The 226,928-nt window shown below is 71.2% G+C and carries 214 protein-coding genes, 1 tRNA gene, 4 pseudogenes and 1 riboswitch (1 of these 220 running past the window's edge); of the genes and pseudogenes, 98 read left to right on the top strand and 121 right to left on the bottom strand.

Annotation, left to right across the window (positions count from 1 at the left end):
- A protein-coding gene (locus tag K4B79_RS24805) for an MFS transporter (protein ID WP_232029104.1) crosses the window boundary here: on the bottom strand, positions 1-1,045 show its 5' portion. 275 nt of this gene lie to the left of the window's left edge; 1,045 of the gene's 1,320 nt are visible here — the first part of the coding sequence; it begins with the start codon at positions 1,043-1,045; its stop codon lies beyond the left edge, outside the window.
- Positions 1,046-1,129: 84 nt separating this feature from the next.
- Here K4B79_RS24805 and K4B79_RS24800 point away from each other — a divergent pair, with 84 nt between their 5' ends.
- Positions 1,130-2,185 (top strand): GlxA family transcriptional regulator, encoded by a 1,056-nt coding sequence (locus K4B79_RS24800; RefSeq protein ID WP_232029103.1) that lies wholly within the window; start codon positions 1,130-1,132, stop codon positions 2,183-2,185.
- Here the strand turns inward: K4B79_RS24800 and K4B79_RS24795 are convergent.
- The 4 genes from K4B79_RS24795 to K4B79_RS24780 form a co-directional block, all read right to left on the bottom strand.
- Entirely contained in the window at positions 2,093-3,346 is a 1,254-nt protein-coding gene (locus K4B79_RS24795) for an MFS transporter (protein WP_232029102.1), read from the bottom strand. The genes K4B79_RS24800 and K4B79_RS24795 overlap by 93 nt on opposite strands.
- Before the next feature lie 111 nt (positions 3,347-3,457).
- Positions 3,458-4,507 (bottom strand): Zn-dependent alcohol dehydrogenase, encoded by a 1,050-nt coding sequence (locus K4B79_RS24790; RefSeq protein ID WP_232029101.1) that lies wholly within the window; start codon positions 4,505-4,507, stop codon positions 3,458-3,460.
- Entirely contained in the window at positions 4,507-5,664 is a 1,158-nt protein-coding gene (locus K4B79_RS24785; protein WP_232029100.1) for an acyl-CoA dehydrogenase family protein, read from the bottom strand. Before K4B79_RS24785 ends, K4B79_RS24790 begins: the two co-directional genes overlap by 1 nt.
- 112 nt (positions 5,665-5,776) lie before the next feature.
- On the bottom strand, positions 5,777-6,649 hold the full coding sequence (locus tag K4B79_RS24780; RefSeq protein ID WP_232029099.1) for an SDR family oxidoreductase: 873 nt from the start codon (positions 6,647-6,649) through the stop codon (positions 5,777-5,779).
- Between the two features lie 84 nt (positions 6,650-6,733).
- Here K4B79_RS24780 and K4B79_RS24775 point away from each other — a divergent pair, with 84 nt between their 5' ends.
- Entirely contained in the window at positions 6,734-7,660 is a 927-nt protein-coding gene (locus K4B79_RS24775) for a cyclase family protein (RefSeq protein ID WP_232029098.1), read from the top strand.
- A 396-nt stretch (positions 7,661-8,056) separates the two neighbouring features.
- On the opposite strand, the gene K4B79_RS24770 is transcribed toward K4B79_RS24775, so the two are convergent.
- The 4 genes from K4B79_RS24770 to K4B79_RS24755 all read right to left on the bottom strand — a co-directional run bounded on the left by K4B79_RS24770 (position 8,057) and on the right by K4B79_RS24755 (position 12,248).
- Positions 8,057-8,533 carry an ATP-binding protein gene (locus tag K4B79_RS24770; RefSeq protein WP_232029097.1) on the bottom strand — a complete coding sequence of 159 codons (477 nt, stop codon included), beginning with the start codon at positions 8,531-8,533 and terminating at the stop codon, positions 8,057-8,059.
- Between the two features lie 515 nt (positions 8,534-9,048).
- The gene (locus tag K4B79_RS24765; RefSeq protein ID WP_232029096.1) at positions 9,049-9,912 is read right to left on the bottom strand and encodes an acyl-CoA dehydrogenase family protein; all 864 of its coding nucleotides are present in this window, start codon (positions 9,910-9,912) and stop codon (positions 9,049-9,051) included.
- A gap of 2 nt (positions 9,913-9,914) precedes the next feature.
- On the bottom strand, positions 9,915-11,048 hold the full coding sequence (locus K4B79_RS24760; protein ID WP_232029095.1) for an acyl-CoA dehydrogenase family protein: 1,134 nt from the start codon (positions 11,046-11,048) through the stop codon (positions 9,915-9,917).
- Between the two features lie 6 nt (positions 11,049-11,054).
- Positions 11,055-12,248: an amidohydrolase family protein gene (locus K4B79_RS24755; RefSeq protein ID WP_232029094.1), complete on the bottom strand. Its 1,194-nt coding sequence runs from the start codon at positions 12,246-12,248 to the stop codon at positions 11,055-11,057.
- Between the two features lie 277 nt (positions 12,249-12,525).
- On the opposite strand from K4B79_RS24755, the gene K4B79_RS24750 reads away from it, so the two are divergent.
- The gene (locus K4B79_RS24750; RefSeq protein ID WP_232029093.1) at positions 12,526-14,028 is read left to right on the top strand and encodes a class I adenylate-forming enzyme family protein; all 1,503 of its coding nucleotides are present in this window, start codon (positions 12,526-12,528) and stop codon (positions 14,026-14,028) included.
- 75 nt (positions 14,029-14,103) lie between these two features.
- Here the strand turns inward: K4B79_RS24750 and K4B79_RS24745 are convergent, their stop codons facing one another.
- Positions 14,104-14,616 carry an EF-hand domain-containing protein gene (locus K4B79_RS24745; RefSeq protein WP_232029092.1) on the bottom strand — a complete coding sequence of 171 codons (513 nt, stop codon included), beginning with the start codon at positions 14,614-14,616 and terminating at the stop codon, positions 14,104-14,106.
- A gap of 192 nt (positions 14,617-14,808) precedes the next feature.
- A complete protein-coding gene (locus K4B79_RS24740; protein ID WP_232029091.1) occupies positions 14,809-15,189 on the bottom strand; it encodes an STAS domain-containing protein in 381 nt (126 codons plus the stop codon).
- A 345-nt stretch (positions 15,190-15,534) separates the two neighbouring features.
- On the opposite strand from K4B79_RS24740, the gene K4B79_RS24735 reads away from it, so the two are divergent.
- Together K4B79_RS24735 and K4B79_RS24730 are read left to right on the top strand one after the other, a co-directional pair.
- On the top strand, positions 15,535-16,116 hold the full coding sequence (locus tag K4B79_RS24735) for a sigma-70 family RNA polymerase sigma factor (RefSeq protein WP_232029090.1): 582 nt from the start codon (positions 15,535-15,537) through the stop codon (positions 16,114-16,116).
- Positions 16,117-16,532: 416 nt separating this feature from the next.
- Positions 16,533-17,735, top strand: a complete 1,203-nt coding sequence (locus K4B79_RS24730; RefSeq protein WP_232029415.1) for a zf-HC2 domain-containing protein — start codon at positions 16,533-16,535, stop codon at positions 17,733-17,735.
- Between the two features lie 167 nt (positions 17,736-17,902).
- Here K4B79_RS24730 and purU read toward each other — a convergent pair whose 3' ends face one another.
- A complete protein-coding gene (gene purU / locus K4B79_RS24725) occupies positions 17,903-18,781 on the bottom strand; it encodes a formyltetrahydrofolate deformylase (RefSeq protein WP_232029089.1) in 879 nt (292 codons plus the stop codon).
- A 98-nt stretch (positions 18,782-18,879) separates the two neighbouring features.
- Entirely contained in the window at positions 18,880-19,380 is a 501-nt protein-coding gene (locus tag K4B79_RS24720) for an SCO4402 family protein (protein ID WP_232029088.1), read from the bottom strand.
- A 118-nt stretch (positions 19,381-19,498) separates the two neighbouring features.
- Here K4B79_RS24720 and K4B79_RS24715 point away from each other — a divergent pair, with 118 nt between their 5' ends.
- Positions 19,499-20,803, top strand: a complete 1,305-nt coding sequence (locus tag K4B79_RS24715) for an ABC transporter substrate-binding protein (protein ID WP_232029087.1) — start codon at positions 19,499-19,501, stop codon at positions 20,801-20,803.
- 46 nt (positions 20,804-20,849) lie between these two features.
- Here K4B79_RS24715 and K4B79_RS24710 read toward each other — a convergent pair whose 3' ends face one another.
- Positions 20,850-22,880, bottom strand: coding sequence for a hypothetical protein (locus K4B79_RS24710; protein WP_232029086.1), 2,031 nt, complete (start codon positions 22,878-22,880; stop codon positions 20,850-20,852).
- A gap of 170 nt (positions 22,881-23,050) precedes the next feature.
- Positions 23,051-24,436: a transcriptional regulator gene (locus tag K4B79_RS24705; protein ID WP_232029085.1), complete on the bottom strand. Its 1,386-nt coding sequence runs from the start codon at positions 24,434-24,436 to the stop codon at positions 23,051-23,053.
- A 299-nt stretch (positions 24,437-24,735) separates the two neighbouring features.
- Here K4B79_RS24705 and K4B79_RS24700 point away from each other — a divergent pair, with 299 nt between their 5' ends.
- The 3 genes from K4B79_RS24700 to K4B79_RS24690 all read left to right on the top strand — a co-directional run bounded on the left by K4B79_RS24700 (position 24,736) and on the right by K4B79_RS24690 (position 27,839).
- Complete coding sequence (locus tag K4B79_RS24700) at positions 24,736-25,398, top strand: bifunctional DNA primase/polymerase (protein WP_232029084.1); 663 nt, start codon at positions 24,736-24,738, stop codon at positions 25,396-25,398.
- Between the two features lie 63 nt (positions 25,399-25,461).
- The gene (locus K4B79_RS24695) at positions 25,462-26,235 is read left to right on the top strand and encodes an ABC transporter ATP-binding protein (protein WP_232029083.1); all 774 of its coding nucleotides are present in this window, start codon (positions 25,462-25,464) and stop codon (positions 26,233-26,235) included.
- A complete protein-coding gene (locus K4B79_RS24690) occupies positions 26,232-27,839 on the top strand; it encodes a transporter (protein WP_232029082.1) in 1,608 nt (535 codons plus the stop codon). The genes K4B79_RS24695 and K4B79_RS24690 overlap by 4 nt, the downstream gene beginning before the upstream one ends.
- A 106-nt stretch (positions 27,840-27,945) precedes the next feature.
- Here K4B79_RS24690 and K4B79_RS24685 read toward each other — a convergent pair whose 3' ends face one another.
- Together K4B79_RS24685 and K4B79_RS24680 are read right to left on the bottom strand one after the other, a co-directional pair.
- On the bottom strand, positions 27,946-28,878 hold the full coding sequence (locus tag K4B79_RS24685; RefSeq protein ID WP_232029081.1) for an alpha/beta fold hydrolase: 933 nt from the start codon (positions 28,876-28,878) through the stop codon (positions 27,946-27,948).
- 680 nt (positions 28,879-29,558) lie between these two features.
- On the bottom strand, positions 29,559-30,251 hold the full coding sequence (locus K4B79_RS24680; protein WP_232029080.1) for a metal-dependent transcriptional regulator: 693 nt from the start codon (positions 30,249-30,251) through the stop codon (positions 29,559-29,561).
- Positions 30,252-30,459: 208 nt separating this feature from the next.
- On the opposite strand from K4B79_RS24680, the gene K4B79_RS24675 reads away from it, so the two are divergent.
- Entirely contained in the window at positions 30,460-31,278 is an 819-nt protein-coding gene (locus K4B79_RS24675) for an SIS domain-containing protein (protein ID WP_232029079.1), read from the top strand.
- Positions 31,279-31,319: 41 nt separating this feature from the next.
- Here K4B79_RS24675 and K4B79_RS24670 read toward each other — a convergent pair whose 3' ends face one another.
- On the bottom strand, positions 31,320-32,753 hold the full coding sequence (locus K4B79_RS24670) for a PAS domain-containing protein (RefSeq protein WP_232029078.1): 1,434 nt from the start codon (positions 32,751-32,753) through the stop codon (positions 31,320-31,322).
- 150 nt (positions 32,754-32,903) lie between these two features.
- Positions 32,904-33,248: pseudogene (locus tag K4B79_RS24665) on the bottom strand (GNAT family N-acetyltransferase); the annotation flags it as partial.
- Between the two features lie 150 nt (positions 33,249-33,398).
- On the opposite strand from K4B79_RS24665, the gene K4B79_RS24660 reads away from it, so the two are divergent.
- Positions 33,399-33,560: a hypothetical protein gene (locus K4B79_RS24660; RefSeq protein ID WP_232029077.1), complete on the top strand. Its 162-nt coding sequence runs from the start codon at positions 33,399-33,401 to the stop codon at positions 33,558-33,560.
- Between the two features lie 340 nt (positions 33,561-33,900).
- Here the strand turns inward: K4B79_RS24660 and K4B79_RS24655 are convergent, their stop codons facing one another.
- Positions 33,901-35,001: a citrate synthase 2 gene (locus K4B79_RS24655; protein WP_232029076.1), complete on the bottom strand. Its 1,101-nt coding sequence runs from the start codon at positions 34,999-35,001 to the stop codon at positions 33,901-33,903.
- A 278-nt stretch (positions 35,002-35,279) separates the two neighbouring features.
- On the opposite strand from K4B79_RS24655, the gene pdxH reads away from it, so the two are divergent.
- On the top strand, positions 35,280-35,909 hold the full coding sequence (gene pdxH / locus K4B79_RS24650; protein WP_269463929.1) for a pyridoxamine 5'-phosphate oxidase: 630 nt from the start codon (positions 35,280-35,282) through the stop codon (positions 35,907-35,909).
- A 30-nt stretch (positions 35,910-35,939) separates the two neighbouring features.
- On the opposite strand, the gene K4B79_RS24645 is transcribed toward pdxH, so the two are convergent.
- The 12 genes from K4B79_RS24645 to K4B79_RS24590 form a co-directional block, all read right to left on the bottom strand.
- A complete protein-coding gene (locus K4B79_RS24645; RefSeq protein ID WP_232029074.1) occupies positions 35,940-36,554 on the bottom strand; it encodes a TetR/AcrR family transcriptional regulator in 615 nt (204 codons plus the stop codon).
- Positions 36,542-37,288 (bottom strand): enoyl-CoA hydratase family protein, encoded by a 747-nt coding sequence (locus K4B79_RS24640; protein ID WP_232029073.1) that lies wholly within the window; start codon positions 37,286-37,288, stop codon positions 36,542-36,544. Before K4B79_RS24640 ends, K4B79_RS24645 begins: the two co-directional genes overlap by 13 nt.
- On the bottom strand, positions 37,285-38,853 hold the full coding sequence (locus tag K4B79_RS24635; RefSeq protein ID WP_232029072.1) for a 4-coumarate--CoA ligase family protein: 1,569 nt from the start codon (positions 38,851-38,853) through the stop codon (positions 37,285-37,287). Before K4B79_RS24635 ends, K4B79_RS24640 begins: the two co-directional genes overlap by 4 nt.
- A 33-nt stretch (positions 38,854-38,886) precedes the next feature.
- Positions 38,887-40,023, bottom strand: coding sequence for an acyl-CoA dehydrogenase family protein (locus K4B79_RS24630; RefSeq protein ID WP_232029071.1), 1,137 nt, complete (start codon positions 40,021-40,023; stop codon positions 38,887-38,889).
- A gap of 42 nt (positions 40,024-40,065) precedes the next feature.
- On the bottom strand, positions 40,066-41,937 hold the full coding sequence (locus K4B79_RS24625) for an acetyl/propionyl/methylcrotonyl-CoA carboxylase subunit alpha (protein ID WP_232029070.1): 1,872 nt from the start codon (positions 41,935-41,937) through the stop codon (positions 40,066-40,068).
- Between the two features lie 11 nt (positions 41,938-41,948).
- Positions 41,949-43,589 (bottom strand): acyl-CoA carboxylase subunit beta, encoded by a 1,641-nt coding sequence (locus K4B79_RS24620; protein WP_269463893.1) that lies wholly within the window; start codon positions 43,587-43,589, stop codon positions 41,949-41,951.
- A complete protein-coding gene (locus tag K4B79_RS24615; RefSeq protein WP_308280492.1) occupies positions 43,544-45,271 on the bottom strand; it encodes an acyclic terpene utilization AtuA family protein in 1,728 nt (575 codons plus the stop codon). Before K4B79_RS24615 ends, K4B79_RS24620 begins: the two co-directional genes overlap by 46 nt.
- The gene (locus K4B79_RS24610; protein WP_232029068.1) at positions 45,268-46,062 is read right to left on the bottom strand and encodes a TIGR03084 family metal-binding protein; all 795 of its coding nucleotides are present in this window, start codon (positions 46,060-46,062) and stop codon (positions 45,268-45,270) included. The genes K4B79_RS24615 and K4B79_RS24610 overlap by 4 nt, the downstream gene beginning before the upstream one ends.
- Before the next feature lie 176 nt (positions 46,063-46,238).
- On the bottom strand, positions 46,239-46,712 hold the full coding sequence (locus K4B79_RS24605) for a peptidase inhibitor family I36 protein (RefSeq protein ID WP_232029067.1): 474 nt from the start codon (positions 46,710-46,712) through the stop codon (positions 46,239-46,241).
- Between the two features lie 25 nt (positions 46,713-46,737).
- A complete protein-coding gene (locus K4B79_RS24600) occupies positions 46,738-47,679 on the bottom strand; it encodes a hypothetical protein (protein ID WP_232029066.1) in 942 nt (313 codons plus the stop codon).
- Between the two features lie 298 nt (positions 47,680-47,977).
- Positions 47,978-48,331, bottom strand: a complete 354-nt coding sequence (locus K4B79_RS24595; protein ID WP_232029065.1) for a hypothetical protein — start codon at positions 48,329-48,331, stop codon at positions 47,978-47,980.
- Positions 48,332-48,524: 193 nt separating this feature from the next.
- The gene (locus K4B79_RS24590) at positions 48,525-48,950 is read right to left on the bottom strand and encodes an ATP-binding protein (RefSeq protein ID WP_232029064.1); all 426 of its coding nucleotides are present in this window, start codon (positions 48,948-48,950) and stop codon (positions 48,525-48,527) included.
- A 224-nt stretch (positions 48,951-49,174) separates the two neighbouring features.
- Here K4B79_RS24590 and K4B79_RS24585 point away from each other — a divergent pair, with 224 nt between their 5' ends.
- Both K4B79_RS24585 and K4B79_RS24580 read left to right on the top strand, forming a co-directional pair.
- Entirely contained in the window at positions 49,175-50,029 is an 855-nt protein-coding gene (locus tag K4B79_RS24585) for a helix-turn-helix domain-containing protein (protein ID WP_232029063.1), read from the top strand.
- 3 nt (positions 50,030-50,032) lie between these two features.
- The gene (locus K4B79_RS24580) at positions 50,033-50,230 is read left to right on the top strand and encodes a DUF397 domain-containing protein (protein WP_232029062.1); all 198 of its coding nucleotides are present in this window, start codon (positions 50,033-50,035) and stop codon (positions 50,228-50,230) included.
- 196 nt (positions 50,231-50,426) lie between these two features.
- Here the strand turns inward: K4B79_RS24580 and K4B79_RS24575 are convergent, their stop codons facing one another.
- Positions 50,427-51,155 carry an SDR family oxidoreductase gene (locus K4B79_RS24575; RefSeq protein WP_232029061.1) on the bottom strand — a complete coding sequence of 243 codons (729 nt, stop codon included), beginning with the start codon at positions 51,153-51,155 and terminating at the stop codon, positions 50,427-50,429.
- Between the two features lie 79 nt (positions 51,156-51,234).
- On the opposite strand from K4B79_RS24575, the gene K4B79_RS24570 reads away from it, so the two are divergent.
- Positions 51,235-51,612, top strand: coding sequence for a MerR family transcriptional regulator (locus K4B79_RS24570; protein WP_232029060.1), 378 nt, complete (start codon positions 51,235-51,237; stop codon positions 51,610-51,612).
- Between the two features lie 115 nt (positions 51,613-51,727).
- On the opposite strand, the gene K4B79_RS24565 is transcribed toward K4B79_RS24570, so the two are convergent.
- Complete coding sequence (locus tag K4B79_RS24565; protein WP_232029059.1) at positions 51,728-52,615, bottom strand: S1 family peptidase; 888 nt, start codon at positions 52,613-52,615, stop codon at positions 51,728-51,730.
- Between the two features lie 305 nt (positions 52,616-52,920).
- On the opposite strand from K4B79_RS24565, the gene K4B79_RS24560 reads away from it, so the two are divergent.
- On the top strand, positions 52,921-53,655 hold the full coding sequence (locus K4B79_RS24560; protein ID WP_232029058.1) for a class I SAM-dependent DNA methyltransferase: 735 nt from the start codon (positions 52,921-52,923) through the stop codon (positions 53,653-53,655).
- 29 nt (positions 53,656-53,684) lie between these two features.
- Here the strand turns inward: K4B79_RS24560 and K4B79_RS24555 are convergent, their stop codons facing one another.
- From K4B79_RS24555 to K4B79_RS24520, 8 genes are all read right to left on the bottom strand, one after another.
- Positions 53,685-55,088: a HEAT repeat domain-containing protein gene (locus K4B79_RS24555; protein WP_232029057.1), complete on the bottom strand. Its 1,404-nt coding sequence runs from the start codon at positions 55,086-55,088 to the stop codon at positions 53,685-53,687.
- Positions 55,089-55,118: 30 nt separating this feature from the next.
- Positions 55,119-55,661, bottom strand: coding sequence for a hypothetical protein (locus tag K4B79_RS24550; protein WP_232029056.1), 543 nt, complete (start codon positions 55,659-55,661; stop codon positions 55,119-55,121).
- Entirely contained in the window at positions 55,639-56,913 is a 1,275-nt protein-coding gene (locus K4B79_RS24545) for a WXG100 family type VII secretion target (RefSeq protein ID WP_232029055.1), read from the bottom strand. Before K4B79_RS24545 ends, K4B79_RS24550 begins: the two co-directional genes overlap by 23 nt.
- A gap of 5 nt (positions 56,914-56,918) precedes the next feature.
- Complete coding sequence (locus K4B79_RS24540; RefSeq protein ID WP_232029054.1) at positions 56,919-57,218, bottom strand: DUF6317 family protein; 300 nt, start codon at positions 57,216-57,218, stop codon at positions 56,919-56,921.
- Positions 57,218-57,769, bottom strand: coding sequence for an SAV_915 family protein (locus K4B79_RS24535; protein WP_232029053.1), 552 nt, complete (start codon positions 57,767-57,769; stop codon positions 57,218-57,220). The genes K4B79_RS24540 and K4B79_RS24535 overlap by 1 nt, the downstream gene beginning before the upstream one ends.
- Before the next feature lie 186 nt (positions 57,770-57,955).
- Positions 57,956-58,891, bottom strand: coding sequence for an EamA family transporter (locus K4B79_RS24530; protein ID WP_232029052.1), 936 nt, complete (start codon positions 58,889-58,891; stop codon positions 57,956-57,958).
- A gap of 149 nt (positions 58,892-59,040) precedes the next feature.
- Positions 59,041-59,820 (bottom strand): metallophosphoesterase family protein, encoded by a 780-nt coding sequence (locus K4B79_RS24525; RefSeq protein WP_232029051.1) that lies wholly within the window; start codon positions 59,818-59,820, stop codon positions 59,041-59,043.
- The gene (locus K4B79_RS24520) at positions 59,798-62,716 is read right to left on the bottom strand and encodes an FAD-binding and (Fe-S)-binding domain-containing protein (RefSeq protein ID WP_232029050.1); all 2,919 of its coding nucleotides are present in this window, start codon (positions 62,714-62,716) and stop codon (positions 59,798-59,800) included. The genes K4B79_RS24525 and K4B79_RS24520 overlap by 23 nt, the downstream gene beginning before the upstream one ends.
- A 121-nt stretch (positions 62,717-62,837) precedes the next feature.
- On the opposite strand from K4B79_RS24520, the gene serC reads away from it, so the two are divergent.
- Positions 62,838-63,956, top strand: coding sequence for a phosphoserine transaminase (gene serC, locus K4B79_RS24515; RefSeq protein WP_232029049.1), 1,119 nt, complete (start codon positions 62,838-62,840; stop codon positions 63,954-63,956).
- A gap of 69 nt (positions 63,957-64,025) precedes the next feature.
- Here the strand turns inward: serC and K4B79_RS24510 are convergent, their stop codons facing one another.
- The 5 genes and pseudogenes from K4B79_RS24510 to K4B79_RS24485 all read right to left on the bottom strand — a co-directional run bounded on the left by K4B79_RS24510 (position 64,026) and on the right by K4B79_RS24485 (position 69,424).
- On the bottom strand, positions 64,026-65,012 hold the full coding sequence (locus tag K4B79_RS24510; RefSeq protein WP_232029048.1) for a hypothetical protein: 987 nt from the start codon (positions 65,010-65,012) through the stop codon (positions 64,026-64,028).
- A 215-nt stretch (positions 65,013-65,227) separates the two neighbouring features.
- Positions 65,228-65,425, bottom strand: a pseudogene (locus K4B79_RS24505) (SAM-dependent methyltransferase); the annotation flags it as partial.
- A gap of 535 nt (positions 65,426-65,960) precedes the next feature.
- Complete coding sequence (locus tag K4B79_RS24495; RefSeq protein WP_232029047.1) at positions 65,961-67,487, bottom strand: cellulase family glycosylhydrolase; 1,527 nt, start codon at positions 67,485-67,487, stop codon at positions 65,961-65,963.
- Between the two features lie 147 nt (positions 67,488-67,634).
- Entirely contained in the window at positions 67,635-68,456 is an 822-nt protein-coding gene (locus tag K4B79_RS24490) for an ABC transporter permease (RefSeq protein WP_232029046.1), read from the bottom strand.
- Positions 68,453-69,424 (bottom strand): ATP-binding cassette domain-containing protein, encoded by a 972-nt coding sequence (locus K4B79_RS24485; RefSeq protein WP_232029045.1) that lies wholly within the window; start codon positions 69,422-69,424, stop codon positions 68,453-68,455. Before K4B79_RS24485 ends, K4B79_RS24490 begins: the two co-directional genes overlap by 4 nt.
- A 195-nt stretch (positions 69,425-69,619) precedes the next feature.
- Between K4B79_RS24485 and K4B79_RS24480 the strand changes: the two genes are divergently transcribed.
- Both K4B79_RS24480 and K4B79_RS24475 read left to right on the top strand, forming a co-directional pair.
- Positions 69,620-72,022 (top strand): GDSL-type esterase/lipase family protein, encoded by a 2,403-nt coding sequence (locus tag K4B79_RS24480; protein ID WP_232029044.1) that lies wholly within the window; start codon positions 69,620-69,622, stop codon positions 72,020-72,022.
- A 233-nt stretch (positions 72,023-72,255) separates the two neighbouring features.
- A complete protein-coding gene (locus tag K4B79_RS24475; RefSeq protein ID WP_232029043.1) occupies positions 72,256-73,050 on the top strand; it encodes a TetR/AcrR family transcriptional regulator in 795 nt (264 codons plus the stop codon).
- 22 nt (positions 73,051-73,072) lie between these two features.
- On the opposite strand, the gene K4B79_RS24470 is transcribed toward K4B79_RS24475, so the two are convergent.
- Positions 73,073-74,041: a WD40 repeat domain-containing protein gene (locus K4B79_RS24470; RefSeq protein ID WP_232029042.1), complete on the bottom strand. Its 969-nt coding sequence runs from the start codon at positions 74,039-74,041 to the stop codon at positions 73,073-73,075.
- 540 nt (positions 74,042-74,581) lie between these two features.
- Between K4B79_RS24470 and K4B79_RS24465 the strand changes: the two genes are divergently transcribed.
- Entirely contained in the window at positions 74,582-75,256 is a 675-nt protein-coding gene (locus K4B79_RS24465; RefSeq protein ID WP_232029041.1) for an SGNH/GDSL hydrolase family protein, read from the top strand.
- Here the strand turns inward: K4B79_RS24465 and K4B79_RS24460 are convergent.
- A complete protein-coding gene (locus K4B79_RS24460; protein WP_232029040.1) occupies positions 75,244-75,999 on the bottom strand; it encodes an aminoglycoside adenylyltransferase family protein in 756 nt (251 codons plus the stop codon). The two genes, K4B79_RS24465 and K4B79_RS24460, sit on opposite strands and share 13 nt — an antisense overlap.
- Positions 76,000-76,089: 90 nt before the next feature.
- On the opposite strand from K4B79_RS24460, the gene K4B79_RS24455 reads away from it, so the two are divergent.
- Positions 76,090-76,677: a Uma2 family endonuclease gene (locus K4B79_RS24455; RefSeq protein WP_232029039.1), complete on the top strand. Its 588-nt coding sequence runs from the start codon at positions 76,090-76,092 to the stop codon at positions 76,675-76,677.
- A gap of 18 nt (positions 76,678-76,695) precedes the next feature.
- Here K4B79_RS24455 and K4B79_RS24450 read toward each other — a convergent pair whose 3' ends face one another.
- Positions 76,696-77,658: a nuclear transport factor 2 family protein gene (locus K4B79_RS24450; RefSeq protein WP_232029038.1), complete on the bottom strand. Its 963-nt coding sequence runs from the start codon at positions 77,656-77,658 to the stop codon at positions 76,696-76,698.
- A gap of 150 nt (positions 77,659-77,808) precedes the next feature.
- Here K4B79_RS24450 and K4B79_RS24445 point away from each other — a divergent pair, with 150 nt between their 5' ends.
- Entirely contained in the window at positions 77,809-78,801 is a 993-nt protein-coding gene (locus tag K4B79_RS24445) for an aldo/keto reductase (RefSeq protein WP_232029037.1), read from the top strand.
- 170 nt (positions 78,802-78,971) lie between these two features.
- Here the strand turns inward: K4B79_RS24445 and thpR are convergent, their stop codons facing one another.
- Positions 78,972-79,544 (bottom strand): RNA 2',3'-cyclic phosphodiesterase, encoded by a 573-nt coding sequence (gene thpR, locus K4B79_RS24440; RefSeq protein ID WP_232029036.1) that lies wholly within the window; start codon positions 79,542-79,544, stop codon positions 78,972-78,974.
- 26 nt (positions 79,545-79,570) lie between these two features.
- Here thpR and K4B79_RS24435 point away from each other — a divergent pair, with 26 nt between their 5' ends.
- On the top strand, positions 79,571-80,083 hold the full coding sequence (locus tag K4B79_RS24435) for a GNAT family N-acetyltransferase (RefSeq protein ID WP_232029035.1): 513 nt from the start codon (positions 79,571-79,573) through the stop codon (positions 80,081-80,083).
- A gap of 42 nt (positions 80,084-80,125) precedes the next feature.
- On the opposite strand, the gene K4B79_RS24430 is transcribed toward K4B79_RS24435, so the two are convergent.
- Positions 80,126-81,475, bottom strand: a complete 1,350-nt coding sequence (locus K4B79_RS24430) for an MFS transporter (RefSeq protein WP_232029034.1) — start codon at positions 81,473-81,475, stop codon at positions 80,126-80,128.
- Positions 81,476-81,499: 24 nt separating this feature from the next.
- Positions 81,500-81,937 carry a MarR family winged helix-turn-helix transcriptional regulator gene (locus tag K4B79_RS24425; protein WP_232029033.1) on the bottom strand — a complete coding sequence of 146 codons (438 nt, stop codon included), beginning with the start codon at positions 81,935-81,937 and terminating at the stop codon, positions 81,500-81,502.
- 150 nt (positions 81,938-82,087) lie between these two features.
- On the opposite strand from K4B79_RS24425, the gene K4B79_RS24420 reads away from it, so the two are divergent.
- Complete coding sequence (locus tag K4B79_RS24420; protein WP_232029032.1) at positions 82,088-82,270, top strand: BrnA antitoxin family protein; 183 nt, start codon at positions 82,088-82,090, stop codon at positions 82,268-82,270.
- Between the two features lie 62 nt (positions 82,271-82,332).
- On the opposite strand, the gene K4B79_RS24415 is transcribed toward K4B79_RS24420, so the two are convergent.
- Entirely contained in the window at positions 82,333-83,727 is a 1,395-nt protein-coding gene (locus K4B79_RS24415) for an NCS2 family permease (protein WP_232029031.1), read from the bottom strand.
- A 112-nt stretch (positions 83,728-83,839) separates the two neighbouring features.
- On the opposite strand from K4B79_RS24415, the gene K4B79_RS24410 reads away from it, so the two are divergent.
- Positions 83,840-84,115, top strand: a complete 276-nt coding sequence (locus K4B79_RS24410) for a DUF2530 domain-containing protein (RefSeq protein ID WP_232029030.1) — start codon at positions 83,840-83,842, stop codon at positions 84,113-84,115.
- Between the two features lie 133 nt (positions 84,116-84,248).
- Positions 84,249-86,648 carry an HAD-IC family P-type ATPase gene (locus K4B79_RS24405; RefSeq protein ID WP_232029029.1) on the top strand — a complete coding sequence of 800 codons (2,400 nt, stop codon included), beginning with the start codon at positions 84,249-84,251 and terminating at the stop codon, positions 86,646-86,648.
- A 3-nt stretch (positions 86,649-86,651) separates the two neighbouring features.
- On the opposite strand, the gene K4B79_RS24400 is transcribed toward K4B79_RS24405, so the two are convergent.
- The 3 genes from K4B79_RS24400 to K4B79_RS24390 all read right to left on the bottom strand — a co-directional run bounded on the left by K4B79_RS24400 (position 86,652) and on the right by K4B79_RS24390 (position 89,478).
- The gene (locus K4B79_RS24400) at positions 86,652-87,497 is read right to left on the bottom strand and encodes a hypothetical protein (protein ID WP_232029028.1); all 846 of its coding nucleotides are present in this window, start codon (positions 87,495-87,497) and stop codon (positions 86,652-86,654) included.
- Between the two features lie 193 nt (positions 87,498-87,690).
- Positions 87,691-88,566 (bottom strand): hypothetical protein, encoded by an 876-nt coding sequence (locus tag K4B79_RS24395; protein ID WP_232029027.1) that lies wholly within the window; start codon positions 88,564-88,566, stop codon positions 87,691-87,693.
- Between the two features lie 132 nt (positions 88,567-88,698).
- Complete coding sequence (locus tag K4B79_RS24390; RefSeq protein WP_232029026.1) at positions 88,699-89,478, bottom strand: calcium-binding protein; 780 nt, start codon at positions 89,476-89,478, stop codon at positions 88,699-88,701.
- Between the two features lie 199 nt (positions 89,479-89,677).
- On the opposite strand from K4B79_RS24390, the gene K4B79_RS24385 reads away from it, so the two are divergent.
- Together K4B79_RS24385 and K4B79_RS24380 are read left to right on the top strand one after the other, a co-directional pair.
- Positions 89,678-90,067 carry a hypothetical protein gene (locus K4B79_RS24385; RefSeq protein ID WP_232029025.1) on the top strand — a complete coding sequence of 130 codons (390 nt, stop codon included), beginning with the start codon at positions 89,678-89,680 and terminating at the stop codon, positions 90,065-90,067.
- A 48-nt stretch (positions 90,068-90,115) separates the two neighbouring features.
- Positions 90,116-90,439 carry a hypothetical protein gene (locus K4B79_RS24380; protein ID WP_232029024.1) on the top strand — a complete coding sequence of 108 codons (324 nt, stop codon included), beginning with the start codon at positions 90,116-90,118 and terminating at the stop codon, positions 90,437-90,439.
- Between the two features lie 64 nt (positions 90,440-90,503).
- Here the strand turns inward: K4B79_RS24380 and K4B79_RS24375 are convergent, their stop codons facing one another.
- A complete protein-coding gene (locus tag K4B79_RS24375) occupies positions 90,504-93,656 on the bottom strand; it encodes a sacsin N-terminal ATP-binding-like domain-containing protein (protein WP_232029023.1) in 3,153 nt (1,050 codons plus the stop codon).
- A gap of 201 nt (positions 93,657-93,857) precedes the next feature.
- Here K4B79_RS24375 and K4B79_RS24370 point away from each other — a divergent pair, with 201 nt between their 5' ends.
- Positions 93,858-96,140 carry an ATP-binding protein gene (locus tag K4B79_RS24370; RefSeq protein WP_232029022.1) on the top strand — a complete coding sequence of 761 codons (2,283 nt, stop codon included), beginning with the start codon at positions 93,858-93,860 and terminating at the stop codon, positions 96,138-96,140.
- 115 nt (positions 96,141-96,255) lie between these two features.
- Here the strand turns inward: K4B79_RS24370 and K4B79_RS24365 are convergent, their stop codons facing one another.
- Positions 96,256-97,182 carry a DUF3027 domain-containing protein gene (locus K4B79_RS24365; protein ID WP_232029021.1) on the bottom strand — a complete coding sequence of 309 codons (927 nt, stop codon included), beginning with the start codon at positions 97,180-97,182 and terminating at the stop codon, positions 96,256-96,258.
- Between the two features lie 312 nt (positions 97,183-97,494).
- Here K4B79_RS24365 and K4B79_RS24360 point away from each other — a divergent pair, with 312 nt between their 5' ends.
- From K4B79_RS24360 to K4B79_RS24345, 4 genes are all read left to right on the top strand, one after another.
- Entirely contained in the window at positions 97,495-98,943 is a 1,449-nt protein-coding gene (locus K4B79_RS24360; protein WP_232029020.1) for an MFS transporter, read from the top strand.
- 72 nt (positions 98,944-99,015) lie between these two features.
- Entirely contained in the window at positions 99,016-99,510 is a 495-nt protein-coding gene (locus K4B79_RS24355; protein WP_232029019.1) for a hypothetical protein, read from the top strand.
- Positions 99,511-99,529: 19 nt separating this feature from the next.
- Positions 99,530-100,237, top strand: a complete 708-nt coding sequence (locus K4B79_RS24350) for a futalosine hydrolase (protein ID WP_232029018.1) — start codon at positions 99,530-99,532, stop codon at positions 100,235-100,237.
- Positions 100,224-101,075 carry a 1,4-dihydroxy-6-naphthoate synthase gene (locus K4B79_RS24345; protein WP_232029017.1) on the top strand — a complete coding sequence of 284 codons (852 nt, stop codon included), beginning with the start codon at positions 100,224-100,226 and terminating at the stop codon, positions 101,073-101,075. The genes K4B79_RS24350 and K4B79_RS24345 overlap by 14 nt, the downstream gene beginning before the upstream one ends.
- Before the next feature lie 21 nt (positions 101,076-101,096).
- On the opposite strand, the gene K4B79_RS47905 is transcribed toward K4B79_RS24345, so the two are convergent.
- The gene (locus K4B79_RS47905) at positions 101,097-101,480 is read right to left on the bottom strand and encodes a cold-shock protein (protein ID WP_306500707.1); all 384 of its coding nucleotides are present in this window, start codon (positions 101,478-101,480) and stop codon (positions 101,097-101,099) included.
- A 162-nt stretch (positions 101,481-101,642) separates the two neighbouring features.
- Between K4B79_RS47905 and K4B79_RS24335 the strand changes: the two genes are divergently transcribed.
- Positions 101,643-101,891 (top strand): hypothetical protein, encoded by a 249-nt coding sequence (locus K4B79_RS24335; protein ID WP_232029016.1) that lies wholly within the window; start codon positions 101,643-101,645, stop codon positions 101,889-101,891.
- On the opposite strand, the gene K4B79_RS24330 is transcribed toward K4B79_RS24335, so the two are convergent.
- The 3 genes from K4B79_RS24330 to K4B79_RS24320 form a co-directional block, all read right to left on the bottom strand.
- Positions 101,870-102,520 carry an HAD family hydrolase gene (locus K4B79_RS24330; protein ID WP_232029015.1) on the bottom strand — a complete coding sequence of 217 codons (651 nt, stop codon included), beginning with the start codon at positions 102,518-102,520 and terminating at the stop codon, positions 101,870-101,872. The genes K4B79_RS24335 and K4B79_RS24330 overlap by 22 nt on opposite strands.
- 55 nt (positions 102,521-102,575) lie before the next feature.
- Complete coding sequence (locus tag K4B79_RS24325; RefSeq protein WP_232029014.1) at positions 102,576-103,649, bottom strand: hypothetical protein; 1,074 nt, start codon at positions 103,647-103,649, stop codon at positions 102,576-102,578.
- Positions 103,650-103,747: 98 nt separating this feature from the next.
- Entirely contained in the window at positions 103,748-105,361 is a 1,614-nt protein-coding gene (locus tag K4B79_RS24320) for a substrate-binding domain-containing protein (protein WP_232029013.1), read from the bottom strand.
- Between the two features lie 202 nt (positions 105,362-105,563).
- Here K4B79_RS24320 and K4B79_RS24315 point away from each other — a divergent pair, with 202 nt between their 5' ends.
- The 4 genes from K4B79_RS24315 (at position 105,564) to K4B79_RS24305 (ending at position 110,572) form a co-directional block, all read left to right on the top strand.
- Complete coding sequence (locus K4B79_RS24315) at positions 105,564-108,104, top strand: helicase C-terminal domain-containing protein (protein ID WP_232029012.1); 2,541 nt, start codon at positions 105,564-105,566, stop codon at positions 108,102-108,104.
- A 214-nt stretch (positions 108,105-108,318) separates the two neighbouring features.
- Positions 108,319-108,447: a hypothetical protein gene (locus tag K4B79_RS47900; RefSeq protein ID WP_257785185.1), complete on the top strand. Its 129-nt coding sequence runs from the start codon at positions 108,319-108,321 to the stop codon at positions 108,445-108,447.
- A 119-nt stretch (positions 108,448-108,566) separates the two neighbouring features.
- Positions 108,567-108,800 (top strand): hypothetical protein, encoded by a 234-nt coding sequence (locus K4B79_RS24310; RefSeq protein WP_232029011.1) that lies wholly within the window; start codon positions 108,567-108,569, stop codon positions 108,798-108,800.
- 128 nt (positions 108,801-108,928) lie between these two features.
- A complete protein-coding gene (locus K4B79_RS24305) occupies positions 108,929-110,572 on the top strand; it encodes a DNA repair helicase XPB (protein WP_232029010.1) in 1,644 nt (547 codons plus the stop codon).
- Between the two features lie 35 nt (positions 110,573-110,607).
- Here K4B79_RS24305 and K4B79_RS24300 read toward each other — a convergent pair whose 3' ends face one another.
- Positions 110,608-110,787, bottom strand: a complete 180-nt coding sequence (locus K4B79_RS24300; protein ID WP_232029009.1) for a hypothetical protein — start codon at positions 110,785-110,787, stop codon at positions 110,608-110,610.
- A gap of 302 nt (positions 110,788-111,089) precedes the next feature.
- Here K4B79_RS24300 and K4B79_RS24295 point away from each other — a divergent pair, with 302 nt between their 5' ends.
- Complete coding sequence (locus K4B79_RS24295; RefSeq protein WP_232029008.1) at positions 111,090-113,138, top strand: HelD family protein; 2,049 nt, start codon at positions 111,090-111,092, stop codon at positions 113,136-113,138.
- Positions 113,139-113,226: 88 nt separating this feature from the next.
- On the opposite strand, the gene K4B79_RS24290 is transcribed toward K4B79_RS24295, so the two are convergent.
- The gene (locus K4B79_RS24290) at positions 113,227-113,904 is read right to left on the bottom strand and encodes a copper homeostasis protein CutC (protein ID WP_232029007.1); all 678 of its coding nucleotides are present in this window, start codon (positions 113,902-113,904) and stop codon (positions 113,227-113,229) included.
- Positions 113,905-114,023: 119 nt separating this feature from the next.
- The gene (locus K4B79_RS24285) at positions 114,024-114,692 is read right to left on the bottom strand and encodes a maleylpyruvate isomerase family mycothiol-dependent enzyme (RefSeq protein ID WP_232029006.1); all 669 of its coding nucleotides are present in this window, start codon (positions 114,690-114,692) and stop codon (positions 114,024-114,026) included.
- A 79-nt stretch (positions 114,693-114,771) separates the two neighbouring features.
- Between K4B79_RS24285 and K4B79_RS24280 the strand changes: the two genes are divergently transcribed.
- Entirely contained in the window at positions 114,772-115,422 is a 651-nt protein-coding gene (locus K4B79_RS24280) for an HD domain-containing protein (RefSeq protein WP_232029005.1), read from the top strand.
- 108 nt (positions 115,423-115,530) lie between these two features.
- Complete coding sequence (locus tag K4B79_RS24275; protein ID WP_232029412.1) at positions 115,531-116,640, top strand: GNAT family N-acetyltransferase; 1,110 nt, start codon at positions 115,531-115,533, stop codon at positions 116,638-116,640.
- Here K4B79_RS24275 and K4B79_RS24270 read toward each other — a convergent pair.
- The 3 genes from K4B79_RS24270 to K4B79_RS24260 all read right to left on the bottom strand — a co-directional run bounded on the left by K4B79_RS24270 (position 116,637) and on the right by K4B79_RS24260 (position 120,595).
- Positions 116,637-119,867, bottom strand: a complete 3,231-nt coding sequence (locus tag K4B79_RS24270; protein WP_232029004.1) for an amidohydrolase family protein — start codon at positions 119,865-119,867, stop codon at positions 116,637-116,639. The genes K4B79_RS24275 and K4B79_RS24270 overlap by 4 nt on opposite strands.
- Before the next feature lie 66 nt (positions 119,868-119,933).
- Positions 119,934-120,203, bottom strand: coding sequence for a DUF4031 domain-containing protein (locus K4B79_RS24265; protein WP_232029003.1), 270 nt, complete (start codon positions 120,201-120,203; stop codon positions 119,934-119,936).
- Complete coding sequence (locus K4B79_RS24260; RefSeq protein ID WP_232029002.1) at positions 120,200-120,595, bottom strand: hypothetical protein; 396 nt, start codon at positions 120,593-120,595, stop codon at positions 120,200-120,202. The genes K4B79_RS24265 and K4B79_RS24260 overlap by 4 nt, the downstream gene beginning before the upstream one ends.
- A gap of 55 nt (positions 120,596-120,650) precedes the next feature.
- Between K4B79_RS24260 and K4B79_RS24255 the strand changes: the two genes are divergently transcribed.
- From K4B79_RS24255 to K4B79_RS24245, 3 genes are all read left to right on the top strand, one after another.
- A complete protein-coding gene (locus K4B79_RS24255) occupies positions 120,651-121,598 on the top strand; it encodes a MurR/RpiR family transcriptional regulator (protein WP_232029001.1) in 948 nt (315 codons plus the stop codon).
- A 115-nt stretch (positions 121,599-121,713) separates the two neighbouring features.
- Positions 121,714-122,649, top strand: a complete 936-nt coding sequence (gene murQ, locus K4B79_RS24250; protein WP_232029000.1) for an N-acetylmuramic acid 6-phosphate etherase — start codon at positions 121,714-121,716, stop codon at positions 122,647-122,649.
- Positions 122,650-122,702: 53 nt separating this feature from the next.
- Positions 122,703-123,551 carry an aldo/keto reductase gene (locus K4B79_RS24245; protein WP_232028999.1) on the top strand — a complete coding sequence of 283 codons (849 nt, stop codon included), beginning with the start codon at positions 122,703-122,705 and terminating at the stop codon, positions 123,549-123,551.
- Here the strand turns inward: K4B79_RS24245 and K4B79_RS24240 are convergent.
- Entirely contained in the window at positions 123,545-123,937 is a 393-nt protein-coding gene (locus K4B79_RS24240; protein ID WP_232029411.1) for a hypothetical protein, read from the bottom strand. The two genes, K4B79_RS24245 and K4B79_RS24240, sit on opposite strands and share 7 nt — an antisense overlap.
- A 120-nt stretch (positions 123,938-124,057) precedes the next feature.
- Here K4B79_RS24240 and K4B79_RS24235 point away from each other — a divergent pair, with 120 nt between their 5' ends.
- A complete protein-coding gene (locus tag K4B79_RS24235) occupies positions 124,058-124,897 on the top strand; it encodes a helix-turn-helix domain-containing protein (protein ID WP_232028998.1) in 840 nt (279 codons plus the stop codon).
- A complete protein-coding gene (locus tag K4B79_RS24230; RefSeq protein ID WP_232028997.1) occupies positions 124,881-125,087 on the top strand; it encodes a DUF397 domain-containing protein in 207 nt (68 codons plus the stop codon). The genes K4B79_RS24235 and K4B79_RS24230 overlap by 17 nt, the downstream gene beginning before the upstream one ends.
- Positions 125,088-125,101: 14 nt before the next feature.
- Here the strand turns inward: K4B79_RS24230 and K4B79_RS24225 are convergent, their stop codons facing one another.
- Together K4B79_RS24225 and K4B79_RS24220 are read right to left on the bottom strand one after the other, a co-directional pair.
- Positions 125,102-125,575, bottom strand: a complete 474-nt coding sequence (locus tag K4B79_RS24225) for a hypothetical protein (protein WP_232028996.1) — start codon at positions 125,573-125,575, stop codon at positions 125,102-125,104.
- A gap of 137 nt (positions 125,576-125,712) precedes the next feature.
- On the bottom strand, positions 125,713-126,036 hold the full coding sequence (locus tag K4B79_RS24220) for an SH3 domain-containing protein (RefSeq protein WP_232028995.1): 324 nt from the start codon (positions 126,034-126,036) through the stop codon (positions 125,713-125,715).
- A 192-nt stretch (positions 126,037-126,228) separates the two neighbouring features.
- Between K4B79_RS24220 and K4B79_RS24215 the strand changes: the two genes are divergently transcribed.
- The 4 genes from K4B79_RS24215 (at position 126,229) to K4B79_RS24200 (ending at position 131,499) form a co-directional block, all read left to right on the top strand.
- Positions 126,229-129,102, top strand: a complete 2,874-nt coding sequence (locus K4B79_RS24215) for a WD40 repeat domain-containing protein (RefSeq protein WP_232028994.1) — start codon at positions 126,229-126,231, stop codon at positions 129,100-129,102.
- Positions 129,103-129,369: 267 nt separating this feature from the next.
- Positions 129,370-130,185: a hypothetical protein gene (locus K4B79_RS24210; RefSeq protein ID WP_232029410.1), complete on the top strand. Its 816-nt coding sequence runs from the start codon at positions 129,370-129,372 to the stop codon at positions 130,183-130,185.
- A 59-nt stretch (positions 130,186-130,244) separates the two neighbouring features.
- Positions 130,245-130,925 carry a Uma2 family endonuclease gene (locus K4B79_RS24205; RefSeq protein ID WP_232028993.1) on the top strand — a complete coding sequence of 227 codons (681 nt, stop codon included), beginning with the start codon at positions 130,245-130,247 and terminating at the stop codon, positions 130,923-130,925.
- Between the two features lie 4 nt (positions 130,926-130,929).
- Positions 130,930-131,499: a hypothetical protein gene (locus tag K4B79_RS24200; RefSeq protein WP_232028992.1), complete on the top strand. Its 570-nt coding sequence runs from the start codon at positions 130,930-130,932 to the stop codon at positions 131,497-131,499.
- Between the two features lie 43 nt (positions 131,500-131,542).
- On the opposite strand, the gene K4B79_RS24195 is transcribed toward K4B79_RS24200, so the two are convergent.
- From K4B79_RS24195 to thrC, 7 genes are all read right to left on the bottom strand, one after another.
- Complete coding sequence (locus K4B79_RS24195; RefSeq protein ID WP_232028991.1) at positions 131,543-133,078, bottom strand: carboxylesterase/lipase family protein; 1,536 nt, start codon at positions 133,076-133,078, stop codon at positions 131,543-131,545.
- A gap of 71 nt (positions 133,079-133,149) precedes the next feature.
- Positions 133,150-134,052, bottom strand: a complete 903-nt coding sequence (locus tag K4B79_RS24190; RefSeq protein ID WP_232028990.1) for a metallophosphoesterase — start codon at positions 134,050-134,052, stop codon at positions 133,150-133,152.
- 28 nt (positions 134,053-134,080) lie between these two features.
- Positions 134,081-135,169: an NADH:flavin oxidoreductase gene (locus K4B79_RS24185; RefSeq protein ID WP_374208514.1), complete on the bottom strand. Its 1,089-nt coding sequence runs from the start codon at positions 135,167-135,169 to the stop codon at positions 134,081-134,083.
- 270 nt (positions 135,170-135,439) lie between these two features.
- Positions 135,440-137,065, bottom strand: coding sequence for a chaperonin GroEL (gene groL / locus K4B79_RS24180; RefSeq protein ID WP_232028988.1), 1,626 nt, complete (start codon positions 137,063-137,065; stop codon positions 135,440-135,442).
- 313 nt (positions 137,066-137,378) lie between these two features.
- Complete coding sequence (locus tag K4B79_RS24175; RefSeq protein ID WP_007493268.1) at positions 137,379-137,585, bottom strand: cold-shock protein; 207 nt, start codon at positions 137,583-137,585, stop codon at positions 137,379-137,381.
- A gap of 430 nt (positions 137,586-138,015) precedes the next feature.
- Positions 138,016-138,291 carry a ubiquitin-like small modifier protein 1 gene (locus K4B79_RS24170; protein WP_128432056.1) on the bottom strand — a complete coding sequence of 92 codons (276 nt, stop codon included), beginning with the start codon at positions 138,289-138,291 and terminating at the stop codon, positions 138,016-138,018.
- 109 nt (positions 138,292-138,400) lie between these two features.
- A complete protein-coding gene (gene thrC, locus K4B79_RS24165) occupies positions 138,401-139,687 on the bottom strand; it encodes a threonine synthase (RefSeq protein ID WP_232028987.1) in 1,287 nt (428 codons plus the stop codon).
- Positions 139,688-139,705: 18 nt separating this feature from the next.
- Positions 139,706-139,864, bottom strand: a riboswitch (SAM riboswitch).
- Between the two features lie 136 nt (positions 139,865-140,000).
- Here thrC and K4B79_RS24160 point away from each other — a divergent pair.
- Both K4B79_RS24160 and K4B79_RS24155 read left to right on the top strand, forming a co-directional pair.
- Complete coding sequence (locus K4B79_RS24160) at positions 140,001-140,945, top strand: glucosyl-3-phosphoglycerate synthase (protein WP_232028986.1); 945 nt, start codon at positions 140,001-140,003, stop codon at positions 140,943-140,945.
- A gap of 62 nt (positions 140,946-141,007) precedes the next feature.
- The gene (locus tag K4B79_RS24155; RefSeq protein WP_232028985.1) at positions 141,008-142,393 is read left to right on the top strand and encodes an alpha,alpha-trehalose-phosphate synthase (UDP-forming); all 1,386 of its coding nucleotides are present in this window, start codon (positions 141,008-141,010) and stop codon (positions 142,391-142,393) included.
- A 31-nt stretch (positions 142,394-142,424) separates the two neighbouring features.
- On the opposite strand, the gene otsB is transcribed toward K4B79_RS24155, so the two are convergent.
- From otsB to K4B79_RS24140, 3 genes are all read right to left on the bottom strand, one after another.
- Complete coding sequence (gene otsB / locus K4B79_RS24150) at positions 142,425-143,297, bottom strand: trehalose-phosphatase (protein ID WP_232028984.1); 873 nt, start codon at positions 143,295-143,297, stop codon at positions 142,425-142,427.
- A gap of 126 nt (positions 143,298-143,423) precedes the next feature.
- Positions 143,424-143,666 (bottom strand): DUF3263 domain-containing protein, encoded by a 243-nt coding sequence (locus K4B79_RS24145; protein WP_232028983.1) that lies wholly within the window; start codon positions 143,664-143,666, stop codon positions 143,424-143,426.
- 40 nt (positions 143,667-143,706) lie between these two features.
- A complete protein-coding gene (locus K4B79_RS24140) occupies positions 143,707-144,972 on the bottom strand; it encodes an ABC transporter substrate-binding protein (RefSeq protein WP_445276264.1) in 1,266 nt (421 codons plus the stop codon).
- A gap of 123 nt (positions 144,973-145,095) precedes the next feature.
- Between K4B79_RS24140 and K4B79_RS24135 the strand changes: the two genes are divergently transcribed.
- The 3 genes from K4B79_RS24135 (at position 145,096) to K4B79_RS24125 (ending at position 148,318) form a co-directional block, all read left to right on the top strand.
- Positions 145,096-146,037, top strand: coding sequence for an ROK family protein (locus tag K4B79_RS24135; RefSeq protein ID WP_232028982.1), 942 nt, complete (start codon positions 145,096-145,098; stop codon positions 146,035-146,037).
- An 80-nt stretch (positions 146,038-146,117) separates the two neighbouring features.
- Positions 146,118-147,248 (top strand): N-acetylglucosamine-6-phosphate deacetylase, encoded by a 1,131-nt coding sequence (gene nagA, locus K4B79_RS24130; RefSeq protein WP_232028981.1) that lies wholly within the window; start codon positions 146,118-146,120, stop codon positions 147,246-147,248.
- 140 nt (positions 147,249-147,388) lie between these two features.
- Positions 147,389-148,318, top strand: a complete 930-nt coding sequence (locus K4B79_RS24125) for a 1-phosphofructokinase family hexose kinase (RefSeq protein WP_232028980.1) — start codon at positions 147,389-147,391, stop codon at positions 148,316-148,318.
- On the opposite strand, the gene K4B79_RS24120 is transcribed toward K4B79_RS24125, so the two are convergent.
- Both K4B79_RS24120 and cdgB read right to left on the bottom strand, forming a co-directional pair.
- Entirely contained in the window at positions 148,315-149,268 is a 954-nt protein-coding gene (locus K4B79_RS24120) for a CBM35 domain-containing protein (protein WP_232028979.1), read from the bottom strand. The genes K4B79_RS24125 and K4B79_RS24120 overlap by 4 nt on opposite strands.
- Positions 149,269-149,389: 121 nt before the next feature.
- Positions 149,390-151,045, bottom strand: coding sequence for a diguanylate cyclase CdgB (gene cdgB / locus K4B79_RS24115; protein ID WP_232028978.1), 1,656 nt, complete (start codon positions 151,043-151,045; stop codon positions 149,390-149,392).
- 381 nt (positions 151,046-151,426) lie between these two features.
- On the opposite strand from cdgB, the gene K4B79_RS24110 reads away from it, so the two are divergent.
- Complete coding sequence (locus K4B79_RS24110; RefSeq protein ID WP_232029408.1) at positions 151,427-151,972, top strand: flavin reductase family protein; 546 nt, start codon at positions 151,427-151,429, stop codon at positions 151,970-151,972.
- Between the two features lie 76 nt (positions 151,973-152,048).
- The gene (locus K4B79_RS24105) at positions 152,049-152,531 is read left to right on the top strand and encodes a GNAT family N-acetyltransferase (protein WP_232028977.1); all 483 of its coding nucleotides are present in this window, start codon (positions 152,049-152,051) and stop codon (positions 152,529-152,531) included.
- A gap of 203 nt (positions 152,532-152,734) precedes the next feature.
- Here the strand turns inward: K4B79_RS24105 and K4B79_RS24100 are convergent, their stop codons facing one another.
- A complete protein-coding gene (locus tag K4B79_RS24100; protein WP_232028976.1) occupies positions 152,735-153,619 on the bottom strand; it encodes a sigma-70 family RNA polymerase sigma factor in 885 nt (294 codons plus the stop codon).
- A gap of 116 nt (positions 153,620-153,735) precedes the next feature.
- Positions 153,736-154,206 (bottom strand): alternative ribosome rescue aminoacyl-tRNA hydrolase ArfB, encoded by a 471-nt coding sequence (gene arfB, locus K4B79_RS24095; RefSeq protein ID WP_374208508.1) that lies wholly within the window; start codon positions 154,204-154,206, stop codon positions 153,736-153,738.
- Between the two features lie 166 nt (positions 154,207-154,372).
- On the opposite strand from arfB, the gene K4B79_RS24090 reads away from it, so the two are divergent.
- Both K4B79_RS24090 and K4B79_RS24085 read left to right on the top strand, forming a co-directional pair.
- Entirely contained in the window at positions 154,373-154,948 is a 576-nt protein-coding gene (locus tag K4B79_RS24090; protein WP_067435036.1) for a TerD family protein, read from the top strand.
- Positions 154,949-155,191: 243 nt separating this feature from the next.
- Positions 155,192-155,713 (top strand): GNAT family N-acetyltransferase, encoded by a 522-nt coding sequence (locus K4B79_RS24085; protein WP_232028974.1) that lies wholly within the window; start codon positions 155,192-155,194, stop codon positions 155,711-155,713.
- Positions 155,714-155,744: 31 nt separating this feature from the next.
- On the opposite strand, the gene K4B79_RS24080 is transcribed toward K4B79_RS24085, so the two are convergent.
- Positions 155,745-157,172, bottom strand: coding sequence for a M1 family metallopeptidase (locus K4B79_RS24080; protein WP_374208507.1), 1,428 nt, complete (start codon positions 157,170-157,172; stop codon positions 155,745-155,747).
- Positions 157,173-157,211: 39 nt separating this feature from the next.
- Between K4B79_RS24080 and K4B79_RS24075 the strand changes: the two genes are divergently transcribed.
- Positions 157,212-157,712, top strand: coding sequence for a hypothetical protein (locus K4B79_RS24075; protein WP_232028973.1), 501 nt, complete (start codon positions 157,212-157,214; stop codon positions 157,710-157,712).
- Positions 157,713-157,738: 26 nt separating this feature from the next.
- Here K4B79_RS24075 and K4B79_RS24070 read toward each other — a convergent pair whose 3' ends face one another.
- A complete protein-coding gene (locus K4B79_RS24070) occupies positions 157,739-158,452 on the bottom strand; it encodes a pentapeptide repeat-containing protein (protein WP_232028972.1) in 714 nt (237 codons plus the stop codon).
- A gap of 196 nt (positions 158,453-158,648) precedes the next feature.
- On the opposite strand from K4B79_RS24070, the gene K4B79_RS24065 reads away from it, so the two are divergent.
- Both K4B79_RS24065 and K4B79_RS24060 read left to right on the top strand, forming a co-directional pair.
- Entirely contained in the window at positions 158,649-159,809 is a 1,161-nt protein-coding gene (locus K4B79_RS24065; protein ID WP_232028971.1) for an FAD-dependent oxidoreductase, read from the top strand.
- Positions 159,810-159,927: 118 nt separating this feature from the next.
- The gene (locus tag K4B79_RS24060) at positions 159,928-160,908 is read left to right on the top strand and encodes a zinc-binding dehydrogenase (RefSeq protein WP_232028970.1); all 981 of its coding nucleotides are present in this window, start codon (positions 159,928-159,930) and stop codon (positions 160,906-160,908) included.
- Positions 160,909-161,014: 106 nt separating this feature from the next.
- Here K4B79_RS24060 and K4B79_RS24055 read toward each other — a convergent pair whose 3' ends face one another.
- Both K4B79_RS24055 and K4B79_RS24050 read right to left on the bottom strand, forming a co-directional pair.
- On the bottom strand, positions 161,015-162,457 hold the full coding sequence (locus tag K4B79_RS24055) for an NAD(P)/FAD-dependent oxidoreductase (protein ID WP_232028969.1): 1,443 nt from the start codon (positions 162,455-162,457) through the stop codon (positions 161,015-161,017).
- A gap of 21 nt (positions 162,458-162,478) precedes the next feature.
- A complete protein-coding gene (locus K4B79_RS24050) occupies positions 162,479-163,120 on the bottom strand; it encodes a rhomboid-like protein (RefSeq protein ID WP_232028968.1) in 642 nt (213 codons plus the stop codon).
- On the opposite strand from K4B79_RS24050, the gene K4B79_RS24045 reads away from it, so the two are divergent.
- The 6 genes and pseudogenes from K4B79_RS24045 to K4B79_RS24020 all read left to right on the top strand — a co-directional run.
- The gene (locus tag K4B79_RS24045; protein WP_269463886.1) at positions 163,119-164,048 is read left to right on the top strand and encodes an aminoglycoside phosphotransferase family protein; all 930 of its coding nucleotides are present in this window, start codon (positions 163,119-163,121) and stop codon (positions 164,046-164,048) included. The two genes, K4B79_RS24050 and K4B79_RS24045, sit on opposite strands and share 2 nt — an antisense overlap.
- A gap of 9 nt (positions 164,049-164,057) precedes the next feature.
- Positions 164,058-164,561 carry a GNAT family N-acetyltransferase gene (locus tag K4B79_RS24040; RefSeq protein ID WP_232028966.1) on the top strand — a complete coding sequence of 168 codons (504 nt, stop codon included), beginning with the start codon at positions 164,058-164,060 and terminating at the stop codon, positions 164,559-164,561.
- A gap of 1 nt (position 164,562) precedes the next feature.
- Positions 164,563-165,642 carry a DUF4037 domain-containing protein gene (locus K4B79_RS24035; RefSeq protein ID WP_232028965.1) on the top strand — a complete coding sequence of 360 codons (1,080 nt, stop codon included), beginning with the start codon at positions 164,563-164,565 and terminating at the stop codon, positions 165,640-165,642.
- A gap of 36 nt (positions 165,643-165,678) precedes the next feature.
- Positions 165,679-166,416 carry a DNA alkylation repair protein gene (locus K4B79_RS24030; protein WP_232028964.1) on the top strand — a complete coding sequence of 246 codons (738 nt, stop codon included), beginning with the start codon at positions 165,679-165,681 and terminating at the stop codon, positions 166,414-166,416.
- A gap of 407 nt (positions 166,417-166,823) precedes the next feature.
- Entirely contained in the window at positions 166,824-167,180 is a 357-nt protein-coding gene (locus tag K4B79_RS24025; RefSeq protein WP_232028963.1) for a PadR family transcriptional regulator, read from the top strand.
- A 1,181-nt stretch (positions 167,181-168,361) separates the two neighbouring features.
- Positions 168,362-169,396: pseudogene (locus tag K4B79_RS24020) on the top strand (tyrosine-type recombinase/integrase); the annotation flags it as partial.
- Between the two features lie 45 nt (positions 169,397-169,441).
- Here the strand turns inward: K4B79_RS24020 and K4B79_RS24015 are convergent.
- A tRNA-Thr gene (locus tag K4B79_RS24015) sits at positions 169,442-169,515 on the bottom strand.
- Positions 169,516-169,687: 172 nt separating this feature from the next.
- Here K4B79_RS24015 and K4B79_RS24010 point away from each other — a divergent pair.
- From K4B79_RS24010 to K4B79_RS23995, 4 genes are all read left to right on the top strand, one after another.
- A complete protein-coding gene (locus K4B79_RS24010) occupies positions 169,688-171,013 on the top strand; it encodes an RNA-guided endonuclease InsQ/TnpB family protein (protein ID WP_232028962.1) in 1,326 nt (441 codons plus the stop codon).
- Positions 171,014-171,329: 316 nt separating this feature from the next.
- Positions 171,330-172,466 carry an ABC transporter ATP-binding protein gene (locus K4B79_RS24005; protein ID WP_232028961.1) on the top strand — a complete coding sequence of 379 codons (1,137 nt, stop codon included), beginning with the start codon at positions 171,330-171,332 and terminating at the stop codon, positions 172,464-172,466.
- Positions 172,467-172,685: 219 nt separating this feature from the next.
- Positions 172,686-173,144, top strand: a complete 459-nt coding sequence (locus K4B79_RS24000) for a hypothetical protein (protein WP_232028960.1) — start codon at positions 172,686-172,688, stop codon at positions 173,142-173,144.
- Positions 173,145-173,303: 159 nt separating this feature from the next.
- Positions 173,304-174,035, top strand: a complete 732-nt coding sequence (locus K4B79_RS23995; protein WP_232028959.1) for a nucleotidyltransferase family protein — start codon at positions 173,304-173,306, stop codon at positions 174,033-174,035.
- 163 nt (positions 174,036-174,198) lie between these two features.
- Here K4B79_RS23995 and K4B79_RS23990 read toward each other — a convergent pair whose 3' ends face one another.
- From K4B79_RS23990 to K4B79_RS23965, 6 genes are all read right to left on the bottom strand, one after another.
- Positions 174,199-175,851 (bottom strand): DoxX family protein, encoded by a 1,653-nt coding sequence (locus tag K4B79_RS23990; RefSeq protein ID WP_232028958.1) that lies wholly within the window; start codon positions 175,849-175,851, stop codon positions 174,199-174,201.
- Positions 175,852-175,968: 117 nt separating this feature from the next.
- Positions 175,969-176,910, bottom strand: a complete 942-nt coding sequence (rlmB, locus tag K4B79_RS23985; protein WP_232028957.1) for a 23S rRNA (guanosine(2251)-2'-O)-methyltransferase RlmB — start codon at positions 176,908-176,910, stop codon at positions 175,969-175,971.
- 121 nt (positions 176,911-177,031) lie between these two features.
- A complete protein-coding gene (gene cysS, locus K4B79_RS23980; RefSeq protein ID WP_232028956.1) occupies positions 177,032-178,429 on the bottom strand; it encodes a cysteine--tRNA ligase in 1,398 nt (465 codons plus the stop codon).
- A 77-nt stretch (positions 178,430-178,506) separates the two neighbouring features.
- Positions 178,507-179,004, bottom strand: a complete 498-nt coding sequence (gene ispF / locus K4B79_RS23975; RefSeq protein ID WP_232028955.1) for a 2-C-methyl-D-erythritol 2,4-cyclodiphosphate synthase — start codon at positions 179,002-179,004, stop codon at positions 178,507-178,509.
- Complete coding sequence (gene ispD / locus K4B79_RS23970) at positions 178,994-179,842, bottom strand: 2-C-methyl-D-erythritol 4-phosphate cytidylyltransferase (protein WP_232028954.1); 849 nt, start codon at positions 179,840-179,842, stop codon at positions 178,994-178,996. The genes ispF and ispD overlap by 11 nt, the downstream gene beginning before the upstream one ends.
- A 310-nt stretch (positions 179,843-180,152) precedes the next feature.
- Positions 180,153-180,635, bottom strand: a complete 483-nt coding sequence (locus tag K4B79_RS23965) for a CarD family transcriptional regulator (RefSeq protein WP_003953493.1) — start codon at positions 180,633-180,635, stop codon at positions 180,153-180,155.
- 611 nt (positions 180,636-181,246) lie between these two features.
- Here K4B79_RS23965 and K4B79_RS23960 point away from each other — a divergent pair.
- Positions 181,247-181,933 carry a copper chaperone PCu(A)C gene (locus K4B79_RS23960; RefSeq protein WP_232028953.1) on the top strand — a complete coding sequence of 229 codons (687 nt, stop codon included), beginning with the start codon at positions 181,247-181,249 and terminating at the stop codon, positions 181,931-181,933.
- A 221-nt stretch (positions 181,934-182,154) separates the two neighbouring features.
- On the opposite strand, the gene K4B79_RS23955 is transcribed toward K4B79_RS23960, so the two are convergent.
- Both K4B79_RS23955 and K4B79_RS23950 read right to left on the bottom strand, forming a co-directional pair.
- Complete coding sequence (locus K4B79_RS23955; protein WP_015659563.1) at positions 182,155-182,835, bottom strand: response regulator transcription factor; 681 nt, start codon at positions 182,833-182,835, stop codon at positions 182,155-182,157.
- Positions 182,832-184,115, bottom strand: coding sequence for a sensor histidine kinase (locus K4B79_RS23950; protein WP_232028952.1), 1,284 nt, complete (start codon positions 184,113-184,115; stop codon positions 182,832-182,834). The genes K4B79_RS23955 and K4B79_RS23950 overlap by 4 nt, the downstream gene beginning before the upstream one ends.
- A 189-nt stretch (positions 184,116-184,304) precedes the next feature.
- On the opposite strand from K4B79_RS23950, the gene phoU reads away from it, so the two are divergent.
- From phoU to K4B79_RS48670, 8 genes and pseudogenes are all read left to right on the top strand, one after another.
- Positions 184,305-185,006, top strand: a complete 702-nt coding sequence (gene phoU / locus K4B79_RS23945) for a phosphate signaling complex protein PhoU (protein WP_232028951.1) — start codon at positions 184,305-184,307, stop codon at positions 185,004-185,006.
- 141 nt (positions 185,007-185,147) lie between these two features.
- Complete coding sequence (locus K4B79_RS23940) at positions 185,148-185,306, top strand: hypothetical protein (protein ID WP_232028950.1); 159 nt, start codon at positions 185,148-185,150, stop codon at positions 185,304-185,306.
- 179 nt (positions 185,307-185,485) lie between these two features.
- Positions 185,486-185,734, top strand: a complete 249-nt coding sequence (locus K4B79_RS23935; RefSeq protein ID WP_232028949.1) for an SCO4226 family nickel-binding protein — start codon at positions 185,486-185,488, stop codon at positions 185,732-185,734.
- A 178-nt stretch (positions 185,735-185,912) separates the two neighbouring features.
- Complete coding sequence (locus K4B79_RS23930; protein ID WP_232028948.1) at positions 185,913-186,128, top strand: hypothetical protein; 216 nt, start codon at positions 185,913-185,915, stop codon at positions 186,126-186,128.
- 182 nt (positions 186,129-186,310) lie between these two features.
- On the top strand, positions 186,311-186,517 hold the full coding sequence (locus K4B79_RS23925) for a hypothetical protein (protein ID WP_232028947.1): 207 nt from the start codon (positions 186,311-186,313) through the stop codon (positions 186,515-186,517).
- A 158-nt stretch (positions 186,518-186,675) separates the two neighbouring features.
- The gene (locus tag K4B79_RS23920) at positions 186,676-188,016 is read left to right on the top strand and encodes a hypothetical protein (RefSeq protein ID WP_232028946.1); all 1,341 of its coding nucleotides are present in this window, start codon (positions 186,676-186,678) and stop codon (positions 188,014-188,016) included.
- An 87-nt stretch (positions 188,017-188,103) separates the two neighbouring features.
- Positions 188,104-188,724: pseudogene (locus K4B79_RS48675) on the top strand (DUF6000 family protein); the annotation flags it as partial.
- A gap of 30 nt (positions 188,725-188,754) precedes the next feature.
- Positions 188,755-189,117: an NUDIX hydrolase gene (locus tag K4B79_RS48670; protein ID WP_232029406.1), complete on the top strand. Its 363-nt coding sequence runs from the start codon at positions 188,755-188,757 to the stop codon at positions 189,115-189,117.
- Between the two features lie 84 nt (positions 189,118-189,201).
- Here K4B79_RS48670 and K4B79_RS23905 read toward each other — a convergent pair whose 3' ends face one another.
- Complete coding sequence (locus K4B79_RS23905; RefSeq protein WP_232028945.1) at positions 189,202-189,963, bottom strand: phosphoglyceromutase; 762 nt, start codon at positions 189,961-189,963, stop codon at positions 189,202-189,204.
- A gap of 173 nt (positions 189,964-190,136) precedes the next feature.
- Here K4B79_RS23905 and K4B79_RS23900 point away from each other — a divergent pair, with 173 nt between their 5' ends.
- Positions 190,137-191,462, top strand: a complete 1,326-nt coding sequence (locus K4B79_RS23900; protein WP_232028944.1) for an MDR family MFS transporter — start codon at positions 190,137-190,139, stop codon at positions 191,460-191,462.
- A gap of 34 nt (positions 191,463-191,496) precedes the next feature.
- On the opposite strand, the gene K4B79_RS23895 is transcribed toward K4B79_RS23900, so the two are convergent.
- A complete protein-coding gene (locus K4B79_RS23895) occupies positions 191,497-191,922 on the bottom strand; it encodes a DUF2000 domain-containing protein (protein ID WP_232028943.1) in 426 nt (141 codons plus the stop codon).
- A 49-nt stretch (positions 191,923-191,971) separates the two neighbouring features.
- On the opposite strand from K4B79_RS23895, the gene K4B79_RS23890 reads away from it, so the two are divergent.
- A complete protein-coding gene (locus tag K4B79_RS23890) occupies positions 191,972-192,781 on the top strand; it encodes a helix-turn-helix transcriptional regulator (RefSeq protein WP_232028942.1) in 810 nt (269 codons plus the stop codon).
- A 24-nt stretch (positions 192,782-192,805) separates the two neighbouring features.
- Positions 192,806-193,369 (top strand): hypothetical protein, encoded by a 564-nt coding sequence (locus tag K4B79_RS23885; RefSeq protein ID WP_232028941.1) that lies wholly within the window; start codon positions 192,806-192,808, stop codon positions 193,367-193,369.
- Positions 193,370-193,390: 21 nt separating this feature from the next.
- Here K4B79_RS23885 and K4B79_RS23880 read toward each other — a convergent pair whose 3' ends face one another.
- Together K4B79_RS23880 and mshA are read right to left on the bottom strand one after the other, a co-directional pair.
- The gene (locus tag K4B79_RS23880) at positions 193,391-193,930 is read right to left on the bottom strand and encodes a YbjN domain-containing protein (protein WP_232028940.1); all 540 of its coding nucleotides are present in this window, start codon (positions 193,928-193,930) and stop codon (positions 193,391-193,393) included.
- Positions 193,923-195,260, bottom strand: a complete 1,338-nt coding sequence (mshA, locus tag K4B79_RS23875) for a D-inositol-3-phosphate glycosyltransferase (protein WP_232028939.1) — start codon at positions 195,258-195,260, stop codon at positions 193,923-193,925. The genes K4B79_RS23880 and mshA overlap by 8 nt, the downstream gene beginning before the upstream one ends.
- 269 nt (positions 195,261-195,529) lie before the next feature.
- Between mshA and K4B79_RS23870 the strand changes: the two genes are divergently transcribed.
- The 4 genes from K4B79_RS23870 (at position 195,530) to K4B79_RS23855 (ending at position 200,731) form a co-directional block, all read left to right on the top strand.
- Complete coding sequence (locus K4B79_RS23870; protein ID WP_232028938.1) at positions 195,530-196,327, top strand: DUF899 domain-containing protein; 798 nt, start codon at positions 195,530-195,532, stop codon at positions 196,325-196,327.
- A gap of 411 nt (positions 196,328-196,738) precedes the next feature.
- Complete coding sequence (locus tag K4B79_RS23865) at positions 196,739-197,551, top strand: class I SAM-dependent methyltransferase (RefSeq protein ID WP_232028937.1); 813 nt, start codon at positions 196,739-196,741, stop codon at positions 197,549-197,551.
- Positions 197,552-197,811: 260 nt separating this feature from the next.
- Positions 197,812-198,909: a C40 family peptidase gene (locus K4B79_RS23860; protein ID WP_232028936.1), complete on the top strand. Its 1,098-nt coding sequence runs from the start codon at positions 197,812-197,814 to the stop codon at positions 198,907-198,909.
- A gap of 346 nt (positions 198,910-199,255) precedes the next feature.
- Positions 199,256-200,731 (top strand): PP2C family protein-serine/threonine phosphatase, encoded by a 1,476-nt coding sequence (locus tag K4B79_RS23855; RefSeq protein ID WP_232028935.1) that lies wholly within the window; start codon positions 199,256-199,258, stop codon positions 200,729-200,731.
- A 55-nt stretch (positions 200,732-200,786) separates the two neighbouring features.
- On the opposite strand, the gene K4B79_RS23850 is transcribed toward K4B79_RS23855, so the two are convergent.
- From K4B79_RS23850 to K4B79_RS23840, 3 genes are all read right to left on the bottom strand, one after another.
- Positions 200,787-201,098 (bottom strand): DUF2516 family protein, encoded by a 312-nt coding sequence (locus K4B79_RS23850; protein WP_232028934.1) that lies wholly within the window; start codon positions 201,096-201,098, stop codon positions 200,787-200,789.
- 149 nt (positions 201,099-201,247) lie between these two features.
- Positions 201,248-201,913: a hypothetical protein gene (locus K4B79_RS23845; protein ID WP_232028933.1), complete on the bottom strand. Its 666-nt coding sequence runs from the start codon at positions 201,911-201,913 to the stop codon at positions 201,248-201,250.
- A gap of 77 nt (positions 201,914-201,990) precedes the next feature.
- Entirely contained in the window at positions 201,991-202,626 is a 636-nt protein-coding gene (locus K4B79_RS23840; RefSeq protein ID WP_232028932.1) for a helix-turn-helix domain-containing protein, read from the bottom strand.
- A gap of 111 nt (positions 202,627-202,737) precedes the next feature.
- Here K4B79_RS23840 and K4B79_RS23835 point away from each other — a divergent pair, with 111 nt between their 5' ends.
- Positions 202,738-203,262 carry an AAA family ATPase gene (locus K4B79_RS23835; RefSeq protein ID WP_232028931.1) on the top strand — a complete coding sequence of 175 codons (525 nt, stop codon included), beginning with the start codon at positions 202,738-202,740 and terminating at the stop codon, positions 203,260-203,262.
- Positions 203,263-203,378: 116 nt separating this feature from the next.
- The gene (locus K4B79_RS23830; RefSeq protein WP_232028930.1) at positions 203,379-203,855 is read left to right on the top strand and encodes a DUF3592 domain-containing protein; all 477 of its coding nucleotides are present in this window, start codon (positions 203,379-203,381) and stop codon (positions 203,853-203,855) included.
- Between the two features lie 33 nt (positions 203,856-203,888).
- On the opposite strand, the gene K4B79_RS23825 is transcribed toward K4B79_RS23830, so the two are convergent.
- On the bottom strand, positions 203,889-204,659 hold the full coding sequence (locus tag K4B79_RS23825; RefSeq protein WP_232028929.1) for a class I SAM-dependent methyltransferase: 771 nt from the start codon (positions 204,657-204,659) through the stop codon (positions 203,889-203,891).
- Between the two features lie 111 nt (positions 204,660-204,770).
- Here K4B79_RS23825 and K4B79_RS23820 point away from each other — a divergent pair, with 111 nt between their 5' ends.
- Together K4B79_RS23820 and K4B79_RS23815 are read left to right on the top strand one after the other, a co-directional pair.
- A complete protein-coding gene (locus tag K4B79_RS23820; RefSeq protein ID WP_232028928.1) occupies positions 204,771-205,364 on the top strand; it encodes a TetR/AcrR family transcriptional regulator in 594 nt (197 codons plus the stop codon).
- 98 nt (positions 205,365-205,462) lie between these two features.
- Complete coding sequence (locus K4B79_RS23815; protein ID WP_232028927.1) at positions 205,463-206,716, top strand: GDSL-type esterase/lipase family protein; 1,254 nt, start codon at positions 205,463-205,465, stop codon at positions 206,714-206,716.
- Between the two features lie 82 nt (positions 206,717-206,798).
- Here K4B79_RS23815 and K4B79_RS23810 read toward each other — a convergent pair whose 3' ends face one another.
- From K4B79_RS23810 to K4B79_RS23795, 4 genes are all read right to left on the bottom strand, one after another.
- Entirely contained in the window at positions 206,799-207,551 is a 753-nt protein-coding gene (locus K4B79_RS23810; protein WP_232028926.1) for an SDR family oxidoreductase, read from the bottom strand.
- Positions 207,548-208,426, bottom strand: coding sequence for an oxidoreductase (locus K4B79_RS23805; RefSeq protein WP_232028925.1), 879 nt, complete (start codon positions 208,424-208,426; stop codon positions 207,548-207,550). The genes K4B79_RS23810 and K4B79_RS23805 overlap by 4 nt, the downstream gene beginning before the upstream one ends.
- Positions 208,427-208,620: 194 nt before the next feature.
- The gene (locus tag K4B79_RS23800) at positions 208,621-209,550 is read right to left on the bottom strand and encodes a helix-turn-helix transcriptional regulator (RefSeq protein ID WP_232028924.1); all 930 of its coding nucleotides are present in this window, start codon (positions 209,548-209,550) and stop codon (positions 208,621-208,623) included.
- A 312-nt stretch (positions 209,551-209,862) separates the two neighbouring features.
- Positions 209,863-210,486, bottom strand: a complete 624-nt coding sequence (locus K4B79_RS23795; RefSeq protein WP_232028923.1) for an RraA family protein — start codon at positions 210,484-210,486, stop codon at positions 209,863-209,865.
- Between the two features lie 165 nt (positions 210,487-210,651).
- Between K4B79_RS23795 and K4B79_RS23790 the strand changes: the two genes are divergently transcribed.
- Positions 210,652-211,494: a nitroreductase/quinone reductase family protein gene (locus K4B79_RS23790; protein ID WP_232028922.1), complete on the top strand. Its 843-nt coding sequence runs from the start codon at positions 210,652-210,654 to the stop codon at positions 211,492-211,494.
- 34 nt (positions 211,495-211,528) lie between these two features.
- On the opposite strand, the gene K4B79_RS23785 is transcribed toward K4B79_RS23790, so the two are convergent.
- Together K4B79_RS23785 and K4B79_RS23780 are read right to left on the bottom strand one after the other, a co-directional pair.
- Positions 211,529-213,559 carry a HelD family protein gene (locus tag K4B79_RS23785; RefSeq protein WP_232028921.1) on the bottom strand — a complete coding sequence of 677 codons (2,031 nt, stop codon included), beginning with the start codon at positions 213,557-213,559 and terminating at the stop codon, positions 211,529-211,531.
- 41 nt (positions 213,560-213,600) lie between these two features.
- Positions 213,601-214,230 carry a TetR/AcrR family transcriptional regulator gene (locus K4B79_RS23780; RefSeq protein WP_232028920.1) on the bottom strand — a complete coding sequence of 210 codons (630 nt, stop codon included), beginning with the start codon at positions 214,228-214,230 and terminating at the stop codon, positions 213,601-213,603.
- 133 nt (positions 214,231-214,363) lie between these two features.
- Here K4B79_RS23780 and K4B79_RS23775 point away from each other — a divergent pair, with 133 nt between their 5' ends.
- The gene (locus K4B79_RS23775) at positions 214,364-215,326 is read left to right on the top strand and encodes a zinc-binding dehydrogenase (RefSeq protein ID WP_232028919.1); all 963 of its coding nucleotides are present in this window, start codon (positions 214,364-214,366) and stop codon (positions 215,324-215,326) included.
- A gap of 24 nt (positions 215,327-215,350) precedes the next feature.
- On the opposite strand, the gene K4B79_RS23770 is transcribed toward K4B79_RS23775, so the two are convergent.
- Entirely contained in the window at positions 215,351-217,522 is a 2,172-nt protein-coding gene (locus K4B79_RS23770) for a phosphotransferase family protein (RefSeq protein ID WP_232028918.1), read from the bottom strand.
- Between the two features lie 120 nt (positions 217,523-217,642).
- A complete protein-coding gene (locus tag K4B79_RS23765; RefSeq protein ID WP_232028917.1) occupies positions 217,643-218,623 on the bottom strand; it encodes an aminoglycoside phosphotransferase family protein in 981 nt (326 codons plus the stop codon).
- A 329-nt stretch (positions 218,624-218,952) separates the two neighbouring features.
- Between K4B79_RS23765 and K4B79_RS23760 the strand changes: the two genes are divergently transcribed.
- Complete coding sequence (locus tag K4B79_RS23760) at positions 218,953-219,744, top strand: HAD family hydrolase (protein ID WP_232028916.1); 792 nt, start codon at positions 218,953-218,955, stop codon at positions 219,742-219,744.
- Here K4B79_RS23760 and K4B79_RS23755 read toward each other — a convergent pair.
- On the bottom strand, positions 219,686-220,603 hold the full coding sequence (locus K4B79_RS23755) for a winged helix-turn-helix domain-containing protein (protein ID WP_232029405.1): 918 nt from the start codon (positions 220,601-220,603) through the stop codon (positions 219,686-219,688). The two genes, K4B79_RS23760 and K4B79_RS23755, sit on opposite strands and share 59 nt — an antisense overlap.
- Before the next feature lie 175 nt (positions 220,604-220,778).
- On the opposite strand from K4B79_RS23755, the gene K4B79_RS23750 reads away from it, so the two are divergent.
- The gene (locus tag K4B79_RS23750) at positions 220,779-220,958 is read left to right on the top strand and encodes a hypothetical protein (RefSeq protein ID WP_232028915.1); all 180 of its coding nucleotides are present in this window, start codon (positions 220,779-220,781) and stop codon (positions 220,956-220,958) included.
- Positions 220,959-220,961: 3 nt separating this feature from the next.
- On the opposite strand, the gene K4B79_RS23745 is transcribed toward K4B79_RS23750, so the two are convergent.
- The 3 genes from K4B79_RS23745 to K4B79_RS23735 are packed head-to-tail and all read right to left on the bottom strand — an operon-like array spanning position 220,962 to position 223,511.
- Positions 220,962-221,828, bottom strand: coding sequence for a winged helix-turn-helix domain-containing protein (locus tag K4B79_RS23745; protein WP_308280483.1), 867 nt, complete (start codon positions 221,826-221,828; stop codon positions 220,962-220,964).
- Between the two features lie 55 nt (positions 221,829-221,883).
- On the bottom strand, positions 221,884-222,597 hold the full coding sequence (locus K4B79_RS23740; protein WP_308280482.1) for an HAD family hydrolase: 714 nt from the start codon (positions 222,595-222,597) through the stop codon (positions 221,884-221,886).
- Positions 222,598-222,626: 29 nt separating this feature from the next.
- Entirely contained in the window at positions 222,627-223,511 is an 885-nt protein-coding gene (locus tag K4B79_RS23735; protein WP_232028912.1) for a GntR family transcriptional regulator, read from the bottom strand.
- Between the two features lie 204 nt (positions 223,512-223,715).
- Between K4B79_RS23735 and K4B79_RS23730 the strand changes: the two genes are divergently transcribed.
- Positions 223,716-223,904: a hypothetical protein gene (locus tag K4B79_RS23730; protein WP_232028911.1), complete on the top strand. Its 189-nt coding sequence runs from the start codon at positions 223,716-223,718 to the stop codon at positions 223,902-223,904.
- A 39-nt stretch (positions 223,905-223,943) separates the two neighbouring features.
- On the opposite strand, the gene K4B79_RS23725 is transcribed toward K4B79_RS23730, so the two are convergent.
- Positions 223,944-224,864 (bottom strand): winged helix-turn-helix domain-containing protein, encoded by a 921-nt coding sequence (locus K4B79_RS23725; RefSeq protein ID WP_232028910.1) that lies wholly within the window; start codon positions 224,862-224,864, stop codon positions 223,944-223,946.
- A gap of 189 nt (positions 224,865-225,053) precedes the next feature.
- Between K4B79_RS23725 and K4B79_RS23720 the strand changes: the two genes are divergently transcribed.
- Positions 225,054-225,239, top strand: a complete 186-nt coding sequence (locus K4B79_RS23720; protein ID WP_232028909.1) for a hypothetical protein — start codon at positions 225,054-225,056, stop codon at positions 225,237-225,239.
- A gap of 190 nt (positions 225,240-225,429) precedes the next feature.
- On the opposite strand, the gene K4B79_RS23715 is transcribed toward K4B79_RS23720, so the two are convergent.
- Complete coding sequence (locus tag K4B79_RS23715) at positions 225,430-226,683, bottom strand: GNAT family N-acetyltransferase (RefSeq protein ID WP_232028908.1); 1,254 nt, start codon at positions 226,681-226,683, stop codon at positions 225,430-225,432.
- Positions 226,684-226,928 lie beyond the last annotated feature (245 nt).

Genomic DNA, 226,928 nt, shown 5'->3' with positions numbered 1-226,928 from the left:
CGATGAAGAAGACCATCGGCGGGTGGACGGACGGGGCGAGCAGCATCGGGAGGAACAGCAGCGAGATGCCCCGCAGCGCGTAGTAGACGGCGAGCAGCCGGCGCGCTTCGAAGCGGTCGGTGAACCAGCCGGAGGCGATCGTGCCGATGACGTCGAACACGCCGATGACCGCGAGCAGTGAGGCGGCCGCCTGGACCGGCATGTGCTCGTCGTGGGCCGCGGGAATGAAGTGGGTCTGGATCAGGCCGTTGGTGGAGGCCCCGCAGATCGCGAAGGTGCCCGCGAGCAGCCAGAAGGGGCCGGTGCGGGCGGCCTTGAGCAGGACGGTGACCGCGCGCCGGGCCGCCCCGGGCACGGGTTCCGGCTTCGGTACGAACTCCTTGGCGCCGTAGGGCTTCAGGCCCACGTCGGCCGGGTGGTCGCGCAGCAGCAGCCAGACGAAGGGGACGACGGCGAGGGCGGCCAGCGCCACGGTGACCGCCGGCGGGCGCCAGCCCTGGTGGTCCACCATCCAGGACAGGACGGGCAGGAAGATCAGCTGCCCGGAGGCCGAGGCGGCGGTGAGGATGCCGGTGACCAGGCCGCGCCGCTCACTGAACCAGCGGTTGGTGACCGTCGCCGCGAAGGCGAGCGCCATCGAGCCGGAGCCGAGACCGACCAGCAGGCCCCAGCACAGCAGCAGTTGCCAGGCCGCCGTCATCCACACGGTCAGACCGGAGCCGAGCGCGATCAGGCTCAGGGCGACCGCGACCACCCGCCGGATGCCGAAGCGGTCCATCAGGGCGGCGGCGAAGGGCGCGGTGAGCCCGTACAGCGCGAGGTTGATGGAGACCGCCGCGCCGATCGTGCCGCGCGACCAGCCGAAGTCCTGGTGCAGGGGGTCGATGAGCAGGCCGGGCAGGGAACGGAAGGCGGCCGCGCCGATGATCGTCACGAAGGTGACGGCGGCGACGAACCAGGCCCGGTGCACACGGACGCGGCGGCGCCCGGGGCCGGTCTCCTGGACGGCATCGGCATCGGCGACGGCGTCGGTTGTCTGGGTCACGACATACAGCTTCCGGTCCGCGCCCGCCACGATCGAGTGGCCCGAAGGTCAGCGTTCGCTAGGATCGGGCCATACGATGGAGCCATGAGCCGTGACCCGGAGCAGCGCCCGCACCGCGTGACCGTCCCGCACCGCGTGACCGTCCCGCACCGCGTGGCCGTCCTCGCCCTCGACGGCCTGCTCCCGTTCGAGCTGGGCATCCCGCACCGGATCTTCGGCCGCCCCAGGGACGCCGGGGGACGGCGCCTGTACGAGGTCCTCACCTGCTCGATCCGCCCGCCGGGCCCGGTGCAGACCGACGCCGACTTCACCGTCCACGTCGAGCACGGCCCGCAGGCGCTGGCCACCGCCGACACCGTGATCGTCCCGGCCTCGTACGAACTCGGCCCGGTCTTCGAGCAGGGCGTCCTGACCGAGGAGCTGGCCGCCGCCCTCGCGCACATCCGACCCGACACCCGGCTCGCCTCGATCTGCACCGGCGTGTACGTCCTGGCCGCCGCCGGCTACCTCGACGGCCGCCCCGCCACCACGCACTGGGCCGACGCCGAGCATCTCCAGCGGCTCTTCCCGCGGATCGAGGTCGACCCGGACGTGCTGTTCGTCGACGACGGCGACGTCCTGACCTCCGCGGGGGTCGCCGCCGGGATCGACCTGTGCCTGCACATGGTGCGCCGTGACCACGGCACGGCGGTCGCCAACGAGGTGGCCCGCCGCACCGTCGTACCGCCGCACCGCGACGGCGGACAGGCCCAGTACATCCACCGTCCCGTCCCGGACCCGCAGCAGGCCACCACGACCTCGGCGCGCGCCTGGGCGCTGGGGCGGCTGCACGAGCCGATCCAGCTGCGGGACATGGCCGAGCAGGAGGCCATGTCGGTCAGGACCTTCACCCGCCGCTTCCGCGAGGAGGTCGGCGTCAGCCCCGGCCAGTGGCTCACCCAGCAGCGCGTGGAGCGCGCCCGGCACCTGCTGGAGTCCACGGACCTCTCCGTCGACCAGGTCGCCCGCGACGCGGGCTTCGGCACGGCCCAGTCGATGCGGCAGCATCTACAGGCGGCGCTCGGGGTCACCCCGACCGGGTATCGGCGCACCTTCCGCACCGGCGGCGATGTCGACGACCGGTCCCCGAGCCGTACTTGACCGCTGCTGTCGGCTCTCTCCCCACCAGCCGAGCGCCGTCAGCAGCAGGCCCAGGCCCACGCCGGCCAGGATGGCCGTCGACGGAGCCACCACCTGGAGCAGGGCACCGGCGAGAGAGCCCGTCGCCGCGTAACCGGCGCCCGCGGCCGCGTACATCACGGAGTACCCGGCGGCCACCGCGCCGGGCGGCACGGCCTCGCGCAGGGACAGGTTGCGGGTGATCAGCGCGCCCGACTGGAGCGTGCCCGCCAGGACGAGGGCGACCGCGATCCCGGCCGCGCCCGGTATCAGCGCGGCGAGGGCCACGAAGGCCGCCATGCCGCCCATCAGGACGAGACTGCGGGTCCGCAGCCGCCCCGGCCACGACCGCAGTCCGTACAGGAACGCCCCGACGCCCGCTCCCACCGCCAGCCCCGCCAGCATCGGACCGGACCAGCCGACGCCGATCCCGCGCTGCTCCAACAGGGCGGGCAGGGTGAGTTCGGCCAGGCCGAGCAGGGTGAGGCTGGCCGCGCCCGTGACGTACACCGGCCAGGCGCGTATCAGCACACGGAGCTTCACGCGGCCCGTGTCCCCGTCGTCGTCCGCCCTGCCCCAGCCGGCGGGCAGCAGTCGGTGGGCCACGATCGCCGCGGCCATGAGCGCGGCCCCGAGGAGCAGCGGGACGCGCGGGGCGACCCCGAGGGCGAGTCCGGCGACCGCGACGGGGGACACGGCCCACACCCCGGACATCAGCATCGACTCGGTGGACAGCGCCTGCGCCACGGCACGTTCGGGCACCAGCGAGGTCAGCAGCGTCCGCTGACCGCCGGCCACCGCGGCCGGCGCGGCACCGGCCAGGAACGCGAACGCGCCGAGCACGAGCGGATGCGCCCCCGCCAGCACCCCCAGCCCGGCGAACCCCACCGATCCGCCCACGAGCCCGACCGTGAGATGCCGACGCCCCCGGGCCGGATCCATCCGCATCCCGAGGACCGGAGCCCCGAGGATCTCGCCGAGCACATAGGCCGCCGCGAGCGCCGCACCCAGCGGGTAGCCGCCGGGCCGCTCCCGCACCAGGAAGACCAGGGCCAACGGCGCCATGGCGACCGGCATGCGGGCGGCGACGGCCGCGCCGGCCCAGATCAGGACCTGCTTGGAGGCCACATCACGGTAGGTCATGCGTCGACGCTAGGCGCCGCCACCGACAACGCCCCACGGATTTTCCGCCACCTGTGGACAACCCCGACGAACAACCCTTATGGGCAGGCCGATGGTCGACCCCGACCGACCCTAGAACGTCAGTACCCCCCGAGCCACCCGCCCCGCCTCCGCGTCCCCGGCCGCCTTCTCGAAGTCCTCGACGGGATAGGTCTGCGTCACCAGCTCGTCCAGCAACAGCCGCCCCTGCCGGTACAGCTCGGCGTACAGCGCGATGTCCCGCTGCGGCCGCGAGGACCCGTACCGGCAGCCCAGGATGGCCTTGTCCAGGTACATCGACGAGACGAGGAAGGACGCCTCGGCACCAGCGGGCGGGACGCCGAGCAGCACCGCCTGCCCATGACGGTCCAGCAGGTCGATCGCCTGCCGGATCAGCTCGACCCGCCCGACGCACTCGAAGGCGTGGTCCGCGCCGTTGGGCAGCAGCTCCCGCACGCCCTCCGTGGACGTCAGGAAGTCGGTCGCGCCGAACCTCCGGGCCACCGCCTCCTTCGCCGGATTGGCGTCCACGGCCACGATCCGCAGCGCGCCCGCGATCCGCGCCCCCTGCAGGACGTTGAGCCCGATCCCGCCCGTGCCGATCACCAGCACGCTGTCCCCGTGCCGCACCCGGGCCCGGTTGAGCACGGCACCGACGCCGGTCAGCACCCCGCATCCGATGAGCGCGGCCGAGGGCATCGGGATGTCCTTCGGGATCCGCACCGCCTGCACGGCCCGCACCACGGTCCGTTCCGCGAAGGCGGAGTTGGACGCGAACTGGAACACGGGCCGCCCGTCCCGCGTGAACGGCCGCCCCGGCCGCCCGATCGCCTGCCGGCACATCGTGGGCCGCCCCCGGTCGCAGTCGGCGCAGGCCCCGCAGTTGGCGAGCGTGGACAGGGCCACATGGTCCCCGGGCGCCACATGCCGCACCCCCGCGCCCACGGCCTCCACCACCCCCGCCCCCTCATGCCCCAGCACCACAGGCACCGGGAAGGGGATGGTCCCGTCCACCACGGACAGGTCGCTGTGGCACAGCCCCGCCGCCGAGATCGCGACCTGCACCTCACCGGGCCCGGGATCCCGTACGACGAGATCGTCCACGACCTCGATCCGCTTCCCGTCGAACACCACGCCACGCATCACACGGCCCCACCCTTCGGCTCCCTCGGCAGACCGAGCACGCGCTCGGCGATGATCGTGCGCTGGATCTGGTCGGAACCCCCGTAGATGGTGTCGGCCCGCGAGAACAGGAACCGCCGCTGCACATCGTCCAGTTCATACGGCTCCGAGGCCGTCCACTCCCCCGGCCCCACCGCCCCCGCCGCGCCCCGCACCAGCATCGCCAGCTCCCCCAGCCGCTGGTGCCAGCCGCCCCACAGCAGCTTGGCCACGCTGGGCGCCCCCGCGTCGCCCGAACGCCCCAGCGTCCGCAGCGCGTTCCACCGCATCACCCGCAACTCGGCCCACTGCCGCACCAGCCGTTCCCGCACGACGGCATCCCGCACGGCCCCGGTCCCCACGGCCAGGTCCACGACCCGCCCCAACTCCTCGGCGAACCCCACCTGTTGGGCCAGCGTCGACACCCCCCGCTCGAACCCGAGCAGACTCATCGCCACCCGCCAGCCGCCCCCCTCGCCCCCCACCACATGCTCCGCACGCGCACACGCCCCGTCGAAGAACACCTCGTTGAACTCACTCGTCCCGGTCATCTGCCGAATCGGCCGCACCTCGATCCGCCCCGGCTGATCCATGGGAACGAGCAGAAAACTCAGCCCGTGATGCCGCCGCGACTCCGGGTCGCTCCGCGCCAGCACGAAACACCAGTCCGCCTCATGAGCCAGCGAGGTCCAGATCTTCTGCCCGGTGACCCGGTACGTCCCGTCCGAGCCCCGCTCGGCCGTCGTCCGCACCCCCGCCAGATCCGACCCGGCCCCCGGTTCGCTGTACCCCTGACACCACAACTCGTCCCCGGCCGCGACCGCCGGCAGAAACCGCGCCTTCTGCTCCGCCGACCCATGCGCCAGCAAGGTCGGCCCCAACAGATTCTCCCCAATATGCCCCGACCGCGAAGGCGCCCCCACCCGCACATACTCCTCGGCCCAGACGACCTGCTGGGTAAGAGTGGCGGTTCGATTGCCATAACCGCCCTCACCCCAACCCAGCCCTATCCAGCCGGACTTCCCGAGCGTCCGCTCCCAGGCCCGCCGATCCTCCGAGCGACCGTCGGCATGGGCAGCGAGCCATCCCCTGGCCTCACTCCGAAAGGCCTCATCCTCACCAGTGAACCCGAACTCCACGAGGGGTCTCCTCCCAACAAGGGCCGCGTGCAGACGCCTTCAGGGGCGCGGGGAACTGCGCGACCAGCCACAACAAACCCGCAGCCGCCACACGACAAAGCCCCCCGAGCTCTTAGGCATCAGACCTCCGAGAAAGCAACGGCATCGGATCCACCCCCACAGACCCCGGCAAGAACTCCGCGATCATCTCCGGACTCCAGGAACCGCCGGAGGCATACGCGGCCCGCAACTCCCTCGGCTGCGCCCACACCGCAATCTTCGCCCCCGCAACCGTGTACACCTGCCCGGTGATCTCCCGAGCCCGCGACGACAACAGGTACACCACCAGCGCCGCCACATCCTCCGGCTCACCGATCTCCACCAACCCGCCCGGCACCTTCGCCGACATCCGCGTACGAGCCACCGGCGCCACCGCATTCGCGGTCACCCCATACTTGTGCAGCCCCAGCGCGGCGCTCCGCACCAGCGAGATCACCCCACCCTTCGCCGCGCTGTAGTTCGCCTGGGACACCGACCCTTGGTGATTCCCACTCGTGAACCCGATCAACGTCCCGGCCCGCTGCTGCCGCATCACCGCGGAGGCGGCCCGGAACACGGTGAACGTGCCTTTCAGATGCGTGGCGATGACCGGGTCCCACTCCTCCTCGGCCATGTTGAACAGCATCCGCTCGCGCAGGATCCCGGCGACGCACACCACGCCGTCGAGCCGGCCGTAGGAGGAGAGCGCCACGTCGACGACCCGCTGCCCGCCCGCCATCGTGGAGATGTCGTCGGCGACGGCGACCGCTTCCCCGCCCGCCGCCTCGATCTCCTTCACCACACCCGAGGCGATCTCACTGGTGGGGGACGCGCCGTCCACGGAGACGCCGTAGTCGTTGACGACGACCCGCGCCCCCTCGGCCGCCGCGGCCAGGGCCACCGCCCGTCCGATGCCCCGCCCGGCGCCCGTCACGGCGACGACCTTGCCTGCCAAGAAGTTCCCCACGCCGGACCCCTTCCCGCGGTTTCTGACGGACCGTTAGATTTTATGACCCGTCAGACCGCAGGACACAAGCCCCGGGAGGGCCCCATGTCGCTGCCCGCCGCTTTCCACGAGATCGCCAAGCGCGTGAACAACTGGGGCCGTTGGGGGGCGGACGACGAGATCGGCACGCTCAACCTGATCACCGACGAGGTGGTGCGCCGGGCCGCGGCCGAGGTCCGCACCGGGCGCCGGATCCCCCTCGCGCTGCCGCTCCGGCAGGACGGCGTGCAGACCGGGCTGATCCCGGGGCGGATCAACCCCCTGCACGCGATGACGCAGATCAACCAGGAGATCTTCGGCCCGGGGACGGTGGCGTGCAGCGACGACGCCGTGACGATGGGGCTCCAGGCGGCCACCCACTGGGACGCGCTCACCCACGTCTCGCACTCGGGCCTGCTCTACAACGGCCGCCCCGCCACCACCATCACCGCGCACACCGGCGCCGAGTTCAGCGGTATCGACAAGGCACGGCACATCGTCTCGCGGGGCGTGCTCCTGGACGTGGCCCGCACGCTGGGCACCGACCGCCTGGACGGCTCGCACGCCGTCACCCCGGAGGACCTGGACGCGGCCGAGGAACTCGCCGGCACTCGGGTGCGCGCCGGTGACATCGTGCTCGTACGGACCGGGCAGGTGCGGGTGTATCTGGCGGGCGGGAGGGAGGCGTACGGGCATCCGTCACCGGGGCTGTCGATCCGCACCCCGGAGTGGTTCCACGCGCGGGACGTCGCCGCGGTCGCGAACGACACACTGACCTTCGAGATCTTCCCGCCCGAGATCGAGGATCTGTGGCTGCCCGTGCACGCGCTGCACCTCGTGGAGATGGGCATGCTCCAGGGCCAGAACTGGAATCTCGAAAAGTTGTCCACAGCCTGTGGAGAAGTTGGCCGCTACAGCTTCCTGCTGTCGGCGATGCCCGAGCCGTTCGTCGGGGCGACCGGCACACCGGTGGCACCGGTCGCCCTAATGTGAGCGAAGCCCCGCGCGAGGAGGGCGGGCCGGCGGTACGCCCTGCTCACCCCGAGCCCGGCACGACGCACCACCGACCACTTCCGGCGTACCCGCCCCAACCCCTCTCGGCCCCGAGGGAGCCTGACGCCGAATCACGACCCACACTCGCCGAGGGCCTCCGTCACCGAAGCCCTCGCCGTCCCCTCACGGCGAATCGCTGACCACCAGCGTGATCAAACGGTCACGCGGCGTCAACACCCGTTCGGGGATTTATTACTTATGCACGGTTTCCCGGAGGCGCGCACGGAAGCATGTCGGGCGCACGAACTCCCCGCCGACGCAGGGGCGACAGCGTTTTCCGCGACCGTGCGCCAGGTCACCGGAGGGTGGGCACGCGCCCGGAACGCCGTGCGCCGGTCATACGACCTCGAAGGCCAGCCCTTCGTAGGCGGAGGCGTCACCGGCACAGGCCGTGGCGGACTCGCGGGACTGTTCGCACCGGTCCAGTTCGCACCAGATGCGCTTGCCGGCCCCCTCGGGGCTCCAGCCCCAGCGGTCGGCGAGACCGTCGACGAGGGCCAGACCCCGGCCGCCCGTCTCCTCGCCGTCGACACAGCGCGGCACCGGCGCCCGGTCACTGCCGTCGGCCACCTCCAGGCGGACGGTGGCCGACTCCGCGACCACCCGCGGCAGACTGAGCCGCAGCACGGCCGGACGGCCGGTGTGCACCACGGCGTTGGTGACCAGCTCGGAGACGAGCAGGATCAGCGTCTCGGCGAGCGGATCGTCGGACCCTATCCCGGACCCGGCGAGCCGCGAGCGGGCCCAGCTCCGGGCCCGCCCCACCTCCGCGGGGTCGGGCCGGATCTCCAGCTGCACTTGAAGCACCTGCACCGCTCACACCATCCGAACCGGCGGACACATAGCCCCGCGCCTCACGAGGGCCACGATCGTAGCCATTTTTTGCATGACCAGAACAACGGCCGGGGGAGCGGCCGGGGCCGGGGTCACGGAACGTGAGTCCCTTGTGGGACAGCATGGTTGACGGAAAGTCACGCCAACAAGCGCTTCGGGCATATTCCAGCGCGAAGGAGTACCCGTGCGCGATACTGTGCGACGCTCGTCGCCAAGGGTCGAACAGGCGGGAGCCCGACGGCTTCCCACCCCGCGAACAGCGACGCGCACCGCCGGGTCCGGAGCCGCCCCAGGGGCAACACCGGCACGGCTCGTGCTCGGAACCACTCGCATCCCACACAAGGTACCGGAGCCCACCCGCCCCTCCGGGGCGCAACGAGTCACGCCTAGGACACAACCCGATATCAACGCTCCGTGATTCCGGTATGCCACAATCCGCGACACGCGTTCGGGCCGACCCCCCGGTATCGCAGTCCAGCGGCCCTGACGGTCGGTCAGGACAACAGGTCGGCCGCGAGGACTTCCTCACTCTCCGTGTCGGCTCCGGCACGTTGCGCCCGCACCCAGGCCCGCTTGAGATGCAGATGCACCTCGCTCTCCCAGGTGAACCCCATGCCGCCGTGCACCTGGAGGCAGTCCCGGGCACCGCGCACGGCGGCCTCGTCGGCGAGCAGCCGGGCCGCCGCGATGTCGGCCGGTCCGGCGGTGACGGCGGCGGCGTACACCGCCGCACGGGCCACCTCCGTCCGCACCAGCATGTCGGCGCACAGATGCTTGACGGCCTGGAAGGCCCCGACCGGCCGCCCGAACTGCTCGCGCGTCCGCGCGTGTTGCACCGCCAGCTCGCACACACGCCCGGCCGTGCCCAGTTGTTCGGCGGCGGTGAGGAGGACGGCGACGGGATCCGCGGCCGCCGGCGAACGCACCGCGTGCAGGGGTGTGAGCGGATCGACGGACCGGATCGCCACCGCCCCGTCCGTGTCCCCCCGCACCACGTCCGCCGCCTCCAGCCACTCCACCAGCTCCCCGTCGACGGCCGCCACGACCGCCTCCCCGGTGGCCGCCCCCGGCACCGTCCCCGCCGCGAGGTGCGTGGCCACCAGTGGCCCCGGCAGCAGCGCGCGGCCCGTCTCCTCGAAGGCCAACACCGCCTCCGGCAGCCCGAGTCCGACCCCGCCCTCGGCCTCGGGCATCCGCAGCGCGAAGAACCCCGCCGCGCCGAGCTCCCGCCACAGCGCACGGTCCACCCCGGGCCGCGCCACGGCCGCCCGCAGCGCCGCGCCGTCGAAGCGACGGGCCAGCAGCTGTCGTACGGCGTCCCGCAACGCCCGCTGTTCGTCGGTGGGTTGGAAGCGCATCGTCACGGCCCCTTCGGCAGGCCGAGGATCCGCTCGGCCACGATGTTCCGCTGGATCTGCGAGGTGCCGGCGGCGATGGTGTACGACAGCGAGGACAGCCGGTCCAGGGTCCAGGGGCCGTCCAGGTCGAGGGAGCGCGGCCCCAGGACATCGGCGGCGGCGTCGTAGAGCTCCTGCCGTGCGTGCGAGTACCGCAGCTTGAAGACCGACCCGCCGACGCCCGGTACGCCGCCCGTCCGCTCCGCCTCGCTGACGTTCCACTGGGTGAGCCGCCACAGGGCGCGGAACTCGGCGTTGAGACGGCCGAGGCGGCGGCGCAGGACGGGGTCGTCCCAGCGGCCGTTCTCCCGTGCCGTGCGGGCGAGTTCGCCGAGGACGCGGCGGCAGGACACCACCTCGCCGACGAAGGCCGTACCGCGTTCGAAGGAGAGGGTGACCATGGTGACGCGCCAGCCGTCGTTCTCCGCGCCGACCCGGTTGGCGACCGGGACGCGGACCTCGTCGAGGAACACCTCGGCGAACTCGGCCGACCCGGCGAGGGTGCGCAGCGGCCGGACCGTGACGCCCGGCGCGGACATGGGCATCGCCAGCCAGGTGATCCCCCGGTGCTTGGCCGCCGTCGGGTCGGTGCGCACCAACAGCTCGCACCAGTCGGCCACTTCGGCGTGGGAGGTCCAGATCTTGGAGCCGCTCACCACGTAGGCGTCCCCGTCCCGCCACGCGCGCGTGCGCAGCGACGCGAGGTCGGAACCGGCGTCCGGTTCGCTGAAGCCCTGGCACCAGACCTCCTCGCCGCGCAGGATCGGCGGCAGCCAGCGGGCCCGCTGCTCCGGCGTGCCCTCGGCGGCGACGGTCGGCCCGGCGTGCAGGAGTCCGACGAAGCCGGCGCCCACATAAGGGGCCCCCGCCCTCTCGGTCTCCTCCAGGAAGATCAGCCGGGTGGCCGGGGACGCGTCCCAGTGCACCTCCCCGTACCCGGCGTCGTACAGCGTCCGCTGCCAGCCGAGGTCGTAGGCGCGGCGGGCGGGCCAGTCGTCCGGGGACGGCTTGGGCGGCAGGGTGGGCAGCACCTTGGCGAGCCACTCCCTGAGCCGCGCCCGGAACTCCTCCTCCTCGGGCGTGTCCGACAGGTCCATCGCGGACTACCGGTCGAGGTCCAGGTCGAGCATGCGGATCGCGTTGCCCCGCATCAGCTTGTAGACCGTCTCGTCGTCGAGGCCCTTGACGTGGTCGAGGGCGACCTCCTTGGTGTGCGGGAAGGTCGAGTCGACGTGCGGGTAGTCGGTCTCGAAGGTGGCGTTGTCGCGGCCCACCACGTCCAGCGAGGCCACCCCGTGCTTGTCGCGGAAGAAGCAGCAGAAGATCTGGCGGTAGTAGTACGTCGACGGCGGCTCGGGGATCGTGTCGCGGACCCCGCCCCAGGCGCGGTGCTCCGCCCAGACGTCGTCGGCGCGTTCCAGGGCGTACGGCACCCAGCCCATCTGGCCTTCGGAGTAGGCGAGGGTCAGGCGCGGGAACTTCACCAGGACGCCGCTGAAGAGGAAGTCCATCATCGAGGCCATCGCGTTGTTGAAGGACAGCGAGGCCTGCACGGCGGGTGGGGCGTCGGGGGAGGCGGCCGGCATCTGCGACGACGAGCCGATGTGCATGTTGACGACCGTGCCGGTCTCCTGGCAGACCGCGAAGAAGGGGTCCCAGTAGCCGGAGTGGATCGACGGCAGGCCCAGGTGGGTGGGGATCTCGGAGAAGGTCACCGCCTTCACCCCGCGGGCGGCGTTGCGCCGGATCTCCGCCACGGCGAGGTCGACGTCCCACAGCGGGATCAGACAGAGCGGGATGAGCCGGCCGCCGCTGCCGGCGCACCACTCCTCGACCATCCAGTCGTTGTAGGCGCGCACACAGGCGAGCGCGACCTCCTTGTCGTGCGCCTCGGCGAAGGTCTGGCCGCAGAAGCGGGGGAAGGAGGGGAAGCAGAGGGACGCCTCGACATGGTTGAGGTCCATGTCCTTGAGCCGCTCGACCGGGTCCCAGCAGCCGGGCCGCATCTCCGCGCGGGTGATGCCCTCCAGCGTCATCTCGTCGCGGTCGAAGCCGACGGCGGCGATGTTGCGCTTGTACGGGAACTTCAGGTCCTCGTAGATCCACCAGTCGGTCGGCTGGCCGTCCGGGTCCATCGTGATCCGGTACTTGCCGCCCACGTAGGCGAGTTCACCGATCCCGGCGGTCAGGGGCTTCGGGCCGCGGTCCCGGTACTTCCTCGGCAGCCAGGTCTCGAAGAGGTGCGCGGGCTCGATCACGTGGTCGTCGACGCTGATGATGCGGGGCAGTTCGGTCATGGGTCCCCCCACTCGGCCGTACCGATACCTGATGGACCGTCAGATCCGTCGTCACAAGCAGGCTAGTGCCGGGCCCCTGGACCGACAAGGCGCCGAGCCCTACGCTCTGGCCACCGATCTGACTACCCGTCAGCTACCGGCGAGTGAGCCGAAGGGGCGCGCCGGTGTCGAGAGTGCGAGCGCGCGGAGGCCCGAAGGGTCGAGCACGGTCGTGGTCTCGACACCGGCTACTGCGCCCCGGAGGCGAACCGAGCCTCAAACAAAAGGAGCGGCCGCCGTGAACGACACCGCGCACGCGCTCAGCACCTCCCGCACCCTCTGGGACCTGGTCACCGCCCGCGCCGACCTCACCCCCGACCGGCCGGTCCTCCTCCAGGACGACCGCACACTGGGCTTCGGCGAACTGCGCGACCGGGCCGAACGGGTCGCGGCCGGCCTGTACGACCTCGGCGTACGCCCCGGCACGGTGGTCGCCTGGCAGCTGCCCAGCCGGGTCGAGACGGTCCTGCTCTCCTGCGCGCTGGCCCGCCTGGGCGCCGTCCAGACCCCGGTCATCCCCTTCTACCGGGACCGCGAGGTCGCCTTCGCGCTGCGGGAGTCCAAGGCGGAGTACTTCGCCGTACCGGGCGAGTGGCGCGGCTTCGACCACACCGAGATGGCCCACCGCCTGGGCGCCAAGGGCGTCTTCGAGGCCTACGACCGGCTCCCCGACGCGGACCCCCGGGTGCTCCCCGCCCCGCCCGCCGACGGCCGCCCGGTCCGCTGGATCTACTGGACCTCCGGCACCACCTCCGCCCCCAAGGGCGTCCTGCACACCGACCGCTCCCTGATCGCGGGCGGCTCCTGCCTCGCCCACGCCCTGCGCCCCACCGCCGCCGACATCGGCTCGATCGCCTTCCCCTACGCCCACATCGGCGGCCCGGACTACCTGGTGATGATGCTGCTCTACGGCTTCCCGGCGGTGTTGTTCGAGCAGTTCGCGATGCCGGGCGCACTGGAGGACTACCGCCGGCACGGCGTGACGATCGCGGGCGGGTCGACGGCGTTCTACTCGATGTTCCTGGCCGAGCAGCGCAGGCGGCCGGACGGGAAGGTCGTCCCGACGCTCCGGCTGCTCGCGGGCGGCGGGGCTCCCAAGCCGCCGGAGCTCTACCACGCCGTCGTACGCGAGATGGGCGTCCAACTCACCCACGGGTACGGCATGACCGAGGTGCCGATGATCACGATGGGCTCGCCGGAGGACAGCGCGGAGATGCTGGCGACGACGGAGGGGCGACCGCCGGAGGGGATGGAGATACGGATCGTGGACGGGGAGGTGCGGCTGAGGGGGGAGGCCGTCTGTCAGGGGTATCTGGATCCGGCGCAGACCGCGGCGGCCTTCGACGAGGAGGGGTTCCTGCGCACCGGGGACCTGGGGCGGCTCACGGAGAACGGGCATCTGGTGCTCACCGGGCGCCTGAAGGACGTGATCATCCGCAAGGGCGAGAACGTCTCGGCGCAGGAGATCGAGGACCTGCTGCACGGGCACCCGCTGGTCGGCGACGTGGCGGTGGTCGGGCTGCCGGACGCCGAACGCGGTGAGCTGGTGTGCGCGGTGGTGGAACAGCCGCCGGGGGCCGGGGAGCTGACCTTGGCGGCGGTGACGTCGTACCTGCGCGCGGCAGGGCTGGCGACGCACAAGCTGCCGGAGCGGCTTGAGGTCGTGGACGCCCTTCCGCGGGGCGAGACGCTGCGCAAGGTGCTCAAGTACAAGCTGCGCGAACGCTTCTCGGGAAGCTGACGGTCACTCGGGGACGGTGGGGAACGGTCACTCGGGGACGGTGGGGAACGGTCACTCGGGGACGGTGGGGAACGGTCACTCGGGGACCGTGAAGAAGCGGGCGAAGGCGGTCACGATCTCCGTCTCGCCGATCCTGCCGTCGGTGTCCGCGTCGAGGGCGGTGGCGGCCGTCCGGGCGGCCTCCTCCTCCGCGCCGAGGGCCTTCAGCACCCGCACGGTGTCCTCGACGGTGGCCCGGCCGTCCCCGTCGCCGTCCGCCACGGCCAGGGCCGCGTGCAGGAAGGGGCGGGCGATCTCGGCGAACCGGTCGGGGTTGTCGCGCAGGCGCTTGACCGCGCCGCCCACGAACTCCTCCCGGGTGATCCGCTGGTCACCGTCCCGGTCCGCTATGCCGGCCATGCCCTGCCAGAACGCCTCCGCGCCGATGTACAGGGCCTGGCCCTTGTCGGAGCGGGCCGCCGTACCGAACTCGTCCAGCAGCGCCTTGGCCGCCGTGTTGAAGTCCGCGCGGTCGATGTAGCCGTTGCCGTCCTGATCGAAGGTGGCGAACCGGGCGGCGATCCTGCGCTCGTACTCGCTGCTGACCATGTCTTTTCGGGCCGCCTTACGTCACGTCGGGGTGCGTCTGGCACGGAGCGTACGACGAGCCGGGGCCTTCGGGCGCGCGAAAGTGGCGGTTGTGCCAAGACCGGGGGAATTTCGGGACAACGATGTGGCAGTGGGGGTGAGCGATGTCACTCCGGCGGTGGCCACGTCGGCAGGGGTCACGCCGGCCGTGGGTCACGCCGAGAGCGGGTCCGCGTCCTCTCTGACGGCCGAGTCCACGTCCGGGTGGACGTCGAACAGCCGGCGGACGCCCAGGGCGCCCAGCACCCGGTTGACGTGCGAGCCGTCCACCGCGCCCTGGGCCGGGAGTATCAGACGCAGCCGTCCCTGGCACGAGCGGATCAGGCGGCGGGAGGCGATGAGCACGCCGACGCCGCTGGAGTCGCAGAAGAACACCTCGGAGAGGTCCAGGACGATGCTGTGGCCGCCCTCGGCCACCACGTCGTGCACCCGTTGCCGCAGCACGGGCGACGTCACCAGATCCAGCTCGCCCGACACCAGGAGCACGGCCCAGTCGCCCTGCCCCTCGCCGGTCACATTGAACGCCACCACCATGCCCTTCGATCGCCGGAAAGCAAACGGAAGCCTTTCCTACGCTTCCTTGCAGCGCGGCTGCCCAGCGGCCGTTCCCTGAAACACGGGCCCAGAAACGGAAACCGATCGAAAGAGGCTTGTTCTGGTCGCCTTCGATCCTGTTCGATCGTTCATGGATCGTGTCTGATCGCCGCGCGAGCGGGTAGGCACGCCGCAGGACGGCAGAAGGAAGGTCCACTACCACCCACGGCCTCTCCGGGGGCGCACATTGCCACAAAGGGGCGTGCGCCAGGAGAGGTGCCGACTACATTCGAGGAGACGGTGGGCGCAGGCTTGACGGGGACACGGGCAGGGTGAGGGGGCCGCATGGCGAAGAAGGACGCACCGCCCCGCTGGGACCGCAAGATGCAGCAGCGACTCGCACGCGGTGAGGCGGCCGCCCTCGGCGAGCTCTACGACCGGTTCGCCTCCCTGGTGCACGGCCTGGCCCACCGCGTGCTCGGCGACGAACGCGCCGCCGACGGCATCACCCGCGAGGTCTTCGTCCACGTCTGGGAACACCCCGACGCCTACGACCCCAAGCAGGGCCCCCTGCGCTCCTGGGTCGCCGGCCTCACCCACCGCCTCGCGGTGCAGCGGCTGCGCGCCACCGAGACCGCCGCGCTCGCCCAGGAGGGCCACGGCTCCACCGAGGACCTGGAGCTGAAGGTCCGCCACGCCTCGGTCGCCGCCCGCGCCGACTACATCGTCCAGGCCATGCCCGTCCCGCTGCGCGCCGCCCTGGAGCTGGCCTACTTCCAGCGCCGCGACTACCGCCAGACCGCCGCCGACCTCGGCGTCACCGAGGACGAGGCCCGCCGCCGCCTCCGCCTCGGCCTGCAACTGCTGGCCACGGCCCACGACTCCGCGGCCCCCGGGGCACCGCCCGGATACGGGGGTGCCGCGTGAGCGGAGCCGGCCGCTTCGAGGCGTACGACGGTCCCGACGACGCCGAGGACAAGGAGCACGGGGAGAACACCGGCGACTGTCAGGAGCCGTGGAAGCACCACACCGACGGCCCTGACACCTGCGGCGGCCGTGGCGGTCCCGCTCGCCCGGGCGGCCCCGGTGGGCCCGGCGGCCGGGACAGTTCCGGCGCTCCGAATGGTCCCAACGGCCTTGGCGGGCCCGGCAGCCCGAGCGGCCCCGGCCTCCCGGGCCACCCCGGCGAGTCGGGCGATTCCGGCCCGGGAGGCACCGGCGCCTCCGGCTCCTCGGGTCAGGGCGGGCCCGGCGATCCCGGCGGCCCGGACGGCTCCGGCGGTCCGAATGGTCCCGACGGCTCCGGGAACGGTGACACCCCCGACCCGGACCGCCCGCCCCGCATACCCATGCCCCGTGCCTCCGTCGAGGACAGCGGGCGTCCGCTGCCCACGCTGGAGGAGCTGGGTGACCTGGCACCGCCGCCCGCCCCGCTCGTCCTGGAGCACCGCGTCCTGAAGGCGCTCCTGGGGGCCTGGGCGCTGTCCGCCTGCTCGCCGGAGGAGACGCTCGCCGTCGAGGAACACCTCGGCGACTGCGGCAGCTGCGCGGACGAGGCACTGCGGCTGCGCGAGGCGGTCGGCCTGCTCCAGCGCCCCGAAAGCCTCGACCTGGACCCCGGCCTGCGCACCCGCGTCCTGGACAGCTGCCTGGACCGGCGCCCGCCGCGCATCCCGGTGCCCGAGTGGGCGACGCCGTACGACGCGGAGACCGCCCGCCTGGACGCGCTGCTCCAGGACTTCGGCGACGCCGAGTGGCACGCGCCGGTCCGCCTGCGCTGGTTCGAGGGCACCGGACAGGCCAGCCGCCGCACGACGGTCGCCGGGGTCATCTCCCACCTGCTGACCGTCGACGGCCTGGTCGCGGTCGCCCTCGGCCTCGACGACCCGCTGGGCGACGCCGCCGCCGAGGCCCCGACGCCCGACGCGCGCACCGAGGCGTACTGGCGTGCCTCCCACTACCCGCCGACCCGGTCCGTGCGCGCGCCCTGGCGCGAGCAGAGCCACGATCTGGTGCGCACGGTCTCCTTCACGGGCGGCACCACCGGCCGGCTGGCCGTCTCCTACGGCGACTTCGAGCTGCCCCTGCACGACGCGATGCTCGACCGTGCCTTCGAGTGCTGGGTCCACGCGGAGGACATCGCCGAGGCGGTCGACTACCCGTACGCCGCGCCCTCCGCCCGCCACCTCAACCGCATGATCGACCTCGCGGCCCGCATGCTGCCCGCCGTCCTCGCGGCGCGCCGGCAGAGCGGCCTCGCCGCGCCGGCCGCGGGCCGCCACCTCGTCCCCGCCGGCGAGCCCGGCCGCAGCCTCCGCCTGGAGATCGAGGGCCACGGCGGCGGCAACTGGCTCATCCCCCTCGACTCCCCCGGCGCGGTGGGCTCCGCCGAGCGGGAGGTCGCGCACGTGGCGTTGGACGGGGTGGAGTTCTGTCATCTCGCCGCGGGTCATGTGTCACCGGAGGAGGCGGCGGCGGGTCAGCAGGGGGATCGGGACGCGATCAGGGACGTACTGTTCGCTGCGGCGGCGTTGAGCCGGATGTAGGGGCGGGTTGCGGTTCGTCGGCGGGTGCGGGTGAGTGGGGCTGGTCGCGCGGTTCCCCGCGCCCCTAAAAAGGTGGGACCAGCTGCCCAACCTCTTTGGGGCGCGGGGAACTGCGCGAGCGACCACGAACCACCCGCAGCCGCCAGACGACAAGAACCCCCGAGCTCCTAGGCGAACACAACCGTCCGCCGCCCGTTCAACAGGATCCGCCGCTCCGCATGCCACTTCACGGCCCGCGCCAGCGCCTGGCACTCGACGTCCCGCCCGATCGCCACCAGTTGGTCCGGCGTGACATCGTGCCCCACCCGCTCGACCTCCTGCTCGATGATCGGCCCCTCATCAAGGTCCGCGGTCACGTAATGCGCCGTCGCCCCGATCAGCTTCACACCCCGCGCATGGGCCTGGTGATACGGCTTCGCGCCCTTGAAGCTCGGCAGGAACGAGTGGTGGATGTTGATGATCCGCCCGCTGAGCTGCTTGCACAGGTCGTCGGAGAGCACCTGCATGTACCGGGCGAGGACGACCAGCTCGACGTCCTGCTCCCGCACCAGCTCCAGCAGCCGCGCCTCCGCCTCGGCCTTGGTGTCCTTCGTGACCGGAATGTGGTGGAAGGGAATGTCGTAGGACTTCACGAGCTCGGCGTAGTCGGTGTGGTTGGACACCACCGCGGCGATCTCGACGGGCAGTGCCCCGATGCGGGCGCGGAACAGCAGGTCGTTCAGGCAGTGGCCGAACTTGCTGACCATGAGGACGATCCGCATGCGGTCCTCGGCCCGGTGGATCTGCCAGTCCATCTGGAAGGCGTCACCGATCGCCGTGAAGCTGGCCCGGAGCTTGTCCACCGTCACCGGCGGCTCCGCCGAGAAGTGGACGCGCATGAAGAACAGCCCCGTGTCGTGGTCGCCGAACTGCTGGCTGTCCTCGATGTTGCAGCCGGTCATGAAGAGGTAGCTCGACACGGCGTGCACGATGCCCTGCTTGTCGGGGCAGGCGAGGGTGAGGACGTACTGGTCGGAGGAGGCGGCTTGACCGGACTGCGCGTTCATGCAGGACAGGGTCGCATATCACGCCACCCCCACCGGCCCGCTGTCTCGCCACGCGGACCTCAAACCACTCGGAACACGCCACCGACCGGAACACGCCACTACGCGGAGCGCGTCATGATCCGCAGCACCTCCAGCGTGCGCGGCGGCGCGTCCGGGTCCTCGCTGTCGGCCGTCGCCATCCGCACGTGCGCGTCCCGGGCCGCGCGGACCGCGTCCGGCCAGCCCTGGTGGTCCATGTAGGCGGAGACCGGGGCGTCGGGACCGACCTGGTGCATGATCCGCAGCACCCGCAGGACGGCGGTGTCGACGAGGGCCGCCTCCTGGGAGTCCCGGAAGATCGTGCCGACGTACTTCTCGGCGGACCAGTTGTCCAGCCAGGTGTCCTCGACCAGGCGGTACACCGCGTCGGTCACGTCTCCGTACCCGTCCGCGCCCGCCAGCCAGACGTCCCGCTGGAACACGGGGTCGGAGAGCATGTGCAGCGCGGAGCGCACATTGCTGCGCCAGCGCCACCACGGCATGTCGTTGAGTGGCATGCCGCCCATGGTGGCCGAGCGACGGCTGCGACGGGAAGAGTTCTCCGAACCTTGCACGGTCATCGATCGTACGTTCCCCTCCTCGGAGGTCCCCCGACCCCCTCCCTGTTCACCTTCACGTCACCGGTCGATAACCAACAGTCACTCCCGGGTTAGTGGTGTGACGGAAGCGTGTGTACGCATGACCGGCAGGCGACGCACACGCAGCACCTTCCTCCCCAAGCTCCCCCGGCCCGTCAGAGCCACCGCCCTGGCGGCGGGAGCACTCGCGGCGAGTGTGTCGCTCACCACCGGATGCGGGGTCGTCCCCGGTGCCACGGGGGGCTCCGGGGACGATCCGATCAAGGTCATGACCTGGGCCCCGGAGGATACCAACGCCACCAACAAACCGGGCATGCCCGCCTTCGCGCAGGCCTACGCCCGCTGGGTCAACGCCCACGGCGGTCTCGACGGCCGCAAGCTCACCGTCCTGACCTGCAACGAGCGCAACGACAGCCTGGCCGCCGCGCGGTGCGCCCAGCGCGCGGTCGACGAGGGCGTGGTCGCGGTCGTCGGCTCCTACAGCCAGTACGCCGACTCGTTCCTGCCGCCCCTGGAGGGCGCGGGCATCCCCTACATAGGCGGCTACGGCCTCACCACCGACGAGTTCACCAGCCCGCTGTCCTACCCCGTCAACGGCGGCCAGCCGACCCTTCTGGCCGGGCTCGGCAGCGCCCTGACGGGCTGCGGGCCCGTCGCGCTGGTCCGGCCCGACACCATCGCGGGCGACGCCCTGCCCTCCCTCCTCGACTCCGGCCTCACCGCGGGCGGCCACGCGGGCACCCAGGACGTGCGGGCGGCCGAGGACGCCACCGAGTACTCCGCACAGGCGGACCGGGCACTAGAGAGGACCACCACGGACCCGGCGAAGCAGGGATGCGTGGTGCCCGCGCTCGGCGACCGCACCGACACCTTCATGGACTCCTTCCGGCGCGCCCGCGAGGACCACCCCGACGTCCGCACCGCGATGGTGCTCGGCAACGTCGACCAGACGATGATCAACGCCTCCGGCGGCGCGTCCGGACCGTACGAGGGCTCGTACATCACCGGCTGGTACCCGGTGGAGACCGACCCGCGCTGGGATCCGATGAAGAAGGTCATCAGCGAGCAGGCCTTCGACGACAACCGCATCGACGCCGCGGACGCCGGGGTGCAGACCACCTGGATCGCGTACACGGCCTTCAAGGAGGTCGTGGAGTCGCTGGGCGGCGGCCAGGTGACCGCCGACGCTGTCCACAAGGCCCTGGACAACGGCCTGGAGGTCACCACGGGCGGGCTGACGCCGACGCTGAAGTGGCGCTTCCAGGGCCCGCTCGCGGCCGTCGGCTATCCGCGGCTGGTCAACACGGACGTGACCCTCCAGGTCGTCCGGGAGGGCCGGCTGGTGTCCGCCAGGAAGGGCTTCACCGACGTGACGGACACGCTGAAGAACGCCGACCTGGACTGAGCCGGGCGCGTCGAGCCGCCCGGGTCGGGTCCGCCCCGGCCCGGGGTCACAGCTGGGTGGGCTGCCGTTCGGTCAGGCCGTAGGTCTTCGCGATCGCGTTCCACAGCTTGGCCGCCTCGACCTTCTCGGTGCTGGCGGTGCCGCTCGCCCGGTTGCCGGCCTGGGTCTGGCCGGTGACGACGGCCCTGCCCTTCTTGCAGCCCTTCTTGCCGGCCGTCTGGTCGGCCCAGGCCGCGTAGTGGTTGTCGGCCGACGCGGACGCCTGCCAGGCCTTGGTGAGGGCGTCGGTCAGCGCCGCGTGCCCGGGCAGCCTGTCGACCGAGATCCCGGACAGCCGGGTCACCAGACCGGTGCGCTGCCGGGCCGCGCCCCGCAGGTCCTTGGCCGCCTGGCCCAGGTCCTTGCAGGACTTCACGTCCTCCACGGCGTTGATCACGGTCGTCCGGCTGCTGCCGCTGTCCGCGAGCAGCTTGTCCAGCGCGACCGCCTGCTGCTCCGCCGGATCGGCCGACGGCGAGGCGGACTCGTCCGCGGGAGCCGTGGCGGAGACGGGCTGGTTCTTGTCGTCCTTCTGGTCACCACCCCCGCCCCCGGCGAGCAGTGCCCCGGCGCCGATCCCCAGGACGGCGATCCCGATGCCGACGGCGGCGATCACCGGCACCCGCGATCTGCTACGACCGCCCCGGCCGCGTCCCCCGTCGTCGTAACCGCCCGGACGGCCGCCGTCCGCCCCCGGGGGGAAGTACCCCGACGGTCCGGCCGGGGCCGGCTCGGGCTGCTGGATGCGGGGCATGTGCTGGGTGGCCCCGGCCGGGCCGGGGTCGCTGCGGAAGAGGTTGTCGAACTCGGAGGGCGGCTGCCGGTCCCCGCCGTGCGGCATGCCCGCGGGCTGCTGGCCGGGCACGAGCGCGATGTACTGCGTGGCCTCGGCGTCCGGGTTGGCCGCGGGCAGCGGGCCCGCTCCGGGCCGGGATCCGTCCCTCGGCGTACGGCCCAGGAACTGCGTCGACTCACCGGACGGCGCGGTGTCCGTCTCCGGCGGCAGCGCCCCGGGGCCGACCGGCGGTATGTACTGGGTCACGCCTTCCGGACCGGCGTCGGCCGCGACCGGCGGTATGTACTGTGTGGCGCCCTCGTCGGCGGGCGGCAGCGGCCCGGAACCGGGTGCCGCGTGGCGGGCGGCCGGCAGCGGCCCGCCCTGGGCACCGTGCCCGGCGGGCGGCATCGGGGTCCCGCCCGCGTGACCGTCGTAGGGCTGGGCGGGAGGCAGGGGCGCTCCCCCTGCCGGGGAGTCGTAGGGGCTCGCGGGGGGCATCGGAGCGCCGCCGGCGTGCGGGTCGTAGCCGCCGGTGTGCCGGGCGCCGTGGTGGCCCGTCTCGGGCGGCAGGGGGGAGCCGTAGGCGTCGGCCTGCGGGGCGGGAGGCTGCGCGTCCGGTCTGACGGGCGGCAGGTAGTACGAGGTGGGCGGGTTGCTGTCGTGCCCGGTGGGCTGCTGCGGGGCGCCCGTCCCCGCGGAGTAGCCGCCCGTCCCCGCGGAGTACGCGTCGGCGCCGTACGCCGGGGCCTGCGCGCCCTCGGAGGGCAGCGGTTGGGACTGGGGCTGGGACTGGGGCGGCATGCCGCCCGGGGTCTCCTGCTGGCTCCAGTGGGCGGAGGGCGCCTGGTTGTTCTGCTCGGGGGTGCCCCAGGACGGCGCGGGCTGCGACGACCAGCCCTGTCCCTGCTGTTGAGGCTGGTGGGCCGGATCCTGCTGCTGGGCGTCGCCCTGCTGCTGGTCGGGTCCCCAGGGCGTGCCCCAGGCCTGGCCGCCGGCCGGTGCCGACGCGGGCGGCTGCCCGGGCGCCTGTCCCTGCGGCTCCGCGGACGCCTGCCCGTAGACCTGGTCGTACGCCGAACCGGAGGGGGACTGGCCGTACCCGGGCGTCGGGTCGGGTGTCCGGGGCTGCTGCGGGCCGGGGCGGCCCCCGTAGCCGCCCGTCATTCCCGGCAGCAGGGGTTCCCCGCCGTCGGAGGGCAGCACGATGCCTTCGCGCGCTTCGCGCGCTGAGGGCTCCTCGCCCTGTCCACTCTGCGTCACCGGGACTCCTACTAATGGGGGACCTTCGGAATCGTCGGCTCACGCTACCGGGTCCCCGGAGCCAGGTGCTACGCAGCACATGAGGTGACCTGCGTCCCTGTGACCGCGGTAACAGATCACCACGGCCGCAGCGACGGAACCGGCCCCTCACGCCTTGGAACGGGCTCCTTTCACGCGGCCGCCTGAAGGTCCAGGCGAGCCCCGAACTCCCTTACCACGGGCTCGTCCCGGAACGGCTCCAGCCGCTGCTGGAAGTCGTCCAGGTACTCGGCGCCCCGGTTGGACCGCAGGGTCTCCAGGAGTTCCACGGCCTTCAGACCGGTGGCACAGGCCTGTTCCACCTCCCGCTGCTGCACCTGGGCGGTCGCCAGCAGGACGTAACCGATCGCTCGCCGGCGCGCCTTGGTCTCGGGGAGGCCGTCCAGGGACTCCTGCGCGGCCCGCGCCGCCGCCTCCGCCTGCCCGAGGTCGCGGTGGCAGTGCGCCAACTCGTCGGCGAGATAGGCCTCGTCGAAGTGCGCGATCCACGCCGGGTCGTCCCCGGCCGCCGGATCCGCCTGCTCCAGCGCGCTCACCGCGCGCCCCGACGCGCCCTGCGCCGCCCGCACGTCGCCCATCAGCGCGTGCCCCCGGGCCTCCGCCGCGTGGAACATCGCCTCCGCCCGAGGAGTCACCCGCCCGCGCGCCCCCTCCTGCGCCGCCCGCGCCAACTGCGCGATCTCCCGCGGGTTTCCGAGCTGCGCGGCGAGGTGGCTCATGGACGCGGCCAGGACGTACCCGCCGTAGCCGCGGTCGCCGGCCGCCTGGGCGAGCCGGAGCGCCTGGATGTAGTACCGCTGGGCCAGGCCCGGTTGGCCGGTGTCGACGGCCATGTAGCCGGCCAGCTCGGTCAGTCGGGCCACCGCGGCGAACAGGTCCCGCCCGACCGCCTCCCGGTACGACCCCGCCAGCAGCCCGGAGACGACACTGTTGAGGTAGTGCACGACGACCGGGCGTACGTGCCCGCTGCCGTACTGGTGGTCGAGGTCGACCAGCGCCTGTGTCATCGCGCGCACGGCCGCCACGTCGGACTGCCCCACCCGGGGCCCGGCCGCGCGCGAGACCTGCGAGTCCGGCGAGGAGATCAGCCAGTCGCGGCTGGGCTCGACCAGCGCCGACGCGGCGACGGAGGAGCCGGACAGGAAGTCCCGCCGCCCCACGTCACTGCGCCACAGCTCACACACCTGCTCGATGGCCCCCAGTACCGTCGGCGAGAACTGGAGGCCGACCCCCGAGGCGAGGTTCTTGCCGTTGGCCATGCCGATCTCGTCGATCGTGACCGTACGGCCGAGCTTGCGGCCGAGCGCCTCCGCGATGATCGCCGGGGCGCGGCCCCGCGGCTGCTGGCCTCGCAGCCAGCGCGCGACGGAGGTCTTGTCGTAGCGCAGGTCGAGACCGTGCTCGGCGCCGCACATGTTGACCCTGCGGGCCAGCCCGGCGTTCGAGCAACCCGCTTCCTGGATGAGCGCCTGCAACCGTTCGTTCGGCTGCCGCGCGACGAGAGGCCTTGCGGCCATGGCGTACCCCCTGTGGCTGCGGTGCCTGCCCACGCACCGAGTTGACGTGTCTTCCACCGAAAAGTTCCGGCCGTGAAGATCAATGCCCCGCCAACGTGGCGAAAATGCGAGGCATGCGAGGATTGCCGGGGATGTGACACAGGCTCTTAGACTGTTGCCGCCCCCACACGTGGCTACCCAGCCAGGGCCGAGGTTCCTCCTCTGCGCCCCCACCCGTGCACCCATGCGCCCCGGATGCGGAATCGATGCGCTTCCCCCGCGCCAGGACCTGGCCGTAACCCGAGGTGGGTGCGGGAGTTGTGTTCAGCGTGGAAGAGACGATCGCGGGTACCGAAGCCGCCCAGATTCCGAAGCAGCGTGGCGAATCGCTGCTGGAGACAGCCGTACGTTACGCCGAGGAGCGCCACTGGGACGTCTTTCCCGGGACGTGGCTGGAAGCCGTCGACGGGGCGCAGCGCTGCTCGTGCGGCGACGCCGCGTGCGCCGCCCCCGGCGCGCATCCGGCGCGCGGGGACTGGGGGACGCAGGCGACCGGGAGCGCGACGGTCGCGCGGCGGATGTGGCAGAAGCAGCCGACCGCTTCGATCCTGCTGCCGACGGGGCGTACGTTCGATGCGATCTCCGTCCCGGAGACGGCCGGGTTCCTCGCGCTCGCGCGTATGGAGCGGATGGAGTTGACGCTGGGTCCCGTGACGTTGACTCCGGATCGGCGGATGCACTTCTTCGTGTTGCCGGGGGCGTCGGTGAAGGTGCCGGAGCTGGTGCGGAAGCTGGGGTGGACTCCCTCGTCGCTGGATCTGGTCGCCCTGGGCGAGGGTGCGTATGTGGCTGCGCCGCCTACACGGTTCGGGTCGTCGGGGGCTGTGCAGTGGGCTTGTCGGCCCACGCCTGCGAATCGGTGGCTGCCGGATGCCGAAGAGCTCATCTCACCGCTTGCTTACGCGTGCGGTCGGGATCGGTGACGTGCGCCCGCGCGGCGGAGCCGCATAGTTGAGCACAGCCCCGCGCCCCTAAGGTTGACGTCCATGACGTCGGCTGTGAGTGTGCGGGGGCTCTGGAAGCGGTTCGGGCAGCAGGTTGCTGTGGCCGGGATCGATCTGGAGTTGCCCGCGGGGAAGTTCATCGGGCTCGTGGGACCGAACGGGGCCGGGAAGACCACCACGTTGTCGATGGTGACCGGGCTGCTCAGGCCCGACGCGGGAAACGTGGAGGTCGTCGGGCACGACGTGTGGCGGGACCCGGTGGAGGTGAAGGCCCGGATCGGGGTGCTGCCGGAGGGGCTACGGCTCTTCGAGCGGCTGTCCGGGCGTGAACTGCTGGGCTACACCGGGCGGTTGCGGGGACTGCCCGGTGCCGAGGTCGACAAGCGGGCCACCCAGCTCCTGGACGTCCTCGACCTCGCGGGGGCGCAGCACAAGCTGGTCGTGGACTACTCGACCGGCATGCGCAAGAAGATCGGCCTGGCCGCCGCGCTCCTGCACAACCCCGAGGTGCTCTTCCTCGACGAGCCGTTCGAGGGCGTCGACCCGGTGTCCGCGCAGACCATCCGGGGCGTCCTGGAGCGGTACACCGCCTCCGGCGCCACCGTCGTCTTCTCCTCGCACGTGATGGAGCTGGTCGAGTCGCTGTGCGACTGGGTGGCCGTCATGGCGGCCGGCCGGATCCGCGCCCACGGGACGCTCGCGGAGGTGCGCGGGGACGCTCCCTCCCTGCAGCGGGCGTTCCTCGAACTCGTCGGGGCGCAGGGCCGGGACACCGGCTCGCACCTCGACTGGCTGGGCGGCGGGGCGACCCGGTGAGCACCGACGGCGCCCTCGCGGCGAACATCGACTCCGTCGTCGTACGGCTGAAGCTGTCGCTGCTGAAGAACGGGCTGAAGCAGTCCGGCGGGCGGCGGGCCGCGTACATCGGTTCGGCCGTGGCCGTGCTGCTCTTCTCGGTGGTGCAGTTCCTCGGGCTGATCGCGCTGCGCGGGCACGCGCACGCCGGGTCGGTGGTGGTGCTGCTGGTGGCGGTGCTGGCGGGCGGCTGGGCGGTGATGCCGCTGTTCTTCCCCAGCGGCGACGAGACCCTCGACCCGACCCGGCTGGTGATGCTGCCCCTGCGGCCCCGGCCCCTGGTGCGGGCGCTGCTCATGGCCTCGCTGGTCGGCATCGGGCCGCTGTTCACGCTGTGCGTGCTGACCGGGTCGGTGATCGCGGTCGCGCACGGCGGTGCGGCGTACGTCGTCGGCGTCATCGGTGTCGTGCTCGGGCTGCTGGTGTGCGTGGCCCTCGCCCGGACCGTCGCCGCGGCCAACATCCGGCTGCTGACCAGCCGCAAGGGCCGTGATCTGGCGGTGCTGAGCGGACTGGTCATCGCGGTCGGGGCGCAGGTGGTGAACTTCGGCGCGCAGCGGCTGGGATCGCGCGGCCTCGGACAGCTCGACGGGCCGGCCGAGGTGCTCAAGTGGGTGCCGCCGGGCTCCGCGATCGGGGCGGCGGACTCCGCGAGCGAGGGGTCCTACGGCATCGCCTTCCTCCAGCTCGCCCTGTCCGCGCTGGCGTTGGTGGCACTGCTGGCCGTGTGGTCGCGACACCTGACCAAGCTGATGACCTCGCCGGACGGCTCCACCCTCCAGGGCGCCGACGCCAAGAGCCGGGAGCGCAGCTCGACGGGGCTGTCCCGGCTGCTGCCGGCCGGCCGTACCGGCACGGTCATGGAGCGCAGCCTGCGGTACGTGTGGCGGGATCCGAAGACCAAGGCGGCCTGGGTGACCTCGCTGGCCATCGGGCTGATCGTGCCGGTGTTCAACGCGCTCCAGGGCACCGGCTCCATCTACTTCGCCTGCTTCGCCGCCGGGATGCTGGGCGTGCAGATGTACAACCAGTTCGGGCAGGACACCTCCGCGTTCTGGATGGTCGCGATGACGATCTCCTCGACCCGGGACGCCTACGTCGAGCTGCGGGCGCGGGCGCTGGCCCTGCTGGTGATCACCCTGCCGTACGCAACCCTCGTGACCGTCCTGACGACGGCGATGCTGGACGACTGGCCGAAGCTGCCCGAGGTGCTGGGGCTGTCCTTCGCGCTGCTCGGCGCGATGCTGGCGACCGGGGCGTGGACGTCGGCGCGCTTTCCCTACTCCATCCCTCAGGAGGGCTACAAGAACGTCGCCCCCGGGCAGTCCGGGCTCGCCTTCATGGCCATCCTGGGCGGCATGGTCTCCGCGGCCCTGCTGTGCGCTCCCGTCATCGCGGGGACCATCTGGCTGAACGTCAGCGAGGGCGGCGAGCAGTGGAGCTGGCTGCTGCTGCCCGTGGGGACGGTCTACGGCGTGCTCGTCACGGAGGCGGGGCTGCGGCTGGCGGCACCGCGGACGGCCCGTCGGCTGCCGGAGATCCTGGCGCTGGTGAGCAAGGGGTGAGCGGAGATCCTGGCGCCGGCCGGCAAAGGGTGAGCAAGGCTGCGGGGAGCGGAGGGGAGCCCCGGGGGGGGAGCCGCGCCGACGGCTCCCTCGGCAGCGGGCGGGGTCAGCCCGTGCGGTCCGTGAGGACGCTGTCCAGGAACGGTTCTATGGCGGCTCGCCAGGCGTCCGGCTGGTCGTAGTGGACGAGGTGGCCGGCGTCGGCGACCTCCGCGTACTGGCCGCGGGGCAGGACGCGGACCATCTCCTGGGCCTCGGCGCGGCCCAGCTCGCCGTCCAGGCCGCGGACCACCAGGGTGGGGCAGCGCACCTGGGCGAGCTCCTCCCAGTGGGCGTCGTAGACCCAGGTCTCGCGGGACTCCAGCATCTGTTCCGGCTCGAAGACCGGGCGCCAGCCGTCGGGGGACTCCTGCATGACCTCGGCGTAGAACTCGCCGCGCGCCCGGCTCGGGCGCTCCACCCAGGGGTCGTCCTCGCCGAACCACTTGCGTACGTCGGAGAGGGTGGCGAAGGGGGCGGGCCAGGCCTTGAACCAGTCCTCCCACTCGCGCTGGGAGGCGGCGCCTAGGGCGGAGGCCCGCATGTCGCAGATGATCAGCCCGCAGACCAGGTCGGGACGCTTGGCGGCGAGCTGCCAGGCGGTCAGGGCGCCCATGGCGTGGCCGACCAGGACGGCGGGGGCGAGACCGAGCTGTTCGAGGGCGGCTTCGGCGTCCTCGACGTAGGCCTCGCGGGTGAAGGCGGCCCTTGGGGGCTTGTCGCTCTGGCCGTGTCCGCGCTGGTCGAGTGCGACGGCGCGGTGCCGTTCGGAGAGCCAGCGGGCGGTGGAGGCCCAGTGCGAGGCGCGGCCCATCAGGCCGTGCAGTAACAGCACACCGGGCGCCCGATCCGTCTCGCCGGAGCCCGGCGTGCGCGGCGCGGGCACGGGGTGCGCCCCCTGCGGCAGGTCCCTGCCCTGATCGCTCTTGGGAGGGTCGCCGAACTCCCAGGCCGCCAGGCGTACGTCGCCCGCCCCGGTCACGTCGATGCGTCGCACCATGGTTCCGGCACCCCCCTAGCTCCGCTCGGACCGTCCGTTCTCTCGCCGACCGGTCCTGGTGAACCCCGTCCTGGCCTGCTCTGTCCGTCGTCCCCCGCCCTACCCCTGAAGCGCGTGGGCCGCGTGATGCGTCACCCGCACCCCCGCGAGACTATCGAATGCCTATTCGAAGATGCCGTTCTCGCCGCCAACACCCCTCGTTCGAGTGACCGCACTCAAGGAATGATCGCCGCTGCCGAGGGGAGATCTTCAGCGGGAGGCGGACCGCTCGGGGAAATCGGTCCGAAGGGGATGACCCTGGGAGCTCGGGGCTCCGGGTCAGCACAGGGGAGGACAGGCCCCGGCGCCACACGGCGCCGGGGCCCTCTCCATGTTCACCACGGCACATCGTCCCCGTCCCCTCCCCGGCCGGACGGCATCACTGCCGGCCACGGCCAAGAGCCCCTCAGGTCATATGCCTCACGCGACAGCCTCGCACGGGACGCGCCCGTGCGCTGCCATTCCACACACTGGATCTTGCTTTCGGCGCCATCGGCGGAGCGCCACAACTGCCTCCCGGTTCACGGCAGTTGACGGCCGCCTGTTGGAAAGGCGCGGAAGGACGCACTCCACAGGACCGGCACTCGGCGCCTTCGCTCGGCACCTTCGCTCGGCACCGGCCACGCGGCGCCCGGCGCCGCTCAGCGCTTGGCGACGAACACGTGGGAGGCCACGTCCGACTCCAGCTCGGCCGCCTCGCCGCCGCTGCCCACCAGCACACCGCCCGCCGACTCCGTCACGCTGACCACCGAGCCGGGCTGCACGCCCGCCCGCCGCAGCGTGTACATCAGCTGGGCGTCCGTCTGGATCGGCTCCCCGATCCGGCGCACCACGACCGTCTTGCCCTCCACCCCCGGGTCGAGGTCGGCGAGCGACACCATGCCCTCGTCCAGGAACGGGTCGGCGCCGTCCTTCTCGCCGAGCTCCTCCAGCCCCGGGATCGGGTTGCCGTACGGCGACTCGGTCGGGTGGCGCAGCAGCTCCAGCACACGGCGCTCCACGGCCTCGCTCATCACGTGCTCCCAGCGGCACGCCTCGGCGTGGACCTGCTCCCACTCCAGGCCGATCACGTCGACGAGCAGACACTCGGCGAGGCGGTGCTTGCGCATCACGCGCGTGGCCAGCCGACGGCCCTCGTCGGTGAGCTCCAGGTGCCGGTCGCTGGCGACGGCCACCAGGCCGTCCCGCTCCATCCGCGCCACCGTCTGGCTGACGGTCGGCCCGCTCTGGTCCAGCCGCTCGGCGATCCGGGCGCGCATGGGGACCACACCTTCCTCCTCCAGCTCGAGGATGGTGCGGAGATACATCTCCGTGGTGTCGATCAGTCCGGACATACGTGCCCCTTGATGAGATCTGCCGGAAGCACGACAGCTTCGCGGCGCGTGCGCTGGCCCTGGAGTCAATTCTGCCGGATACCACTGACAACCGTGCCGCGCCGGTGAAACCAAGGGGTTACCAACGGCCGCACGGCCGTATTGACATCCCACTGGTCCAGACCGCACGGTGATCCGCGACACGGCGACGAAGGGGCTGGGTTCTCGCATGGGCGACACGGGCAACAGGAGTGGCAGTGACGATTCTGGCGTCACGAATGTCACCGACGTCACGACCGAGGGCACGCTGTCCGGCCGGTTCTTCGATTCCGCGATCCGTCTGCTGGAGCGGGTCCGGGACGAGGAGGCCGAGCCCGTCCGGGCGGCCGGCGGACTCCTCGCCGACACCGTCGCCTCCGGCGGGCGCCTGTTCGCCTTCGGCGCCGGACACTCCTCGCTCGCCGCGCAGGACATCGTCTACCGCGCCGGCGGACTCGCCCTGATGAACCTGCTGGCCGCGCCCGGTCTCGTCGGCGTCGACGTCATGCCCGCCACGCTCGGCTCCGCCCTGGAACGCGTCGAGGGCCTCGCGAGCACCGTCCTGGCCTGCTCCCCGCTCCGCGCGGGCGACGCCCTCGTGATCATCTCGCTCTCCGGCCGCAACGCGCTGCCCGTGGAGATGGCGATGCGGGCCCGTGAGCTGGGCATCCGCGTGATCGGCGTCACGTCGGTGGCCTACGCCACCGAGACCTCCCCCCGGCACGCCTCCGGCACCTTCCTCAAGGACCACTGCGACATCGTCCTCGACTCCAAGATCGCCGTCGGCGACGCCGAACTCACCCTCGACAGTGTCCCGGCCCCCTTCGCCCCCGCCTCCACCGTCGTCACCTCGGCCCTCCTCCAGGCCGTCATGGCCACCGCGGCCGGCGACCTGGCCGACCGGGGCATCGAACCGCCCCTGCTGCGGTCGGGGAACGTGGACGGAGGGCCGGCCTGGAACGACGAGGTGTTCGAGAAGTACGGGGAGCGGATCTTCTACCGGCGGTGAGGGCACTGCTGTACCGGCGGTAGGGGTACGTCGTTGTCGCCCTACCCCCGCCCCAGCACCTCGCCCAGATCCAGCGCCGCCGCGATCCGAACGGCCACGTCCTCCGCGTACACCGCGTCCCCGCGCTCGAACTGACTCCGCCCGGCCCCGCGCAGAAACGTCACGACACCCAGCGTCCGGCCCCGGCTGCGCAGCACCGCGCACAGGGCGTGCACCGAGTCACCGGGCCACTGCCGGGCGACCGCCCAGTCCCGGGCCGCCTCCGCGGACACCGCCCCCACGCTCGCCCGCACGGACCCGATCCGGTCCGCGCACTGCAACGCCGGATGCCCCTCGGCGTACCGCACGGGCAGCCCCGCCTGCCCGGTGTGCAGACTCGGCCCGGGCGCCCCGGAGGGCGTCGCGGCGACCCGCACGAGCCGCAGCGGCCCCTCGGCCTCACCGTCGGCCACCGCACCGCCCGCCACCCGGTCGATCAGCGCGTGATCGGCGAAACCGGCCAGCGCGAAGTCCAGATGGACCGTCGCCGCCTCCCGCGGATCCTCACACTCGGCGGCGGCCCGAGCGGCCCGGTGCAACTGGTTCGTACGGAACCGCAGCAGCGACGCCTCCTGCTCGCCCTGCTTGCCCTCCGTCACGTCCTGGAAGAGCCACCCGACACCCAACGGCACCGGCTCCTCCGCGAGCGGCGACGCCAGCCGCACGAACCCGCACCGCCAGCAGCGCCGCTGCTCGCCCTCCGGGGTCCGCACACTCACCCAGATCTCCGCGGGCGCCGGCGGCGCGCCCTCGGCCAGCACATGCGTGAGCGCGCTCTCCAGCTCCTCCACGCCCTGCGCGAGCAGCTCGCCCAGCGGCCGGCCCAGGACGGACGTACGCCCGATCCCCAGCGCCCGCGCCGCGTGCGCGTTGACGACGGCGGGGCGCAGATCGGCGTCGACCAGCACGACACCCCAGGAGGCGTCCTCGAACAGGGCCTCGCTCAGCGCGATGGACCGCTCCAGGTCGATCTGCGCGTGCACCTCGCTGAAGGCGCAGTACAGACCGGCCGGCTTCCCGTCGGGCCCGCGCACGGCCGCCGACTGCGTCCGCACCAGCACCCGCCCGCCGTCCTTGGTCAGCAGCGCGAACTCGTGCACCTGCCGTCCCGGGGCGTGCATCGCCGACAGCAGCCGCCCCTCGATGTCCTCGGCGTCCGCACTCCGTACGGCCCACCCCGCGAACCCGTGCCGCCCCACCGCCTCCTCGGCGGTCCAGCCGAGGATCCGCTCCGCCTCACGGTTCCAGTGCGTGACCACCCCGTCCACGTCGAACGCGCACAGGGCCGCGTCCATCCCGTCGAGCAGCGCGGCCAGCAGATCCGAGCCACCCGGACCCTCCGAGCCGCCCGATCCGCCCGAGCCCTGCGGACCCTCCGGCCCTTGCTCGTCCGGTCCGATCTCGTCGGTGGTCCCACTACGCCGGGAAGCACTCACCTGGACCCCCTGCAGGCTGCCGCGTCCGTCGCACTTACAACACGCCGGTTCGCTCACTGACCATCATTGAACTCGAACGTGACGCAGCACACACCGGGTTCCCACAAGATTGAAGGAATCGTTGTACGCCGGAAACGTCCCAAAACCGCACTACCCGCCGACGGGCGACTCCAGCCGCAGATCGATCCACAGGTCGGTCTCGCCGTCCAGCACATACCGATCGACCTCCCGGAACCCGCGCGCCTCCGCGAACCGCACCCCGTCCTCGTTGGCGGCCGGCACACACGTCTCGACCACCCGGGCACCGAGCACCCGCGCACGATCAAGACCCTTCTCGTACAGAGCCGTCCCGAAACCCCGCCGCCGACACCCGGGCAGCACCCGCGCGATCACGGTCGCCACAGCCCCCTCCCCCTCCGGCGGCCGCACGGTCGAACACCCCACGAGCTCGTCCCCGACATACGCGTTCTCCAGCCGGTACCGCCGCGCTCGCTCCGGCGTGGCGCTCGGCCCAATCGCCTTGCCGCCCTCATACCGGCCAGCGATTCTGTTCCGATGCCAGGACAGGGGAAGAGAAAGCGGCGGCAACAAACGGAGAGACAGCGGGCGGCCGCCCGAACTGCGCCGGACGCGGGGCGATGGGAGGTGACCCTGGAGACGCGGGACAAGGCGGAGCTGCGCGCCCACCTGCACCGTCTCGGGGAGGAACGCGTCGACGAGTCGATGATCCGGATCGACACACTGTGCGGCCGCCTGGAGCACCCGACCACCTATCGGCTGAGCCGGTTCGTGGCGGACCCCACATGATCTTGTGGCGACGGATACGGCTACAGCACCCGGCAGGAACCCTCAGAGTCAACTTCTCGAAAAACCGGTTGATCGGTGCCGGACCGCTTCCTAATGTGTGGCCTACGCCGAAAGGAGGTGATCGGGTAAATGAGTGAAACCCGGACGCGCGAGGTGGCTGCGGGCTAGCGGCTCGCCACCACACCTAGTGCGGTGCCGGACCAGCGTGTGCGCGAAACACGCAGCCGGCCCAAACCAACGCAGTCACCCGACCCGCGAGCTCGCCGGTAAGTCCGGCCGGCTCCCCGCCGTCAGGCGAGGGAACCCGAGCTCGCGGGTCGTCTGCGTCCAGTGCGGGCGACTACCGCACGATGTCCCCGTACCCCTCGATCTCCCGCGGGTCCCGCGTGCCCGGGCCGATGTACCGCGCGGACGGCCGCACCAGGCGGCCCGTGCGCTTCTGCTCCAGGATGTGCGCGGACCAGCCGGCCGTGCGGGCGCAGGTGAACATGGACGTGAACATGTGGGCCGGGACCTCGGCGAAGTCGAGGACGATGGCGGCCCAGAACTCGACGTTGGTCGCGAGGACACGGTCGGGGCGGCGGGCATGGAGTTCCGCGAGGGCGGCCTTCTCCAGGGCCTCGGCGATCTCGAAGCGCGGGGCGCCGAGCTCGCGGGCGGTGCGGCGCAGGACGCGGGCGCGCGGGTCCTCGGCGCGGTACACGCGGTGCCCGAAGCCCATCAGACGCTCGCCCTTGTCGAGGGCCTGCCGGACGTACGCCTCCGCGTCGCCCGTCCGCTCGATCTCCTCGATCATGTGCAGGACGCGGGAGGGCGCGCCGCCGTGCAGCGGCCCGGACATGGCTCCTACGGCGCCGGAGAGCGCGGCGGCCACGTCCGCGCCGGTGGAGGCGATGACGCGGGCGGTGAAGGTGGAGGCGTTCATGCCGTGCTCGGCGGCGGAGGTCCAGTAGGCGTCGACGGCGGCGACGTGCTTGGGGTCCGGCTCACCGCGCCAGCGGATCATGAACCGCTCGACGACGGACTGCGCCTTGTCGATCTCCTTCTGCGGGACCATCGGCAGCCCCTGGCCGCGGGCGGACTGGGCGACGTAGGAGAGGGCCATGACGGCGGCGCGGGCCAGGTCCTCGCGGGCCTGGGCGGCATCGATGTCCAGCAGCGGCTTCAGGCCCCAGACCGGCGCGAGCATCGCGAGCGCGGACTGCACGTCGACGCGGATGTCACCGGAGTGCACGGGGATCGGGAACGGCTCGGCGGGCGGCAGGCCGGGGTTGAACGCGCCGTCGACGAGCAGGCCCCAGACGTTGCCGAACGAGACGTGCCCGACCAGGTCCTCGATGTCGACGCCCCGATACCGGAGTGCGCCGCCCTCCTTGTCGGGTTCGGCGATCTCCGTCTCGAACGCGACGACTCCCTCGAGCCCGGGTACGAAGTCGGACATCAGGCGGCTCCTCATGATGGGTACGACGGATGGCGCCCCGCGGATCCACGGTCGTACGGTCGACTCGCGGTCCCGGGCGGTCACCCCGGTGATGCCCCGTGCGGTCGGCGGTCATCCCTCGGGACGGCATCAGCACCATATCCCCGAGTGCCACCTTTGGGGAGCGTTCGCGGCACTCAGTGCCACCACGTGATCCGGTACACCGGCCCGTGCGGCGTCCTCCCATACGGCAGGATGACCGCGTGACCGACCGAGACGCCGCCCTCGACCCCGCCTCCATGCGCAAGCAGTACCGCGCCGAGGGCCTTGCCGAGACCGACCTCGCCGCCACCCCGGTGGAGCAGTTCGCGCGCTGGTTCAAGCAGGCCGCCACCGAAGGCCACCTCTTCGAACCCAACGCCATGGTCGTCTCCACCGCCGACGCCGAGGGCCGCCCCAGCTCCCGCACGGTCCTGCTGAAGCACTTCGACGAGCAGGGCTTCGTCTTCTACACCAACTACGGCTCCCGCAAGGCCCGCGAACTCGCCGGGAACCCCTACGTCTCCCTGCTCTTCCCCTGGCACCCGATGGCCCGCCAGGTCATCGTCACCGGCGTCGCCCGCCGCACCGGCCGCGACGAGACCGCCGCCTACTTCCGCACCCGCCCGCACGGCTCCCAGCTCGGCGCCTGGGCCAGCGGCCAGTCCTCGGTGATCGCCGACCGCGCCCCCCTCGACGCCGCCTACACGGAACTCGCCGCCCGCTACCCGGAGGGCGAGCAGGTCCCCGTCCCCCCGCACTGGGGCGGCTTCCGGGTGGCCCCGCAGACGGTGGAGTTCTGGCAGGGCCGCGAGAACCGGCTGCACGACCGGCTCCGGTACGTGGCGGAGGCGGACGGGAGCTGGCGGGTGGAGCGGCTCAGCCCCTGACGCGGCCGCCGTAGGCACACCGGTCTGCCGTCACCCCAGCGTCTCGTCCAGGAGTGCCGCCCACTGGGTCACGACGCGTTCGCGGCGGGTGGTGTCGTCGGTGAGGAGGTTGGCGAGGCCGAGGCCGCGGGACATGTCGAGGAGGCCCTGGACGGTTTCGCGGACGCCGGGGGTGGATTCGTCGGCGCCGAGGAGGTCTACGGCGATGCGGTGGGTCTCGCGGCCGACGTGGGCTTCGAGTTCGGTGACGCGGGGGCGGAGCTGGTCCTCGTTGGAGGCGGCGACCCAGAGGTGGAGGGCGGCGCGGAAGAGGGGGCCGGTGTAGAGGTCGACGAGGGCGGCGATCACCGCGCGGCGGTCGCCGGTCGCGCCCTGGGGGAAGAGGGCGCGCAGGGCTGTGGAGCGTTCCTCGGCGACGTATTCGACGGCCGCGGTGAAGAGGTCCTCGCGGGTGGGGAAGTGGTGCTGGGCGGCGCCGCGGGAGACGCCGGCGCGTTCGGCGACGACGGAGACGGTGGAGCCGGCCCAGCCGTGTTCGGCGAGGCAGGCGACGGCGGCTTCCAGGAGGCGTTGCCGGGTGGCTCGGCTGCGGTCCTGTTTGGGAGTACGTTCCACACGGTCACCGGCCGTGCTCACAGTGCCCATGGCGGATCCCGTCGTTCGAGGAAGGCCGTCATGCCCTCGCGGGCTTCGGCGGAGGCGAAGAGGCGGGACGAGACCGAGGTGAGGTGTGCCGCGTCCTCGTCGAAGGCCTCCAGCACCTTAGTCGTCAGGAGTTGTTTGGTTTCGGCCAGGGCCCGGGGGGCGGCCCGGCGCAGGCCGTCCAGGACGGGGGCGAGGACTTCGTCCACGTCGGTCCGGTCGCCGGCCGTGGTGAGGAGGCCGATGCGGGCGGCTTCGGCGGCGTCGAAGGTCTCGCCGGTGAGGTAGTAGCGGGCGAGGGCGCGGGGGTCGACGCGGTAGGTGAGGGGGAGCGAGATCAGGGCGGGGGCGACTCCGATGCGTACTTCGGTGAAGGCGAAGGTGGCGGTGCGGGAGGCGACGGCGATGTCGCAGGCGCCGAGCAGGCCGAGGCCGCCCGCCCGTACGTGGCCGGTGACGCGGGCCACGACGGGTTTGCGCAGCTTGATGATCTGCCGCAGCAGGGCGAGGAGTGCCTTGGGTCTGGGTGGGTCGCGCAGGTCGGCGCCCGCGCTGAAGGTGGTGCCGGTGTGGGTGAGGACGACGGCGCGTACGTCGTTGTCCTTGGCGCACCGCTTCAGCGCGTCCGACAGGTCGTGCAGGAGGGCGGCGGACAGGGCGTTGCGGTTGTCCGGTGAGTCCAGGGTGAGGGTGGTGATGCCGCGTTCGTGCGTGGCGTGGACCAGGGGTGCCGTCACGCTCGCTCCCTCAGCCGGCGGCGCAGGATCTTGCCGGAGGCGGCACGTGGGACGCCGTCGATGAAGGTGACGCGGCGGACGCGTTTGTAGGGGGCGACGCGTTCGGCGACGTACATCATGACCTCGCTCTCGGTGAGGTCGGGGGCGGTGGGCCGGCGGACGACGTGGGCGTGGGGGATCTCGTTGCCGTCGTCGTTGTAGGTGCCGATGACGGCGGCGTCGGCGATGCCGGGGTGGGTGAGGAGGAGGGCTTCGAGTTCGGCGGGGGCGACCTGGAAGCCCTTGAACTTGATGAGCTCCTTGACGCGGTCGACGACGAACAGCCAGCCGTTCGCGTCGACGTGGCCGACGTCCCCGGTGTGCAGCCAGCCGTCGGGGTCGATCATCGCGGCGGTGTCGTCGGGGCGGCCGAGGTAGCCCTTCATGACCTGGGGGCCGCGGATGAGGATCTCGCCGGACTCGCCGGTGCCGAGGTCCTTGCCGGGGTCGTCGAGGGAGACGATCCGCATCTCGGTGCCGCCGATGAGCTTGCCGACGGTTCCGGGGGGTGCCTCGCGCATGGCGTCCCGGGGGACGACGTGGGTGCCCGGGGAGAGTTCGGTCATGCCGTACGCCTGGCCGACGGGCGGCAGGCCGAGGCGCCGGGAGCAGGCGGCCGCGAGGTTCGCGTCGAGGGGGGCGGCGGCGCTGATGACGTACTCGAGGGAGGAGAGGTCGTACTCGGCGACCAGGGGGTGCTTGGCGAGGGCGAGGACGATCGGCGGGGCGACGTAGAGGCCGGTGATGCGGTGGTTCTGGATGGCGGCGAGGAAGGTCCCCAGGTCGAAGCGGGGCAGGACGACGACGGTGGCGCCCAGCCGCAGGGGCACGTTCATGAGGGCGGTCAGGCCGTAGATGTGGAAGAACGGCAGGACGGCGAGGATGCGGTCGCCGGGGCCGGCGGGCATGACCGGCTGGAGCTGGGCCAGGTTGGTGGCGATCTGCCGGTGGGTGAGCATCACGCCCTTGGGGGTGCCGGTGGTGCCCGAGGAGTACGGCAGGGCGGCGACGTCCTCGGCCGGGTCGATGTCGATGACCGGCTCGGGGGCGGTCGAGGCGAGCATGTCGATGAGGGAGCGGTGTCCGGGCGCGCTGTCGCAGACCAAGATCTCCTGGACGCCGCCCGCGAGTTCGGCGGCCCTGCGTGCCGTCTCCAGCAGGGGCGAGACGGTGATGATCCAGCGGGCGGCGGAGTCGCTGAGCTGCTTGGCGAACTCCTCCGCCGTGCAGAGCGGGTGCACGGTCGTGACGGAGGCGCCCGCGCGGGTGGCCGCGTAGAAGGCGGTGGGGAAGGCGATGGTGTTGGGGCTGTGCAGGGCGAGGACGTCGCCCTTGCGGACGCCCGCCTCGGCGAGCGCGGCGGCCACGCGGCGGTGGAAGCGGTCGAGTTGTTCGTACGTCAGGGTGGTGCCGTCGGTGCCGTCGATCAGGGCGGGTGCCGCCCCGAACTCGGCGGCGCGGCCGAACACCGCTTCGTGGATGGGGAGTTCTACGGGTAGGACATCCGCGTACTCGCTGCGGAACATGGTTCCTCCTCGCGCGACCGGCTCGGCGCCGGGTCAGTACGACTTGGGCAGGCCCAGGGTCTGGTGGGAGACGTAGTTGAGAATCATCTCCCGGCTCACCGGTGCGATACGAGCGACGCGCGACGCCGTGATCAGCGAGGCGACGCCGAACTCGCGGGTCAGGCCGTTCCCGCCGAGGGTGTGCACGGCCTGGTCGACCGCCTTCACGCAGGCCTCCCCCGCCGCGTACTTCGCCATGTTGGCGGCCTCCCCCGCGCCCACGTCGTCGCCCGCGTCGTACAGGTGGGCGGCCTTCTGCATCATCAGGCGGGCGAGTTCGAGGTCGATGTGCGCCTGGGCGAGGGGGTGGGCGATGGCCTGGTGGGCGCCGATGGGGGCGTCCCACACGGTGCGGTCGCGGGCGTAGGCGACGGCCTGCGCGAGGGCGTAGCGGCCCATGCCGATGGCGAAGGCGGCGGTCATGATGCGTTCGGGGTTGAGGCCGGCGAAGAGCTGGAGGAGGCCGGCGTCCTCGTCGCCGACGAGCGCGTCCGGGGGGAGCCGTACGTCGTCGAGGGTCAGCTCGAACTGCTTCTCCACGGCGTGGAGTTCCATGTCGATCTGGCGGCGCTCGAAGCCGGGGGCGTCCCGGGGGACGATGAAGAGGCAGGGCTTGAGGCGGCCTGTGCGGGAGTCTTCTGTGCGGCCGACTATGAGGGTGGCGTCGGCTATGTCCACGCCCGAGACGAAGACCTTGCGGCCGGTGAGGATCCAGTCCCCGGTGTCCTGGTCGCGGCGGGCCGTGGTGGAGATGCGGTGGCTGTTGGAGCCGGCGTCGGGTTCGGTGATGCCGAAGGCCATGGTGCGGGTGCCGTCGGCGAGGCTGGGGAGCCAGGTTTGTTTTTGGGTGTCTGTGCCGAAGCGGGTGATTACTGTGCCGCAGATGGCGGGCGACACGATCATCATCAGTAGGGGGCAGCCTGCGGCTCCCAACTCTTCCAGGACTATGGAGAGTTCGGTGATTCCGCCGCCTCCTCCGCCGTGTTCCTCCGGAAGGTTGACGCCTAGGTAGCCGAGTTTGGCGGCCTCGGACCAGAGGGTTGCTCGGTCGTAGGTGCGGCCGTGGTTTTTGCCGAGGGTTGCTACGGCGGTGCGGAGTGCCTTGTGCTCTTCGGGTTCGATCGTGGTCATGTGGCTCCTTCGTCGTGGCTGGTCGCGCAGTTCCCCGCGCCCCTAAGGTGCCTCCACCACCGCTAGCAACGAGCCGACCGTTACCTGTTGGCCGGGTACGACACCCAAGGCACTCAGCGTTCCTGTGACCGGAGCGGTGATCTTGTGTTCCATCTTCATCGCCTCCAGCCAGAGGAGAGGTTGGCCCGCTTCTACGGCGGAGCCGACCGAGAGGCCCTCCGCGACCCTCGCCACCGTGCCCGGCATGGGAGCCACCAGGGAGCCCGGGGCCAGCTGGGTCGTCGGGTCGGGGAAGCGGGGCACGGCCCTGAGGGGGGTGTTGTTGACGTAGAGGAGGTCGTCGTCGTAGCGGGTGATGTCGAAGCGGTGTTGTAGGCCGTCCACTTCGAGTACGACGAGACGCGCGTCGGCGTGTATGACGCGCGCCCCGTCCGCCTCCGGGCCCCGGCGGGTGTGGCGGTAGCGGACCTCGGTCTCCTCGCCCGCCATGACGTATCGCTTCACCTGTGGCTGGGACGGCACGTTGCGCCAGCCGCCGCCGAAGCGGGAGCGGCCGTGGGCGTCGGAGAGGGCGGCGGCGAGGGGGGCGTACGGGTCGGTGATGGGGGTGGTGAGGTCCGGGAGGTGGCGGGCGTAGAAGCCGGTGTCCATGCGGGCGTCGGTGAACTCCTCGTGCCGCAGGGAGCGGACGAGGAGATCGCGGTTGGTGGTGGGGCCGTGGATCGTCGCGCGTTCCAGGGCGTCGGCGAGGCGGCGGACGGCGGCGGCGCGGGTGGGGGCGTGGGCGACGAGTTTGGCGAGCAGGGGGTCGTAGTGGACGCCGATGTCGTCGCCGTCGGTGAAGCCGGTGTCCAGGCGGACGCCCTCGGGGACGGCGAGGCGGTGCAGGGTGCCGGTCTGCGGGGCCCAGTCCTGGGCGGGATCCTCGGCGTAGAGGCGGACCTCGACGGCGTGGCCGGAGGGGGTCGGCGGGTTGCCGTCGAGGGCGGTGCCGTCGGCGATGTCGAGTTGGAGGGCGACCAGGTCGAGGCCGAACACGGCTTCCGTGACGGGGTGCTCGACCTGGAGGCGGGTGTTCATCTCCAGGAAGTGGACGCGGTCGCCGGAGACGAGGAACTCGACGGTGCCGGCGCCGACGTAGCCGATCGTGCGGGCCGCGGTGGAGGCGGCCGAGCGCAGGCGCTGTTCGGTGTCGGTGCTCAGGCCGGGGGCGGGGGCCTCTTCTACGACCTTCTGGTGGCGGCGTTGGAGGGAGCAGTCGCGGGTGCCGAGGGTCCAGACGGTGCCGTGGGTGTCGGCGAGGACCTGCACCTCGACGTGGCGGCCGTGTTCGACGTACGGCTCGACGAACACCGTGCCGTCGCCGAAGGCGCTCTCCGCCTCGATCGAGGCGGCCCTCAACTCCTCCTTCAGCGAGATGAGTTGACGTACCACTCGCATTCCCCGTCCGCCACCGCCCGCGGCGGCCTTCACCAGGACCGGGAGGTCGGAGTCGGTGACCGTGTCCGGGTCGAGGGGGGTGAGGAGGGGGACTCCGGCGGCGGCCATCAGGTCCTTGGCGCGGGTCTTGGACGCCATCGCCTCGATCGCCTCGGGGGGCGGGCCGATCCAGGTCAGGCCGGCGTCGAGGACGGCGCGGGCGAAGTCGGCGTTCTCGGAGAGGAAGCCGTAGCCGGGGTGCACGGCATCCGCGCCGGCGGTGAGGGCGGCCTTCACGATCAGGTCGGCGCGGAGGTAGGTGTCGGCGGGGGCGGTGCCCGGCAGTCGTACCGACACGTCGGCGGTGCGGGTGTGGAGGGCGTTCTCGTCGGCGTCGGAGTGCACGGCGACCGTGCGGATCGCCGACGCGCGGCAGGTGCGGAAGATACGGCAGGCGATCTCGCCCCGGTTGGCGACGAGCAGAGAAGTGATCACGGAAGGGTCCCTCACATCCGGAAGACGCCGAAGCCGCCGCGCGCGCCTTCGTAGGGCGCGGTGTGGATGGCGGACAGGCACAGGCCGAGGACGGTTCGGGTGTCGCGCGGGTCGATGACGCCGTCGTCGTAGAGCCGTCCGGACAGGAACATCGGCAGCGACTCGGACTCGATCTGCTGCTCCACCATGGCCCGCAGGGCCGCGTCCCCCTCTTCGTCGTACGGCTGTCCCTTGGCCGCCGCCGACTGGCGGGCGACGATCGACAGCACGCCCGCGAGCTGCTGCGGGCCCATGACGGCGGACTTGGCGCTGGGCCAGGCGAAGAGGAAGCGGGGGTCGTAGGCGCGGCCGCACATGCCGTAGTGGCCGGCGCCGTAGGAGGCGCCCATGAGGACGGAGAGGTGGGGCACCCGGCTGTTGCTGACGGCGTTGATCATCATCGCGCCGTGCTTGATGATGCCGCCCTGTTCGTACTCCTTGCCGACCATGTAGCCGGTGGTGTTGTGCAGGAACAGGAGCGGGACGTCGCGCTGGTTGGCGAGCTGGATGAACTGGGCGGCCTTCTGGGACTCCTCGGAGAACAGGACTCCTTGGGCGTTGGCCAGGATGCCGACGGGGTAGCCGTGGAGGGTCGCCCAGCCTGTCGTCAGACTCGCCCCGTACAGCGGCTTGAACTCGTCGAAGTCCGAGGCGTCGACGATTCTCGCGATCACCTCGCGCGGGTCGAAGGGCGTGCGCAGGTCGCCGGGGACGATGCCGAGGAGTTCGTCGGCGTCGTACTTCGGCGGCTCGGCGGGGCCCGGATCGCCGTACGCCTTGCGGTGGTTGAGGCGGGCGACGACGCGGCGGGCCTGTCGAAGGGCGTCCTTCTCGTCTACGGCCATGTAGTCCGCGAGACCCGACACGCGCGCGTGCATCTCGGCGCCGCCGAGGGACTCGTCGTCGCTCTCCTCGCCGGTGGCCATCTTGACCAGGGGCGGGCCGCCGAGGAAGACCTTGGCGCGCTCCTTGACCATGATCACGTGGTCGGACATGCCGGGGATGTAGGCCCCGCCGGCCGTGGAGTTGCCGAAGACGACCGCGACGGTCGGGATGCCGGCGGCGGAGAGCCGGGTGAGGTCGCGGAAGATGGCGCCCCCGGGGATGAAGATCTCCTTCTGGGAGGGCAGGTCGGCGCCGCCGGACTCGACCAGGCTGATGCAGGGGAGCCGGTTGGCGAGCGCGATGTCGTTCGCGCGGAGGGCCTTCTTCAGGGACCAGGGGTTGCTGGCACCGCCGCGCACGGTCGGGTCGTTGGCGGTGATCAGGCACTCGACGCCCTCGACCACTCCGATACCGGTGACCAGGGACGCGCCGACGGTGTAGTCGCTCCCCCAGGCGGCCAGCGGGGACAGCTCCAGGAAGGGGGTGTCGGGGTCGAGGAGCAGTTCGATGCGCTCGCGGGCGAGGAGCTTGCCGCGCTTGCGGTGCCGTTCGATGTACTTCTCGCCGCCGCCCGCGAGGGCTTTCGCGTGCTCGGCGTCCAGGTCGTCCAGCTTGGCGAGCATGGCCTCGCGGTTGGCCCGGTGGTCGGGGCCGGTGGTGTCGAGTGTGCTGGCGATGACCGTCACAGGAGGGCCTCCGGGATGTCCAGGTGGCGGGAGCGCAGCCATTCGCCCAGCGCCTTGGCCTGCGGGTCGAACCGGTGCTGGGCGGCGACGCCCTCGCCGAGGATGCCCTCGACGACGAAGTTGAGGGCGCGCAGGTTGGGCAGCGGATGCCGGGTGACCGGCAACTCGGCCGTCTCCGGGAGGAGTTCGCGCAGGCGGTCGACGGTGAGGGTGTGGGCCAGCCATCGCCAGGCCTCGTCGGTCCGGACCCAGACGCCGATGTTGGCGTTCCCGCCCTTGTCACCGCTGCGGGCTCCGGCGATGAGGCCGAGGGGGGCCCGGCGGGTGGGTTCGGTGACGTGGAGCGGCTCGGGCGGCGGATCGGGCAGAGGCTCGGGGAGCGGCTTGGGCAGCGGCTTGGGCAGCGGTGGCTGCGGCACGTCTTCGAGTACGAGGGTGTCGTGGGCCGGGGGCACAGGGAGCCGGTGTCCGTCGTGGAGGACGGCCACATGGTCGACGGCGCTGTGGGGGACGTACACATCCTCGAAGACCCCATAGGGCGTGCCCTTCCCCGGTGGGGCCAACACATGGAAGCCGGGGTAGCTGGCGAGGGCCAGTTCCACGACGGCTCCGCTGAGGGCGCGTCCGACGACCTCCTGGTCGGGGTCCCGTACGACGAGACGGAGCAGGGCGCTGGCGGTCTCCTCGGTGGGGGCGTCGGGGCGGTCGGCGCGGACGAGGTCCCAAGTCGCTTGTGCGGGGCGGAACTTGGCCATCGCATCGGCCATCTGTTCTTGGACCAGCCGGGCCTTCGCCTCGATGTCGAGGCCCGTCAGGACGAAGGTGACCTCGTTGCGGAAGCCGCCGAGGCGGTTGAGGCCGACCTTGAGGGTCGGGGGCGGGGCCTCGCCGCGTACGCCGTCGATCCGGACCCGGTCGGGCCCGTCCTGGGTGAGCCGGATCGTGTCGAGGCGGGCGGTGACGTCGGGGCCGGGGTAGCGGGCGCCGGCGGTCTCGTAGAGGAGCTGGGCGGTCACCGTGCCGATGTCGACGAAGCCGCCGGTGCCGGGGTGCTTGGTGATGACGGAGGTGCCGTCCTCGTGGATCTCGGCGAGGGGGAAGCCGGGCCGGCGTACGTCGCCCTCCTGGAAGTGGGCGTAGTTGCCGCCGGTGGCCTGCGCCCCGCATTCCAGGACGTGCCCGGCGACGACGGCCCCGGCGAGCCGGTCGTAGTCCTCCGGGCCCCAGCCGAAGTGGGCGGCGGCGGGCCCGGTGACCAGCGCCGCGTCCGTCACCCGCCCCGTGACGACGATGTCGGCGCCCTCTTGGAGGCAGGCCGCGATGCCGAAGCCGCCGAGGTAGGCGTGGGCGGCGAGGTTGCCGGGGTGGCGGGTGGTGAGGTCGTCGCCCTCGACGTGGGCGACGCGAAGCCCCGGAAGGCCGAGACGGTCCGCCAACTCCCTTATGCGGGAGGCGAGTCCGGCGGGGTTGAGGCCACCCGCGTTGGTGACGATCCTGACGCCGCGCTCGTGGGCGAGGCCGAGGCACTCCTCCACCTGGCGCAGGAAGGTGCGGGCGTATCCGGCGCCGGGGTCCTTGAGACGGTCGCGGCCCAGGATCAGCATGGTGAGTTCGGCGAGGTAGTCGCCGGTGAGGACGTCGAGTTCGCCGCCGGTGAGCATCTCGCGCATGGCGTCGAAGCGGTCGCCGTAGAAGCCGGAGGCGTTGCCGATGCGGAGGGTCACCGGATGCCCTTCTTGGGCGGGCGTCCGGAGCCGGGCGGGCCCGCGAAGGCCTGCGCGATGTCGAGCCAGCGGTCGGCGTCGGGGCCGGTGGCGTCGAGGGCGAGGTCGTCGCGGTGGGCGCGCTGGGTGACCAGGAGGCAGAAGTCGAGGGCGGGGCCGGTGACGCGTTGGGAGGCGTCTTCGGGGCCGTATGCCCACGCCTCTCCAGAGGGAGAGGTGAGTTCGACGCGGAACTCCTCGAACGGCGGAGTCGTCCCGTGCACGCCGAAGGAGAAGTCGCGGGTGCGGACGCCGAGCCGGACGATGTGCCGGATGCGGTCGCTTGGCGGGCGGGTGACACCGAGCGCGTCGGCCACGTCCAGGCCGTGGGCCCAGGTCTCCATGAGACGGGCGGTCGCCATGGAGGCGGTGGACATGGGCGGGCCGTACCAGGGGAAACGGGCGGTGGAAGGTGCGGCGCGCAGGGCCTCGGCGAGGTCCTCCCGTCCGGCACGCCAGTAGGCGAGCAGCCGGCCGGGCGGCTTCGCGGCCCCCTCCTCCGCCCCCTCGTCCACGAAGTCCCCGGGCGCGGCGAGCGCCTTCTCCACCTCCCGCGCGAAGGCCTTCGGGTCGGTCACGGCCAGCAGGGAGGAGTGGTCGGTCCAGGCCAGGTGAGCGATCTGGTGGGCGACGGTCCAGCCGGGGGCGGGGGTCGCGAGCGCCCACTGCTCGGCACTCAACTCGGCGACGAGCAGGTCGAGTTCGTCGCTCTCCGCACAGAGGTCGGTGATGACGGGGGTGGGGTCGGCCATGGGAGGAGCATGGCAGCGGACCCGAAAACAAGCAAGCGTGCTTGCATTGATTTAATGGTGGGACCGTGCCGGGCTCTCGCCCCCCGGCACGGTCGACCTCGGCCGGTCAGCGGCTGCCGGTTGGCCTCAGCCGGTCAGCGGCTGCCGCTCAGCGGCTGTCGGTCAGCAGCTGTCGGTCAGCAGCTGTCGGTCCAGGAGTGCGAGGAGATGTTGTCGTTGACCGACTCGTTCTTCCCCGACCACCACGGCAGGCCGAAGTTGAAGATGTAGTCGCCGCCCGTAAGGTCGTACCACGCGTCACCGTGGCCGAGGCAGGCGTACACCCCGCTCTGGTCCTGGTTGTAGTAGAGGTCGACATCGTCGTAGCCGCCGCCGAACCCGCGGTTCTCCAGCGACGAGGCGCGGTTCCGCATCGGCTCGCAGTTGCCCGTCACACCGTCGTCGCCGTAGTCCCAGTCACGCTTGTTGCCCGACCAGGAACAGTGGGCGCCCCGCTGGTTGGGGTCCACCCACGCGTGCAGTCTGCCGTCCTCCGCGGCGGCGGCGCGCGGCGCGGCGGCCGGTCCGTCCGCGGCCTGCGCGGCGACCGCCGGGCCGACTGTCGCGAAGAGCATCGCGGCACCGGTGGCGAGCAGAGTGAGTCGCTTCATTTCCTCATACCTCTCAGATGGGGAGTCAGCCGGTCTTGACGATGTCCCGGGCGCGGTTCAGCGCCCCGGACTCCAGCGTCTTCCTGTTGATGAAATCGGTGGAATGGTCGGACTCGGTCCTCGCCCGTTCAGTGCGCTCGAGCGTGCGGGCCGTCCTGGCGAGACCCGAGGTGCTCGCGCACCGGGCCTCCGCCCTCGCGGTCGCGATCTCGGTGGCGCGGGACTCCCCGGATCCGGTCGCGCCCGCCGGACGCACGAACCGCTGACGCGCCTCCAGGGGGGAGCTGTAGGAGTGGCCCTTGGCGCGCATGCAGGCCGACCACCGTGAGACCGCCGTCGTGAAGCGCTCGTTCCGTGCGACCGCGGGCGGGATGGACCGCTCGAGAGCGTCCGTCACCTTCCACGCGCTGTACCACTTGCGCAGGTCCGAGTAGAGGGACCGTTGCGCCTCGGACTCGCACCCCTGATCGCTGTGCCGGACCGTGCCCATGCCGGGAATCCGCGCTTCCAGCCCCTTCGGCTCCGGTCCGTTCAGCGCGTCCACCGCGGCTTCCCTGCGCTCCGCGGAGAGGCTCCGGAAGTAGAGCTGGTTCGGGTCCTTCGCGGCGAGGGAGTCCCGTTTCCGCTGGATGTCGCTGCCGTAGCCGTGCTCGGCGGCCCAGCCCTCGTCGTCGACGACGTACGGGAAGAGGCGGTCCACCCCGTCCGGCAGGTCCTCGGTGACGTGGTAGGAGAATCCCCGCTCCTCCATGCAGTCCCGCGTCAGGAGCGCCTCGGCCTTGGCCAGGATCTCCCGTTCCGCGGGCGTGAGTGCGCGGGCGGCGGCGGTCGGCTCGGGGCCGGTGCCCCTGGGAGAAGGGGGTGGTGCTGCGGCCGTGCAGGCCGACAACGCCGGGACTGCCAGACAGAACAGCAGTGCGGCCACGGCCTTGCCGCGCCCTGGACCGGGCCCGGTGCGTCCGGCCATGTTCATCCCTCTTCCCCCGACTACGCTGCGACACCTCGAACCGTAGGAGGACCGGCTCGCCCGCGGTCCTGACATGTGTCAGGACCGCGGGCCGGGGCCGCAGCACTAGGGCACAGCGGGGCGGAGGGGTCGGGGCGTCGCCCCGGAGCAATCGCGTGACCTCGGACGACGACTGCGCAGGAATCACTCACCGCGGCCTTCGCCCCCTACGTAGAGGGCGGCCCTGAAGCAACCGGCCGAGGAGTTGTGAGGTCCGGCAGTCGGTGAGAGTCGTCAACGCCCCGAAAGCCGCCGGGGATCACTCCGGATGGGCCACCGCCTCCCTCTGCAACTGCACCGCCGCCAGCAGACTCAACCGCGGCTCGGCCTCGCGCAGCGCCTTCACGGCCGCGACCGACGAGACGTCCCCGGTGAAGCCGACCGCGGCCAGCCGGGACCGCACCCAGCGGGCCCGCAGCTGGTCGTCGGTGGCGGCCGCGGTGGACTCCACGAGCGCCGCGGCGCGCTCCAGGCCCGGACGCTCCTCGGGCGCGGCCTCCGCCAGCGCCTGTGTCAGGGCCGCGGCGACCATGTCCGCGTCCCGGATGACCAGCACGACGTCCTGCTTCTTGTTGCGTCCCATGATTCCCGTGATTCCCGGCATGCGGATCATCGTGGCTGTCGTGGTCCTGGGTCGCCAAGCGACTTGAGGAGGCTCAGAGGGTGGGACGGGGGGTGCGGGGGGGTGCGGAGGGTGCGGGCATCACGCGAGGGGAGTCAGAGACCGGGGGCGTTGCGTACGTTCTGCTCGCTGGTGTCGGGCAGGAAGTGGGCCGGTGGCGCCGAGAGCACCCATTCGGCGCACCTCAGGCCGCAGCGAGCTCGCACCACACGTACTTGCCCCGGCTGCCGTTCCTGGTGTGCGGCTGCCAGCCCCAGACGTCGGCGCAGGCCCGGACGAGGGCGAGCCCTCGGCCGTCCTCGGCCTCGACCCCTGCCGGCTGATCCCAGGACCGTGGGGGTTCCGGCGGCTCGGGGCTGGCATCCCACGCGCCGATGCGCAGCACGCCGGCCGACCAGCGCACACGTAGGGCTGCGGGGCCCTTCGTATGGCGTACGGCGTTGGAGACCAGCTCCGCCGCGAGCAGCTCCGCGAGGTCGGCGAGGGTGATCAGGCCGTGCATGGTCAGGATCAGACGGAGGGTGCGGCGACTGATCGTGACGGCTCGGGGGTCGTTCGGGAGGTGGAGGACGTACTCCCACGGTTCGGGTTCGCGTCCGGTTTCGGGCATGCGGCAACTCCGGTCGGGTGGTGGGGGGTTGCGGTCGGCGGGCGGTGGCAGTGTCGCGGCCGTCATGGCAGGGCGGGGCGGTGCGCTTCCGGGGTCCCGGGGTTCCGCAGGGTGTGCGTCGCATCACCCACAGTAGACATTGATTTATAGGTCCAGCAAGCAGCTCGCGTAATCTGTCCCCGAACGAGTCGCGCTCACAGGCGCGTTGAACCGAGGAGCGGTGCATGGCCGGGTTGAGGCGCGAACCGACAGCACGCCAGATGCGCCTGGGCGCCGAACTGCGCAGACTGCGCGACGCAGCAGGCCTCACGGGCCGCGAGGCGGCGGCGCTGCTCGGGGTGAGCTCCGCACAGATCAACCAGATCGAATCCGCCCTCACCGGCGTGAGCGAGAAGCGGCTGCGCAGACTTGCCGCCAACTACGCCTGCTCCGACGAGGAGCTGATCGCCGCCCTCGTGGCCATGGCGACCGACCGGACGCGCGGCTGGTGGGAGGAGTACCGGGAGCGTCTGCCGACGCCGTTCCTGGACTTGTCCGAGCTGGAGTACCACGCCAGATACCGCTGGGACGTCGACTTCCTCCACATCCCGGGCCTTCTGCAGACCGAGGATTACGCTCGTGCCCTCTTCTCCTACGTGAACCCGGAGTTCCCGGAGAGCGACGTGGACCTCTGGGTGGAACACCGGATGAAACGGCGGGTCATCATCGAGCGCCCTGCCCCGATCCCGTACGAGACCCTGATCCACGAGGCCGCGCTGCGCATCAGGGTCGGCGACCGCGCCGCGTCACAAGCTCAGCTCGCCCGCGTTCTGAAGCTCTCCGAAGCCGACCACATCACCGTGCGCGTCATCCCCTTCGACCTGGACGGCTTCGCCGGAGCGGGAAGCGCCATGGTGTACGCCGGTGGCCCCACGCCCAAGCTGGACACCGTGGTACGCGACGGGCCCAACGGCCCTGTGTTCGTCGACGCCGAAGCCCAACTCAGCCGCTACCGAACGCTCTTCCGTAGGGTAGAAACGGCGTCACTCGACCCCGAACGTTCGCGTGACTTCATCCACCACCTGGCGAAGGAGCTGTGAGTCATGACGACCCCCGACACCTGGCAGAAGTCCTCGTACTCCGGAGGCGGCCAGGGTGACGCCTGCGTGGAGATCGCCCACCGCCACCCCCACACAGCCATCCGCGACTCCAAGGCCCCCACCAAAGCCACCCTCACCTTTCCCACCGCGGCCTTCGTCACCTTCGTAGACGCCCTGAAGCAGCCGACCGAGGAACTGTGAAGCCCGACACCGGCGAGATGCGGGGCATGCCGGCCACGCTTGAACCCAGCCAGTTCCTCGGCTTCCTCAGGGGTCGGCCCTCGCGGATCGCGCCGCCGGGCCTGCTCTCCGGGAGAGCCATGAGGAAGAGCGGGAGGCAGTGAGGCTGCGTCCCGCTCTTTCACGGCTCACGCCAGGATTCGAACCCCGGCGCCCCTCAGGCCGCCATCAGCGCCGCCAGGGCGCGGTCCATCGCGGCGTTGAACTCCTCCGGCGTCAGCGGTAGACGGGACTTGATGTCCCGGCTCCACTGGTCGGCGAGGACCTCGGCGGAACCCGCCTCGACGCCGTCGAGGGCCGCGTCGGCCAGGTCCGGCGGGGCGATCTTGGCCACGGGCCAGCCCGCCGCCATGTCGGTGTCGGCCAGGCCGAGGTGTACCGCTGTGACGAGCGTGCCCTGCTCGGCGAGTTCCAGGCGGACGCCGTTGGTCATGGCCCAGGCGGCGGCCTTGGTCAGGTGGTAGGCGTTGGCGCCCCTGCCGCCGAACCACGACATGGCGGAGAGGACGTTGACGATCGCGCCCCCGCCGTTCCTGGCGAGCGTCGGCGCGAACTCCCGGATCATTCCCAGGTGGCCGAACATGTTGGTCTCCAGCTCGTGCCGCACCGCGTCCAGCGAACCGGTCACCAGGTCGGTCCCCGTGCTGATTCCCGCGTTGTTGACGAGCAGCGAGACGTCCGGGGCGGCCTCGGCGGCGGCCCTCACGGATGCGGGATCGGCGATGTCGAGGGGCAGCACCTCGACCCCGGGCAGGTCCACGGCCTCCGGTCGGCGGGCCGTCGCGTAGACCTTTCGGGCTCCCCGTTCGAGCAGGCGCTGGGCGAAGGCGCGGCCCAGGCCACGGTTGGCTCCGGTGACAAGGGCGACGGAGTTGTTGATGTCCATGGCCGGTACGCTAAAACCTGACGCCTACGTCAGAGGCAAGTGCTGGTCGGTCGTCAGGGCCGGGGGGAGGGGAATCGCCATGTCCGTCACAGAGGCCGCGGCCGAGCCGCTGATCCGCATCGGCGAAGTGGCGCGGGGTGCCGGGGTCTCGGTGCGTGCCGTGCGCTACTACGAGCAGCAGGGGCTGCTCGTCGCGGAGCGCAGCCCGTCCGGCCAGCGCCTGTACCGACAGGATGCCGTCCCCCTGGTCCGCTTCTTCCAGCAGATGTTCGCCGCCGGCCTGACCAGCCGAAGGATCGCGGAACTCCTTCCGTGCTGGGACGCCGGGCACACCGACGCCGGGCAGCGAGCCATGCTGCGAGCCGAGCGCGAGCGCATCCAGGCCAAGCTCGACGACCTCCAGGCCACCCTGGACCAGCTCGACGGGGTCATCGCGATCACCGACACGCACCCGTAGGCGCGGCCGGCCGGACGGCTCATGACGTTCGGCGGTTTGCGGTCGGCGGTCGGCCCCGGCGCACGGTGTGCCGTGGCGTACCCCCGCGGAACCGGTGTTCCGCGGGGGCGGCGGCTCAGCGGCCTAGGCGCTGCTTGATCTTCTTGCCCTTGGCGGACTCGTCGAGTGTGTTCCACAGCTCGTCGGAGCCGGGGTACGTGTACACGCCCGGGGCACCCTGTTCGGCGCAGCCCCAGCCGTAGGACGTGATGCCTATCTGGTAGACGCGGCCCTGTATCTTGCGGACCATGGGGCCGCCGCTGTCACCCTGGCAGGAGTCCTTGCCCTCCACTCCGGCGCAGACGTTGACCTCCCTGTCGTACTCCGGGTAGGTCGCGCTGCACTCGACGTGCGACAGGATCGGGACGTCCACCGCCCGCAAGCGGTCGGGGTAGGACGTGATCTCGGTGTCGGTGTTGCCCCAGCCGATGACGGTGGCCAGGGCTCCGGGGCGGAGCAGCGCGTCCGTGCCGGCGGTCGGCAGATGGACCGGCGCGATGTCCCTGACGGGCTTGTCCAGCGTCAGGAAGGCGACGTCGTAGGCGAACTGCCCGGCGGTGTAGCGGGGGTGGACGACGATGTCGGTCACGTTGCGCAGCTGGCCCTGGTCCGTCCGGGACAGCACGGTCCGGCCGACGGCCGTCTCGATGTCCTCGGGCTTGGTGTCCTCGACGCAGTGTGCGGCCGTCATCACGACGTCCCGTTCGAGCAGGCTGCCGCCGCAGAACTGCCGGTCGTACGGGCTCTCCGCGCCCTTGTACAGCAGTGCGGTCATGTAGGGGTGGGCGCCGTCCGCCTGCTCGGTGCCGCCGATGATGCGGGGGCTCGGGCGGCTCTTGTCCGGCGAGGTGTCGGCGTGTGCCGTCGAGACGGACGCGAGGGCGAGGCCGAGGGCGGCGCCGGTCGCGACGACGCCTGAGAGGGTTTTCCGGACCGCTGGTCTGCGAACCGAACTGAAACGCATGGGGGGTTCTCCATTCTCCGAAACAGCCGTACCCGGCAGAAACGCCGTGGGTACGACATGGCGGCAGACAAAACCCCCGGAGTGAAGTCCCTACTCACGGAGGGGTGTTGACCCACCGAACTCGTCCGCTGCCAGAGCCATCATCCTTGCATCAGCCCAACTCCCGCTTATTTCAAGGGCGGTGAAGAGCCGGTGAAAGTATCCGGACAGCCCCGGCCGAAGCCGGAGATGGTAATTACCGTCCAGTAGGATTACTGGCCAAAATAAATTGACGTCCCGGCCGGGGGCCGCAGTACGGTCGGCCCGTGGACGATACGGACGGGTACTTCGGAGAGTCGATCGCGGCCGGGTACGACGAGTCGTCGGCCGGGATGTTCGGCGCGGACGTGGTGGGACCGGCGGTCGACCTGCTGGCCGAACTGGCCGGTGACGGGCGGGCGTTGGAGCTGGGAGTCGGGACCGGGCGGATCGCGCTGCCGCTCGCCGGGCGCGGGGTCGAGGTGCACGGGATCGATCTGTCACGCGCCATGGTGGAACGGCTGCGGGCCAAGCCCGGCGGGGACAAGGTGGCCGTCGCCATCGGGGACTTCGCCACGACGAAGGTGGACGGGTCCTTCTCGGTCGCGTATCTCGTCTTCAACACGATCATGAATCTGACCAGCCAGGACGAACAGGTCGCCTGCTTCCGGAATGCGGCCGAACATCTTGAGCCCGGCGGGACGTTCGTCGTCGAGGTCATGGTTCCGCAGCTGCGGAAACTGCCGCCCGGGCAGAACGCGGTGCCGTTCCACACGAGTACGACGAAGTGGTCGTTCGACCTGTACGACGTGGCCACCCAGGCGATGAGTTCCAACTACGTCGAGGTCGTGGACGGACGGGGCTCCTACTGGACCATTCCTTTCCGCTACGTCTGGCCCGCCGAACTCGACCTGATGGCCCGGCTCGCGGGGATGCGGCTGCGGGAGCGGTTGGGCGGGTGGGGGCGGGAGCCGTTCACCGGGGAGAGCGAGCAGCATGTGTCTGTGTGGGAGAAGGTCTGAGGGGGCGTGGCGTTGTCAGTACGGCGTGGTCAGCACGGCAGTGCTCCCGCCGGGTGGCCGTGTTCGCGGCCGCAGGTGGTGAGGGCCAGGACGCCGGTACCGGTGACGTGGGTGTGCGGGCCGAGGGCGCCGGGGTTCACGGAGAGCCGCGACGCGACGACGGTGGCGTAGCAGGTGTCGGGGATGCCGAGTTCCTCCTTCACCTGGCGGTGCCGGGCGGTGAACGCGTCGAAGTCCCTGAGGTCGACGCCGTCGAAGGCGTCGTCGGGGAGACCGTCTCCCTGATGTGGGAGGAGGTGGCCGGCCTCGGCCGGGTGCGGGGGACCCACCTCGGTGTTCTCGCCCTCCGCCGCCTCGAACGCGTCGTAGTACCGCACCACTTCCCCGCCCTCCGCGACGCACCACGCCGTCCACTCGTCCCCGCAGCTCATCCCGTACCACTGCGCCGCCCCGAACCGGCGCCCGAGCTCGGCGCAGCGCCCCCGGACGACGGACCCCAACACCCGCTCCGGGTTGTCGGCGTCGAGGACGCGGTGGGTGCTCTCGGAGGAGTCGCCGAAGACCAGGGTCCAGCCGTCCAGGACCGGGCTGACGAAGACACGCGCGCACTTGTAGTGCGTGCGGGTGCGATGCCATGCGTGACGGTCCTGGTTCCAGGCCGCCGCGCCCGTCCGGAGGGTGACCGGCTCGGGGGCGACCAGGTCGAAGACTTCCAGCACGGCGTCCTGGTCGGCGCTCGGGACGGCGTACCAGGATCCGCACAGGTGCATGCCCTCCGGGATCTCGGTCTGCCGCTTGATCCTGGTCAGGCGGCGCCAGGCCGCCCGGTCCCGGTGGTCGAGCGCGGCCGGTCCCCCGACGGCCGCGAGGGCCTCCAGGGCGCCGGCCCGGACCCCCGGCGCGGGCGGGGACGCGGGCGCGGACTGCCGCCGTATGCGCCGCAGTCGGGGTACGGCCTCCGCTCCCACCGTTTCGAACAGCAGCACCGCCCGCCGCCGCACCTCGGGGTCCGGATCCCCGAGCAACGGCACCGCCGGGTCGGCGAATCGCCCTGGCGCCGCCTCGTCCTGGTGCCGGAGGACGGAGAGCGCGAGGGCGCGGACGCGGGCGTGCGGGTGCTTCAGCAGCGGGACGTAGACGCCGGGGTCGGCCACCTCCAGCCGCGCCGTCGTCCAGGCGATCCGCCGCGCCACCTCGGACGACTCCGCCGCCCGCGTCGACCCGACGGCCTCCACCAGCGGCAGGAGGGCCGGTTCCCCGATCCGGCACAGCACATCCGCCGACACCGTCCACTCGACGGGCGCCCCCTCGTCACAGAGCACGTCCAGCACGACAGCCACTACGGCCGTCCCCCGCGCCACCAGCGAGTCACGGGCCGCCCGGGTGTCCTCCCAGGAGCCGGAGAGACTGTCGATCAGCGCCGCCTTGTCCATGGCGGGGACCATAGCCGGGGGCACTGACAATCAGGCGGCAGTCCGCTGTGCCAGCCACCGGCGGGCGCCGACCTCGCTGGGGTACTCGCGGACGGTCAGCCAGGCGGCCAGCCAGCCGACCAGGTAAGCGGCGAGCGCGGGCATGACGGGTGCCGCGAGCGCGAGGAGGAGGCGTCCGCCGGCCTGCGCGCCGGCGGCCCTGCCGGAGCGGGCGTTGTGGGTGCGCTTCGCCACCCAGGTCTGTTCGGGGGTGGGCGGGTCGAGGAGTGCCGCCCGGTGACCGCGACGCTGCTTGATCCATCCCCAGACCACCGCCACGCAGGACCCGGCCACCTGGACCACGTCACACACGGTACGGACCGCGGGCGGCATCTCCCCACGGAACCCCTGGTAGAGGCTCAGCGACACGAAGCAGGCCATGGCCATCACGAGGACCAGGAAGGCGGTCGTGCGGGCACGGCAAAGCCAGTAGAGCGCGCCCCGCCGGTACCAGGTGGTGCCCAGTTTCGGCAGCGTCGGGATGCCGGCGGGGGCTCCCGGAGCGGGAACCTCAGAAAATGCTCGTGACGCCATGCCAGATGTCCTTCGCCATTCGTACGTCGTCCTCCCCGGTCTCCGACAGGACGTGGCCCGCGCCTGTCAGCACTCCTCCGACCACGCCGTGGTCATGAATGTCCTCGCTCCAGTGCTCGTGAAGGGAGTGGTCGAGGACCTCGGTCGCGGTGACTGCGGCCGCGACCCCGACGCCGGCCACCGCCACCGCGCCCTCCACGGGCAGCGCCGCCGTCACCGCCGCGCCGACGGCGACACCTCCGAGGGCGGCACCCCCGTCGACGACGACCGACTTCTGCCAGGACCAGCCCTTGTCGTGATCGTCCTTCGCCTCCACCAGACCGCAGGCGGCTGCCGCGGCGACGTCCAGGACCGGGATCTCCTTGAGAAACTCCGGCAGTTCCGCGACGCCCTTGCCCAACCGCAGCGCGTCCGCCGCGTCCGCCAGCTTCACGTTCAGGGCCCGGTCGTACGGGAGCGCCGTACTGCCGTGGTCGGCGCGGGCGATGGCCTCCTCCAGGGAGTCGACGCGCATGACGGCGTCGGCGTAGGCGCCCTTGGCGGGAAGGTCCTTGGGGAGCCCGCGCCCCGCTTTCTGGTACGCCTTGCGCTCGGCCCGGAGCTCCTTCTTCGCGGCCTGCTCCTCCGCCTTGGCGCTGTCGAGCGCGGCGCGGGCCTCGCGGCCCCCGGCGCGGGCGTCCTCGGCGTCGTAGGCGTACAGACCGCGCAACGCGTCCGCGAGGGTGACCTTGTCGCCGGTCGAGACCGGTGCCGTGACCTGCGCGTACAGCCCGCGCAGCTTGTCCGCAGCCACCAGCCGGGCCTGCTGGGCTGTGTGCAGGATCTGGCGGCGGACGGTGTCGTACTCGGTCAGCGCGGCGGCGGTCCTCTGGTCGTCGGCGCTGGGCGGGGCCGGCGTGACGACCGGCAGCGGGACCCCCTTGGGGCCGGTGGTGACGCCCTGCCGGGTGGCCGTGTGCTCGGCGTTCTGGAGGGCCGTCTCGCAGGTGGTCAGGGCGTCGACGAGGTCGGAGACGACGTCGCCCGCGCTGTGCACGAGGGTCGCGAAGCCGCCCGCCGCCATGAGGTCCTCGCTCCACTTGGCGCGGAAGGTCTCGGCGGCCTCGCCCTGCCAATGTGTGTCGGCCGCCAGGTTCTCGACCGCGCGGCCGAGGGGCGTGACCACGCTCTCCAGTTTCTCCTTGGCGGCCCTGTACGTCTCGGCCATCGTGCGCAGTCCGCCGATGTCCCCGCCGACCCAGCTGTCACCCACGGTCCTCAGCCCTCCCCCGCCATCAGGTCCTCGAACAGCCCGTGTACGTCGATGTCGTGCCGCTGGAAGGAGTCGCGGGCGTGGGCCACCTTGTCGCCGTGGTCGTCGAGGCGGTCGGCCAGACCGGTGTGCAGGCCGACGATGAGCTGGGCGACCTCGTGCAGGGCGTGGTCGAGGCCGGGGTCGCCGCCGTCGGCCACGGGCGGGGCGACGGCGGTGCGCAGGCCGCGGTAGGTGATGGCCTCGTCGTGGAAGGTCTTCGCCATCGCGGTGAGGTCGCTCTGGACGGCCTTGAGGTCGGCCATCACGCCACCTCGCGCGCGTATGCGGCCAGGTCGGCGGGGCGCCAGTTGGGCGGTCCGGGTGCGAGCCTCGGGTCCAGCCGGACCGTGACGCCGAGTGCGCCCACACCCTCGGCCAGCGGGCCGAGCGAGGTGGCCACCCAGGGCTGGGCCTCGCCGAGCGCGGCCACCAGCCCGGCCAGGGTGGTGAAGGCGAGGGCCACGGTGCCGTCGGTGGGGTGCGCGAAGAGTTCGTACGCGATGAAGGGGACGCGGGTGGGGGTGCCGGCGGTGTCGCCGTTCGTGTCGTTGCTCGTGTCGCCGTCCCTGTCGTCGCTCGTCTCGACGTAGCGCGGATGGGCCGGGACGAAGACGGGGGTGTGGTAGGCGGGGATGCCCGGGCGGGGGCTCGGCGGCGCCGTCTCCACCGGGTCGCCCTGGTCGACGTAGTCGAGGAGACGTGACCGGCGGGGCTCCGGATCGTCGTGCCCCGGCCCTGGCCTCGACCCCTGCCCCGGTCCCGGATCTATGTGATCGATGTAGTCGAGAAGGCGCGAACGTATCGGTGTACCCACCGCTGTGTCCTCTCCCCGTCGTCCCACCCGATGTGGCGGCACCAACTTAGCCAGCACACAAAGGGCCAGATCGTTGGATACCGGTGCGATGAGGACAGGGCATGCGGAACCCATACGCCGCTTTGGCCACGGTCTGGCCAGTCCTTGACCGCCCGATGACCACGAGCGCCGTGATCCCGCCCACCGTCACCCCTCCGGCAACGCCGCCCTCCCCCGCCCCACCTGCGTCCGCAGCGCACCGATGCTCGCCGCGATGACGAGGGCGATGGCGAGGGACTCCAGGGCGGTCAGGGCCTGGTTCAGGATGAGGAAGCCGGCGGTGGCGGCGAGGGCCGGTTCCAGGCTCATGAGGATCGCGAAGGTGGAGGCGGGCAGGCGGCGCAGGGCGAGGAGTTCGAAGGTGTAGGGCAGGACGGAGGACATCAGCGCGACGGCCGAGCCGAGCAGCAGCGTGGTCGGGTCGAGGAGCTTCGTGCCGGACTCGGCGATGCCCAGCGGCAGGAACGCCACCGCCGCGATCCCCATGGCCAGCGCGAGCCCGTCGGCCTGCGGGAAACGGCGGCCCGTGCGCGCGCTGAAGACGATGTACGCCGCCCACATGGCGCCCGCGCCCAGGGCGAACGCCGCGCCCACCGGATCGAGGTTGCCGAAGCCTCCGCCGCCGAGGAGGAAGACACCGCCGAGGGCGAGGCCCGCCCACAGGAGGTTGATCGCGCGGCGGGACGCCAGGACGGAGAGCGCGAGGGGTCCGAGCACCTCCAGGGTGACGGCGGGCCCGAGCGGGATGCGGTCGACGGCCTGGTAGAAGAGGCCGTTCATCGCGGCCATGGTGAGGCCGAAGAGGGTGAGCGTGCCCCAGTCGGCGCGCGAGTGGCCGCGCAGCCGGGGGCGGCAGATCAGCAGCAGGACGACCGCGGCGGCCGCCAGGCGCAGCGTGACCACGCCGAGCGCGCCCGCCCTCGGCATCAGCGACACCGCGAGCGCCGCACCGAACTGCACGGACACACCGGCCGCGAGCACCAGCCCCACCGGACCGAGGGCACCCCGGCGGGGCGACGCACCCCCGGGCGGGGAGGAGACCGGGATCGACGAAGGGGCGGCGTCGGCGCTGGGTGTCGTCACGGGGCTTCCAGGGATCGGCTCGGGGCAGGCAAGTTCATCACGGCGTACTTCTCAGTCCACGGTAATGGACTTCGACAGGTGTGTGAACCCGTTTTGTGGCTGACCTCGACGGCTCAGGCGCCCAGGGACCCCCGCCCCTGAAGTCGCCCTCATCCCCGCGAACGCCCGTCCCGCGGCCCGAACGCTCCCAGCGCCTCGGCATCCGTAGCCCGCGCGTTGAGGTAGTAGTCGGCCCACTCCGCGATCCCCGGGTACGCGCACTCCGCGGTGAGCCGGGCGACGGCCGCCCCGATGTCGTACGACGTGACCCGGAGATCGGCCCCGGGTCCCAGCAGGCACCAGTGGGCGCCCGGACGGCCGTACGGCATGCCGACGCTGCCGGGGTTGATCACCAGGCGGCCGTGGGCGAGACGGACGTAGGGCATGTGGGTGTGGCCGCAGACGACCGTGCGGACGGTTTCGGGGAGCGGTGCGAGCACCTCCGCCCAGCGGTCGAGGCGGGAGTCGACCAGGACGACCTCCTCGTCGTCGCGGGGTGTGGCGTGGCAGAAGAGGACCTCGCCGAGGCCGCGGACGGTGAGGGTCAGGCCGGCGGGGAGCCGGGCGAGGAACTCGACCTGGTCGTCGGTGAGTTGCCCGGAGGCGTAGGGGCCGATCGGGTCGGGGATGTCGTCCCGGACTCCCCTGCGGTACTCGACGAGTTCGCGGTCCGCGTTGCCCGACACCCACAGCACGCGGTCGCCCTGGGCCCTCAACAGGTCGATCACCTCGGCCGGTTGGGGTCCGGCCGTGATGTCGCCGGTGAGGACGATCCGCTCGGCGGCGGCCACCTCCGGCTCCGCGAGCACGGCCTCCAGTGCGGGGAGCACGCCGTGGATGTCGGAGAGGACGGCGACCCGCCCGAGATCACCCCCCACTGCCGTCCCCACTGCCGTCCCCACTCCCGTCTTCCTCCAGCGCTTCCGCCAGCACCTCCGCCAGGTGCCGCCCCCGCACCCCCGCCAGCTGTTCCAGCTGAGTCCGGCAGGAGTACCCGTCGGCCAGGACCACGGCCTCCTCGGGCGCCCGGCGCACCGCGGGCAGCAGCTGGTCCTCGGCGCAGGCGGACGACACCTCGAAGTGCCCTTTCTCGAAGCCGAAGTTACCGGCGAGGCCGCAGCAGCCGCCGCTCAACTCGCCTGACAGCAGAGCGGCTTGACGCAGTCGGCGGTCGGCGGCATCGCCCAGGACCGCGTGCTGGTGGCAGTGGGTCTGGCCGGTGACCGGGCGGTCGAGGGCGGGCGGGGTCCAGTCGGGGGCGAGGCGTTCCAGGGCCTCCGCGAAGGTCAGCACCTTCGCGGCGAGGCGGGCGGCGCGGGGGTCGTCGTGGAGGAGTTCCGGCAGGTCGGTCCGGAGTGCCGCCGCGCAGCTGGGCTCCAGGACGACGACCGGGGCGTCCGTCTCCAGCACCGGTGCCATGAGGTCCAGCGTGCGCAGGAGGGCCGTACGGGCGCGGTCCAGCTGGCCGGTGGAGACGTACGTCAGACCGCAGCAGACGCGGCTGCGGCGCGTGCTGAGCAGGGAGACCGCGGCCTTGGACGTGCCGTCGCCCACCGGGCGCACCTTCATCCGCAGGGTGGGCGGCAGCGCCACCCGCAGTCCCGCCGCCTCCAGCACCCGTACGGCCGCCCGCCCCACGGACGGCGACAGGTGCTCGGTGAAGGTGTCGGGCCACAGGATGACGAGCTCCCCCGTGTCACGGCCGCGGCGGCCGCGGTCCTTGGGCCGCCTCCCCCACCACCGGCTGAACGTCTCCGTCGCCACCCGGGGGATCCGCCGCTCGGGCGCGATCCCGCCGAACCGCTTGGCCACCGCGGCCAACGGCCCTACGGCGGCGAGGGCGTTGACGATCCGGGCCAGGCGCATCCGGGTGACCGCGCGCAGCCACACCGGCAGCCATCCCATGCTGTAGTGGGCGGCCGGGCGCCGGCGGCCCTCGTAGTGGTGGTGCAGGAACTCCGCCTTGTACGTGGCCATGTCGACCCCGACCGGGCAGTCGGACCGGCACCCCTTGCAGGACAGGCACAGGTCGAGCGCGTCCCGGACCTCGGTCGACCGCCAGCCGTCGGTCACCACGCCTCCCGCATCCCCCGCCAGCATCTCGTGCAGCAGCCGGGCACGCCCGCGCGTGGAGTGCTCCTCCTCCCCGGTGGCCCGGAAGGACGGGCACATGGCGGCGGGCCCGGACACGGACGTCGTACGGCACTTGGCGACGCCGACGCAGCGCCGTACCGCGGCCGAGAAGTCACCGCCGTCGGACGGATAGCCGAAGGCGACGTCGACGAGCTCGCGGGGCAGGACGGAGAAGCGCAGGTTCGTGTCGAGGGGGGCGGGGCGCACGAGCATGCCGGGATTGAGGAGGTCGTCCGGGTCCCAGACACCCTTCGCCCGCTCGAACAGCCGCACCATGTCCGCCCCGTACATCCGGGGCAGCAGCTCGGCCCGGGCCTGCCCGTCCCCGTGCTCCCCGGACAGCGACCCGCCGTGCGCGACGACCAGATCGGCCAGCTCCTCCGAGAAGCGCCGGAAGCGTCCCACGCCCGCCTCCGTCAACAGATCGAAGTCGATCCGTACGTGGATGCAGCCGTCCCCGAAATGTCCGTACGGCGTCCCGCGCAGCCCGTGCGCGCCGAGCAGGGAGCGGAAGTCCCGCAGGTAGGCCCCGAGTCGCGCGGGCGGCACCGCGCAGTCCTCCCAGCCGGGCCAGGCCTCGGAGCCGTCGGGCATGCGGGTCGCCGTACCGCTGGCGTCCTCGCGGATCCGCCACAGCGCGCGCTGCCCGGCCGGGTCGGTCACGACCAGCGCGTCGAGGACGTCCGCCGCCCGCACGATCGCCTCCGCACGCGCGCGTGCCTCGTCCTCCGACTCCCCGCCCGTCTCCACGAACAGCCAGGCCCCGCCCCGCGGCAGACCGGCCGTCGAGGGCACCAGGTCCACCGCCATGCCCTCCACCGTGAGAGGGCGGTGCGGCAGCAGCCCGGCGGCGGCCTCGGCGGCCCCGCCCTCGTCCGGATACCCGAGCACGGCCAGCGCACGCGCGCGCGGGGCCTCGACCAGCGCCACGACCGCCTCGGTGAGCACCCCCCAGGTGCCCTCGCTCCCGCAGAAGGCGCGGGCGACATCGGCACCCTTCTCGGGGAGCAGCGCGTCCAGGGCGTACCCGGAGATCCGGCGCGGCAGCTCGGGGAAGCCGGTGCGCAGCCGTTCCAGCTCGCCGCCGGTGAGGTCCCGCAGTCCCGAGGGCGCCCCGCGCCAGTCCTGCCCCAGCCGCAACCGCTCGCCCCGCGCGGTGACCACGTCCAGCTCCCGCACACTGTCCGCCGTCGTCCCCCACGCCACCGAGTGCGACCCGCACGAGTTGTTGCCGATCATCCCGCCGAGCGTGCAGCGGCTGTGCGTGGACGGATCCGGCCCGAAGCGCAGGCCGTGCGGGGCGGCGGCGTCCTGGAGGCGGTCGAGTACCAGGCCCGGCTGTACGACGGCCGTGCGGGACGCGGGGTCGAGGGAGAGGAGCCGGTTCATGTACCGCGTGAAGTCCAGCACCACCCCCGTCCCCGTGGCCTGCCCCGCGATGGACGTCCCGCCCCCGCGCGGCACCACCGGCACTCCCTGCGCCCGGCACACCTCCAGCACGGCCGCGACGTCGTCCGCGTCCCTGGGAGCGACGACGCCCAGGGGGACGCGCCGGTAGTTGGAGGCGTCCATGGTGACCAGCGCCCGCGAGGTGACGTCGAAACGGACGTCACCACGGACGGCGTTGCGCAGCCCGACCTCAAGATCCGTCATGACCCCAGCCAATCAGCACGTGGCGGCCGTGTTCACCCCCTCCGGCGTTCCTCTCGCAGCGCGCGTCTCATCCGACGGACTACGTTTCGACCAGGTTTCCCCCACCGGCTACGCTCGCCCCGTGGCCGACATCCAGATTCCCGCTGACATCAAGCCCGCCGACGGACGCTTCGGTGCGGGCCCCTCCAAGGTGCGGGTGGAGGCGCTCGACGCCCTCGCCGCGACCGGTACCTCCCTCCTCGGCACCTCCCACCGCCAGGCCCCGGTCAAGAACCTGGTCGGCAAGGTGCGCGAGGGCATCAGCGAACTGTTCCAGCTCCCCGAGGGCTACGAGGTGATCCTCGGCAACGGCGGTTCCACCGCCTTCTGGGACGTCGCGACCCACGGCCTGATCGAGAACAAGTCGCAGCACCTCAGCTTCGGCGAGTTCTCCTCCAAGTTCGCCAAGGCGTCCAAGCTCGCCCCCTGGCTCGCCGAGCCCACCGTCATCTCCTCCGACCCGGGCACGCACCCGGAGCCGCAGGCGGAGGCGGGCGTCGACGTGTACGCCTTCACCCACAACGAGACGTCCACGGGCGTCGCGGCCCCGATCAAGCGGGTGCAGGACGCCGACGCCGGCTCCCTGGTCCTGGTCGACGCGACCTCCGGCGCCGGCGGCCTCCCGGTCGACATCTCCGAGACGGACGTCTACTACTTCGCCCCGCAGAAGTCCTTCGCCTCCGACGGCGGCCTGTGGATCGGCGTCTTCTCCCCGGCGGCGATCGAGCGCGCCGAGCGGATCCACGCCTCCGGCCGCCACGTCCCGGAGTTCTTCTCGCTCCCCACGGCGATCGACAACTCCCGCAAGAACCAGACGTACAACACCCCGGCCCTCGCCACGCTCTTCCTCCTGAACGAGCAGCTGGAGTGGATCAACGGCCAGGGCGGCCTCGCCTGGTCCACGGCCCGCACCAAGGACTCCTCGACCCGCCTCTACAGCTGGGCGGAGGAGTCCAAGCACGCGACCCCCTTCGTCACCGACCCGGCCAAGCGCTCCCAGGTCATCGGCACCATCGACTTCTCCGACGAGATCGACGCCGCCGCCGTCGCCAAGGCCCTGCGCGCCAACGGCATCGTCGACACCGAGCCCTACCGCAAGCTCGGCCGCAACCAGCTCCGCGTCGCCATGTTCCCGGCGATCGCCCCGGCGGACGTCGAGGCACTGACCAAGTGCGTCGACTACGTCATCGAGAAGCTGTAGCGGCTTCCCGTACGACGGCGAAGGGCGCCCTGCGAAGCTTCACGGGGCGCCCTTCGTCGTCGTAGGCGACTACTCCCCGGCGAACAGCTCCTCCGCGGTGGCCACGCTCAAAGACCGGTCGAGCCAGAGCCCCAACACCTCAAGGTCGGTACAGGCGATGACCCGAGCCCGGACGGAGTCGGAGACCTCGACACCGCGGGCACGAAGAATGCGAAGGATGTCCTCGGCCCTGCCTTTGGCCTCGCCTTCCTCGCGCCCCTCCTCGCGACCCTCCTCGCGACCTTCCTCACGTCCCTCGGCCCGGCCCTTGAGCCACGACTCTTCGACGATCGTGCCGCTGCCAGGAAATTTCGGCCTGTAGCTGGCCATCAGGTGCCTCCAGTAGTCACGACCCGGGCCGTCGCCCAGACCGATCTCGACGAGTTCCGCCCAGTCCACGGGATCAGAGACCCCGTCCCCATCCGCGTCAGTCCCGGCGTTCGCCCTGGCCTCGGCCTCCTGATCCGCCATCACTGCCGCCAGCGATTCCAGTATCGCAGGCAGACCCGGATCCTTGGCGTGCGCAAGCGCCGAGAACACACCGAGCGGCACGTCCTGCGCCACCTCGTCCGGATCCGTGTTCACGGGGACATTCCCGGGCCCGAGGACAAGAGGGAAGACGACCATGCTGGTGTGGAAGCGGCGGCCGATACGAATCGGTTCCGCCGCCCAGGCCGCGGTCGACTTGTCCCTGCACAGCACCACGAGGACCGCGGGCAACCGGTACTTGGCGTGTATGTGCGCCAAGTAGTACGTCCAACTGTTGCGCTTGTCCGGGTCCGGCTTGCCCTGTGCCTCGACGGCGAGCAGGAAGCCGCCTTCGTCGTCGGCCACATGAACCCTGAAGAGGCTGTCCACCCGCCGCTCCAACGGCCTGATCTCGGTGAGATCAGTGTCCAGCGGCTCGATCGAGTGGTACTCGGGGAAGGAGATGCCCGCCCGCGGCAGGACCCGGGCGAGCAGCCCCGGATCCTCCCGGAAGATTCGGTGCATCGCCTCATGCGGTGAACTGACCATGCGACGGAACGTAGTCGGCCGAACACATCACCCCTGGCCGTACAGCCACATGATCAGTCTTACGGGTGAACATGCCACTGGCCTATGCCATTCACCCTGTGCCGGTTGCCTCACGCCCAGGTCAGAGTCACACTCACGCACCGGGGGCCGCACCGGAACCGCAGGAGACCGCGCGTAGCCGACGCCACGGCCGGATGAAAAGGGCTGCCCCTCGTTCATCCGGCCGACGGCGCTTCCGCCCGCACGATCAGCGTGCCGATGTGTCCGGCCTCCGGAGCGTCGAGCACCCGCGCCTCGGCCGAGGCGAAACCGACCCGCGTCAAAAGCCGTTCCCAGACGGCCGGCCGGTAGCTGTACCGGTAGGTGTACATCGCCTTGCCGGCGAAGCCGCCCTTGTACATGCCCTGCGGCGGGCGCCGGACCCCTACGCATGGAGACTCCCGAACCCCCACGACGCCCGTTGGCGCCGCTGGGCCAGGCGCTCCCGCGCGGCCGGGCACCGCCTGCCTCTCCTCGAAGAAGAGGAGTGCTGGCACGCACCCTCACACCGACACCCGCGCGGATCCCGCTGGGAAACCACCGACGACATGGTCCGGCCGTACGTGCTCCGGCCTTGAAAGCTCCACGCAGAAGAGGGGCGCCCGGAAGACACCGGGGCACCCCTCCCTCGTTGTCGATGCCTCAGCCGCACAGGCCGAGTGCTCCCACCAGGGTGCTCACGGTCGTCGTGAGCTTCGACGTGGTCGTCGGGGCTGGCTCGGGGTCCGGGGACTTCTGGCAGGTGGCGTCGGCGACGCCGGTGCCGTGGGGGCCGTGCCGTCGGCCAGGTGGGCCGCCAGGTACTTGTCCAGGCAGGCGTCGCCGCTCACGGAGATGCCGTGGTTGCCGATCCGGAGGCACTCGGGCCACGCCGGGCAGCAAGCACCGAGCACCCCCGTCACACCACGATCACGTCGCCGTACAGCTCACACTCGGCACACCCCCGCCACCCGGCGCGCCCCCGAACCCGAAGCTCGCCGAACCGCCCGCCGGGACCGCCCCGTTGTGCGTGGCGTTCGTCGCCGTGACGGTCGCGCCGCTCTGGGTGTGCGTCGCGTTCCACATCGACGTGACCTTCTGGCCGCCGGGCCAGGTCCACGTCACCTTCCAGGACTTGAGCGCGGTCGTGCCGGAATTGGTCACCTTCACCTCGGCGTTGAAGCCGCCGCCCCAGTCGCTGCTGACGGAGTACGCGGCGGTGCAGACGGCCGTACCCCCACCCGGGTCACCGGGACCGCCGGGACCACCGGACCCGCCCCCGGCCGGGAAACCCGGCGCCTTGACGCTCGCCAGGTACCCGTCCTTCACGGTGTCCACGGACTGCCAGTCGTCCTTCAGGATCCCGCCCGTGTCACCGGAGTTGGGGTTCCAGGACCAGAAGGTCCAGTGGAAGGAGTCGGAGCCGTACGTCGAGGTCGGCCGCAGATACTCCACCAGCGCCGCCAGCCACTTCTGGTCCACCGGCGACTGGAGCGTCGTACCGAACTCCCCGACCCAGACGGGCGCGATGTTCTGCTTGAAGATGTAACCCCAGTACCTGTCCCAGATCCCCGGCATGTTGGCGGGGAAGGACGGATCGCTGAACCAGCTCTGCTGGGCGACGGACGTGGCGTAGTCGTGGGCGGAGTAGACGAGCCGGTTCGGCACGTCCAGCTGCACCGGATGGTCCGCGACACCCATGAGGTTGCCGCCCCACCAGCCGGAGACGCCGTTGTACGTCTGCACGCCCTCGACCATGATCAGCAGATCGGGGTTGACGGACAGGACCGCGTTGCCGGCCCGCTGCGCGGCCAGCCGCCAGTCCCTGGCCGTGTCCCCGCAGCCCCAACAGGCCGGATCGTGCGGCTCGTTGTGCAGGTCGATGCCGACGACCGTGGGGTTGCCCTTGTACCGGGTCGCCAGGGCCTTGAGGTTGGCGATCCAGGTCGACTCGGGAACCGCCGCCGTGTACCAGAGCGCCGACTGGCCGGCGGCGTCCGGGCGGTGCCGGTCGAGGACGATCTTCAGTCCGGCCTGACCGGCGTACGCGACGATCCGGTCCAGGACCTGGAGGGAGTTCAGGCCCTGGAGGTCGGCGTTCTTGCCGGCGGAGAAGTCGATGCTGTTGGGCATCGCGCCGCTCTTGAGGATGTCGTCGCTGAAGGGCATGCGGATGGTGTTGTAGCCCAGCGACTTCATCTGGTCGATCATGGACTTGTAGTCGCGGGCCCACAGTCCGTGGGTGACGTTGTTGCTGGTCTCGAAGCCGAACCAGTTGATCCCGGCGATCCGGACGGGCTGTCCGGCCGCGTCCAGGATCTGGCGGCCGCTGGTGTGCCAGTAGCCGGCACCGGCGTCGGCCGCGGAAGCGGCACGGGCCGTCTGCGCACCGGCCCCCAGCGGTATCAGGAACGCGGCCGCCACCGCGCACAGCGCTCTTCGCAAGCTGCGGAACATGTCGCTGCTTCCTCTCGGGGGTGCGGGCCCGGAACGGATGGGAGCGCTCCCACCACCCACACCCCCCATGGAAGCCAGATCACATGAACACGTCAAGACACCGAACGTCACCCGGTACACAAGGCGCAATTGACTGCCTGCGAGGCACTACCGGCTCAGCTTCTGGAACCTCCGCACCGCCAGCGGCAGAAAGATCAGCGTCAGCACCACCGGCCACACCCCGGCCATCAGCAGGGCATGCTGCTCGACCCAGGAGTCGCCGCCGCCGACCGGCGTACCGAAGAGCTCGCGGCTGGCCGCGGCCGTGGAGGAGATCGGGTTCCAGGCGGCCACCGTGCCGAGCCAGTCGGGCATCAGCTGGGGGGCGACGAAGATGCTGGAGATCATGGTGAGCGGGAACGCGACCGCGAACAGCCCGCCCGCCGCCTCCGGGTTGGGGACCATCAGCCCCAGCCACACGCCGATCCAGATCAGCGCGAAGCGGAGCCACAGAAGCAGCCCGAACGCGGCGAGGAAACCGAGTCCGCCGTCCGGGCGCCACCCCATCGCGACCGCCGTCAGCATCATGATCGCCAACTCCGCGCAGGCGGCGAGCAGATCGGTGATCCCCCGTCCGGCGACCACCGCGGACGCGGCCATCGGCATGGAGCGGAACCGGTCGATCACGCCCTTGGTGGAGTCGTAGACGACGAGCGTGGCGGTGTTGATGAAGCCGAACGCCATGGTCATCACGAACATGCCCGGCATCAGGAAGTCCTTGTAGTCCCCACCTCCGGGCACCTTCATCGCACTGCCGAAGACATAGCCGTAGAGCAGGACGGAGAGGATCGGGAAGCCCAACTGCCAGGCGATGTTGACGGGTTGGCGCTGATAGTGGGTCAGTCCGCGACGAACGATGTTCCATACATCGGCGAGCACCCAATAAACACGCCCGTGTTCGCTCGGTGCACTCAGGTCGACGGCGGTCATGCGGCGGCCTCCTTGCCGGTCTGTTCCGTGCGGTGTCCGGTCAGGCGCAGGAAGACGTCGTCGAGGCTCGGCCTGCGCAGCCCGATGTCCTCGACCTTCACGCCCTCGTCCTGGAGGGTCCGCGCCACCTCGGTCAGCGCCGACACCCGGTCGGTGACCGGGGCGTGCACCCGCGACTCGGTCTCGTCGGACTCGGGTTCGCCGTCCGAGACCCGGGCGACGACCTTCACCGCGCGGGGGATGTCGGCGGGATCGGCGACCACGACCTCGATACGGTCGCCGCCGACCAGGGTCTTCAGCCCGTCCGGGGTGTCGTCGGCGATGGCCCGGCCCTGGTCGATGACGGTGATGTGCGAGGCCAGCTTGTCGGCCTCCTCCAGATACTGGGTGGTCAGCAGGACGGTCGTGCCGCCGGCCACCAACGCCCGTACGGAATCCCAGACTTCACCACGGCTACGGGGGTCGAGACCCGTGGTCGGCTCGTCGAGGAAGAGGACGGCGGGCGCGAGGATCATCGAGGCGGCGAGGTCGAGGCGGCGCCGCATACCGCCGCTGTACTTGCCCACGCCCTTCTCGGCGGCGTCGGTCAGATCGAACTGCTCCAGCAGCTCGGTGGCCCTCACCCTGGCCCGCCTGCCGCCCAGATGGAAGAGCCGCCCGAACATCTCCAGGTTCTGCCGGCCGGTGAGCACCTCGTCCACCGCCGCGTACTGCCCCGTGAGGCCGATCCGGGCGCGCACCTCGCGCGGCTGCCGGGCCACGTCCAGGCCGGCGACGGTCGCCCGGCCGCCGTCGAGCCGGATCAGCGTGGACAGGATGCGTACGGCGGTGGTCTTGCCGGCGCCGTTCGGCCCGAGCAGGCCGTGCACGGTGCCCTCGCGGACGGCGAGGTCGAAACCGTCGAGGGCGCGCTTCTCGCCGTAGCGCTTCTCGATCCCCTCGGCCCGTACGGCGTATCCGTCACTCATTGCTTCCCCCAAGTCGACAGGCGGGCGATAACTGAGTACACCGTACCCGATTGCGCGTACGTTGTACCCAGTTTTATTTCGGGGATCTTCGGGAGGGAGTGATCTGATGGGCTGCTCATATCCGCACAGGACCAGGCAGCAGGAGAAGACATGACCGGATCGCCCAGAGCGATCACACGCTTATGGACGTGGCTGATGGCCACGGTGACCGCCGCGACGGTGCTGGTGATCGCCGAACCCGCGCCCGCCCCCGTGCACGCTGCGCAGATGGAGCAGACACCCTTCATCACGTGGAACATGCAGGGTTCCAGCCGTGGCGCGAAGTGGACGCAGACCGTCGGGCGTCTGTTGTCCCAGGTGTCGCTGATGATGCTCCAGGAGGTGGGGCCCACGCCGCCGCCCCACTCCGACCGGCCGGGAGTCGACCCGGTCGAGTTCCTGACCCGCGGGAACGAGACCGTCACCCACACCCGCTGGGACTACGCCAGCGCGAGGACGGGCGCGACCCCGGCCCACATCTACTTCCTCCAGACCGACAGCAACGGCGGAACCGCCGTGGGCGGCCGGGTCAACACCGCGATCGCGACCCACGAGGAGCCGGACGAGGTCCAGGTGGTGGCCAACCCCCGCAACCGCGGCCGTACGGCACTGGGCGTGCGGTTCGGGGACGACTGGTACTTCAGCTTCCACGGCCTGTCCGGTGGCGGCATCGACTCCGCGGACATGGTCAACGCGATCGCGAGGGAAGTCGCCTCGTGGTCCGCGACAGCGGGACGGACCTACGCCTGGACGCTCGGGGGTGACCTCAACGTCGAACCGGGCCCGCTCGTGGGACGCCTGGCGAATTCCCCGGCCGCCCAGGCCACGCTGTACCCCAGCGGGGAGGCGACCCACCAGAGCGGGCACGAGCTGGACTACGCGATCGGCTCGCGCTACGTCGGCGACGACTACCCGGTGTACCGGCTCGACGGCGCCGGTTCGGACCACTACCCGGTGCAGGTCGGCGGGATACGGGCCCGTGGCGAGGTCGATCAGCCGCCGTTCCCCGAGGACCTCCTGCTGGACACCGCGGGCGATTCGACCACCCAGGGGGTCAACAGCACCGAGGGGAGCGGCTACCGGCTCCAGCTCTTCGAGGACATGTGGGGCAAGGTGCAGAGCCACGGCGCGCCGCCTCCGTACATCGTCGTCGAGGGCACGCGGTACCGGAGGGACTTCGTGGGCGACCAGCGATCGGGCAGCGTGCCCGATCCCGACCACGACGGTGTCTCGGGTGAACGGATCGACGAGATCGCACAGCGGCTGGACTGCACCATTCCCGCATACCGCCCCAACGTCGTGACACTGCACGTCGGTCTGAACGACATGAACCAGCAGTGGGACCTGCCCGACGCGCCCCGCCGGGCCGGCGCCCTGATCGACCAGATCCTCGAGGACGCGCCGGAGACCGTCGTCATCCTCGCCGGTGTCATCCCGGCCTCCAAGCCGGGCATGCAGCCCCGGATCGACGCCTTCAACGCCGCGCTCCCCGCTCTGGTGAAGGAACGGCAGGATCGGGGCGAGCACGTTCTGCTGGCGCCCATGGACATGGTGCCCGTGACCGAGGTCGACGGCGCGCATCCCAACGACGCCGGGTACCGCAAGATGGCCGAGGTGTTCGGCAACGCGATCTGGCGAGCCCATTACCTCGGCTGGATCAAGGACCCCGTCCCCGGCAACGGACAGGAGTGCCCCGCCGAGTCCGAGTCCAAGGCCGGTCCCGGCTGGCGCGCTCTGGGGATCGTCGCCCCCGGCATGGCCGCCCCCGAGGGCCGCACCGACCTCGCCGACTTCAACGGCGACCGGCGCGCCGACTATGTGCGCGTCCCCGACGAGGGCCCGCTGCGCATCGCCCTCAACACCCAGGACGAGCCCGGGAAGCCGCACTGGGTGGACGTGGCCTCCGGCTTCGACGTCACCGAGTTCGAGGTCGACGGCATCCACTTCGCCGACCTCAACGGGGACGGGCGCGACGACATCGTCCGCGTCCGCCGTCCGCGCGGCGACTCCACCGACGGATGGGTGGTCTACCACGAGAACAAGGGCGTGAGTGACGGCCAGGTCGCGTGGGGAACGGCCGTATCGGTCGAGGTGGGTGTCATCGGCGTCCCCCGCGAGGCCGTCCGCTTCGCCGACGTCAACGGTGACGGCCGCGACGACTACCTGCGGGTCGGCGACGGCGGGGCCGTCCACGCCTACGTCAATCTGCCGACGGAGGACGACTGGTACTCCTGGGAGGAGCACCTGAACTGGGCTCCCGGGGTCTCCTACGGCTCCCGCGACAAGCTGCGCCTCGCCGACGTCGACGGGGACCGCAGGGCCGACTACCTGATGGTGGGCGCCGACGGTTCCGTGCACGCCTACCTCAACAACGGCCTGAAGGACACCGACGCCGACGGACGCCGCTTCACCGAGCGGCTCGACTTCGTGAGGGCGACGGGCTACCCCGGGGACAAGGCCGCGTTCCGGGACATCAGCGGAGACGGAAAGGCCGACTACGTCGTGGTCTACGACGGCGGCTCGGTCCGCGCGTGGCTCAACCGGGGAGGCAACACCTGACCCGATGACGGCCCCTGGCCCCCGGCGGAAACGGTGAGGCCGGGGGCCGTCCCGCAGGACGGGCCCGAGGGCGGTCGGGCCACGGCCGGTCGGGCGGCCCGTGAGCCGTGTTCGGCGGCGAGCTCGTGCCCGGTCTTCATCGACCACCGCCCAGCGGGGCACCCGAGGAGACTGAGCCACCGCTCGCGCGTACACCGTACTCAGTTCTTCCCCGGGGATTTAAGCTGGACGCCATGGCGAGCGGCAAGGGCGGTACGGAGACCAGTGGCAGCGGCGACATCGTGCGGACGCTCCACCTGCTGTGGGACACCGGTCGGCGGCCCAGCCGGGGTCCCAAACCGGGTCTGACGGTGGACCGTATCGTGGAAGCGGCCGTCCGGGTCGCGGACACCGAGGGGCTGGAGGCGGTGTCGATGCGCCGGGTGGCCACCGAGCTGGGCACCGGCACGATGTCGCTGTACCGGTACGTCCCGGGCAAGGGCGAACTGCTCGACCTGATGCTGGACCGCGTCCAGCGGCCCTCCGAGAACCCGGCCGACCTCGGCGACGGCGGCTGGCGGGCGGCGCTGGAGGCCATGGGCCGCGAGACACTCGCCCTCTACCGGCGCCACCCCTGGCTGCTCCAGGTCAACCAGACCCGCCCGATCCTCGGCCCGAGCGCGATGGACGGCATGGAGAAGGTGCTCAGCCTGATCAGGCCGATGGGCCTGACCGATCCCGAGCTGATCTCGGCGATCATCATGGTCGACGGCTACGTCGTCGGCGTGGCCCGCACCCATCTGTACGTGCAGGAGGCGGAGCGGCTCACGGGGCTGACGGACAAGGAGTTCTGGGAGGCACAGACGCCGGTGCTGGAGAAGATCCTCGCCTCCGGCCGCTACCCGATGATGGCCTCGCTCTCCGAGGACTCCTTCGGCCCCGACTTCGACCACTTCGAGTTCGGGCTCCAGCGGATCCTGGACGGGCTGGAGGCGTTCGTGGCGCGGCGCGGGAAGGCTGCGGGCGGGGCGGCGCCGGGCCGACCGTAGGACCGAGCCGCCCCTGCGGGCATCACTTGCGGCGGAACAGGCGGCGGCCGAAGAAGAGGACGGCGAGGGCGGCCACGGCGAGCGCGCCAACCTTGACGGTGCCGCCGGAACCGGAGGATCCGTCACCGGAGGACTCCGCCGAAGCACCGCTCCCGGAAGGGGACTTGGACCCGCCGTCCCCGGGCGCGTCCTGCGCCTCCACCTCGCTGTCGGCCCCCTCCATACCGAGCAGGATCTTGCTGCCGTCGGGGGAGTAACTGATCGACTCACCCTGCCCGATCGGCACGCTGATCCGGCCCCCACGCTTGAGGTCCCCGCCGTTCCAGTCGTACCAGATGCCGCCGAAGTACCCCCGTACGGCGAGCTGTCGGCCGTCGGGCGAGAACGCGGCGTCGGTGGCCCACAGGTCGACGGCGGCGACCGGCTTGTAGACGTTCGTGCCGGACGAGGAGAGCTTCGCGGGCCCCTCGTAGAGATGCCCGCCGTCCTCCTGCTTGTCGATGATGTAGACGCGCCCGGTCTTGGGGTGGACGGCGAGCGACTCGGCGTCGCGGGGACCGTCCGAGTACTTCACGACGTACTGCGTGGCCCGCACGCTCTGGTCCTTGAGCCCCTTCGGCTCGGGGAGCTTGTAGATCCACACGTAGGGCCAGGTCACACCGTCGTTGTCGCCGATGTCACCGACGTAGAGCTGGTTGTCCGGGCCCATCGCCACGGCCTCCACGTCCCGCGGGGTGCCGACGCCGGTCAGGGTGATCCGCGCGACGGTCTCCCCCGTGCCGCTGTCGACGGCGTACAGATAGGCGCCGGTGTCCTGGTCGTTGTGGGTCCAGTAGATGCCGGGGTGCTGCCGCGAGGCCGCCAGTCCGCTCGACTCGGTGATCCGCGGGTCCTTGATCGTGAACCCCTCGTCCCCGTCGGCGGCGGCCGCGGGCATGGCGAGAACACCGGTGAGGACACCCGCGGCTAGAAACACAAGGAGGCGACGCATGCCCCCAAGCCTGCCATTCCCTCCGGGGGTTCGGCGGGTGGGTGGGAGTGGGTGCCGTGCGCCTATGGGGGGGCCGGGTGCGGTCGTGGGGCGGGTGCGGGTGCGTTGTGGCTGGTCGCGCAGTTCCCCGCGCCCCTGAGGTGGGTGCCTCGTGCGGTCGTAGGGCGGGTGCAGGGTGCGTTGTGGCTGGTCGCGCAGTTCCCCGCGCCCCTAGGGGAGCTGCAGTCGCTCTGGGACGTGAAGCACCGTCGGCCTTTGGCGTCGTGGCCGCCCACGGCGGTGAGGGGACGGGGCGGGGGGTGTCCGCCCGCAGCGGCCGGCGTCCGACACGCAGGACCTCTAGGCAGAACAGTTCCGCCGGACCGAGGACGGAGACCCCCCGACCCGGCCCCGACCCACCACACACCCGTAGGCGCTACATCCGCCCCCACCGGAGCCGCACAGCGCGCCGCAGGCACCCCACAACGAGCCCGAGGATGGCGGACTGCGCGTGGTCGGGCTCACACGCCGTCCCGTCCCGTGATCGTTCATGATGAGCGGATGCTCAGGTTCATGCCCGTCGGTGATTCCATGACGATCGGGAGCGCAGGCGAACACACATGGCGTTACCGGATGTGGCAGCACCTGCGGGACACCTACGGCGGCCCCTTCGCTCTCGTCGGCCCGCGTGAGGCGCTGCACGACAAGGCGACCGAGTCCCCCACCTCGTACGAGTACGCCGACCCCGACTTCCCCCGCGCCCACCTGGCCGGCTGGGGCGAGGGCTGGCTGCACATGGCCCCGCTGATCGGCGAGGCGGTACGGACGCACCGGGCGGACGTGCTCCTCGTGTCGCTCGGCCTGATCGACCTGGGGTTCTACACGAACGCCGAGCAGACCGCGGAGAACGTCGGCCGCTTCGTCGCGGAGGCACGCGCGGCCGACCCCCGCGTCCGGATGGTCCTCCTGCCGGTCATCCCGAACGTCCGCGCCGAGTCGGACCCCGCCTTCGCCGCCCAGGTCGCCCTCTTCAACGAGCTGCTGGCGAAGACAGCGGCGGACCTGGACGAGCCCCGCTCCCCCCTGCTGCTGGCCTCGATCCCCCCGTCGTACGACATCCACGCCGACACCTACGACGGCACGCACCCCAACACGAGCGGCGAGCACAAGATCGCGGCGGCCTTCGCGGACGCGATGCACCAGGGGTGGGCCCTGGGCGAGCCCTACCAGGGCTGAGCGGCCCCGATGGCGGCGACGAGGTGCTCGGCGCACGGCCGCACCGAGGACCGCAGGTCGTCCCACCCCTCCTCCCGCTCCCCCAGATAGACCGCACGGGCCCGCTCCAGCACCGGCCGGTGCTCCGACGGCAACCGCTCGACCACCCACGCCGCCGCCTCGTCCTTGGACCGGATGGTCCCGGTGGCGAGGGTCACCCACACCCGGGCAAGCGTGAGCAGCACGTTGCGCGTGTCCGTCTCCACCTCCGCCATCAGCTCCGGCACCCCGGCGACGATCGCCCGCCGCAGGTCCTCGTGCGGCACGGGGTCGAGGAGCGCGGCGGGCGGCGGGCCTTCGAGCGGCGCGTCACCCCGCAGCACCATCGTCAGGAGCGGCGCCAGATCCGGCATCACCTCCCGCCCCGGCACGACCCCGCTCTCGTACCCCGCCCGCAGCCACTCCCCGTACAGGAAGTCGCAGGTGGGCGGGTACCGCCACGGCCGCACGTCGCCCTGTACGACGACGATCAGCTCCACGGGCCGGGCCCCGTTCGCAACGCCGGACACCCTCATCAACTCGCCCAGCAGCGCCCGGCGTTCGTCCCCGCCCAGACTCCGGCGCACGACGACCAGCACATCGACGTCACTGTACGGCCGAAGCCCCCCGAGCACCGCCGAGCCGTGGAGGTAGACGCCGAGGGGATTGTCGCGGAGGGCCCGGTGGAGGAGGGGGAGGAGGGAGCGCGCGTCGGGCTCTGGCATATGTCCTCACCTCCGTGTCTTGGTCACCGTGCGTATCGTTGTACTGCGCGGCCGTCCTTGCGTAAGGGCGTGCCGGGGAGGAGCGCCACGATGACCGTCCTTGAAGACAGGATCAAGATGGCCGACGAGAGCGGCGAGCTGACTCTGGACGTCATGTTCGAGTGGCTCGAGAAGATGCCCGTCCCCGAGGGAACCAAGGTCGAGATCGTCGGGGGGAACATCTTCATGACGCCTCAGCGGGACACCCACTGGGAGATCATCGCAGCCGTCTACGACCAATTGCGGGAGAAGTACCCCCGCCAGCGCGTGAAGTCCGACGTACGCATCGACTACCCCGGCCACCTCAACGGCTTCGCGACCGACGTGACCCTGCTCGCCAAGGACGCCGAGAAAAACGAGAGGGGCCTGTGGCGATACCAGGACGTCGTCTTCGTGGCCGAGGTCATCTCCAAGCGCACCGCGGTCAACGACTACGGGCCGAAGAAGACCGCCTACGCACGCGCCGAAATTCCCGTCTACCTCATCGTCGATCCCTACCAAGGCCGCTGCCGCCTCTTCACCCACCCCAAGGATGGTGACTACGCCACCGATACGAAACTCGACTTCGGCCTTGACGTCGACCTCACCGGCAGCGTCGTCGGCCTCACCCTCAAGACCGACGACTTCCCCCGGGACTGAGCCGCTCCCCGGAACCGCCTAGAACATCGTGTTGTCGTTCGCCGAAGTCGCCGGCACGTCCTGGATGACGTCCCAGTGCTCCACGATCTTCCCGCCGCGCACCCGGAACAGATCCACGATCGCCTGCCCCCGCTCCCCCGGCGCGTTCACGTAGTGGCTGTGGACGGCCACGAGGTCGCCCTCGGCGATGATCCGCTTCGGGGAGACCGTCAACTGCGGGAACTGCTTGAAGTAGCCGCCCAGACCGGCCTTCGCGCCCGCCACCCCGTCGGCGATGTTCGGGTTGTGCTGGTGGTACTCGGGCCCCCAGTACCGGTCGAGGGCGGACAGGTCCTTCTTCACGATCAGCTGGTCGAAGGCCTTGGTGACCAGCTTCTTGTTGTACGCGGTGAGCCACCCCGGCCCCGGCTGCCCGGTCCGCGGCCAACTCACCGTCGAGAACATGTCGTTGCCGTTGGCGGTGGTGTCGGGCACGCTCTGGCCCACGTCCCAGTGCTCGGCGATCTTCCCGCCCTGGAAGCGGAAGATGTCGAAGACGGCCTGCCCCTTCGTGCCCGGCGCCATCACCACGTTGGAGTGGACGAGCACGAGATCGCCCTCGGAGATGACCCGCTTGACGTCGTACTTCGCGTCCGGGAACTGCGCGTGGATGGCCTTACCGAGGTTCTTCAGGGTCTCGGCGCCGTCGGGCGCGAGCGGGTTGTGCTGAATGTAGTCGGGGCGGACGTACCGGTCGACGACTTCGGTGTCCCCGCGCTCGAAGACACCCTTGAGGACGCGGACGGTGACGTCCTTCTGGTAGGCGAGGCGAGCGGAGTCACCAAAGCCGAAGCCAAAACCGGAGCCGGAGCCAGAGCCGGAGCCGACGTGGGAGCCCGGTGCGGCCGGAACCGCCACGGCGGGCAGCGCGGCGGCACCCAGCAGGGCGGCGGAGGCGGCGAGGGCGACGAAGGCCCGGCGGGCAGACGTGGTGGGGGTCACGAGGAAGTTCCCTCTCATGAATCACGAAACACGAATATTGAAAGTTCAAGATGACGCTCACCAGAGGAAAGCACTAACCACCAGTTAGCGTCAAGAGAAGCCAAGATCGGCCTTGCCTAGAGCGCACTCCACGTCGTTGGCTAGGCAGACATGAAGTACACGCAGCTCGGACGCACGGGACTCAAGGTCAGCAGGCTGGTGCTCGGCACCATGAACTTCGGTCCGCAGACAGACGAAGCCGACAGCCACGCCATCATGGACGCGGCGCTGGACGCGGGGATCAACTTCTTCGACACGGCCAACGTCTACGGCTGGGGCGAGAACAAGGGCCGCACGGAAGAGATCATCGGCACCTGGTTCGCCAAGAGCGCGGCCCACCGCGACAAGGTCGTGCTCGCCACGAAGGTGTACGGCACCATGGGCGCGGACGGCGAGGCCTGGCCCAACCACGACAAGCTCTCCGCCGTGAACATCCGGCGCGCGGTCGACGCCAGCCTGAAGCGGCTCCAGACGGACTACATCGACGTCTACCAGTTCCACCACATCGACCGCGCCACTCCCTTCGAGGAGATCTGGCAGGCCATCGACGTGCTGGTCCAGCAGGGCAAGATCCTGTACGTCGGCTCCTCCAACTTCCCCGGCTACAAGATCGCCCAGGCCAACGAGATCGCCGCCCGCCGCGGCGGCACCATCGGCCTGGTCAGCGAGCAGTGCCTCTACAACCTCGCCGAGCGCCGCGCCGAGATGGAGGTCATCCCGGCCGCGCAGGAGTACGGCCTCGGCGTCATCCCCTGGTCACCGCTGCACGGCGGTCTGCTCGGCGGTGTCATCAAGAAGCAGGTCGAGGGCGGCCGCCGCGCCTCCGGCCGGGCCGCGGACTCCCTGAACGACCCCGCCGTCCGCGCCCAGATCCAGTCCTACGAGGACCTCCTCGACAAGCACGGCGTCGAACCCGGCGAGGCCGCCCTCGCCTGGCTCCTCACCCGCCCCGGCGTCACCGGCCCCATCGTCGGCCCGCGCACCGCGGAACAGCTGGAGTCGGCGCTGCGTGCGGTGGAACTGGAGCTGAGCGACGACCTGCTGAAGGGCCTGGACGAGATCTTCCCGGGCACGGGACCGTCCCCGGAGGCCTTCGCCTGGTAGCACCCTGGTGGGCACCGCACCGACAACAGCCCTGTGCCCTCTGACGGGCACAGGGCTGTATCAACGTACGCTCACTTCCCGAGCGCAGCCGCCAAGGCAACCACCACGAACATCAACACAAGCACACCGGCCATGATCCGGTTCCGCGTCTTCGGGTCCACGCACCGAGCCTAACCGGCCGCTCCAAGCCCCCAGCGACCGACCACCTCATAGCGCGGCTGCTCCCCCGGCACCCCCGACTTCGGCAGGTTGCTCCGCACGAGGGCCAGCTCCTCCACGGCCCAGGTGCGGCTGGAGAACCCCGACAGGGCCTCCACGAACTCCCGCACATCCACATCCGTCCGGCTCCGCGCCACCGTCAGATGCGCGCGGTACCGCCGATGCTCCCCCATCTCCACCCCCGCCTTGCGCGCCGCCGCCTCCGCCCGCTCCGCCAGCAACCGCAACGCGGCCAGGTCCCCCGCGGCCCCGGCCCACAGCGCCCGCCCGTGCCCGAACTGCCCGCCCCCGCGTACCGCCAGCGCGAAGGGATCGGTACGCCGGGCGGCCCGCGCGAGCCGTTCCGACAGCTCGGGTACGACGTCGTCGTCGACCTCGCCGTAGAAGGCGAGCGTGTAGTGCCAGCCGGGAACCCCGGTCCAGCGCAGCCCGTCCGCTCCGGGAAGCCTCTTCAACTCGGCCACGGCCGAGACGAGTTCGGCGGTGACGTCCTCCGGTGGCAGCACGGCGGCGAAGAGTCTCATGGAGGCCAGCCTGTCACCATGGGGGCATGGAGATCACCATCAGAGACGGCGGCCCCGACGACATACCCGTGATCCTCGGCATGCTCGACAGCTGTGTGGAGTGGCTGGTCGCCCAGGGGCGGACCGGGCAGTGGGGCCAGAAGCCGCTGTCGGAGAACCCGAAGGTGGCGGAGTCGGTCGCCGGCTACATGGAGACCGGCAGCGTGTTCATCGCCGAAGTGGACGGCGTGCCCGCCGCCACCCTGACCCTCACCGACGGCCCCGGCTCCTACATCCCGCCCGTCGACGAGCCCGAGCGGTACATCCACTGGCTGGCCTCCGACCGCCGCTTCAAGGGCCACGGCACGGGCAGCGCCCTGCTCGCCCACGCCGTCGAGGAGACCCGCCGCGCGGGCGTCTCGCTGCTGCGGGTGGACTGCTACGCGGGCGACGACGGCAAGCTCGTCCGCTACTACGAGAGCAACGGCTTCACCCGCGCCGAGGCCTTCACGGTCGGCGAGAAGGAGTGGCCGGGCCAACTGCTGACCCGGAGGGTGTAGCCGTACGACACCCCCCGGACCGTGAGGTCAGGACCCGCGAGATCACGCCACCGTCGCCAACTGCTCCCGCTCGCGCGGCACGAACCGCACCTGGGGATGGCCGCGGCGCCAGCACACCGTCAGGCGCAGGTTGCCGACGCGGGCCAGGACCAGGGCGATGCTGACGGCGGCCACCGCGGAGATGACACCGCCCGCCGCGAGGCCCGCGCGGACGCCGTACGCGTCCGTTATCCAGCCGGCGATGGGCGCGCCGAGGGGTGCGCCGCCCATGAACACCATCATGTAGAGGGCCATCACCCGGCCGCGCATGGCCGGGTCGGTGGTCATCTGGATGCTGCTGTTGGCCGTGACGTTGACCGTCATGCCGAACATCCCTATCGGCGCCATGAACAGGGCGAACAGCCACAGCGACGGGGCGAGGGCGGCCACTATCTCCATCGTGCCGAAGGCCACCGCGCCCGCGATCAGCACCCGCATCCGGGCCGTGCCGCGACGGGCCGCGAGCAGGGCGCCGGCCAGGGAGCCGACGGCCATGAGCGTGTTGAAGAGGCTGTAGGAGCCCGCGCCCGACTTGAAGACATCGTTGGCGAAGGCCGACAGGTAGACGGGGAAGTTGAAGCCGAAGGTGCTGACGAAGCCGGCCAGGACGATGGTCCAGATCAGCTCCGGGCGTCCGGCGACGTAGCGCAGGCCCTCCCGCAGCTGGCCCTTGCCGCGCGGTGCCCGCTCGACGGCGTGCAGATCGCGGGTGCGCATCAGCAGCAGGCCGGTCAGGGGCGCGACGAAGGAGAGTCCGTTGGCGAGGAACGCCCAGCCGGTGCCGACACCGGTGATCATCAGGCCGGCGACGGCGGGGCCGACGAGCCGGGCCGACTGGAAGTTCGCGGAGTTCAGGCTGACCGCGTTCTGGAGCTGGTCCGGGCCGACCAGTTCGGAGACGAAGGACTGGCGGGCCGGGTTGTCCACGACGGTCGCGAGGCCCACGGCGAAGGCGGCGACGTAGACGTGCCAGACCTGGACCTGGCCGGAGAGGGTGAGGACGGCGAGGCCGAGCGCGGTGAGGCCCATCGCGGACTGCGTGACGAGCAGGGCGGGCCGCTTGCGCAGACGGTCGACGAGGACACCGCCGTAGAGGCCGAAGAGCAGCATCGGCAGGAACTGCAGGGCCGTCGTGACACCGACGGCCGTGGAGGAGCCGGTGAGGCTGAGCACCAGCCAGTCCTGGGCGATGCGCTGCATCCAGGTGCCGGTGTTGGAGACGACCTGCCCGAGGAAGAACAGGCGGTAGTTCCTGACCTTCAGCGAGCTGAACATGGACGAGCGCTTGGGGGTGGGCGGGGAGTCGTGGGCGGTAGGCGCGGGGGCGGAATCTGCTCCGGGTCCCGAACTCAAAAGGGTCGCCTCCTACTTCGCTGCTTACAGGTGTGCGAGCTTCTCCAGCACGGGGGCGGCGGCGCGGAGTTTCGCCCACTCGTCCTCGTCGAGGCCGTCGACCAGGGTGGCCAGGAAGGCGTTCCGCTTGGCGCGGCTCTCCGCGAGCATGGCCTCGGCCTGCTCGGTCTTCGTGACGACCTTCTGGCGCCGGTCCTCGGGGTGCGGCTCCAGGCGGACCAGTCCCTTGGCCTCCAGGAGCGCGACGATGCGGGTCATCGACGGCGGCTGGACGTGCTCCTTGCGGGCGAGTTCGCCCGGGGTGGCCTGGCCGCACAGGGAGAGGGTGCCGAGCACCGACATCTCGGTGGGGCTCAGCGACTCGTCGACCCGCTGGTGCTTGAGCCGACGTGACAACCGCATCACGGCGGAGCGAAGGGAGTTCACGGCGGCAGCGTCGTCGCCATGGGTAAGGTCCGGCATCTCTTTAGGATAACTCATTACTCTCGCTAAACAAGCTGGGGCGCACGGCGATTCCCGTGACACCGGCCACCGAAACCCGATCGTCACCCGTACGGGTGAGTCGGCAGCGGAAAGTGAACGTCGGCCCCGGCATCCGGCGACCCTCGTGTCATGGGGACCAGTGTGCTCAGCCTGCGGATAGACGGGGAGCTGCTAGAGCGGCTCCGGGACCATGCGGCGAAAAGGGGAATGAGCGTCCAGGACTACGTGGTCCGAACGCTCATTCGCGACGACTTCGACGAGCGGTTCCAGACCGCCGTCGACGAGACGGAGAAGTTCTACGGGGTCGGATGACCCCGGGGGGCTCGGGCGCCCCCGGAACTCAGGCGCCCCGGCGGCTCAGGCGCCCCGGTGGCTCAGGTCAGACCCAGCGCCGGCATCAGGTAGTAGAAGCCGAACACGGCCGCCACCACGTACATCGCCACCGGGACCTCCCGGCCCCGGCCGGCCGCCAGGCGCAGCACCACGAAGGTGATGAAGCCCATGCCGATGCCGTTGGTGATCGAGTAGGTGAACGGCATCATCACCATCGTCACGAAGGCCGGAATCGCGATGGTGTGGTCGGCCCAGTCGATCTCCCGGACCGAGCCCGCCAGGATCAGGAAGCCGACCGCGAGCAGGGCCGGGGTGGCCGCCTGGGACGGCACCATCGTGGCGATCGGGGTGAGGAACAGCGCCACGGCGAACAGGCCGCCCGTGACGACGTTGGCGAAGCCGGTGCGGGCGCCCTCGCCGACGCCTGCCGTGGACTCCACGAAGGCGGTGGTGGCCGAGGAGGAGCTGGCGCCGCCGGCGGCTACCGCGAGACCGTCGACGAAGAGGACCTTGTTGATGCCGGGCATCTGACCCTGGGCGTCGGTCAGCTTCGCCTCGTCGCTGACGCCCATGATCGTGCCCATCGCGTCGAAGAAGCACGACAGCAGGACAGTGAAGACGAACAGGACGCCGGTCAGGACGCCCACCTTGTCGAAGCCGCCGAACAGGCTGACCTCGCCGAGCAGCCCGAAGTCCGGGGTGGCGACCGGGTTGCCGGGCCACTTCGGGGTGGTCAGGCCCCAGGACGGGACGGTGGCGACGGCGTTGATGATCACCGCGAGGACGGTCATCGTGACGATCGAGATCAGGATCGCGCCGGAGACCTTGCGGACGATGAGGGCCAGGGTCAGCAGGGCGCCCAGGACGAAAACGAGGACCGGCCAGCCGTTGAGGTGGCCGTCGCCGCCGAGCTGGAGCGGCACGGTGGTGTGGGCGACGTCCGGGATCCGGGAGACGAAGCCGGAGTCGACGAGCCCGATCAGCATGATGAACAGGCCGATACCGATGGAGATCGCCTTGCGCAGCCCGTAGGGCACCGCGTTCATCACGCGCTCGCGCAGACCGGTGGCTACCAGCAGCATCACGATGAATCCGGCCAGCACGACCATGCCCATGGCGTCCGGCCAGGCCATCCGGGGTGCGAGCTGGAGCGCGACGACCGAGTTCACGCCCAGTCCGGCGGCGAGCGCGATCGGCACGTTGCCGACGACGCCCATGAGGAGGGTGGTGAACGCCGCCGTCACGGCCGTCGCCGTGACGAGCTGCCCGTTGTCGAGCTGGTGCCCGTACATGTCCTTCGCGCTGCCGAGGATGATCGGGTTCAGCACGATGATGTAGGCCATCGCGAAGAAGGTGGCGAAGCCGCCCCGGATCTCGCGGGGCACGGTGCTGCCCCTCTCGGAGATCTTGAAGTAGCGGTCGAGGGCGGTCGGCATTGGATGTTCCTACGAGCAGAAGTGGACAGACATAAACCGTTTCAGTATGAACGTATGAGTCGATGGAGGCCATCTCCGCGCGTAGACCCGATCGCCTCGTAAGCTGTCCCCCATGGCGAAGTGGACTCCCCAGCACGAGGCACCCGAGCCCCTCGAAGGACCGATCGTCCCCACCGTGGTCGGCGGGACGATCCTCTGGTTCGCCCTCTTCCTGGTGCAGCTCCCCTTCTACGGCTGGTTCGACGACCGCGGCACCACCTGGTGGGTGTGGACCTGCCTGGCCGGCGCCGGACTGGGGCTCATCGGCATCTGGTACGTCCGGAAGAGGGACGCGGCGATCAAGCGGGCGGCCGCGGCCGAGAAGGCACCCGCTCCCGCCGCGGAGTGACCCGGCGGCCCGTAGTACCCGAAGTCCCGCGTAGTACCTGAGCAGCACGCGGCCGGTCCCCCTCTCCTCCCCAGGTCGTAACTTCCGCCGACTCACCGGGTGAAGCCGTAAATCCGCACGTACCGTCGAATGCATGACGCACATCGACGCGGGCGCCGAGCTCGACCCTGCGCACCCCGCCCCGGTCCGGGCCGCCCCCGCCACGGCCGGGCTGAGCACCGCCGAGGTGGCGGAGCGGGTGGCACGCGGGCAGGTCAACGACGTTCCGGTGCGCTCCAGCCGGTCCATGGTCGAGATCGTCCGCGCGAACGTCTTCACCCGGTTCAACGCGATCATCGGTGTGCTCTGGGTGATCATGCTGGGCGTCGCGCCGATCCAGGACAGCCTGTTCGGCTTCGTGATCCTCGCCAACACCGGCATCGGCATCATCCAGGAGTGGCGGGCGAAGAAGACCCTGGACTCCCTCGCCGTCATCGGGGAGGCCCGGCCCACCGTGCGGCGGGACGGCGCGGCGGTCGAGGTCAGCACCTCCGAGATCGTGCTGGACGACCTCATCGAGATCGGCCCCGGCGACAAGGCCGTGGTGGACGGCGTGGTCGTCGAGGCCGACGGGCTGGAGATCGACGAGTCGCTGCTCACCGGCGAGGCCGACCCCGTGGTCAAGCAGCCCGGCGACCAGGTGATGTCCGGCAGCTTCGTCGTCGCCGGCGGCGGCGCGTTCACGGCCACCAAGGTCGGCCGCGAGGCCTACGCCGCCCAGCTCGCCGAGGAGGCCTCCCGCTTCACGCTGGTCCACTCCGAGCTGCGCTCCGGCATCTCCACGATCCTCAAGTACGTCACCTGGATGATGGTCCCGACCGCGATCGGCCTGATCATCAGCCAGCTGTTCGTCAAGGACAACGACCTCAAGGACTCCATCGCGCGCACGGTCGGCGGCATCGTGCCCATGGTCCCGGAGGGGCTGGTGCTCCTGACCTCGGTCGCCTTCGCCATCGGCGTCATCCGGCTCGGCCGGAAACAGTGCCTGGTCCAGGAACTTCCCGCCATCGAGGGGCTCGCCCGCGTCGACACGGTCTGCCTCGACAAGACCGGCACCCTCACCGAGGGCGGCATGGACGTCACCGAGCTCAAGACGCTCCAGGGCGCCGACGAGACGTACGTACGCAAGGTGCTGGGCGCCCTCGGCGAGTCCGACCCGCGGCCGAACGCCTCCCTGAAGGCCATCATCGACGCCTACCCGGACGCCGAGGACTGGCGCTGCACCGAGTCCCTCCCCTTCTCCTCCGCCCGCAAATACAGCGGCGCCTCCTTCAGCGAGGGCAACGGCGAGTCCAGCACCTGGCTGCTCGGCGCCCCGGACGTCCTCCTCGACCCCGACGACCCCGCGCTCGCCGAGACCGAGCGGCTCAACGAGCAGGGCCTGAGGGTGCTGCTGCTGGCCCGTGTCGACCGTGACCTCGACGATCCCCGGGCGGCCGTCGGCGCCAAGCCGACCGCGCTGGTCGTCCTGGAGCAGCGGCTGCGGCCGGACGCGGCCGACACCCTGCGCTACTTCGCCGAGCAGGACGTCCGCGCCAAGGTCATCTCCGGGGACAACGCGGTGTCCGTCGGGGCGGTGGCCTCCAAGCTCGGCCTGACCGGCACCACGATCGACGCCCGCCGGCTCCCCGCCGACAAGGAGGGGATGGCCACGTCCCTCGACGAGGGCACGGTCTTCGGGCGGGTCACCCCGCAGCAGAAGCGGGACATGGTGGGGGCGTTGCAGTCCCACGGCCACACCGTCGCCATGACCGGCGACGGCGTCAACGACGTCCTCGCACTCAAGGACGCCGACATCGGCGTCGCCATGGGCTCCGGGTCGGAGGCGACGCGGGCCGTCGCCCAGATCGTGCTGCTCAACAACAGCTTCGCGACGCTGCCGTCCGTGGTCGCCGAGGGGCGCCGGGTCATCGGCAACATCACCCGGGTGGCCACGCTCTTCCTGGTGAAGACCGTCTACTCCGTGCTGCTGGCCGTCCTCGTGGTGTGCTGGCAGGTCGAGTACCCCTTCCTGCCCCGCCACCTGACCCTGCTCTCCACCCTCACGATCGGCGTCCCGGCCTTCTTCCTCGCCCTGGCGCCCAACAAGGAACGCGCGAAGCCCCACTTCGTGCGGCGGGTCATGCGGTACTCGATCCCGGGCGGGGTCATCGCCGCGTTCGCGACCTTCGCGACGTACCTGATCGCCCGTCACCACTACACGGGCGCGGGCGCGTTGGACGCCGAGACCAGCGCGGCCACGCTGACGCTGTTCCTGATCTCCATGTGGGTCCTGGCGATCATCGCCCGCCCGTACACCTGGTGGCGGATCGCCCTGGTCGCGGCGATGGGCCTCGGCTTCCTGCTGGTCCTCGTCGTGCCCTGGCTCCAGGAGTTCTTCGCGCTGAAGCTGGTCGGCGTGACGATGCCGTGGATCGCCGTCGGCATCGCGGTGGCCGCGGCGGCCGTCCTGGAGTTCTCGTGGAGGTGGGTCGACCGCCGCTTTCCTGCCTAGGGGTTACCGGACGTCGACGTAGTCGCCGGTGGCGTTCACGGCCGGGGTCGTGCTCGTGCCCGCGAAGGCGAAGCGCCAGTAGCCGTCGTACTGGGCGGTGGCGGTGGCCTTGACGTTCCCGTAGGTGTCGGAGGTGACCGTCTTGACCGTGGTGTACGCGCTGGTGCCGGCCTTGCGGAACTGGAGCTTGACCGGCTGGCCCGCGTAGCCGTGGTACTGGTGGTCCTCCCAGTTGGCGCGGGACAGCTTGCCGGTGGAGGTGATGGTCCTGCCCTTGGTGACGGGCTCGGGGCCGGCGTTGACGGTCAGCTTGGAGTAGCGCTGGACGAGGGTGGTGGCGAGGTCGCCCTGGTCCTTGTAGCCGATCTTGCTGTAGTCGAGGTCGGTGCTGCTCGGGTCCTGGCCGTTGAAGGCGGTGGCGTCGGCGGCGGCCTTCCAGGTGCCGGCCCAGGCGTTCTTCAGGTCGCCGTCGGCCGGGTGGATGTCGATCGTGCCGGTGCAGGTGGCGGTGGTCGCCGAGGTGCTGGCGCAGGTGGCGAAGTCCTCGCCGTAGAGCTCGGGCGTGGTGTCGGCGCCGAAGGTGCCCCGGTAGAGGAAGGGCTCGGTGTAGAAGTCGTCGGCGGTGATGTCGACGCTCGAACCGTGGGTCAGCGTGTAGGTGACCTTGGTGCTCACCACGTTGGTCGTGCCGACCTTGATCGCCTTGGCGACCTTGAAGTTGGAGAAGCTGACGTCCAGCGCGTACGGCGTACCGGAGTCGGCGGCCTGCGCCGGCGAGGCGAAGGCGGTCAGGGCCAGGGCGCCGGTGAGGACGGAGACGGCGACCGACGTGGCTCTTTTTGTGCGCATTGCGTTCCCCTGGGGGAGAAGTGATCTAGGAGTCTGTTGACTCACGCGATCAGATCCGCGAGGGGGGCGATGGGTTGTAGCCAGGTGGCCGGATTTTTACTCGGCGTGGGCAACGCTTGGCGGCCGTATGAGGAAAGCGGAACGCCGACCCCCGGAAACCCGGGAGCCGGCGTTGTGCACCTGCTGGAGGGGCCTACTTCACGTCGACGAAGTCACCCGTGGCGTTGACGGCCGGGGTGGTCGAGGTGCCCGCGAAGGAGTACCGGAAGTAGCCGTCCACGGACGCCTTGACGGTCGTCTTGAGGTTGCCCGTGGAGTTGGTCTTGATGGTCTTGACGGTGGTGTAGGTGTTGCTGTTCTTCTTGCGGAACTGCAGCTTCACCGGCTGGTTGGTGTAGCCCGCGTACTTGTGGGTCTCCCAGTTGGCCCGGGACAGCTTGCCCGTGACCGTGATGGTCTTGCCCTTCTTCACCGGCTCCGGCGCGGCGTTGACCGTCAGCCGGGAGACACGCTGGACCAGGGTCTTGCCCAGGCCCCCCTGGACGGTCTCGTCCTCGGTGGCGTAGTTGAGGGCGAGGCCGCCTGCCTGCCAGGTGCCCGCGTCGGAGTTCAGCAGCTCGTCGTAGTCCGGGTAGATGTCGATCAGGCCCTTGCAGGAGGCCGTGGTCGCCGAGGTGGCCTTGCAGGTGGCCTCCTTGTCACCGAGCAGCACGTTCTCCGGGCTGTCGAGCGAACCCTTGTAGATGAAGGGGCCGTTGGCGAAGTCCTCGGACGTGATGTCCACGTCGGCGCCGTGGGTCAGCGTGTAGGTGACCGTGGTGGAGACGTGCTGCGTCGTACCGACCCGGACCGCCTTGGCGATCTTCAGGTTCGAGAAGCTGACGTCCAGCTCGGCCGGCGCGGCCGCGGCACTGAACGTGGACTTGGCCGACGCGTGCGAAGTCGCCTGCGCGACGGCCTTCGCGGCATCCGCACGGTAGGAGGAACCGTCGGCCTGCGCGGCCGGGACGGCGAGAGCGGAAAGGGCCAGGGCGCCGGAGACGGCGGCCACGGTGGCGCGAATACGCATGTGTTCCTCGAAAGGGAATGCCCCGGCGAACCGGGGAGCGTGACCCGGTGAACCCGGGACGGAGGGGCCGCCCGGCCGCGGACTGTGCCGTGGCCGGGCGGTCGGGAGGCACCGGAGCGGTACCCCCGTCGCTTACTTCACGTCGACGAAGTCACCCGCGGCGTTGGCCGCCGGGGTGGTCGAGGTGCCCGCGAAGGAGTAGCGGAAGTAGCCGTCCGCGGACGCCTTCACGGTGGTGCTCAGGTTGCCCGTGGAGTTGGTCTTGATGGTCTTGACCGTGGTGTAGGTGCTGGAGTTCTTCTTGCGGAACTGCAGCTTCACCGGCTGGCTCGCGTAGCCCGCGTACTTGTGGGTCTCCCAGTTGGCCCGGGACAGCTTGCCGGTGACCGTGATGGTCTTGCCCTTCTTCACCGGCTCCGGCGAGGCGTTGACCGTCAGCTTCGACAGACGCTGGACCTGGAAGGTCTTGGCGTTGTCCTTCTGGACGTAGTCGGCGTCCTTGCCCGCGGCGATCGCCCACACCTTCCAGGAGCCGGCGACCTTGTTGATGAGCTCGTAGCCCGCCTCGACGGTGTAGCTCGACTTGCAGGTCGAGGTCGTGGCGTTGACCTTGGCGCAGGACGAGCGGCCGTCACTGCTGTTGGCGACGGCACCGCTGTCGGCGTCGTCGATGTTCGCGCCGTGGTACAGGATCGCCTGCGCCCAGTCGACGCCCGAGCCGTCCGTCACCGTGAAGGAGACGGAGAACGTCTTGGAACCGGTCGCGCCGACGACGACCGGCTTGCCGCCGTTCACCACGACGTTCGAGATCTTCGTGTCCCCATGGACCTCGTCCGCCTGGGCCGCCGGGACGGCGAGAGCGGACAGGGCCAGGGCGCCGGTCACGACGCCAAGGGTGGCACGCATACGCATGTGTTCTTCCCCCGGTGGAGAAAAGGGGCCCCGACACCGTTCGGTCCACACGGCTCGTGGTCTCACAGGGGCCCGAGTGATCAGGGAGTCTGTTGACTCACGTGATCAGATCCACGACAGAAGGGAATGGTTGTACGGTTCGTGAGAAGTTTGTGCGGGAAGTTTCAAGATCCTTCGATGGGCGGGGGCCGGGAGCCGAGTGAAGGACAGAGAGGTCATCGAGGCGATCCGCGACCACCCGCAGGGGTACGGCCTGGACGGCACCTACTACCCAACGGCCATGTTCCTCACCGGGATCGACGTCGGCCGGTCGAACGAGACCCTGCGCGGCTTCACCGAGTGGCTCGTCGTCCGCCGGGGCGAGCTCAACAGCTTCTACTGGCACAAGCTCGTCCTCCTGGACCTGTTCCCCGACATGAGCCTCTACACCTGGAGGTCCCCGGAACACCTGACTCCAGAACAGCACCAACAGGCCGTGGAGCACCTGTTCTCCCTCGTCCTGGAGTTCCTGGACGTGCGGAACAGTCCGCAAGAACTTGGCCGGATGTATACGCGGTACGAGGCGATGCACGCGCATGTCGGGGAATAGCTCTGGCCCGAGAACGACATCCTCGACGTCGGATTTCCGAGGGAGCCCGTGAACGACAGGGAACTGATCGAGCAGATCCGTGCCAGGCCCGGAATGTTCGGTCTCAACGGTTTCTCCTACCCGACCGCGATGTTCCTCACGGGCTTCGACCTGGGCAGCTCGAACCGGCTGCTCCACGGGTTCGAGGAATGGCTGATCGCGCGCAGGGGAGAGCAGAGCAGTCTCGGCTGGCCGGCGCTCGTCCTTGAGGACGCCTTTCCCGGGGCCGACATCCGGTACTGGGGAACCCTGACCGAGGAGCAGCAACAGCCCGCTGTGGACCACTTGTTCCGCCTGGTGCTCGACTTCCTGGATAAGCGGGAGGCCGGCTAGGCGGCAGGAGGCGTCTCCCCCGCCGGGAATCTCCGGCGGGGCAGGCGCCCTCCGGTGGGCGCCCTCAGTCGAACCAGCGGTCCCGGGCCAGTTCCTGCGTGCGGGACGGGTCCTCCAGCAACGCCGCCACCTCGAACCGTCGCGGCCACTGCCCCGCCGCCCAGGCCAGGCCCGCCGCCACGCCCTCCAGCGTGGAGGCGTGGAGGGTGCCGTCGTTCGTGACGCGCCAGTCGATCTCGACTCCGTCGACGAGGAGTTCGTCGTGTTCGACGTAGGTGGAGGGGGTACGGGGGCCCAGCAGCACGCGGACCGGGTCCGGTACGGAGTGTTCCGTGCCCTCCGAGTCGATGGCGGCCGTGACGGATTCGCTGAGGCGGCGGACCTGGAAGAGGTCGGCCAGCTCGGCGGCGCGGGAGGGGCGTACGGGGAGGAGGGGGACGGCGGAAGTGAAGGGGAGCAGGTCCGGGGAGTCGCAGACCACGGCGGAGGACGCGTCCACGACCTCCACGCGGCCGTCGACCACGGCACGCAGCTCGTCCGGGAGGGTCACCTGCTCGGGGTCCAGGTCGGCCAAAGCCCCGTAAAGGGCGTGCAGTTGGGTGCCGGACACCTGCCGATCGGGGTCCGCCAGACGGTCCAGCAGCTCCGCCGCTCCGCCCGGTTCGTCCAGCAGTGCGGCGACTGAGGTGCGTACGCCCAGCGCCCGCAATACCTGCTCGTCGTCGAAGCCGGTCGCGTCGGCCTCGTCGTAGAGGCCGCGCAGGAGGGGGTCGCCGCCGGAGGCGAGGAGGCCGGCGGGGCGGCGGCCGTCGAGGACGGGGTTGCCGCGCAGCCACCAGGCCGTGTAGGGGCGTACGACTTCGTGCGTGCCGTCGGGGAGGAGGATGCGGACGGGTTCGACGAGGGCGTCGCGCAGGGGCGGCTGGGACAGAAGCGCCAGGGCCTGGGGCCACTTGTCCTCGTCCACCAGGTCGAGGTCGCGGACGGCGACCAGTTCCGTGGCGACCGGCGGGACGGGGGTGTCGGGGAAGCGGTCGAGGATGTCCTCGCACCAGACGTCCACGGCGTCGAGCAGACCCGCGTCGTCCGGTTGCGCGAAGTCGCCCTCGCGGGGCTCCAGTTCGTCGGGGTCAAGGACGACGTCGGTGGCGCGGACGAGGGCGAAGCCGGCGAGGACACCGCAGGCGGCCAGCGGTTGTTCGCCCCATTTGTCCGCCAACTCGGCGTCGACGGTGGCGAGTTCGTCCTCGCGCATGACCTGGTGGAAGGGGCTGCCGGGGAGGACGAGTTCACCGGCGGGGGCCAGTTCGCCGTCCTCGTCGGGCAGGGCGAGCGCGCCGAGCCAGGGCTCGTCGCCGGGCTCCAGGCCCGCTTCCCTGACCAACGCCAGGACGGTGTCGGCCAGTTCCTCCGCGTCCGGCGCCTCCTGCTCCCAGTCGAGGCCGCCCTCGTCGTCCAGGGAGGCGGCGACGGCGGCGCGGACCTGCGGGGTGGTGAGCACCGCGCGCGGGGTCGCGGGCAGGGCGCCGAGCTTCTCCAGGAGCGGGTGGGCGGCGTCCGGGTGCGCGACCTTGAGGCCGAGCCGGGCGAGGGTCTCCGGGTCGATCCGGGCGCCCTCCGGGGTGGGCAGCAGCACCTGCCGGGGGCCGATCGTCGTCCGGCCGTCGGCCAGCGGTACCGGCAGTCCGGAGAGCCGGTCCGGGTCGACGCCCGCGAGGCTGTCGTAGAGCCGCCGCCACCACTCCGGGGCCTTCTCCAGGCCCGCCAGCCGGTCCACCGCGTCGGTCAGCGGCACCCGGGCCACCCCGAGCGTGCGCAGCTCCACCCGGCGCTCCAGGCCGGCGGGGAGCAGCGTGGGCAGCACCTCGGCGAGCACCCGTACGGTGTCCGCGCCCGCGCCCTCCACCACCTCGGCGTCCCGGGGCCGCAGCGCCTCGGGCAGGTCGTCGTCCGGCTCGCCCTCGCGGTCGGGCTCCAGGGCGGGCGGGAGAAACGCAGGGAGGGCGGGCGGGAGAAACGCAGTACGCGGCAGCCGCTCCAGGATCGCCGACCGCAGCCCGCCGTCCAGTTCGCCCTTGCCCAGCGGGCCGGGCACGAGGTCGATGATCCCCGCGGTCACCGGCCGCCAGTCGGCGAGGAGCCCGGCGTAGGCGTCCGCCGCGCGCTGCACCAGGAAGTCGGTCAGCGGGCCGGGGGCGGTGTGCCGGCGGGTGGTGTCCAGCGGGAAGGACGCGATGAGCAGGGCGGGCACGCCGAGGGGCTCGTCGCTGGGCGTGGGGGCGTGCACGACGGGCGCGGTGCGCGGGCGGGCCGGGCTGCCGTCGGCGTCGACGGGGACGGCCCAGGTGACCGACCAGTGCGGCCTCAGCCGCTCCTCGACGGGCCGGTCGGCGAGCAGGTCGGGCGTGAGCGGCCCGTTCGCTGCGACGGCACGCCACCGGGTCGTGCCGTCCCGTGAGTCCTCCACGACGGTGAGGGCGCCCTCGGTGCGGCGGCGCAGGGTGCGCACGGTGTCCGTCTCGATCACGACCTCTTCGAGGCCGGGCAGGGCGAGCAGCAGGGCGTCGTCGACGGCGGCCAGCAGGCGCTCGGCGAGGTCGGCGGCGGCCGGGTCGCGCAGCGGCAGGATGACGGCCGTGTCGTAGGGGTCGGGGGCGGTACCCTCGGCGGCGAACGGCAGCCGCAGCAGCGGGACGTGCCCGTCCCGGCGGCGGATCTCGTCCCCGAGCCCGGGGCTGTGCCGGGCCACGTCCGCGGCCAGCACCCGCGCCTCGCCCAGCGACCAGCGGACCCCGCCGTGCCGGCCCACGACGGCGGGCTCGTCGGTGACGGAGAGGACGGCGGCGAAACCGACACCGAAGCGGCCGATGGTCTGTTCGTGGGTGTCGCGCTTGGCCGAGGCCCGCAGCGTGGCCAGCGACTCGACGCCGGCGGCGTCCAGCGGGGCGCCGGTGTTGGCGGCGACCAGGACGCCGTCGCGGAGGGTGAGGCGGAGCCGGCCCGGACTTCCGGACCGGGCCGCCGCGTCGGCGGCGTTCTGCGCGAGTTCGACGACCAGCCGGTCCCGGTAGCCGCCGAGGACGAGGTCCTCCTCGGCGTTCGCGTCCTCGCGGAACCGGGCGGGGCTGGTGGCCCAGGCGTCCAGCACCCCGCGGCGTAGCCGGGCGGTCCCGAAGGGGTCCGCACCTTCGGCGGCGGGTCGCACGAACTTGCTCACGCTCACACTCTCCATCATCGGCGTGAGGTCGAAGGTACCGCTTGTGGAGGGGGGCTCCGGCGCCGGACCGTGCGTCGATTACGGAGGCGAACCGTTCACAACCCGTCGGCCGGTGATCAGGCCCGTCGCATCGACGCGGATTTTCCACCCGAAGACGGGACACTCCGTCGTGCGGCCGTCCGCCGGACCAGACTGGCCGCCGTGTCAGGCGACTTTCCCGAAGAGGCGGCGGTGGCCGGGGCGGCCGGGAACCTGCCGGTGCGGACCCGTGGTTTCGTCGGGCGGCAGGACGAACTCGCCCTGCTGGCCACTCTGTTGCGCCCGGACGGCTGGAGAGGGGCCCATCGGCGGCAGCTGGTGACCCTGGTCGGACCGGGCGGCGTCGGCAAGACCCGGCTGGCCCTGCGGGCGGCCCGGCGGACGCGGTCCGCGTACCCGGACGGCGTGTGGCTGGTGGAGCTGTCCCCGCTGTACAACGCCGGTCTGACGGGCCCCGCCGTGGTGGGGCTGGCCGTGCTGGAGACCCTGCGGCTGTCCGACGAGACGACCCGCCCGGTGCTGGAGTCGCTGATCGAGTGGGCTCAGGACAAGCGGCTGCTGCTGGTGCTGGACTCGTGCGAACACGTCCTGGCCGACTGCGCGGCCGTCGTCGACAGCCTGCTCCTCGCCCCCGGTGTGCACGTCCTGGCCACCAGCCGCCGGCGCCTCGGCGTGCCCGGCGAGCAGTGCGTGGAGGTCGAGCCGCTGCCCGTGGGCACGGGGCGGGACGACGCCCTGGCCCTGTTCGCCGACCGCGCGGCCGCCGTCCGCCCCGGCTTCACGCTCGACGGCAGCACCCGGCCCGTCGCCGCCGCGGTCTGCCGCCGCCTCGACGGCATCCCGCTGGCCGTCGAACTGGCCGCGGCCCGGCTCTCCACGCTGACGCTCCAGGAGCTGCACGACCGACTCGGCACGCTGCCCGAGGCCGAGCCCCCGTCCCTACCCGAGGCCGAGCCCCCTCAACAGCCCCACCCCCGCTTCGAGCCCCGCCTCGACCTGCTGACCGCACAGGACGACCGCGCCGAGCCCCGGCACCGGACCCTGCGCACCACCATCGGCTGGAGCCACGAGCTGTGCGCCCCGCTGGAACGCCTGCTGTGGGCCCGGCTGTCGGTGTTCGCCGGCGGCTTCGGCCTCGACGCCGCCCAGGAGGTCTGCGCCGCCGGGCCGCTGTCCGCCCGCTGGATACCCGCCCTGCTCGACCGGCTCGTCGAGCAGTCCATCGTGCGGCGCCGGGGCCCGGACCGCTACGGGATGCTGGACACGGTGCGCGAGTACGGGGCGGGCTGGCTGCGGGAGCTGGGCGAGGAGGACGGCGTACGGCTGCGGCACCGCGAGCACTACCGGCGGCTGGCCCGCGAGGCCTGCGCCGAGTGGAACACCCGCCGCCAGGCCCTGTGGTGCGCGCGGGTCCGCACCGATCACGCCGACTTCCGGGCCGCGGTGGACTGGTCCCTGGACCGCGGCGGGGACCGGGCCGCCGCGCTGGAGATCACGGGCACGGTGGGCTTCCTGTGGCGCTACAGCGGCCACACACGCGACGCGCGCCCCCGCCTCGACCGCGTCCTCGCCACCGGCCCCGCGCCCCTGCCCGACGCAGACACCGCCACCGGCCCCGCGCCCGTGCCCGCCACCGACACCGGCCCCACGCCCGTGCCCGTGCCCGCCGACACCGACCCCACCCCCGGGGCCGATCTCGTACGGGCCCTGTGGGCGCGCGGTGCCGTGGCCCTCTTCCAGGGAGATCAGGACACCGAGGGCTGGATCCGGCGATGCGCCGACGCGGCACGGCGGCAGGACGACCCGGTGTTCCGCACCGCCGCCACGTACATCGCGGGCGGCCACCTCGTCATCTGCGGCCGGCCGGCCGAGGCGCTCGACGTCCTGTCCACCGCCGAGCGGCTGCCCGTCCGGGACGACTGGCTCGGCGCGGCCCAGCTCTCGGTGCTCCTGTCCGTGTCCTTCGCGCACCTGATGCGCGCCGAGTACGGACCGGCCCGCACGGTGGCCGAGGAGGTCCTGGAGGAGAGCACCCGGCGCGGCGAGTCCTGGGCGGGCACGACGGCCGCCTACATGCTGGCGCAGGCCGACCTCGGCGAGGGGGACATCCCCTCGGCGATCCGCAACGCCGTCCGTGCCCTCACGGGCAACCGGCTGATGCACGACACCACCGTCGTGGCCGTCTCCCTCGACCTCCTGGCGAACGCCGTCGCCGCGGCGGGCGACGGCCACCGGGCCGCCCGGCTCCTCGGCATCAACGAGCACGTCTGGGACATCACCGGCAGCACCCAACGCCGCTCCCCCGCCCTCGCCGCCGCCCGCCGGGCCTGCGAACACCGCGTCCGCGACACCATCGGCGACCGGGCCTACGAGGACGCCTACGCGAAGGGGCGGAGCATGTCGTACGAGGAGGGAATGGCCTATGCGACGGACACGCCGGCATAGGACACGCCGTCACCCGGTCCGCCGTACCCCTGCGACAGGCCCCCGTACGGCAGGGCTCCGTACGGCAGGGCTCCGTACGGCAAGGCTCCGTACGGCAAGGCTCCGTACCGCAGACCTACGAGTGCCCCAGCTCCGCCGCTTCGTCGTCGGAGACGTCCGGGACGGACCCGGAGTCGCGGGCCGGGCGGAGGGGGAAGGGATCCACCCGCGTCTCGTCGATCACCGGCAGGGCGGGCTGCGGAGGCTTGGGCATGACCGCGGCCTCGGAGTGCCCGCCGCAGCCGTACGCCAGCGACACCACACGGCCGTCCGCCGGGGCGAACTCGTTGGCGCACAGGCCGAAGGCCTGGCCCAGGGAGCCGCCGAGCGGGACCAGGAAGCCGCAGCTGACGCAGGAGGCGGGGGCGGCCTGGGCCATCGGGGTCTTGGCGCCGTAGGACTCCTCCCAGCGGTCGGCCGCGATGTGCAGGCCGTAGCGGGACAGGACGCGCGCCCGGCGCATGCCGAGTTCCTCGGCGACCGCGGTGATGGAGCCGCGCAGGGGGGCCACCGGGAGGTTCGCCGGGGTCCGCGCGGTCACCTCCGCGTCCTCCGCCTCCACGAGTTCGGCCATCTCCTGGGAGACGGGCGCGCTGGGCAGCGGCTCGTCCTCGCCGGTGTAGCCGGGCTCCAGACGCAGGTCCTCGGCGTCGGTGGGGAGCAGATCGCCGGGTCCCATGTCGCCGGGGCGCAGCCGCTCGCTCCAGGGCACCCACTCGGGCGCGAGCAGCGCGTCCGGGCCGGGCAGCAGCACGACCTCGTCCAGGGTGACGATCTTGGCGCGGGAGGCCCGGGCCACGGTGACGGCCCAACGCCAGCCCCGGTAGCCGAGTTCCTTGCACTCGAAGTGGTGCGTGACCACCCGGTCGCCCTCGGACACCACTCCCGCGTGCTCCCCGACGACACCGGGGGCGGCGGCCTCCTCGGCGGCGGTGCGGGCGAGGTCGACGGCCTCGGCGCACAGGCGGTCGGGGGTGCGGCTTCGCGTGGTCGCTGCGCTCACAGGTATCGCTTCTCTCCTACGCCGTCTCTCTGGTGCGGCGGCCGGTCGGCGGCGGGGCGGACGGAGCGGACCCGGGGACCGCGTCGACGTCCACGCCCGCTCACGCTCGGGCGCACCTGTCCATCCATTCTGCGGGATGGCTGAGATACGCACGCTACCTGTTCGCGTGCGCTTGGCCTACACCGACGGGTCGGTTCACCGCCCGCCGGGGAGGATTTCCCTGGCGTGCCGGGGAGCGGCTTGGTCAAGAAGTCCGCGCCCATACGTGCGGTAACCGCACTACGCGCGGCTTTCTCGGGGCACTATGACGGGGTGGCAGCCGCGAAGACGCCCCAAGGTGCCACCGGGATCGGTGGGTCCAAAGGGATCAAGGGAAACAAGGGCAGCAGGGTCGGCAAGGGCAGCGGTCGAGGCGGCGGGACGGGCCGGGTACGCGGCTCCCTCCGCTCCGTCGGGCGTGCCCTGCACCTGCCCGCCCGCGGCATCCGCAAGGCGACCCACGCGCACGGAGCCGGCGAGTCCGGTCTGGGCAAGCTGATCGAACTCCACGGGGTGAACGGCGCCGGTGACGTGATGATCACCGTCGCGCTCGCCTCCACCGTCTTCTTCTCCGTCCCCACCGACGAGGCCCGCGGCCGGGTCGCGCTCTACCTGGCGATCACCATGGCGCCCTTCACGGTGCTGGCCCCGGTGATCGGCCCGCTCCTGGACCGGCTGCCGCACGGCCGCCGGGCCGCCATGGCGGGCGCCATGCTCGCCCGCGCCCTGCTCGCCCTGGTCCTGTCGGGCGCGGTGGTCACCGGCAGCATCGAGATGTATCCGGCCGCGCTCGGCGTGCTGGTCGCGTCGAAGGCGTACGGCGTGGTCAGAAGCGCGGTCGTGCCACGCCTGCTGCCACCGAAGTTCTCCCTGGTCAAGGCGAACTCCCGGGTCACCCTGGGCGGACTCCTGGCGACCGGGATCGCGGCGCCGATCGGGGCCGGGCTCCAGGCGATCGGACCGCGCTGGCCGCTCTACGGCGCCTTCGTGATCTTCGTGGCGGGGACCTTCCTGTCGTTCACGCTGCCGCCGAAGGTCGACTCGGCCAAGGGCGAGGACGTGGCACTGCTGGCCGCCGACGAGGACCATCTGCACGGCCCGCACCTCAAACCGGTCAAGCGGCCCGGACTGCGCACGGTCGGCATCGCCGTCACGCACGCCCTCGGCGCGAACGCGGCCCTGCGCTGCCTGTCCGGGTTCCTGACCTTCTTCCTGGCCTTCCTGCTGCGCGAGCATCCGCTGAGCGGCGAGAGCGCGGCGGTGTCGCTGGGCATCGTGGTCGTCGCGGCGGGCGCGGGCAACGCCATCGGTACGTCGGTGGGGGCGTGGCTGCGCTCCAGAGCGCCGGAGCTGATCATCGTGACGGTGGTGGCGATCGTGGTGGGCACGGCGATCACCGCGGCGATCTTCTTCGGCGCGTTCCTGGTGGCGTGTCTGGCGGCGATCGCCGGCTTCGCGCAGGCCCTGTCCAAGCTGTCGCTGGACGCGCTGATCCAGCGGGACGTGCCGGAGCAGGTGCGCACCTCGGCCTTCGCCCGCTCCGAGACGCTGCTGCAGGTGTCGTCGGTGTTCGGGGGCGTGGTCGGGATCGTGATGCCGCTCAACGGCACGCTGGGTCTGTTCGTGGGCGCCGCGGTGGTCGCGATCGGCTGGCTGGCCACCGTCAAGGGGCTCCTCGGCTCGGCCCGCCACGGGGGGACGGCGCGGGCCCGGGTGGCGTGAGCCGGGCCCCACGCGCGGCACGCCGTACCCCCGCATAGGAAGAGCGTGGGACCCGCCCGATAGCCTTCGGTCATGACCACGCTGCAATCCGTTGTGCGACGCCGCCGCGCCGTCGCTGTCGCCGGTGCCGTTTCCGCCGGACTGCTTGTTCTGTCGGCCTGCGACAAGCCGACGCCTCGCGCCACCGTGACGGTGGGCAAGGACTCGGTGAGTGCCGAGGCCGCCTGCTACGACGACGGCAAGGACATCGGCCAGGAAGAGGCCACCAAGTGCGCCCAGAAGAAGGGCGGCGACAAGATCGAGGTGCCGCAGAGCGAGACCCTGCGCATCGGTGTCGACCCCGAGATCGCGGACACCGGCTGGGCGCTGTGGATCAACGGCCAGCAGGTCACCAGCGTGTACAAGAAGACGTACTACTCCTTCCAGGGCGTCGACCTCTTCGCCGACCAGCAGGGACAGGCCGCCCCGAAGACGCTGAACATCAGCGTCGTCCAGCAGAACAAGGCGGCCCAGAGCAGCGACTTCAAGGGCGTGTGGAACTTCCGGCTGGAGAACGGGGACGCCTGATCCGCGGCCCCTTCCCGTCATGCGCGTACTCGTAGCCACCGCGGTCCCGGTCGAACGGGACGCGGTGGCACGCGCGTTTGCCGGGCCCTTCGAGGAGGTACGGCTGCCCGGCGCGACGCTACGACGGGCGGCCGGCCACGACCTGCTCGCCGTCGGTGTCGGCCCCGCCCTCGCCGCCGCCTCCACCGCCACCGCCCTCACGGTCGCCGCGCTCGACGGCAGCCCCTACGGGCTCGTCGTGTCGGCCGGGATCGGGGGCGGTTTCGCGCCGCTGGCGCCCGTCGGGTCGCTCGTCGTGGCCGAGGAGATCACCGCGGCCGACCTGGGGGCGGAGACGGCGGAGGGGTTCGTGCCGGTGACCGAGCTGGGGTTCGGGGTCGTCACGCACCGTCCGCCGGAATCACTCGTACGGGAGGCCGCGCAGGCGACCGGGGCGCGCCCCGGCACCGTGCTCACCGTGTCGACCGTGACCGGGACGGCCGCCCGCGCCGACGCGCTGCGGGCCCGTCACCCGCGTGCGCTCGCCGAGGCCATGGAGGGCTTCGGGGTCGCCGAGGCGGCCGCCGCGCACGGCGTGCCCGTCCTGGAGCTGCGGGCGGTGTCCAACCCGGTGGGCCCGCGCGACCGCGCCGCCTGGCGCATCCCGGACGCCCTGGCGGCCCTCACGGCGGGCTTCGGGAAGCTCGCACCCGTACTGGAGAGTTGGAACCCGTATGACGACCAGTGAGCCCCTGCGGATCGCGTACTCGCCCTGCCCGAACGACACCTTCACCTTCGACGCGCTCGCCCACGGCCGCGTCCCCGGCGGCCCCGCCCTGGACGTGACCTTCGCGGACATCGACGTCACCAACGGCATGGCCGAGCGCGGTGAGTTGGACGTGCTGAAGGTGTCGTACGCCGTGCTGCCGTACGTCCTCGACGCGTACGCGCTGCTGCCGTGCGGCGGGGCGCTGGGCCGGGGCTGCGGGCCGCTGGTGCTGTCCCGGGAGCCCGGCCTCGACCTCACCGGCCGGACGGTGGCCGTGCCGAGCGAGCGCTCGACGGCGTATCTGCTGTTCCGGCTGTGGGCGGCGGACGTGCTGCCCGGTCCGGTCGGCGAGATCGTCGTGATGCCGTTCCACGAGATCATGCCCGCCGTGCGGGACGGCAAGATCGACGCGGGACTCGTCATCCACGAGGCGCGCTTCACGTACCAGAACTACGGACTGCACAAGCTCGCGGACATGGGCGCGCACTGGGAGCACACCACCGGGCTGCCGATCCCGCTGGGCGCGATCATCGCCAAGCGCTCACTGGGCGCGGAAACCCTGACGCTACTGGCCGATTCCATTCGCACATCCGTCCGCGCGGCCTGGGACGACCCCGAGGTGTCCCGTCCGTACGTCATGGAACACGCCCAGGAAATGGACCCGTCCGTCGCCGACCAGCACATCGGTCTGTACGTCAACGAGTTCACCGCCGACCTCGGTGAGGACGGCTATGCGGCGATCCGCGGCTTGCTCACGCGTGCCGCGGCCGAGGGGCTGGTGCCGCCCCTCGGCCCCGGCGCGCTGGAATTTCCGTAGGAAACGTCCCGTAGGACGTGGTTATACGTCGAGTTGGTCGGCGACCGCGCGCAGCAGGCCCGCGATCTTCTTGCCGGCGGCCTTGTCGGGGTAGCGGCCCCGCTCCAGCATCGGCGTGATGTTCTCCAGCAGGGTCGTCAAGTCCTGGACGATGGAGGCGAGTTCGTCCGGTTTCTTGCGGGTCGCGGCCGCCACCGACGGCGTCGGATCGAGGATGACGACGGAAAGGGCCTGGTCACCGCGCTGGCCGGCGACCACTCCGAACTCAACTCGCTGCCCCGGCTTGAGTGTCTCGACTCCGGCGGGGAGGACCGAGGAATGGACGAAGACGTCACCGCCGTCGTCGCGGGAGAGAAAGCCGAAGCCCTTCTCGCTGTTGAACCACTTGACCTTGCCGGTAGGCACGTCTGTCCTCGTCCTCGTACTCGTCGGAAAACTGCTTCTGAAACGGCTCTTGATAGCACTCGGGCGGGTCGTCGGACCCGCCGGTACCAAGGCTAATGGTCTTCAGGCCGGTGACAAGACGTCGCCCGGTTGTTCCTTCGCGCTGGGAACTACCCTGGTCCGGTGCGTGACAAAACCCAAACGAATTCCGCCGAGCCCGGTGACCGACTGATCCGCGCCGGTGCTGTCCTGTTCTTCATCGGTGCCGTGGCCACTCTCGTCACGGTGGCCCCGTTTCTTCTCGGTACGACGCCTTTTCCGACGTACATGTTCGGACTGAGCATGCTCATGGGCGTCGGGTTCCTGGTCGCCGGTGCCGGGGTTTTCCGGTCGATCGCGGCGGGACGGCGTCAGGCGCGGGCGGGGAGGTAGGCCGCGAGCCACTCCGGGAACTCGGTCAGATCCGCGAGGACGACGTCCGCGCCGGCCTCGGTCAGCTCCCCCGCGTCGCACGGACCCGTGGCCACCGCGACCGACAGGGCGTCCGCGGCCCGGGCCCCCCGGATGTCCCCGAGGTGGTCGCCGACGTAGACGCCAGCCCCGTGCTCGCGCAGCGCCTCCGCCTTCTGCTCCGCCCACAGGTCGCCGATGACCGCGTCCGGTTCGATGCCCAGGTGCTCCAGGTGCAGCTTGGCGTTCGGCTCGAACTTCGCGGTGACGACGATCGCCCGCCCGCCGGCCTCCCGTACGGCGGCGATCGCCTCCCGGGCGCCGGGCATCGCGGGGCTCGCGGCGATGGCGATCGACGGGTACATCGAGCGGTACAGATCGGCCATGGCCGCCACCTGCTCCGCCGGGAACCAGTGCACCAACTCCTCCACGAGCGGCGGCCCCAGCCGGGTCACCGCCAGGTCGGCGTCGATGTACGCCCCCGTCCGCTCGGCCAACGCCTGGTAGCAGGCGCGGATCCCGGGCCGGGAGTCGATGAGCGTCATGTCGAGATCGAAGCCGACGGTCGGGGCGGCGGTGGCGGCGGAGGCGGGTTCGGTCGTGGAGGCCATATCGGCCATTGTGCCCAGTGGGTGCAAACAGCAGGCATCCGCGGGGTGTGACCTGTCACCTCCGGCGCTGTGACCGCCACACCAGGAACAGTGCCGATGTCACCGCCGCGCCCCGGACCACCCAGGGCCAGGTCTCGCCGATGGCCGCGTTCATGTGGCCCTCGGGGATGGGGGTGCCCCAGCGGCCCTCGGTGCGGCCCCAGAGCCACAGGACGCCGGCCGCGAGGGAGAGGCTGGGGAGGATGACGACCGCCCACTTGGTCTCGGCGTCGCTGAGGCGGCGGGAGGCGTAGGCGATGGCCCAGCCGAGGACGAGGGCGATCCAGTTGCCGAGGATCGCGCCGACGACGAGGAGCGCGGCGGCCAGGAGCAGGAAGGGGTTGTTCCAGCCGGTACCGACGGCCGTGCGGCGGGGCAGCAGGCGGCGGCGGGGCGGAGGAGCGGGGGTGTCGGCCACCGTCTCCTTGGCCGATGCGGCGGATGCGGCCGGTGTGGGCTTCCACCAGGTCCTGCCTGGCTTGCCCGGGGTCTTCTCGACGGCCGGGGGTGCGGCGGCCGCCTTCTCCGCTGCCGTCTCCTCCTTCTCCTTCTCCGTCTCCTTCGGTGGCGGGGGCTTCAGCAGTTCCGGGATCTCCACGCCGCCGACGAAGCCGGGCACGCTGTCCCCGACTCCGAAGGGGCTGTCGTCCACCCGCCACCAGTCGGGCTGGGTCGCGCTGTCCCCGAGTTCGTCGGTGCTCGCGAAGTGCGGCGGGGAGACGACGTCGGGGTCCGGGGCGGCGGGGCGGGGGCGGGGCACGGCCCGGCGCAGCCGCCTGGACCGGCCGGTGTCCTCGCTCTGGCCGTCCCGTTGGACGGGCACGGCGGCGGCCGGTTCCTCCGCCACGGCCGCGGGCCGGGTGCCGTCTCCCGCCGCGTCGACGACCTCGTCCGGACTGCCGAGCCGGGCGATGATGCGGCGGACGGCGGCCGGACTGTCGACGGGCGCCTTGGACCGCCGCCGGTCGATCTCGTTGCGCAGCTCCGAGACCAGGCGCATCCGGGTGGACGACGGCAACTGCCGCTGCTGCGCCACGTCGCCGACGCGGCTCAGATACTCGTAGACGACCTGGTCGCTCTCGATACCCACGAAGTCCCCTCCGGGGTCGGTGCGTTGGATACCCCGTGGGACGACGGTAGCGCAGGCCAGGCGGGAGGTGTGGGTGCCGGGCGGGGGGTTGAAGGGGGTTACGTCGGCTCGCAGACGTAGGGATTCTCGACCTCCGAGCAGAGCCGGTTGCCGTATTCGCGCAGGACGTCCCTGCCGCCCTGGTCGGTGAGGTAGGTCAGGAAGGCGGCGGCGACGGAGCCGGCGGGCGGCTCGCCGTAGGTGTAGGCGAACTCGGTCTGCCAGTACGGGTAGTCGCCGTTCTCGACGGCGTCCAGGGTGGCCCGCTGGCTGGCGATGGGCAGCTGGACGATGTGCTCGTCCTCCTTGGTCTTCGCCGCGGCGCTGCTGACCTCGCTGTAGCCGAGGGCGCCGGGGGTCCCGGCCACGGTCTCCAGCATGGTCTGGGTGCTGTCGACCTCGCAGACGCCGTAGCCGTCCTCCTCCAGGGCGGCGCAGTTCTCCACCGTGGGTCCGAGTGGCTGCTTCTTGTCCAGGACGCGGGAGACGAGGGCGCTGCGGGTTCCGGAGGTGACGTGCCGGTTGACGAGGTGGACGGGGACGTCGGCGCCGCCCAGCTGGGACCAGTTCCTGACCTTCCCGGCGTACAGGCGGCGGATCTGGTCGGGGGTGAGGTTGCCGACGCCCGCGTCCTTGTTGACGACGAGGGTGAACACGGAGTAGGCGATGGCCCGGCTGAGCACGCGGGCGTGGTCGCCGCCGACGATGCCGTCCGCGAAGGTGATGTGGTCGCCGAGTCCGTCGCCCACCTCGATCTTCCTGTCCCGGCCGGCCTTCTCCAGGTCGGCCAGGCCCTCGCCGCTGCCGTCGAAGGTGCCCTCGTCGATGGGGATGCTCACGTCGGCGCCCTGGCAGGCCTCCTCGTAGCGGGCGGCGGCCTCCCGGACGGCGGGCGCGAAGGCGGTGGAACCGTTGAGGTGAAGCGTTCCGCCGACGCAGTCCAGCGGGGTGCGGTTCTCGGGCAGGAACAGGGTGATGCTCTGGGCGGTGACCGCCAGCGCCAGCAGCCCTATGCCGATCCAGGCCGGGCGGGAGGCGAAGACATGGCTCTCGGTGCGGGCCAGCTTGAACCTGAAGTACCGGACCAGCGGCTCGAACCAGCGGCGGGGCCCGCCGACGGCGCCGACGAAGACCGGCCTGGGGAAGGGCGCGCCGGTGTCGTCGTCCGTCCAGCGCTCCAGCACGACGAGCACCTTGTACTCGGCCCGCAGCGGCAGCTTCGCCTTCGGCAGCCTGACCACTCCCCTGCGCAGGTCGCCCTCCTCGACGTTCTGGTAGCCGAAGCCCTCGTCCTCCGGCGTGAAGAAGGTCTCCAGCTCCGGCTGGCTGAGATGGGTCACGACGAGACCGGCGACCTGGCGGTCCCGGAAGGTGACCGTGATCCCGCAGGGGTTGGTGCCACGGGTCAGGTAGTCGGTGTCCTCGATCGGCGCCGAGCCCGCGTTCTCGATCCGCAGCAGGACGAAGGAGGGGTCCTTCAGCCGGTGGCCGTCCCGCTGCATGTCCCGCAGCACTCCGGCGTACGGCGACTGGGTCGCGTCGGCGGCGAGCGCGTCCATCTGCACGCGGTAACCGAGCCGCTTGCGGCCGACGACCGCGAACTCCCAGAGGAACGCCAGGGAGGGGATCGCGATACTGACCACGGCGACCCAGTTGTCGAAGTCGAGGTCCATCCCGGGATCCCCCCATCCCCTTGACCCGGCCGATGGTTGAAGGGCCGAGTAGTTGTCAGGGTGCCCAGGGTGACGAGTGCGGGCGAAGCGTTGCCAGGGCCGCGGAAATCCTCCGGCGGAAGTTCATCCCGGGGTCACCTGGGCAACGTTTCGTTCGCCTGACGTGCACCCGCCGCACAGGCCACCCGCTACCGTTGACCGGATGAGCAGCGATGAGAAGCCGGCGGTACCCCGGTCCCTCGCGGAGGCGCTCCGCGCACGGGACGACGGGTCCCTCGCCGCGCTCCTGCGCGCCCGCCCGGACCTCATCACCCCCGTCCCCACCGACCTGACCCAGCTCGCCACCCGCGCCGGCACCCGGGCGTCCGTGGTCCGCGCCCTGGAGCGCCTGGACCGGTTCGCCCTCCAGACGGCGGAGGCGCTGGCCGTGGCGGGCGAACCGGCGCCGTACGAGGAACTGCTCTCCCTGCTGGCCGGCGACGACGGCGATCCGGCGGTCGTCGGCGCGCTGCCCCGGGCCCTGGCCACCCTGCGCGAGCAGGCCCTGGTGTGGGGCGCGGACGACCGGCTGCGGCTGGTCCGCACCGCCCGCGAACTGCTCGCGCCCACCCCGCAGTACCCGTCCCCCACCGGCCTCGGCCCGACGGTGCAGGAGGCCACGGCGGGCATGTCGCCGGGCCGCATCCAGGAGATCGTGACGGCGGCGGGCCTGCCCTCCACCCATGACTCGGTGTCCGCGGTGACCGCGCTCACCGGCCTGTTCGGCGACCGCGGACGCATGGCCGCGCTGCTCGCCGAGGCCCCGCCGGAGTCCCGGGAGGTGCTGTCCCGGCTGGTGTGGGGGCCGCCGTACGGGCAGGTCACCGCCGAGCCGGCCGCCCATGTGCGCTGGCTCCTGGACCGGGGGCTGCTGCTGCCGACTGCACCGGGGACGGTCGTACTCCCGCGTGAGGTGGCGCTGCATCTGCGGGCGGGGCGCGCGCACCGCGCGACCGAGCCGCTGCCGCCCGCCGTGGAAGCCGCGGGCACGCACCGTCCACAGGTTGTGGACGGAACGGCGGCCGGGCAGGCGTACACCGCGCTCGCGACCGTCGAGGAGCTGCTGAAGGACTGGGACGAGGGCGGGCCGACCGTGCTGCGGGCCGGCGGGCTCAGCGTCCGCGACCTGAAGCGGACGGCCGTCGCCCTGGACGTGTCCGAGCCGATCGCCGCCTTCTGGGTCGAGCTCGCCTACGCGGCCGGGCTGCTGGCCTCGGACGGCGAGGCCGACGAGCGGTACGCGGCCACCCCCGCCTACGACGAGTGGCTGGAGCAGCCCGCGCCGCAGCGCTGGGCCCGGCTCGCTCAGGCGTGGCTGACGGCGACCCGGACGGCGGGGCTGGTGGGCGGGCGGGACGCCAAGGACCGTACGTTGTCGGCGCTCGGGCCCGGCCTGGACCGCTCGGCCGCCCCCGAGGTGCGGCACCGGGTGCTGACCCTGCTGGCCGGACTGCCGGAGGGCGCCTCCCCGAGCGCCGATTCGGTACTGGCCCGGCTGCGGTGGGAGCGCCCCCTGCGCGGACCCCAGCGGGAGGACGACCTGCGCGGGCGGCTCGCCCGGTGGACGCTGACCGAGGCGGAGCTGCTCGGGGTGACCGGGCGGGGCGCGCTCTCGGCGCACGGGCGGGCCCTGCTGGGGGCCGCGGCGGCCGTCCCGCAGGCGGCCGTTCCGACGGCGGCCGAGGAGCCGTCGGGGCCCGGTGACAAGCTGCCGGTCCACCACGTGCCCACCGTCGTGGAACCCCTCTCCCCCACCGAGCAGGCGGTCGCCACCGCCGCGGCCGGCCGGCTGCTGGCCCCGCTGCTGCCCGAACCGCTGGACCACGTCCTGCTCCAGGCCGACCTGACGGCCGTCGCGCCCGGACCGCTCAAGCGCCCGCTGGCCGACATGCTGGACGTGCTCGCGGACGTCGAGTCCAAGGGCGGGGCGACCGTCTACCGCTTCACGCCCGGCTCGGTGCGCCGCGCCCTCGACTCCGGTCGCGCCGCCTCCGACCTGCACGCCTTCCTCGCCGAGCACTCCCGTACGCCGGTCCCGCAACCGCTGGCGTACCTGATCGACGACGTGGCCCGCCGGCACGGCCACCTGCGGGTCGGCTCGGCCTCCGCCTACGTCCGCTGCGACGACGACGCGCTGCTCAACGAGATCATGGCGGACAAGCGGGCGGCGGGCCTGCGGCTGCGGCGCCTGGCCCCGACCGTGCTGGCCACCCAGGCCGATCCGGCCACGCTCCTCGACGGACTGCGCGCGATGGGCTTCGCACCGGCCGCCGAGTCCGCCGAGGGCGACGTCCTGATCACCCGCGCCCTCGCCCACCGCACCCCGCCGCGCACCGCCCCCGAGCCCGTCCCGGACGGCCCGCCGGTCCCCGACGCGACCCTCCTGACCGCCGCGATCCGCGCCATCCGCGCCGGCGACCTGGCCTCCACCACGCCCCGCAAGCCCACCGCCACCCCGGCGGACGGCGGCGCACTGCCCCGCACCAGCTCCGCCGAGACCCTCGCCACCATGCAGGCCGCCGTCCTCACCGGCGAGGCCCTCTGGATCGGCTACGTCAACGCCGAGGGCTCCGCCAGCCAGCGCGTCATCGCCCCCATCCGCGTCGAGGGCGGCTTCGTCACGGCCTACGACCACACCGCCGACGAGGTCCGCACGTACCCGCTGCACCGGGTGACGGGAGTGGCGGAGCTGGCGGAGGAGTAGGAGCTTCCGGTGGTGCGGGCGTCGTGCGGGGTGAGATCACCCCTGCGGGTGTACGTCCGTGATCATGCACGCCACGCCGGAGACTTCCCACCCATGAGGGAGCTTGATCGGCGCGCCGCATTCCGGCGGAAGGCGCAGGGCAGCCACGGGATGTCCTGATCAACTCCGGGCCGCTCGCAGCGGGCCCGGGGCCTGCAAGAGAGGAAGCCGCCTCATGCGCGCTGCCCGTCGTGTCGCCGCCGTTCTGACCGCCACCGCCCTGCTGATCGGCGCCTTCGCCACCCAGGCCGCCGCCGTCGGCATCGACGTCGCCGGCCTGGTCATCGAGACGCCGCAGATCTGACCCGCCGCGCTCGTCCCTCGGGCCGGCCTCCGCTGTCCGGGCCGGCCCGGCCTTCCCCCTCCCCTTGGGTACAGCCGCTGCTGTACGTCCGTACGTCCGTGAAAGGCCTGCACGTCCCCATGCGCTCCAAGATCCCCGTCCCCGCCCGCGCCACCGCCGTCGCCGTCTCCGTAACGGCCCTGCTCTCCGCCGCCGCGCTGGTCGGCGCGCTCGCTCCCGAGGCCTCGGCCGCGCCCTCCGCTGCCGCGCTCCCGCTGCCGATCCCGGCCGCCGGGGTCGAACCGCTGATCACCGAGGGGGTCACCGTCGAAGGGCCCCTGATCAACACGATCGCCCTGCCCTCGCTGAAGTAGCCCGGCACGGGAGCCCACCGGGTGCCCCGCCGCATGATCCGCCGCGTACGGGAGAGGAACCTGTGCGCGGCGATCAGGCACACTGGACGTTTGGCCGAGACTGACGGCCTACGGAAAGGGTGCCGCGTGTGAATGGTCCACTCATCGTCCAGTCCGACAAGACCCTGCTCCTGGAAGTCGACCACGAGCGGGCCGACGACTGCCGTCGGGCCATCGCGCCCTTCGCGGAGCTGGAGCGGGCACCCGAGCACATCCACACCTACCGGGTGACCCCGCTCGGCCTGTGGAACGCGCGCGCCGCCGGGCACGACGCCGAGCAGGTCGTGGACGCGCTGGTGGAGTACAGCCGCTACCCGGTGCCGCACGCGCTGCTGGTCGACATCGCCGAGACGATGGACCGCTACGGTCGGCTGACCCTCAGCAAGCACCCGGCGCACGGACTGGTCCTGACGACCACCGACCGCCCGGTGCTGGAGGAGATCCTGCGCTCCAAGCGGGTCGCCCCGCTGGTCGGCAACCGCATCGACCCGGACACCGTGGCCGTGCACCCCTCCGAGCGCGGGCAGATCAAGCAGACGCTGCTGAAGCTGGGCTGGCCGGCCGAGGACCTCGCCGGGTACGTGGACGGCGAGGCGCACGCGATCGAGCTGGTCGAGGACGGCTGGGCCCTCAGGCCGTACCAGAAGCAGGCGGTGGAGAACTTCTGGCACGGCGGCAGCGGGGTCGTCGTCCTGCCCTGCGGCGCGGGCAAGACCCTCGTCGGCGCCGGGTCCATGGCGCAGGCAAAGTCGACCACCCTGATCCTCGTCACCAACACCGTCTCGGCACGGCAGTGGAAGCACGAGCTGGTGAAGCGGACCTCGCTGACCGAGGACGAGATCGGCGAGTACAGCGGGACGAAGAAGGAGATCCGGCCGGTCACCATCGCCACCTACCAGGTGCTGACGACCCGGCGGAAGGGTGTCTACCCGCACCTGGAGCTCTTCGACTCCCGGGACTGGGGCCTGATCCTCTACGACGAGGTGCACCTGCTGCCCGCGCCGGTCTTCAAGTTCACCGCGGACCTCCAGGCGCGGCGGCGGCTCGGTCTGACGGCCACCCTGGTGCGGGAGGACGGGCGGGAGTCCGACGTCTTCTCCCTCATCGGGCCGAAGCGGTTCGACGCTCCCTGGAAGGAGATCGAGGCGCAGGGCTACATCGCGCCCGCGGACTGTGTCGAGGTGCGGGTCAACCTCACCGACTCCGAGCGGCTCGCGTACGCCACCGCCGAGACGGAGGAGAAGTACCGCTTCTGTGCGACGACCGCGACCAAGCGGAAGGTCACGGAGGCGATCGTGCGGCGGTTCGCCGGGCAGCAGATCCTCGTCATCGGGCAGTACATCGACCAGCTGGACGAGCTGGGGGAGCATCTGAACGCGCCCGTGATCAAGGGTGAGACGTCGAACGCCCAGCGCGAGAAGCTCTTCGACGCCTTCCGGGAGGGCGAGATCAGCGTGCTGGTGGTGTCCAAGGTGGCGAACTTCTCCATCGACCTGCCGGAGGCGACGGTCGCCATCCAGGTCTCGGGCACCTTCGGGTCGCGCCAGGAGGAGGCGCAGCGGCTGGGGCGGGTGCTGCGGCCGAAGGCCGACGGACACCAGGCCCACTTCTACTCGGTGGTCGCCAGGGACACCATCGACCAGGACTTCGCGGCGCATCGGCAGCGGTTCCTGGCGGAACAGGGGTACGCGTACCGGATCATGGACGCGGACGAGCTGTTGGCGGAGGGCTAGAGGCGTACGCGGGATGCCTTACGGCATACGCCGGGTCACTTACGGCGTATGCCGGCTTCCTCGCCGTACTCGCCGAGGATGATCACGTCGAAGGCGGCGCCGGCGAAGACGCGCACGGCGCGCAGGGCGTCGCCGAGGCGGTGGCGGGGGGCGTCGGAGAGGGAGGTCGCGCCGGACGGGCGACCGGGGGCCGGGGTGAAGGTCGCTGCACTCATGTCTCCATGGTCCCTTTTCAGGCATAAGGAGAGCATCGGTCTGTGGGGCGAACCGTCGTGGTCATCGCGTAGTACTCAGGAGTGACCCACTGCCCTCAGGGTGGAGGGGCCCGTCCCCTAGGGGACGGCACAGGAACGGCGCGAGGCACAGCGCGGGGGCGGGAAAACGGTTGGCCTCCCGCGCCCCCGCTCGCCTAGAATCCCCGCTCTTGCCCGCCTCCTCCCGGAGCGCCGCCGACCGGACGGAAACCGGCCGGCATCTCTCGCAGTACGCACCTTGCAGTCCTCCCGGAGGCACCCCCTTGTCCACGCCTACGCCCACGCCCGCCGACGATCCCCTCTCCCGCGAGCGCTCCCACCTCGCCGCGTCCCGCACGGCCCTGCGCGCCATGCGCGAGGACGTGGAGTCCCTCGACATCACCGACGTCACCGCGAACTGGGTCAACGCCGAGGTCCTCTCCCGCCAGATCGACGACCGCATCAAGGCCCTCGCCGACCTCAGCGACACCCCGCTGTTCTTCGGCCGCCTCGACTACCTGCACGCGCCCGGCTCCGACCGGGCCGAGGGGGCGGAAGGGGAGCGCTTCTACATCGGGCGGCGCCACGTCCACGACCAGGACGGCGACCCGATGGTCATCGACTGGCGTGCGCCGGTCTCGCAGCCGTTCTACCGGGCCTCCAAGAAGGACCCGATGGACGTCGGGCTGCGCCGCCGCTTCGGCTACACCGGCGGCGACCTGACCGCGTACGAGGACGAGCACCTCTCCGACCCCGCCGAGGCGGCGGCCACCAGCAAGCTCCTCCAGCGGGAGATCGAGCGTCCCCGCGTCGGCCCGATGCGCGACATCGTGGCGACCATCCAGCCCGAGCAGGACGAGATCGTCCGCTCCGGGCTCGGCGGCACGGTGTGCGTGCAGGGCGGCCCGGGGACCGGAAAGACGGCCGTCGGCCTCCACCGGGTCGCGTATCTCCTCTACGCCCATCGCGAGCGGCTCGCCCGCACCGGCACGCTGGTCATCGGACCGAACCGGTCCTTCCTCCACTACATCGAACAGGTCCTGCCCGCCCTGGGCGAGTTGACGGTCCGCCAGGCCACCGTCGACGACCTGGTGGCGCACGTCGAGGTACGCGGTACGGACGACACGGCGGCGGCGGTCGTCAAGGGCGACGCCCGGATGGCCGAGGTGCTGCGGCGGGCCGTGTACTCCCACGTGACCATGCCCACGGAACCGGTCGTCGTGGTGCGCGGCTCCCGGCGGTGGCGCGTCCCGGCGTACGAACTGGAGGACATGGTCCGCGAGTTGCTCGCCCGCGACATCCGCTACGGCGCCGCCCGCGACGCCCTCCCGCAGCGCATCGCGCACGCGGTGCTGGTGCAGATGGAGCGGTCCGGCGAGGCCCCGGACGACCGGGTGCAGGACGCGGTGGCCCGCAACAGCGCGGTCAAGGCGGCGGTGAAGGCGATCTGGCCGCCGGTGGATCCGGCGAAGCTGGTCCTGCGGCTGCTGACCGACGCGGACTTCCTCGCCGCCCACGCGGAGGGGTTGTTGAGCGAGGACGAGCAGAAGACCATCCTGTGGGCGAAGGTCGTGCGCTCGGTGAAGTCCGCGAAGTGGTCCCCGGCGGACGCGGTGTTGATCGACGAGACGCGGGACATCGTCGAGCGCACGCACTCCCTCGGGCATGTGGTGCTGGACGAGGCGCAGGATCTCTCCCCGATGCAGTACCGGGCGGTGGGGCGGCGCTGCACGACCGGTTCCGCGACGGTTCTCGGTGACCTCGCCCAGGGCACCACGCCCTGGGCCACGCGGAGTTGGGACGAGGCGTTGGGGCATCTCGGGAAGTCGGACGGGGTGATCGAGGAGCTGACGGCGGGGTTCCGGGTGCCGACGGATGTCATCGCGTACGCGTCCCGGCTGCTGCCGCACATCGCGCCGGGGCTGACGCCGGTCGCTTCGGTGCGGGAGAACCCGGGGTTCTTCGAGGTGCGTACGGCGACGGGGGTGGGGGATGTCGTCGCCGCGTGTGAGGAGTTGCTGGGGAATGAGGGGTCTGTCGGGTTGATCGTTGCGGATGCGCGGGTGCCGGAGTTGGCGGGGGCGTTGACTGCGGCGGGGGTGGGGTATCTGGCGCCGGGTGAGGAGACGACGGCGGAGACTCGGTTGACGTTGGTGCCGGCTTCACTGGCGAAGGGGTTGGAGTACGACTACGTGGTGCTGGATGAGCCCCAGGCTGTGGTGGATGGGGAGCCGGATGAGCGGACCGGGTTGCGGCGGTTGTACGTGGCGTTGACCCGGGCGGTGTCGGGGTTGATCGTGGCGCATGGGGCGCCGTTGCCGGTTCAGCTTTGAGTGTCGCGTGCGGGTGTGTGGGGGCTGGTCGCGCCCGCGCGGCGGAGCCGCATATCGACACAGCCCCGCGCCCCTTAAGTGGGACTGGTCACCGCTCGTCCAGGATGTGCCGCCACTCGGCTACCGCCTTCGCCGACACCGGGTGCTCCCAGCCCTCCGGCCTCGCCGCGCCCCCGATGTGGAAGGCGTCGATGCCTGCCGCCCTGAGGACCGGCACGTGCTCCAGCCTGAGTCCCCCGCCCACCAGCAGGTGCTGCTCGTACCGCCCCGCCTCCGCGAGCAGAGTGTTGAGCCCGGTGTCGACCCCGGCCGCCGATCCCGCCGTGAGGTAGGTGTCGAGGCCGGGCAGGTCGGCCAGCTGCTTCCGCAGCGCGTCCCGGTCCGCCGCGTGGTCGAGGGCCCGGTGGAAGGTCCACCGGCAGCCGTCCAGCACCTCGATCACGCGCTCCACGGCCGCGAGATCCACCGCCCCGTCCGCGTCGAGGAAGCCGAGGACGAACTCCTCGGCCCCGGCGTCCCGCATCTCCTGGGCCACCCGCACGAGCCGGTCGACGTCACCCGCCGCGAACCCGTCCGACAGCCGCAGCATCACCCGCAGCGAGAGGTCGACGGCGGACCGGATCCCGGCGAAGGCCGCGACGGACGGGGTCAGGCCGTCGGCGGCCATGTCGGTGACCAGTTCGAGACGGTCCGCGCCTCCGGCCTGGGCGGCGACGGCGTCCTCGGGGGTGAGGGCGATCACCTCCAGGACTGCACGCTTGCTCATGGGACCCCATTCGTGTCGTCGTCACCGGCCGGACTACAGGTCTAGTCCAATTTAGCCTACGACGATACGCGCCACCGGTCAGCCGTAGCTCGACACCGGCCGCCGTAGCTCGACACCGGTCAGCCGTAGATGTTCAGCTCCGCCTCCTCCACCCCCGCCAGCTCGTACGACACCCCGGCCGCCGGCCGCCGCCCCGTGTACAGCCGTACGAGAGTCGTCGCGTCCCCGATGTACCGGGCCGGAGTCCGCTCGCCGCTGGGGTCGCCCAGGAGCAGGGGCTCGTCCCGGTCGTCGAGGTCGGCGTGGAGGGGGAGCTGTCCGCGCTCGCGGGTGATGCGGGCGAGGAGGGCGAGCGCGTCGGGCAGTCCCGGGCCCCCGTAGGCCCCAGGCTCGCCGAGGACCTCCCGTACGTCCCCCGCGTGCACCCATTCGCCGAGCCCGACCCCGTCCAGTACTCCGCCCGCGGCGGCGATCACGGGCCCCGCCTCGGTCATGCCCCGCTCCAGTTCGTCCAGTACCCGGGCATCGGACCACTCGGCCCGCTCGGCGATGTCCCGGTCGTTCGACTCGGGCGAGAAGACCCCCCTCTCGAACCGGCTCTCCACGACCCGGGTCAGCACGGACGAACAGTGGGCCAGCACGTCCCGCACGGTCCACCCCGGACACGCGAGGGTCGGCAGGGCGAAGTCCTTGTCGGGCCGGGACCGCAGCAGCGGGATCAGCGCGTCGCGCTCGGTGGCCAGCAGCCGTCCGGGCAGCTCGGGGTCACGTGCGTCAGCGATAGTCATGACCACCACGCTAGGGCTCCCGCCCGGGCCGCGGGGAGAATCCGGCGACGGGGAGAATGGCGACGGGGAGAATAAGGACATGGCCGATCCCGACGCCCTGCGCACCCGCTTCACCCACGCCCTGGAAGCCGCCCGGGGCGGGCCGGACACCCCCGGCCCCGACCCGCTGCCCTACGCCGACAACCTGCTGGCCCGCTGGCGGGAACCGCAGCGCCGCTACCACACGCTCACGCACCTCACGGCGGTCCTGGACCACATCGACGTACTGGAGAAGCACGCGGCCGACCCGGACGTCGTCCGCCTCGCCGCCTGGTTCCACGACGCGGTCTACTTCCCCGACCGCTCCGAGAACGAGGAGCGCTCGGCCCGCCTCGCCGAACGCGCCCTGCCCGAGGCGGGCCTGTCCGCCGCGAGGACCGCCGAGGTGGCCCGGCTGGTCCGCCTCACCGTCACCCACGACCCGGCCGACGACGACCCCGACGGCCAGGTCCTCTGCGACGCCGACCTCGCGATCCTCGCCGCCCCGCCCTCCGCCTACGCCGCCTACACGGCCGCCGTCCGCGAGGAGTACGGCTTCGTCCCCCAGGCCGCCTTCCGCGAGGGCCGCGCCGCGATCCTGCGCCAACTCCTCGACCTCCCCCGGCTGTTCAGGACGCCGTACGGGGAGCGGGAGTGGGAGGCGACGGCACGGTACAACCTGGCCGGCGAACTGGCACTGCTCGAAAGCTGACCAGGCGGGTCGCCGCCCACGAGGACCCTTCGGATCAACCCCCGTCCGGGCCCGGTAAATGAGGTTCGTTCGGGCGGCCGAGCCCATAGTCTGCGCCGTATGCGACACATGGGCGGGGACCGAGTCGAAGAGGCCGTGGCAGGCAGCGTCGCGCTGCTGCGGACGGTGGCGGAGCGGGACTGGGCGGGGGTGAGGGCGGGCCGGCTGGAGTGGGACTGTGCCACGACCGCGTTCCACATCGGCGAGGATCTCGTGGCGTACGCGGCGCAGTTGGCGGGGCGGGCGCGGAACGCCTACGTGCCGTTCGAGATCACCCTCGACGAGGGCACCGACAACGCGGGCATCGTGGATGTCATCGAGGCGACCGGCGCCCTGCTCGCCGCCGCCCTCCGCACCGCCCCCCGGGAGGCGCGGGCCTTCCACCCGTACCCCTTCCGCAGCGCGAACCGGGACGGCTTCGCGGCGATGGGGGTCGCCGAGGTGCTGCTGCACACGCATGACATCGCCGAGGGCCTGGGCATCGCGTACGAGCCCGCCGCCGAGCTCGCGGAGTACGTGCTGACCGGGATCTTCCCGCACGTCCAGCCGGGCCAGGACCACTGGCGCACCCTGCTGTGGGCGACCGGCCGCGGTGAGCTGCCCGGGCGGGCCCCGGTCACCCAGTGGCGCTGGAACAACAACCTGGTGATCGACGCGGACCGGCTCACCCTCCAGGGCGTCACCCCCGCGGCCGCCGCCGACCTGGCCGCGGGCGGCGACGGCGGCTTCGAGTGGCTCGGCGACGGGCCCTTCGAGGGCACCCGGGAAGCGGCCGGGATGGTCCTCAAGGCCTACGAAGGGGGCGTGCACCGCCCGGAGTTCGGCCTGTTCGCCCTGGTCCGCCGCGCGGACGGGATCGCCGTGGGCGGCATGGGCTTCCACGGCGCCCCCGACGAGGACGGCCGCGCCGAGGTCGGCTACGACCTGGTCGAGGCCGCCCGCGGCAACGGCTACGCCACCGAGGCCCTGACCGCCCTGTCGGAGTGGGCCCTCGCCCGCGACGACGTCCACGCGCTGTGCGCGACGATCGAGACCGGCAACGCCCCCTCGCAGCGCGTGATCGCCCGCGCCGGATTCACCCGCGCCTCCGTGGAGGACGAGCGGACGGCCCACGCCGAGCACGACGACCCGGAGGGGGAGCTGCGGCTGTACGTGCGGCGCGCGGGAGACCGGCCCTAGCGCCCGGTCTCCGGATCGCAGCATCCCTCCCGCCGCATGTGCCGGCTCACCTCCAGCCAGTGAGACTCCCCCGCGGCCCTCCGTGCGGTCGCCGTCTCGAACGCCCCGACCAGCTCCGACTGCTCGAACAGCACGCCGCCCCGGAACACCGCCGGTGTCCGGATCAGGTCGGTGAAGTCGGTGAACGGGTCGCCGTCCACGAGGGTGAGGTCGGCGAGCTTGCCCTCCTCCAGCGTGCCGAGGTCGGAGTCGGCGCCGAAGACCCGGGCGGGCAGCAGGGTGGCGGTGCGCAGGGCCTCGGCCGGGGACAGTCCGGCCCGGTGGAGGGCGCGCAGGCCCAGGTGGAGGTGGAGGCCGACCGGGACGAGCGGCTGGTCGGTGCCGAGGGCGACCAGGCCGCCGCCCGCGAGGACACGCCGGTAGAACGACAACTCGCGGTCCAGCGTGGAGAGTTGGGCATCCGTCGGCGGCTGTGCGGCCAGCTGGCGGACCATCGCGGTGTCCCACGGCGGCATGAGGGTGGTGACCCGCGGATCCTCGGCGAGGGACGGGTCGGCGCCCAGCAGGGGCAGGGCGGTGAACGGGGTGGCGACGAGGTGGAAGTCGGTGCCGGTGTAGATCTCCTCGACGTCCTGGAAGGAGTTGCCCGCGGCGGTGGTCGCGTGCCCGAACTCCAGGCGCTGGGTGGCCTGGAGATGGGTCGTCAGGTCCTGGCCCAGCTGCACGCCCGGAGTGCACAGATGGCTGCCGCTGCGCACACCGAGCCGGTGGTGCGCGAAGTCGGCGGCCTCCTTCATCACCCAGCCCGGGGCCCGTACGTACGTCTTGACGAAGTCCCAGTCGAGGGCCGCCGCGCGCTCCAGCGACCTGCGCAGTCCCTCCCGGGTGCGGTGGGCGCGGCCCATGCTGTAGGCGACGCGGGAGCCGTCGAGGAGTTCGCCGGTGGACAGCAGGCGCGGTCCGGCCAGGTCACCGGCGGCGACCGCCTCCCGGATCCTGGCCTGCTCGTAGGCGAAACCGCCCAGGGAGACGGCGGTGGTGATGCCGTAGGCGAGTTGGAGTGCCGTCTGACGGCCGCCGTACGTCGTCTGCCAGGGGTGGGTGTGGGCGTCCCACAGGCCGGGGAGAACCGTGCGGTCGCTCGCGTCGACGCGACGGGCGGCGGGGCGGCCGGTGCGGTGCGGGGCGACCTCGGCGATACGGCCGTCGCGGATGACGACGTCCATGTCCTCGCGGACTTCCGACCCCGTGCCGTCCCAGAAACGTCCGGCACGTACGACCGTGTCGGCGGGGCGCGGTCTGCGATGGTCCAGCCGGATCCGGACGGTACGGGTGGTGCCGCTCGCGAGGTCGTGCAGGCGCGGGGTGCCCGCGGAGAGGTAGAGCAGGGTGCGGGCGTCGGCGGACCAGGACGGATGGTCGGCGGGTTCGTTCGTCAGGCGGCGCGGCTCGCCGTCGGGGGTGCCGTCGGCGCGCACCGGGAGCAGCCAGAGCGCGGACTCGGCGACGACGGCCATCCAGCGGCCGTCCGGGGACCACACGGGTCCGGAGTCGTAACGGTCGGAGAGGGAGGTGTGCGGGGCCAGCGGGTGCAGGACCGCGCTGCCGTCGGTGGTGTCGACGACCCGGATGAGGTTGTAGCCCTCGCGGAAGCGCTGGTTGAGGCGGTTGCGGTCGCACAGCGCGAGATACCGGCCGTCGGGCGACCAGCTGGGGCGGCCGGGGAGCCCGCCCGCGCCGAGCGGGGCGGCCAGGACGCGTTCGGTACCGGCGGACAGGTCCCGCACGACAAGATTGCCGGACATGTCCAGGCAGGCCAGCCGGGTGCCGTCGGGCGCGAGGGCGGGGAAGATCCGGCCGCCCTCGGCGAGCACGGTGTCCTGCCCGGAGGCCAGGTCCCGGCGGCGTACGGCGAACAGGCCGTCGCGGTCGTCGGTGTACAGCAGTGCCTTGCCGTCCGGGCTCCAGGCGGGCGCCGTCACATAGCGGGTGGGCGGCACCCGGAGGATCCTGCGGGGAGCGCGGCGGCCGTCCGTGCCCGCGGTCCACAGCGCGTTGAGCGCGACGAAGGCGACCGTGCGGCCGTCGGGCGAGAGGACGGGCAGGTGCAGCGCGCGCACGGGCCGGGTGCCGGTGCCCTCGAAGTCGTAGGCCTTGACGCGGTAGCGGGGCCGGTCCACGGGCAGCCCTGCGGTGAACGGGATCTCCTCGCCTCGCTCCTCCGGCTTGTCCGGGTCGACGAGGCGGACATGCCCGTCGGCCATGAGCAGCAGCCGCCCGTCGTCGGCCCAGCGGGGCGGCGCCGGCTGGACGTCACCCTCGACGGCGACCGGGGTGCCGTCCACGACGAGCCGGCAGGAGGCCGTGGGGGACGGCGTGGTGCGCAGGTAGGCCAGGCGGCCGGCCGGTGAGACGGCCGGGGTCATGAGCTGGGCGCCGGAGGTGTCGGTGTGCTCGGTGGTGACCGGTCCGGTGCCGTCGGCGGCGACCGAGGCGACGGTGTCGGCGCGCAGGGTGCCGGACGCGGTGACGGCGGCACGGACGAACAGCACCCGCTCGCCGTCGGGCGACCAGGCGGGGTCGAAGTCCTCCCAGGCGCCGTCCCGGGCGGGGCCCTCCTGTCCCGGACGTCCGGTCAGCCGGGTCAGGGCGCCGGTACGCACGTCCAGGACCCAGATCCGGTACGGGCTGCCGGTCACGGTGTCGCCGCCGCGCTCGGAGGCGAACGCGATCCGGGTGCCGTCCGGCGACCAGGCGGGCGCCCGGTCGTCCCACGGCCCGTCGGTGAGCTGCCGCGGCTCGCCTCCGTCGGGGCTCAGCGTCCACAGGTGGAAACCTCCGCCGTGGTATCCGCATACGACGAGACGCTTGCCGTCGGGCGAGAACTGCGGGCGGGTGGGCTCCAGTTGGGGCACGGTGAGCGCGGTGGCCGCTCCGCCCGAGCGCGGGACGGACCACAGCACGTTCTGCGCCTCTACGACGACCCGGTCGCCGGTCGGCGAGAGGGTCGCGGAGCCGCCTGTGGCGGTGGTGAAGGTGAGGGTGGTGGTGGTGGAGGTGGAGGTGGCGGCGGTCCGGGAGGGGGCCGCCACGGCCGGTGCGCCGACCGCACCGACCGTGGCGACGGCTCCGGCCACGACGGTGGCCTGGAGAAAGCCGCGGCGGGAGACGGAGATGTCAGAAGAGACGGAGATGCCGGAGGAGACGGAGGAGTCTTCCAAGTCCATGAGAGTTCCCTGCGGTGTGGGGGATACCGAAGAGAATGCCCATGACAGTCCGCGCTCACGCGGCTCCTAGGACCCCGCCCGCCCCTTCGGCCGCCGCAACCCCGCCCCGACCAGCAGCCGCACCACCTCCCGGCTGCTGACCTCCACCGCCCCGGCCGCCACCACCTCCGCGTACCGGTGCGAGGGGATGTCGTAGTGGTCGCGCTCGAAGGCCCGGCGCGGGACCCCCGCCCGCTCGGCGAAGGTGTGGAGTTCGTCGAAGGAGGTGTCGCTGACCAGGTGGGACCACATGCGGCCGTGGCCGGGCCAGGTCGGCGGGTCTATGTAGACGGTCACGAGGAGGGCGTCCCGCCGGTCGCGGGGTTCAGGGATCCCACGGCGGCGACCTTCACGCCGGCCTGGTGGCAGACCCAGTGCGGGTCGGCGCCGAGTTCCGGCTCGACCTCCAGGGCGTGCGGGTCGCCGGAGCCGCAGACCGGGCACAGGGGCCAGCGGCCGTAGGCCTCCAGCAGGGCGTCCTGGACGTCCTGCGCGACCAGGCCCGCGACGAACTCGGCGCCCTCCGGCCACTGCTCCACCCACCATCGCCGCTGTACGACGGAGTCCTCGACCATGGACACCACGTCCGCCGCGGCGACCTCGTTCGCGGCCAGATCGGCGAGCACGAGGGCGCGTGCCGCGTGCAACGCCTGCTCCAGGGGGCTGATGGGGTGGTCGGAGGGGTCCATGAACCCATTGTGCGCACTCTTGACCACGACACCGAGCCGAAAATATCTTTCACATGTGACACAGAACGTGAAGGAAATTTTCGGAGGCGGGAACGGAGCCGGAGGTGGCCGGGTGGGTGCGCAGGCGCAGGTTCCTCCCGCCCCCGCCGCCCTCGCCGCCAAGGTGCGCACGCTGGCCCCGTCCATGACCCGTTCCATGCAGCGGGTCGCCGAGGCCGTCGCCGGCGACCCGGCGGGCTGCGCGGCCCTCACGGTCACCGGCCTCGCCGAACTCACCGGCACCAGCGAGGCCACGGTCGTACGGACGGCCCGGCTGCTCGGCTACCCCGGCTACCGCGATCTCCGCCTCGCCCTCGCCGGCCTCGCCGCCCAGCAGCAGTCCGGGCGAGCGCCCGCCATCACCACCGACATCGCCGTCGACGACCCCATCGCCGACGTCGTCGCGAAACTCGCCTACGACGAGCAGCAGACCCTCGCCGACACGGCGGCCGGCCTCGACACGGTCCAGCTCGGAGCGGCCGTGGCGGCCCTCGCCTCGGCCCGGCGCACCGATGTCTACGGGGTCGGCGCGAGCGGGCTCGTCGCCCAGGACCTCACCCAGAAACTGCTGCGCATAGGGCGGATAGCCCACGCCCACAGCGATCCCCACCTAGCCGTCACCAACGCCGTCCAGCTGGGCTCGGGCGACGTGGCCATCGCGATCACGCACTCCGGGTCCACCGGGGACGTCGTCGAGCCGCTGCGGGTCGCCTTCGAACACGGGGCCACGACGATCGCGATCACCGGGCGGCCGGACGGGCACATCGCCCAGTACGCCGACCACGTACTGACGACGTCCACGGCACGCGAGAGCGAGCTGCGGCCCGCCGCGATGTCCTCCCGGACGAGTCAACTGCTGGTGGTGGACTGTCTGTTCGTGGGAGTCGCCCAGCGGACCTACGACACGGCGGCGCCCGCGCTGTCGGCGTCGTACGAGGCGTTGGCGCATCGGCATCGGCGGTAGATCGTAGGGCTGACCGTATGTGGTGATCTGCGGGCCGGATGTGGCTGGTCGCGCAGTTCCTCGCGCCCCTAAGGCATGACATCAGACCGCACACTGGAAAGAGCTGCCTGCCACCATGACCTCCACCTCCAACCACCGTGATCTGCAAGCGCAGTTGGAATCCCTCACCACCGAGGCCTTTCGGCCCGACCTGGCCGACATCGACCGTCTGCCCACGCTCGACATCGCCCGTCTGATGAACGGCGAGGACGCCACCGTGCCGACGGCCGTGGCGGAGCGGCTGCCGGAGATCGCCGTCGCGATCGACGCGGTCGCCGAGCGGATGGCGCGCGGCGGGCGGCTCATCTACGCCGGGGCCGGCACCGCCGGGCGGCTCGGCGTGCTGGACGCATCCGAGTGCCCGCCGACGTTCAACACGGATCCGTCGCAGGTGGTGGGGGTGATCGCGGGGGGCCCGGAGGCGATGGTGACCTCGGTGGAGGGCGCCGAGGACTCGGTGGACCTGGCGCGGGCCGACCTGGACGGGCTCGGGGTGAGCCCGGTCGACACGGTGGTCGGGGTGTCCGCGTCCGGCCGTACCCCGTACGCCATCGGCGCGGTGGAGCACGCGCGGGCGCGGGGCGCGTTGACGATCGGGCTGGCCTGCAACGCGGACAGCGCGCTGGCGGCGGCGGCCGAGCACGGGATCGAGATCGTCGTCGGCCCGGAACTGCTGACCGGCTCGACCCGCCTGAAGGCGGGCACGGCCCAGAAGCTGGTCCTCAACATGCTCTCGACGATCACGATGATCCGTCTCGGCAAGACCTACGGGAACCTGATGGTCGACGTCCGCGCCTCCAACGACAAACTGCGCGCCCGTTCCCGCCGGATCGTCGCCCTCGCCACGGGCGCGGAGGACGACGAGATCGAGCGCGCCCTCGCCGCCACCGACGGCGAGGTGAAGAACGCCATCCTGTCGATCCTCGCGGAGGTCGACGGCCCGACGGCCGCTCGTCTGCTGGAGGAGGCGGACGGGCATCTGCGGGCGGCGCTGGGGGCGGCGCGGGACTGACCACTCGCCAACTCGGCTTGTTAGCGTGGGTGTTCGACAGGGGGAGACACCATATGACCACGCCCACGCCCACCTTCCGCATCGGCGGGGATCTCGAAGTACGGCGGCTCGGATTCGGCGCGATGCGCTTGCCGACGGAACCGGCGGACGCGCGAGCACGATCCATCCAGCTGGCCCGGCGAGCCGTCGAACTCGGGGTCACACTCATCGACACGGCCTACATGTACGGCTGGGGAGCCAACGAAGAGCTCCTGGCCGAGGCGCTCCACCCGTACCCCGCCGACCTGCTCGTCACCACCAAGGTCGGCCCCGCCCTCTCACCGGCGGGCGAGTGGTGCCTGGACGGCCGCCCCGCCGCCCTCCGCGCCCAGGTGGACAACGCGCTACGACGTCTGCGCGTCGACCGTATCGAGCTGCTCCAACTCCACCGCCTCGACCCGGACACCCCGCTCCCCGACCAGATCGGCGCCCTCCGTGACCTGCGGGCAGAGGGCAAGGTGGGCCACATCGGCCTGTCCGAGGTCACGGTCGCCGAACTGGACGAGGCCCGCTCGATCGTGGACATCGCCAGCGTCCAGAACCGCTACAACCTCCTCGACCGCCGCGAGCACGAGCCCGTCCTCAAGGCCTGCGAGGCGGCCGGCATCGCGTTCCTCCCCTGGCGCCCGCTGGCGCCGGGCGCGGCGGACGCGAACCCCGACATCACCGCCATCGCCTCCGAGCTGGACGCCACCCCGACCCAGGTCGCCCTGGCCTGGCTCCTCGCCCACTCGCCGGTGATCCTTCCGATCCCCGGTACGGCGACCCTCGCGCACCTGGAGGAGAACGTGGCGGCGGCGAACCTGACCCTCACCCCGGCCCAACTCGCCCGTCTGGACAGGCTGGACGAGGCGGCTCACTGAGGCAGCCGCCCCTCCCCGTTGATCTGCCGCACCCGCGCCCGCAGCACCTCCGCGCGCGGCGCGGGCCCGGTCTCCTCCGGCAGACAGTCCCACTCCCTGCCCCCGCCCACGGGCCTCAGCTGCACCCTGCCCCCGACGTGCCCCATGACCTCCCCGATCCGCCCGTCCCGCACGTCGACCACCTGCGCCCCCACGGCCGGCCGCTCCCCGCGCAGCACCGACGCCAGCCGCTCCGCCGTCCGCACGTTGCACCTGCCGAGGCTGACCAGGGGGAACGGCTCGTCACCGGCCGCCGTGACGGGGTCGACGTCCAGGGACGGGAGCACGACCCCCGCACCCACCAGCGCCGCCCTCAACACCTCCAGCACTTCCTCGGTCGACCGCACGACCATCTCCCGCCACCTCCACACTGAGTTGCCGATTCCCTACACAGCGTGTCCGCGACGCCCCTAACCTGGCCAGATACAACACCCCAACAACATCGTCCGTTGGACCGGGAGTCACCCATGGCAGGACCGAAGGACCTGGACCCGTCATCGTCCCCCCGCGCCCTCCTCGGCGCGGAGCTGCGCCACGCGAGAGAGAAGGCGGGACTGAGCCAGGACGAACTGGGCCAACGGCTGTTCGTCAGCGGCTCGTTCATCGGCCAACTGGAGGCGGGCACGCGGCGGATGCTCCCGGAGTACGCGCGGTCGCTGGACGAGGTCCTGGACACGGGGGACTTCTTCCGGCGGAACTGTGGGGCGGCGGCGAGGTCGCGGTATCCGGATCACTTCGCCGAGGCGGCGGAGGCGGAGAGCACGGCCAAGGAAATCAGGGAGTACTCACAGCTCCTGATCCCAGGCCTGCTGCAGACAACGGCATACGCACGCGCCGTCTGTCGGGCCTACCAACCGACAGCTCCGGACGAGGCGATCGAGGAGGTGGTGTCCGCACGCGTGGAACGGGCCCGCCTCCTCGCCGACCCAACAGAGCCGTTGTTGTGGGTGGTGATGGACGAGTCCGCTCTACGTCGGGCGACCGGCGGACCCACGGTGATGTCGGAGGCGTTGCAGCACATCGCGGGCCTGATCCGGCGGAACAGGGTGATCGTGCAGGTGTTGCCCTTCGATGCCGGAGCGCATCCCGCGATGGAGGGCTCCGTCAAGCTGATGGACTTCGAAAACGCACCCCCGCTCGCCTACTTCGAGGGTGTCGGCACCGGACGTCTGGAGGACGACCCCGCCACCGTCAGGCACCAACGGCTCACCTACGAGCTGCTCACAGCCTCCGCGCTCTCCCCACGGAATTCCCTGGTCCTGATCGAGGCAGTGGCGCAGGATTACGCCCATGAGGAGCATCCCTGAGTACGACCTGGACACCGCCACCTGGCACAAGTCCAGCTACAGCGGAGGCAGCGGCGGCAACTGCCTCGAAGTCGCCGCCGGCAACCCCACCGTCATCCCCGTCCGCGACTCCAAGCACCCTCAAGGCCCGAAGCTCGCGTTCCGGCCGGAGGCATGGTCCGCGTTCCTCGAAGCGGTGAAGGCACCCTAGGCGCGGAAGCCACGTCAGCAGATGTCGAGGCGGTTGAAGTCGTACGTCGCGTAGTCCGGCACCGTGGTGATCACGCCGTTCGCGGGGATCTTGGTGGAGTACCTGGGCCCCCAGAAGTGGACCTGGGCCCCGCCGGTCTGGTTGTTGCGAACGGCGAGCGCGTCGACGAAGTTCGAGAGTGACCGCGTATCGCACTTGAACAGGTGGAAGACGCTGTGTTTGCCGTCGCCCTGGCCGGCCGACACGCAGGCGATCCCGGATGCCAAGGAGCACGCGACCAGCGCCGCGTTCCGATTGTCGTTCGACACGTTCCGCTGCACCCACTCGCCGGAGAACAGCGGGTAGATCTGCGGTGTCCACGCGGCCGTTCCGGTCGCACCGTTCGTGGCCGCCTGTGCCGGTGCCTGCGCCGCCAGTGGAACGAGGACTGCGGCGACCATCGTCGCGACCATCGCGGCCGCCCGATTCCTGAGCCTTGTCGATCTCATGTGATCCCCTCTGTAGTCGCACCCGAGTCAGCGCCTCGAAGCGTAGGGATCGCCAGGGACGTCGTGACCCTGAGAACTGCCAGGGTGGGCACCGCCACGCGAAGTGGCGGTGCCCCGTGGGCCGACGGGCCGTGCCGTCAGCAGTCGAGGTAGGAGTCGTAGATCCAGACGCCGGTGGGGCCGCCCACCAGGTCGCCCATGATCCAGCGACCGTCGTAGTCACGGTAGATGAGCTGGTCCCCCCTGTTCACCTTGCCGAGGACCGGGTAGTTGGTGCCGGGCCCGCCGCGGAAGTTGACCCCGTCGTCGTTCACGGTGCAGACGAGGTCCTGCCGCACGACGGAGGCGGGAGCTGAGGCCGAGCCGGAGGCCTCCGTGGCCTGCCCGGTCTGTGCCAGCGGCCCGGCGATCAGTACGACTCCGCTGATCAGAGCGGCCGCGGCCAGCATGCGCTTCTGCATGGGATTTCTCTTTTCCGTTCGTTGCCGGGTCCTCGGTGCGGGACCCGATGCACCGTTTGTAGCCGCTAATCTGTTGTTCAAGACCGGTCGCCCGAAGCTGAACAAACGGATGCCGAACAATCCGTGTGACCAGGGGGAAGGGGTGGGCGTGTGCCACGGGGAGAGATTCCTTTGGACCCGGACGGCGGTCCATTGTTCGAATTCGCGGCACGCTTACGGAAACTGCGGGAACAGGCCGGTTCTCCCACCTACCGGGACCTCGCACGGGACGCGCATTATTCGATCGCGTCGCTGTCCTCGGCCGCGGCGGGACGGCAGCTGCCCAGCCTGGCCGTCACCCTCGCCTACGTCCGCGCCTGCGGCGGTGACGAGCGGGAATGGAAGCTGATCTGGCAACGGACGGCCGACGCGTGCACAGGCGCGGGCACCGACGCGGGCGCATCGGCCGAGACCGGCCCCGAGGACCGGAGAAGCGGTGGCGCCAAGCCGCCGTATGTCGGTCTGGCGGCTTTCGGAGAGGCCGACGCCGGTGTTTTCTTCGGACGCGAGAAACTCACCGCCACCCTTGTCGAACATCTGAAGGAAAAACGGCTTCTTGTCTTGTTCGGGGCATCCGGATCCGGAAAGTCGTCGGTGCTGCGCGCGGGTGTGCTTCCCGCTTTTCCCGGTGTTTCCTCACTGGTCTTCACACCCGGCCCGCATCCGCTGGAGGAATGCGCCGTCCGGCTGGCGGCCCGTGCCGGGGCCGCCCCCGGCGAGGTGCGCGACGGACTCGCCGCCGAGCCGCACACCTTCCACCGGCTGGTGCGGCAGATCCTCGCGCGGGAGCAGGAGGCGGGCTCCACCGCGGACGAACTGCTCGTCGTCGTGGACCAGTTCGAGGAGGTGTTCACGGTCTGCCGCGACCCGCGGGAAAGGGAGCGGTTCCTCGCCGCGCTCCTGCACGCGGCGCAGGCCCCCGACAGCCGCACCCGGGTCGCCATCGCCGTACGGTCCGACTTCTACACGCACTGCACACGGCTGCCCGGCCTCGTCGACGTCCTGCCCCACGCCCACCGTCCCGTCGGCCCGATGACCGTCGAGGAGTTGCGGGCGGCGATCGTCCAGCCGGCCGCCCGCTCCCGGCTCACCGTCGAGAGCGCCCTGCTGACCGGCCTCACGGCCGAGGCCCACGGCCGGCCGGGAGCCCTGCCCCTGCTGTCGCACGCACTGCTGGAGACCTGGGGCCGACGGCGGGGCAACGCCCTCACGCTGGCCGGATACCGTGCGGCGGGCGGCTTCGAGGGGGCGCTCGCCCAGACCGCCGAGGCGTTCCACCACGCCCTGGGCGACAGCGGGCGGTGGGCCGCGCGACGGCTGTTCCTGCGGCTCGTCGCGCTGGGCGAGGGCACCGAGGACACCAAACGCCGGGTGCCGCGCCAGGAACTCGACGACGGTCCCGACACCGGGACCGTCCTGGAACAGGCGACCCGGGCCCGGCTGCTGACGGTCGACGGTGACCATGTGGAGATCGCCCACGAGGCGCTGATCCGCTGCTGGCCCCGGCTCGGCGACTGGCTGGAGGAGGACCGCGACCAGGAACGTCTGCGACGCGCGCTGACCGAGGCCACCACGCTCTGGGAGTCCCTGGACCGCGACCCCGACCTCCTGTACCGCGGGGTACGCCTCGCCGCCGCGAAGGACCTCCCGCCGCGGGCGCTGACCGCGCGGGAACGCGCCTTCCTCGACGCCTGCGAGTCGGCGGCACGGCAGGAGCGGCAGCGCGAGGGCCGCCGACTGCGTCGGCTGCGCAGGCTGGTCGGCGCCCTGGTCGTCCTGCTGGTGTGTGCCGTGGCCGCCGCCGGTTTCGCCGTACAGGCGCAGGGCACCATCACACGGCAGCGCAACGAGGCCGTGATCCTGCGGGCCGCCGACGAGGCCGTGCGCCTCAGCCCGAGCAATCCGTCACTGGCCGTCCCGATCGCGCTGGCCGCCTACCGCCAGGCCCCGCAGGGCCGCACCCGGGACGCCCTGCTCAGCACCCTGTCCATCGCGTCGACCGACCCCCGGCCGACCGGGCACACACCGGCCGTGACCGCCGACGGCCGCACCCTGGCCATGGCCGACCAGGCGCAGATCGTCCTGTGGGACCTGAGCGATCCACGCCGGCCCCGTCGGCTCGGCGCCATCGACACCCGCGAATTCGCCCTGAACGGAATCGAGTTCACCCCGCACGGCGACACGCTGGTCGGCGTGGGCAGTGACCACACGCTCCGGCTGTGGGACGTGACCGACCCGCGCCGTCCCACCCTGTTGTGCAAGCGGCCCACGGGGCACACCGAAGCCGTCTACTCCCTCGCCGTGCGCCACGACGGCCGACTGGCCGCCACCAGCGGTTACGACGACGTCCTCCACCTCTGGGACATCACCGACCCAGCACGTCCCCGCAGGCTCGACAGGCTCGTCGGCCACACCGCCAACGTCAAACCCGTGACCTTCAGCCCCGACGGAAGGACCCTGGCCTCGGGCTCCGACGACCGCACCATCCGCGTCTGGGACGTCACCGACCCGCGCCACGCCACCCCCGTCGCCGTCCTCAAGGGACACCGGCACTTCGTGGACGCCCTCGCCTACAGTCCGGACGGCCGCACCCTGCTGAGCGGGAGCGACGACCACACGGCACGGCTGTGGGACATCGGCGGTCTTCCCCGGCACCGGCGACTGGGCGAGCTGGTGAGACACGCCGACATCGTCGCCGGCGTCGCCTTCGCCTCCCACGGCCGCACCGCGGTCACCGTCGGAGTGGACGGCGTGGTGAACGTCTGGGACGTGACCGACCGCGCCCGCCCCGCCCCGCTGGCCCACCTCACCAACCCCCGCGGCACGGTCAAGGAGGTCCGCCACCTCACCACGCACGGCCTGTTCCTCACCGTGACCGCCCACCGCAGCGTCCAGATCTGGCACACGGACCTCGACCGGGTACTCACCAACGCCTGCGACCACTTCCCCGGCACCATCACCCGCGCCCAGTGGTCCCGCCACTTCCCCCGCCTCGACTACACCCCACCCTGCCCCCGCCACACCTGACCCGAAGCTCAAGCCCCGAACTCCGAGCCCTGTTTTCAAGGAATGGGTGGAGGGCCTCAACCCGCCCTCCCACCCGGCGAGTTGACGCGCCGCATCCGGTTTGCCACGCAGGGTGACGATCCTCTAGCGTGCCCGCATAACGAACAGCCCCCGCCAGGCGCTAGCAACACCTGCGGGGGCTTAACCGCCGAGATCAGGAAACGTGATCCCGTGGCTGACGCCAACTTTAGTGGTATGCCCCTGCCCGCGCACGCGACCCCGCACCCGATGGCCAAACCGGGCTACGGAAAACGCACCGCGCCGGCCCAACATCCCCGCACCGCGCACGACTTCGCGCACCTCCCACCCCGCGAAGCCGCCATCGCCGCCTACGTGGACCGCCTCCCCGAGGGCGCCGACATCTCCGTAAAGACGCTGGCCAAGGAGCTGCCCTACGGACAGTGCGCCCTGCGGACCGCCCTCAACAACCTCCAGCGCGCAGGGCACTTGCGCCGGGGACGCGAACATCTGACCGCCGCCGACGGCGGTACCCGCTGGATCACCCGATCGTGGTTCTCGCGCACCGCACACGAGGATGACTGGTGGGCGGCGTTCACCAGAGGCGACGTACCGAAAGAACCCCCACAGAGCGCACCCACCCGTTCCCGCGCCCACATCCTCCTCGCCGCCCTCGGTCGCGAGGCCCCCACGCTCTCGCTCTCCGCCGCGGACTGTGCCGCCCTCGCCCCGCTCGTCACCGAGTGGTACGCACGCGGCGCCACCGACACGGACGTGCTCCGCGCCCTGACCACCGGCCTGCCCACCCCGGTCCACCACCCGGCCGCCCTGATCCGCAACCGCCTGACCACGAAGCTCCCACCGGAGCCGGAGGTAGCACCCGCTCCCCGCCGGATCCTGGAGTGCGCCGAATGCGGACTGCCCGGGCGCCCGGAGGCCCTGCCCGGGGGCGTGTGCGCAGGCTGCCGTACCGGACGCGCCCCCACACGCTCCCCCGCGATCCTGCCCGCCCCCGAGATCCACGCACGCGCGGGCGAGATCCGTGCCGCAATGTCCCAGAGGCGACGAGAAGGGACACCCGTATGACAGCGCCCACGGTCCGACGAGACCACTCCAGGGCACGATGGGGGGAAGGAGGCAACGCCATGAACCCTGATACCGCCGAGCACCCGCAGATGTCCGTCGAGGACTTCGACGAACTCGTCCGCAGGGCTCCGAGGGAGCTGCGCAACCGGCTGGAGTTCCTCGGCGGGAGGCTCTCCGTCCGGCACGGCCCGCTCGACGTCGACGAATTCGAGGAGCTTGCCGCCGCAGCCCCGGAAACCGTGCGGCTTGAGTACATCAACGGAAAGGTAGTAGTCAAGGCCATGCCGGACGGGAAACACACGTCGATCTTCATGTGGCTGCTACGCCAGTGCATGCAGCATCGCCCCGACCTGGACCTCGCGCCCGAGCGGGGCGTCAGGGCTGAGGCCTACCGCAAGGGCCGTGCCCGTACGGATGGTTTCCTGGCACCGGTGGACCACTTCGTGGGGGACGGCGAATGGTCCGAGGCAGACGGAGCACTCATGGCCGTCGAGATCACCTCCCACGACCGGGACACCAACCAGCGCGACCGCATCGACAAACCCGTCGGCTACGCGGAGGCCGACATCCCCGTCTACCTCCTCATCGACCGCGACAACGCCACCGTGACCGTCTTCAGCGAACCCAAGGACGGCCACTACCAGCAGTCCCCCAGCTACCCCTGGGGCGCCACCGTCGAGATCCCGGCGCCCGTGAACATCACCCTGGATACCGAAAAACTCAAGGATTACGCAGACTGACTCCATGAACCACGCCCAGCTCACCGCCCTAGGCCGAGCCCTGCGACTCCTCGGGGAGCACGGGGAGGCGCTCACCGGGGACACCCCGGACGGCAAGTTGCACGAGGTCAAGGCCGATATCAAGCGGGCCCTGGACCTGCTGGACGAGAGCGTGACCGGGGCCGCGCCCACCACTCGCTGCGCCGAGCATCCCAACGGCCCCGTGGACGAGGCCGCCCCCGACCTGTGCCTGCTGTGCGAGACGCGGCGCCGGGCGGCCCGGCGTTCCGAGTACGACGGGCCCGCCGCCCCGCCCCGGCACACCGAGCCCGTGCCCTCGCGGTACGGCGTCCGGGAGGACCGGCCGCAGCCGCAGCAGCGCTGGCTGCCGGAGCGGTGGAACGGGCAGGTGTGGGAGCTGTGCGGCACGCCCCGGCGGGACCGCCGGGAGGCCGAGCTGTACATCGCCGCCCAGCGTCGCGGACCGCGCCCCGCCATGGCCTACCGGCTCGTGCACGAGTTCACCGACTACGAGGTGCTGCGGGTCTGGGGCACGCCGGTCAAGGTGGACATCGAGCCCCTGGGCAACCTCTGAAACACCTCGCCCACCTCTAAAAAACCCTCGCCTGCAACCCCTGTCACTTCAGCAACGGCAGGGCCGCGAACTCGTACCCCTCCCACAGCCGCCGTACGGCCTCCTCCGGGTACGCCCGTACCTCCGGCTCCGCGTCCAGCACCTGCGTCAGGCGCCCGCTCGCCTCGTCGTACGCCGGCCAGCCCGGATCCCCGGTCCGCGCGAAGCCCGTCCAGGCCGACTGGAAGCGGGCGGTCAGCGCCCGCGCCCCGGCCGGGACCCCGCTGCCCGCGAAGAGCAGGTTGCCGAGATCGGCCCCGTACGTGCCGAAGAGCAGCGGGATGTCCAGGCCGTGGCACGCGCCGAGGATGCCCCCGGCGCCCGGTGCCGGCCAGGTGAGTTCGTAGAGGTGCGCCCGCCCGCCGCCCGCGACCTGCGCCTGGGCGAGCCGCACGGACGGCATCCCGAACAGCCAGTCCGTCTGCACGCGTTCGTACAGCTCGGTCGGCGTGGCCTCGGGGAAGGCGGCGCGGTAGGAACGTTCGCCGTCGGGGCCGGGGGCGAACGTGCGCAGCGCCCAGGACGCCTGCTCGTCGGTGATCCTGCCGAGCTGTTCGCCGAGGACGAGGAAGAGCCGGAACTCGTCGCGGTTGTGCCCGACGAGCAGCTCGACGTCCCGGGCCGAGCCCGCCGCCAGCGCCTCCCAGGGGGTGCGGGGCAGAATCTCGCCGTCGACGACCGGGGAGAAGGGGGTGACGGTGGGCGCCGCCTGCCCCCACCGGTCCTCGTACTGGCGCATCTTCGCGCCCAGGGCCTCACCCGCGGAGGTGAGCCGGCGCGGATCCACGGTGGCGAGGTCGGCGGCCGTCGGCCGCAGGCCCACCTCCGCGGCGAGTTCGCGTCCCATGTCCCGGGCGAGGTCGTCGGAGAAGTACGTGCCGGGCACGCTCTGGGCGATCGCCCGCCGGAACAGACCGCGCGCCCTCGGCATGGCCAGCAGCGCGGCGACGGATCCGGCGCCCGCCGACTCCCCGAAGACGGTGACCTGCCCGGGGTCGCCGCCGAACGCCGTGATGTTGTCCCGTACCCACTCCAGCGCGGCGACCTGGTCCAGCAGACCGCGGTTGGCGGGCGCCCCCTCCAGGGAGGCGAACCCCTCCATGCCGACCCGGTAGTTGAGGGATACGACGACCAGGTCGCCGGCGCGGGCGAGGTGCTGGGCGTCGTAGCCGGGGCTGCCCGTGTGGCCGAGCTTGTAGGCGCCGCCGTAGATCCACACCATCACGGGGCGGCCGGCCGCCGGGTCGGCGTCGGGCGTCCAGACGTTGACGGTCAGCCAGTCGTCGCCGGTGGGCGCGTCGAGGACTCCGGTGCGGCCCTGGATACCGAGGTCCTGCGGGGGCGGCGGGCCGAAGGCGTACGCCTCCCGGGTTCCCTCCCAGACCCGCACGGGCCGCGGCGCCTGGAACCGCGCCTCCCCCACCGGGGGCTCGGCGAAGGGGATGCCCCGGAAGACCGCGAGCCCCTCCTCCGTGCGCCCGCGCACCGCGCCGGCCGTGGTGCGGACGACCGGCTCTTCCGGTCCCTCGGCTGTCGTCATCGTCGGACTCCTCACGGGTGGGGGTGATCAGCTGCGGCCTCGCTCCACTCCAGCCCATCCCCTTGCGTAGGTCAACCAATGTGTCGGTCGATGACATGGGGGATTCGGGCGCTCGGCCCGTGCTTCTCCACCATCGCCCGCGTCCGCTCCTCGTCCAGCTCGTACACCGTCTCGTGCGCGCGGGGGTCGCGGGCGTGGAGGGTGTGGAACATCGGGCTCGTCGGGCCGCCCAGCTCGACCAGCGACGCCGACGCCCCGCGCACCGCCCGTTCCGTGCCGGGCCGGGTCGTCAGGTCGATGCGGTTGACCACCCCCGGCGTCACCCACACCGGCACCGACTCCAGCGTCCCGAACAGCTGGAGGTGGTAGTGCCCGGTGAGGATCACGCGTACGTCGCTGCCCCGGATGGTGTCCGCCAGCTCGCCCGGGTCGACCAGCCCGAAGACCGGCTGGGTGGCCGAGAGGTCGAGGCTGATCGGCGGGTGGTGGAAGGCCAGGACGGTGCCCTGCTCGGCCGGGGTGCTCAACACGCCCTTCAGCCAGTCGAGTTGGGTCGCGCCGAGTCGGCCGTAGACCTTGCCCGGGACCAGCGAGTCCAGGGTGACCAGGCGCCATCCGGCGACCGTGCTCACCGCCGCCCGCTCGGAGGCCTCGGCCTCCAGGACCACCTCCGGCTCGGAGTGTCCGCTGCCCAGCACCTTGACGAAGGCGGTCCGCTCGTCGTGGTTGCCGGTGGTGTAGAAGACGGGCGCTCCCAGAGGGCGCGCGAAGTCGCCGATGAGCTCGCGGAGCGCCGCGTACGCCTCCACCGACCCGTCGTCGGCGAGATCGCCGGTGACGACGACCGCGTCCAGGCCCCGCAGGTGGCCGAGCTCGGCGAGCATCAGGCGCAGGGACGCGGTGGCGTTGACGCCGTACTTGTTGGGAGTGTCGGTGCGGTCCAGGTGGGTGTCCGAGAGGTGCAGTATCCGCATCTCCCGGACACTAGACGGGAGTCGGCGATCAGGACAGCGACTTCAGGGACGCCGCCTCGTACGGCTTCAGCTCGTCGACGCGGCCGGAGAGGACCTTCTCGGCCCAGTGCGGGTCCTGCAGAAGGGCGCGGCCGACGGCCACGAGGTCGTACTCGTCGCGCTCCAGGCCGTCGAGGAGGTCCTCGATGCCCTTGGTCGGGGACCCCTCGCCCGCGAACGCGCCGAGGAACTCGCCGTCGAGGCCGACCGAGCCGACGGTGATGGCTGTCTTGCCGGTGAGCTTCTTGGTCCAGCCGGCGAGGTTGAGGTCGGAGCCCTCGAACTCGGGGATCCAGTAGCGGCGGGTGGAGGCGTGGAAGGCGTCGACACCGGCCGCGGCGAGCGGGGTGAGGATGGCCTCCAGCTCCTCGGGGGTCTCGGCGAGCCGGGCGTCGTAGGCCTCCTGCTTCCACTGCGAGTAGCGGAAGAGGATCGGGAACTCGGGCGAGACCGTCTCGCGTACGGCCGCGACGATCTCCGCCGCGAACTTCGTACGGGCGACCGGGTCACCGCCGTAGGCGTCCGTGCGGCGGTTGGTGCCCGCCCACAGGAACTGGTCGATGAGGTAGCCGTGGGCTCCGTGCAGCTCCACGCCGTCGAAGCCGATGCGCTCGGCGGCGGCCGCGGCCTCGGCGAACGCGCCGATGACGTCGTCCAGGTCCCGCTGGGTCATCGCCTTGCCGGTGGGCTCGACCGCGCCGATCCGCAGGCCGGACGGGCCCACGGCCGGGGCGTCGGCGTAGGGCGGCTGGCCCTGCTCGCGCACCATGCCGATGTGCCACAGCTGCGGGACGATCGTGCCGCCCGCGGCGTGCACCTCGTCGGCGACCCTGGCCCACCCCGCCAGCTGCTCCGTGCCGTGGAAGCGCGGGATGCTGTCGCTCTGCCCGGCCGAGTCGTGCCCGACGTACGTGCCCTCGGTGACGATCAGGCCCACTCCGGCGGCGGCCCGGCGGGCGTAGTACGACGCCACGTCCTCGCCGGGGATCCCGCCCGGGGAGAAGGCGCGGGTCATGGGCGCCATAGCGATGCGGTTCGGGACGGTCAGGCCGTTGATGGTGGTCGGCCGGGACAGGATCTCGGCGGCACGGGAGGCGGAGGGAGAGGCGGCGGAGGAAGCGGAGGGGGAAGGAGATCCGGCGGGGGAAGCGGCGGGGGCGGTCACGTGGCGATACTCCTCGGTATGTGCATACGCATGGACCCTACCCGGGCGACAACCACCTCATCCGTCACGGCATTTCCCGCTGCCGTGTGAGACGGGACACCCCCGCCCACGCCCGAGGGCGGCACCCCCTGTCGGAACAGGAAGTGCCGCCCTCGGTAAGGACGTTGATCAACCAGAGGTCGATCAGAAGTCCATGTCACCGCCCGGCATGCCGCCGCCGGCCGGGGCGGCGCCCGCCTTCTCCGGCTTGTCGGCGATGACGGCCTCGGTGGTGAGGAACAGCGCGGCGATGGAGGCGGCGTTCTGCAGAGCGGAACGGGTCACCTTCGCCGGGTCGATGATGCCCTCGGCGATCATGTCGACGTACTCACCGGTCGCGGCGTTCAGGCCGTGGCCGACGGGCAGGTTGCGCACCTTCTCGACGATGACGCCGCCCTCGAGACCACCGTTGACGGCGATCTGCTTGAGCGGAGCCTCCAGGGCGAGCTTCACGGCGTTGGCGCCGGTCGCCTCGTCACCCTCCAGGTCCAGCTTCTCGAAGACCGTGGAGGCCTGGATGAGGGCCACGCCACCACCGGCGACGATGCCCTCCTCGACGGCCGCCTTCGCGTTGCGAACGGCGTCCTCGATGCGGTGCTTGCGCTCCTTGAGCTCGACCTCGGTCGCGGCACCGGCCTTGATGACGGCCACGCCGCCCGCGAGCTTCGCCAGGCGCTCCTGGAGCTTCTCGCGGTCGTAGTCGGAGTCGGAGTTCTCGATCTCGGCGCGGATCTGGTTGACCCGGCCCTGAACCTGCTCGGAGGAGCCGGCACCGTCGACGATGGTGGTCTCGTCCTTGGTGATGACGACCTTGCGGGCACGGCCCAGAAGGTCCAGGGAGGTGTTCTCGAGCTTGAGACCGACCTCCTCGGAGATGACCTCGCCACCGGTGAGGATGGCGATGTCGTTCAGCATCGCCTTGCGGCGGTCACCGAAGCCCGGGGCCTTGACCGCGACGGACTTGAAGGTGCCGCGGATCTTGTTGACGACCAGGGTCGACAGGGCCTCGCCCTCGACGTCCTCGGCGATGATCAGCAGCGGCTTGCCCGACTGCATGACCTTCTCCAGGAGCGGGAGCAGGTCCTTGACGGAGCCGATCTTGGAGTTGGCGATGAGGATGTAGGGGTCGTCGAGCGACGCCTCCATCCGCTCCATGTCGGTGGCGAAGTACGCCGAGATGTAGCCCTTGTCGAAGCGCATACCCTCGGTGAGCTCCAGCTCCAGACCGAAGGTCTGGGACTCCTCGACGGTGATGACGCCTTCCTTGCCGACCTTGTCCATCGCCTCGGCGATGAGCTCGCCGATCTGGGTGTCGGCGGCGGAGATGGAGGCCGTCGAAGCGATCTGCTCCTTGGTCTCCACGTCCTTGGCCTGCTCAAGGAGGGCACCGGAGACGGCCTCGACGGCCTTCTCGATACCGCGCTTGAGGGCCATCGGGTTGGCGCCGGCGGCTACGTTGCGCAGACCCTCGCGCACGAGCGCCTGGGCGAGCACGGTCGCCGTGGTCGTACCGTCGCCGGCGACGTCGTCCGTCTTCTTGGCGACTTCCTTGACCAGCTCGGCGCCGATCTTCTCGTACGGGTCCTCGAGCTCGATCTCCTTGGCGATGGACACACCATCGTTGGTGATCGTGGGGGCGCCCCACTTCTTCTCGAGGACGACGTTGCGACCCTTGGGACCAAGGGTGACCTTGACGGCGTCGGCGAGCTGGTTCATCCCGCGCTCGAGACCGCGCCGTGCCTCCTCGTCGAACGCGATGATCTTGGCCATGTGAAGTGGTCCTCCCAGGACTGGGGGTGATTACCTCGTGGACCGCGCCCGCGCCCGCGACGGACGGCACGCCGGCCGGCGGTTCCTTGCCCCACCTGGCCTGCGGGCCTCACCGACCCGGTCCTTCGTTGTCACTCTCACCTTCAGAGTGCTAACGCCAATGATTAGCACTCGCCCATGCCGAGTGCAAGCGCCTCAGGGAGATCCGCAGGTGAACAGCGCCCCCCCGGCGGGGCACGCGGAAGGGCTCGCACCCTGGGGTGCGAGCCCTTGCGTGATGTACAGAAGAACGTCGCTGCAGTCGGCGCGCGCTTCAGCCGGTCGCGAGCCGGACCATGTCCGCCTGCGGCCCCTTCTGACCCTGCGAGATCTCGAAATCGACCCGCTGGCCCTCTTCAAGGGTGCGGTACCCGTCCATCTGGATGGCGCTGTAGTGGACGAAAACATCCGCACCACCGTCGACCGCGATGAAGCCGTACCCCTTCTCCGCGTTGAACCACTTGACGGTGCCCTGAGCCATGCCTAACTCCCCTATTACTGGCCCTTGCGCAGATCCACACTTCGTGAATCCGGGTCAGACCTCACCCCCCACAGGATTGGGGGCGTGCGCCGGAACGCGTCGACCGCGGCTGAATGTATCTGTCCAACTGCCGTCTGCAACAGGTCAATCAGACGAGAATTCTGGACGCTCAAGGTCGGGAATGTGGCGAGAATTCGCCTGAATTCAGGGCAAGTCGGGCCCCGCAAAGCACACAAAAGCCACGAAAGAGGCGCACACTTTGGCTACTTCTTGTCGGGCATAAGGCAGGAACCAAGGCGGCCGACCCGGGGATCAGCGACGCGTTCCCCAACTGTACCGCGCTCAACCACACTGAATTGCCCCCTCCGCTTCTCTCACGGAGGGGGCAATTCGATGAACTCTCGGTAACTGGCGTTACCGACGGTAATGATCAGCCGCCGGCGACGGCCGGAATGATCGAGACCCCGGCCCCGTCGGGGGTCGCCGTCTCCAGCCCCTGCTCGAAGCGGACGTCGTCGTCGTTGACGTACACGTTGACGAACCGGCGCAACTTCCCCTGGTCGTCCAGCACCCGGGCGGCGATCCCGGTGTGGTTCTTCTCCAGATCGGCGATGACCTCACCGAGCGTGGCACCTTCGGCGGCGACCTCGGCCTGGCCGCCGGTGTAGGTGCGCAGGATGGTGGGGATGCGGACGTTGACGCTCACGTTGAAACCTCCGGTCAGGTGGACACGCTTAGGGGCGCGGGGCTGTGTCGATGTGCGGCTACCGCCGCGCGGGCGCGACCAGCCCCCACCGGCCCGCAGACGAAACGGATCAGGCGAGACCAGCTTCGCGGAACGACTCCAGACTGGGACGGATGGTCGCGGTGAGCCCCGTACCCGCCACCGCATCCAACGTCTTCAGACCGTCCCCGGTGTTCAGCACAACAGTCGTCAACGTCGGATCCAACACCCCGGCCTCGATCAGCTTCCGCGTCACACCGACGGTCACCCCACCCGCCGTCTCGGCGAAAATCCCCTCGGTCCGGGCCAGGACCTTGATCGCGTCGACGATCTGCTCGTCATTCACGTCCTCCACCGCACCCCCGGTACGCCGGGCGATGTCCAGGACGTACGGACCGTCGGCCGGGTTGCCGATCGCCAGCGACTTGGCGATCGTGTTCGGCTTCTGCGGCCGTACGACGTCGTGCCCCGCCTTGTACGCGACGGAGACCGGGCTGCACCCCTCCGCCTGCGCACCGAAGATCTTGTACGGCCGGTCCTCGACGAGACCGAGCTTGATCAGCTCCTGGAGCCCCTTGTCGATCTTCGTGAGCTGCGAGCCGGAGGCGATCGGCACGACCAGCTGGTCCGGCAGCCGCCAGCCGAGCTGCTCGCAGATCTCGTACGCCAGGGTCTTGGACCCCTCCGCGTAGTAGGGCCGCAGGTTGACGTTGACGAAGCCCCAGCCCTCGCCGGCCGGGTCGCCGATGAGCTCGGAGCAGAAGCGGTTCACGTCGTCGTAGTTGCCCTCGATGCCGACGAGCTCACCGCCGTAGACGGCGGCCATGACGACCTTGCCCTGCTCCAGGTCGTGCGGGATGAACACGCAGGAGCGGAAGCCGGCGCGGGCCGCCGCGGCACCCACCGCACCGGCGAGGTTGCCGGTGGAGGAGCAGGACAGGGTGGTGAAGTCGAACGCGCGGGCGGCCTCGATGGCCTGGGCGACGACCCGGTCCTTGAAGGAGTGCGTCGGGTTGCCGGAGTCGTCCTTGACGAACAGCTTGCCGGCGTCGACACCCAGCTCGCGAGCGAGGTTGTCGGCCTGGACGAGCTTGGTCCAGCCGGGGTTGATGTTCGGCTTGGTCGCCACGTCCGCGGGGACGGGCAGCAGGGGCGCGTAACGCCAGATGTTCGCGGGGCCCGCTTCGATCCGCTTGCGGAGTTCCTCGGTGTCGTAGGCCGAGAAGTCGTAGGCGATCTCCAGCGGGCCGAAACACTCCTCGCACGCGAAGACCGGACCGAGAGGGACGCGGTGACCGCATTCGCGGCAGCTCAGCGCGGCGGCGGGGCCGAGGTCGACGGTCTTCGTGGATTCGGTTGCAACAGTCTGCGCAGCCATGTGAGGCGAGGCCCTTTCTCCTCATCTTCCTCACGACGCATCTCGCCGTGAGACGGATTTGGCACCTTCCCGAGCCGGGAGCCTCGCGGTGACGATCAACGGTGATCGGTTACGAGACCGGCTGGAGGGTTGCCGGGGCTTCATCGGGCCGTATCCCTCTGCCCCTCTGGATGAGCGGTATGAAGTTGTGTGCGTCGGGCCACCCAGGACATGCGATGGTCATCCGCGTTGTTCAAGACTGTAACCGAAGGCCAGGACAGTTGAGATAGACGTCCGAACCGCGAGATGGATCACATCGTAAGGAGCCGCCTACGTGCTGAAAGAAGTCGAAAGCTGGCTGAGCACCCGCTCCTGGTCCAAGACCGATCGCCCTCTTCACCGGATCCTGGCCGCCAAACAGCGCACGAACCAGTCGGTCAGCGTCGTGCTGCCCGCGCTCAACGAGGAGGAGACGGTCGGTGACATCGCCGCCGTCATCCGTCACGACCTCATGCAGCAGGTTCCGCTCGTCGACGAGATCGTGGTCGTCGACTCGGGATCCACCGACCGTACCTCCGAGGTGGCCGCCGCGGCCGGGGCGCGGGTCGTCCACCGCGACGACATCCTCCCCCGTCTTCCGGCCGCCCCCGGCAAGGGCGAGGTGCTGTGGCGCTCGCTGCTGGTCACCGGCGGCGACATCGTCTGCTTCATCGACGCCGACCTGAAGGAGTTCTCCTCCGACTTCGTCTCCGGCATCGTCGGCCCGCTGCTCACCGACCCCGGGGTCGACCTGGTCAAGGGCATGTACGACCGTCCCCTCGGCGGGGCGGCCGGCCAGGGCGGCCGGGTCACCGAGCTGATGGCCCGCCCGCTGCTGAACATGCACTGGCCGCAGCTGGCCGGTTTCGTGCAGCCGCTCGGCGGCGAGTACGCGGCCCGCCGCTCCCTGCTGGAACAGCTGCCGTTCCCGGTCGGCTACGGCGTCGAGCTCGGCATGCTGGTGGACGCGCTGCACCTGGTGGGCCTGGACGCCCTCGCCCAGGTCGACGTCGGCGTCCGCAAGCACCGCCACCAGGACGGCCAGGCCCTGGGCCGGATGTCCGCCGCGATCTACCGCACGGCCCAGCTCCGGCTGGCCCGCGGCCACATGATCCGCCCGTCCCTCACCCAGTTCGAACGCGGCGAGGACGGCTTCGAGCCCCGCACGTACTCCGTGGACACCGAGGAACGGCCGCCGATGGTGGAGATCGCGGAGTACATGGAGAGAAAGGCCGCGTAGAACGCGGGGCTCGGTCCCACGGGAACGTTTGAGCGGTTCGGACTGGGGCTAGATTTCGTGGCATGGCTTCAACGCACAGTGCCCACGTGCTGGTCGCGTCCAACCGCGGCCCCGTCTCGTACGAGGTCCGCGAGGACGGCTCGCTGCACACCAAGCGGGGTGGCGGCGGGCTGGTCTCCGGTCTGTCCGCCATCGGGTCGGACGCGGACTCCCTGTGGGTGTGCTCCGCCCTGTCCGACGGCGACCGGGAGGCGGTGCGGCGCGGGGAGGGCGAGCCCGGTGTCCGGATGCTCGACATCCCCGCCGACGTGCACGCCGACGCGTACAACGGCATCGCGAACTCCGTGCTGTGGTTCGTCCACCACATGCTGTACCAGACCCCGCTGGAGCCGGTCTTCGACGCGGAGTTCCGGCGGCAGTGGACGTCGTACGAGAGCTACAACCGCGCCTTCGCCGAGGCACTCGCGGAGTCGGCGGCGCCGGGGGCGGCCGTGGTCGTGCAGGACTACCACCTGACGCTGGTGCCGGGCATGCTCCGCGAGCTCCGCCCCGACCTCAGGATCGGCCACTTCTCGCACACGCCGTGGGCGCCGCCCGAGTACTTCCGGATGCTGCCGGACGACATCGCCGAGCAGGTTCTCAGGGGCATGCTCGGCGCCGACCGGCTCGGTTTCCTGACCCACCGCTGGGCCGACGCCTTCACGGCGTGCGCGGGGCAGGTCGTCGGGGGCGTCGGGGACACCCGGATCGGCGTGCACGGGCTGGGCGCCGACGCGGACTTCCTGCGCGAGCGGTCCCACGAGGCCGACGTCGAGGAGCGGATCACCGCGCTGCGGGCCGAGATCGGCGAGGGCCGCAGGACGATCGTGCGGGTCGACCGGACCGAGCTGTCGAAGAACATCGTGCGCGGGCTGCTGGCCTACCGGCAGCTGCTCGACGACCGTCCCGAGTGGCGCGAGCGGGTGGTCCACGTCGCCTTCGCCTACCCCTCACGGCAGGACCTCGCGGTGTACCGGGACTACATGGCCGAGGTGCGGCGGGTGGCCGAGGAGATCAACTCCGTCTACGGAACGCCCGGTTGGACGCCCGTCCTGCTCCACCTCAAGGACGACTTCGCGCGCTCCCTGGCCGCGTACCGGCTGGCCGACGTGGCCCTGGTCAACCCGATCCGGGACGGCATGAACCTGGTCGCCAAGGAGGTGCCCGTCGTCTCCGACGAGGGATGCGTGCTGGTGCTGTCCCGGGAGGCCGGCGCCTTCGAGGAACTGGGCGAGGAAGCGATCGTGGTGAACCCCTACGACGTCGTGGGGACCGCCTCGGCCCTGCACGAGGCGCTGTCGATGACACCGGAGGAACGGGCGGAACGCACCAAGCGGCTCGCCGCGGCGGCGACGGCCCTGCCACCGGCGCAGTGGTTCCTGGACCAGCTGAACGCGCTGCGGTCCTGACCCGGGCGGGCCTTTTCTGGCTTTCCGGCGCTCAGCCGATCCGGTCCGCCAGCGCCCTCAGCAGGCGTACGACCCCTTCCGGACCGTCGACCACCAGGTCCGCCCGTTCCCTCAGCTCGGTCACCTCGTCGCTGCCGCTGCACACCAGCAGGCCGGGGGTGCCGTCGGAGCGGAGCTTGTCGACGGCACCGAAGGCGGGCAGGTCACCGAGGTCGTCACCGGCGTAGAGGACGGACTCGGCGGAGATCTCGCGGGCGTACTCGGACAGCGCGACGCCCTTGTCCATGCCCGGCGGACGGAGTTCGAGGACCATCCGGCCGGGCTCGACGATCAGTCCGTGACGCGTGGCCAGGTCGGTGAGCGGGGCGCGCAGGGCCTCGAAGGCGGCCTGGGGATCGGAGGCGCGGCGGGTGTGGACGGCGACCGCACGGCCCTTCTCCTCGATCCAGGTGCCCTGCCAGGCGCCGATCCGGTCGAGGAACCCGGGCAGCTCGGCCCGGGCGGCGGCGACTCCGGGGTGCGGGGCGGGGGCGTTGACCGTGCCGGTGACGGCGTCCCAGCGTTCGGCGCCGTAGTGACCCAGGACCACGAGGTGCTCCAGTCCGGCGACCCCGGCGAACCCGCCGTGCCGGACCGCCACGCCCGCCGGGCGCCCGGTGACCACGGCGACCGCGGCCACCTTCGGCGCGAGCACCGCCAGCGCCGGCACGGCCTCCGGGTGCGCCCGGGCCTGCTCGGGGTCGGCGACGATCGGTGCCAGCGTCCCATCGAAGTCGAGCGCGATCACGGCGCGCTCCGGCCGCCTGAGAATCGCCGCCAGGCCGTCCCGGCCCGCGGGAGTCACCGGGGCCGGCAGGGAGTCGTCGGTGTCGTACGGGTCCGTGGAGTCCGTGTGGCTGCCCATGCGTCGAGCCTATCTTTCAGCCCGTCCGGCGTTTGAGGACGAGGCCCCTTCAGGGCCGACAGCGGGGGTCTGGGGCGGCAGCCCCCAGGGACGGTCACCGAGACGGACGGTCACCGGGACAGACGGTCACCGCTCCTCGCGGCGAGCGTCCCGCACCCGCCGCAGCCGGTTCACCGTCACCGGATCATGGGCCAGCGCCAGCTCGTCGTCCAGCAAAGCGTTCAGCAACTGGAAATATCGCACCGGCGCCAGCCCCAGTTCCTCCCGTATCGCCCGCTCCTTGGCCCCGGGCCCGCCGAACCCGCGCCGTTCCAGCGCGAGAATGTCCCGCTCCCGGCGCCCGAGCCGCCGCTCGCCTTCCTGGTCCATGCCGGGAACGGTAACCGCCGCCACTGACAGCGCCTACTCCCTACTCCGCGCTCTGCGCCGAGGAGGCCGTGGCCTGGATCTGGTTCAGGATGCCCCTCGGGCTGCCGCTGGACGACACGGCCTGTCCGATCCGCCGCTTGACCTCGGCGCTGACCTGGGCCCAGGACGTCTGCCCGACGGGGTAGAGCTCGGAGACGGGCAGCTCGTCCAGGAACGGCTTGAGGTCGGAGTCCTCCTTGGCCGTACTCATGGTCTCGGACGCGGAGGTGGTCACGGGCAGGAGGTCGTACTCGCGGGAGAACCCGAGGACGTTCTTCTCGCTGTAGACGAAGTCGAGGAAGTCGCCGATCTCCTTGGCGTGGCCGTTCTTCTTGAAGGCCATCATCCAGTCGGCGACCCCCATGGAGGTCCTGCTCGGCCCCTCGGCACCGGGCATCGCCACCGTGCCGAACTTCACGCCCTTCGACTCGGCCATCTTCATCAGCGAGGGGTGCCCGTTGAGCATGCCGACCTCCCCGTTCGCGAACGCGGAGAAGGCGGCGGCCCGGTTGAGCCTGCCGGGCGCGACCGGTCCGGTCAGCCCCTTGCCGACGAGGTCGTCCTTGAGCCAGGTGAAGGTGCCGATGTTCTCGGCGGAGTCGATGGCGTAGGCGCCGGTGGTGCCGGTGTAGCCGCCCCCGCCGCTGAGCAGCCACTGCATCGTCTCGGCCTGCGCCTCCTCGGGCCCGAGGGGCAGCGCGTAGGGGTACTTCACGCCCTCCGCCTTCAGCGCCTGGGCGTCGGCGGCGAGGTCGTTCCAGGTCTTGGGCGCGTCGATGCCGGCCTTGGCGAAGAGGGTCTTGTTGTAGAAGAGCACGCGGGTGGAGGCGGCGAAGGGGATGCCGTACTGCACGCCCTGCACCTGGCCCGCCGCGGCGAGCTGGTAGACGAGGTCGCCCTGCACGGGTATGGAGAGCACGTCGTCCGCCGAGTAGAGCAGCCCCTTGGCCGCGTAGTCGGCGTAGGCGCCGATCTGCGCCATGTCGGGCGGGTCACCGGCCGCGACCATGTCCTTGACCTTGCGGTCGACGTCGTTCCAGGAGTAGACGCTGACGTCGACCTTCACCCCCTCGTGGGCCGCCTCGTACTCCTTGACGAGCTTGTCCCAGTACTTCCGGGAGCTGTTCGCCGGGTTGTCGCCGTAGTCGGCGGCCACCAGCTTCAGGGTCACCTCGTCGGAGTCCCCGGTCAGGCCGCAGCCGCCCAGGGCCGCCGTCATGCCCAGTACGGACGCCACCGCGATCGTTGCTGTCCTACGCCGCCGCACTGCCAACCGCCTCAAGATCACTGATCGAAAAACTCTCGAAAGGTCATACATATTGCCGCCCTAAGGTCTACACCACGTGAGTGGACTAGACCTCTTGCGGGTCCTGGGGTCACACTGTCCCCCGTGAGACATGTCATCGCCCTCGACGTGGGCGGCACCGGGATGAAGGCCGCCCTGATCGGGGCCGAGGGCCGCCTGCTGCACCGGGCCCGCCGCGCCACCGGGCGCGAACGCGGGCCGGACGCCGTGGTCGAGGGCATCCTCGACTTCGCCGCCGACCTGCGCTCCCACGGCATCGAGCGGTTCGGCGAACCCGCCTCCGCCGCCGGCGTCGCCGTCCCCGGCATCGTGGACGAGGAGCGGGGCATCGCCGCCTACTCGGCCAACCTCGGCTGGCGCGACGTCCCCCTGCGCGACCTGCTCGCCGAGAAACTGGGCGCCCCGGTCGCCCTCGGGCACGACGTACGCACCGGCGGCCTCGCCGAGGGCCGCATCGGCGCCGGCCGGGGCGCCGACCGCTTCTTCTTCGTCCCCCTCGGCACCGGCATCGCGGGCGCCATCGGCATCGGCGGGCGCGTGGAGGCGGGCGCGCACGGCTTCGCGGGCGAGATCGGCCACATCGTCGTACGGCCGCAGGGCGCCGCCTGTCCCTGCGGGCAGCGCGGCTGCCTGGAGCGGTACGCGTCGGCGGCCGCCGTCAGCGAGGCATGGGCGGCCGCCTCCGGCACCCCCGAGGCGGACGCGGCGGACTGCGCCAAGGCCGTCGTGTCCGGTGACCCGAACGCCGTACGAATCTGGCAGGACGCCATCGACGCCCTCGCCGACGGCCTCCTCACCGCCCTCACCCTGCTGGACCCGCGGACGCTGATCATCGGTGGCGGCCTCGCCGAGGCGGGGGAAACCTTGTTCACACCACTGCGGGACGCCGTCCGCGAGCGGGTCACCTTCCAGAAGCTGCCGTCCGTGGTCCCAGCGGCCCTGGGGGACACGGCCGGCTGCCTGGGCGCCGGCCTCCTGGCCTGGGACCTCCTCGACCACACCAACCGCACGGAGGATTCAGCCTGATGGCAACCCCCTCAGGGGCGCGGGGAACTGCGCGACCAGCCACAACGCACCCGCACCCCGCAACGCCCGGAACCCCCCTCGTGCTCACCGGTGCCAACGTGGTCCTCCCCACCGGAACCGTCGAGAACGGCCGGCTGTCCATCGACGGCCCCCGCATCACCGCCGAGGTCTCACCTAACGCCCACGTGACCGACCTCACCGGCCACTACGTGGTCCCCGGCTTCATCGACATCCACAACCACGGCGGAGGCGGAGCCTCCTTCACCTCGGGCACCGCAGACGACGTGGTCACCGGCATCCACACCCACCGCCTCCACGGCACCACCACCCTCGTCGCCTCCACCGTCACCGGCGACATGGACTTCCTCGCCCAGCGCGCCGGCCTCCTGTCCGAGCTGGCCGAGCAGGGCGACATCGCGGGGATCCACTTCGAGGGCCCGTTCATCTCCCCGTGCCGCAAGGGCGCGCACTCGGAGGAGCTGCTGCGCGACCCGGACCCCGCGGCCGTACGCAAGCTCATCGACGCGGCGCGCGGCCAGGCGAAGATGGTGACGCTGGCCACCGAACTGCCGGGCGGCATCGACTCCGTACGCCTCCTCGCCGAGCACGGCGTCATCGCGGCGATCGGGCACACCGACGCCACGTACGAGCAGACGGTGGAGGCGATCGACGCGGGCGCCACGGTCGCCACGCACCTCTTCAACGCGATGCCGCCCCTCGGCCACCGCGCCCCCGGCCCGATCGCCGCCCTCCTGGAGGACGAGCGGATCACGGTCGAGCTGATCAACGACGGCACGCATCTGCACCCGGCCGCGCTCCAGCTGGCGTTCCACCACGCGGGCGCGGCACGGGTGGCGTTCATCACGGACGCGATGGACGCGGCCGGGTTCGGCGACGGCACGTACATGCTCGGCCCGCTGGAGGTCGAGGTCAGCGAGGGGGTGGCCCGGCTGGTGGAGGGCGGCTCGATCGCGGGCTCCACGCTGACCCTGGACCGCGCGTTCCGGCGGGCCGTGACGGTGGACCGGCTGCCGGTCGCGGACGTGGTGACGGCCCTGTCCGCCAACCCGGCCAAGCTGCTGGGCCTCTACGACACCGTGGGCTCCCTGGAGCCGGGCAAGTACGCCGACCTCGTCGTCCTGGACGCCGACTTCGCGCTCAAGGGCGTGATGCGCCGGGGTGAATGGGTGGTCGATCCCCAACTGGGGTGATGTGTCCCGCTGTTGAGGGCGGCGGTTGTGCTGGGAGACTGGGCCGACCGCCGCCCGTTTGGCATGATCGTCCCTCCGGACGGCCCGGCAGCCGGACGGCAGGCACATGTACGTCGTTTCTGCGGGGGAGGTCGGCCCAGGTGATCCTCACGGTCACGCTGAACACCGCTCTCGACATCACCTACCGCGTCCCGGCGCTCAGGCCGCACGCCTCGCACCGCGTGACCGGGGTGATCGAGCGGCCCGGCGGCAAGGGTCTGAACGTGGCCCGGGTCCTCGCGGCCCTCGACCACGAGGTGACGGTCACCGGTTTCACGGGCGGCGCCACCGGGCGCGTGGTGCAGGAGCACCTCACGGGCGTGCGGGGTGTGGTGGACGCCCTGGTCCCGGTGACCGGCGCCACCCGCCGCACGATCGCCGTCGTGGACGACCGGACCGGCGACACGACCCAGCTCAACGAACCCGGCCCGACGATCACCCCCGCCGAGTGGACGGCCTTCCAGGAGGCCTACGAGGACCTGGTCCCGTCCATGTCCGCGGTGGCCCTGTGCGGAAGCCTGCCGCCGGGCGTGCCGGTGGGGGCGTACGCCGGGCTGATCCGTACGGCCAGGGCCGCCGGGGTGCCCGTACTGCTGGACACCAGCGGGGAGCCCCTGCGCCGGGGTGTGGCCGCCCGCCCGGACGTCGTGAAACCCAACGCGGACGAGCTGGCCGAGCTGACGGGCTCCCACGAGCCGTTGCGCGCCACCCAGGACGCCCGACGCCGCGGCGCCCACGCCGTCGTCGCCTCCCTCGGCCCCGACGGCCTCCTCGCCGTCACCTCCGAGGGCCGCTGGCGAGCCACCCCGCCCACGCCTCTCCACGGCAACCCCACCGGCGCCGGCGACTCCACCGTCGCGGGCCTGCTGTCGGGATTGGTGGAACGCCTCCCCTGGCCCACGCGTCTCTCCCGCGCGGTCGCGCTGTCCGCGGCGACGGTCGTGTCACCGGTGGCGGGGGAGTTCGACCGGGGGGTCTATGAGGAGCTGGTGGGGCGGGTGTCGGTGACGGGGGAGGTCAGCGCGGCCTAAGACTTGACCCAGCCGTTCACCAGCCACGCCTGGTCGAGGAGGGCGTCGCACTGGTTGCCCTGCTCGCAGGAGAGCTTGACGGTGTTGGCGCCCTCGTTGAGCTGGACCCAGTTGTACGTCTTGGTCCAGCCCTTCTCGTAGTCGCCCTCGGGGGCCTTCGCGTAGTTGTCCATGCCGACCGGCGTGGAGGAGGCCGTGCCGTTGATCGTGAGCGTGGCGGTGGCGTCCTTGCCCGGGACGCTGTACCCCGTGTACAGGGTGTACTTGCCGGCCTTGGGAACCTTGACCGACCAGGTCACCGAAGCCCCCACCTGGTTGAACCCCTGCACATACACGCCACCGTCGGCCTGCGCGCCCTTCACCGAGGAGGCGACGCTCGTGCCGCCCTCCAGGCGCATCGTCTTCGCGTCGGCCTTCGGCAGTTCCGCCGCCTCGCCGGACGACGAGTTCGACGGGGTCGGGTCGGAGCTCTGGGACGTCGAAGGCGTACTCGACGCGTCGCCGCCGCTCGCGTCCTTGTTGTCGTCGCCGCCCGCCATCGCGATGCCGATGCCGATGACGACCGCGGCGACGACCGCGATCGCGCCGATCAGCAGGCCCTTGGTGTTGGGGCCGCCCCGGCCGCCACCACCGCTGTAGGACGGCTGGGGGCTCTGGGTGGTGGGGGCGGCGCCGCCGGGGAAGGTCTCGGGGGCCGCGTAGTGCGCGCTGGGCTGGGCGTACTGGCCGGCGGGCTGCTGCTGCGGGACCTGGCCGTAGGGCGCGGTCGCCGCGGGCTGCTGCTGTCCGTACTGGCGCTGTCCGACCGAGCGCACCCGGTTGACGGAGTTCGGGTAGCCGTAGCCACCACCGGACGGCGGCTGGGCCCCGTTGGCCTGGCCGTCGGCGTAGAGGTAGCCGAACGGGTCGTCGTCCTCGGGCGTGCTCGCCCCGTTGTTGCCGGACGTCATCCCTTGTACTCCTCGAGCAGGTGCGGATCGGATGCGATACGTAGGGTCAGAATGGCGAGCCTACCCGCTCCTGAGGGCCCAAACGGGTGACTCGGATCGCATCAGCTCGCTGACCTGGGAGTCATCCCGCGCGTCTGTGTTGTTTGGGACGAGATCGTTTCTCGACGTACATCCGCTCGTCGGCCGACTTCAACACTTCGTCCGCCGTCATGCCGCAGTGCGCCCAGCCGATACCGAAGCTGGCGCCCACCCGTACGGCCCGTCCCTCGGCCCGGATGGGCTGGATGATCTCGTTGCGCAGCCGGACCGCGAGGTCGGCGGCGTCGGCCTTGCCGAGCCCGTCCGCGAGGATCACGAACTCGTCGCCGCCGAGCCGGGCGACGGTGTCGCCGTCGCGCACGCACTGCGACAGTCGCCGGGCGACCTCGATGAGCACCGCGTCACCCGCGTTGTGCCCGAACCGGTCGTTGATCGACTTGAAGCCGTCGAGGTCGCAGAAGAGCACCGCGAGCCCCTTGGTGCCGTCGTCGCGCTCCCCCTCGGGGGCGACGGTGTGCACATGGTGGTCGAAGCCGTCGAAGGTCTCCGTGCCCCGCGGGAAGTCGAAGCCGTGGCCGTTGGCGTCGAAGGCGGGATGGCCGTAGGCCGCGTCGATGGACTCCAGGGCGGCCGGGTGGGTGGGCCGCTGGCAGAGCCGGGAGGAGAGGCGGGCGCGCAGCTCGGCGGAGTTCGGCAGGCCGGTGAGCGAGTCGTGGGAGGCGCGGTGGGCGAGCTGGAGCTCGCGGCGCTTGCGCTCCTCTATGTCCTCGACGTGCGTGAGCAGGAAACGCGGCCCGTCGGCGGCGTCGGCGACGACGGAGTTGCGCAGGCTGACCCAGACGTAGGTGCCGTCGCGGCGGCCCAGACGCAGTTCCGCGCGTCCGCCCTCGGCGGAGGTCCGCAGCAGCGTCCCTATGTCCTCGGGGTGGACCAGGTCGGAGAAGGCGTAGCGGCGCATCGCGGACGCGGGGCGGCCGAGCAGGCGGCACAGCGCGTCGTTGGTGCGCAGGATCCTGCCGTGCTGGTCGCCGCCCATCTCGGCGATGGCCATGCCGGAAGGGGCGTACTCGAAGGCCTGCCGGAAGCTCTCCTCGCTGGCCCGCAGCGCCTGCTGCTCCCTTTCGAGCCTGACCAGCGCGCGCTGCATGTTGGCACGCAGACGCGCGTTGCTGATCGCGATGGCGGCCTGGAAGGCGTACATCTGGAGCGCCTCGCGCCCCCACGCGCCCGGTCGGCGGCCGTTGCGCGGGCGGTCCACGGAGAGCACGCCGATCAGCTCGCCGCACGAGCCGCCGCCCGGCGCCGCCGGGGTGTACATGGGCGCGAAGAGCCGGTCGGAGGGGTGCCACTCGTCCTCGAAGCGGGGCGCGGGCCCGTCCGTGTACCACTGCGGGACGTCGTCGTCGTCGAGGACCCAGCCCTCGGTGTGCGGTATGAAGACCAGGTCGCCCCAGTTCTCACCCATCGAGAGGCGGCGCTCCCAGGACTCGCGGGAGCCGACGCGGCCGGTGATCAGCGACTCTGCGGCCTGATTGCCGGAGAACGCGGCGACCACGAGATCGCCGTCGGGGCGTACGAGGTTGACACAGGCCAGTTCGTACCCGAGGGCGTGGACCACGCCGTCGGCGACCGTCTGCAGGGTGTCCGCCAGGCTGCGGGCCGTGTTCATGTCGGCCATGACCTGGTGCAGTTGTCGCAGGGACGCAAGACGGACGTAGGGTTCCGACTCGGTCTCCATGCTCGCCCTCCCCCCGAGACCTCGCAGCGAATCAAGGGTTCTCATCGGCGTTCGTCAGTGCATATCGTCAGTGCGCTTCGTAAGTGGAGCTTCCCCGCCACTGAATCACAGCGCGCTGCCCACTCGGTACACAGGGTCAACAATTAGTGCCCCTTGTGACTCAAGTCACAGCGAAAGATGAACAATTGAGTGGGGTTTCTGCGGTTTCACAGTGCGTTTACTGAACATAAATTTTGTGCCTTTGTGGTGACCTGTCCGAGGACACCCCGTGAGCTCGGTCGGGAGACCTAGGTCCGGTCTCGGGCGGAGGCCCGATGTGGTGCGTGCAGGGCGGAGATTAGCGTTTCCGGCGTGCCCCACACTTCCCCCGCCACGTCCCCGATGATCCCCGCGCCCGCCTCCGGGCATCCTGTGGGGGTGAGCAACGACGAGTTCCGCGCCGCCCTGTCCCGGCTGGCCGCCGGCGTGGTCCTGGTGACCGCGTTCGAGGCCCCGCTCGACCCCGACGGGCCGAAGGGCGAGGACGTCGGCATGACGGCGACGGCGTTCATGTCGGTCTCCCTCGACCCGCCCCTGGTGCTGGTCAGCCTGCGCAACGGCTCCCGCATGGACGACCTGCTGGACGAGCAGCCCCTGTGGGCGGTGTCGGTCCTCTCCGAGAGCCAGCGGCACATCGCCGGCCGCTTCGCCATGAAGGGCCGCATCAGCGACCGCCTCCTCTTCGAGGACATCCCGTACGTCCGTGGCGAGGCGACCGGCGCCCTTCTGGTGGGCGGCGCCCTGGCCACCCTGGAGTGCCGCACGGAGCAGCGCGTGCCGGCCGGCGACCACACCCTCGTGATCGGCCGCGTCCTGACGGCGTCCGTCCCCAGCGCGGACGGCGGACCGCTGGCGTATTTCCGGGGCCGGTACCGGCAGTTGGGATGACCCCCACCGGGCTCTACCCGGCCGGGCCCCCGGAATTCGCTCGCCCGGCCGTGATCCGCCCGCTTAGGGTGCGCGCATGACGACGCCCTCCGGACTCCGCCTCGAAGAGATCACCACCGGGAACCTCGAGGCCGCGATCGCCATCCGGGTCCGCCCCGAGCAGGAATTCGCGGTCACCTCCGTGGTGAAGTCCCTCGCCGAGGCCTACGTCCATCCCGACACCGCCTGGCCCCGCCTGATCGTCGACGGGGAGCGGCCGGTCGGGTTCCTGATGGCCTTCTTCGACATCGACTGGCGTGACGACGGCACCCTCTTCCGGTCCGGCCTGTGGCGCCTGAACATCGCGGCGGACGCGCAGGGCCACGGCTACGGACGCTTCGCCGTGGAGTCCGTCGCCGCCGAGATCCGCCGCCGGGGCGGCAAGGAGTTCCACGTCACCTGGCACCCCGGCCGCCACGGCCCGGAGGACTTCTACCTGCGGCTCGGCTTCCGCCCCACCGGCGAGACGGTCGAGGACGAGACGGTGGGCGTGCTGGACCTGTCCGCCGACCTGTCCTAGACGCCCTCTCGGGGCTCTCGGGGCTCTCGGGGCTCTCGGGGCCCTCAGGGCTCTCGCGGGCGCTGGTGCGGAGGTACGCCTCCTTCGCGCCGGCGTTCTTCTTCCGGCTTCTTCCGGCCGCTGGGCGCGGTCCTGTTCGGGCGGCTCTTCGGGCGGCTCGGCGTCCTCGCGCCCTCGCGCCCTGGCTCCCGGCCTTCTCGCCCTCAGGGCTCTCGCGGCCCTCGGAGCAGTTCCACGTCCAGCAGGGCGAGCCGGGCCGGGTCCGTGGTGATGTCGATCACGGCGATCCGGTCGCGTACGAAGGTGAAGGCGAGGGTGCGGTCCAACCGGCCCTCGACGAACACCGCCATGGCCGTGCGGCCGTCCACCAGCGCGGGTACGGGGACACCCGCCCGCCGGGAGAACCGGCTCGCACCCCGGGCCACCGCCGCCGCGCCCGTCGTCACCCCGACCTCGGTACGCGCCACGACGTCCGGATCGAGGACCGCGACCAGCGCGTCGAAGTCCGCCGCCCGCGCGGCGGCGAGAAAGGCGTCGACGACCTCCCGCTGCCGGACCAGGTCCGCATCGGGCACCTCGGCGCCCCGCACCCGCCGCCGGGCCCGGCTGGCCAGCTGGCGCGCCGCCGCCGGGGACTTCCCCACGATGGCCGCGATCTCGTCGTAGGGCACCGCGAACAGGTCGTGCAGCACGAACGTCAGCCGTTCGGCGGGCGTGAGCGTGTCCAGGACGACGAGCAGGGCGACGCCGACCGAGTCCGCGAGGAGGGCGTCCCGCTCGGGGTCGGGGGCGGGACTGGGGCCGGTGCCCGTTGTCGGGACGGCGGGGCGCTGCGGGACGGTCTCCAGCGGCTCCTCCGCGCGGGAGCGGCGCGAGCGGAGCATGTCGAGGCAGACCCGGCCCACCACGGTCGTCAGCCAGGCCCCGAGGTTGTCTATCCGCCGCGTGTCGGCACGGATCAGCCGCAGCCAGGTCTCCTGGACCGCGTCGTCGGCCTCGGTGACCGAGCCGAGCATGCGGTGCGCGACCGCCCGCAGATGACCGCGGTGCGTCTCGAAACGCTCGGCAAGGTAGTCGTCGTAGCCCATGGTCACTGCCCCTCGTCACGGTCCGTCCGGCGTGCTGTCAGTGGGTTGACGGGTGACGGGCGGTGGATGTGACACAGGGGCGGGGAGCCAGGGGGCGAGGGGTGGTGGGTGGGGGGCTAGCCCCAGCCCTGTCCGGAGCGGCCGCGCTTGGTGTCCGAGCGCTGCTTCTTCTCCCGGAGGCGGCGTTCGTTGATGCCGCGCGGGATGCGGGTGGCCTTGCGGGGCTTGGGCGGGGGTGCCGTGGCCTCGGCGAGGAGGGAGGCCAGGCGTACCGCGGCGGTCTCGCGGTTGCGCCACTGGGAGCGGTGCTCGGAGGCGCGGACGGTGACGACACCGTCGACCAGCCGGCCCGCGAGCTTGCTCAGGGCCCGCTGCTTCCACACCTCGGGCAGCGCCTCGGTCTTGGCGAGGTCGAACCGCAGCTCGACCTGGGAGTCGCTGGTGTTGACGTGCTGTCCGCCCGGACCGGACGACCGCGAGAAACGCCACATGAGCTCGGCCTCGGGGAGCGAGACGGAGCCGCGGATACTGAGTTTTCTGGGGGACGAACCCCCAGACCCCCGTGAAGGACCGGACATGCCGTCCATGTTCCCCTCTCTGTCCGGTCCACGTCACGCGAATATCGCCTGGCCGTGGTTCGGTAAAGAAAGTAAAACGAGCAGGAACCTTCGGTACCCCTCTCGGCGTTCATGGGGGTAGCTGTAGCTTCATGCCCGTACTGCCGTACAAAAACGAGGGAAGGGACTCCCAACAATGGCTGTAAGCCTGTCCAAGGGTGGCAACGTCTCGCTCACCAAGGAGGCTCCGGGCCTGACCGCCGTCACCGTGGGCCTCGGCTGGGACGTCCGCACCACCACCGGCACGGACTTCGACCTCGACGCCTCCGCGATCGCGGTCAACCCTCAGGGCAAGGTCTACTCGGACGCCCACTTCGTCTTCTTCAACAACAAGCAGACCCCGGACCAGACCATCGTCCACACCGGTGACAACCGCACCGGCGAGGGCGCGGGCGACGACGAGGCGATCAACGTCAACCTCGCCGGCCTCCCGGCCGACGTCGACAAGATCGTCTTCCCGGTCTCGATCTACGACGCGGAGAACCGCTCGCAGAACTTCGGCCAGGTCCGCAACGCCTACATCCGGATCGTGAACCAGGACGGCGGCACCGAGATCGCCCGCTACGACCTCTCCGAGGACGCCGCCACCGAGACCGCCATGGTCTTCGGCGAGCTGTACCGCAACGGCGCCGAGTGGAAGTTCCGCGCCGTCGGCCAGGGCTACGCCTCGGGCCTGGTGGGCATCGCCCAGGACTTCGGCGTCAACGTCTGACGGACACCGCGCTTGCGGGGACCCCTGGCTCCGGCCGGGGGTTCCGGCGTTTTCCGGGGGTTCGGCCGTTTCCCAGGGCCTCCGGCCTTTTTGCGGCCGTCGCGGATTCCGGGCGTCACGGAACCCCGGCGCCACAGGTCCCGGGCGTCACCGAACCCCGGCGCCACAGGTCCCGGGCGTCACCGAACCCCGGCGCCACAGGTCCCGGGCGTCGCCGGGCTCTCCCCGGGGTACCTTGCCCGCGTGATCCTCACCCCCCTCCCCCTCACCCCCGACCGTGACATCCCGGCCCCGCTCCTGACCGAACTCACCGCGCTCTACGCCACCGACCGTGAGTTCCAGGCGCTCAGCGGTGACTTCCCGGACCCGGACGACATCCGGCCGGAGCAGGTGGCGACCGCGTTGGCGGACGAGTTGACGAACCCGGACGTGGAGGTGCTGCTCGCGCGGAGCGAGGGGCGGCTGACCGGAATCGCGATCACGCTCGCCCGGCATCCCGACCCGGCCGACCCGGACCCGTGGATCGGCCTGCTGATGGTGGACACGAGCGTCCGGCGGCAGGGCCACGGACGGCGGCTGGCGTCCCGGCTGGAGGACCGCTTCCGCGCGGCGGGCCGCACCGCCGTCCGCCTCGCCGTCCTCGACGGCAACGACCGTGCCCTCGCCTTCTGGACCTCCCTCGGCTACGAGCCGATCGCCCACCGCCCGGACCGCGAACGCGGCCGCCCGTGCACGGTGCTGCGCAAGCCCCTGGCCGCCGGCTGACCGGCGCCCGTCAGTGCCCGTCAAGCGCCCGTCACGCGCGCTCCGGCTTCCCCTCCCCGTACAGCCAGTCCGCCCAGATCGCGTCGAAGTCCTCGTCGGGGGCCTGCTTCTCGACGTACGCCGTGAAGTCGGCGGTGTCCGCGTTGCCGTGGCGGTGGGTGGTGGCCCAGCCGCGGACGATCGCGCGGAAGGTGTCGTCGCCCACCGCCTGACGGATCTTGTGGAGGACCATCGCGCCGCGCTGGTAGACGGGGCTGTCGGAGAGGTGCGCGGCGCTCGTGGGCTGCGCGGGCGGGAAGGACCAGAGGTCGTCGTAGGTGTCCTCGCCGTCGTCGTACAGCGCGTCGAAGGTCTGCTGGGCGGTGTCGCCGCCGTGGTCCTCGGCCCACAGCCACTCCGCGTAGGTGGCGAAGCCCTCGTTGAGCCACATGTCCCGCCAGGTCTTCGGGGTGACGGAGTTCCCGTACCACTGGTGGGCGAGTTCGTGGACGAGGAGGGCGGTGTCGGGGGCGCCGGGGAAGACGGGGCGGTTCTGGGTCTCCAGGGCGTAGCCGACGTCGGGGGCGTGGTCGACGATCGCGCCGGTGGCGGAGAAGGGGTACGGCCCGAAGACGGACTCCGCCCACTCCATGACCTCGGGGATCCGGGCGAGCACCTCCCGGCTCGCCTTGTCCTCCGCGGGGTCCACCGCCACGTACACGGGCAGGCCGTCCGGGGTGGTGGAGCGGCGGACGGTGTAGTCGCCGATCGCGAGGATGGCGAGGTAGCTCGCCATGGGTTCGGCGGTGTGCCAGGTGGAGGTGGTGCGGCCCTCGGTGGTCGTCTCCCCGGTCGGCTCCCCGTTGGACACGGCCCGCAGGCCCTGCGGCACGGTCACGGACAGGTCGTACGTCGCCTTGTCGGAGGGGTGGTGGTTGCCGGGGAACCAGGTCATCGAGCCCGTCGGCTCCCCGAGGGCGAGCGCGCCGTCCGACGTCGGCAGCCAGCCCTCCTGGGAGCCGTCCGGGTCGGTGATCGTCTCCGGGGTGCCGGAGTAGCGGACGGTGACGCGGAAGGTCCTGCCCTTCTCCAGGTCGTCGTGCGGGCGGACGGTGAGTTCCTGGCCGGTGCGGTTCCAGCGGGCGCCCGCGCCGTCGACGGTGATCTTGCCGACCGTCAGGCCCTTGAGGTCGAGGTCGAAGGCGGACAGGTCCTGGGTGGCACGGGCGGTGATCGTCGCCGTGCCGGTGAGGCGGAGCCGGTCGCCCTCCCGCGCGCAGGCGAGCGTCAGGTCGTAGTGGCTGACGTCGTACCCGCCGTTGCCCGCCTTGGGAAAGTACGGGTCCCTCAGCCCGGAACCGCCGGGAGTGCCCTGGACCCCCGTCCCACCGCAGGCGGTGAGCAGAAGGGCGAGGGCCACGGTCACGGACAAACGGACCGGGACGAGCCGTGGGGCCGGGACCGGGGATCGGGAGGACACGCCAGTGATCCTATGAGGGCCCGTGACACCATCACGTACGTGCTCGACATCGGATACGCCCTCTCCAACCGCTTCCCGGACCCCCCGCAGACGGACTACCGCCGCGCGGACGTCCACGCGCTGCGGCACGACCTGTTCTGCGGTGACGTCTACCTCGCCGACACCAAGGCGGACCGGGAACTGTCCACATCCTGGGGATGGGTACCGGTGCTCGACTTCGCGTGGGCGCTGTGCGACATCGTCGAGCAGATCGACCGCGACCCCGCCGGCTCCCGCGCCGCCCGCCCCCAGCGCGCCGAACTCGACTTCACCGAGTCCACCGACCGCATGCTCTTCGAGCGCCGCTTCGGCTGGGTGGACATCGAGGCCGACTGGATGCCGGCGGAGGAGCCCGCCCTGACCTTCTCCCACACCGAACTCCGCCGCGAGGCCCGCGACTTCCTCCAGGACCTCATCGCCGACCTCACCGACCTCCACGACGACCTGGCCGAGAACCCGGCAATCTGGTCCCTCCAGGCCCGCTTCCCCCGCGTGGGCTGATCCGGGACCCTACCGGGTCTCCCCCGTCACCCCTCCACCCGAATCCCCAGCTCCCCCGCCAACACCGGCGCCAGATCCAGCAGTTGCCCCGTGCTGATCACCGCCCCTCTTAGCCGGTCCACCCCGCGGACGATGTCCAGGGACGTCACGCCGCGCAGGTCGACGTCGGTGAGGGTCGCGGCGGTGAGGTCCGCGGCCTTGAGGGTGCAGTCGACGAACTCCACGCGTTCCAGGCGGGCACCGCCGAAGTCCGGCTCGACCAGGACGCAGCTCTCGAAGACGACGTCCCGGAGGCGGGCCGTGCGCAGGTTCAGGTAGTCGATCTTGCCGCCGCGGACGACGACGCGCTCCAGGACCGCTCCGTGCAGCTGGGTGCCGCCGAGGCGGGCGTCGAGGAGCTCGACGTCACGGAAGGTGGCGTCGGCGAGGTTGGTGCCGACCCCTCGTAGGCCGGTGAGGACGGAGTCCAGGAAGCGGGCGCGGGAGAGCCGGGTCTCGTCCAGCGCGCAGCCCGTCAGCGCGCAGTCCATGAAGCGGGCGCCGCCGCCGTCCTGCCCGGCGAGGTCCAGTTCCCGGAAGTCCAGCCCGTCGTAGTCCCCGTCCGGCTCCAGCCCTCCTCCGGCGTACGGCTCCAGGGGCGGCAGCCGCACCTCCGGCCGCCGCGCCGCCTTCACTCCGGCCCGGCCGCCCCCACCGGCCCTACCGGCCCCACCCGACCCGCCCACCGCTCGCCTCGTCATGCCCCCATGCTGCACCCCACCACTGACAATCCCCCTGACCTGCGACAACACCCCCCATGTCACATTCCGGCCCGCTCGATCAGTCGTAGATACAACGAACAGACAGGCACCCAAGAACAAGAAGACGCAAGACCAAGACCGACACCCTGCCCAACCCCGCCCGACTCGCCCCAACCCGACCCGAAGGAGACCCCCCATGCACCGCATCACCGTCATCGGCGGCGGCTTCGCCGGCCTGACCGCGGCCATCACCGCCGCCGAGGCGGGCGCCAAGGTCACCGTCTACGAGGCCCACCACACCCTCGGCGGACGGGCCCGGACCGCCGAAGGGCCGTACCGGACGAACGAGGGACCGCACGCCCTCTACAGCGGCGGCCCGCACTGGTCCTGGCTCCGCCGGCGGAATCTGATCGGCCCGCTCGCACCCATCCCCCCGCTGGAGGCGGCCCGGCTGCGGCTCCGGCACAAGGGCACGCTCCGCCGCACCCCGCCGTTCGCGATGCTCAAGCTGCTGCGCCACAGCGCCCGACAGGCGCCCGTGGACCGGGACTTCATGTCCTGGGCGACCGAACAGGCGGGCGAGGAGGGCGCACGGGCGGCCGCGAACTACTCGGCCGTCGCCCTGTTCCACCACGACCCGGGCGCCCTGTCCGCCGCGTTCGTGCAGGAACGGTTGCGGCGGGCGACCAAGCTGCCGCCGGAGGCCCACTATCCGTGCGGCGGCTGGGGCAGCCTCATCGACCGGATGGCGGCCCGCGCCTGGAACCTCGGCGTCCGCATGGAGACGCTGTCCCGCGTCGACACGCTGCCCACGGACACCCCCGTCGTCGTCGCCACCTCCCTCGACGCGGCCCGCCGCCTCCTCGGCGATGACTCGCTGACCTGGACGAGCGGCCGTACGACACTGATCGACCTGGCCGTCCGCACCCGGCGCGGCGACGCCTTCGCCGTCTCCGACCTCGACTCCCCCGGCTGGATCGAACGCTTCACGGCCCAGGACCGCACCCTCGCCCCGGCCGGCGAACAGCTGATCCAGGGCCAGATCCCGATCGCCCCGCACGAGTCGAAGGCCGACGGCGTCGCCCGCGCCGAGCACCTCCTCGACCTGGCCTACGAGGGCTGGCGGGAGCGGCTCGTCTGGCGGCGGGAGTCCGTGGCGAACGGCCGGACCGGCGCCGTGGACCTGCCGGGCACCAGCTGGCGGGACCGGCCCGCGATCGACCGCGGCGACGGTGTCTACCTGGCCGGCGACCAGGTCGCCGCGCCCGGTGTGCTCTCCGAGGTCTCCTTCAACAGCGCGCTCACCGCGGTGTCGTTGGTCCTCGGCCGGAGCCACCTTGACCTCAAGCATGCTTGAGGTTGAAGAGTGGTCCCCACGGAGAACGGCCGCCCGCCGGCACCACGGCACGGCCGTCCGCCGACGACCCAGCCGATTCCACGGCACCGCCGTGCGACACCGACCCATGGGGGACCCGATGCGCGCCATCCGCCTGCACACCTTCGGCCCGGCCGAGAACCTCACCCTGGAAGAGGTCGAGGCCCCGCGTCCGGGCCCGGGCCAGGTCCGTATCGCCGTGGCCGCGGCCGGTGTCCACCTCCTGGACACGGCCCTGCGCGAGGGCATGCGGGGCCCGGCGCCCGAACCGCCGGTCCTGCCCACGATCCCCGGCCGCGAGGTCGCGGGCACGGTCGAGTCCCTCGGCGAGGGCGTCGCCGACCTGTGGCTCGGCAAGCACGTGGTCGCCCACCTCGGCTTCGCCCCGGGCGGCTACGCCGAACTCGCCGTCACCGACGTCGACCGCGTCCACGAGATCCCCGCGAACCTGGACGCCGCCCAGGCCGTGGCCATGATCGGCACGGGCCGTACGACCATGGGGATCCTCCAGTTCGCCGACCTCGGCCCCGACTCGGTGGCCGTGATCCCGGCCGCGGCGGGCGGCATCGGCACCCTGCTCGTGCAGTACGCCAAGAACGCCGGCGCCACCGTCGTCGGCCTCGCCGGCGGCCCCGCCAAGACGGCCCTGGTCGAGCGGAACGGCGCCGACCTCGCCGTCGACTACAAGGACCCGTCCTGGCCCGACAAGGTCCGTGCCTACCTCGGCGGCCGCCCGGCCACCGTCGTCTTCGACGGCGTCGGCGGCACCGTGGCCCGCGAGGCCGTCGCCCTGCTCGGGCCGGACGGCCGGCACATCGTCTTCGGCTGGTCGGGCGAGGGCCTGCACGACGGCGAGCCCTACCTCGTCGACGGCGTCTCCGAGCAGGTCCTCGGCCCCGTGATGCTGCGGAAGGCCGGCGGCCCCAACCCTGTCCGCACCCTGGAACTCCGCGCCCTCACCGAGTCCGCCGCGGGCCGCCTCACCCCCGCCGTCCAGCGCTTCCCGCTCGCCGAGGCGGCGGCGGCACACCGGGCCCTGGAGAGCCGCGGCACGACCGGCAAGGTGGTCCTGGAGCCATAAAGCCGCGGCGAGCAAAGGCGCCCCTCCAGGGGCGCGGGGAACTGCGCGATCAACCACCACGCACCCGCAGACGCCTACGCGGCGCACCCGGCACCCCGTGAAGCGCTCAACCCCGCCCCGCCACGCGGTCAGCGACCCGCGCCAACCACGACGACTCCACCCCGGGCCGAGCCATCTCCCGCCGGTCCGCCGACCGATACGTCACATACAACCCCCGCACACCCAGCCACCGCAGAGGCTCCGGCTCCCACCTGCGCACCCTGTGGTTCACCCAGGGCAGTTCGGTCAGTTCGGTGCGGCCGGACTGGCCGGAGTCCTGCTGGACGAGGTCGCGGAGGGTCCGCGCGGCGAGGTTGGCGGTGGCGACGCCGGAGCCGACGTAGCCGCCCGCCCAGCCGAGGCCCGTAGACCGGTCCAGCGTGACCGACGCACACCAGTCACGCGGCACGCCCAGCACCCCCGACCAGGCATGCTCGACCCGCACCCCCGCCAGCGACGGGAAGAACCGCACGAGAATCTCCCGCAGCGCCTCGACCGTCGCGTCCTGCGTCCGCCCGTCGTTGTCGGTCCGCGACCCGAAGCGGTACGGCACCCCGCGCCCGCCCAGCGCGATCCGCCCGTCGGCGGTGCGCTGCGCGTACATGTAGGCGTGCGCCATGTCGCCCAGCGCCTCACGCCCCTCCCAGCCGACCGACGCCCACTGCTCGTCGGTCAGCGGCTCGGTCGCGATCATCGAGGAGTTCATCGGCAGCCAGGTCCGCCGCTGCCCCTTCAGCGCCGCGGTGAAGCCCTCGGTGCAGCGCAGCACATAGGGCGCCCGCACAGTCCCGTACGGCGTCACCGCGTGCTTGGCCCGGATCTCCGTCACCGGGGTCCGCTCGTACACGGTCACCCCCAGCGCCTCCACGGCCGCCGCCAGCCCCTTGACCAGCTTCACCGGGTGCACCCGCGCCCCGTGCGGCGTCCAGCTCGACCCCACCGCGTCCGCCACCCGGATCCGCTCGGCGGTCTCCCGGGCGCCGTACAGCTCACGGTCCTTCTCGCCGTACGACAGCTCCTGCGCGTGAAAGTCCTTCAGCCGCGCCAACTGCGCGGGCGTACAAGCGACTTCGAGGACGCCGCCCTTGTGCACATCGGCGTCGAAGCCCTCCTCCTCCACCACCCGCACGACCTCGTCGACGGTGGCGTTCATCGCCCGCTGAAGCCGTACGGCGGCCTCGTGGCCGTGCAGTTTCGCGTACCGGTCGCGGCCCGCGACGCCGTTGTACAGCCAGCCGCCGTTGCGCCCCGAGGCGCCGTAGCCGCAGAACTTCTGCTCCAGGACGACGATCCGCAGGAAGGGCGCCGCCTTCTTCAGGTAGTACGCCGTCCACAGCCCGGTGTACCCGCCGCCCACGATCACGACGTCCGCGGACGCGTCACCGCCCAGCGGCTCCCGCATCGCCGGGATGCCGTCGTCCGCGTACCAGAAGGAGATGCCACCGTTGACGACACCACGGACGACACCGCTGCCGACACCGCCGACGCCACCGCTCACCGAGCTGCTCATGGCGGGAAGGTAACCGTTCCCTCAGGCCGCTGTCTCCTTCGGATTCCGCACTTTTCCACGCCCCACGACCAGCGGATAACACCCGAACCCGATCAACACGGAGACGAAATGCCCGAGATCGGTGAAGGTGCGCCCGAACACCAGCGGCACCCCGTACACCAGGAGCACCCCGAAGACGTACGCATACCGCCAGCGCACCGGAATCCGGTAGGCGAGCACCGCCACCACCCCCGCCAGCGCGTAACTCACCCCCACATCCAGGGTGTTGACCGCCGACTCCGGCGCCATCCCGTGCCTGATCCCCCACAGCAGCGCCCCCTCGCTGATCAGCGTGGCCAGCACATGCGCGGCCCCGCACACCACCAGCCACCGCACGGTCCCCAGCCACCGCTCGACCGGCGCGTGGAAGACGGAATAGAGCACGGCGTACGGCAGCCAGTACCCGCCCTCGATCCACATCGCGCTGGCCACCAGCACCCGCACCGGATGGTCGGACAGCTCATGGATGTTGGTGGACCGCTGCCGCAGGAACTCCTCCTCGAACTCCGGCGACATGTGGTGCAACGCCACCGACGTCCCGAACAGGACCGCCAGCCACACATAGGTGCCCGGGGCGCCACGGACGTACATCCACACCCTGTGGAAACCCCGGCGCATACCCATGAGCCGATTCACGCACGCCGATAGGGTCCGAGGCGTGATCGACATTCCGGAGGAGTTCGCGGCCGCACAAGAGCTCTACAACGGCCCTGAGGGACGCGCCTTCGTCGCCGCGCTCCCCGACCTGGCCGCCGGCTTCCTCGACCGCTGGGACCTGCGGCTCGACGGACCCGCCATGCACGGCGTCGCGGCCCTCGTCCTCCCCGTCGTCCGTCGCGACGACGACACCCCCGCCGTCCTCAAACTCCAGCTCCCCGACGACGAGACCGAGGGCGAACCCATCGCCCTGCGCGCCTGGGACGGCGACGGAGCCGTCCGCCTCCTCGACCACGACGAGACCACCGGCACCATGCTCCTGGAACGCCTGGATCCCACCCGCATGCTCGCCCACCTCCCCGACTCCCGCGAGGCCGTCCAGGTCATCGCCCGCCTGCTCGCCCACCTCACCGCGACCCCCGCACCCCCGGAACTACGCCGCCTCGGCGACCTCACGCGGGACATGCTCGACGAGACCACCCCCGAGACCCTTGCCGGCATCCCCGACCCCGCCGACCGCCGCCTGATCGCCGACTGCGCGGCAGCCGTACGCGAGGTCGCGGGCGAACCCGGCGACCGCCTCCTGCACTGGGACCTCCACTACGAGAACGTCCTCGCCTCCACCCGCGCCCCCTGGCTCGCCATCGACCCCAAACCCCTCGCCGGCGACCCCGGCTTCGAACTCCTCCCCGCCCTGTGGAACCGCTACGACCCCGCCGAGACCCGCCGGCGCTTCGACGCCATGACCGACCACCTCGGCCTCGACCGCACCCGGGCCCGCGCCTGGACCCTCGGCCGCGTCCTCCAGAACACCCTCTGGCACCTGGAGGACGACGACCCACCCGCACCCGAACACCTGGAAATCGCCAGGTGCCTGCGCGACCACGGCCGCTAGCGTGACCCCATGATCCGCACCGCCACCCCCGCAGACATCCCCGTCCTCCACACCCTCATCCGCGAACTCGCCGAGTACGAACGGGCCCTGGACGAGGTACGGGCCACCGAGGACCAACTGACGCAGGCCCTCTTCGGCGAACACCCGGCCGCCCACGCCCACCTCGCCGTCGACGACACCACCGGCGAGGTCGTCGGCTACGCCATCTGGTTCCTCAACTTCTCCACCTGGCGCGGAGTCCACGGCATCCACCTCGAAGACCTCTACGTCCGCCCCACCGCCCGCGGCGGCGGCCACGGCAAAGCCCTCCTCACCGAACTCGCCCACCTCTGCGTGACCCGCGGCTACCAGCGCCTGGAATGGTCCGTCCTGAACTGGAACACCCCCTCCATCGCCTTCTACGAGTCGCTCGGCGCCCGACCGCAGGACGAGTGGACGGTGTACCGGCTCACCGACGAGGCACTCGTGAAGGTTTCCCGCATGACACCCCACCGAATGGGCACGGCTCAATGACATGAGCACCACTGGCACCGCCGGCATGAGCGCCCCGAACCCGCCGGCCTTCTTACCCGGCCTCGAACTCTCCCGCCGCTTCTACACCGAAGCCGTACGCCCCCTGCTGGAGGAAGCCGCCCCCGGCATCCCGCACTCCGCCGCCCGCATCGGCAGCGGCTCCGAGGTCCTCGGCTTCGACACCGCCCGCTCCGCGGACCACGAATGGGGGCCGCGCCTCCAGCTCTTCCTCCGCGCCCGGGACGTGCCCCGACACGCCGGCCGCATCAGACACGTCCTCGCCGAACACCTCCCGAAGACCTTCCACGGCTACCCCACCCACTTCGCCCCCACCGGCGAGGCCAAGGACATCCGCGTCATGCGGGCCACCGACGGCCCGGTCCACCACCGCGTAGAGGTCACCCACACCTCCGCCTGGTTCACCGCCACCCTCGGCTTCGACCCCACCTCCCCCCTCAGCACCGCCGACTGGCTCACCACCCCCACCCAACGCCTCGCCGAGGTCACCGCGGGCGCCGTCTTCCACGACGGCCTCCACACCCTCACCCCCATCCGCACCACCCTGCGCTGGTACCCCCACGACCTCTGGCTCCACGTCCTGGCCCGCCACTGGCAACACCTCTCCCACGAGGAGGCCTTCGTCGGCCGCTGCGGCGAGGTCGGCGACGAACTCGGCTCCGCGGTCGTCGCCGCCCGCCAGAGCCGCCACCTCATGCGCCTGTGCCTGCTGATGACCCGCCACTACCCGCCGTACGGCAAATGGCTCGGCAGCGCCTTCGCCCGCATCCCCATCGGCGAACACCTCACCCCGGTCCTCACCGCCGCCCTCACCGCCCCGGACCGGCACACCCGCGAGACCCACCTCGCCACCGCCTACGAAGCCGTCGCCGACCTCCACAACCATCTCCGCCTCACCGACCGCGTCGACCCGGCCACCCGCCCGTACCACTCCCGCCCCTACCGCGTCCTCCACGCCGAACGCTTCGCCCAGGCCCTGATCGCCCGGATCACCGACCCCGCGATCCGCGACCTACGACTGCCCGGCCCGGAAGACCTGGAGCCCGGCCACCCCACGCACTGACGGAAGAGACCAGTGGACGCAGCAACGGCACACCTTGTGGACGACCTCACGAAGGCCCTGCGCGAGTCCGGCGACCCACGAACCGCCGAGCAGACCAGGCGCTACCTCAAAAGCACCCTCCACCACCACGGCGTACGCATGCCGACCATCCGCACCCTCGTCGCCGAAGCCACCCGCACCCACGGCCCCCTGGACCACCCCCACCTGCTGTCCTGCACCCGAGCCCTCTGGCGCCCCGAGGTCCACGAGACACGCATCGCGGCCGCGGTCCTCCTGGAACGGCACGTAGACGTCCTCAAGGCCGAGGACACCGCCCTCCTGGAGGACCTCCTGCGTGACAGCGACACCTGGGCCCTGGTCGACCTCCTCGCCGGCTCGGTGGCGAGCCGCCTCCTCCTCCGCGAACCCACCACCCTCGACACCTACCGCCGCTGGGCCACGGAGGAAGACCAGTGGATCCGCCGCTCCGGCATCCTCACCTTCCTCGTCCCCTTGAGCACCCCCGCCGCCTTCCCCCACCACTGGCCCGCCTTCACCCGCACCGCCGCCCCCCTCCTCACCGACCCCCGCTTCTTCGTCCGCAAGGCCCTCGGCTGGGTCCTCCGCCAGGCGAGCCGAAAACACCCCGCCGAGGTCTACGACTGGTTCCTCCCCCACGCCGCCGATGCCTCCGGCATCACGGTCCGCGAAACGATCCGCCACCTCGACCCGGCCCGCAGCGAGGCCATCCTCAAGGCCCACAAACAGCAAAAACCCCAGGTCAAAGACTCCTGACCTGGGGTTCCACCAGAGCCCCCTGTCGGATTCGAACCGACGACCTACGCATTACAAGTTGTCCGATCTTGGTCCGGGGATGTCCGCGGGCATCTGCGAGATGGGCATCGTCCCCAGCCCCGATGGATTCTCGGCCCCTGAGGAACAACAGCGGACATGACCGGAGCCTGCACTAATTGAGACCACGATTGAGACCAAGCTTGCCCTGATCGAGGACAGCCGGGCGCTCAGCAGCGACTGGTCTTCTTTGCATCGAGCTAGGCCGTGGCCTGCTGCGAAACGGATCCCGGGGCACGCGCTGCAACACCTTCAGCGCATTCTCTGGAACACGCCGCTTCAGCCATCTGCCTACCTAGGTAGACAGATGACTTCTACCTAGGTAGATTGCCCCTATGTCAGGAGTGAAAATGACGCCGCACACTCAGACGGTGCTGCGTGCGCTCCTCGGGCAGGGCGCCGACGGTGGACGTCGATCGGCCGCACTGACCGATGGGCTCTACGGACTTGAGTTGTCCAAGCTTTCCGGTCTGCCAAACGGGACGCTTTTCCCCCTCTTGGAGCGATTGCGTCAGGCCGGATGGGTCGAGAGGTACTGGGAGCAGGACGATATCGCCGAGGCCGAGGGGCGACCCAGGCGCCGCTTTTACCGCCTCACGACGAAGGGGGCCGACCACGCTCCCCTCGCCTTGGCGGAAGCCATGGCCACCACACCTGCTGACGCGGGACCGACGTTCGGACGCCCTGGCTTGGTGGAGGGGACCTGATGGACGACACCTCTGGGCCTCCTCCGGCCCCAACCCCGCTTAATTTCGAGGAGGACGACGACTCCCCCTCACAGCCGATCACCAAGGACGCCGTACGTCAGGAGCCGAGCCCACTGCGGGCCTTCCTTACGAGCGACGATGATCCCTCGGGCCTGGAAACCGGGGAATTCGAGATCTCATACGAGCCACCGCAGTGGTACACGCAAAGCACAATGAAGACCGACCTGCCACCCGACAACGACACGACGAACCTCCCCAGCAGCGACTCCGCTGCGCAGCAGGGTCGTCCTGAGTCGGGTCGGCACGTGCTTCGGTTTGTCGCCGCACTCCTCCCTGTCGATGAGCGGTCCGCCTGGTTGGAAGAGCAGCGTCGGTACCTAGCGGACTTGCCCAGGCGCCGGGCTCGATGGGCATGGGTCGTCGCGCAGCTACTCGCGATGCCCCGTTACGCGTACACGGTACGCACGAGCAACGAGACGGAGCGAGCATGACCAGCCAGCCCCCGTCTCACCCGTCCGCCTCGAACTCACCGGAACCTAATCCTCCGCCACTTCTGCCGCAGCGGACGGTCTTGGTGCTACTCGCAGCCGCATTCATGGGCGTAATCGTCGGGGTTCTCACGTTCTTGAGTGCAGGGAACGTTGCAGCCTCCCTGCTCGCGGGGCTGACTGGCTTCGGTGCCAGCACCCTCGGTCTACATACACTGATCGGTGACTGACCCTCGGACTTCCACTGACGAGCTGTGGCTTCCCGACACCGCAGCCTTGGCATCAGCGTGCGCCTCAGGGCGCCCGAGCACATGCGGGACCGTGGTGGTGCTCGATGTGACCGTGTCAAGAATGATCCGGAGATCAGGGCTCGCTCCGGGAGGAGGCATGGCGGCCGTGCTGCGTCTGCGGTCTCGAGTACCACACCTCCCGCCCGGTCGACTTTCCCGGATACGGGCTGCGCTGGGTGGACCTGTGCCGGGACCACTCGCTCGCTGTCAGGCTGCCGACGATGCCGACTACCGTCGAGGGCGCTTTCGCGGACATCGGGGAGATCGCCGCCAAGTACGGACTCACGATGCGTACCGTCAGCCACGAGGCGTGGCGGGAGATAGGCCGCAGAGCAAGACGCCGCGGTGACCAGTGCCCAGGAGCGCTTCCCGTCACGGTGTCCTCAGCCGCGCGTACGGCGGCACCCTGTTGACCAGCTGGCCAGAAGAGCCGCGCTCTCTGGATGACTACTGATCCAAGACCAGGAACGACGTCATCTCTGGCATCGGCAGGCATCGGGTCGACAAGCTTCAGCCGGAACAACTGAAGCGGATATACCGTGTGATGCTCGACGAGGATCACGCCCCCTCCCACATCCTCAAGGTGCACCGCATCCTGTCTCGCACCCCCGAAATCGCTCACCGCCGCCGACTCATCGTCGAGAAGGTGGCCACCCTCGTGGACCCACCCACGGTGGACGAGACCGAGGGGAACCCGTTCATGACAGGAGAGGCGAAGGCGTTCCTGGAGGCCGCCGCCAAGCGCCCCACCTTCATGCGGTGGTGCGTCGGCGTAGGCATGAGCTTCCGGCAGGGCGAGAACCTGCCTGCGGTGGCCGTACATCGACCTCGGCAATGAGCTGTTCCACCCCCAGTGGCAGCTTCAGCGGCTCACGTGGCGCCACCGGCTGCCAGTACCCCAAGCCTGCTGTGAGCGCCTTCACCGGTTCGATCCGTGCCCGCCGGACTGCAAGACCCACAAGCGCGGGTGCCCCAAACCCTGTCCGAGGGACTGCACAAAACACGCGAGCGCCTGCCCGGAACGCGAGGGCGGGGACCTGGTCTTTACTCGTCTGAAGACCAAGAAGCGCAGGAACACCGTGCCCATTCCACCGCCGTTCATCTCCCACCTGCGCGAGCACAAAGCACAGCAGGAGCAAGTGAGCATCGCGGCCGGAGACAGGTGGCAGGAAGACAAGCTGGTCTTCACCCGCCCGGACGGCAGCCGCCACACCGTCGGCACGATCCTCAACGAATTCGGGGTGGACATGCCGACCATCATGGAAATCCTCCGGCATACCCAGATCAGCCAGACCCGCCGGTACGTGAGGGGCAGATCACACCTCTCCAAGGGTGCCGTGCGCCGCATGGGAGACCACTCATGCCTCGTCCCGAACCCGCAACTGAGACCGAGGACCCCCGCGCCGCCTGCGCCCGGCAGCGACTCCGAGTGCACTGAACGCAAAAGCCCAGCTCAGACACTGTCTGAGCTGGGCTCGAAACGAGCCCCCTGTCGGATTCGAACCGACGACCCTTCCCTTACAAGGGGAATGCTCTGGCCATCTGAGCTAAGGAGGCGCTGCCTACAGCGCGGTGCGCGGAGGCGGCACCACTGTACACAGAGCCCTTTTCCCCTGGCCATGTAGTTCTCCGCACCCACGGTCCCAAATCCGCGCGTAACCATCCGTGCACCCGTTCGTTGATCGAGCTGACGTGCTGTTCCGAAGATCGGATCGTCGGGGAGGGGCCCATGGGGGAGACAGCGGTGAAGCAGAAGCCGCAGGCAGTGAAGGGCGAGGATGCCCAGCGCATCAAGCGCGAGGTCCTCGGCATCGGTGACCGCACCAAGCACCACACACGCAGGGCGACGCCACTGAAGTCCCACGCAAAGGCGTCGGACACGCAGCACCGTCTCTACCGGTTCCGCTTCTATCCGACCGAGGAGCAGGCCGAGCAGTTGGAGCGGACGTTCGGGGCCTGTCGGTGGGTCTACAACGAGGGGCTGGTTCTGCGTGCTGAGGCGTGGGAGCGGCACCGCGTGAATGTGGGGTTCGCGGAGACCTGTCGGGCTCTGACCGGCTGGAAGCGGAGGGAGGAGACGGCCTGGTTGCGGGAGGTGTCGTCGACGGTCCTTCAGCAGTCCCTGCGCCATCTGGATCGGGCTTACGGGCGCTTCTTCAAGGGGGAGGCGCGGTATCCGAAGCGTAAGAAGAAGAGGCGGTCGCGGGATACGGCGACGTATGTGCGTACGGGTTTCAAGTGGGTGGAGGATCCGGGGCGGCCGGGAACCGGGCTGGTCACGCTGGCCAAGCAGTCGGAGCCGTTGCGTGTCCGGTGGTCGCGGGCGCTGCCTGCGGGTGTGGTTCCGGTGCGGTTGTCGGTGACGCGGGACCGGGCGGGCCGGTATTTCGTGTCGATGCTGGTGGACGAGCGAATAGCGCCGCTGCCCACCGTGTTCGTGTCAGGTTCGCGGGAGCCGAAGGCGGTGGGGATCGATGTGGGTCTGGCGTCGCTGGTCATCCTGGATGACGGGACGAAGTTCGATCATCCGCGGTTGTTGAGACGGTATGCGGAGAAGCTGGCGCGGTTGCAGCGGGAGCTGCACAGGAAGGTGAGGGGTTCGAAGAACCGGCAGAAGGTCAGGGAGAAGATCGCGCGGCTCTACGCGCTGATCAGTGACGTACGCAGAGACATGCTGAACCGGGTCACCACCCGCCTCGTGCGCGAGAACCAAGTGCTCGTGGTGGAGGACCTGTCTGTCGCGACTCTGCTGCGTTCGGCGCGCGGCAAGGGGCGGCGGCGGAAGGCGAAGCTGAACCAGGCGATCTTCGACGCTTCGTGGGGTGAGTTGCTGCGGCAGCTGCGCTACAAGTGCGAGTGGTACGGCCGGACGCTGGTGGTCGTGGGCCGTTTCTTCCCTTCGACTCGGCGATGCTCCGCCTGCCACGTCGTGGGGCCGAGGATGGACGTCTCGGTCCGGCAGTGGACGTGTGAAGAGTGCGGCGCGCTTCACGACCGCGATGTGAACGCCGCCGTGAACCTTCGGGACGAGGGTTTGCGTCTGCTGGCCGCATAGGCGGCCGGTGCGGTACGGACCGACGGGCTGTCGGCCGGAATGCCTGTGGAGTCTGCGTAAGACCTGTCAGGCACAGCTCGCCAGGGCTGTGTATGACCGGGCAACAGACAGTGAAGCAGGAAGCTTGTCAGCAGGGTCAAAAGTGCGATGCTCTGCCCCGCTCGAAAATTTCCGCGAAGTTCACAGTCCTCCAGGTACTGACATACGAGTGAACGCCGGGTACCGTCCTGAGCCAGTCCCTCTGTGGACTACACCACCACCTTCCTACAACGGATCGTCCGGCACGTTCCTGCCGGTAGAAGGGGGCCTCTGAGCCATGGCCACTGTTTCGTTCGACAAGGCGACCCGGATCTACCCCGGTTCCACGAAGCCCGCCGTCGACGGTCTCGACATCCACATCGAGGACGGCGAGTTCCTCGTCCTGGTCGGCCCGTCCGGCTGTGGCAAGTCGACCTCGCTCCGCATGCTGGCGGGGCTGGAGGACGTCAACGGCGGCGCCATCCGCATCGGTGACCGTGACGTCACGCACCTGCCGCCGAAGGACCGGGACATCGCCATGGTGTTCCAGAACTACGCGCTCTACCCGCACATGTCCGTCGCCGACAACATGGGCTTCGCGCTCAAGATCGCCGGCGTGAACAAGGCGGAGATCCGGCAGAAGGTCGAGGAGGCCGCGAAGATCCTCGACCTCACCGAGTACCTGGACCGCAAGCCGAAGGCCCTCTCCGGCGGTCAGCGCCAGCGTGTCGCCATGGGGCGCGCGATCGTGCGTGAGCCGCAGGTGTTCCTCATGGACGAGCCGCTGTCGAACCTCGACGCCAAGCTCCGTGTCAGCACCCGTACGCAGATCGCGTCGCTGCAGCGCCGTCTCGGCATCACCACGGTCTACGTCACCCACGACCAGGTCGAGGCCATGACGATGGGCGACCGGGTGGCCGTCCTCAAGGACGGTCTGCTCCAGCAGGTCGACTCGCCCAGGAACATGTACGACCGGCCCGCGAACCTCTTCGTCGCCGGCTTCATCGGCTCCCCCGCGATGAACCTGGTCGAGGTCCCGATCACCGACGGCGGTGTGAAGTTCGGCAACAGTGTCGTCCCGGTCAACCGTGACGCTCTGAAGGCCGCCTCCGACAAGGGTGACACCACTGTCACCGTCGGTGTCCGCCCGGAGCACTTCGACATCGTGGAGCACAACGGCGCCGCCGCCTCCGCCCTGTCGAAGGACACCGAGGACGCCCCGGCCGGTCTCGCGGTCTCCGTCAACGTCGTGGAGGAGCTCGGCGCCGACGGTTACGTCTACGGCTCCGCGAAGGTCGGCGACGACCTCAAGGACCTGGTCGTCCGTGTCAGCGGCCGTGCGGTCCCGGAGAAGGGCGCCACGCTGCACGTCGTGCCGCGTCCGGGCGAGACCCACGTGTTCTCGACCTCCACGGGCGAGCGCCTCACCGACTGACCCGCGCACCTGCAGCACAACCCCGGGTAATTCACCCAGGTTGACGAAGAGGGCCCCGCAGACCCCTGCGGGGCCCTTCTCGTTGTCGACAAATACCCCGGCAGACCGGTCATTTCGAGCAGTGTGCGTCAACCCACTACCCCTTCGGAGGCACTACTTCATCCCCCGAACCGGTGACTAAATGTCGCCAAATCATCACCCCGCGCTACCCTCACACGCGTGAAGCACTCCACTAACCAACAGATGCGACGCGGACGGGGTCCCGCCCGCCGGATCGGCCAGTCCCTCGCCCTCGTCCTGCCCGTCGTCCTGGTGCTCTCCGGGACCCTCGCGGTCACCCGAGTCAACTGGTCGGGGAACCCCTCCTCGAACTCGGTGCTCACCGCGTCGGACGCCTCCAACGGGGACACCTCCGCACGCACCGCCCCCCAGGCACCGCACGACGTACTGCGCGACCAGCTCCTGACCGAACTCCAGGAGAAGGACCCCGGCATCGCGCTCACCCACCTCCAGCAGGCGGTGAACGACCGTCCGTCGCTGGCGAAGCACTGCGCGTCGATCGCCCGAGCCCTGGGCAGGGCGGCGGTCCGTGTCTACGGCCCGACGCGTGCCCAGTCCTTCGCCCGCCCGGTCTGCGACACGTCCTTCGCGACGGGCGTCGCGGCGGCCTTCGGCTGAGGGGCGGCCCGTGCACTGAGCGGCGGCCCCCGGGCCGAGTGCCTACCGCCCTCCTACGGGGAGCTTCCCGAGCCGGCTCCCCCAGGAGGGCGGTAACGGCAGGTTAAGGAACGGTTGCCGGGCCCGGTCGCGCCCGGACCGCCACGTACAGTTCGAATCATGACCGATCCGAACGCCGCGTCCCGCCCGGTTCAAGCCGTGGTCCTGGCCGGGGGCCAGGGCTCCCGGCTGCGCCCCTACACCGACGACCGGCCCAAGCCGATGGTCGAGATCCCCGGTACGGGGACGCCGATCATCGGCCATCAGCTTGTCTGGCTCGCGGAGGAGGGCGTCACGGACGTGGTCGTCAGCTGCGGCCATCTCGCCGACGTCCTGCAGAAGTGGCTGGAGACGGCCGACCTGCCGGTGAACGTGAAGACGGTGGTCGAGCCGGAGCCGCTGGGCCGCGGTGGCGGCCTCAAGTACGCCGCCGCGCATCTGCCCCACCCCGACCGGCCCTGGTACGCCACCAACGGCGACATCTGGACCCGTTTCTCGCTGCGCGACATGGCGGACTTCCACGGCGAGCGCGACGCGGTCGCGACGCTGGCGCTGGCGCGGCCGCGGATCCCCTGGGGCGCGGTGAAGACCGACGGGTTCGGGCGGGTGACCGACTTCATCGAGGCGCCGCAGTCGACGGTCGAGATCAACGCGGGTGTGTACGTGTTCTCGGCGGAGTTCGCGGGGCTGCTGCCGGAGCGCGGGGACCACGAGCGGACGACGTTTCCGCGGCTGGCCCGGGAGCGGAAGCTCGCCGGGTTCCCCATTCCACAGGGGGCGTACTGGCGGGCCATCGACACGGCGAAGGACCTGACCGAGGCGGCGAAGGAGCTGGCCGCGCTGGGGCGCTAGGCGTCCGAGCGCGGGGCCGAGGGCGCCCGCGAGGGTCGTACGGCGGAGAAGAGCCGTACTACGGAAACCACGGAAGGTCCCGCACGTTCTCGTGCGGGACCTTCCGTGTGGGCTTGTGTGGTTCAGCCGGCGGGTGTGCCCAGGATTCCGCCCACCGGCTCGGTTACCCCAACAGGCCGCCCACCAGGCCCGGCTGGGAGGTGGAGCCTCCGCTGTCGGAGCCGCCTGTGGAGCCGCTGGAGGTGCCGCCGCCGTTGGTGGGGCCGGTGGTGGTGCTGGGGGCCTGGTCGGCCGGGGAGGACTGCTGGGGCGGGGCCTGGCCGGTGCTGCCCTGGGTCTGGCTGGGGGCGCCGCCCGTGGTGGCGCCGGTGTCGCGGGTGGCGCCCGGGGTGGTGGCGGTGCCGGCGGAGGGGCTGGCGCCCGCGGTGGCGCCCTGGGTGGGCGAGCCGGAGGCCGAGGGGGTCTTGTCGCGGCCCTTGGCGGAGTCCTCGGGGAGCGGGGAGCCGGGCAGGTTGTTGCGCGGGGCCTCGCCGGGTCCGGGGACGATCACGCGGTCGGCGTCGCGGACGGCGCCGCCGAGCAGCGAGCCGATGAGCAGGGTGAGTCCGGCGACGATGGCGGTGATGAGGGCGCCGCGGCGCAGGACGTAGCGGCGCAGGTCCCAGAGTTCGGCGCGGGGGCCGAGGCGGCGCCAGGCGCCGGCGGCGAGGCGGCCGTCGATGGAGTAGACGGGGGCGCCGGCGATGATCAGCGGGGACCAGGCGGCGAGGTAGATGATGTCGGGGGTGTCGTAGGCGGGGACGCTCTTCCAGCTGACGGTGACGAGGAGCGCGGCGGAGAGTCCGGCGCCGACGACCGCGGCGACCCGCTGCCAGCAGCCCAGGATCGTGAGGACGCCCACGATGACCTGGAGGAAGGCGATGACGAGTCCGGCGCCGACGGGGTGCTCGAGGGCGAACTGCCTGAGGGGTTCGGCGACTTCCCAGGGGTGCAGGGTGTTGAGCCACTTCACCATGGAGCCGCGTTCGCCGCCGTCGAAGTAGACGGGGTCGCAGAGCTTGCCCATGCCGGCGTAGATGGAGATGAAGCCGAGGAAGATGCGCATCGGCAGCAGGACGACGCCGAGGTTCATGCGGCGGCCCGGGTAGTAGGCGTGCCGGGCGGCGTCGTCGCCGTAGCGCTTGGCGGGCCGGGGGTCTTCGGGGCCCGTGTCCTCCTCGAACTCCTCACCCGCGTAGGCGGGTTCGTCGTAGGCGCTGCCGACCGTGCGCATGGTGGGCAGGAGTCGGGTGCCGTCGGCGTCGGGGGTGCGCTGGGCGCCTACGACGGGTGTCTCGACGGTCTGGTCGAGGGCGTCGTAAACGTCGTCGGCGTAGCCGCTGTTGACGTCGATCCGCGGGATGACCTGGGTGGCTCCGGCGTCGGCGGAGGGGGCGGTGGGGTCCTCCGTGTGGCGGACGCTGCCGCCCCGCACGGCCTGGAGCAGGCGGTGGGCGCCGGTGTCGTCGGGGTCGGACTTGCCGCTCCAGACGACGGGCCGACGGCGGGCGCCGGCCGCCGCGCCCGGTCTGCCGGCCGCGGCGCCCATGGCCGGCATGCGGGTGGTGTCCTCGGTGGCGCTCAAGTGCCGTGCGATCCGCGCGGATTGGGAGGTGCGCCGCGTCGACGCGCCCAACTGCACGCGGAAGCTCGCATGATTGACGATGATCTGCGCCGGATCGCTCGGCACCTTCACCATGCTCAGCGCGGGAGCGTCGTCGAAGCCCGACGGGCCGTCCCCCGTGGGTGTGCGGGGTGTTCTGGTGTCCACACTCATCTAACCGAGTGACGTGTGTTTAGGACACTGCTTTGACTCGCCGGAAGTGTCCGGACCGCGTCAAGCTCGCCCCGCGTCCCCAGATTGACCCGTACGGGTGAGCAGGGGCACGCGCGTTCAGCCGCGTCGACGCGCCGCCTCGTAGAGCACGACGCCCGCCGCCACGCCCGCGTTCAGGGACTCCGCGCCGCCCGGCATCGGGATGCGCACCCGGTAGTCGCAGGTCTCGCCGACGAGCCGGGACAGGCCCTTGCCCTCGCTGCCGACCACGATGACGACCGGGCCCTGGAGGGCCTCCAGCTCGCCGATCTCGTGTTCGCCGTCGGCGGCGAGGCCGACGACCACGATGCCGGACTTCTGGTACGCCTCCAGGGCGCGGGTGAGGTTGGTGGCGCGGGCGACGGGCGTCCGGGCGGCGGTGCCGGCGGACGTCTTCCACGCACCGGCGGTCATCCCGGCCGCACGCCGCTCCGGTACGACGACGCCGTGGCCGCCGAAGGCGGAGACGGACCGGACGACGGCACCGAGGTTGCGCGGGTCGGTCACGCCGTCGAGGGCGACGATCAGCGGGTCCTGGCCGTTGTCGTAGGCGGCGTTCGCGAGGTCCTCGGGGTGGGCGTACTCGTAGGGCGGGACCTGGAGGACCAGGCCCTGGTGGTTGAGCCCGTTGGTCATGCGGTCGAGCTCGGGGCGGGGGGCCTCCATGAGGTTGATGCCGCCGCGGTCGGCCGCGAGCTGGAGCGCCTCGCGCACCCGCTCGTCGTTGTCGATGAACTGCTGCACGTAGAGCGTGGAGGCGGGCACGCCCTCGCGCAGCGCCTCGACGACCGGGTTGCGGCCGACGACCAGCTCGGAGGCCGACTTGCCGCCGCGGCCCCTGGGCGCGGGACGGCGGGTGGTCTGCCGCGCCTTGGCGCCCGCGATGCGGTTCTTCTTGTGGCCCTTGCGCATCTCGGCGGGCGGGGTCGGGCCCTTGCCCTCCAGGCTCTTGCGCCGCTGGCCGCCACTGCCGACCTGCGCGCCCTTCTTGCCGGACATGCGGCGGTTGTTGGCTGCCATGACCTACCTGTTCTCTACGGATGCACTTGCGAGCGCTGTGGACATCTTCGTACGTCTGTCTATGCAGTGTGCCGCCCGGAGGGCCGGGCGGCACAATCGATCTTCGGTGACCGCCGCCGGGTCAGCGCGGGCCGAGGCTCCAGCGCGGTCCCTGCGGGCCGTCCTCGATGGTCAGGCCGGACTGCTTGAGCTGGTCGCGGATGGCGTCCGCGGTGGCCCAGTCCTTGCGGCCGCGCGCCGCCTCCCGCTGGTCGAGGACGAGGCGTACGAGGCTGTCGACCACGCCATGAAGGTCGTCACCGCGGTCGGTCTCGCCGGCCCAGTGCGGGTCGAGCGGGTCCAGGCCGAGGACGCCGAGCATGGCGCGCACCTCGGCGAGGCGGGCCACGGCGGCTTCCTTGTCGTCGGCCGCGAGGGCGCTGTTGCCCTGCCGGACGGTGGTGTGCACGACGGCGAGGGCCTGCGGGACGCCCAGGTCGTCGTCCATCGCCTCGGCGAAGGCCGGCGGCACCTCGGCGGAGGGCTCGACGTCACCGGCCTTCTCCACGACCCGCTGCATGAAGCCCTCGATCCGCGCGAACGCCGACTCGGCCTCGCGCAGGGCCTCCTCGCTGTACTCGATCATCGAGCGGTAGTGCGGGGTGCCGAGGTAGTAGCGCAGCACGATGGGGCGCCACGTCTTGACCATCTCGGAGACGAGGACCGAGTTGCCGAGCGACTTGGCCATCTTCTCGCCCGCGATGGTGACCCAGGCGTTGTGCACCCAGTACCGGGCGAACTCGTCGCCGTAGGCCTTGGCCTGGGCGATCTCGTTCTCGTGGTGGGGGAAGATCAGGTCGAGGCCGCCGCCGTGGATGTCGAAGGCGGAGCCGAGGTACTTGTGGGCCATCGCGGAGCATTCGAGGTGCCAGCCGGGACGGCCGCGGCCCCAGGGGGTCTCCCAGTCGGGCTCACCGGGCTTGGTGGCCTTCCACATGGCGAAGTCCCTCGGGTCCCGCTTGCCGCTGATGCCCTCCTCGGCGGGCTGGCGCATCTCGTCCAGGTCCTGCCGGGACAGCTCCAGGTAGGCGGGCCAGGACCGCACGTCGAAGTAGACGCTGCCGTCGGCCTCGTAGGCGTGGCCGCTCTCGATGAGTCCGCGCATCATCTCGACCATCTCGGTCACGTGCCCGGTGGCACGGGGCTCGTAGGTCGGCGGGAGGCAGCCGAGGGCGGTGTAGCCGTCGTTGAACGCCCGCTCGTTCTCGTAGCCGATGGACCACCAGGGGCGGCCCTGGTCGGCGGCCTTGGCGATGATCTTGTCGTCGATGTCGGTGACGTTGCGGATGAACGTGACGTCGTAGCCGCGGTACTCGAACCAGCGGCGCATGATGTCGAAGTTCAGGCCCGAGCGGATGTGCCCGATGTGCGGGGCGGCCTGCACGGTGGCACCACACAGGTAGATCGAGACACAACCCGCTGTGAGCGGGACGAAGTCACGGATCTGCCGGGCGCTGGTGTCGTACAGGCGAATAGTCACGAGTCCAAGGGTAGTAGGCGTTCCCCGGTGCCTCCGACGGTTGTGGATAACAGTCGGCCTGCGGTTGTGGACGACCGTCAGCCCGCGGTTCTGGCCACCAGCGCGGTCGCCACCGCCATCAGGCCTTCACCCCTACCGGGGAACCCCAGTCCGTCGGTCGTCGCCCCGGAGACCGAGACCGGCGCTCCGGCCGCCTCCGAGAGGATCTTCTGGGCCTCGTCGCGGCGCTTGCCGATCTTCGGCCGGGGGCCGACGACCTGCACCGCGATGTTGCCGATGACGAACCCGGCCTCGCGGACGATCCGGGCCGCCTCCGTCAGCAGGGTGACGCCGGAGGCGCCGGACCACTCGGGGCGGCCGGTGCCGAAGTGCTGGCCGAGGTCGCCGAGCCCCGCCGCGGAGAACAGCGCGTTGCACGCGGCGTGCGCGACGACGTCGGCGTCGGAGTGGCCGGCCAGCCCCGTCCCCTCACCCTCCCACTTCAGGCCGGCGCACCACAGCTCGCGGCCCTCCTCGAAGGCGTGGATGTCGGTGCCGATGCCGACCTGGGGAAGCAGCGGTGCGTCAGAAGCCATCGTTGAGCCTCCTGCGGGCCAGGACCGCCTCCGCGAGGACCAGGTCCAGGGGGCGGGTGACCTTGAAGGCCTCCTCGTGGCCGGGGACGACCACGACCGTCTCGCCGAGCTGCTCGACCATGCTCGCGTCGTCGGTGACGTTGTCGGTGACGGTCTCGTGGGCGTGGATCAGGGTGGCACGGTCGAAGCCCTGCGGTGTCTGCACGGCGCGCAGCCTGGCCCGCGCGGGCGTGGCGACCACCGGTTCCGGTTCCCCGGCGGTCGTGGCGGGCTCGACCTCCTTGACCGTGTCCGCGAGGGGCAGCGCGGGGACGACCGCCCGGGCGCCGTCCCGTACGGCCTCGATGACGGCGTCGACCGTGTCGACGGGGACGAGGGGGCGGGCGGCGTCGTGCACCAGCACGATGTCGTAGTCGGCGGGCAGCGCGTCCAGGCCGAGCTTCACGGACTCCTGGCGGCTCTCGCCGCCGGGCACGACGAGGAAGTCGGTGCGCTCGGGCAGCGCGTGGGCGTCGAGCAGGGACTTGACCTCGCCGGCGCCGTCGGGCGGGGCCACGACGACGACCAGGGAGACGGCACGGGAGGCGGCCAGGGCGCGCAGAGCGTGGATGAGCATGGGAGTGCCGTTCAGCGCTCGAAGCGCCTTGGGGGCGCCCGGGCCCAGTCGTACGCCTCGGCCGGCGGCCGGGATCACTGCGGCGGTGCGGGCCTTCGGCCGGGCGTTCACCAGGGGTTCCGCCGCGGCTGCCACCGGGGCTTGCACCGAGGCTTGCGCCGGGGCCGCCGTGGACGCCTCCAGCGGTGGTTCCGCGGGCGAAGGGCGCGAATCGTCAGACATCGGTTCCTGTCAGGTTTGTGTGCCGGGCCGTCGTGGGTATGGCCTCAGCGTGCCGGGCGCGACGCCTTGACCGGACCCTTCCGTGACACCGGTCGAGCCAGCTGCCCGGGCCCGGCACGCCAAGTATCGGGGGATGTTTTCCCCGAGATGAACCCGCGCACGGCGTTCCGAGTGCGAACATGCCGCAGCGCCCGGCGACTGGAAATACGTCATCGGGCACCGCGGCACTTATGTGAAACCCCTCAGCACTGTTCTCAGCTAGGTGATGCGCTGAGACCGGTCGCTGCGCCGAGACCGGTTTGCGTCGGCGTCAGGACGCGAGGACCTCGTCGAGCAGGGCCTCGGCCTTGTCCTCGTTGGTGTTCTCCGCGAGGGCGAGCTCGCTCACCAGAATCTGGCGGGCCTTGGCGAGCATGCGCTTCTCACCTGCGGAGAGTCCGCGCTCGCGCTCACGACGCCACAGGTCACGCACGACTTCCGCGACCTTGATGACATCGCCGGAGGCGAGCTTCTCCAGGTTTGCCTTGTAACGACGAGACCAGTTAGTGGGCTCCTCGGCGTACGGCGCGCGCAGCACCTCGAAGACCCGGTCCAGACCGTCCTGACCGACCACATCACGCACGCCGACGAACTCCGCATTGTCCGCTGGCACACGCACTGTCAGGTCACCCTGGGCGACCTTCAGCACCAAGTAGGTCTTGTCCACGCCTTTGATCTGGCGAGTTTCGATGGCCTCGATCAGCGCGGCCCCGTGATGGGGATAGACCACGGTGTCGCCAACCTTGAACGTCATGTGACAGGTACCCCTTCCGTGGCTATCCAGGGTAACACGGAAACTGCGGGTTCTGAATGGCGTTTTCGCAGGTCAGGGCATATCTCGGGGCTTGACAACAGCAACAGGAACGTGCTTCGCGGGCCGAACGGAAGAAGGTATTCGCAGGTCGGAGCGGCTCTCCGGGGGAGGTGAAACGCCGACGTTACACGCATCCGGAGGGCCGTCCGGGCGACCTAACATCCCCATATGTCCGCTTCCAGGCGTGCGACTTCCGCTACTCCGTTCGATGTCCGGAGTCGCTTCCCCGCCGAATCCGAAATTGATCACGAGCACCCGCCGCATCAGGCGGTGATCAATTCTGTGGGCGATCGCGCATTCCTTCACTGAAGTTTTGCGAGCCATCGGAAGGGGGAGCGAGGGGTGCTTATGTGAATGGCGGACGAGCGCGGGGTCAAAGTGACTCAGGAGTCACTTGTGACGGAGGTGACTACCCCGCGCTCACCGAAGACGACGCTTCGGGGAGGGTCGGGTGCGGCGGCGCGGGAACGGCTCGGTAACCTAAGGCCGCTGACAGACACTTAGCGCGGCTTTACAGGCCGCCTCGTTCAAGTCAAGGAGTTGCCGCCGCCGTGAGCAGCAGCCTTCGACGCGGCGCCCTCGCCGCCGCCGCCATCGCGTTCTCGATCGCCTCGCTCTCCGCGTGTGCGGCCGGCAACAGCCCTCAGACCCTGGAGATCAAGCCGGACAACGCGGCCACGTCCCAAGGGGACATCAAGCTCCAGAACGTCGTGATCATCACCCAGCCCGACCCGGAGACCAAGGGTCCCGCCGTGATCTCGGCCACCATCTTCAACAGCGGCCGCACCGCCGAGACGCTGGACTCGGTGAGCGTCCAGGGCGCCGGCACCGTCGCGCTCAAGCCCGCCAAGGGCAAGGGCAAGCTGACCGTCCCGGCCGGCGGCTCCGTCATCCTCGGCGGCAAGGGCAACGCCTCCGCCGTACTGAACGAGCTCGGCGAGTCCGTCGAGAACGGCAACGCGCAGCAGACCACCTTCACCTTCAGCAGGACCGGTGAGGTGAGCCTGCGCGCCTTCGTCGTCCCGGCCGAGAGCTACTTCTCCACGTGGGGCCCGACCGAGATCCCGAAGGCGCCGGGCACCGCGAGCCCGTCGCCCGGCACCAGCGAGACGCCGGGTGCGGGCACCGCGGGGTCGCCCAGCCCGTCCGCCACGCCCACGGGCACCGGCGCGGGCGCCGCGACCGGCGGGACGACCGGTGGGACCGGGACGACCGAGGGCGCGGCCGCCGGCCACTGAGCATCGCCGCACGCAACAAAGCTAGGGCGGGAACCTTGGTTGTCGGTTCCCGCCCTTGGCGTTGCCGAGCTTTACGGCTCGAACTTTTGGCGCGCCCGCAAGGGGCTTCCTGCTTCATCACATCGCGCCCGAATCTCTCCGGGTCTCACCGACGCTCCACAAGCGTTTAGCCTCTCCGCCCACCCGACGGCGAGGATCACCTACCGTAGCTGCTCGACCACTCAGGGCTCGAACTTGTACCCCAGCCCCCGCACCGTCACCAGGTAGCGCGGCGCGCCCGGGTCCGGTTCGATCTTGGCGCGGAGGCGCTTGACGTGGACGTCGAGGGTCTTGGTGTCGCCGACGTAGTCGGCGCCCCAGACGCGGTCGATGAGCTGCATGCGGGTCAGGACGCGGCCGGCGTTGCGCAGGAGCATCTCCAGGAGGTCGAACTCCTTGAGGGGGAGGTCGACCTTGGAGCCGGAGACCGTCACGACGTGGCGGTCGACGTCCATGCGGACGGGGCCCGCCTCCAGGGCGGCCGGGGTGACCTCCTCCGGCTCGCCGCGGCGGCGCAGGACGGCCCGGATACGGGCGACCAGCTCGCGCGAGGAGAACGGCTTGGTGACGTAGTCGTCGGCTCCTATTTCCAGGCCGACCACCTTGTCGATCTCGCTGTCCTTGGCGGTCACCATGATGACGGGGACGTTGGAACGGCCGCGCAGCTGACGGCAGACCTCGGTGCCCGGCAGGCCGGGCAGCATCAGGTCGAGGAGGACGAGGTCGGCGCCGTTGCGCTCGAACTCGTCGAGTCCGTCGGGCCCGGTGGTCGCGACCGCGACCTCGAAGCCCTCCTTGCGGAGCATGTACGACAGGGCGTCGGAGAAGGACTCCTCGTCCTCGACGACGAGCACTCGGGTCACGGAAGGACCTCCGGGGAGGGAAGCGGTTCGTAAGAAGCCGTTGGCTGGGGGGACGGGGACGAGGGGTCGGCCTCTCCGGTCTCATCGTCGAGACCGTCGACGTCAGGGTGCTGGTGCGCACGGTCACGGGCCACACCCGCCTCCGGCAGCCTCAGTGTGAAGGTGGAGCCCTGTCCCTCGGAGCTCCACACCGTGACCTCCCCGCCGTGCGAGGCGGCCACGTGCTTGACGATCGCCAGCCCGAGCCCCGTGCCGCCCGTCTGGCGGGAGCGGGCCGGGTCGACGCGGTAGAAGCGCTCGAAGATGCGCTCCTTGTCCTTGTCGGAGATGCCGATGCCCTGGTCGGTCACGGCGATCTCGATGAGGTCTCCGCCGGGCGCGTTCACCCGGCGGGCGGCTATGCCGACGCGGGTGCGGGCGGGCGAGTAGTTGACGGCGTTCTCGACGAGGTTGCCGAGAGCGGCGGCGAGCTGGCCGCGGTTGCCCCAGATGCGCAGATCGGCGGCGCCTCCTGCGGCCATGGTGATCTGCTTGGTGCCGGCCTGGTGGCGGCAGCGGTCGACGGCCTCGGCGACGAGTTCGTCCACCCGGACGGGCTCGGCGTCCTCCAGCGGGTCGTCGTTCTGCACGCGCGAGAGGTCGATGAGCTCCTGGACCAGGTTGGTGAGCCGGGTGGCCTCGATCTGCATCCGTCCGGCGAAGCGTTCCACCGCCTCCGGGTCCTCCGAGGCGTCCATGACGGCCTCGGACAGCAGGGAGAGCGCGCCGACGGGGGTCTTGAGCTCATGGCTGACGTTCGCGACGAAGTCGCGTCGTACCGCCTCTATGCGCCGGGCCTCGGTGAGGTCCTCGACGAGGAGCAGCACCAGCCGGGAGCCGAGGGGCGCGACGCGCGCGGACACGGCGAGGGCCTCGCCCCGGCCGGTCCCGCGCCGTGGCAGATCCAGCTCGACCTGGCGTATCTCCCCGTCGCGCCGGGTGTCGCGGGCCATCTGGAGCATGGGCTCCACGGAGAGCTTGCCGCCGCGTACCAGCCCGAGGGCGTACGCGGCGGAGCTGGCCTTGACGACGGCGTCGGCCTCGTCGAGGACGACGGCGGACGAGCGGAGCACGGACAGGACGGTGTCCACGCCCGGCGGGAGCACCGGGTCGGTGTGCAGGGAGGTGCGGGTGGGGCGTTTCTGCTCCCGCTCGCTCCAGCGGAACGCCAGCATGGCGATGACGCCGGTGAGTACACCGGCGATCGCTGCCGCTGCGGCGACCGCCGCGTTCACGTCCATGCCTCCAGGTTAGGCACGGGATCGGTCCTGGCCACAGCTGTCGAGGTGCGACCTCGAACACTCGTCGCCCAGAGTTCACCTTGGAGCCAGTATTGGTTCATTTGGGGTGACGGAAACGGACGCGTAGGAGCCGGAACGTGGGAGCGTGGGGTGCGAAGCACCGGTTTACACGTACGAGAGGGAACCCTGATGCGGGACGCGTACCACGAGGAACTGGACTCGATCAGCGACAGCCTGGTGGAGATGGCCCGGCTGGTGGGGTCGGCGATCGGGCGCGCCACGACGGCGATCCTCGACTCCGACCTGAAGCTGGCCGAAAGCGTGATCGAGGCCGATCAGAAGGTGGACGACCTCCAGCACGACCTGGAGGCCCGGGCGATAGCCCTGCTGGCCCGGCAGCAGCCGGTCGCGACGGATCTGCGTATCGTCGTGACCTCCCTGCGCATGTCGGCCGACCTGGAGCGTTCGGGTGACCTGGCCCAGCACGTGGCGAAGCTCGCCCGGCTGCGCTTCCCGGAGCGCGCGGTGCCGCACGACCTGCACGCGACGATCCTGGAGATGGGCCAGCTCGCGCAGCGCCTGATGGCCAAGGCCGCCGAGGTCATCATCACCAAGGACGTCGACCTCGCGCTCCAGCTGGAGCAGGACGACGACGAGATGGACCTGCTCCACCGCACGCTCTTCCAGCACCTGATCGACGACCGCTGGAAGCACGGCATCGAGACCGCGGTCGACGTCACCCTCCTCGGCCGCTACTACGAGCGCTTCGCCGACCACGCGGTCTCCGTCGCCAAGCGTGTGGTGTACCTGGTGACGGGCGAGCACGCGGACGAGATCCAGGCGGACGTCCAGCCGGAGATCCAGCCGGTGGCGGGGGCGGACGGGGCGTGACCCTCCGGGGGTAGTGCCGTGACCCTCCGGGGGTGGTGCGGAGGCCTGTTCGGGGCGTGTACGAGCCTCAGTGCGCCGTTGATGCGCCCAGCCGGGCGGGCATGCAATGGGCACAGGCACCAGCCTTGATATGGAGGGACCATGGCCGAATCCCCCAGCACCCCCACATCCGACCCCACCCAGCAGCACCCCACCGAACAGCCCACCGAGATCAAGAGCCTCCCGCTCTTCGGCGCGTGCGGCTGCGGGTCGGGGTGCGGGTGCGGTTGCCAGTCGGGCAATCCCTGCCAGTGCGGCTGAGGACGTCACGACTGTTCTTGTACGGCGGTGAAGGGCCCCGGTGGTGATGCCGGGGCCCTTCGTCGTGTGCCCGTCCGGAGGGAACGTTGGCCCCGGCCGCCCCACAGGCGCACTCTGGAGGAAGAACGGAAAGAAGAACACCAGAGCCCTGGGGGGACGAAGACAAGGAGGTGCCGGCCATGTCCCAGTTCATGGACGTCCACCACGGCATGCAGGGCATCACAGCCGACCAACTCCACGAGGCCCACCAGGCCGACCTCGCCATAGAGAAGGAAGAAGGCGTCCACTTCGAACGCGCCTGGGCCGACCCGGCCTCCGGCACGGTCTACTGCCTCTCCGAGGCCCCCTCCGCCGACGCGGTCCAACGCATCCACGAACGCGCGGGCCACAGGGCGGACGAGATCCATGAGGTACCGCTGACGGTCTGAGCGCGCAGAACAGTCAGTGACGGACCCCGCACCACCCGGCATACACACTGCTCACGCGGCGATCCAGCCGGGGAGAAACGTCTTGTCGCCAATTACCGGCAACTCGACCGCAGCACCGTCCGGCCCGGGCTACACAGGAAGATCGGGAACGTTCTTGCCTGAGGGAAGGACCGGCCGGATGGTACTGACGATCAACGTGGCTCTGCTGCTGGCTGTCGTGATCTTCGTACGATTACGCCGACGCACACAGGCCCGGAGCCGTGCCGACGAGAAGATGACCGTGGCCATCGTCCTGGTCTTCGGAATCCTGATCGCCCCGACCGCTTTCGGCCGGGGAGTCCTGGACATCGTGAGCCAACTCGCGCGGAGCATCTCGGAGTCGGGGAGCCCCTGACTCCTCAGGAGCGACTTCGGGACCTCTGAGAGGAGCGCAGGGGGTGGACATCCCCCTTCGGGGTGCAGTCAGCACCACCCTCGATCCGGTGGGGCACTCCATGGTTCCGGCGGGTGGTCGGCGGCATCGTAGGAGCATCGGATCCCAGCGGGGCGCAGTCCCCCTCCGGAAGGGAAACTCCCATGAAGTCGCCGCTCACTTCCCAGACTGGCACCCCGACGGCCACCGCCCTGTCCGACGCGGCCGACCTCGCTCTCCTCCTCACCGCCTGGGACCAGACCCACCCCACGGCCACCGCCCCCGACCTCGACTGGCGCCACCTTTTGGACGAGATGGCCCACCCGACCACGACCGAGGCCTTCCACCACCTGGCGGAGGCGGCGGCTTGATCCGCCCGCGGCCACTCGGCCCCGCCGCGCTCCGCCCAAGAGGCCCCGGACTCCCTCCGGGGCCTCTCTCATGTGCCCGGTGACACATATCCGCCGCCCTGCGCTCTTCGAACGGAAGGTCGAAAACCTTCGACCGACCTCGAGGAGGTTCTGTTCACTTGCGCATTCACAGACGCACCGCCGCAGCGGTCACCACGGCACTGATCGGTTCGTTCATGCTGATCGGGACGGCGACGGGGACGGCCACGGCCGAGGAGACGACGAGCGTGGCGCTGCCGAGCGCCTCGTTCGGGGACATCGTCGTCGACGGGGTGCACGACCGGGTGTTCGTCAGCGACCCGAGTGGCGGCACGGTCGTCGTCACCGACTACGCGGGTACGGTCGTCCGGCAGATCACCGCCGAGGAGGGCGCCGCGGGCCTCGCGCTCTCGGCGGATTCCGGCACGCTGTACGTGGCGCTGTCGACGGTGGGCGCGATCGCCGAGATCGACACCGCCACCCTCACCGAGACCCACCGCTACCCGACCGGCACGGACACCTCGCCCCAGAGCCTGGCGATGGCCGGCGGCAAGCTGTGGTTCGGCTACACGGTCGGCAGCAGCGGCGGCATCGGCTCGCTCGACGTGGCCTCCGCCTCCCCGGCGGCGACGCTCGTCCCGAGCGGCCGGTACTGGTACTACGCCCCGGCCCTGGCATCGTCCCCCGCCGCCCCGAACACCCTGGTGGCGGGCGAGGAGGGGGTCAGCCCGGCCACCCTGGCGGTCTACGACACGGCGACCGGCACCCTTGAGAAGCGCGCCGAGCGCGGTTTCACCTCGTCGCCCTCGATCTCGTACCTCAACGACTTCGCGGTGACGGCGGACGGCCAGAACATCGTCGTAGCCGCGAACAACCCGTCCGACCACCAGATCGTCCGCCTGACGGACCTGTCCTCGAACGGCTCCTACTCCAGCTGGCAGTTCCCGAACGCGGTGGCCGTGGCGACCGACGGCACCGTGGCGACGGGCGCGGACGGCGACTTCGTGAAGACCTACCGCCCGGGCACCACCTGGCCGGCGCTCCACGAGTACGCCGTGAACGACCTCCAGCGCGACGGCCTGGCCTGGGCCCCGGACGAGAACCGCCTCTTCGCGATCACAGGCTTCTCCTACGGCGCCGCCCCCACGCTCCACGTCCTCCCGGACGCCGGCAAGCTGGACACCACCCTCTCCCTCCAGGCCCCCACGACCTCCCGCAAGAACAAGGACCTGACCGTCACGGGCTGGCTGTCGGCAACGGAACCCTTCCCCGCGGGCACGACGGTGGACGTCACCCGCACGGACACGACCCACCCGACCGGCACCCCGGTCGGCACCTTCACCGTCTCCCCGACGACGGGCGAGTTCACCTTCACGGACAGCCCGAGCGAGACCGGTGACATCACCTACACGGCCACATACCAGGGCGACGGCCGGCACACCCCCGCCACCGCCCAGGCCACGGTGACGATCACCAGGTAGCCCCGCGCCCACGACAACGCCCCCGAGTCGCACGACAGGCGTCGTAGGTCTCGGGGGCCGCCGTCCCGTCCGTACGAGAATGCAGCCATGCGTCGTACAGGTCGTACAGACAAGGACCGCGAGCTGTGCAGGTTGATCCACCGCTATGTCACGCCCGGCCGGAGGTACCTCAAGGTCGGCGGCGCCCTCCTCGGCATGAGTGAACACGACCGAGCCGCGTTCCTGCGGAACCTGGGCCAGGCAGCCGGTGAGATCAGTCCCCCTGAACTCGACATGCTGCTCGACCGGGGATGGCGCGAGCGCAAGACGGCGGCCTGGCTCATCGCCGTCGCCGGCCGGACCGCGTTCCGCGAACGCCTCGGCGAACTCCTGCTCGCCAGTGAGGGGCCCTACGCGGGCCAGGCGTACTGCGTCGCCCTGGCCACCTTCGGCACCCCCGCCGACGCCGACCTCCTGGCCGCCTACCTCGACCGCTACCTGCCCCGCCCCGACCTCGACTACGACCAGACGGCCGCCCTCGGCGCCCTCCTGCTCCTCGACACCGAACTCGGCACCGACCACACGGCCCGCTTCCTCACCCCGAACGGCCCCTGGCAGCAGTGGCTCGACGGACCACCCCGCAAAGACCGCGACTCCCCCGACAGCCTCCGGGAGTTCATCGGCCGACTCCGCACCTTCGCCGGGGAAAGTGCCCAGCACTGCCCCACGGTCGTTCCGGAGAAGGTCGCCTGGGTCCTCGTGCGTGACGGGCGGGTGCTGGTGACACGCAGCCGCGGTGTGGACGTCTTCTACTTCCCCGGCGGAAAACGGGAGCCGGGCGAGTCCGACGCCGAGACCCTGGCCCGCGAGATCGACGAAGAACTACAGACCCGCGTCGACACCACCACGATGACCCACGTCGGCACCTTCGAGACCCGGAACACCCACGACGGCCGCCCCGACTTCCGGATGTTCTGCTACACCGCCGACTACACCGGCCCCCTGCTCCCCGCCATGGAGATCGCCGAGCTGGACTGGTTCGGCTACGGCGATCGCGCGCGGGTCTCACCGGTGGACCAGATGGTCTTCGACGCCCTCCACACCTCGGGCCGACTGGCCTGAGAAGGCCGACCCCACGGGCCGGGCCCGGACAGCGAGAAACCCCCTGCCCACGGCAGACGCGGGCAGGGGGCTCGATGGTCGGGCCTACTTCTTCTTGCCCTGGTTCTTGACCGCCTCGATCGCCGCCGCGGCCGCGTCGGGGTCGAGGTAGGTGCCGCCGGGGTTCAGGGGCTTGAAGTCGGCGTCGAGTTCGTAGGAGAGGGGGATGCCGGTGGGGATGTTGAGGCCCGCGATGTCGGCGTCGGAGATGCCGTCGAGGTGCTTGACCAGGGCGCGCAGGGAGTTGCCGTGGGCGGCGACCAGGACCGTGCGGCCGGTCAGGAGGTCGGGGACGATGGCGTCGAACCAGTAGGGGAGCATGCGGACGACGACGTCCTTCAGGCACTCCGTGCGCGGGCGCAGCTCCGGGGGGAGGGTGGCGTAGCGCGGGTCGGAGTACTGGGAGTACTCGGCGTCGATGTCGAGCGGCGGCGGAGGCGTGTCGTAGGAGCGGCGCCAGAGCATGAACTGCTCCTCGCCGAACTCGGCGAGGGTCTGGGCCTTGTCCTTGCCCTGGAGGGCGCCGTAGTGGCGCTCGTTCAGGCGCCAGGAGCGGTGGACCGGGATCCAGTGGCGGTCCGCGGACTCCAGGGCGAGCTGGGCGGTGCGGATGGCGCGCTTCTGGAGGGACGTGTGGACCACGTCGGGGAGCAGGCCGGCGTCCTTGAGCAGCTCACCGCCGCGGACTGCCTCCTTCTCGCCCTTCTCGTTGAGGTTGACGTCCACCCAGCCGGTGAACAGGTTCTTCGCGTTCCATTCGCTCTCGCCGTGGCGGAGGAGGATCAGCTTGTACGGTGCGTCGGCCATGCGTATGAGCGTAATCGAAGGGTCCGACGCCTTGGGCGGTGCGCCCGGTACGCGGACGGTTGACGGGATCTGTTAATTGAGTGGTCATCCGGCACGGACCACTCGTAAGTTGCTCTTGCCGCCCGAGCCGCTTACATCTGCTGACATCCGTTGACATCCGTGGGGGATCCGTCATGTCCGTCGTTGCCCTGAGACGTGCCGTCCGGGAGACCGTCTCCGGGCTCCCCCGCGAGTTCTGGTGGCTGTGGACCAGCACGCTCGTCAACCGGCTGGGTGCCTTCGTCGCCACCTTCATGGCCCTGTACCTGACCATGGACCGGGGCTACTCCGCCTCCTACGCCGGACTCGTCGTCTCGCTGTACGGGCTGGGCGGAGTGGTCTCGTCCCTCGGCGGCGGGGTGATGACCGACCGGCTCGGCAGGCGGCCCACGCTGCTCATCGCGCAGGCGTCGACCGCGGTCTCCGTCGCGCTGCTCGGGTTCGTGCACCATCCGGTCGCGATCGCCGGGGTCGCCTGTCTCGTCGGCATGGCGTCCAACGCCTCGCGGCCGGCCGTACAGGCGATGATGGCGGACATCGTGCGGCCCGAGGACCGGGTGCGGGCCTTCTCGTTGAACTACTGGGCCATCAACCTCGGGTTCGCCGTCTCCTCCGCGGCCGCCGGGTTCATCGCCGAGACCAGCTATCTCGCGGGCTTCCTGATCGAGGCCGGCATGACCGCCGTGTGCGCGGTGGTCATCTTCCTCAAGCTGCCCGAGTCGCGGCCCGAGCGGAAGAAGGCCCAGAAGGGGTCCGTGGAAGACGTCCGGCTCGGGACCGTGCTGCGCGACGGGCGCTTCATGGGCGTCGTCGGGCTGTCCTTCCTCGTCGCGCTGGTCTTCCAGCAGGGCTCGGTCGGTCTGCCGGTCGCCATGGGCGAGGCCGGGTTCACGCCCGCGGACTACGGCGTCGCGATCGCCGTCAACGGCGTACTGATCGTCGCGCTCCAGATCCCGGTCACCCGGTTCATCGAACACCGGGACACCAAGCGGCTGCTGGTGGTCTCCTCGCTCCTCGCGGGCTACGGCTTCGGCCTCACCGCCTTCGCCGGGTCCCTCGGCCTGTTCGCCCTCGCCGTCTGTGTGTGGACCCTGGGCGAGATGATCAACGCGCCGACCCAGACCGGCCTGGTCGTCCGGCTCTCCCCGACCCACGGCCGCGGGCGCTACCAGGGCATGTACACCCTGTCCTGGTCCGTCGCGGGCCTGGTCGCACCCCTGATGTCCGGCATCGTCATCGACCGCTACGGCGCGGAGTGGCTGTGGGGGCTGTGCGCGGTCGTCGGCACGGTGGCGGCGATCGGGTACGCGGCCCTCATGCGGCGCCTGCCGGACGAGGAACAGGCCATGGCCGGTGCCGTGGAACCGGTCACGGGACCTGTCACGGGACCTGTCACGGGACAGGCCGCCGCCGAACCCTCGTCGGCCTCGGCCGCGCCCGGTGCCGCCACCACTCCGTGATCATGATCCGTCACAGGCGCTACGGCGGCCGTCCTCACGGATGCATCCGCGCCCCCTTCACCACCTTGTCCACGGCGTTCCGCGGCCCGTACACGGCCAGTCCCACCAGGTCCAGGTCCGCCGTGGCCACCGCCCGCACCGCCGCCCGGTTGTCGCGGTCGTTGCCCGTGGCGAACAGGTCGCTCGTGAACACCGCGCACGGGAGCGAACGGGACAGCACGCGCGCGTGGGCCGTCGTCAGCGTCTCCTTCGTGGCCTCGAAGACCATCACGGGCTGGCGGAACATCGGCAGGTAGACCACGCCGTCGGCGTCCTCGTACGGCTCGCCGACCACCTCGGGGACCTGCGTGCCCAGGCCGCTGACGAGGAACGCGGTGACGTTCAGGCGCTGCCAGGGCTCCAGGTCCTCACGCAGCAGGACGGCGATCTTGGTGTCGAAACGGATGGGTGCGTCGTTCATGCGTGAAGACTGCCGATCGCCGCCGGGTGTCGTCTTGTACGTTCTTTGCATGGCCACCCGGCAGGAAGTCACCGCCTGGCGCCCGGCCGTCCCGGGCGTCACCGAGGTCTTCCACGCCCACTTCACCGAGTACGCCTATCCGATGCACGTCCACGACGCGTGGACGCTGCTCATCGTGGACGACGGGGCCGTGCGCTACGACCTGGACCGGCACGAGCACGGGACGCCGGGCGACACGGTGTCGCTGCTGCCGCCGCACGTCCCCCACAACGGCTCGCCCGTCACCCCGGACGGCTTTCGCAAGCGGGTCGTCTATCTCGACGGCACGCACCTCGGCGACGACCTCATCGGGCCCGCCGTGGATGGTCCCGATCTGCGGGATCCCGTACTGCGGCGGCGGGTCGGGCAGATGCACACCGCGCTCGCGCGGCCGGGCGAGGAACTGGAGGCGGAGAGCCGGCTGACGCTGATCGGCGACCGGCTGCGGGTGCTGTTGCGGCCCCGGCTGCACGCCCGGCCCGCGCGCCGGGATCCCGCCCTCGCCGGACGGCTGCGCGAGCTGCTGGACGAGCGGGTGGTGGAGGGGCTGTCGCTGGAGGAGGCGGCGCGGGTCGTACAGGCTCATCCGGCGCATCTCGTACGGGCGTTCAGTGCCGCGTACGGCATCGCGCCGCACCAGTACCTGAACGCCCGCCGCGTCGACCGGGCCCGGCGGCTGCTGCTGGCGGGGCGTGGGCCTGCGGATGTCGCCGCGCTCACCGGCTTCCACGACCAGGCCCATCTCACCCGGCATTTCCGGAAGTTGGTGGGGGTCACGCCGGGTCGGTACGCGAGATCGGCGGAAGGCGTCCGTCCGTGATCGGCGGCGGTTAGCGTCCTCTCCATGGAGGACACACAGACATCACCGGAACCACAGAAGCCCGATATGTCCCCCGCGGGCGGCGGTCCACGGCTCAGACGGGTCTCTACGGCTCTCGCCGGCGCGGCGGCCCTGATAGCGCTCAGCGTCGGCGGGCTCGCCTTCGCGGCGAGCTCCGACGAGGGGCCCACCCCCTCGTCCACCGAGACGACCGAGATGCCCGAAGTGACCGTCCCACCGGACGGGGGCTCCGGGGGCACCAGCGGCGGGGGCGGGACCGGCGGTGCGGACCCGAGCCCGACCTTCACGGACCCCGACGGGCCGACCGATCCCGACGAGTCCACCGACCCGGGGGATCCCAACGACCCGCAGCCGTCCACGCCGAGCGAGCTGGACGAGCTCAACAGGCGCATCACGGAACTCGACAAGAAGGTCGACGAACTGCCGACGAAGAAGGAACTCGCCGACGCGCTGCGGGCCTTCGCCGACGAGCTGGACCGCGCGGAGCAGCCGAGCGATCCCGGCGACGAGCCCGGCCCCACCGACGGTCCGCGACCCACCTCGTCGCTGCCGCCGGATCCTTCCTGATCGCGGAGACCAACTACTGGGTCAGTCGGCCGGCCGCTGGGTGAGGTGGGCGAACGCGTCCAGGTTGCGCGTCGACTCGCCCCGGGACACCCGCCACTCGTACTCCTTGCGGATGGCGGTCGCGAAGCCCAGTTCGAGGAGGGTGTTGAAGGCGCCGTCGGCCGCCTCCAGGACCTGGCCGAAGAGGCGGTCGAGCTCGTCGGCGGTGATGGAGGACAGGGGGAGCTTGGCGGTGACGTAGACGTCACCGAGGCGGTCGACGGCGTAACTCACGCCGTACAGCTTGAGGTTGCGCTCCAGGAGCCAGCGGTGGACGCCGGATTCGTTCTCGTCGGGGTGGCGGACGACGAAGGCGTTCAGGGAGAGGGAGTGCCGGCCGACCAGGAGGGACACGGTCGTGGAGAGCTTGCGGGTGCCGGGGAGTTTGACGACGTAGTTGCCGGGAGCAGGGCTCTCCCATTCGAGTCCGGCGTCCTTCTGGGCGTCCCTGAGGAAGCTCTCGACGACTTGTCCCGCCTGTTCCGCCTGCCCCGCCTGTCCCGTCCGGTCCGTGTCACCCATGGTGGGAGCGTACGTGACGGCGGTGCGACTGGGTCGCGGCCGTGTAGACGTCCGCCGTGGCGGCGGCCGCGGTGTCCCAGCCGAAGGACTCGGCGTGCCGGGCTGCGGCCTCGCCCATGCGGGGCGCCAGCTCGGGACGGTCGGCGAAATCGCGCAGCACGCGCGCGTAGTCGGCGGGATTGTGCCCTCGTACGAGGAAACCGGTCTGCCCGTCCCGGACGGCGACCGGGAGTCCGCCGACCGCGGCGGCGAGCACGGGGGTGCCGGCCGCCTGGGCCTCTATGGCGACCAGTCCGAACGACTCGCTGTAGGACGGCATGACGAGCACGGAGGCGGCCCGGAACCAGTCGGCGAGCTGCTCCTGGCCGACGGGCGGATGGAACCGTACGACGTCCGCGATGCCGAGGCGCGAGGCCAGCTTCTGGAGGCCCTCCGGCTTGGCGAGGCCGCTGCCGCTGAGGCCGCCGACGACCGGGACGAGGAGGCGGGAGCGCAGGTCGGGGCGCTCGTCCAGGAGGACCGCCACGGCGCGCAGGAGCACGTCGGGGGCCTTCAGGGGCTGGATGCGGCCCGCGAAGAGCGGGATCAGGGCGTCCTGGGGGAGCCCGAGGCGGGCGCGTGCGGCGGCGCGGCCGTCGGCGGGGCGGAAGCGGTCGAGGTTCACGCCGGGGTGTACGACGGCGACCTTGTCGGGGTCGGCCGCGTAGTGCCGGACGAGTTCGTCGCGCTCCTCGGCGGTGTTGGCGATGAGGCGGTCCGCGGCGGCGACGATCTGGGTCTCGCCGATGACCCGGGCGGCGGGCTCGGGGGTGTCGCCGTCGGCGAGGTTGGCGTTCTTGACCTTGGCCATGGTGTGCATGGCGTGCACCAGGGGGGTGCCCCAGCGCTGGGCGGCGAGCCAGCCGACGTGGCCGGAGAGCCAGTAGTGCGAGTGGACCAGGTCGTAGTAGCCGGGGCGGTGGCCGGCCCAGGCCTGCATCACACCGTGCGTGAAGGCGCACAGCTGCGCGGGCAGCTCCTCCTTGGCGAGGCCCTCGTAAGGGCCGGCGTCGACGTGCCGGACGAGGACGCCGGGGGCGAGCTGGACCGAGGGCGGGAGTCCGCCGGTGGTCGCCCGCGTGAAGATCTCCACCTCGATGTTGATCGCGGCGAGGCGCTGCGCGAGCTCCACGATGTAGACGTTCATGCCGCCCGCGTCGCCGGTGCCCGGCTGGTGGAGCGGTGAGGTGTGCACGGAGAGCATCGCGACGCGGCGGGGGCGGCGGTGCAGGCGCAGCCGGGGGGCGGCGGCCTGGGAGCGACGCTGGAGCCTGCTGACGTACTGGCTCACGTGGCGTTCCTCCTTGCTGCGGGCATGCCGGACGGAGGGTGTGGGGCGCCCTCCAAGGGTGTCCAACATCGGAGGGATGGGTTCCCATTCCGGGCACGGGGGTTTTTGCCGAGGCATTACCCGTGGTCGCTCAACCGTTCGAAGGTGGGGCGCGTTGGCGGGGCGGGGGCGGAGCAGGGGGCGTGGGGGCGGAGGCGTGGAGTGTGGGGCGTGGGGCGGGCCATGGCCGAGGGGTCGCCAAGGGGTGCGGTCGGGAGCAGGCTGGAGAGATGACGACCGACTACGGGAATCTGCCCGAGGTGGTGTCGCGCGAGGAGTGGCTCACCGCCCGCAAGGAACTGCTGGCCGAGGAGAAGGAGCTCACCCGCGCGCGTGACCGGGTCAACGCGGCGCGGCGGCGGCTGCCGATGGTCCGCGTCGACAAGCCGTACCGCTTCGAGGGCCCCAAGGGTCCCGTGAACCTGCTCGACCTGTTCGAGGGGCGGCCCCAGCTGGTCCTGCACCACTTCATGTGGACGTACGACATCGACGCCGACGGTGCCGAGCACCCCCGTGACACCGGCTGCCCCAGCTGCTCCTCCGCCGCCGACACCATCAGCGGGCTGCGGCAACTGCACGCCCGCCGCACGACGCTGGCCGCGGTGTCCCGGGCGCCGTACCCGAAGCTCGCCGCGTACCGCGAGCGGATGGGGTGGACCTTCCCCTGGTACTCCTCGGCCGGCGACGACTTCAACTACGACTTCCACGCGACCGTCGACGAACGCGTCGCCCCGGTGCGGATCTTCGACCGCGACGAGGCCGAACTCGCCGCGGCCGGCATGCCCTGGTCACCGGAGCTGCGCGGCGACTGGCCGGGCATCAGCGCGTTCCTGCGCGTCGGGGACGAGGTCTTCCACACGTACTCCGCGTTCGGCCGCGGCATCGAGCAGTTCCACTACAACATCCCCTACCTGGACCTCACCGCCCTTGGCCGCCAGGAGCCCTGGGAACAGCCGGAGGGGCGCGCGGTGCCTCTTGGGCGGGAGGTGGGCGGGGCGGATATTCGGCTGCCGGACGAGTACGGGTAGGGGTGTGCGTGCGGATGCCTGCGGCGCGCTGTGCGGCTTCGGTGGGGGTGCGCGTAGCGCCTTGGGTCCGGTGGGTGGGTCGGGGCCGGGTCGGGGGGTCTCCGTCCTCGGTCCGGCGGAACTGTTCCGGCAAGAGGTCCTGCGTGTCGGACGCCGGCCGCTGCGGGCGGACACCCCCCGCCCCGTCCCCTCACCGCCGTGGGCGGCTGCTTCGAACACCAGACGCCTGTCCTCACCTCAGGGGCGCGGGGAACTGCGCGACCAACCACAACGCACCCGCACCCGCCCTACGACCTCACGAGGCACCCACCTAAGGGGCGCGGGGAACTGCGCGACCAACCACAACGCACCCGCAGCCGCCCTACGACCTCACGAGGCACCCCGCGAGGCGCACCCCATACCCTCGTAGGCATGACCTCCCGTGCCGCCACCCGCCCCGTGGGCACGGTCACGCGCGGGACCACGAATCCGAACCGGCTGCGGCGGATGGACCGCTGGATCGCGGCGACGCACGGGGTAGAGATGCGTCGGGCCGTGGATCCCGTGGCCGTGGACCTGGGGTACGGCGCCGCGCCGTGGACGGCGGTCGAGCTGCTGGCCCGGCTGAGGGCGGCGGCGCCGCACGCGCGCGTGGTGGGCGTCGAGATCGAACCGGCCAGGGTCACCGCGGCGAAACCGTACGAACGCGACGGGCTCGTCTTCCGGCACGGCGGCTTCGAGATCCCGGTCGAGGGCCGGCCGCATCTCATCCGGGCCGCCAACGTGCTGCGCCAATACGACGAGCCCGAGGTCGCCTCGGTGTGGGAGCGGCTGTGTGCCCGGCTGGCCCCGGCCGGTGCGGGCTCGCGCGGCGGGCTGCTCGTCGAGGGGACCTGTGACGAGATCGGGCGGCGGCACGTGTGGGTCGCGCTCGGTCCCGAGGGGCCGCGCACGGTGACCTTCGCGACCCGGCTGGGCTCGCTGGAGCGCCCCACGGACCTCGCCGAGCGGCTGCCGAAGGCACTCATCCACCGCAATGTGCCCGGCGAACCGGTGCACGCCTTCCTGCGCGACTTCGACCGCGCCTGGGCGGCCGCCGCTCCCTATGCCTCCTACGGCGCACGCCAGCGCTGGATCCGGGCGGTGCGGGACCTCACGGCCGACTGGCCGGTGACGGACGGGCCGGTGCGCTGGCGGCAGGGTGAAGTGACGGTGGCGTGGGAGGCGTTGGCCCCGCGGACGTGACCGTCGTGCCGTGCCCTGCCGTTCTGCCGTGCCGGCGGATGGGAACGATCTCGGTGAGTCGTTCGTCACACAGGTGGGGAGATCGTCATGCCGGGGGCGTCACGAGGGGAGGAACCGACCGCGCCGTTCCGAGTCGTCGTCACGCACGTGTCCACAGCCGTTCACGACCTCTGTCGTTTTGCGCGCATACGTGACACGATCCCCCCGGCGTCCGTAAGTTACTGACGGTAAATCAGATACAGCAGCTCTGGGGGCAAGCTATGGGTGCGGGCAAGCGCGGGCTGATCACAGCGGCCGTGACCCTGGTCTGCGCGGTCACCGCACTGGCGGCACCGGGCACGGCGTTCGCGGCACCGACGCCGACACCCACCCCGACCGCGACACCGGGCTCCACACCGGACTCCACCTCGACTCCTTTGCCCGACAAGGACCTTGAGGCCGTACGCGAGAAGCTGGACGACCTTTATCACGACGCGGCCGTCGCCACGGACGCGTACAACGCCGCCGAGGAGAAGGCCGAGACCCAGTCGGCCCAGATCGTCGCGCTGGCCAAGAAGATCGTCGAGGGCAAGGAGAAGCTGGACCGGCTGAAGGACCGCGCCGGTGCCGCGGCCCGCGCGCAGTACCGCAGCGGAGGGCTGCCGGACGAGGCGCAGTTGATGCTCAGCGACGATCCGCAGCAGTTCCTCGACGGCGCGGGCCGGGTGCTCCAGGGCCAGCGCGGGACCAAGGCGCTGATCGGGGAAATGACCCGCACCCAGCAGGACTTGGAGCAGTACGCCAGGGACGCCTCCGCCCAGTGGCAGAAGCTGGAGGAGAACCGCAAGGCCAAGGCGAAGGCCCAGAAGCGGATCGAGAAGCAGATCGCGGAGGCGGAGAAGCTCGAGTCCCAGCTGGAGAAGGAGGAGAAGGAGCGCCTCGCCGAACTGGAACGGCAGGCCGCGCTCAAGGCGCAGACCGCCTGGCTCGGCTCCGGCGTCCTCGACGACATCAGCGGCAATGCCTCCGCCCAGGGCCAGAAGGCCGTCAAGTACGCCACGGATCAGATGGGCAAGCCCTACGAGTGGGGTGCCGAGGGCCCGACGTCGTACGACTGCTCCGGCCTGACCTCCCAGGCCTGGGCGAGCGCCGGCAGCGCCATCCCGCGCACCTCGCAGCAGCAGTGGCAGCAGTTGAAGCACGTCGCCGTGAAGGACATGCGTCCCGGGGATCTGATCATCTACTTCGGCGACGCCAGTCATGTCGCGATGTACATAGGGGACGGCGCGATCGTGCACGCTCCGCGTCCGGGACGGACCGTGACGGTCGCGGGGGCCGGGTCGATGCCGATCCTCGGGGTGGTCCGGCCGGACGCGTGACGGCGGGAGCGTGCGCCGGCGTTCCGGGGGGCGGTAATGGCTCAGTGACCCCTGGGCCCGTGGTGGCCCGGACCACACGGATGCGGGTGACTGTGACCCGTGCCATGTGACCCAGGGCACGCCCAACCGGCCCGCAAACCCGTGCCGGACGTGACCTTCGTCATTCCCGGGCCGTCGCCGACCTGTCCAACTGCGGTACGGATCACGGCATATGACAGCGGCCAGGGTCGAGGATGCGTGCCGTACACCATTCCGTTGCGGCGCCGACTACCGCTATGGTCCCCGTCGGTAGGTCGAGACCCCTCGCCCTGCCGTGCCCGCGGGGGGAGGGAAGGAACCCAAGACGATGCCCGTACCCGTACCGCGGCAGAGAGCGATCCCGGCCGTGGAGAGTGGTCAGGCGCAGGCCGCGTCCCCAGGCAGCGGCCCTTCTGAGGAAGGGGCCCGGCTCACGGAAGCCCCTGACACGAACGCCCCGAGCACGGAAGCTCCCAGCACGGAAGCTCCGGCCGCGAACTCCACGGACGAGCGGACCGGCCCTGCCGCCGCCACAGCCACATCGGTCACCGGCGTGACCGGTGCCTCCGGTGTGCCCGCGCCGGCCGGTGCGCCCGCATCGACCGGTGTGCCCGCGCCGGCCGGTGTCCACACCACGCTGACCCTGCTGGTCATCGAGGACGATCCGGGCGGCTCCACGGTCGTGCCCGAGCTGCTGGATTCGGCCGGCAAGCCGATCCGCGTTCGCACGGCCCGCAACCTGACCGAGGCCGAGCGGCTGCTCACCGACGACGTCCACTGCATCCTGCTGGACCTCGCGCTGCCCTCCCACGGCCGCGTCGAGGACAACGACGACGAGCTGGCCGTACTCCGTCATGTACTGGAGCTCGCGCCCCGGCACGCCGTGCTCGCGCTCACCGCGTCCGGGGACGCCGAGCGCGGCACCGAGGCCGTGCGGGTGGGCGCCCAGGACTACCTGTTCCGCGACGAGCTGGACGGGCGGCTGCTGAGCCGGGCGATCCGGTACGCGGTGGAGCGGAAGCGTTCCGACACGGCCGAGCGGCGCCTCGCCGAGGGCCGGGTGCGCGCCCAGGAGAACCGCCGTCTGGAGCGCGGCCTGCTGCCCACGCCCCTGCTGGACGGATCCTCGCTCCACTTCGCCGCCCGCTACCGGCCGGGCCGCTCGCGCGCCCTGCTCGGCGGTGACTTCTACGACACCGTGCGCACCCCGGACGGCACGGTCCACGCCATGATCGGCGACGTCTGCGGGCACGGCCCGGACGAGGCGGCCCTCGGTGTGGAGCTGCGCATAGCCTGGCGCGCCCTGACGCTGGCGGGTCTGTGCGGCGACGAGCTGCTCGGCACGCTTCAGCAGGTGCTGGAGCACGAACGCTCCGACGACGAGATCTTCGCGACGCTGTGCACGGTGGACATCGCGCCCGACGGCCGCCGCGCGGGCCTGTGCCTCGCCGGGCACCCCGCCCCGCTGATCGCCCGCCCGGGCCGGCCCGCCCGGCTGCTGCCGTACGACAACAACGGCCCGGCGCTCGGGCTGCTGCCGGGCGCCCGCTGGCCGCGGACGCAGGTGGAGCTGGGCCGCGAGTGGAGTCTGATGCTCTACACCGACGGTCTGATCGAGGGCCGTGTCGGCAAGGGCGGCGAGCGGCTCGGTCAGGACGGCATGGTGGAGATGGTGCGGCGGCAGCTGGCCGAGGGTCTGCGGGGCGAGCAGTTGCTGCGGGCCGCGGTGAACGAGGTGCGTGAACTCAACGGGGGCGAGCTGACGGACGACGTGGCGGTGGTGTTGCTGGACCGGGTGGCCTGAGCGGGCTGTCGGCCGCCGTTCGGGGTTCTCCCATCGCCGCGCGTGCGCCTGGGGCTCAGCGGCCGCCGTTGTACGGGCCGTAGGGACCGTCGCTGCTCGATCCCCGGTTGCTGCGGCCGCCGCCCGGGAGGCTGCGGATGGCCGGTCGTACGTCGACCATGTACACGATCGTCGCGATGAGACCGATGATCGGCAGGAACGACAGGATCGGGAAGATCAGGTTCACGACGAACGCGATGCCGAGGATGATCAGCCAGAAGGGCTTGGTCTTCTTGTCGGCCGCGCGGTAGGCGTCCTCACGCCGGACAGCGGCGTCCACCAGCGCGAAGGCGCTGAACACGATCAGGGCCATGCTCAGCAGCCACATGAAGTTAGCGAAACCCTGCACCAGCACTACGCCCACCACCCGACTCGGCTCGTCCCTACGCGGTCACCGTACCCGTCCGGCGGGACCGCTACCCGGACAACGGGCCGGGCACTCCCAGAGTGCCCGGCCCGGTCGTGTACCGCGATGCCTTACTTGGCGGGCGGCGTCGTCTTCTTGGCGGTGGTCTTGCGCGCGGCCGGCGCCTTCTTCGCGGCGGGCTTCTTCGCCGGGGCGGGCGCGGGCGCGGCCTGGGCCTCGGCGGGCTTCGGCTCGGCCTTGACCTCGACCGGCTGCGGGGCCGGCTCGGGGTTCGGCTCGACCGCGACGGCCAGCTCCTCGATCTCCTCGGCGGCCTCGCCGCGCCAGGTCTTCACGGTCTGCTCGCCGTGCTCGGCGACCTTCTCGTAGGTCTCCCGGGCCTTGACGGCGTACTCGGCGGCGACGCCGACGCTCCGCAGAGCGAAGTCCTGGGCGGACTCGCCGAGCTTCTTCAGGTCCGCGTCGAGGGTGCTGCCGAGCTTCTTGAGGTCACCGTCGAGGGTGCCGAGGAACTCGCCGACCTTGGTCTGGATGCTCTCCTGAGCCTCCTTGGCCTTGGCACCGGCCTCCTTGGCACGCGCCTGGGCCTTCTCCTGGACGACCTTGGGGTCGGTGTTGCGAACGGCCTCGATACGGGCCGGCGCCTCGGCGCGCAGCTGCTCCACCAGACCGGGCACCTTCTTGGCCTGCTGAAGGGCCAGGTCGGCGGTACCGGCGGCGAAGTAGAGCGGAGTCGGGTCGCTGAGGGTCTTGCGCAGGTCGTCGGTGATGGCCATGGTGATGGTCCTCCCGGATTCTCTTTCGGCTGAGGGTTGTGTGGTCCGCAGTCGGGCGGCCGGTGCCCTGGTCCGGCTCAACTGGCCGTCTGCTGCGGGTCGGCGTCGCCGCCGTCGTTCTTACCGGCCTTGTCGTTCCTGCCGGCCCTGTCGTTCATCTCGACCGCGTCGGCCTTCTCGGTCCCGTCAACGTCGTCGGTCCCGTCAACCTCGTCGGTCTTGTCGGTCCTGCGGGTACGGCGCGGGGTCGCGGACTTGCGCCCACTCGCCGTACGGCTGCCGCTCGCGACGGTGTCGTCCACGGCGAGGTCGCTCACAGCCGTATCGCCGTCCCAGGTGTCCGCCGCGCTCATGGTGGCGATCTCGAACCCGTTCTCCTTGCGGAAGGACTCGTAGATCTGGAGCAGCACCTGCTTCTGCCGCTCGTTCAGCGTGGGATCGGCGAGGATGACGGCACGTGTCTCCACCTCGTCCCGGTCCCGCTCGGCGTCGAGGATGCCGGCCCGCACGTACAGCGTCTCCGCGGAGATCCGCAGCGCCTTGGCGACCTGCTGGAGCACCTCCGCGCTCGGCTTGCGCAGCCCGCGCTCGATCTGGCTCAGATACGGATTGGACACCCCGGCGGCGTCGGCGAGCTGCCTGAGCGACAGCTGCGCGTTGCGCCGCTGCTCGCGCAGGTACTCACCGAGATTGCCGACGTTGAGCGTTGCCATGCCCCCACCTTGCACCATCCCCGCTAACTATTGCAAGCAGCCGCTTGCAAAAGTGCGCCAAGCCACTCAAGGGGCCGACTGCGCCTTGGCACGGCGCTAAGGTCGGATCCCATGATCGTATGGATCAACGGCACTCATGGGGCGGGCAAGACGACGACGAGCGCGCTCGTGCAGCGGCTGCTCCCGGATTCGCGGGTGTTCGACGCCGAGAAGGTCGGCGAGACGCTCATGGACATCAGGCCGGGGCTGCCGGAGACGGACAACTTCCAGCACTGGCCGCCGTGGCGGCCGCTCGTGGTGGAGACCGCTCGCCGCGTACTCGACTACACCGGCGGCACGCTGGTGATACCGATGACCGTCCTGGTCGAGGAGTACTGGCGCGAGATCAGCACGGGCCTGGCCCAACACGCCATTCCGGTACGGCACTTCGTCCTCCACGCCGACCAGGACACCCTGCGCGAGCGGATCGCGGGCGACACGGTCGTCGGCCCGAACTCCTGGTTCCGTCTCAAGTACCTCGAGCCCTACGCCGAGGCGGCCCGGACGTGGCTGCACGGCGAGGCCGAGGTCGTCGACACCACGTGTCTCACGCCCGACCAGGCCGCGCTGCGGATCGCGGAGGCCGTCAAGGACTGAGAAGGAGTGAGGAGGAGTGAGAAGGGCCGCGAAGAGCTGCGAAGGGCTGCGGCTTGGCCGGTCGGCGCGGCTCTGGGATAGCGTCCCTCTGACTCCGGACGAGTGAGAGGGACGTCGTGCAGGTTCAGGTGCGGGACTGGGGCGTCCGTCGATGGGTGTCGTTCGGGCTGATCGCGTTCGGGTCGGTGTTCCTGATCATCGGGCTGATCCTGACGGGGAAGTCGATCTCGCTCCTGGCCGACGCACAGCGCGCCAAGGGCACGGTGGTGGCGCTGGAGTGGCGGGACGACGACAGCGACAGGGGCGTGTCCCGCAAGACGCGCGTGCCCGACAAGCCCTCGGCGTACCCGGTGGTCGAGTTCACCTCGGCGGACGGCACGCACAGGACGTTCCGCAGCTCCACGGGCTCCAATCCGCCCTCGTACGACGAGGGCGACCAGGTCGAGGTCCTGTACCGCGCCGGCTCCCCCGAGGACGCGGAGATCAACGGGTTCGCCTCGCTGTGGCTGCTGCCGCTGATCTTCGGCGGTCTCGGGCTGGTGATCGCGGGGATCGGGACGGGCATCGCGATGGTGGGGCGCCGGCGTTCCTAGGCGCGTCTCACACGCCTTGATTCCACGGCGTTCCTAGGCGCGTCTCACCCGCCCTGATTCCACGGCGTCCCGAGCCCGTTCGGGCCGCCGCGCCACGAACACGAACTCCTTGCCGGGCCGGTCGGGCGCGTCGCGGACGTCCTCCACGACGTACCCCTGGGCGAGCAGTTCCGTCTCCACCTCGCGCCGCTCGCGGAACCGCAGGGTCGAGTCCGACGTCAGCGTCCGGCCGTCCGAGGCGAAGGTGTAGGTCCAGCGGAACGTCACGAGCGGGCCGTCCACCTCGATGACCTCGACCCAGGTCTCGACGGGACCGACGTCCACGATCTCGGTCACGGCGTACGACATCTCGCGGTTCCACTCCTCCCAGGCGCGCCGGGCCGGGTCGCGGGTCTCGAAAACCAGGCGGCCACCGGGCCGCAGGGCGTCGTAGGCGCGGCGCAGGGTCTGTCGCCATGCCTCCGGGCCGGTGATCTGCTGGGCGGCGTTCGCCGTCATCGTCGCCAGGCCGACGCGGAGCGGTGGCAGCGCCGTCGCGTCCCCGCGGATCCAGCGCACCCGCTCGCCGCCCGGCTTGGCCCTGGCCACGTCGAGGGAGGCCCGCGCGGGATCGACGCCTACGACCTCGACGCCCCGGTCGGCCAGGAGGTGCGCGAAGACGCCGGTCCCGCAGCCGATGTCCAGCACCCGGCGCGCCCCGAACTCCTCGGTCATGCGGACGTACGCGTCGAGATCGCGGCGGTCCGGATCGAGCTCGTCGTAGATCGCGGCGAGTCGTGGATGCCCGAAGCACTCGTCAGCCATGGGCCGACGGTACGGGGGAGGCGGGCGCGAGCTCGAACCAAAAACACACAGAGGGTTGCCTAAAGGCTTTAGGCATGGGCATAATCGACTCAGGCGAATGGGAGGGTGGTTATGGTGCGTGCGGGACTGACCCCGGAGCGGCTGACCCAGGCGGGGGCGGAGCTGGCGGACGAGGTCGGATTCGAGGAGGTGACGGTCTCGGAGGTCGCTCGGCGCTTCGACGTCAAGGTCGCGAGTCTGTACTCGCACGTGAAGAACTCACGGGACCTCAAGGCCAGAATCGCGCTGCTCTCCCTGGAGGAACTCGCCGACCGGGCCGCCGACGCCCTGGCCGGGCGGGCCGGCAAGGACGCCCTGATCGCCCTGGCCGACGTCTATCGCGACTACGCCCGGGAGCACCCCGGCCGCTATGCCGCGGCCCAGTTCAGACTCACCCCGGCAGAGGCCGCCGCCAGCGCGGGCATCAGACACTCCCAGATGACACGCGCCCTCCTGCGTGGCTACGACCTGCCGGAGCCGGACCAGACCCACGCGGTCCGGCTGCTGGGCAGCGTCTTCCACGGCTACGTCGACCTGGAACTGGCGGGCGGCTTCAGCCACAGCGCCCCCGACTCGCAGGAGAGCTGGTCACGGATCCTCGACGCCCTCGACACCCTGCTGCGGAACTGGTCCGCGGAGCCACCGGAAGGAGACCGCGAGAAATGAAGGGAGAAGAAGTGAACGGAGGAGAAGTGAGCGGGGAAGTGACCGGGGAGCCAACCGGAGACACGACCGCGGAGACGACCGCAGAAGTGACCGCAGAAATGGACACCGCACGCCGCTGGATCACCACGCCCGTGACCGCGGACCTCCTGCGCGGCGCCCTCGACGTGGAGCGCACCGAGGACGGTGTGCTGCCCCACCGGCTGCCGGCCTGGGCACGCGCCCAGTGCGCCGACCCGCAGCTGGCCATGGCCGAGGCCCAGCCCTCCGGGGTACGGCTGGCCTTCCGCAGCCGGACCACCGTCGTGGAGCTGGACACGCGGCCCACCAAGCGGGCCTATGTGGGCGCCCCACCCCGACCGGACGGTGTGTACGACCTGCTCGTCGACGGCCGCCCGGCCGGCCGGGGCAGCGTCAGCGGCGGCCACACCCTGACCATCGACATGGCCGCCGGGACGGCCGAACACCGCCCGGGCCCGGCCGGCACGCTCCGCTTCACCGGTCTGCCCGACGGCGCCAAGGACATCGAGATCTGGCTGCCGCACAACGAGACCACCGAGCTCATCGCCCTGCGCACCGACGTCCCCGTCGAACCCGCTCGGGATCCGGGCCGCAGGGTGTGGCTGCACCACGGCAGCTCGATCAGCCACGGCTCCGACGCCGCGAGCCCCACCACCACCTGGCCCGCCCTCGCCGCCTCCCTCGGCGGTGTGGAACTGATCAACCTGGGCCTGTCCGGCGGTGCCCTGCTCGATCCGTTCACCGCTCGCACGCTGCGCGACACCCCCGCCGACCTGATCAGCGTCAAGATCGGCATCAACGTGGTCAACGCCGACCTGATGCGCCTGCGCGCCTTCGGTCCCGCGGTCCACGGCTTCCTCGACACCGTCCGCGAGGGGCACCCCACCACTCCCCTGCTGGTCGTCTCCCCCATCCTGTGCCCCCTCCACGAGGACACACCCGGCCCCAGCGCCCCCGACTTCAGCGCCTTCAGCTCCGGACGGCTGCGGTTCGTGGCCCTGGGCGATCCGGCGGAACGCGCGAGCGGCAAACTCACCCTGAGCGTCATACGGGACGAGCTGTCCCGCATCGTGAAGCAGCGGGCGGCCGACGACCCCCACCTCCACTACCTCGACGGCCGCGACCTCTACGGCGAGACCGACGCGGCGGAACTCCCCCTCCCCGACGACCTCCACCCGGACGCCGCCACCCACCGCCTGATGGGCGAGCGCTTCGCCCGGTCGGTGTTTGCCGGGGAAGGGCCCTTCGGCGGGGGGGGAGGGGCCCTTCGGCGGGGGCTTCACGGACGACAGAGCTCGGGTGAGGGGAGACAGGGTGAGGAGGTGAGGAGGTGAGGGAGTGACGGGGAGACGGGGTGCCGAGGTGCCGGGGTGAATAAGTCCGGGTAAGTCCGGGGCGGTGTCCGGCCGGCTTGGGTCAGCGCTGTCGGGTCGGGCGGATGACGAGTTCGTTGACGTCCACGCCGGGCGGTTGGCCGATCGCGTAGGAGATGGCGTCGGCGATGGCATCCGGCGGGATGGAGTCGGCGCGGTAGGCACGCATCGCGTCTCGGGCGAGCGGGTCGCTGATCGAGTCGGCCAGTTCGGACTCCACGACACCGGGGGACACCGTGGTGACGCGGATGCTCGGGTCCAGCTCCTGGCGCAGGCCCTCGGTGACGGCCCAGGCGGCGTACTTCGTGGCGCAGTAGACCGCGGCCGTCGGCACCACCTGGTGGGCGCCGATCGAGGCGACGGTGATGAAGTGGCCGCTTCCCTGCTCCTGGAAGTGCGGGAGGGCGGCGGCGATGCCGTGGAGCAGACCGCGCAGGTTGACGTCGATCATCCGGTCCCACTCGTCGGTGAGCAGGGCGTCCAACCGGGACAGTGGCATCACGCCGGCGTTGTTGACGATCACGTCGATCCGGCCGTGCCGCTCGACGGCGGCGTCCGCGAAGGCGATGACGTCCTCGCGGTCGGTGACATCGAGGCGGTGCACGTCCGCCTTGCCGCCGGCGGTCTCGATCTCCTGCGCGATCTCCGTCAGGCGGTCCTCGCGGCGGGCGCCGAGGACCACCTGGTGGCCCTCGCGGGCGAGCCTGAGCGCGGTGGCCCGGCCGATGCCGCTGCTCGCGCCGGTGATCAGAACGGTCTTGAAGGGGGTGGCGACAGCGTCCGGTGTGGTGGTCATGCGGTCTTCTCCTCGGTGGCGGGGTAGTCGGCGCTGAGGGTGAGATCGCGCCAGGTGTCGAAGGTGGTCCTGAGCGTGTCGAGGCGGGCCGAGGCGATGTCGTAGGCGACCTGGCCGAGCAGGAGCCGCAGGGGCGGGGCGTCCGCACCCACGGCCGTGATGATCGCTGCGGCGGCACGTGCCGGATCTCCGGGCTGGCGGCCGTAGGTGGCGAGGGTGGCCGCGCGGCGGGCGCCGGCGGTGTCGGTGTAGTCGTCGATGTGGATCTGCGACTGGCGCATGGAGGGGCCGGACCAGTTCGTGCGGAACGCGGCCGGTTCCACGAGCGTCACGCCGATGCCCAGCGGACCGACCTCGGCGGCCAGTGACTCGGACAGGCCCTCCACCGCGAACTTGGTGGCGTGGTAGTAGCCGGTGGCGCCGAACGCGGCCAGGCCGCCGAGAGAGGAGACGTTGACGATGTGGCCGCTGTGGCGGGCCCGCATGCCCGGCAGGACCGCCTTGGTGACGGCCGCCAGCCCGAACACGTTGGTGTCGAACAGGGCGCGGACCTGCTCGTCCTCGCCTTCCTCCACGGCGGCCAGATAGCCGTAGCCGGCGTTGTTGACCAGGACGTCGATCTGGCCGAACGCGGCTTCCGCCTGCTTGACGGCCCGCTCTATCTGGTCCGGAACGGTCACGTCGAGCGCCAGGGGCAGGGCCCGGCCGGGGTGCTCGGCGGCGAGGTCGGCCACCTGGCCGGCGTCGCGGGCGGTGACGACGGCTCGCAGTCCGCGTTCCAGGACCGCGGTGGCCAGGGCCCGGCCGAGGCCGGTCGAGCAGCCGGTGATGAACCAGACGGGGGTGTCGAGGGTGGGGATGTCGTTGACGGTCATGGGGTGGTGCTCCTCCGATGGGAGTTGGAGTGGGGGGAGTTCAGGTAGCGGAGGGGGGAGATCCGTCGTGCGGACACTGCGGCCCGACGGCAAACCGTCACGACGGCATGGCGTCACGACGGCATGGCGACACGGCGGCATGGCCGCATGGCGCGGCGGCGTCCGACGCGCAGGGAGATGGAGTTGAGGGAGTGTCAGGCCATGCTCGGGTCCGGCGGCGGCCGGTGCTGACGCGTGGGCTCGGGCTCCTGCGAGATGGGCCCGGATCGCCGCTGCCGGGCCGCTTCGGCGGAGGCGCCGTCGGCCGCGTAGCTGCCGAGCAGGGACAGCGCCTGTTCGGAGGGGCTGCCCGGGTCGGCGTGGTAGACGACGAGTTGCTGGCCGGGGGCGCTGTTCACGGTCAACGACTCGTAGTGCAGCGTCAGTTCACCGACCACGGGGTGGCGGAAGCGTTTGGTCTCGTGGGTCTTCTGGCGGATGTCGTGTCGGGCCCAGAGCCGGCGGAAGGTCTCGCTCTTGAGCGACAGTTCGCCGACCACCTCGATAAGGCGGGGATCGTCGTGGTCGGTGCCGACGGCCGCGCGCAGACCGCCGACGGTGTTGGCCGCGACCCGGTCCCAGTCCGGGTAGAAGTCATGCGCGTCGGGGTCGAGGAAGACCAGCCGGACCAGGTCGTCGCGGTAGGTGTGGCCGTCGAAGAGGGCGGTGCCGAGGGCGTTGGCGGCCAGTACGGTCAGGCAGCGGTCCAGCACCACGACGGGTGTCCGGGGCCAGGCCTCCATCATGTTCAGCAGGTGCGGGCTGACGCGTTCGCGCCGGGCAGCCGGGCGTCGCCTCCCGGGTGTCGGGAGCGCGAGCCGGTGCAGGTGCGCGACCGCGTCCTCCTCCAGTTCCAGCGCCCGGGCCAGCGCCTCGACCACCTGAACCGACGGGTGGCGCTCGCGGCCCTGCTCCAGCCGCACGTAGTAGTCGGTGCTCACCCCGGCGAGCTGCGCGACCTCCTCGCGACGCAGTCCGGCGACGCGGCGGCGGCCGTCGACCCGTATCCCGAGGTCCTCAGGCCGGAGCCGCTCACGGCGGGCCCGCAGGAACTGCCCCAGCAGGTTCTCGGTGTCGGTCTCCATGACCACGAGGCTAGGCCGAGCACCCCACCCGGCACGAGCGCCAAGGGTGGCCGCGAAACTCCTACCCTCACGACCTGCACCAACCCGAACCCTCGTCCACCGCACCGCTCACCCACCGCACCCCCGCGCCCACCGCACCCACTCCTCCAGCGCGGCGAAGTCGGCCGCGATGAGCCCGCACCGGTGATCCACACGGTGGAGCAGGGCCGGTGCGGGGTGGTGAGCGGCCACCCATTCCCGGTCGGCGGCTGCTACCTCGCCTCCGACCTCGCCCTGACCCTCCCCTTCGCCGCAGCGCCGGATCGATCCAGGTCAGTCCCCGACCCCGCCCCGCGCCAAGATCTCGTCGATCCGGGAGCGATGGGCCGTCTCCCAGTCGTCCAAGGTCTCGGCGGCCTCCTTGGCGAGCTTGGCGCGGGCGGTGGTGAGGGTCTCGGTGTGGCGGGCGGCGGGGACGGTGACGACGCCTTCCTCGTCGGCGACGACGATGTCGCCGGGGGCGACGGTGACACCGCCGCAGCGGACGGGTTCGCCGAGGGGGGTCACGGCGGCCTTGGTGCCGGGGATGGGGATGATGCCGCGGGCGTAGACGGGGAAGCGCAGGTCGCGTACCTCGGCGAGGTCGCGGATCAGGCCGTCGGCGACGAACCCGGCGATGCCCCGGCGTTGCGCCACGGCACAGACGTTGCCGCCGGCGAGGGCGTGGTCCAGGTCGCCGGACTCGACCACGACGACCGAGCCGGGCTCGGCGCGGTGGATCGCCGCGTGCAGCATGAGGTTGTCGCCGGGAGGGCACCGTACGGTGAACGCGGGCCCGGCGATCCGGGGCGCCGGCCCCCACAACGGCCGTATTCCTATGTCCATGACCTGCTCACGGCCCAGGAGATCGGCCAGGGTGGTCGTGGGAATGTCCAGAAACTCGGTGGCGTCGATCATGCGGACGACGCTACCGTCCCGTGTCATGACTGCCGGGTCGGCCTCGTGCCGTGAGCGAGTTGGGTGCCCGGCCTCTGAGTGAGGCCAGGGCGGGCCAGGAGCCCGCCCTCTCTCCGTGCCGCTTCGAAGGAAACCAGCGACCGGAGAGAGAAAGAAGAACACAGCGTGCCCAACCCCTTCAATGAACCGATCATCGATGAGTTCCGCGCCAACAAGGGCCGCGTGGGCGGCATGTTCGAGGGTGCCCGCCTGATCCTGCTCACCACCACCGGCGCCCGTACCGGCACCCCGCACACCACGCCCGTCGGCTACCTCCCCGACGGCGACGGCCGCATCCTCGTCATCGCCTCGGCGGGCGGCTCACCGAAGCACCCGCACTGGTACGGCAACCTCCTCGCGAACCCCCAAGTCACCGTGGAGACAGGGGCGTTCACCTACGAGGCACGGGCCGAAGCACTGACGGGCAGTGAACGCGACGAGGCGTTCGCCCGGGCCGTCGAGGCGGACCCCGGCTGGGCGGAGTACCAGGAGAAGACGGACCGGTTGATCCCCGTGGTCGCCCTGCACGAGATCGCCCGGGGCGGCCCGCCGAACATCAACGCGGGCTCCTTCGGCGAGGCGATCAAGGTCGTCCACGACGCCTTCCGCCACGAACTCGCCCAGATCCGCACGGAGATGAGCACCGGCACCTCGACGCTCGGCGCCCAGCTCCGCGTCAACTGCCTGACGTTCTGCCAGGGCCTGCACAACCACCACACCGGCGAGGACATCGGCATGTTCCCCGTCCTGGCCGACCGTCACCCGCAGGCCGCCCCCGCGTTGGCACGGCTGCGCGAGGAGCACGAGCGGATCGCGGCCCTCGCCGACGACCTGCGCCGCGCCGTGTCCGCCGAGCACACCGACCGGGCCACCGCCCGCGCGGAGGTCGAGCGCCTCACGGCCGAGCTGGAGGCCCATCTGACGTACGAGGAGGAGCAGTTGATCCCGCTACTCGACACTGTCGCCTGACGGGCGGGGCGGCCGGCGCCTCCACCCCGCGTTCTCAGAACGGCAACGGCCGCCCATGCACCACCTCCAGCCGCGACACCGCCCGCGTCAGCACCACGTACAGCCGGTGCAGCCCCCGCGCCTCCGCCTCCGCGATCGCGGCCGGTTCGACGGCGACGACATGGTCGTACTCAAGTCCCTTGACCAGGCTCGCGGGCACGAGGTTCACGCGGGCGGCCGACTCGTCCGGCCCCGCCGCGGTGATTCCGGCCGCGGCGAGTGCCGCGCCCACCCGGTCCACGTCCGCGTCCGCCGCGACCACCCCGACCGACCCCTCGCGCGCCAGCGCATCGCGTACGGCGTCCACGACCGCGCCCGGCACCTCCGCCACCGCCGCCTCCCGGAACCGCAGTTCCCCGTCCCCGCGCAGGGACCGCCCGGCCGGCACCTCCACGTCCAGCCGCGCCAGCAGCCGGTTGGCGAGCGCCACGACGGCCTCCGGCACCCGGAACCCGACGGTCAGCGGCACCACGGCCGCGTCCGGCTTCCCCAGGTGGCGCAGGACCGTGTCCCAGGACCTCGCGGCCCACGGCGTGGTCCCCTGGGCCAGGTCGCCGAGCACGGTGAGCGAGCCGAAGGACGCGCGCCGCGCGATGGCCCGGCACTCCATCGGGGAGAGGTCCTGCGCCTCGTCCACGACGAGATGGCCGTAGCCCTCGGGATGCTCGACCAGCCCGGCGACCTCGTCGAGGAGCACCAGGTCGGCGGCCGACCAACGCGCCGACTTCCACGACCGCGGCGGCCGCGCCCACAGCAGCGCCTTCTGCTCGTCGGCCTCCAGCACCCCGTCGGCGGCGGACGCCAACGCCCGCGGATCGCCGAGCAGTTCGGCCACCACTTCCTCCGGCCGCACCCGCGGCCATACGGCGTCGACGTACTCCTTCACCGCCCGCGCCCGCGAGATCCGCTGCACCCAGGCGTTGTTCTGCGGCCCGGCCCGCCGCTCGGCCTGCAACTGGACACTGCGCACCACCCGGCTGCGCACCCGCTCCCGCCCAACACCGTACGGCGGCTCCTCGGCACGCACGTCCGCCACGATCCGCGCGAGCTCCCCGACGCCGACCCGCCACCGGTAGGAACCGTCGGGAACCTCGACGGCGCCGACCGGACCGTCGTCCCACACGCGCGCGTACAGAGCCCGCCGCAGCACCTCCGCCATCCGCGCGTCGTGCTTGACCACGGCGGTCCGCTCCTCGTCGGTCCCCCTGACCGGGTGCCGCGCGATCTCCTCCTGAAGCGTGGACTGCCGTACGCCGGTCTCGCCGAGGGCGGGCAGCACCTCGGAGATGTACGTCAGGAAGGTGCGGTTGGGGCCGAGGATGAGCAGTCCCCCGCGGCGGATGCGCTGCGGGTGGGTGTAGAGCAGGTAGGCGGCCCGGTGCAGTCCGACGGCGGTCTTCCCGGTGCCCGGAGCGCCCTGCACACAGACGGACAGGCCCAGGTCGCCTCGTACGAGATCGTCCTGCTCGGGCTGGATGGTCGCGGCGATGTCCCGCATGGGGCCGACCCGGGGCCGCTCGATCTCCTGGGCGACGATGCCGCTGACGCGCGACTCCCCCCGCGCGAGATGCTCGTCCTCCATCCCGGTCAGGTCGGCGGAGTCCCCGCGGCTGCCGGGCGCCCACCCGAACCGCCGCCGCACGGCCACGCCCTGCGGATCCCGGGCACTGGCCTGGTAGAAGGCGCGGGAGACGGGCGCACGCCAGTCCACGACCAGTGGCGCGGCGGCCGGATGCTCACTGATCCGCAACCGCCCCACGTGATAGCTCTGCCCGGAGTGGTCCCCGGCGTCGTCCGTGAAGTCCAACCGCCCGAAGAACAACGGCCCTCGGGGCAGCTCCCGCATCTCCTTGGCCCGGCTCCGCAGCCGGTACCCGAGCACCTCGGCATCGGCACCGGAGGCGGAGACGTCCTCGCCGGTCACGACGTGTTCCTGGGCGCCGTCGACCATGGCGGCGAGGGCGGCGCGGCAGAGGTCGTGGTGGGCACGTTCGCGGTGGAGGGCTTCCTGAAGTGCTGACGTCATTCCAGGAAGGGTACCGGAATGACGTTACCGAGTTAAATAATTTACTCAGTCACACCCACGTCTTCCCCCAGATACGGCAGCCCCGCCTCCAACAGCCCGAAGGCCCGCCGCGCCGCCGCCTCGGCATCCCCCCGCACCTCCTCCACCGACTCCCCCTCCGCGATCCGCCGCCAGTTCTCCTCGGCGAGAATCCGCTGTACGGCGATGATCTGCCCGGCGGCCAGCCGCGCCTCCAGTCCTCCACCGAGCGCCTCGGCCAACGCGGCCTCCGACCGCTCCAGGTAGCCGTACAGCCGTGCCACCAGCGCGGGAGTGCCGTACAGCAGCGAATGAAAGGCGAGCACCCCGGGATGGTCGTTCAGCCCGGTGACCGGGTCCCCCTCCGCCAGCCCCTCCAGGAACCGCCGCCGCAACGCCCGCAACGGTGCCTCCGCCGACCCGCGCACCACCCGCGCAGCCTCGTCCTCATGATCGGCGAACCGGTACAGCACGAGGTCCTCCTTGGCCGGGAAGTACCGGAAGAGGGTCGGCTTCGAGATCTCGGCGGTGGCCGCCACCTCGGCCACGGAGACGGCGTCGAAGCCCCTCTCCAGGAACAACCCGATCGCGATCTCCGACACGACCTCGTACATCCGCTGCTTCTTGCGCTCGCGCAGCCCGATCTCAGCCATGCCTGTGAGCCTACGCAGCTCTCGCCACCCCGCCTTGACCTCAACCCTGCTTGAGGTCGAAGACTGCATGCACGCGCATCCGAATTACTCGAAATTACTCGCAATCACTCGAACCGAGCGGTGGGGGCATGTCATGCGAGCAGCACAGGTGAAGGAGTTCGGCGGCCCGGAGGTCCTGGTCCCGGTCGACCTGCCGGACCCGGTCCCCGGCCCCGGCGAGGTACTCGTCGACGTCGCCCACGCCGACACGATCTACGTCGAGACCCAGATCCGGGCCGGCTGGGGCCGCGACTACTTCCCCGTCACCCCTCCCTACATCCCGGGCGGCGGCGTCTCCGGCACGGTCATCGGCCTCGGCCCCGGCGTCCCGGCACAGTGGCTCGGCCGGCGCGTGGCCGCCTTCGTCCAGGGCAGCTACGCGTCACGGGCCGTCGCCCGGATCGACGCCGTGACGGCCGTACCGGACGCCGTGGACCTGGTGACCGCGGCGGCCCTCGTGCACGACGGGGTGACGGCGGCGGGTCTGCTGGAGCTGACGGCCGTCACCTCCGGCGACCGGGTGCTGATCCTCGGCGCGTCGGGCGGCATGGGCACCCTGCTCGTCCAGCTGGCCCGGGTCCGCGGCGCCCGGGTCGTGGCCCTCGCCCGCGGCGCCGAGAAACTCGCCCTCGTCCGCGAGCTGGGCGCCACCGCCGCCGTGGACATCAGCACCCCCGACTGGCCGGCCCGCGCCCGCCAGGCCCTGACCGGCGCGGCCGACGTAGTCCTCGACGGCATCGGCGGCCAACCCGGCACCCTCGCCTTCCCCCTCACCGCCGACAGCGGCCGCTTCTCGGCCCACGGCGCCCCGACAGGCGGCTTCGCCCCCGTGGACGCGGACGAAGCGGCACGCCGGGGCATCAAGCTGTTCGGCATCGAGCATGTGCAGTTCACCCCCGCCGACGCCCAGCGCCTCAGGGCGTACGCGCTGGAAGAGGCGGCCTCGGGGCGGATGCGGGCGGTGATCGGGAAGGTGTTTCCGCTGGAGCGGGCGGGGGAGGCGCATGCGGCGGTGGAGGGGCGGGGGCTGGTGGGGAAAGTGCTGCTGGAACCCTGAGCGGATCGCTGTTCGCGCGACCGCTCAGGCGAGCGCCCTGGGGCGGGCTGACAGACCGAGCACGCGCAGGGCCACCCCCAGTGTGCTCTGGTACGAGTTCAGAGCCAAGGCCCGCTGGACGTTGGGAGCCGCCCGCCCCGCCCCGGTCACCTGGCGATCGAGGTCGACGTATGCCGACCGCACGAACTCGAGTCCGTGGTAGACGTCGTAGTCCCTCAGGTGGTCGCGGGTGTACACCGGGTCCAGCTTCGAAGCCCATCGGCTGAACATGCGCATACGCGTCTCGGGCGCGGCCCGGGTGAGGTACAGGTGCCGGGCCAGGTCGTAGAGCGGGTCGCCGACGAGTGCCCTCTCCCAGTCGATGAGGGTCAGCAGCAGGTCGTCGTCGCGCCGCACGAGGTTCCACGGGTGCAGGTCGCCGTGCAACAGGGCCGGAGCCCGTCGCGTCACCCGCCGGTCGGCCAGGATCTCACCGAGCCGGTCGGCTTCCGGCAGACCCAGGAGCACTGCCATGCGCAGCGAGCTCTCCGGCAACTCGCGTACCAGCCGTACGAGTTCCGCGCACAGCAGGGCGAAGAAGTCCCTCTCGCCGGCCGCCGGATCGAGTCGGCGGTGGTCCACCCTGGCCAACTCACAGAGCTGGTCGACGAGCGCGTCCGTCTCGCGGGGAAGCAGACCGTCCACCGGATGGCGGGGCGGTAGGTCCAGGTCGGGCTCGCCGGCGTAGGTGTGGATGGCGAACGGCTCACCGCCGTAGCTGCTGCCCTGGGCGAGAATCGTCGGTGCCGCCACTCTGGCGCCCGACTGCTCGATGGCCCGGAGCACGGCCCACTCCTGGAGGTGGCGCCGCTCCCGCCGGTCCGCCTTCGCCGAGGCGCGCCGCATCACGACGGGAGCGGGGAACTCCGCGGGCCACATGACGGAGTTGCGGTGCGCCGTACCTTCGATGAAGCGGTGGGCGGGTGTCGCGCCCTCGGCGGCGAGGGCGAACGGCACCGCGGTGTGCGGGAATTCGGGGCGCTCCGGAAGACGACGGTCCGGCTGCCAGTCGATCTTCCGGACACGGGTGGTACGACGGCCCGCCGGCGCGAGGGGGCGCCCCGCCCACCAGCGGAACAGGATCTGCTCGATTTCGGACGTGCTCCGCACGCTCGGCAGCTGGAGCGGTTCCTCGGCCGCCTCCAGGGCGCGGCGTACCGATGCCGTCGCCTCGTTCAGGCTTCGCTCGTCGGACGAGGAACCCAGGTCGTGGGCAGCGCGCATGACGTCCGGGAAGACGGACTGCGCCCGCTCGAAGGCGATGTAGTGGGGCAGGTCCTCGGCCAGCCCCTCGACCGCGGCAGGCCCTATTCGTTCCAGGGCCGCCGTCGCCCAGGCCTCGATCACCTCGTCCCACTGATGGCTGGGGTACCGCATCCGCACGAGATGGGTGGAGAGGTCGTACAGAGGGTCGCCGTAGGTCGCCAGTTCCCAGTCGATGCAGGCGAGGGGCGTATCGGCTCCCTCCGAGACGATCAGGTTCTCGCGGTGCAGATCGCCGTGGACCAGACCGAAGGGCCGAGACCGCAACGCGGGCACGCGCTCGCGCAGCCGGACGAGAGCGTCGGCGGGGACGCCGAGTTCGGTGAGCAGCCTCCCGAACTCGGCCCAGTGGGGCCGCCTGATCCCCCACTCCGCGAGGCCTGTCACCAGCCTCCAGAACTCCTGGCTGTCATCCGCTCGGGGCCAGCCCGACGGCAGCGGGGGCAGCGCCTGTGCCTTCACCCTGTTGGTCTCGGTCAGCCGGTTCACCACTGCCTCGATGTGCAGGGAGTCGACGGGCTTGTGATTCTCGGAGTGGTCCGAGAGCGGTCGGCCCTCCACATAGCTGTGGATCACGAAGCCGCGTCCCTCCGCCAGGCACTGGGGGGCGCTCGGCTGAACCTCCCGCAGGCTCCGGAGAATCGCGCCCTCGTCGACGAAGGTCCTGACGACCACGGGCAGTACGTCGGCCTTGCGGACCCTCACCACCACCTTCGCGCCGGGCTCCAGACAGAGCAGCGGGGCCAGAGAGGGGGTCACCTTCCACACGTGGTTCGTGTTGTGGTGTCCTCCGCCGATCTCGCTGTGCCGTCGCGAGAGCCGGAGGATCTCGTCACTCGCCGCGGGCTCCAGTCGCACGGGGCGGGCGGGACGGGAAACAGGCCGTGCGCTCACAGGCCGCTCCTGGTGGTCGGACAGTCGCCGAAGCCGGACTCGGGAAGAGGAACCTACTGCACCCGTGCGGCGCTTTGTTGCACACACCGCCAACCCGCGACTACGAAGCGTCAGAGGTGTTCATCCGGCCGCGCCTGTCTCCCGGTGCCGGCGGACGAGTGCCGCCATGATCTGTGCGTGGGTCGGCACCGCCTCCAGCCCCAACGGCCGCGCCGCCGCCGTCAGGATCCGATGCAGTTTACCGGCGGCGAGAGGAAGGCCGGCCCAGTTGAAATCCTCGTTCTGGCTCAATTTCAACGACACGCGAATGACGTCGGTGAAAACCGACTGTGCTCTTTTGAAGTCGAGGATCCGGCTCAGGTCATTTTCCCAGCCGCGGGATCCGGTCGGAAGAGCGCGCTCGACGACCCTGCGCCATTCCTGGACCATCCGCCTCTCCTGCGGGTCCGGATATCGCATCAGGTAAAGGTGGGTCGCGAGGTCGTAGAGAGGGTCGCCGAGCATCGCCAATTCCCAGTCGATGACCCAGAGTTGACCGCGCGGATCGACGATGAGGTTCTTACGGTGGAGATCCGCGTGCAACAGGCAGAACGGACGGGATGTCAGACCGGAAACGCTCTTCCTCAGCAGGGTGAACGATTCGTCGGTCACACCCAGGTCCGCGAAAAGACCCTCGAACTGCGGACGGTTCCGGTCGTAGACCTGGTCCTCCATGAAGACGATCAAACGTTCCAGGAAGCCGTCCGTATCGCCGTCCTCGGGACGGTCCTCCGGCTCACATCGGCGCTTGGCCGCGAGCATCCCCGGTCTGATCCGGGTCATCTCCCGAAACAGGTCGACGATCTGGTCGAAGACCGCGTCCGACACCTGCCCGCTCGACCACCAGCGCCGCAGAGGAAGGGTCCGTCCTTCGATGAACCGCTGGAAATCCGTGTCACCGACGCCCACGACGTCGGGTACGCACACGATCTTGTGCTCCTTCAGCGCCCGGAGCAGCTCCTCCTCCGACGTGAAGCACCTGCGATCGAGCCACAGGATCTCCGCGCGCGGCTCACGGCACTTGACCCATGTCCTGTCCGTCAGGGGCAGCAAGTGCAGCACATGATGGTTCCCCTTGAGCGGGCGCCTCACCGGACGCGCATCATCGCTCAGCTGATCGACCTGCGGCCGACTGTCAGGGATCGAGGGCGATGTCATGCGCTGTTTTCAGGCCGTTCCGGTCGAGCCGATGGAGGCGAGGGCACGCACCCTACTACTCAGGAATCAAGCTTCGGTGGAGAACCCGTGTATTGGACGCGCCGGTCGCCTGCCTGGTCCAACCGCCGTACAGGCGAACGAGCGGCTCGACTCCTGAGTGTGAACCGGCCGCAAGCGCTGGCGATCGAACCCGACGGTGAGTCACACTGTCGCCTCGACCTCAAGGAGGCCCGTTGGGTGGCGCGATGATTGACCGGGATTCCCTGGCGAGCCTTCTCGGTCGGGCAAGGGCAGTCCTCTTCGACTTCGACGGGCCCATGTGCGCTCTCTTCGGGCGCCTGCCCAGAGACCCTTCCGGAGCCCCGCCCACGAAGAGCATCGCGGAGCAGATCAAGAAGGTCGCGCGAGGTCATTGGGGCTTCCTCGCTCCGCGGGTCGAACGCTGCGACGACTCGCACGACATCCTCCGGCTCCTCAGGGTCATGTGGGAAGCAGACCCGAACGGCCTCAGCCCCATGCCACTCAAGGCCGCCGAGGACATCGTGGCGCGGGCGGAGGACGAGGCCGCAAGGACCGCGGTACCGGCACAGGACATCGCCGCTCTCGTGGACGTCCTGTCCGAACTGGGCGTTCACCTCGCCATCGTCAGCAACAACGCCGAGGACCCGATTCGGGTGTTCCTCGACCGTCCCGGAATCCTGCTGGGCCAGAAATTCGACGGCGTGTTCGGCAGGGATCCCGAAGACGCACGCCTGATGAAACCCTCGCCCCATTGTGTGCGGCGTGCCATCGAGAAACTCTCCCTCGACGCCTCTGAATGCCTTCTGGTAGGAGACAAGCCCTCCGACCTCGAAGCCGCACGATCGGCCGGAACCCGTTTTCTCGGCTACACCCACAAACCGTTCCGGGCCGAGCAGATGAGGGAGGAAGGTGCCGACGCCGTGGTCTCCTCACATCGGCCCGTCATCAAGGCCGCGCGGGAAATCCTCGCCGCCCGCCAGGAATCGCCTCAGACTTTTCAGTAGCGAGGAACTCCCAGTTGGAATCAAACCAGGCCTGCCACTGATCGACCAGTACGGATTCCTGGGAGTTGAGGTCATCCTCCTTGACGTGGTGGGTGAGCCCGGCGTCCCTGCCGAACACATCGGTCGCCTCGATCTCCTCCTCACCCAGGGTGATGGGCCGCTTGAACACCTTGTAGGGGCCGAACAGCAATTCCGTCTGGTTGACGAGGTAGATCTTGAGAGACGGTACGAGCGGCACGTGCCGGACCTCGAACTTCACCGTGGGCACGAGCCCGATGCTCTGAAGGTCGTTCAGCTTCTCCCGCAGTCCCGCGGTGTGCCGGCGCATGATGCCCAGGAACCGGTCCTTCAGCTGCTGGTCGTGCACGCCGTCCGCGGTCCGCCAGTAGGGGAACGGGAGGGATTCGTCAGGAAGCAGCATCCGCAGAGCGAGGCGCCGGGGAGCGATCAGCCCGTTCTGGATCCGTTCCGCCTGTACCCGGATATGGGTGTCCAGGGATTCCGACGACAGCGTGAAGACGTCCAGCGTCACCTCGTCCTGCTCGAAGGCCCGGCTGATGAGTGGTCCCAACGTGACGGTACGGTCCGGCCGTTCGCTGCTCTTCGGCGAATGGACCACCTGGGTGCGCACCACACGCGAACCGCTGCCCTGCCGTGACTCGATCCAGCCTTCCTCGCGCAGCTCCCTGATCACACGCTGAACGGTGTCCCGGGAGACCCCGAACTCCTGCGCCAGTTCCCGCTGGGCCGGAAGCATCGACCTCACGGGGTACACCCCTTCGGCCATACGAGAGCGCAGTTCATCGGCGACACGATCGAACTCCCTGCCGCTTCCGTCACCGCCATGTACGCCGCTCACACCGCGACCGTACCTCTCGAGGCGGCCGGACAAACCCGCTTCCAGTCAGATTTGCCGGTCCAACTTGACTGCCGGTTAAGGGATCAACCGATCAGGGCATCAACCAATTACGTCAAGCAGTCCAATTGGACCGCTAGTTGATCGCTTCCCCGAAAGTGGCAGCAGGAGGACACCCATGAACCTTCGCTGGCTGATCGCCGCCTTCAACCTGGGCGCGGACCAGCTGATCGAGACCCCTCACGGCATACTCGTTGTCATCGCCCTCTTGATGCTCGGCTACGGCATCAAGGCAGGTCATACGAAGAGCGCGTTCTTGGGAGCCACCGTGCTCGTCCTGCTCACGACGCTGGCCTGAGACCTACTCGGCGAGCAGGTTCCACACCGAGTCGAACCATTTCTGCATGCTCTCCACGAAGACGGAGCCCGAGGAGTTCGGGTCGTGGTCCGCCACGTGGTGCGTCAGTGTGGCGCCCAGGCCCAGGACGTCGAGGGCGGTGATCTCTTCGTCGGAGTCCAGCATGATCTTGCGCTCGATCACTTCGTACGCACCGTGCAGCGCCTCGCTGGCGTTGAACAGGTAGAGCTTGAAGGCCGGCGTCAGCGGAGCGTGACGGATCTGCACGTCGACGGAGGGCACGAGGCCTTCGGTCCGCAGATCGTTCAGTGCGCTCAGAAGCGACGCCGTGTGCCGCTCGGTGATGACCCGCAGGCGCTCCCTGAGGCGTGGGTCGTGCTGGTCGTCCTTGGCGCGCGGGTACGGCATGGGCAGTGAGGCGTCGGGAAGGAGCATGCGCAGGGCGATGCGCTGCGGTGCTGTGTAGCCGCCGTGGATGCGTTCGACCTGCAGCCGGATGTGCACGTCCAGGGTCTGCGAGGTCAACGTGTAGACATCCACCGTGACTTCGGGATGTTCGAACGCCTCACTGATGAGCGACCCCAGCCTCAGGCCGTGTCGCGACCTGGTGGCCCTGGGTGCCGGGGACTGGATGCGCTGGGTCTTGACCACCCTCGACCCGCTGCCCTGGCGCGACTCGATCCACCCCTCGCCGGCCAGCTCGCGCAGTACCCGCTGCACGGTGTCCCGGGACACCCCGAGTTCCTCGGCCAGATCACGCTGTGACGGCAGGAAGGACCGCAGCGGGTACGTTCCGTCGGCCATGCGACCGCGCAACTCGTCGGCGATCCGCTGGAATTCGTGAGGATCGGTGTGCCCCTCAGCCTGCACACGGCGTACCTACCGCGGACAGGCCTACGACAAACCAGTCGGTACGGTCGACCGGTCAGGCCCGCCGGCTGCGCCACAGCAGTCGAAGCAGCGGTTGCAGCGATCCGACCAGCACCTCGACGCCCGCCTCCCGTAGTTCCTCCTGTTTGGCCGCGTTACGCGCGTAGCCGAGGAAGGGAACCTCCGCCTCCACCGCGGCCGAGTAGTCGGAGGGCGCGTCACCGATCATCAGGGCGTCCGACGGGGCGGCGCCCACGGCGCTCAACGCGCGGTTGAGACAGTGCGGGTCCGGCTTGAGGAGACTGAGGTCCTGGGTGCGGCCGTAGATGTGCGGGGCGAAGCAGGACAGCATGCCGCGGTCCTCCAGGTATGCGCGGACCACCTGCGGCGAGTTGTTGGTGGTGATGGCCAGACGGGAGCCCACAGCTTGCCAGGTACGGATCAGAGGATCTGCGAACGGCGTCGGCATCGCGGTGGACACGGCCTTCAGCTCCTCCTCGGTGAGACGTTTCTCCATCTCGACCACGAGGTCGCTGCCGGGGCGTCTGCGGTTGACCGCGTGCAGCACCGCCTGCGGGTCCGTGTACTTCCGCTCGGTCTCCGTCAGCAGGTCTCCCAGGCCGATCCGGTCGAGCCAGTGCACAAATCCGGCAGCCATCTTCTCCGAGGGGTGCCCCGCGAACAGCGTGCAGATCGGGCCGTCGAAGTCCCAGAGCACGACTCGGGCACCTTCGATCAGTCCCCGAAGTGCCTCGATCTCTGATGTCACCGAACCAGTGTGCGTCGTATCAGGAGTCACTAGGAGAGTGTCAGGTCCGTCGTGATGGTTTCCCAGAGGGCGTCGAACCACATCTGCGATTGCTCCACGAACGCGGCGTCGCGCTGGCCTGCTCCGTGTTCGAAGGAGAAGAGGAGGGATTCGGTGCCGAGGACGTCGTACATGTCGAGGGTGCCGGAGTCGGAGGGCTCTTCGCGGCGGGTGACCATGTAGTAGGCGATGAGGGCCTCTTCGCCGTTGAGGAGGTAGAGCTTCACCGGTGGGGTGAACGGCAGGGCGCGGAACGTGACACGGACGTCGACGCCGTGGGAGGAGCGCAGGGCGCGGAGGTTGTGGCGCAGGACATGGGACTGGGCGTTGCGCATGTCGAGCCAGCGCTGGTGGACCGGGTCGTCGTCGCCGCGGCCGTCGACGGGGACCGGGAAGGCGAGGGAGATGTCGCGGGACGGCAGCAGGATGCGGACGTCGATGGAGTCGGGGCGTATGCGGCCCTCGTGAATGTGGCGGATGGGCTCACCCAGGGCCAGCATCAGTGTCTCGGCCGTCAGGCAGGCCGCGTCCACGCGGACGTGGGGAACGGCGAAGGCCTCGACCAGGCGGGGGGCCAGGCCGACCATCGTCGGCTGGGGCTCCTCCGCGCGGCCGGTGCGCGGGGGTTCGGCGATCCTCGGGGGGCTGCCCTTGCTGACGTTGCTGAGGAGGCCGTCCTCCTGGAGCGCGCGGAGAGCTTGGCGGACGGTGCCGCGTTCGACCCCGAACTCCTCGGCGAGTTCGGCCTGGGTGGGCAGGCGGTCTCCCGCCTTGAGGTCGCCCACGCGAATGCGTTCCCGCAGGGTGTCGGCGATCTCCTGGGGCGAGAGTCTTCTGCTGCCGTTCACTGCCACGTTCTCCTGGGTCACGACCAAACGCTACAACTTCCATCCATCTATGTGGAGTTGTTTGAAAGTTGTTTTGAAACATCAGCCAAGTGGGGACAACTATCAGTGAGTTGGTTGCCAACTTGGCCTAGTTGGCCAAAGGTTTGCCTCATCCGAACCATCATGACCCCCCACGCCCGCCTCGCACCGCCTCGCACCGCCTCGCCCGGCACGACCGAAGGGGGAACCACCGTGCCTGCTCTCGCCCTCCTCGCCGCCATCTTCGTCGTCGGTATCGAGCAGACCGTCCAGTGGAAGTACGGCGCCGCCGGCGTCGTCGGCCTGCTGCTGCTCACCATCGGCATCAAGGCCAAGAGCCCGGCCGTCAGCTCCGTCGGAGCGGTCATGCTCGCCCTGCTCGTCGCGGGGCCCGCCCTGTGAGTCGACGGCCCCGCCCCGTCACCGTTGCTGTGGGAGACCTCAGGTCGTGAGCGTCAGCTCCGAACTGATCGTCTCCCACAGTGCGTTGAACCACAGGTGGGACTGCTCGACGAACGTCGTGTCCCGCAGCCCGGCCCCCTGCTCGAAGGCGAACAGCATCGACAGGGCGCCCGTGGCGTCGTACATCTCCAGGCTCTCGTGGTCGATCTCCGCCTCCTGGCGCGACAGCGTGTAGTACGCGAACAGCGCCTCCACACCGTTGAGCAGATACAGCTTCACGGGTGGGGTGAAGGGCAGGGCGCGGAAGGAGACCCGCACGTCGATCCCGTGGGTGGCGCGGAGGGCCAGCAGGTTGTGCTTGAGCACCTGGCCCTGGGCGTTGCGCTGGGCCAGCCAGCGGTCGTGGACCGGGGCGTCGTGCTCGGCGCGGCCGTCGACGGCCACCGGGAAGGCAAGGTCGATGTCCCGGCTCGGCAGCAGCACCCTGACGTCGATCTTGGCCGGTTTCAGTCGCCCTACGTGGATCTGGCGCAGCGGTTCACCGATGGCGAGCGTGAGGGAGACCGAGGTCAGGCACAGGGCGTCGATCTCGACCTGCGAAGCCGCGAAGGCGGACTCGATGCGCGGCGCGAGGGCGACGGTGGTGGGCAGCGGGGGTGCGGCGGGGCCGGCCAAAGGCCTGGTCAGGGATGGGTCGGGAGCCACGGTCGCGGGGCTTCCCTTGGATACGTTGGTCAACAGGTGCTCGGACTGCAGGATGTGCAGTGCCTGCCGTACGACTCCCCGCTCCACCCCGAACTCGTCGGCCAGCTTGGCCTGTGTGGGCATGCGCTGGCCCGGTCGCAGCTGCCCGGAGCGGATGCGGGCGCGCAGTTCGTCGGCCACGTCACGGTGTGACTTGTGTGGCTGCTGTGCCCTCCTCCGCCCATTGACGGCGGCGTGTTTGGGGTCCACAACCAAACACTACAACTTCCCGCCATCTTTCGGCAGTTCAGTGGAAGGTGGTTATGAGCCGCATCCAAGCGGAGATAAGTACTGTGAAGTTGGTCGCCAACTTGAGCAACATGGTCAAACTTCCGCAAGGTTGGCCGTTCTGGTGACCGGCGGGGACCACGTCCCGTTGGGGGACCGTCCCGAAGGAGGGACCGCATGCCGATCATCGCCCTCGCCATCGCCGCCCTTGCCGTCGGCTTCGAAGCGCTCGTCCAGTGGAAGTGGGGTGCGATGGGCATCGTCGCCTTCGTCGCCCTGACCGTCGGCGTCAAGGCGAAGAACATCGCGATCGGCGGTATCGGTGCGGTCATCCTCGTGATGCTGCTCGCCCAGTCCGGCTGATCGGGCTCCCTTCCGGAGGGGAGCCGGGAGCCCGGTCGGTCCGCACAGCCACAACTGAACATGGGTCATGAATCCGCACAGCCACAACTGAATACCGGTAGCAGTCAGTACAGCCACAACTGAACAGCTCGCTACGGATGCGAAGCAGCAAGGCAGTTCAGAGCAGTTACTGATGTCGGCAGGAAGGGGGTCAGAACATGTCCGGGCACCACGGTCGCCTGGACGTACGCAGCAGGGCGTCGGCCGACCGGGCGGCGCCCGCTCGTTCTTCCCGGACCCGGCCCAGCGCCGTCAGCCGCTCGGCCGACTCGTCGCCCAGCCACAGGGCCGCCAGGTCGGCCACGTCCAGGGTGAGGTCCGCGGACGCCGTCGTCGGCGTCACTGAGCCGCCCTCCTCGGACGCCTCCAGCCGGTACCGTCCGGCGGTCAGCCCGTTCCTGTCGGCCACCTCCAGCACCAGGGCCCCCTCCCCCGCGTACGTCCGCGCCTCCAGCGCCCGTGCGACGTCCAGGATCCGCACCCACAGCCAGTCCGCCTGCGCGGTGATCCTGGCCGCTCTCGGGTCCGGCAGGTAGAGCGGGAGCAGGTCGTCCGGGGAACGCCAGCCGCTCTTCACCCGCGTGATCCAGTCGATCGAGCAGAGGTAGTGCCACAGGGCGCGTTCCGCGGCCGGGGTCGACGCGATCAGCCAGTGGACGGTCGCCGTGTTGTGCGGCTGCTTGTCGTGCCAGTTGTCGTCCGACTTGTACGCGACGAGCCCCTGTACCTCGCCGTCCGCCGAGCGGTACACCGCGTAGAACGGCTCGGTCCATGTCGGGTCGTACCGTACGACGCCGGTGTTGAGCTTCCACCACATCTCGTCGCGGCTGACCGCGCCCGGCTGGGCGCGTCGCACCTTGTCGTGCAGGTCGGGGCCGAGTTTGCGTACGTCCTCGCCGTCCACGAGGTCGATGCGGCCGCCGTCGTCCGGGGTGGGGCTGCGGCGGTCGAGGCCGGTGCGGGGGACGTCGATGGCCCACTCGGTCATCCAGGTGGCGGGGCCGAAGCCGTAGCGGCCGTAGATCGGGTACTCGGCGGCGATCAGCGTCGCGACCACGTCTCCGCGTTCCTTCGCGGCGGCCAGGTCCTGGGCCATCATGCGGGTGAGGATGCCGCGGCGGCGGTGCGTGGCGGTGACGGTGACGCCGGTGATGGCGTCGGCCTGCACTGCGGCGCCGCCCACGGCCGTGACCTGCTGGGCGAACGACCGGAAGGTCGCGACGCAGCGGCCGCTGTCGAAGGCGCCGATGAAACGGCCGGGCTCGAACTGTCCCCGGCGGCTCTCCAGTTCGCTGTCCGGGACGGTCGGCGCGCGCAGGAAGCCGGTGTTCACTGCTCGCAGCCAGTCTCCGAGCTCGGGTTCGGTGATCGGGCGGATGTCGGTGTCAGCGTGCGGGCGGGTCATGAGGTCACGGTAGGCGGGCGGCTGGTGGGTGTCGCGAGGATTTCCGTGGCGGGCGTGCGGATGCCTGCGGCGCGCTGTGCGGCTCCGGTGGGGGCGTGCGTAGCGCCCACGGTTGTGGGGTGGGTCGGGGCCGGGGCGGGGGGTCTCCGTCCTCGGTCCGGCGGAACTGTTCCGGCAAGAGGTCCTGCGTGTCGGACGCCGGCCGCTGCGGGCGGACACCCCCCGCCCCGTCCCCTTACCGCCGT

It is taken from the genome of Streptomyces lincolnensis, assembly GCF_021173675.1.
Taxonomy (GTDB): Bacteria; Actinomycetota; Actinomycetes; order Streptomycetales; family Streptomycetaceae; genus Streptomyces; species Streptomyces lincolnensis_B.
The sequence above is the reverse complement of the archived record's forward strand: the minus strand, read 5'-3'. Positions and strand labels throughout refer to the sequence as shown.

Coding starts and splice junctions, on each gene's coding strand:
- K4B79_RS24475 (WP_232029043.1), top strand. CDS start 72,256: ATGGCGAGCGGCAAGGGCGGTACGGAGACCAGTGGCAGCGGCGACATC.
- K4B79_RS24790 (WP_232029101.1), bottom strand. CDS start 4,507: ATGCGTGGCGTGGTGTTCGACGGGAAGCGGATCGAGGTCGTGGACGAT.
- K4B79_RS24645 (WP_232029074.1), bottom strand. CDS start 36,554: ATGGGCACTGTGAGCACGGCCGGTGACCGTGTGGAACGTACTCCCAAA.
- K4B79_RS24065 (WP_232028971.1), top strand. CDS start 158,649: ATGCACCGCATCACCGTCATCGGCGGCGGCTTCGCCGGCCTGACCGCG.
- K4B79_RS24195 (WP_232028991.1), bottom strand. CDS start 133,078: ATGACGACAGCCGAGGGACCGGAAGAGCCGGTCGTCCGCACCACGGCC.
- K4B79_RS23935 (WP_232028949.1), top strand. CDS start 185,486: ATGTCCCAGTTCATGGACGTCCACCACGGCATGCAGGGCATCACAGCC.
- groL (WP_232028988.1), bottom strand. CDS start 137,065: ATGGCCAAGATCATCGCGTTCGACGAGGAGGCACGGCGCGGTCTCGAG.
- K4B79_RS24285 (WP_232029006.1), bottom strand. CDS start 114,692: ATGACTATCGCTGACGCACGTGACCCCGAGCTGCCCGGACGGCTGCTG.
- K4B79_RS24755 (WP_232029094.1), bottom strand. CDS start 12,248: ATGACCGAACTGCCCCGCATCATCAGCGTCGACGACCACGTGATCGAG.
- K4B79_RS24190 (WP_232028990.1), bottom strand. CDS start 134,052: ATGCGGATACTGCACCTCTCGGACACCCACCTGGACCGCACCGACACT.
- K4B79_RS24675 (WP_232029079.1), top strand. CDS start 30,460: ATGGGCGACACGGGCAACAGGAGTGGCAGTGACGATTCTGGCGTCACG.
- purU (WP_232029089.1), bottom strand. CDS start 18,781: ATGAACGCGCAGTCCGGTCAAGCCGCCTCCTCCGACCAGTACGTCCTC.
- K4B79_RS24010 (WP_232028962.1), top strand. CDS start 169,688: ATGGGGGAGACAGCGGTGAAGCAGAAGCCGCAGGCAGTGAAGGGCGAG.
- K4B79_RS24550 (WP_232029056.1), bottom strand. CDS start 55,661: ATGGCGTCACGAGCATTTTCTGAGGTTCCCGCTCCGGGAGCCCCCGCC.
- K4B79_RS23785 (WP_232028921.1), bottom strand. CDS start 213,559: ATGACGTCAGCACTTCAGGAAGCCCTCCACCGCGAACGTGCCCACCAC.
- K4B79_RS24735 (WP_232029090.1), top strand. CDS start 15,535: ATGGCGAAGAAGGACGCACCGCCCCGCTGGGACCGCAAGATGCAGCAG.
- K4B79_RS24760 (WP_232029095.1), bottom strand. CDS start 11,048: ATGGACCTGTCGGACACGCCCGAGGAGGAGGAGTTCCGGGCGCGGCTC.
- K4B79_RS24270 (WP_232029004.1), bottom strand. CDS start 119,867: ATGGACTTGGAAGACTCCTCCGTCTCCTCCGGCATCTCCGTCTCTTCT.
- K4B79_RS24330 (WP_232029015.1), bottom strand. CDS start 102,520: ATGGCCTCCACGACCGAACCCGCCTCCGCCGCCACCGCCGCCCCGACC.
- K4B79_RS24795 (WP_232029102.1), bottom strand. CDS start 3,346: ATGACCTACCGTGATGTGGCCTCCAAGCAGGTCCTGATCTGGGCCGGC.
- K4B79_RS24595 (WP_232029065.1), bottom strand. CDS start 48,331: ATGATCCGCATGCCGGGAATCACGGGAATCATGGGACGCAACAAGAAG.
- K4B79_RS24485 (WP_232029045.1), bottom strand. CDS start 69,424: ATGAGTGACGGATACGCCGTACGGGCCGAGGGGATCGAGAAGCGCTAC.
- K4B79_RS23965 (WP_003953493.1), bottom strand. CDS start 180,635: ATGACGTTCAAGGTTGGCGACACCGTGGTCTATCCCCATCACGGGGCC.
- K4B79_RS23780 (WP_232028920.1), bottom strand. CDS start 214,230: ATGGCTGAGATCGGGCTGCGCGAGCGCAAGAAGCAGCGGATGTACGAG.
- K4B79_RS24490 (WP_232029046.1), bottom strand. CDS start 68,456: ATGACCGCCGTCGACCTGAGTGCACCGAGCGAACACGGGCGTGTTTAT.
- K4B79_RS24775 (WP_232029098.1), top strand. CDS start 6,734: ATGTCGCTGCCCGCCGCTTTCCACGAGATCGCCAAGCGCGTGAACAAC.
- K4B79_RS24680 (WP_232029080.1), bottom strand. CDS start 30,251: ATGTCCGGACTGATCGACACCACGGAGATGTATCTCCGCACCATCCTC.
- K4B79_RS24210 (WP_232029410.1), top strand. CDS start 129,370: ATGGCCAAACCGGGCTACGGAAAACGCACCGCGCCGGCCCAACATCCC.
- K4B79_RS24605 (WP_232029067.1), bottom strand. CDS start 46,712: ATGAAGCGACTCACTCTGCTCGCCACCGGTGCCGCGATGCTCTTCGCG.
- K4B79_RS23905 (WP_232028945.1), bottom strand. CDS start 189,963: ATGGCCGACGCACCGTACAAGCTGATCCTCCTCCGCCACGGCGAGAGC.
- K4B79_RS24460 (WP_232029040.1), bottom strand. CDS start 75,999: ATGCCAGAGCCCGACGCGCGCTCCCTCCTCCCCCTCCTCCACCGGGCC.
- ispF (WP_232028955.1), bottom strand. CDS start 179,004: ATGGCTTCTGACGCACCGCTGCTTCCCCAGGTCGGCATCGGCACCGAC.
- K4B79_RS24540 (WP_232029054.1), bottom strand. CDS start 57,218: ATGGCCGACCTCAAGGCCGTCCAGAGCGACCTCACCGCGATGGCGAAG.
- K4B79_RS24275 (WP_232029412.1), top strand. CDS start 115,531: ATGGGCGGGGACCGAGTCGAAGAGGCCGTGGCAGGCAGCGTCGCGCTG.
- arfB (WP_374208508.1), bottom strand. CDS start 154,206: ATGGACGGCATGTCCGGTCCTTCACGGGGGTCTGGGGGTTCGTCCCCC.
- K4B79_RS47900 (WP_257785185.1), top strand. CDS start 108,319: ATGCGCGCTGCCCGTCGTGTCGCCGCCGTTCTGACCGCCACCGCCCTG.
- K4B79_RS24465 (WP_232029041.1), top strand. CDS start 74,582: ATGCTCAGGTTCATGCCCGTCGGTGATTCCATGACGATCGGGAGCGCA.
- K4B79_RS24520 (WP_232029050.1), bottom strand. CDS start 62,716: ATGACGGATCTTGAGGTCGGGCTGCGCAACGCCGTCCGTGGTGACGTC.
- K4B79_RS24070 (WP_232028972.1), bottom strand. CDS start 158,452: ATGACGAGGCGAGCGGTGGGCGGGTCGGGTGGGGCCGGTAGGGCCGGT.
- otsB (WP_232028984.1), bottom strand. CDS start 143,297: ATGGGCAGCCACACGGACTCCACGGACCCGTACGACACCGACGACTCC.
- K4B79_RS24800 (WP_232029103.1), top strand. CDS start 1,130: ATGAGCCGTGACCCGGAGCAGCGCCCGCACCGCGTGACCGTCCCGCAC.
- K4B79_RS24040 (WP_232028966.1), top strand. CDS start 164,058: ATGATCCGCACCGCCACCCCCGCAGACATCCCCGTCCTCCACACCCTC.
- K4B79_RS24230 (WP_232028997.1), top strand. CDS start 124,881: ATGAGGAGCATCCCTGAGTACGACCTGGACACCGCCACCTGGCACAAG.
- K4B79_RS24745 (WP_232029092.1), bottom strand. CDS start 14,616: ATGGTCAGCAGCGAGTACGAGCGCAGGATCGCCGCCCGGTTCGCCACC.
- K4B79_RS24390 (WP_232029026.1), bottom strand. CDS start 89,478: ATGCGTATGCGTGCCACCCTTGGCGTCGTGACCGGCGCCCTGGCCCTG.
- K4B79_RS24320 (WP_232029013.1), bottom strand. CDS start 105,361: ATGGACCTCGACTTCGACAACTGGGTCGCCGTGGTCAGTATCGCGATC.
- K4B79_RS24420 (WP_232029032.1), top strand. CDS start 82,088: ATGGGGACCAGTGTGCTCAGCCTGCGGATAGACGGGGAGCTGCTAGAG.
- K4B79_RS24765 (WP_232029096.1), bottom strand. CDS start 9,912: ATGCGCTTCCAACCCACCGACGAACAGCGGGCGTTGCGGGACGCCGTA.
- K4B79_RS24395 (WP_232029027.1), bottom strand. CDS start 88,566: ATGCGTATTCGCGCCACCGTGGCCGCCGTCTCCGGCGCCCTGGCCCTT.
- K4B79_RS24045 (WP_269463886.1), top strand. CDS start 163,119: ATGAGCCGATTCACGCACGCCGATAGGGTCCGAGGCGTGATCGACATT.
- K4B79_RS24355 (WP_232029019.1), top strand. CDS start 99,016: ATGACCACGCTGCAATCCGTTGTGCGACGCCGCCGCGCCGTCGCTGTC.
- K4B79_RS24245 (WP_232028999.1), top strand. CDS start 122,703: ATGACCACGCCCACGCCCACCTTCCGCATCGGCGGGGATCTCGAAGTA.
- K4B79_RS24315 (WP_232029012.1), top strand. CDS start 105,564: ATGAGCAGCGATGAGAAGCCGGCGGTACCCCGGTCCCTCGCGGAGGCG.
- K4B79_RS23840 (WP_232028932.1), bottom strand. CDS start 202,626: ATGGCAACGCTCAACGTCGGCAATCTCGGTGAGTACCTGCGCGAGCAG.
- thpR (WP_232029036.1), bottom strand. CDS start 79,544: ATGAGACTCTTCGCCGCCGTGCTGCCACCGGAGGACGTCACCGCCGAA.
- K4B79_RS24510 (WP_232029048.1), bottom strand. CDS start 65,012: ATGGTCAGTTCACCGCATGAGGCGATGCACCGAATCTTCCGGGAGGAT.
- K4B79_RS23835 (WP_232028931.1), top strand. CDS start 202,738: ATGATCGTATGGATCAACGGCACTCATGGGGCGGGCAAGACGACGACG.
- K4B79_RS24145 (WP_232028983.1), bottom strand. CDS start 143,666: ATGGACCAGGAAGGCGAGCGGCGGCTCGGGCGCCGGGAGCGGGACATT.
- K4B79_RS24565 (WP_232029059.1), bottom strand. CDS start 52,615: ATGCGTTTCAGTTCGGTTCGCAGACCAGCGGTCCGGAAAACCCTCTCA.
- K4B79_RS24480 (WP_232029044.1), top strand. CDS start 69,620: ATGGCCACGGTGACCGCCGCGACGGTGCTGGTGATCGCCGAACCCGCG.
- K4B79_RS24155 (WP_232028985.1), top strand. CDS start 141,008: ATGGCTTCAACGCACAGTGCCCACGTGCTGGTCGCGTCCAACCGCGGC.
- phoU (WP_232028951.1), top strand. CDS start 184,305: ATGCGGGACGCGTACCACGAGGAACTGGACTCGATCAGCGACAGCCTG.
- K4B79_RS24630 (WP_232029071.1), bottom strand. CDS start 40,023: ATGACCACGATCGAACCCGAAGAGCACAAGGCACTCCGCACCGCCGTA.
- K4B79_RS24705 (WP_232029085.1), bottom strand. CDS start 24,436: ATGGCCGCAAGGCCTCTCGTCGCGCGGCAGCCGAACGAACGGTTGCAG.
- K4B79_RS24280 (WP_232029005.1), top strand. CDS start 114,772: ATGGCCGATCCCGACGCCCTGCGCACCCGCTTCACCCACGCCCTGGAA.
- K4B79_RS24290 (WP_232029007.1), bottom strand. CDS start 113,904: ATGAGCAAGCGTGCAGTCCTGGAGGTGATCGCCCTCACCCCCGAGGAC.
- K4B79_RS23870 (WP_232028938.1), top strand. CDS start 195,530: ATGACGACCGACTACGGGAATCTGCCCGAGGTGGTGTCGCGCGAGGAG.
- K4B79_RS24310 (WP_232029011.1), top strand. CDS start 108,567: ATGCGCTCCAAGATCCCCGTCCCCGCCCGCGCCACCGCCGTCGCCGTC.
- K4B79_RS24570 (WP_232029060.1), top strand. CDS start 51,235: ATGTCCGTCACAGAGGCCGCGGCCGAGCCGCTGATCCGCATCGGCGAA.
- K4B79_RS24175 (WP_007493268.1), bottom strand. CDS start 137,585: ATGGCTCAGGGCACCGTCAAGTGGTTCAACGCGGAGAAGGGGTACGGC.
- K4B79_RS24410 (WP_232029030.1), top strand. CDS start 83,840: ATGGCGAAGTGGACTCCCCAGCACGAGGCACCCGAGCCCCTCGAAGGA.
- K4B79_RS23715 (WP_232028908.1), bottom strand. CDS start 226,683: ATGACCCGCCCGCACGCTGACACCGACATCCGCCCGATCACCGAACCC.
- K4B79_RS24695 (WP_232029083.1), top strand. CDS start 25,462: ATGACGTCGGCTGTGAGTGTGCGGGGGCTCTGGAAGCGGTTCGGGCAG.
- cdgB (WP_232028978.1), bottom strand. CDS start 151,045: ATGGAGACCGAGTCGGAACCCTACGTCCGTCTTGCGTCCCTGCGACAA.
- pdxH (WP_269463929.1), top strand. CDS start 35,280: ATGCGCAAGCAGTACCGCGCCGAGGGCCTTGCCGAGACCGACCTCGCC.
- K4B79_RS24580 (WP_232029062.1), top strand. CDS start 50,033: ATGACGACCCCCGACACCTGGCAGAAGTCCTCGTACTCCGGAGGCGGC.
- K4B79_RS23990 (WP_232028958.1), bottom strand. CDS start 175,851: ATGAGTGTGGACACCAGAACACCCCGCACACCCACGGGGGACGGCCCG.
- K4B79_RS24435 (WP_232029035.1), top strand. CDS start 79,571: ATGGAGATCACCATCAGAGACGGCGGCCCCGACGACATACCCGTGATC.
- K4B79_RS24050 (WP_232028968.1), bottom strand. CDS start 163,120: ATGGGTATGCGCCGGGGTTTCCACAGGGTGTGGATGTACGTCCGTGGC.
- K4B79_RS23940 (WP_232028950.1), top strand. CDS start 185,148: ATGGCCGAATCCCCCAGCACCCCCACATCCGACCCCACCCAGCAGCAC.
- K4B79_RS24635 (WP_232029072.1), bottom strand. CDS start 38,853: ATGTTCCGCAGCGAGTACGCGGATGTCCTACCCGTAGAACTCCCCATC.
- K4B79_RS24035 (WP_232028965.1), top strand. CDS start 164,563: ATGAGCACCACTGGCACCGCCGGCATGAGCGCCCCGAACCCGCCGGCC.
- thrC (WP_232028987.1), bottom strand. CDS start 139,687: ATGGCTGCGCAGACTGTTGCAACCGAATCCACGAAGACCGTCGACCTC.
- K4B79_RS24405 (WP_232029029.1), top strand. CDS start 84,249: ATGACGCACATCGACGCGGGCGCCGAGCTCGACCCTGCGCACCCCGCC.
- K4B79_RS23895 (WP_232028943.1), bottom strand. CDS start 191,922: ATGAACGACGCACCCATCCGTTTCGACACCAAGATCGCCGTCCTGCTG.
- K4B79_RS24585 (WP_232029063.1), top strand. CDS start 49,175: ATGGCCGGGTTGAGGCGCGAACCGACAGCACGCCAGATGCGCCTGGGC.
- K4B79_RS24470 (WP_232029042.1), bottom strand. CDS start 74,041: ATGCGTCGCCTCCTTGTGTTTCTAGCCGCGGGTGTCCTCACCGGTGTT.
- K4B79_RS24025 (WP_232028963.1), top strand. CDS start 166,824: ATGACGCCGCACACTCAGACGGTGCTGCGTGCGCTCCTCGGGCAGGGC.
- K4B79_RS24350 (WP_232029018.1), top strand. CDS start 99,530: ATGCGCGTACTCGTAGCCACCGCGGTCCCGGTCGAACGGGACGCGGTG.
- K4B79_RS24740 (WP_232029091.1), bottom strand. CDS start 15,189: ATGGTGGTGGCGTTCAATGTGACCGGCGAGGGGCAGGGCGACTGGGCC.
- K4B79_RS23815 (WP_232028927.1), top strand. CDS start 205,463: ATGGACACCGCACGCCGCTGGATCACCACGCCCGTGACCGCGGACCTC.
- K4B79_RS24060 (WP_232028970.1), top strand. CDS start 159,928: ATGCGCGCCATCCGCCTGCACACCTTCGGCCCGGCCGAGAACCTCACC.
- K4B79_RS23720 (WP_232028909.1), top strand. CDS start 225,054: ATGCCGATCATCGCCCTCGCCATCGCCGCCCTTGCCGTCGGCTTCGAA.
- rlmB (WP_232028957.1), bottom strand. CDS start 176,910: ATGGCAGCCAACAACCGCCGCATGTCCGGCAAGAAGGGCGCGCAGGTC.
- K4B79_RS23995 (WP_232028959.1), top strand. CDS start 173,304: ATGACCGATCCGAACGCCGCGTCCCGCCCGGTTCAAGCCGTGGTCCTG.
- K4B79_RS24495 (WP_232029047.1), bottom strand. CDS start 67,487: ATGTTCCGCAGCTTGCGAAGAGCGCTGTGCGCGGTGGCGGCCGCGTTC.
- K4B79_RS23950 (WP_232028952.1), bottom strand. CDS start 184,115: ATGGACGTGAACGCGGCGGTCGCCGCAGCGGCAGCGATCGCCGGTGTA.
- K4B79_RS23750 (WP_232028915.1), top strand. CDS start 220,779: ATGAACCTTCGCTGGCTGATCGCCGCCTTCAACCTGGGCGCGGACCAG.
- K4B79_RS23795 (WP_232028923.1), bottom strand. CDS start 210,486: ATGATCGACGCCACCGAGTTTCTGGACATTCCCACGACCACCCTGGCC.
- K4B79_RS24425 (WP_232029033.1), bottom strand. CDS start 81,937: ATGCCGGACCTTACCCATGGCGACGACGCTGCCGCCGTGAACTCCCTT.
- ispD (WP_232028954.1), bottom strand. CDS start 179,842: ATGTCTGACGATTCGCGCCCTTCGCCCGCGGAACCACCGCTGGAGGCG.
- K4B79_RS24715 (WP_232029087.1), top strand. CDS start 19,499: ATGACCGGCAGGCGACGCACACGCAGCACCTTCCTCCCCAAGCTCCCC.
- K4B79_RS24555 (WP_232029057.1), bottom strand. CDS start 55,088: ATGGACAAGGCGGCGCTGATCGACAGTCTCTCCGGCTCCTGGGAGGAC.
- K4B79_RS24105 (WP_232028977.1), top strand. CDS start 152,049: ATGACGACGCCCTCCGGACTCCGCCTCGAAGAGATCACCACCGGGAAC.
- K4B79_RS23900 (WP_232028944.1), top strand. CDS start 190,137: ATGTCCGTCGTTGCCCTGAGACGTGCCGTCCGGGAGACCGTCTCCGGG.
- K4B79_RS24610 (WP_232029068.1), bottom strand. CDS start 46,062: ATGGCCGACCCCACCCCCGTCATCACCGACCTCTGTGCGGAGAGCGAC.
- K4B79_RS24600 (WP_232029066.1), bottom strand. CDS start 47,679: ATGGCCGGACGCACCGGGCCCGGTCCAGGGCGCGGCAAGGCCGTGGCC.
- K4B79_RS23885 (WP_232028941.1), top strand. CDS start 192,806: ATGGAGGACACACAGACATCACCGGAACCACAGAAGCCCGATATGTCC.
- K4B79_RS24205 (WP_232028993.1), top strand. CDS start 130,245: ATGAACCCTGATACCGCCGAGCACCCGCAGATGTCCGTCGAGGACTTC.
- K4B79_RS24685 (WP_232029081.1), bottom strand. CDS start 28,878: ATGGTGCGACGCATCGACGTGACCGGGGCGGGCGACGTACGCCTGGCG.
- K4B79_RS23820 (WP_232028928.1), top strand. CDS start 204,771: ATGGTGCGTGCGGGACTGACCCCGGAGCGGCTGACCCAGGCGGGGGCG.
- K4B79_RS24415 (WP_232029031.1), bottom strand. CDS start 83,727: ATGCCGACCGCCCTCGACCGCTACTTCAAGATCTCCGAGAGGGGCAGC.
- K4B79_RS24235 (WP_232028998.1), top strand. CDS start 124,058: ATGGCAGGACCGAAGGACCTGGACCCGTCATCGTCCCCCCGCGCCCTC.
- K4B79_RS23880 (WP_232028940.1), bottom strand. CDS start 193,930: ATGGGTGACACGGACCGGACGGGACAGGCGGGGCAGGCGGAACAGGCG.
- K4B79_RS24620 (WP_269463893.1), bottom strand. CDS start 43,589: ATGGCTGCGCTCCCGCCACCTGGACATCCCGGAGGCCCTCCTGTGACG.
- K4B79_RS24400 (WP_232029028.1), bottom strand. CDS start 87,497: ATGCGCACAAAAAGAGCCACGTCGGTCGCCGTCTCCGTCCTCACCGGC.
- K4B79_RS24100 (WP_232028976.1), bottom strand. CDS start 153,619: ATGGGCTACGACGACTACCTTGCCGAGCGTTTCGAGACGCACCGCGGT.
- K4B79_RS24220 (WP_232028995.1), bottom strand. CDS start 126,036: ATGCAGAAGCGCATGCTGGCCGCGGCCGCTCTGATCAGCGGAGTCGTA.
- K4B79_RS23890 (WP_232028942.1), top strand. CDS start 191,972: ATGGCCACCCGGCAGGAAGTCACCGCCTGGCGCCCGGCCGTCCCGGGC.
- K4B79_RS24445 (WP_232029037.1), top strand. CDS start 77,809: ATGAAGTACACGCAGCTCGGACGCACGGGACTCAAGGTCAGCAGGCTG.
- K4B79_RS23805 (WP_232028925.1), bottom strand. CDS start 208,426: ATGACCGTCAACGACATCCCCACCCTCGACACCCCCGTCTGGTTCATC.
- K4B79_RS24200 (WP_232028992.1), top strand. CDS start 130,930: ATGAACCACGCCCAGCTCACCGCCCTAGGCCGAGCCCTGCGACTCCTC.
- K4B79_RS24055 (WP_232028969.1), bottom strand. CDS start 162,457: ATGAGCAGCTCGGTGAGCGGTGGCGTCGGCGGTGTCGGCAGCGGTGTC.
- K4B79_RS23930 (WP_232028948.1), top strand. CDS start 185,913: ATGGTACTGACGATCAACGTGGCTCTGCTGCTGGCTGTCGTGATCTTC.
- K4B79_RS24110 (WP_232029408.1), top strand. CDS start 151,427: ATGATCCCCGCGCCCGCCTCCGGGCATCCTGTGGGGGTGAGCAACGAC.
- K4B79_RS24720 (WP_232029088.1), bottom strand. CDS start 19,380: ATGACCGTGCAAGGTTCGGAGAACTCTTCCCGTCGCAGCCGTCGCTCG.
- murQ (WP_232029000.1), top strand. CDS start 121,714: ATGACCTCCACCTCCAACCACCGTGATCTGCAAGCGCAGTTGGAATCC.
- K4B79_RS24260 (WP_232029002.1), bottom strand. CDS start 120,595: ATGGACCCCTCCGACCACCCCATCAGCCCCCTGGAGCAGGCGTTGCAC.
- K4B79_RS23810 (WP_232028926.1), bottom strand. CDS start 207,551: ATGACCACCACACCGGACGCTGTCGCCACCCCCTTCAAGACCGTTCTG.
- K4B79_RS23860 (WP_232028936.1), top strand. CDS start 197,812: ATGGGTGCGGGCAAGCGCGGGCTGATCACAGCGGCCGTGACCCTGGTC.
- K4B79_RS23925 (WP_232028947.1), top strand. CDS start 186,311: ATGAAGTCGCCGCTCACTTCCCAGACTGGCACCCCGACGGCCACCGCC.
- K4B79_RS23865 (WP_232028937.1), top strand. CDS start 196,739: ATGACCTCCCGTGCCGCCACCCGCCCCGTGGGCACGGTCACGCGCGGG.
- K4B79_RS24225 (WP_232028996.1), bottom strand. CDS start 125,575: ATGAGATCGACAAGGCTCAGGAATCGGGCGGCCGCGATGGTCGCGACG.
- K4B79_RS24345 (WP_232029017.1), top strand. CDS start 100,224: ATGACGACCAGTGAGCCCCTGCGGATCGCGTACTCGCCCTGCCCGAAC.
- K4B79_RS23825 (WP_232028929.1), bottom strand. CDS start 204,659: ATGGCTGACGAGTGCTTCGGGCATCCACGACTCGCCGCGATCTACGAC.
- K4B79_RS24120 (WP_232028979.1), bottom strand. CDS start 149,268: ATGACGTCCGGCAACAACGGGGCGAGCACGCCCGAGGACGACGACCCG.
- K4B79_RS24455 (WP_232029039.1), top strand. CDS start 76,090: ATGACCGTCCTTGAAGACAGGATCAAGATGGCCGACGAGAGCGGCGAG.
- K4B79_RS24655 (WP_232029076.1), bottom strand. CDS start 35,001: ATGTCCGACTTCGTACCCGGGCTCGAGGGAGTCGTCGCGTTCGAGACG.
- K4B79_RS23800 (WP_232028924.1), bottom strand. CDS start 209,550: ATGGAGACCGACACCGAGAACCTGCTGGGGCAGTTCCTGCGGGCCCGC.
- K4B79_RS24090 (WP_067435036.1), top strand. CDS start 154,373: ATGGCTGTAAGCCTGTCCAAGGGTGGCAACGTCTCGCTCACCAAGGAG.
- K4B79_RS23775 (WP_232028919.1), top strand. CDS start 214,364: ATGCGAGCAGCACAGGTGAAGGAGTTCGGCGGCCCGGAGGTCCTGGTC.
- K4B79_RS24300 (WP_232029009.1), bottom strand. CDS start 110,787: ATGAGTGCAGCGACCTTCACCCCGGCCCCCGGTCGCCCGTCCGGCGCG.
- K4B79_RS24005 (WP_232028961.1), top strand. CDS start 171,330: ATGGCCACTGTTTCGTTCGACAAGGCGACCCGGATCTACCCCGGTTCC.
- K4B79_RS24575 (WP_232029061.1), bottom strand. CDS start 51,155: ATGGACATCAACAACTCCGTCGCCCTTGTCACCGGAGCCAACCGTGGC.
- K4B79_RS24590 (WP_232029064.1), bottom strand. CDS start 48,950: ATGCCCGAAACCGGACGCGAACCCGAACCGTGGGAGTACGTCCTCCAC.
- K4B79_RS23855 (WP_232028935.1), top strand. CDS start 199,256: ATGCCCGTACCCGTACCGCGGCAGAGAGCGATCCCGGCCGTGGAGAGT.
- K4B79_RS23850 (WP_232028934.1), bottom strand. CDS start 201,098: ATGTGGCTGCTGAGCATGGCCCTGATCGTGTTCAGCGCCTTCGCGCTG.
- K4B79_RS23845 (WP_232028933.1), bottom strand. CDS start 201,913: ATGGCCATCACCGACGACCTGCGCAAGACCCTCAGCGACCCGACTCCG.